Here is a 211,816-nt window from a genome sequence, read left to right on the forward strand (position 1 = left end):
CAGGGCGCCGACGAGCTCACCTTCCTCGACGTGACGGCCACCGTCGACGATCGCGTCCCCCGATTCCGCTGCCTGCGTCCGGCCGTCCTCCGCAGCATCCGGCACGGCGGCAGCCGGTGCATCAGCCGCGGTCTCTTCCGCTTCCCGCGACGGAAGCGCGGCCGTCTGGCGGGTGGGGCGGCCGTTGACGAGGTCGAGGAAGACGTCTTCGAGGCTGGCGCCGCGCTGATGCAGCACCGACAGGGCGATCCCCGCTTCGGCGGCGCTCTTGCCCAGGTCGCGCGCCCGTGCGTCGCGCACGTTCACGCCGCTGCGCAGCACCTCGAACTCGTAGCCGCCCTCGCGCAGCACGCGCGACAGCTTCTCGCGGTCGGGGGAGTCGACCACGACGATCGGATCGACGTCGGCGAGGTCCTCGATGTTGCCGGAGAAGACGAGCTTGCCGTTCGAGACGATCAGGATGCGGTCCGCGATCTGCTGCACTTCGCTGAGCAGGTGCGACGACATCAATACGGTGCGGCCCTCGTCGGCGAGGCGGCGCATCAGCAGGCGCATCCACCTGATGCCCTCGGGGTCCATGCCGTTGACCGGCTCATCGAAGACGAGCATACCGGGGTCGCCCAGCAGCGCCTGCGCGATGCTGAGGCGCTGGCGCATGCCGAGCGAGTAGCTGGCGATGCGCATGTCGGCCACGTCGCTCAGGCCGACCAGGTCGAGCACCTCGCGCACGCGGGGCAGCGGGATCCCATTCGACTTGGCAACCGACGTGAGCTGGCGCGTGGCGGTGCGGCGCTGTTTGAACGTGGGCGTCTCGAGCACGGCGCCGACGGTGCGTGCCGGATGGGAGATCGACGAGTACGTCGACCCGCCGATGGTGGCTTTGCCTGACGACGGTCGGATCTCGCCGAGCAGAATCCGCAGCGACGTCGTCTTGCCCGCGCCGTTCGGGCCGAGTACGGCCGTCACCACACCGGGCTCCACCCTCGCCGTCAGGTCGGACACAGCGGAAACGTCGCCGAAGACCTTCGTCACGCCCGAGAACTCGAGCACCTTGCCGTCGGCCATGCGGCCTCCTTCGCGTCGTCTATCCTCTCCATCTTGGCGGATAACCGCGAAAAATCACGAACGTGTTCCGTTCAGCGCGCCCGAACGGGCGGGTCCGCGGCGATCGCCGCTCTGATGCGGGCCCCGCCTGCCCTCACTCGGCCTGCGGCGGCAGGGCGGAGATGACCGGATGATCCTTCTCGATCACGCCGACCTTGGCCGCGCCTCCCGGCGAGCCCACGTCGTCGAAGAACTCGACGTTCGCGGTGTAGTAGTCCTGCCACTCGTCAGGCAGGTCGTCCTCGTAGTAGATCGCCTCGACCGGGCACACCGGTTCGCAGGCACCGCAGTCGACGCACTCGTCCGGATGGATGTACAGGCTGCGCTCCCCCTCGTAGATGCAGTCGACCGGGCACTCATCGATGCACGCACGGTCTTTGACATCCACGCAGGGGAGGGCGATCACATACGTCACGGCACCAGAGCCCCGCTCCGCGAGGCGGCGACCTGCTCGTCGCGCGGCACGACCTTCACCCGTTCGCGCGTGTGCTCGTGGCCCTCGCCGAGGGCGCGCTCGTGGGCATCGAGCGCCAGCCAGCCGTCCCACGTGGTGTATTCGGTCTCGCGCTCTTCCAGCAGCTCGAGCACGTCGCCGTGCACGGAGGGTTCGCTCAGAGCGCCCGACTCGGCGTCGGCCACCAGGTGGCCGATCGTCTCGAGCGCGTCGGACTTGGTGTGTCCGATCAGACCGACGGGGCCGCGCTTGATCCATCCGGTCGCGTACAGTCCGCTCTCGCCCGCGACGCGCCCCTCGTCGTTCGGCACGACGCCACGGCCGGTGTCGAAGTCGGCGCCGGAGACCCGCGTGCCGTAGTAGCCGACGGCGCGGTACACGGCCTGCACCTCGTATTCGCGCTCCTCGCCGGTCGGAACGACTGTGCCGTCGGGGCCGGGTGCCGTGCGGGCGAACCGCAGGGACTCGACCCGGTCGGAGCCCGAGAGCTCCACGGGCGAGTGCCAGAAGTGCAGGTGGAGCCGCCGAGAGGCCCCGCCTGCGGGCTGCTCGCGCCACTTGTTCAGCGTGCGCAGCATGATCTTGACCTGGTTGTTCGGCGCGGCGGCCGGGTCGACGCCGTCGAAGTCCTCGTCGTGCAGCACGACGTCGACATCACGCAGTTCGCCCAGCTCCCGCAGCTCGATCGGCGTGAACTTGATGTCGGCAGGTCCCCGCCGACCGAACACGTGCACGTCCGTGACGGCAGAAGAATCCAGGCCGGCCAGCACATTGTCCGGCACCTCTGTCGAGCGGAAGTCCTCGGCGTGCTTGGCGAGCACGCGCGCCACGTCGAGCGCGACGTTGCCGTTGCCGATCACCGCGACCGACTGCGCCTCGAGCGGCCACGTCCTGGGGACATCCGGATGACCGTCGTACCAGGCCACGAAGTCCGCCGCCCCGTACGAGCCTGGCAGTTCGACGCCTGGCACGTCGAGCGCCGCGTCGCGCAGGGCGCCCGTTGCCAGGATCACCGCGTGGTAGCGCTCGTGCAGCTCGTCGAGCGCGATGTCACGGCCGACCTCGACGTTGCCGATGAACCGGATGATGCGTCCTGCCTCGTCGTCGCCGTTCAGCATCTCGTGCAGAGAGTTGACGATGCCCTTGATGCGCGGGTGGTCGGGCGCCACGCCGTAGCGGATCAGGCCGTAGGGCGCGGGGAGCGACTCGAACAGGTCGATCTGGATATCGCCGCCGCGGTCCGCGACTGCGCCGGCCAGCAGGTTGCCTGCGTAGATTCCGGCGGGTCCTGCGCCGACGATCGCGACGCGGAGGGACAGAGAGGTCATGGCGTTGAGGGCCTTTCAGGAGACGAGCGAGGGAAGAACGCGTGCGTCGGGTGCTGCAGCTGCTGCGTGCGGGCTGAGCGAGACGACGTCGCCGACCACGACGACGGCGGGGGAGCGCACCGACTGCGCGGCCGCGAGGTGTGCGATCGTTGCGAGGGTGCCGATCGTGACGCGTTCGCCCGGGCCGAAACCGTCCTCGACGATGGCGACGGGGCAGTCGGCGCCGCGATCGCCTGCGGCCAGCACGTGCGCGGAATGGGCTAGCGTGCCGATGCCCATCAGCATCACGACCGTGTGGTCGGTGCCGCCAGGCACCTCCTCGATCTGATCGTGCGCACTGACCACGGTGAACCCCGCGGCGACGCCGCGATGGGTGAGCGGGATGCCCGCGACGGCCGGAACCGAGACGGCGCTGGTGACGCCTGCGACGACGTCGACGACGATGCCCGCGGCCTCGCAGTGCAGCTGCTCTTCGCGACCGCGGCCGAACACGAACGGATCGCCGCCCTTGAGGCGCACCACGTTCCGCCCGGCGGAGGCGAGCTCGACGAGCAGAGCGTTGATGTCGTCCTGCGGCACCCGGTGCAGACCGGGCAGTTTGCCGACGTCGATGATCTCGGCAGCCAGGACGATGCCCTCTGCGGCGAGCTGGGCGAGCACCGCACGCGCCCCGAGCCGGTCGGCGACGATCACGTCGGCGCGCTCCAGGGCGCGCAGCCCGCGCAGCGTGAGCAGGCCCGCGTCTCCTGGGCCTGCTCCGACGAGCGTGACCCTGCCTGGTGCGCGCGACGCATCCGGTTCCTGCCGCGGCTCCGCGACATCCGGGCCCGCTTCGATGAGATCCGCAGCAATGCTCATAGGTGCAGCCCGCACTCTGTCTTGGCCAGACCGGCCCAGCGGCCGGAGCGGGGGTCGTCGCCTGCAGCGACCGGCTTCGTGCACGGGGCGCAGCCGATCGACGGGTACCCGTTCGCGATCAGCGGGTTGACGGGCACGTCGTGCGCTGACGCGTACTCGATGAGGTCGTCGAAGGTCCAGCCGGCGATCGGGTGCACCTTCACCAGCTGATTGCGCTCGTCCCAACTGATCAGCGGTGTGTGCGTGCGGTGGTCGGTCTCCTCGCGGCGGACGCCGGCCAGCCACACCTCGTAGCCGCCGAGGGCGAGGCGCATGGGCTCGACCTTGCGCATCGCGCAGCACTGTCCGGGATCGCGGGCGAACAGCTCTGCGCCGTGCTCGGCATCCTGCTGGGCGACCGTCTGGGCCGGGGCGACGTCGATCACGTTGACATCGACCTCGCGCGCCACCTCATCGCGGGTGAACAGCGTCTCGGCGAAGTGGTAGCCGGTGTCGAGGAACAGCACGTCGACGCCGGGGAGCTGCTGCGAGGCGAGGTGTGCGAGTGCGCCGTTGGCCATGGAGCTGGCCACGGCGACGTCGCGGGTGCGGAAGTTCTCCGCGACCCACGCGAGGATCTCATCCGGTGTCGCCTCGTCGTCCTGGCCGCTGCGCAGCTGCCTCGTGCCGCGTGCGACGAGGTCGCGCAGCTCGTCGGCCGAGCGGCGTGCGGTGCCGATCGTGACGGGAACGCTCACTGCAGGGCCTCCTCTTCTGCGTCGTGCGCCCACTTCGCGAAGGTCTCGCCGTCCGCGCGGTCGTCGAGGTAGCGCCGGATGACGCGCTCGGCGTAGTCGGCGATGCCGGAAGCCTCCACTTTGAGGCCGCGCACGGTTCGGCCGAGACCGGCTTCCTCGCGGTCAGGCGAGGCGAGGCCTCCGCCGAGGTGCACCTGGAAGCCGGGCACCTGCTCGCCGGCGGAGTTCGTGATCAGCTGGCCCTTCAACCCGATGTCAGCGATCTGGATCCGCGCGCAGGAATTGGGGCATCCGTTCACGTGCAGTGTGATCGGCTGGCCGATCTCGGGTTCGAGTTCGCCGAGCCGCTCCTCGAGCTGTGCGATGGCGTCGGCCGCGTTGATCTTCGTCTCGACGATGGCGAGCTTGCAGTACTCGATGCCCGTGCAGGCGATGGTGCCCCGGCGGAACAGGCTGGGCCTGGCCGCCAGCCCGAGTCCGTCCAGCCCGGCGATCAGGGGCTCGACCTCGTCCTCTGCGACGTCGAGCACGAGCAGCTTCTGGTACGGCGTGGTGCGCACTCGGCGCGAGCCGTGCGCTTCGGCGAGGTCCGCGAGCGCGGTGAGCATCTCACCGGAGACGCGGCCGACGGTCGGAGCCGCCCCCACGAAGAATCGGCCGTCCTTCTGCTTGTGAACGCCGACGTGGTCGCCGAGGCCGCGGGGGCGCGGTGCGGCCGGACCGTCGGGAAGGGGCGCGTCGAGGTACTCGGTCTCGAGCACCTCGCGGAAGCGCTCGACGCCCCAGTCGGCGAGCAGGAACTTCATCCGCGCCTTGTTGCGCAGCCGGCGGTAGCCGTAGTCGCGGAACACCCTGGTGACGCCGTGCCAGACTTCGGCGACGCGCTCCGGGGCGACGAAGGTGCCGACCCGCTCGCCCAGGCGCGGCACGGTCGACAGGGCGCCGGCGACCCACAGGTCGTATCCGATGCCGAGCTCGGGATGCTCGACGGCGACGAAGGCGCAGTCGTTGATCTCGTGCACGACGTCCTGGCTGGGGTGGCCGGTGATCGCGGTCTTGTACTTGCGGGGCAGGTTCGACAGCGACTCGTCGCCGATGAATCGCTCAGCGATCTCGTCGATCTGCGGCGTCGGGTCGATCAGCTCGTCCGCTGCGATGCCCGCAACGGGAGAGCCGAGGATGACGCGCGGCACGTCGCCGCAGGCCTCGGTGGTGCTCAGCCCCACGGCCTCCAGTCGCCGCCAGATCTCCGGCACGTCTTCGACGCGCACCCAGTGCAGCTGCACGTTCTGCCGGTCGGTCAGGTCGGCGGAGCCGCGGGCGAACTCGGTGGAGATCTCGCCGATCACCCGCAGCTGTTCGGTGCTGAGCCGGCCGCCGTCGATGCGGACCCTGAGCATGAAGTACTCGTCTTCGAGCTCGTGCGGCTCGAGCTGAGCCGTGCGCCCGCCGTCGATGCCCGGCTTGCGCTGCGTGTACAGGCCCCACCAGCGGAACCGGCCGTGCAGGTCGGTCGGATCGATCGAGGCGAAGCCGCCTTCGGCATACTCGTTCTCGATGCGCTCGCGCACGTTGAGACCGTTGTCTTCGAGCTTGAACTCCTCGTTGCCGTTCAGGGGCTCTGTGCCGTCGACCTTCCACTGCCCGTGCGGTTTGGTCGGTTTGCGGGCCGTGCGCGTACGAGCGCCGCGAACGGTCGTCGGCTGCTGGATGGTCATAGCGCCCCCTCGATGAATGGCTGTCTGCCAACGTACGGCCGGCCGGCGCAAGGGCCCACTCTCTTGCGAAATGTGAAGTCACACGGGGAAACACTTCCGTCACGAAGGAACGGATCCGGCGTGAGCGACTCTGGCTGATCCGGACGCACTAACGTGGCAGGCGTGACAGCATCCGAGCCCAGCGATCAGGTCCTGCTCTCCTCGTCAGGCGGGCTGGGACGCATCATCCTGAACCGGCCGCGGGCGATCAACGCGCTCACCCCGGCCATGATCGAGCAGGTGAGCGGAGCGCTGGGCACGTGGCGGACGGATCCGGATGTCGGGCTCGTCCTGCTGACGGGAGAGGGCGAGCGGGGGCTGTGCGCCGGCGCCGACGTGCGCGCGCTGCACCGGGTGCTCGTCGACGGAGAGACCGAGGCTGCCGACGCATTCTTCCGCACCGAATATGCGACCAATGCCCTCATCGGTGAGTTCGCCAAGCCGATCGTCGCCGTGATGCACGGGGTCACGATGGGCGGCGGCATCGGTGTGTCCGGCCATGCGGCCGTGCGCGTGGTCACCGAGACCTCGCAGCTGGCGATGCCGGAGACGCGTCTCGGTTTCACCCCGGATGCCGGTGGCTCATGGCTGCTCTCCCGCGCGCCCGGCCGGCTCGGCGAGTACCTGGCGCTCACCAGCGACACGATGGACGCCGCAGACGCGCTGCACTGCGGGTTCGCCGACTTCTTCGTGCCGTCAGAGCGCGTCGGCGACCTCGTCGACGCCTTCGAGACCCGCGCCGACCCGCAGACGCCGGCCGAGCTGATCATGCTGTTCGATGAGACGCCAGAGTCGTCACGGCTGGCGAGGGAGCACGAGTGGATCGATGACGCCTTCGCCGCGGACACGGTCGAGGAGATCGTCGAGCGGCTGCGAAGGATCGGCGGACCGCGGCCGGAAGCAGCACTCGAGGCGCTCTCGGCACGCGCGCCTCTTGCACTGAAGGTGACGCTCGAGGCCATCAGGAGGGCCCGTGGGATGTCGACTCTGCGCGACGCGCTCGCACAGGAGTACGGCCTGGTGTCGTGGTTCGTGAGCAGCCGGACCGACTTGTCCGAGGGCATCAGAGCCCAGGTCGTCGACAAGGACTTCCGGCCCGACTGGACGCCGGCGACGCTGGCGGAGGTGTCGCAGGAACTCGTGGCGGAGGCGTTCGCGCACCGACCGACCGCGCCGCTGTGGTGAGCACCGCAGCGCCCGAGCCGGAATAGCAGCCCTTCCGGCGCGTTGAGGCTGAGGGGGAGGACCGGAGACATGAGGGAGCGACGGATGACGACCACGCAGGACTTCGGAACGTACGGCGTGTGGCGCGGGGTCACCGGCATCGATGATGCCTTCGCGCAGGCGACGGAGCGGCTCGGCTTCGGCGCACTGTGGGTGGGCGGCTCGCCGTCCGGTGATCTGGAAGCGGTCGAGCGCATCCTCGACGCGACGGAGACCCTCACGGTCGCGACGGGAATCGTGAACATCTGGAAGGACGCCGCGACCGATGTCGCCGCATCGTTCCGCCGCATCGAGGAGCGGCATCCTGGGCGCTTCGTGCTCGGCATCGGATCGGGTCACCGGGAGGCGACGCCCGAGCGGGTGAAGCCGCTGTCGGCGATGCGCGAGTACGTATCGGTGCTCGAGACGGAGGGACTGCAGAAGGAGCAGATGCTGCTGGCGGCGCTCGGGGACAAGACCCTCGCGTTCTCCGCGGAGCGCACCCTCGGCGCTCACCCGTACCTCACCGTTCCGGCGCACACCGCGCACGCGCGCACCGTGCTCGGAGACGCGCTGCTCGCGCCGGAGCTGAAGGTCGTCGTGAACGCCGACCGCGACGAGGCCCGCGCGATCGCGCGCAGCTACCTCAAGGGCTACTTCGGTCTGCGCAACTACGTCGGCGCACTGGTGCGCTTCGGCATCGATCCGGATGACATCGCCTCGGGCGGTTCGGACGCCGTCATCGACAAGGTGGCGGCGAACCCGACGGCGGCCGCTGCGGTCGCAGGCGCGCGCGAGCATCTCGACGCGGGAGCCGACCATGTCTCGCTCCAGGTGCTCGGCGAGGACCCGATCGGGTCGCTCGAGCAGATCGCGGAGGAGACCGGGCGGTAGCCGCGTGATTCCGGACTGAGTGCGGAATCACCCCGAGATTTCGCCTCTGATCCGGGAATCTTCTTCGCCATGAGCGTACAAGCGTTCGGCAGGCTCCCGAACGTCGGAGGTTCGTGCCAAAGTGATTTCGGCGGCCATCGTTGGGGCCGCGCTCACCATCGGGGAACATCCGTGCTCATCAAACTGCTTGCCCGCTATCTCGGGCGCTACTGGCCGCTGCTGGTCGGTGTCCTTGTGTTTCAGTTCGCATCGGCGCTTGCTGCGCTCTTCCTGCCGACCCTCAACGCCGACATCATCGACCACGGAGTCGCCGTCGGCGACACCGGGTACATCCTGCGCAGGGGGTCGATCATGCTGCTCGTGGCGCTCGGGCAGATCCTCGCGGCGATCGTCGCGACGTTCTGTGCCGCGAAGTCCGCGATGAGCCTGGGGCGCGACATCCGCAACGACGTCTTCCAGCGGGTCTCGACCTTCAGCGAGCGCGAGGTGTCGCGCTTCGGCTCCGGCTCGCTGATCACCCGCAACACGAACGACGTGCAGCAGGTGCAGATGCTCGGCGTGATGAGCGCGACGATGCTCGTCATGGCGCCGATGATGGCGATCGGCGGCATCATCATGGCGCTGCGCCAGGACGTCGGGCTGAGTTGGATCCTCGGTGTGTCCATCCCCGTGCTGCTCGTTCTGGCGGCCGCCGTGATCGCACGCATGGTCCCGCTGTTCCGGCGCTACCAGACCCGGATCGACGCGGTGAACCGCGTCATGCGCGAGCAGCTCACCGGCGTGCGGGTCGTGCGAGCGTTCGTGCGAGAGACGATCGAGGAGAAGCGGTTCCGCAAGGCCAACACGGACATCTACGTCGTCGGCCGCAACGTCGGTTCGATGTTCGTGCTGCTGTTCCCGCTCGTCATGCTCGTGATGAACCTCACGATCGTCGCCGTCGTGTGGTTCGGCGGCATCGAGGTCAATGAGGGGAACGCTCAGATCGGCACGATCTTCGCCTTCATGCAGTACGTGGGGATGATCCTCGGCGGCGTCATGATGGCGAGCTTCATGGCGATCATGATTCCGCGTGCCGCTGTCTCCGCGGATCGCATCGGCGAAGTGCTCGATGCCGAGACCACTCTCGTTCCGCCGCAGAACCCCGTCACCGAGATGACCAGGCCGGGCCAGGTCGTCTTCGACGACGTCGAGTTCACCTACCCCGGTGCCGACCAGCCCATTCTCTCCGGCATCTCCTTCCGTGCCGAGCCGGGCGAGACGGTGGCGATCATCGGTTCGACCGGAGCCGGAAAGACCACGCTCGTCTCGCTCATCCCTCGTCTGTTCGACGCAACGGGCGGCACCGTCTCGGTGCACGGGGTCGACGTGCGCGAGGCCGACCTCGACACGCTGTGGAGCGGGATCGGACTCGTGCCGCAGCGGCCGTTCCTGTTCTCCGGAACGGTGAGGTCGAATCTGCGCTTCGGGCGTGACGGCGCCACAGACGACGAGCTGTGGGAAGCGCTCGAGATCGCTCAGGCCGCCGATTTCGTGCGGGAGAAGCCCGAAGGGCTCGACACTCCGATCTCGCAGGGCGGCACCAACGTCTCGGGCGGCCAACGGCAGCGCCTGGCGATCGCCAGGGCGATTGTGCGCCGCCCGGACATGCTCGTGTTCGACGACTCCTTCTCAGCCCTCGACCTCACCACAGATGCCCGCCTGCGGCAGGCACTGTGGCGGGAGCTGCCAGGCGTGACGAAGATCGTGGTCGCGCAGCGCGTGTCGACCATCACCGATGCCGATCGCATCCTGGTGCTCGATGACGGCAGGGCAGTCGGGGTCGGCACCCACGAGGAGCTTCTGGAGACCAGCGACACCTACCGTGAGATCGTCGAATCTCAGCTCGGAGCGACGGAGACCAGCGCATGAGCGACAATGCATCGGCGACGGACTCCCTCGCCGTCAGCGAAGAGGAGCGCCAGGCGCAGGAGGCGATGATCGCCGCGGGCGCCGGAGAGCCAGGCGCCATGGGCGGCAAACCGAAGAACTTCTGGCCCAGCTTCCGTCGGTTCCTCGGGCTGCTGGGGCCGCACGCGTGGGTGTTCGGCCTCGCGACGCTGCTGGGCGCGATCGGTGTCGTTCTGTCCGTCGCCGGCCCGAAGATCCTCGGCGAAGCCACCAACGTCGTGTTCGAGGGCGTCATCTCGCTGATGGTCGCCGACCAGTTCGCCGGCCTCTCGCAGGAGGAGGTCGTGGCCGCGCTCGAAAGCGCTGGCCAGCACGACTACGCCAACATGGTCGGCGCGATGCAGAACTTCGCGCCGGGCGCCGGTGTCGACTTCGAGGCGCTGCGCACCGTCGTCATCTGGGCGATTCTCGTCTACGTCGTCGGTTCGCTGCTGCAGTGGGTGCAGGGCTACATCATCAACGTCGTCATGGTGCGCACCATGTGGCGCCTGCGCGAACAGATCGAGCAGAAGATCAACAGGCTTCCGCTGCGCTACTTCGACAAGGTGCAGCGCGGAGAGCTGATCAGCCGGGTCACCAACGACGTCGACAACATGACGCAGACGCTGCAGCAGTCGCTGTCGGGTGCGATCACGTCGCTGCTGATGGTGGTCGGCGTGGTCGGCATGATGTTCTCGATCTCGTGGCAGCTGGCGCTCGTGGCGCTCGTATCGCTGCCGCTGATCGGCATCATCATGGGCGTCATCGGGCCGAAGTCGCAGAAGGCCTTCCAGATGCAGTGGCGCAAGGTCGGCCGACTCAACTCGCGCGTCGAGGAGTCGTTCTCCGGTCACGCGCTCGTGAAGGTGTTCGGTCGCGAGAAGGAGATCTCCGACGCCTTCCGCGAGGAGAACGAAGAGCTGTACCAGGCATCGTTCAAGGCGCAGTTCCTCTCGGGCGTGATGATGCCGTCGATGCAGTTCGTCGGCTACCTCACCTACGCGGGCATCGCCGTCCTCGGCGGGCTCATGGTCGCCAGCGGTCAGATCCGCATCGGCGACGTGCAGGCGTTCGTGCAGTACTCCCAGCAGTTCACACAGCCGCTCACCGAGCTCGGCGGCATGCTCCCCGTCGTGCAGTCGGGAACCGCGTCGGCCGAGCGGGTGTTCGACCTGCTCGATCAGGACGAGCAGGACCCGGATGATGATGACGCACCGACGGCGCCGGCTGGCGGCGCGGGCGTGATCGAGTTCCGAAACGTGAGCTTCTCGTACACACCGGAGCAGCCGCTCATCGACGATCTCTCCTTCCGAGTGGAACCGGGTGAGACTGTTGCGATCGTCGGCCCCACGGGGGCGGGAAAGACGACGCTCGTGAATCTGCTGATGCGCTTCTACGATCTCGACGGGGGAGCCATCCTGCTCGACGGGCAGAGCATCGGCGAGATGGCGCGCGGAGACCTGCGCTCGCGCACAGGCATGGTGCTGCAGGATCCGTGGCTGTTCGCCGGCACGATCCGCGACAACATCCGATACGGCAACGAGAACGCGACAGACGAGGAGATCCTCGAGGCCGCGGAGGCGACGTACGTCGACCGGTTCGTGCATTCGCTGCCTGATGGTTATGACACTGTGCTCGAGGAGGACGCTGCGAACGTGTCGGCTGGTGAGCGTCAGCTGATCACGATCGCCCGCGCGTTCCTGCGCCGTCCGCAGGTGCTGATTCTCGATGAGGCCACCAGCTCCGTCGACACCCGCACCGAGCTGCTGCTGCAGCAGGCGATGGCCGCGCTGCGGAAGGGGCGCACTTCGTTCGTGATCGCGCACCGTCTCTCGACGATCCGCGACGCCGACCTGATCCTGGTGATGGAGCACGGGTCGATCGTCGAACAGGGCAGCCACGATGAGCTGATCACACGGCGCGGCGCGTACTGGCGGCTGTACCAGAGCCAGTTCGAGCACGCGGCGGTCGACATCGACGCGGAGGAGGCTCCTCCGGCGACCGGCGAGGTGTCTGTGGTCGAGGCGTCGGAGGCCTGACGAGGCGGAACCGGACTCAGCTCAGGCCGAGAAGCTCGAGCGGGTGGGTCAGGCGCCAGCCGAGCTCCGGGCCCGAGATGTCGCCCGACAGGTCGACGCGAACCGACGCGTCGACGAACGAACCGGAGGCGCTCACGTCTCCGACCTCATCGCCGGCGCTGCGTCCGAGCACGTCCGAGAAGGTCGTGGTGATTTCAGCGGAGTCGCCGTCCCACAGCACGAGGGACAGGTCCTCCGGCGTCACCAGGTCAGCACTCTCGCCCCACGCCGTGGTGACCGAGCCGACGATCGTCTCGCCTGGCACGACAAGGGTCGATTCGGTCACGGCCGCTGTGGCGTCTTCGAGCAGGGTGCGCGCGACGATGTCGCGGCCGACGTTGTCGGGCTGGCCGAGGATGGAGGCGACGACCGTGACGGTCTCCCCCGCTGAGTCGACTTCCTTCGCGACGACGAGGTTGGAGTTGTTCAGCAGGGTGCCGGTCTTGAGCCCCACCACTCCCTCGTCATCGATGAGGGGGTTGGAGTTCTCGACGAGGCCGGCTCCCGGAAGCTCGACCTCTTTCTGCTGCACGATCTCCGCGACCACCGGATGCTCCAGCGCGAGGGCGCCGAGTCGGGCGACGTCGGCCGGTGATGACGTGTTGTCCCAGTCGATGCCGGAAGGCTGCACGACCGTCATCGACGTGAGGCCGTTGTCCTCGAGCCAGGCGGGCGCCTGGGCGGCGAACTCTTCGATCGATCCGAACGTCTCGATCACCAACCGGTCGATCCAGTTGTTCGCGGAGCCGAGCAGGACGCCCTGCAGCATCTGGTACTGCGTGAGGGAGCCGTCGACCGGCACTTCGAGACGGGACTCGCCGCGAGAGGCATATCCCCAGTACGCGTTCTGGTCGTCCCAGGTGAAGGCATAGGACGGACCCTGTTCGCCGGATTCGAGCGGCTGCTGGTCCAGGACCATGAGCACAGAGACGAGCTTGGTGATGCTGGCCATCGGGCGTTCGTCGCTCGACGAGGAGGCGACGTCTCCCGTGTGGCCGACAGCGGCCACGGCGGCACCGCCGTCCTCGGGCCACTGCGGCTCGAGCGTCGGGCCCTCCGGGCTCTCAAGGGCGACCTTCTCCACGGTGGGCGTGACGTTGTCGAGCGGCCATGCCGCGCATGAACCGACGTACACGCCGGCGAGGACGACGGCCGTGAGGATCGGTGCGAGGACCGGCCACGCCGAGCGCCTGCGCTGGCGGACGAGCGGCTCAGGCTCGCCGTCGGTCTTCGGCTTGCGCGGGGCGCGATCGTTCGCGACGATGTCCGCCGTGCTCACCCACGCCAGCGCGGGCCTCTCGCTCGGGGCTTCGTCGCGCTGTTCGTCGCGCTGTTCGTCGGCAGCGGCACCAGCTGGATCGATCATCGTCGCGTCCATGGCGACGGTGGAGACCTCGGCGACCGGCATGGCGACGGTCGGCTCCGGCTCGTACGGCGACGTGCCGTCACGCGCGCCGGAGGCTTCGGAGGCTTCGGAGGATGCGACGTGGGTCAGGTCGTCTTCCGCGGCAGGCGCGGCGCTGTCGGCCTGGCCGGATGACGCTGCCGCGTCGGCCGCGGCAGCGGGCGTGGAAGTCGCGATCGGATTCGCCCGAGTGTCGTCGTCGATGTCATCTGCGGGAGCATCCGGTGCCTCGTGCGGCATCTCCGCGGCCGATGCCGTCGCCTCATCCGGAGCCTGCGCGCGCGGTGCGTCGCTCTCATCCGGAGCGTGCCGCTTCGAACGGCGCGAGCGGAAGGCCCCGCCGACCCGTGTCGAGACGGGAAGCGCTGCGTCGTCGTCGCCCTGCTGGCGCCTGGCGCGGGCCTCGCGGCGGGTCATCCTGCGCGGCGCGGCGTCCTCATCGGTGTCGGGCTCGAGGTCGCTCAGCGACATCGCGCGCAGCTGCTCCGGCTCGCTCGAGTCCTCCGCGGCGGGCTGCGAGGCGCGCGGTGTCTCGTCGGCGTTGTTGACGTCGTCGGTGGGCACGAGGCTACGCTACCGCCCCTCGCGCGGGATCAGCTGGCGGAAGCCTGTAATGACACCGGTAGCCTGGGCCGATGGAGTGGATAGAGCATCGGCGCGGCATGGACGGCGAGCTGCTCGGCTGGATGCGCCCGGCCGACGACGGATTCGTCGTGATCGACCTGCTCGGGCGTGAACTCACGGGCGTCGTCGACTGGTTCGAAGCGGAGGAGACTCTCGACGAGCTCGGCATCGGATACCTCGCAGACCCGTACGAGATGCGGCTCGACTCGGGTGGGTGGTTGCGGGTGCGCATCGCCGAGGCGACCCCGCGCCAGGTGCGGGTGAAGAAGGACGACTGGGGTGACATGACGGCAGACCAGGTGTACTACGCGCTGCCGTTCCCCGTGCCGACCGACGCCCTGCGCGCACTCTCGCAGTAACACGGGGAGAGATGCGGCACCGGATGTTCTATCCTGGTGCGGACAACCACGGGAGCTCGCCGAGCGGGCTGAGAGGAAGCGAACCGCGCTTCGACCGTCGAACCTGATCTGGGTCATGCCAGCGAAGGAAGGAAACCTGATGAGCAATTCTGCTGTGCCCACTCGCCGCACCTGGCGCGTCGTGGACATCGTCGTCGCGAGCGTCGTCGGCGTCGCGGCCGGTGTCATCTTCTGGCTGTGGGGGCTGGCCTGGCCCGTCTTCGACAGCGTGCTGTCCTTCACACCGGGACTGTCAGGCCTGACCGCCGGTGGCTGGCTGTTCGCCGGCGTGCTCGGCGGCCTGATCATCCGCAAGCCGGGTGCCGCGTTCTACACCGAGGTCGTCGCGGCCGTCGTATCGATGGCGCTCGGCACGCAGTGGGCGACCGAGACCCTCATCTGGGGGCTGATCGAGGGGGTCGGCGCCGAACTCGGCTTCGCGATCCTGCTGTACCGCAACTGGCGCCTGCTCGGCGCGCTGAGCGCCGGCATCTTCGCCGGGCTGTCGGTCGCGATCCTCGACACGACCTTCTCCTCGGTCGCCGCTCTTGCGGTCGAGGCGCGCACCATCTACTTCTTCGCCGCGGTCGTCTCTGGCATCGTGATCGCCGGCATCGGGTCGTGGGCCCTGCAACGCGCTCTGGCCGCGACCGGGGTGCTCGATCGATTCGCTTCCGGCCGCGACCGACGAGCGAGGCGCGGTGCGCCCGCCTAGGCGGAGCTCCGGATGAGCGATCTGTCGCGGCCGGCCGCGGTCAGCGCACGCAGCTGGGGCTGGCGCCACGCGGGCCGCGAGGAGTGGGCCGCGCGCGAGCTGAGCCTCGACATCGCCGCAGGGGAGCGCGTGCTGCTGCTGGGCGCGAGCGGCTCGGGCAAGTCGACGCTGCTGCGCGCCATCGCGGGCGTGCTCGGCGGCGACGAGGACGGCGAAGCCCGAGGCGAGCTGACCATCGACGGCGTGCCAGCGGCGCGGGCACGGGGCCGCGCCGGGCTCGTGCTGCAGGATCCGGATGCCCAGGTCGTGCTGGCCCGTGTCGGCGACGACGTCGCGTTCGGCTGCGAGAACCTCGGTGTCGAACGCGACGAGATCTGGCGCCGCGTTCCGCCGGCGCTCGCGGCGGTCGGCCTCGACGTCGCGCTGGATCGGTCGACGTCCGAACTGTCTGGCGGGCAGAAGCAGCGCCTCGCGCTCGCCGGAGCGCTCGCTATGCGTCCGGGACTGCTGCTGCTCGATGAACCGACCGCCCAGCTCGATCCTGCAGGGGTTCTGGAGGTGCGCGACGCCGTGCTCGGCGCGATCGGGACCGGCGGCGCGACACTGGTGGTGGTCGAGCATCGGCTGGACGCGTGGGTCGACCACATCGATCGTGTGATCGTGCTCGGCGCGGACGGCCTGATCGCCGACGGCTCTCCGGATGAGGTCTTCCGCGAGCACGCCTCCGGGCTGGCGGATGCGGGAGTGTGGGTGCCGTCGCGGTACACCAAGCACACGGTGCCGACCTCGCGCGATGCCGAAGACGGGTCAGGCGACATCGGCGCCGGAAGGAAGCGGCGGGAGACGGGCGGACCGGGCACAGTCGTCGCTGAGGCAGAGAAGCTGGCGGTCGCGCGCGGCGGCGGGATCGTCGCGACCGGGCTCGACGTCCAGGTGCGCGCCGGGAGAGCCCTCGCCGTGACGGGCCCGAACGGCGCGGGGAAGTCGACCCTCGCCCTCGCCCTCGCCGGGCTGATCGCGCCGGCCGACGGCTCGTACGTCGCGCCGTCGCTGGCGGGGGAGCTGCCGGAGCGCACACGCTGGTGGCGGCGCCGGCGCGACCTGAGCAGGCCCATCGAATGGACCTCACGAGAACTGCTCACCCGGATCGGCGCCGTGTTCCAGTCGCCAGATCACCAGCTGATCGCGCCGACCGTGCGCGCCGAGCTCGAGATCGGCCCGCACGCGCTCGGACTCTCGCCGGAGGAGACCGCCGCGCGTGTGGAGCCGCTGCTCGACAGGCTGCGTCTGCGCCACCTGCAGGACGCGAACCCCTTCACCCTCTCCGGTGGCGAGAAGCGCCGGCTCACGGTCGCCGCCGCTCTTGCCACGCGGCCGAAGGCGCTCGTGCTGGACGAGCCGACCTTCGGCCAGGACGCCCGCACCTGGCGCGAACTGGTCGCGATGCTCGCCGCGCTGCGCGACGAGGGAACGGCACTGGTGCTCGTCACGCACGACGAACCGCTCGTGGCGGCACTCGCCGACGACGTGCTGCGTCTCGACCCTGCCGGTGCCGATCATCCGGATGCGGTCAGTGCTGCAGGTGCGGGAGGCGCCTTGTGAGTCTGGTCATGATCGATGCACGGCACTCGCCGCTGGCCGGGGTGAATGCGCTGGCGAAGCTCGTCGCGACGCTGATGCTCGGCATCGCACTGATGCTGTCGATCGATCCGGTCTCGGCGGGCGTGAGCCTCGTGCTGACGCTCGCCGTGCTGCCGTTCGCCCGGCTCGGCGTCGCCGACGTGTGGCGCAGAACCTGGCCGATCGCCGCGGCCGCAGCCGTCGCCTCTGTGGCGACCGTGCTCTACGGGCGCCCCGCGGGGCAGATGTATGTCGAGTGGGGCATACTCCGCATCAGCGACGGATCGATCGACCTCGCGCTGGCGATCCTGCTGCGTGTGCTCGCCATCGCGCTGCCTGCGGTCGTGCTGCTGTCGACGACCGACCCCACCGACCTCGCCGACGCACTCGGTCAGATCGTGAAGCTGCCGGCCCGATTCGTGCTCGGCGCGCTGGCGGGCCTGCGTCTGGTCGGGCTGCTGATCTCCGACTGGCGCGAGATGTCGCTCGCGCGGCGCGCCCGCGGTGTCGCCGACCACGGCAGACTGCGCAGGTTCCTCGGTATGGCGTTCGCGCTGTTCGTGCTGGCGATTCGGCGAGGCACGCACCTGGCCACCGCGATGGAGGCCCGCGGCTTCGGCGCGGACCCTCGTGAGGTGCGCCGCACGTGGGCACGCCCGTCCGTGCTGCGCCTCCGCGACGGCGCGCTGGTGCTGCTCGCCGCCGTGATCGCCGCGGTGAGCATCGCGGCGGCGATCGCCACCGGCGCCTGGACGTTCATCCTCACCCTGTAGAACGCCCGGACCGACTCGGCGCCGTTGCGGGTCAGACCGGCACGTCGACGACGTGCGTCTCGCCTGTCTCCGGTTCGACGGACCCGGACGACCACGCCGCGATGTCGTCGCGCAGGCGCGGCAGCGCCTCATCCGGGGCCCAGACACTCAACCGAGCGGACGCTCCGTACTCCGTCTCGCCCAGCACGGCATCATACGACCCCGCCCACGCGCGCAGCTGGTTGTCGTACCGCCCGGCGTCCGCGTGCGAGACGTCGAAGGCGACGTGTGTGAGGGCACGCCGATGCACGATCGTCGCCTCGTCGAGCGCGTCTGAGACCGCCTGTCCGTATGCGCGGACGAGCCCGCCCGCCCCGAGCTTGATGCCGCCGAAGTAGCGGGTGACGACCGCGACGACGTCGGTCAGGCCGCGACGGCGCAGCACCTCGAGCATGGGGACGCCGGCCGTCCCCGACGGTTCGCCGTCATCCGACGAGCGGGCCTGATCCGCCGTGAGTCCCGTCACCATCGCCACGCAGTTGTGGCGCGCGTCCCAGAACTCCTTGCGGATGGTCGCGATGAACGAGTCGGCATCGGCGACGGATGAGACCGGCTGCAGGTGCGTGAGGAACCGCGACCGCTTGATCTCGAGTTCGTGGTCCACGCGCCCCGCGATGGTGGCGGGATACGCGTCTGGCATCCTTCGAGGGTAGCGTCGGAGCATGGACGCAGCTGTCGATGTGAAGGCACTCGCCCTCAACGTGGAGATTCCCGAGCACCTGCGCTGGCGCGACGAGAGGCGCGGGGAAGAGTCCGAGCTCCAATCGATCACTGTGCGGCTGTTGCCGGACGACACGCTCGCGGCGAAGGCGTACGGGCGTCCGGTCGCGGGAGGCAGGGGTGCATACGTGTCGTTCGCCGTGCGACGAAGCCCCGAGATCGACGCGCTGATCGCGGAGGCGGCCGACGAAGCCGCGCGCCGGTGGTCGGCGCACGACGGCCTCTGAACCGGTGGGCCCGAGTTCCTGCTCTCCGGCACCCGGTGCCCTACCCTGAACCCATGCAGACGCTGACCCTGTCGGAAGCCAGGCGGTCGCGATGGGGCGCGCAGCTGCTCGGCGGCTCCGAGCTCACGCCAGTCGACGTCGTCGACCGCGCGATCGCGCTGCAGGGGCAGGATCTGCCGGCCGTGCTGCGGGCGATCGCGATGCGTTCGCGACCTGGCACGACCGTCGACGATGTGCGCGCCGCGTTCGACCGGGGCGAGCTGGTGCGCTCGTGGCCGGTGCGCGGCACTCTGTTCGCCACGACGCCGGCGCACCTCGCGGCGCTGCTGTCGCTGACCGGCGAGCGCATCCACCGTTCCACGGTGCGCCGTCGTGCGGAACTCGGTCTCGACGACGGCACCGTTGCCCGCTCCGGCGAGGCTGCGCTCGACGCGCTCTCCGACGGCGGCCTCACCCGCGCCGAGCTCCTCGCGGTGTGGAAGAACGAGGGAATCGACACCGCAGGCGGTCGCGGCTACCACCTGATCTTCCACCACGCCGTCTCCGGCACGTGGCACTGGGGATCGTTCCGGGGCGAGGAGCAGCTCCTCGCCCCGTCCATGGACACACCGACGCCCTCTCCTGATCCGCTGCCCTTGATCATCCGGGGGCTCGTGACGGCGCGCGGTCCGGTGACCGAGGTCGACCTCGCCTGGTGGCTCAAGCTGCCGAAGACACAGGTGCGGCGTGCGATCGCCGCCGCGGACCTCACCGAGATCGTGCTCGACGGTGGGCCCGCCTGGATCGCCGACGAACCCGCGACGGATGCGCCGACCGACACCTTCGCGCCGGCGTTCGACGAGTGGATCCTCGGCTACCAGGACCGTTCCTTCACGGCGTCCTCAGCGATGCAGACTGCGCTCGTGCCTGGCGGCAACGGAGTGTTCCGCCCCGCGGTGATCGTCGACGGCGTCACCGTGGGCACGTGGCAGGGACGCTCGAAATCGCGCAGAGAGCCCTCACTCGAACTCGTCGAGAAGGTGCCGGCTGCGACCCGGCGTCGGCTCGAGGCCGCGCTCGCCGCCTGGCCCCACGCATAGGTGGATTCGGCGCGCTTCGCTACGGCGAGATGCCCCGTTCCAGTCCGAAACCGCGACCAGAACGGGGCGTCTCGACAAAGTCCAGGCACTTCGCGAGCGTGGCGCGGGCCACGGCGGCGCCATGGGTCAGGGGATGGCGGCGAGCTCGTCCGGGGCGGCTGGCGCGTTCACGCAGATCGTATCGGCGAGCCCGCCGAAGCGATTCGTGAGCAGGGCGCGGATGTCGCCGGGTGCGCCGGAGACGCAGAAGGCGTCGAGCATTTCGTCGGTGATCGAAGCGGCCATCTCGCCCCACTCGCCGCGGCGGGATGCGGTGTGCAGCCGGTCGGCGGCGTCCTCCCAGCCGTGCCGCTCCATCACGGGGCGATAGGCGGGCGTCGAGGCATAGAACGCGATCTGCTGGCGAACGGTCTCCTCCTGCTTCGCGCGTGAGGGCTCGTCGGCCCCGGCGATCACGAACGGCTGGAGCACGACATCCGGAACGTCGCGATCGGCTGAGCGCGCGCCGGACTCGAGGCGGGGGAGCGAGACATCGGCGAGGTACTCGCGGGTCGTGAACGCGTGCGCCACGAAGCCGTCTGCGACTTCACCGGCCAGCGCCGTCATGCCGGGGCCGACGGCCGCGAGCCAGATATCCGGATTGCCGAACGGGTTGGGTCCAGGATCGAAGAACGGCGTCATCAGGGTGTGCCTGTAGTGCTCCCCGCGCACGTTCAGACGCTCGCCGGTCCGCCACGAGTGCCAGATCGCGCGCACGGCGCCGACGAACTCGCGCATGCGCGGCACGGGCGCGGACCACGGCATCGAGAAGCGCTTCTCGATGTGCGCCTGCACCTGTGAGCCGAGGCCGAGCGCGAACCGGCCCCGTGCGGCCAGATGCACGTCGTTGGCGGTGGTCGCCAGCGTCATCGGGTTCCGCGCGAACGCCACCGCGATCGCCGTGGCCACCCGCACGCGCTCTGTCGCCGCCCCCGCCACCGCACAGCCGACGAGAGGATCGTGCTGCGTCTCCGCTGCCTGCACGCCGTCGTAGCCGCTGCGTTCGGCGAACGTCGCCGCTTCTGTCAGCCCTCGAGGCGACGCGTCGCGGGCGCCCAGCTCGAGCCGGATGGTCTTCGCTTCTTCGCGCATGATGCTTATCCTGATCGGGGGTGACCGGCATCCGGAAATGATTTGTGGGAATGCCACTGTCGAGCCGTCGCGGCAGCGGGCGAGATTCCCGGGCGCACGGAGGGACGTCGCCCCATTCGCAGTGTGTGAAAGCACCCGCTCCGGTGAAGACCGCGGGCGCGAGCCCACGTGGGGCGTCGCGTCGAACGCACGCCTTCGGCGGCTCCGCGCGCGAATCCGCGCTTCTTGTACGAATGCGCAACAGTTCGCCATTCGGCGAATCCGGGGTGATATCCTTCGCCGACAAGCACAAGCAGTACGTTCGACGCGGTCAGCAGACGCACACCAGGCATGGATATGAACGTGTCACGCTTGTGCTGCACGGAGGTTGGGGGATCTCCGTTCGGAAGGCGAATCGCCCGAGATTCGCAACGGCGAGCGAACGCGTTCGCCGTCCGTGAAGCCGCGAGCCGTTGAGGCTCACATGCGGAGGGGAACAATGAACAAGTCGAACGTGCGCATCTGCGCGCCGCTTCAGCGTACGGCACGACCGGCGCCTGTCGGTGAGCGATCATGATGCTCCGGATGGGCCTGCCGGATCTGGTAGGCGGCGGCCCGCTGCAGGTCTCGTCGCAGCGCCTTTCCGAGGGCGTCTACGACCGTCTGGTCACCGACATCCGCACCGGCGTGCTCCGGCCAGGAGACCCGCTGCGCGACCGCGACGTTGCTGAGCACCTCGGGGTCTCCCGCACGCCGGTGCGCGAGGCCATTCAGCGACTCGAGCGCGCCGGACTGCTCGACGTGTGGCCGGGGCGCCAGACGAAGGTCCGCGAACTCGGCGGCGACGACACCACTCGCCTGTACGAGTACTTCGGCGAGCTGTGCGCCATGCATGTGCGTTTCGGGATGGGTCGTGCCGGCGATCCGGATGTGGATTGCGAGCCCGTGCACAAAGCCGCTCGCGGCCTGGCCGAGACCGACGAGGCCGCCTGGGCGGATGCATTCGTCGGCTTCATGGAGAAGGTCGCCGCGTGCGATGTATCCGTGCGCGGCCGACTGCTCGAAGACCACCTGCCGCTGATGAGCATCGTGCTGCGCCGCGCTCCCGAGATCGCGGGTGACCGGCTGCAGCTCTCCGCCGATCTGAACAGCGCGGTCGAGCGCGGCGAGACCGACGCGGCGACCGACGCCATCCGGGCCCTGTTCGGCCTCGACGGCTGAGATGACGCAAGCGCGGGCCGGGAGAGCAGCTCTCCCGGCCCGCGCTTCAGTGCGGTGCGCGTGTCAGGCGCAGACCTCGCCGAGTTCGGTCGAGGCGGCGGTGAGGTCCTCGGAGGCGCCCGTCACCTGTTCGGTGAGCTCGGTGACCTCGGTGGCCGCATCGGCGGACGTCGCGTCGATCTCGGCCATCTTCTGCGAGACCTGGTTGACGGTCTCGTAGCTGTCCGCGTACTTCGTGAAGGTCGTGCTGACCTCCTCGTTCGTGACCTGGTCGTTGATCGACGCGATCGTCTCGCTGGTCTCACTGATCAGGCTGTTGAGCTTCTCGGTGTCCTGCGAGGTCGCGGCCGACATGATCTCGGAAGTGCTCTCCGAGAGATCGGTCAGGCCGGTGACGACGATCTCGCACGCGTCGGCGACGCTCTGGTCGGATGTCTCTGTGGTCGTCTCTTCGGAGGTGGACTCCTCGGTCTGCGACGACGCATTGTCGTCGGCCGGAGCATCCGCCGAGTCGTCGGAGCCGCAGCCGACCAGCGCGGCGGGAATGAGTGCGAGAGCGCCGAGCGCGATGAGCGCGCGTCCGCGACGAAGGGTAGCCATGTGGACTCCTCAGAGCAGGCGGGGGAGCACAGGAAAGTCATCGGACGCGTCCCCCCGAAGTTCCGCGCCGACAGTCACAGCCTATGACTCTGTGCCTGGGTCGCCGATGGGGAGAAGTGCCCTGGCTGGTCGCTGCGGCATCCGGATGCCGCAGGTGCCGTCCGTATGCCTTTCAGGCCGGGCCCCGTACCCTTTGAGGTATGACTTCCTCGGAGAGCGCGTCGCGACCTGCCACGGCTGAAGGCCCGGGCCCTGTGCGTCAGGTGCGCCCGAAGGCGGAGGGGTGGCAGCAGGCCAAGGACGCCGAGGGGCGTCCGCTGCTGCAGTTCGCCAGCCCCAAGCGCGGCAAGCCGCCCGTGCATCTCGCCGACCTCACCCCGGAAGCGCGTGTCGAGAAGGTCAAGGAACTGGGCATGCCTGGATTCCGTGCCAAGCAGCTCGGTACGCACTACCTGCAGCACTGCACGTCGGACCCGGAGCGGATGACCGACCTCCCGGCGGAAGGCCGCGACGAGCTGGTCGCCGGGCTGCTGCCGACGCTTCTGACCGAGGTGCGCAGGCTGCAGACCGACGACGGCGACACGATCAAGTTCCTGTGGAAGCTGCACGACGGCGCCCTGGTCGAGTCCGTCCTCATGCGCTACCCCGGTCGGATCACGCTGTGCGTGTCTTCGCAGGCCGGGTGCGGCATGAACTGCCCGTTCTGCGCGACCGGTCAGGCCGGTCTCACCCGCAACATGTCGGCGGGCGAGATCGTCGAGCAGGTCGTGCGCGCCAACGCGCTGATCCGCGCGGGCGAGCTCGGCGAGTCCGAGCATGACGACGAGCGTGTGACGAACATCGTCTTCATGGGCATGGGTGAGCCGCTGGCCAACTACGCCAGGGTGATGCATGCGGTCAGGGTGATGACCGACAAGAAGCACGGCATGGGCATGAGCGCCAGGGGCATCACGATCTCGACCGTCGGCCTCGCTCCGGCCATCCGGAAGCTCACCGACGAAGACATCCCGGTGACGTTCGCACTGTCGCTGCATGCGCCGGATGATGAGCTGCGCGACGAGATGATCCCGGTGAACTCCCGTTGGAAGGTCGACGAGGTGCTCGACGCCGCGCGAGCGTACTTCGACAGGACCGGCAGACGGGTCTCGATCGAGTACGCGCTGATCCGCGATATGAACGATCACCCGTGGCGCGCCGATCTGCTCGCCGACAAGCTGCACGCGCGTGGCAAGGGGTGGGTGCATGTCAATCCGATCCCGCTGAACCCGACGCCCGGCTCCGTGTGGGATGCATCGCCGAAGCGCGCGCAGCAGGAGTTCGTGCGACGGCTCAACGACGCGGGCATCCCCACCACGATCCGCGACACCCGCGGCAAGGAGATCGACGGCGCCTGCGGCCAGCTGGTCGCGACCGAAGACGACGAGAAGGCCGCGACCTCGTCCTGAGCGACGGGGCGGGGCTCGTCAGGGTGCGGAAAGGTACGGGGCGACGGCTCGTTCGAAGCCTTCGGCGGTGCGGCGCACGGCCTCGGCGGGCTCAGTGTCCCAGATCGCCTGGTTGAGCAGCTCGACTTCCACGTCGCCGGTGTAGCCCGTGGCCTCGACCGCGCGCGTCATGCCGGAGAAATCGATCACCCCGTCACCCGGATAGTGCCGGGAGAGCAGGTTGTCGGCTTCGAGCGGCGTCTTCCAGTCGCACACCTGATACGTGGCGATGCGACCCTCGCGGCCGGCGTGCGCGATGGTGTCGAGCACATCCGGATCCCACCACAGGTGGAACGTGTCGACCGTGACGCCGACGACCTCGGGCGCGAAGTCGGCGGCGATGTCGAGCGCCTGATCGAGGGTCGACAGCACGGAGCGGTCCGATGCATACATCGGGTGCAGCGGCTCCAGCGCGAGCTGCACTCCCCGCTGCTGTGCGTGCGGCGCCAGCTGCGCCACCGCATCGCGTACGCGCTCGCGCGCACCGACGAGATCGCGAGACCCATCAGGCAGACCTCCGACGACGAGCACGAGAACGGCTCGGGAACCGTCGGCGCCCGCGGCGGCGAGGGTCGCGGTCTCGTCGATCGCGACGCGGTTGTCGTCGAGGGCGGCGGTGCGCGTCGGGCCCTCCTCGGCCGTGAACCAGCCGCCGCGGCAGTGGGTCGAATAGCGCAGGCCGCTGTCGGCGAGCATTCTCGCTGTCTCGTCGAGCCCGGCCTCCTGCACCTGCTCGCGCCACAGCCCGATCGCGCCGATGCCGGCATCGGCCGTGACCCGGATGGCCTCGGCCGCGGTGGTCTTCTTGATCGTCGCCTGATTGATGGACAGACGGGGGTGAGGGGCGGTCATGCGTCGACTCCGTTCAGGCGCAGCAGCGAATGCCACCGCTCGGCGGCCAGGTCGGGCTTCTCGAGGGCGCGCGCGTCGTTGGCGAGGCGCACGATCTCACTGAGATGGCGCAGCGAACGCGCCGAATGCAGGCCGCCCACCATCTGGAAGGCGGGCTGGTGTCCGTTCAGCCATGCCAGGAAGGCGACGCCTGTCTTGTAGTAGAAGGTCGGCACGGCGAACACCTGCCTGCTCAGGGCCTGGGTCGGCTGCAGCAGTTCGAGGTAGCGTGCCGGATCACCTGCGTCGAGCGCCTGGATGGCTGCGGAGGCGACGGGTGCGAGCGCGGCGAACGCGCCCAGCAGCGCGTCGGAGTGCGTGCGCATCGTGCCGGGCGAGCGCTCCGGCTGGTCGGCATCCGGAGTATCCGCCCCGCCGATCAGACCGACGTAGTTGAAGTCGTCGCCGGTGAACATCCGCACGCCCTCAGACAGTCGTTCGCGCACGGACACCTCGGCGTCGGCGTCGAGCAGGCTCATCTTGAGCCCTGCGATCTTCGCCGTGTGCTCGGTGATGATCTCGACGACGACATCCGATGCCTCTCGCCAGTCGGTCGAACCGAAGTAGCCGGCCAGCTGCGGGTCGAACGCCGTGCCGAGCCAGTGCAGCACGACCGGCGTGGTCGCATCCCCCAGCACCTCGCGGTACACGCGGCGGTAGTCCTCGGCTGACGCGGCGGCGCGGGCCAGGTGCCTGCTCGCCATCAGCACGGGGACGGCGCCGTGCTCTTCGGCGTGGTGCAGCTGATGGCGGTAGCCGTCGATGATCTGCTGCAGCGAGACATCGGGTTCGTCGAGGTGATCGGTGTTCACACCGACGGCGACCGAGCCGCCCTCCTCGCGGGCTACCTGGGCGCTGCGGGCGATCAGCTCCCGCACGGCGGCGGCGTCGAGCCCCATGTTGCGCTGCGCGGTGTCCATCGCATCGGCCACGCCGAGACCCCACGAGTACACGTTGCGGCGGAACGCGAGGGTGGCGTCCCAGTCGATTTCGGCGGGCTGGCCCGGAGTGTTGTCGGCCCAGGCGACCGGCGCGACGTGCGCCGCTGCGTACGCGACGCGCGAGCGCAGGCCGTCCGTCGGCTTGTTGAACTCTCCCGCCTCGTTCAGAGCGGTCGAGGCGACGGAGCCGTCGCCGGAGAGCAGGGTGAGTGCGTCGCTCATCCGGATCAGTCCAGGCTCAGCTCGGGGAGTTCGACCTTGGTGCCGGTGCGGCTCGACTCGAGGCCGGCCTCGGCGAGCTGCACGCCGCGGGAGCCGGCGAGCAGGTCGAACGGATAGTCGGTGCTGGTGACGAAGCTGGTGAGGAACTCCTGCCACTGCTGGCGGAAGCCGTTCAGGAACACGTCGTTCGTCGGCACGTTCTGCCAGGTCGCGTCGTAGTCGACCGTGTCTTCGATGTCGGGGTTCCACACCGGCTTGGGCGTGGCATTGCGCTCCTGGATCTTCGCGCCGAACAGGCCGACCACGGCGGAGCCGTGCGTGCCGTCGACGTGGAACTCGACCAGTTCGTCGCGATTCACCCGCGTGGTCCAGCTCGAGTTGATCTGCGCGACCGCGCCGCCGGCCAGCTCGAAGACGCCGTATGCGGCGTCGTCGGCTGTGGCGTCATAGTGCTCGCCGCGCTCGTCCCAGCGCTCGGGAATGTGCGTCGAGGCGTGCGCATAGACGCTCTTCACGCCGCCGAACAGGTTCTCGAGCACGTAGTGCCAGTGCGGGAACATGTCGACGATGATGCCGCCGCCGTCCTCTGCGCGGTAGTTCCAGCTCGGGCGCTGGGCGGGCTGCCAGTCGCCCTCGAACACCCAGTATCCGAATTCGCCTCGCACGGAGAGGATGCGACCGAAGAAGCCGGAGTCGATCAGCCGCTTCAGCTTCTGCAGGCCGGGCAGGAACAGCTTGTCGTGCACGACGCCAGCCTTGACGCCGGCGTCTCTGGCCAATCGTGCGATCTCCAACGACTCTTCGACGGATTCGGCGATGGGCTTCTCGGTGTAGATCGTCTTGCCCGCGGCGATCGCCTTGCGCAGGGCAGAAGCGCGCGCCTTGGTGACGAGGAAGTCTCCGTAGATCTCCCACTTCGGGTCGGCGAGCGCGGCGTCGAGATCGGTCGTGCAGTCCTCGATGCCGTGCCGCTCGGCGATCTCGGCGAGCTTCGCCTCGCTGCGTCCGACCAGCAGGGGACGGACGGTGACCTTCGTGCCGTCCGGCAGCTCGAAGCCTCCCTCATCGCGGATCGCGAGGATCGAGCGCACGAGGTGCTGGCGATAGCCCATGCGCCCGGAGACGCCGTTCATGATGATGCCGATCTCACGAACGGCGGGAATCGATGTCTCGGACAAGATGATGCCTCCTTGCATGATGGCGTGTGCCGCATCCGAATGTTGGGAAGCGCTTTCCCGATGCGATAAGTGTGACACGGCGCGGCGATGCGGACAACACCCGCGTTCGTCGATGCTCCCGGTCAGTGGGAGGAGGGTGCTCTCGGGCTGCTCGTCACCAGGTGCCCTCAGTGCGATCGGGCGAACGCACCCGATCGAGGGGCAGTCGGTGTCACTGCTGCGTGGGGAACAGCTCGTCGAGGAACGCGAGCTGCGCGCGCTGGTGCACGATCTGACCGCCCTCATGGCCGTTGTAGGGATAGACCTCGATGCGCTTGTCTGCGCCCGCGTAGTGGTTGTACTGCGCGAACACCGTCGACGGAGGACAAGTGGCGTCGTACAGCGCGACGGAGTAGAGCGCCTTCGCCGTCGCCCGCGCCGCGAAGTTCATACCGTCGAAGTAGCTCAGCACGCGGAACACGTCGTCCTCTTCGCCGCGCCTGGTCTGCAGGTAGCGCGCGAGTTCGTTGTACGGATTCGCGTCGGTGATCTGCAGCGCCCGGCGGAAGAAGCTCAGGAACGGCACGTCCACCATGGCACCGGCGAGGCCGTCGGACAGCCCGGCCGCCGCCGCGGCGATGCCGCCGCCCTGGCTGGCGCCCGAGACGACGACGCGATCCGGGTCGACGGCCGGGTGGCTGCGCGCCGCGTCGACGGCGAGAGCCGCATCGGTGAAGATGCGTCGGTAGTAGTAGTCGTGCGGATCCTCGATGCCATGCGACATCCGGCCCGCGACCTGCGGTGCGCCGCCGACGGGGTCCGTTGTCGCGCCGGGGAAGCCTCCGTTGCCCTGCCCGCGGCTGTCCATCATGAACACGGCGTGTCCGGCGCTGGGCAGCTGCGTCCACTGTTCGGGGAACCCGCGACCCCCGCCGTAGCCCATGTACTGCACGACGGTGGAGCGGACCTCGCCCTTCGGCCGAACGAACCAGGCCCGGATGGGCTGTCCGCCGAAACCGGGGAACGTGACGTCCTCGACGACGAGGTTGCGCAGCGGGCCGTCCACCCGGGTGAACTGCGCCCCTCCACCGCGCGACTCCGTCAGCGTCGCGCGCCAGAAGTCGTCGAAGTCGGCCGGCTCTTCGCGCTCGGGCGCATAGGTGCGCAACTGGTCGAGGGGGAGGTCGAACTGCGCCATGGAGAGTCCTTGTCTGTGTTGTTCCGACGGTGCCGACGTTAGCGGATGTCGGCGGCGGCCGGCGCGGAGTCCGACGCCGGCGCCTCCCGGATGTCACACCCGCGGCCCGGCCGGTGTCGTATGGGTGAGCGGGCGCCGCAGGAGCGTCTGCAACCCAGGAGGAGAGTCGCCATGAGCAGCACGTTCCGCATCCCGAAGGCCCGCATCACCGGGCTGTACGGCCGAGTCCTCGCCGGCATCACCAAGCGGATGTGGGGGAAGATCCCCGACAACGCGTACGTGCTGTGGCACAATCGCCGCGTGCTGAACGGGGTGCTCGGCTTCGAACGCAGCGCGACGAAGTGGAACCGGCTCGACCCGCAGCTGGCGACGTTCGCCGAGATGGCCGTCGCCGGCGCCATCGGCTGCAGCTGGTGCCTCGACTTCGGGTACTACATGGCGCATCGGTCGGGCCTCGACCTCGAGAAGGTGCGCGAGGTGCCGCGCTGGCGCGGCAGCGACGCGTTCTCCTCGCTCGAGCGCGACGTGCTCGAGTACGCCGAGGCGGCCACGGCGACCCCGCCGACCGTCGACGACGCGATCGTGACTCGACTGGTCGAGGCCCTCGGCGCCCCTGCGATGGTCGAGCTGACCCAGCTGATCGGCCTGGAGAACATGCGTTCGCGATTCAACTTCGCGGCGGGCCTGGAGAGCCAGGGGTTCTCCGACGTGTGCGAGGTGCCGTGGGCGAAGGCGGACGCGGTAGCCTCGGCGTCGTGACAGTCGGTCGGTGACAGCGCGAGGAGGCGACACGTGAGCGACGCGGCAGAGGTCGACCGCATGAGGCAGGGCGACGCAGATTCGACGCGCGCGTTCTCCGCGCATCGGAGGCTGCTCTTCACGATCGCATACGAGATCCTCGGGTCCGTCGCCGATGCGGAAGACGTCGTCCAGGAGGCGTGGATCCGGTGGGACGCGGGCGATCGCGGCGACGTCAGGGATGCGCGCGCCTATCTCGCGCGGATCGTGACCCGTCAGGCGCTCAACCGCCTCCGCACCGTGCAGCGGCGGCGCGAGGACTACGTCGGCACCTGGCTGCCCGAGCCGATGGTGACGACTCCGGACGTCGCAGACGATGTCGTGCTCGCCGAGAGCGTGTCGACGGCGATGCTGCTCGTGCTCGAGACGCTCACGCCCCTCGAGCGGGCGGTGTTCGTGCTGCGCGAGGTGTTCGACTTCGAATACGAGGAGATCGCCGAAGCCGTCGAGCGGAGCGCAGCGGCGGTGCGCCAGACCGCAAAGCGGGCGCGCGACCACGTCGCAGCGCGCAGACCCCGGATGTCCGTGGAGCCCGATGAGGCGGAGCGCGTGGTCGAGCGCTTCAGAGCCGCGACGATGACCGGCGATGTGCAGGGCCTGGTCGACGTGCTCGCGCCCGACGTGGTGTTCCTCAGTGACGGCGGCGGGAAGGTCACGGCCGCCAGGCGACCGATCGAGGGCGTCGAGCGCGTGCTGCGCCTGCTGCACGGTCTGCTGTCGCAGTACCCGGATGCCCGGCTCGAGTCGGCCGCCGTCAACGGTTCGCCCGGCCTGCTCGTCATGATCGACGGCGCTCCGGACGGCGCGGTCTCGTTCGCGATCGACGGCGGTCGCATCATGTACGCCTACTACACCCGCAACCCCGACAAGCTCACGCACCTCACCGCCGCCCCGCCCCTCGCCCGCTGACGACTCCTCACATCTCCGTCAGACCCGCCGTTGTCAGCTGAGGAGAAGCGGGAGACGTGAGGAGCCGTCAGCGCTTCATCATGCGGACATCGCCGAAGAGCTTCGCGAGTCTGCTGATCCAGTCGTCTCGGCGGACGGCGAACCAGCCGACGACCATGGCGAGCGCGCTGGCGGCGAAGACCCAGAAGCCGACCCAGGTGGCCGAGTCGCGGCCCGCGTACATCGCGTCGAGATTGCGCAGCGCTCCGGTGGTGAGCACGAGGAAGACGTGCACGACGACGAACGCCACGAAGAAGAGCATGGTCGGCCAGTGCAGCGCCTTGGCCGCAGAGCCGGGGAAGAAGCGGTTCAGGGTCGTCGGCCAGAACGTGCTCAGCCGCCACCCGGTCAGCGCGGCGACGGGGGCCGCCAGGAACACGATGGCGAAGTAGGACAGCTGCTGCAGTGCGTTGTAGTTCACCCAGCTGTGGTGGGTCGGCCAGTCGAGCGAGACGTACTGCAGGCCGGCGGAGATCGCGTTCGGGACGATCTCCCACGTCGTCGGCACGACCCGCACCCAGTGTCCGCTCGCGAACAGCAGCACGACGAAGACGATGCCGTTGGCCAGCCACAGCAGATCGACGCCGATGTGCGTCCACAGGGCCAGCGACATCCGGCGCTTCTTCACTCTGCGCGACGTCCACAGCCCGCCCGCGCGCTTCTCGAAGCGATAGCGCAGTCCGCTGCGGATGATGAGCACCAGGAAGAAGGCGTTCAGGAAGTGCGTCCAGGACACGAACGCGGGGATGCCCTCTGCGGTGCCCTCCGGCAGCGGGGCCTCGCCTGGGTAGGCCGCCAGGAACGCCTCGAGCACGTCCGTCGACAGGACGGCGCGCACGCCGAAGATGACGCACCACCCGACGACGCCGAGCGCGGCGGTCAGGAGCAGCAGTGCCGAGCCGCGAACCCAGGTCGTCTTGCGACGCACGGTCTGAGGTCGGGCGGGATCGGTGGGCACTCGTATATCTTGACCGATCGCGCCTGCGAGGATGGAAAAGCGTTACGTCGTGTGTTGCGGCGCGGTCAGGCCGAACGGCCTGCTTCGTAGCCGGCGCGATAGGACTCCTCAGCGCCGGTGTGGAACATGTCGCGCTCGCCGGGGCGCAGGATGCTGCGCGCGCCGGGAAGGTCGAGCTCGCCGACGAGATCGCCTCGGCCTCGGATGACGGCAACGGGGCGCCCGGACGCCTTCCCCTTGACGAGGTCGGCTGCGGAGGCGAGTTCGTCGGCTGAGCACGGCTGGGTCACGGCGAGCTCCCGCCCCTGCGCGTCGGTCCGGCCGCGCAGATCCTCGAACACGTGCACGCCTGCTGCGCCGATCGCCTGGTCGGTCTGGCCGTCGCGCCACGCGCGGCCGAGGGTGTCGGAGACGATCACGCCGATCTGCGCGCCCAGCCGGGTCCGCAGACCTTCGGCGATGGCGCGGGCTGAGGCATCCGGATCCTCCGGCAGCAGCAGCACGGTGCCCTCCGGAGTGTTCGACGCGTCGACGCCGGCGGCCGCGGCGATGATGCCGAGCCGGCTCTCCACGATCCGGGTGCGCGCCCCGTTCGGCCAGGTGCGCTCCGCGACCACGCGCACCGTCTCGGCCGTGATCGCATCCTCGCGATCGTCGGCCCGGACGAAGCGGCCCTCGGCCTTGGAGACGATCTTGCTGGTCACCACGAGGATGTCGCCGTCCGCGAGCTCACCGCCGGCGGCCGCGGCGATCACCGCCACGAGATCGTCCCCCGCTGCGATCTCCCCGATCCCGTCCAGCGCCCACGCCTGCAGCATGTGCCCGCCTCTCGCGAATGCCTACGATGTTCGCGAGTGCCTACGGAACTGCATAGGCACTCGCGAAGAGCCTAGGCGTTCGCGGACGCCGGACGCCGCGATGTGCGTGCCCGCCTGGATTGAGCGTGGGGCGGGTGCGTGCAGCGCAAGGACGGTCCGCGATGTGCGGGCCGGGCGCCCGTCGAGCGGTCCGGACGCCGCGATGTGCGTGCCCGCCCCGCGCTCAGCGTGCTCAGCGTGAGAAGCGGACCTCGGTGAGGGACTCCCCCAGAAACGCCTCGTCGCGCTGGGCGCCGTCGAAGACGAAGCCGCGCTTGGTGTAGAAGCTCTCCCCGCCCGGGTAGTTCTGAGCGATCCAGCCGTACAGCGGCTCGTCGCCGTCGACGACCGCATCGAACAGTGCACGGCCGATGCCCTTGCGGTGCCACGAGTCGAGCAGGAACACGAAGTACAGCTCGCGCGGGGCTGGGGCGTCGTCGTCGCGCGCTGGGCCGGAGCCGGCGAATCCGACGATCTCGCCGTCGACGAGGGCCGCAGCGTGGCGGTGCTCGTCGCCGCGGGAGGCATAGTTCGACCACAGATCCGCGAGACGGCGAGGGGACACGGCCTCGAGAGCTGCGGCGGAGATCATGCCGTCATAGGTCTCGTGCCACACCTTGGCGTGGACGCGGCCCATGGCGTGGGCATCGTCATCTCGGATGGGACGGATGAGCACGTCGTTGGTGTCCATGGGCCAGAGCCTAGGGCGCGGTTTCCGGTGCGCGAAATCCACATTCCTGCGCACATAAATCGTAGTGTTGGGGTATGTCGACGCTGGATGGTGCCCACCCCGGAAAGGACATCGTCGACGAGGCGATCGCCCTGGCCAGGAAGTGGGTCTCGAAGTCCGTCGACGCGGAGCCCGACGCCGCGGCGGAGCGGCTCGCGGGAGTGCTCCGCGACGACGACGGGCTCGCCTTCACCGTCGGCTTCGTCGACGGAGTGATGCGCCCGGAGAGCCTGACGGCAGCCGCGCGCAGCCTCGCCCGCGTCGCGCCGCTGGCGCCGAGCTTCCTGCCGGCACCGATGCAGGCCGCTGTGCGCCTCGGCGGCATGGTGGGTCCGCTCGCGCCCGCCGCTGTGGTGCCGATCGCCCGTCGTGTGCTGCGTTCGATGGTCGGGCACCTGATCGCCGATGCCCGGCCGGACAAACTGGGCCCCGTGCTCGAGAAGATCCGCGAGAACGGCGAGAGGGCGAATCTCAATCTGCTCGGCGAGGCAGTGCTGGGCGAGAAGGAGGCGCAGCGGCGCCTCGCCGGCATCAGACAGCTGGTGGAGCGCGACGACGTCGACTACGTCTCGGTGAAGGTGTCGAGCGTGATGAGCCACGTCTCGATGTGGGCATTCGATGAGATCGTCGACAGGGTCGTCGAGCGACTCACCCCGCTCTACGAGTTGGCTGCGGGCAACGGCACCTTCCTCAACCTCGACATGGAGGAGTATCGCGACCTCGACCTCACGATTGCGGTGTTCACGCGCCTGCTCGAGAAGGAGCAGCTGCGCGACATGCGTGCCGGGATCGTTCTGCAGGCCTACCTGCCGGACGCGCTGCCCGCGCTCCGCGAGCTGACGGCATGGGCCGCGCAACGAGTCGACGCGGGCGGCGCGCCGATCAAGGTGCGTCTGGTCAAGGGCGCGAACCTTGCCATGGAGCACGTCGAGGCCGCTGTGCACGATTGGTCGCTTGCGACCTACGGCACCAAGCTCGACACCGACGCCAACTACATCAGATGCCTCGACGAGGCGATGCGGCCAGAAGCGACCCGCGCCGTGCGCATCGGCGTCGCCGGGCACAATCTGTTCGACATCGCCTATGCGTGGCGTCTCGCGAACGAGCGCGGTGTGACGGACGATGTCGAGTTCGAGATGCTGCTCGGCATGGCACAGGGCCAGGCGCGTGCGGTCGCCGAGACGGTCGGCCCCATCCGGCTCTACGTTCCCGTCGTCGCGCCGGCGGAGTTCGATGTCGCGATCAGCTACCTGGTCAGGCGCCTCGAAGAGAACGCCTCGAAAGAGAACTTCCTCTCGGTCGCGTTCGACCTGGTCACGCATCCGGATCTGTTCGAACGCGAGCGGGAGCGCTTCGTCGAATCCGTGCGGCGTTCGGACGCGCACGACCTGCTCATCGGGCCGAACCGTCGCGCCAGGCCAGGCCACCTCGACGAGCCGAGTGCGACAGCCGACCCGGATGAGCCGCTCACGCAGGCGGTGCTCGACATCCAGCGCGGCCACAGCGATCCGGATGACGAGGACGAGGAAGGGCCGGCACGCAACGACACATTCGTCGAGACGGCCGAGTTCCAGACCAGGGCTGTGACGGAGGCGGGTGCGCCCGGCTTCCACAATGCGCGCGACACCGACCCTGCACTGCCGGAGAGTCGCGAATGGGCGGGGCGCATTCTGGGCAGGATGGCCACGTCGACGCTCGGCGAGGAGCGCGTGCGCTCGGCACGGGTCGCACACGACGCCGAGCTGACCAGCCGCGTGCTCGGCGTGCGCTAGCGCCGCCGTCGTGGGGGGCGGCGGCCGCGCCGACGCGCGCCGAGATCCTGCCGTGCGGCGCGCGCGCTCGAGGCGCACCGCGCGACCTGATCGAAGTCGCAGGCTCCGAGACCGGCAAAGTGCTCGCCGAGTCGGACATCGAGGTCAGCGAGGCGGTCGACTTCGCGAACTACTACGCGGCGAACGCCGGGGAGCTCGACCGCGTGCCTGGCGCGAGGTTCGTCCCCGCTGCGGTCACGGTGGTCGCCCCGCCGTGGAACTTTCCGCTCGCGATCCCCGCCGGCGGCGTGCTGGCCGCGCTCGCCGCGGGATCCGGCGTCGTGTTCAAGCCCGCCCCGCAGGCGCGCCGCTGCGGCGCCGTGATCGCCGAGGCGCTGTGGGAAGCCGGCGTGCCGCGCGACGTGCTCGAACTGGTCGACCTCGATGAGGGCGAGCTGGGGCGCGAGCTGATCGAGCATCCGGATGTCGAGCGCGTGATCCTCACCGGATCGATCGAGACGGCGAAGCTGTTCCGCTCCTGGCGGCCCCAGCTGCCGGTGCTCGCCGAGACCAGCGGCAAGAACGCGGTGATCGTCGCACCGTCCGCCGACCTGGACCTGGCGGCGGCGGATGTCGTCAGGAGCGCGTTCGGGCACGCGGGGCAGAAGTGCTCAGCGGCGTCGTTGGCGATCCTGGTCGGTCCGGTCGGCCGCTCGAAGCGGTTCGCGCGGCAGCTCGTCGACGCCACCAGATCGCTGCGAGTAGGCCCGCCGTCTGACCCGCTCAGCGAAGTCGGCCCCGTGATCGAGGTGCCGACGGGCAAGCTGGAGTGGGCGCTGAACACGCTCGACGAGGGCGAGCGCTGGCTCGTCAAGCCGCGAGAGCTGCCAGGCGGCGGCGGGCGGTACTGGACCCCCGGCATCCGGGTCGGTGTGAAGCCGGGCTCGCGGTTCCACCTCGAGGAGTTCTTCGGCCCCGTGCTGGGCATCATGTACGCCTCGTCGCTGAACCAGGCGATCCGGATGCAGAACGCCGTGGACTTCGGACTCACGGCCGGCCTGCACACCCAGGACCCGCGCGACCTCGAGGAGTGGATCGACCGAGTCGAGGCGGGGAATCTCTACGTCAACCGCGGCATCACCGGCGCCGTCGTGCAGCGTCAGCCCTTCGGCGGGTGGAAGCGCTCCTCGGTCGGGCCCGGCATGAAGGCCGGCGGACCGAACTACCTGATCGGTCTGGGCACCTGGCGCGGAACGTCGGGCGGACAGGCGTCGAGGTCGCTGCACCTGCGCGGACTCGACACCCGCATCGCGTCGCTGATCGAGGCCGCGCAGCCGAGCCTGCCGTACACCGGCTTCGAGTGGCTGCGTCGGGCGGCACTCGCCGACGCGCTGGTGTGGGATCGCGAGTTCGGCAAGATCAAGGACGTCTCGGGGCTCGGCGTGGAGCGCAACCTGTTCCGCTACCGGCCGGTGCCCGTCGCGGTGCGCTGCACGATCGACGCGTCGTGGCATGAACTGCTGCGCGTCATGGTCGCCGGGGTGCGCGTCGGCAGTCACTTCTCGGTCAGCCTTCCTGAGGGCATGCCGCGCGAGGTGCACCGCGAGCTGACAGCGCTGGGCGTGCCGGTGCACGTCGAGGACGACGACGAGTGGATCCGTCGTGTGAACCCGCGTACGGACGCGGTGCGGAAGGCGGACGCTCCGGATGAGGGCTCGGATGTCGCCGACTCCGGAGCGGATGATCTCGCGGTCGATGGGATGGTGCCGCAGGTGACCGAAGCCGCAGAGCCTGCGGACGAGGTTCCGGAGGTCACGACCGCGCACGCGATCAACCCGGATGCGGCGCACGGCGGAGATCTGGTGATCGAAGGTGCGCTCACCGACATCGACGACGAGGAGGACGACACCGCCGAGCTGCGCCGTCCGCCGCGAGTGCGTCTCGTCGGGCCGCGGGAATCGGTCGAGCGATTGCACACCAGGCTCGCCGAGACGACGGCGGGCGACCCGGATCTGGCCGTGTACGACGGCGAGGTCACCACGGCCGCCCGGCTCGAACTGCTCCCGTTCCTGCAGGAGCAGGCGATCTCGATCACCGCCCACCGCTACGGCAACCCCGATTCCACGTTCGACGAAGTGATCTGACCCGCGCGTGCAGTCTTCGACGCGGCTGCAGACCTGAGGCGGTTCTCCGGCGGGGCGTGGCAGAATGGTTCCGGCGTGCTCGTGCGCAGGTGTTGAGTTGCTCCGCCGGGCCCCAGGACTGCGTCCGCCACCGTTTCACGACGAGGAGCGTCAATGTCCCAGACGGCCCCTGCCCCACAGGTCCCCGCTCAGCGCACGATGCGCACGCGCCGGTTCCTGATGTGCCGGCCAGAACACTTCACGGTGTCGTACTCGATCAATCCGTGGATGCATCCGGATGATCCGACCGACACGTCGCTGGCCGTGCGCCAGTGGCAGGCGCTGTACGACGCGTACGTCGCGCTCGGCCACCAGGTCGAGCTGATCGACGACGTCGAGGGCCTTCCAGACATGGTCTACACGGCCAACGGCGGGTTCGTGCTCGACGGGGTCGCGTACGTGCCGAAGTTCCGACACGCGGAGCGCCGCGGCGAGGAGGAGCTGTTCGCCGCGTGGTTCCGCGAGCACGGCTTCGACGTGGTCGAGCCGGAGTTCACCAACGAGGGCGAGGGCGACTTCCTGCTCGCGGGCGACGTGATCCTCGCCGGCCGCGGCTTCCGCTCCGACGGCGCCAGCCACGGCGAGCTCGAGCGGATCTTCGGCCGGCCGGTCGTGTCGCTGACCCTCACGGACCCGCGCTTCTACCATCTCGACACCGCCCTGGCCGTGCTCGACACCGTCGTGGCCCCCGGCGAGACGCCGACGATCGCCTACCTGCCTGGCGCCTTCGACGAGGCCAGCCGTGCCGAGCTGGAGCGGCGCTTCCCCGACGCCATCAGGGTCGCGGACGCCGACGGCGACGCGTTCGGTCTGAACGCATCGAGCGACGGTCTGCACGTGTTCTGCTCACCGCGCGCCACGGGGTTCCAGGAGCAGCTGCGCGATCGCGGCTACGAGCCGGTGCCGATCGACCTGTCGGAGCTCCTCCTCGGCGGCGGCGGCATCAAGTGCTGCACGCTGGAGCTCAGAGGCCGCACCGATGGGTCGCCCGCTCGCATCACCGACGCCCCATCGGCGCGACCTCCGAGGGGAGCCGCATCGTGACCCAGGAGACGCACGTCGCCCGCAACTACGCACCGCTCGACGTCACGATCGCATCAGCCGAGGGCTCGTGGGTGACCGACGTCGAGGGGCGCCGCTACCTCGACATGCTCGCAGGCTATTCCGCGCTCAACTTCGGCCACCGGCATCCGGAGCTCGTCACCGCCGCGACGGAGCAGCTCGGGAAGATCACGCTGACCAGTCGCGCGTTCCGCTCCGACCGGCTCGAGCCGTTCGCCGCGGCACTGGCGGAGCTGTGCGGCAAGGACCTCGTGCTGCCGATGAACACCGGGGCAGAGGCCGTCGAGACGGGGATCAAGGTCGCCCGCGCCTGGGGGTACCGCGTCAAGGGCGTCGCCCCCGAGCGGGCGAAGATCGTCGTCGCGCACGGCAACTTCCACGGACGTACCTCGACGATCGTGGGGTTCAGCGACGACGCATCGGCGCGCGATGACTTCGGACCGTTCGCACCCGGCTTCGTGTCCGTGCCGTTCGGCGACATCGACGCGCTGACCGAGGCGATCGATGACGACACCGTCGCCGTGCTGATCGAGCCGATCCAGGGCGAGGCGGGCGTGATCGTGCCGCCGGAGGGGTTCCTGCGGCGCGTGCGCGAGGTGACCAGCGCGCACAACGTGCTGTTCGTCGCCGACGAGATCCAGTCCGGCCTCGGCCGCACAGGCGAGACGTTCGCGTGCGACCGGGAGGGCGTCGTGCCCGACCTGTTCCTGCTCGGCAAGGCGCTCGGCGGCGGCATCGTGCCGGTGTCGGCCGTGGTCGGCGATGAGAGCGTGCTGGGCGTGCTGCGCCCGGGGGAGCACGGTTCGACGTTCGGCGGCAATCCGCTCGCGGCGGCCGTGGGCCTGCGGGTCGTGGAGCTGCTCAGCGACGGCCGATTCCAGGAGCGGGCCCGCGCACTCGGCGACCATCTCGACGCTCTGCTGTCCGGCCTCGTCGGCTCAGGGGTGGCGTCGTACCGCCGCGTCGGGCTGTGGGCCGGCGTCGACATCGACGAGTCAGCGGGCACCGGCCGCGAGGTCACCGAGGCGCTGCTGGCTCGTGGTGTGCTCGCGAAGGACACCCACGGCCAGACGGTCCGCCTCGCCCCGCCGCTGACCATCCGGTCATCCGAGCTCGACTGGGCCATCGAACAGCTCAGACTCGTCCTCACCCGCTGAGCCCTCGGCGGGTTCCACCGCCCGCGAGGTGCCTGGAGTTCGTCGAGATGCCCCGGGATCGTCACGGTTGTGAACGATCCCGGGGCATCTCGCGAGCGGGGTCGCCCGCGTGTGCGCGGACGGCCGTCCCGGTCCGTTCGGAGCTCGCCTCGGTGAGGGGATACGCTCGGAACATGGCACGCATTGTGGTGGTCGGAGACGCACTCATCGATGAGATCCGCGACGAACTCGGCACGCGCGAGTTCGTCGGAGGAGCGGCGCTGAACGTCGCCGTCGGCCTCGCCCGCCTCGGCGAAGACGTGACCCTGGTCGCCATGGTGGGAGACGACGACGCCGGTGCGCAGATCCGCGCTCACCTCGCCGAGCACGGCGTCGAACTGATCGCGACGGACTCGCCGCTCGGTTCCGCCCGTGCGATCAGCACGCGCGTGAACGGCGAGCCGACGTACATCTTCAACGAGGCCTCGCAGCAGCGGCACATCGCGTTCTCGGATGAGGCGGTGGCAGCAGTCGAGGCGGCACCGGTCGTGGCGATCAGCTGCGTCGCCCTGGACTCCGCCGCGCAGATCGCCGAGTTCGACCGGGTGCTCAGCCGTGCCCGCGTCGCGATCGATCCGAACCCGCGTGAGGGGATGCTGCTCGACCGCGACGATTTCGTCGCCGGCTTCGAACGCGTCGCAGCAGGCGCGGAGTTCGTGAAGGTCGGCGAGGACGACGCCGCGCTGCTCCGGATGGGCTCGGTCGACGACCTCGAAGCGCAGCTGCGCTCCGACGGTGTGCCGACCGTGCTGGCCACCCGCGGCTCCGAGGGCGCGACGATCGTGACCTCATCGGGAACCTTCGACCGACCGATCGCGGATCTCCCGGGCGAGGTCGTCGACACCATGGGTGCAGGTGACTCGATGTTCGCGGTCTTCGTCGCGGCGCTCGCCGCGTCGGACGCGCCCGACTGGCGCCGCACTCTGGAGCGCGCACAGCTCATCGCTGCGGCGACCTGCCGCGCGGAGGGCGCGCTGCTGCAGCTCCCATAGCGCCGCTCGCGGTGCGGTCCTGAGCGGCGTCTAGTCGGAGAGCTGGCCGAGGGTGCGGGGGCGCACGACCAGCCACAGCGCGAGGATGCCGAGCACTGAGCAGGCGATCATGATCGATGCCATCGACAGCGGCGTGATGCCGCCGGTGAGCCCGGCCACGACGCCGACCAGCGGCGAGATGACGCCCGCGATGCCGTTGTTCGCCGCGCCGAGCACACTGGCAGCGGTGCCTGCGGCATCCGGATGGCGATCCAGCGCCAGCACCTGCGCGCACGGCAGCGTGAAGCCGCACGATGTCATGAACACGAACAGCGGTGCGATCACGCCCCACGGGCCGTCGATGAGCGCCGCGCACACCGGGATCGCGATCGCCGAGACCAGCAGCATCCCGGTCGAGAAGGCGAGTACCCACTGCGGCCCGAACCGGGCGGCCAGCCGGGCCGCGATCTGGTTGCCCGCGATCAGACCGAGCGAGTTCACGGCGAACACCATCCCGTACTGGATCGTCGACAGTCCGTATTCGGTCTGGAACAGGAAAGACGACGACGACAGGTAGGAGAACAGCCCCGAGAACGTCATCGCCCCGATCGCGAGCACGCCGACGTACACCCGGTCGGTGAAGACGACGCGGTAGCGGTGCCGGATGGAGGTGTTCCCCGATGAGACGCGGTCATGCTTCGGGCGGGTCTCGGGCAGCGCGAACAGGGCGCATGCGAGGATGAGCGCTCCGTAGCAGGCGAGAACGACGAAGATGCCGCGCCACGGCATCACCTGCAGCAGGCCTGAGCCGATCAGCGGCGCGATCACCGGGGCGACGCCGGTGACCAGGGCCAGGCGCGAGAGCATGATGACCAGGCGCCGGCCGGCGAACAGGTCCCGCACCATCGCCATGGCGACCACTGCTCCGCCGGCCGCGCCGATGCCCATCAGCACGCGAGTGATGCCGAGGACTGCGAGGTCCGGCGAGAAGATCGCGCAGGTGCTGGCGAAGAGGTGCAGCGTCGTGGCGATCAGCAGCGGCGTGCGGCGGCCGATCACATCGCTGAGCGGGCCGACGATCAGCTGTCCGACGGCGAAGCCGACCATGGTGCCCGTGAGTGTGAGCTGCACCGCGCCTGCGGTCGTGTCGAACTCGCTCTCGAGGGCGGGGAATGCGGGCAGGTACAGGTCGACGGTGAACGGTCCCAGCGCCGTGAGGGCACCGAGCAGCAGCACGTACGCGAAGCGACGTCCGGCCGAGAGCTTGTCGCCCGGATGCACATGGGCGGTCTCGCGGGACGCCTCGCGCACGTACTCCGGAACCGAGATCGACCCGGTCGGGATCGCGATCAGACCGGTGGCCGTAGGGATCGCATGCGTCTCGGTGCGGGGTTCGCGGGCGCGCCTCTCCCGGGCGGCATCCGGCTCCTGCGGCTCTGAGGCGTCCGGATGGTCGTCATGAGGGTCGCCGTCGCGGCGTGCGTCGTCGCTGTCGCGGTGATCGCTGGTCACTGGCGCTCCTCGTGGCTGGAAGATGGGGGCTTCCCTTGACGCTACCGCGGCCCGCCTGGCGAGGGCCAGCACGCCGGGCCGCGTCCGGAGGGCGACCGCGGCGGCCGATGCCGCGGTGCAGAGCGCTCAGGCAGGTCAGGTGCGGGGGAGGTAGCGGGACACGTCGAAGGTGCGGGCGACGACGGCGCGCAGGCCGTCGAGGTCGCCGTCGACGATGCCCGCGGCGCGGGCCTGGATGAGCAGGTTGCCGACAGCGGTCGCCTCGACGGGACCGGCCTCGACCGGTACGCCCGCGCGGTCGGCGGTGAGCTGGCAGAGCAGTTCGTTCAGCGAACCGCCGCCGACGATGTGGATCGTCTCGACCGGTACGCCCGACAGCTCAGACGCCGTGCGCACGGCACCGGCGAACGCCTCGGCGAGGCTCTCGATGATCGAACGGGCGAACTCCGGCTTGGTGCGCGGCACGGGCCGGCCGTGCTCGGCCAACCACGCGGCGATGCGCTCAGGCATGTCGCCGGCCGGCATGAACACCGGGTCGTTCGCGTCGAAGATGCCGACCCGGCCGTCGACCTCGGCCGCTTCGGCGAGGAGCGCGGGCAGGTCGATCCGCTCGCCGCCGTCGCGCTCCCACGTCCGGATGGTCTCGCTCAGCAGCCAGAGGCCCATCACGTTGTGCAGGAATCTGGTGCGGCCGTCGACGCCGCCCTCGTTGGTGAAGTTCGCCTCGCGCGCGGCGTCGGAGAGCACCGGATGCTCGGTCTCGACGCCGACGAGGCCCCAGGTGCCGCACGAGATGTACGCGGCGCGGTCGGCCTTCATCGGCACGGCCACGACAGCCGACGCCGTGTCGTGCGACCCGACCGCGACGACGGAGGCGCTCCCGCCCAGTTCCTTCGCCACGTGCGGGAGGAACGATCCGACGCGCTCGCCTGGGGCGACCAGTCGGGGCAGCACCCGCTCGGGCACACCGATCCGCGCGGAGAGTTCGGTGTCCCACTGCTTCGTCGTGACGTCGAGCAGCCCCGTCGTCGACGCGTTCGTGCTCTCGGCCACCCGCTCGCCGGTGAGGAGCCAGCCGAACAGATCCGGCATCAGGAGCATGCCGTCCGCCGCGTCGAGCATGCCGTCCTGCCGCTCGCACGCCAGCTGGTACAGGGTGTTGAAGGGCAGGAACTGCAGCCCGTTGCGCCGGTACAGCTCATCGAAGGGCACCGCGGCGTGCACGGCATCGACGCCGCGCGCGGTCCGTTCGTCGCGGTAGTGCATCGGCGTGGAGAGCATCCGGTTGCCGCGCAGCAGCGCGTAGTCGACGGCCCACGAGTCGACGCCGATCGAGGCGACATCCGGGGCCGCGGCGAACGCTTCGCGCAGCCCGGCCATCGCGCCGCGGTACAGCGCGAACAGGTCCCACTGCATGCCTGACGGCGTCGTGATCGGATCGTTCGCGAATCGCCCGACCGTGTCCATCCGGAGCGCGCCGCGGTCGAAACTGCCGACGATCACGCGCCCGCTCGTTGCGCCGAGGTCGACTGCGGCGACGGAGCCAGATGTCATATGCACCTCCAGATGCGTTCGGTCCGGCGGCGGGCGCATGGCACCGGCCGCCGGACCGCGGGGATCAGCGGACGAACGCCTGGGCGACGCCGGAGTCGACCGGAACGTGCAGACCGGTCGTGCGGCTCAGCTCGGGACCGGTGAGCACGTACACCGCGTCTGCGACGTTCTCCGGAACGACCTCGCGCTTGAGGATCGTGCGGTTCGCGTAGAACTGACCGAGCTCCGACTCGTCGATGCCGTAGGTCTTGGCGCGGTTGGCGCCCCAGCCGCCTGCGAAGATTCCGGAGCCGCGCACGACGCCGTCCGGGTTGATGCCGTTCACGCGCACGCCGTGCTCGCCCAGCTCGACCGCGAGCAGCCGGACCTGGTGGGCCTGATCAGCCTTGGTCGCGGAGTAGGCGATGTTGTTCGGGCCGGCGAAAACCGAGTTCTTCGACGAGATGTAGACGATGTCGCCGCCGAGGCCCTGCTCGATCAGCGCCTTCGCCGCGGCCTTCGAGACGAGGAACGAGCCCTTCGCCATCACGTCGTGCTGCAGGTCCCAGTCGGCCGCTGTGGTCTCCAGCAGCGACTTCGACAGCGAGAGCCCGGCGTTGTTGACCACCAGGTCGACGCCGCCGAAGGCGAGCAGCGCTTCGTTCATCGCGGCCTGCACCGCCTGTTCGTCGGCGACGTTCGCCGCGACGCCGATGGCCACGTCTGCGTTCCCGAGCTCCGCCGCGGCGGCCTGCGCCTTCTCGAGGTCGAGGTCCGCGATGACGACGCATGCGCCCTCGGCGGCCAGTCGGGTTGCGATCGCCTTGCCGATGCCGGATGCCGCGCCGGTCACGAACGCGATGCGGCCGGCGTGCGTCTTCGGCTTCGGCAGACGCTGCAGCTTCGCCTCCTCGAGCGCCCAGTACTCGATCCGGAACTTCTCCTCGTCCGAGATCGGCGCGTAGGTCGACAGAGACTCGGCGCCGCGCATCACGTTGATCGCGTTGACGTAGAACTCGCCGGCCACGCGGGCGGTCTGCTTGTTCTTGCCGTAGCTGAACATGCCGACACCCGGCACCAGCACGATCAGCGGGTCGGCGCCGCGCATGGCGGGGCTCTCGTCCGTCGCATACGCGTCGTAGTAGGCCGCGTAGTCGGCGCGGTAGGCCTCGTGCAGCTCCTTCAGGCGCGCAACCGAGTCCTCGACCGACGCATCGGCGGGCAGATCCAGGATGAGCGGCTTGACCTTGGTGCGCAGGAAGTGATCCGGGCAGCTGGTGCCCAGTGCGCCCAGCCCCGGCGCCTTCTCGCTGGCGAGGAAGTCGGTGACGACCGCGTCGTCGGTGAAGTGCCCGACCATCGGGGCGTCGTGCGAGGCGATGCCCCGGATGGTGGCGGCCAGCGCCGCCGCCTTCTCACGACGCTCCGCCTCTGGGAGGGCCTCGTAGCCGGAGCGCACGGCGCCGAACGGGTCGGCACTGCCGTTCTCCGCGATGTACGCGGCGGCGGTGTCGATGATCCAGAGCGAGTTGCGCTCGCTCTCCTCGCTGGAATCGCCCCATGCCGTGATGCCGTGGCCGCCGAGCACGCAGCCGACCGCCTGCGGGTTCTCGTTCTTGATCGCGGCGATGTCGAGCCCGAGCTGGAAGCCGGGGCGGCGCCACGGCACCCACACGACCTTGTCGCCGAAGATCTTCCGTGTCAGCTCCTCGCCGTCGGCGGCGGTCGCGATCGCGATGCCGCTGTCGGGGTGCAGGTGGTCCACGTGCGCCGCGTCGACGAGGCCGTGCATGGCCGTATCGATCGACGGTGCGGCGCCGCCGGAGCCGTGTGCGCAGTAGTCGAACGCGGCGACCATCTCGTCCTCGCGATCGATGCCGGGGTAGACGTTCACCAGGGCGCGCATCCGGTCGAGGCGGAGCACGGCGAGCCCCTTCTCCTGGAGGGTGCCGAGGTCGCCGCCGGAGCCCTTCACCCACAGCAGCTCGACGGGCTCGCCGGTGACGGGGTCGGTCGCTGTGCCCTTCGCCGACGTGTTGCCCCCGGCGTAGTTGGTGTTCTTCGGGTCGGAACCGAGTCGGTTCGAACGCGCGATCAGATCGGCGACTGCGGGGTTGGTCGGTGCTTCGGTGGTCATGAGGCTCCCTGTTCGTTTGTGTTGATTCTTACAAGAACGAACGACATTCACAACCCCGACCTGATCTGAGCAGCTATCGGATGGCGACCAGGCCGCGGAAGGGGGCCAGGCGCGGGTCTGACGGGTCGAGTTCCGTGATGAGGGTGTCGATCTGGCCGGTCGCCAGAGTGGCCGCGCTGGACCGGCCGCCGAGCTTGGCTGAGTCGAGGCACAGCACGACGCGATTGCTCGCCCGAGCGAACACCTGCTTGACCTGGCTCTCGATCAGCGAGACCTCGCTGGTGCCGTGCTCGGCATCGAACCCCGTCGACGACAGGAAGAAGAGCTTGTACAGCATCGACACGGCCCCGGCGCAGGCGACGGGGCCGACGAGACTGCCGGTCGACGGCTCTGCCTCCCCTCCGGTGAGCACGGTCTGCCCCGCGTGCGCCGCGCGGAGCGCGATGTAGTTGTCGATCGAGTTCGTGGCGATCGACAGCTTCGGCCGCGCATCGAGGTTCGCGGTGATCGTGCCGACGGTGCTCGATGCGTCGAATGCCACTGCCCCCGTCGTCGGCAGCAGCTCCGCGGCCTTGCGTGCGATGACCTGCTTCGCGCGCGGACGGGTGGCACGGCGCTCGTCGAAGTGGCGGGGCCGCTCGATTGCGACGGCTCCGCCGCGCACGCGGCGCAGCTGCCCGGACAGTTCGAGTTCGTCGAGATCGCGGCGCACCGTCATCTCCGACACCTCGAGCCGGGAGGCGAGGTCGGTCAGCCGGGCCGCGCCCTCGCTGTCGACGGCCGCCAGAATCGCCGTTCTGCGCTGCTCGCCGTCGACTGTTCGGTTCGTCGCCATGCGGTCCCCTGTTCGAATCTGTTATGTTTCACACCGTACTTCACGATATCGGGGTTGTCATTCACGCGACGGCCCCGGATGATCCGATGACGGACGATCGCAGCGCAGCGGAGGGTCGAATGGCACAGCGGAGCACGGCGGGTCACTTCGCCGCGATCGATCTCGGCGCGACGAGCGGCCGGGTGATCCGAGGCATCGTGAGCCGAGACAGGATCGAGCAGGTCGAGGCATCTCGGTTCGCGAACCGCCCCGTCATGCTCGACGGCGCACTGCATTGGGATGTGCTCTCGCTGTGGCGCGGCGCGGTCGACGGGCTCTCCCACGCGGTGAGGGACGCCCCGCAGCTGAGGTCTGTTGCGGTCGACACCTGGGGCGTCGACTACGGGCTGCTCCGCGGCGGCAGGCTGCTCGCGAACCCCGTGCACTACCGAGACGCACGCACGGCGGACGAGCTCGAGCGCGTGCACGCCGCGATGCCCGAGGCGGAGCTCTACGCCCGCACGGGCGTCGAACCGCTCGCGATCAACACGATCTACCAGCTCGCGGCCGAGGCGCGCAGCGGGCTGCTCGACGTGGCCGGCACGGCGCTGCTCACCCCCGACCTGTTCTCCTACTGGCTCAGCGGAGTCGCCGTGGCCGAGCAGACGATCGCCTCCACGACGGGTCTGCTCAGCGCGGTGACCGGAGACTGGGACGACGACGTGCTCGCCGCCCTCGGACTGCCGCGCGACCTGCTGGCTCCGATCATCCGGCCTGGCGAGCGCATCGGTGCGCTGCGCAGCGACGTCGCCGCCCAGATCGGCGCGGCGAACCCGATCGACGTGGTCGCGGTGGGTGCGCACGACACCGCCTCCGCCGTGGTCGCCGTGCCCATGCCGACCAGTGGCGGCGCGTTCATCTCGTGCGGCACCTGGGGACTGGTCGGCGTCGAACGCCGCGCCCCCGTCCTCACGTCGCAGGCGCTGGCCGCGGGAGTGACGAACGAGCGCGGCGTCGATGACCGGTTCCTGACGATGCGCAACGGCATGGGCCTGTGGATCCTCAGCGAGACCCAGCGCTGCTGGGAGCAGGAAGGCGAGTCGGCTGACATCCGGACGCTCCTGGCCGAGGCGGAGGCGGTGCCCGCCGATATGCCGGTGTTCGACGTCGAGGACGCGCGTTTCCAGCCGCCTGGCGACATGCCGTCCCGTATCGCCGCATGGTGCGCCGAGCACGGTCTGCCCGCTCCGGTCGGTCGGGGCGCGGTCGTGCGCTCGATCATCGAGTCGCTCGCCCAGGCGTTCGCCGAGGCGGTCGCCGAGATCGGCGCGCTGAGCGGCGAACCGGCGACGCAGATCAACGTGGTCGGAGGCGGATCGCGCAACGAGCTGCTCTGCCAGCGGCTGGCCGATCGCTCGCAGCTGCCCGTTCTCGCCGGCCCCGTCGAGGCCACGGGGCTCGGCAGCCTGCTCGTGCAGGCGAGGACCGCCGGCGTCGTCGACGGCACGATCGAGGACCTCCGCGACATCGTCATCCGGACGTTCTCGCCCCGCCTGTTCCAGCCGCGCTCGCTCTGACGGGCATCAGGGCGATCCGCTTCAGTCGAAGGAGACACCATGACCGCAGTACTGAGACCAGACCTCGTCGGCGATGAGCTCGTGGGGCTCACCAGACGTTTGGGCGAGCCGACCCGCGACCTCGTGATCCTCGCAGAGGGCAACACGAGCGAGGCGATCGACGGCGGTCGCATCGTCGTGAAGGCATCCGGATCGTCGATGCGCGACGCACAGCCCGACGGCTTCGTCTGCGTCGACGTCGCCCCGCTCGTCGAACTGCTGCGCGACCCGGATGCCGACCAGGCCGGGCTCACCGCGCAGCTGACGGCCGGTGAGGTCGACGGGCGGGAGGTGCGCGCGTCGATCGAATCGCTCGTGCACGTCGCGGTGCGGGCGATCGCCCCCGTGCGGTACGTGGCGCACACCCACCCCACGGACGTGGTCGCGCTGCTGTCGAGCGCGAACGCGGAGCAGGCGTTCGCCGAACCCGTCTACACCGACGAACTGATGACGCTCGGACGCCCGCTCTACGTGCCGTATGCCGTTCCTGGCATGGACCTCGGGCGGGTGTTCCTCGAGCGGCTCGAGGCCTATCAGCACGCGCACGGCGAGCTGCCGTCTCTCGTGCTGCTCGGCAACCACGGCATCGTCGCGATCAGCGAGACGGCCGCGGGCGCGGAGGCGATCTCGCTGATGGCCGTGAAGAGCGCACGGGTGCGGGCAGGGGCGCACGCCTTCGGCGGCCTGGCCCCGCTCACCGGCACCGAGCACTACTTCGACCGCCCCGACTTCGCCTCCCGTCGCGCGGAGCTCGCAGGCAAGGGCGAGTAGCGACTCACTCCAGGTTCGTGTGGCGGGCGCGCATCGCCTCCGCATCGTCGCCGCGCAGGTCGCGCACGCGGCGGGTGATCAGATCGACCAGCACGAACATGCCGATCTCGTAGGCGCTGCCCATCGGCAGGACGGCGTCGCTTCCGGAGTCTCGCGCCATCGTCTGAGCGTCGATCACCAGCACCTCGTCGGCGCGATCGGCCGGCTCGGCGTCGGGCTCGGCGGTCACGTACAGGATCTTCGCGCCCGCCCTCCTCGCCGTGTCGGCGATGGCTGTCACCATCGAGATCCGACCTGGCCCGCAGCTGAGGATCACCAGGTCGCCCTCACCGAGGTGCGGAACCGTCATCTCGCCGACGGCGTGCGCGTCGACGCCGGCATGGAACAGCCGCATCACGAGGCCTTTCATCACCAGGCCCTCCCGCCCGCCCGCGTAGGCTGCGACCTTCCCGGCGTCCGCGATCATCCGGGCGGCACGGTCGAGGGTATCGGGCGACACGCTCGCCACAGCCGAGCCGACTTCGGCGATGGCTCGGGCGGATTCGCTCGTCTGCGTCATAGGAGTCTCCTTCTCCCGGCCGTGTCTGCACGGCCGATTCGGTGTCGGTGTCGGCGGGTCGCCGAGCATCCGGATGTCGGGACGTCGGCGGCGCGGAACGTCGTCTGTGCGATGCGGCGCTGAGGGTTCCGCCCGATCAGCCATGTCATGCGGCGCGCGGCCCCAGATCGCCTGCGAACTCCTCCAACGCGACCGTGAGCCCGCTGATGTCGACCGCTGCGGATGGGGCGACGTGCACGGTCGCCACGACGGCGCCGCCGCGCCTGCTGCCGGATGAGACGAACGCGTTGATCTCGAGATTCCCCGTTGCCGACGGCGCCGGCTCCAGCCCATCGGCGGCAGGGGCGGGCGTCGGCCCGTCCTCGCCGCTTGCCGCCCACTCCCGCAGGGACGCCTCGTCGGGGGAGGATTCGGGGAACTCGTCGAGCGTGCGGCGGATGTCGTCGCGCGGAACGGGGCGAAGAACCGGCTCTGCGCCGTTCGCCCCCCACAGCGGCAGTCGACTCCCCGCGCGCGGCGTGTACGGCAGCACGTGGCCGCCGAGGCGAACGGCGACGCACACGCTGTGCACGCCGATGAGGGACTGCAGCGTGACGGTGTGTTCGCGCAGTGCGATGGACCGCTCCCATCCGATCCCGAAGCGCCTCACCGTGGCGATGTCGTCGACGAATCCGGCGGCGATCTCCGTGAGGGCATTGCCCAGTATGAGATCGTCGCCGCTGCGGGCCAGCATGTGTTCGTCGAGCAGCGTTCCGATCAGGTCGCTGGCGCTGCTCTTGGCCAGCCCGGCCGCGCGCGCGAGGTCGGCCGGTCGCGCCCTGCGTTCGAACGCCAGTGCGTCGAGCACCACGAGCGCTCGACGCACGGCCGGTGCGCGACTGCCGCCCTGGTCGGTCGTCATCCCCATCGCTCGTACCCCCGAGCGTTGTCAGCGTCGATGATCCGGACCGGAATCAGATGCGCGCGCTGGGCGAGAGGGCGGCCCCTTGCGAGCTCGCGACCGATCGTGATGGCAGCCGTGATGAGTCTTGCCGGATCCTGCGCGACGGATGCGATGAGTGGGCCGCCGGAGACGATGCTGTCCACCGCGTCGGAGCGGCCGTCGACGCTCACGATCGGAATCGCTGCCCCTGCGTCACGCTGCGAAGCGGCCGCGCCCATCGCAATCGGATCGCACACGGCGAACACCGCGTCGACCTCCGGCAGATCAGTGAGAGCGCGCACCATCATCCGCTGGCCGGCTGCCGAGGTGTCGTGCTCCTCCTGGTAGTGCGCGGCGATCTCGATGCCGTCGCTGTCTCTGATCGCCTCGCGGAACCCGGCGACGCGGTCGATGTTCGCGTTCTTGCGCAGCCCGTCGAGGATCGCGACCCTTCCGCGCCCCTGCAGGACCTCGGCGAGTCTGCGCCCTGCGAGCAGCCCGGCCTGCGTGTTGTCGCTGGTCACGCTCACGTCGACACCGTCCAAACGGGAGCCGATCGCGATCACCGGCACACCGGCACGGCGGGCGTGGTCGAGCTCCACAGCATGCGGCCCCGTGTCCACCGAGTCGACGATGATGACGTCGGCGCCCTCATCGATCAGCTCGTGCCACTGGTCCCTCTGGGTCTGCGAGCTCTCCTCCGCGTCGCGCACAAGAAGCTGACCGCCTGCCGCGCTCGCCTCTCGCGTCGCCGCGTGCAGCATCGCCGTGTAGAACTTGTTCGCGCGTGAGACGACGAGAAGACCGACGCCCAGGGGCCTGCCCAGCATGGCAGCCGATGCCGCCGCGAGCTCGAGCACGTGCGAACCCAACCAGAAGCGTCCGTCGGCGAGGCGCACGAGCATCCGGTCGTCCACGAGCGCATCGCAGATGCCGAGCACGCTCGTGCGCGGGAGAGCGAGCTCCTTGGCCATCGCCGACGCGGTCGACGGCCTGCCGGTGCGGGCGAGATGGCGCAGCAGAGCGACCGCACGTGCCGCGGCGGGGACTCGACCAGGCTGCAACATCACACTCTCGCATCGTCGTTGACACCGGACGCGGTCAACCATACACTTTGTGACCAAGAGTCGTGCATGGGTTCGAAATTTGGAACACATCAGGCTCATCCCGAGCATCAGCAGTGTTGCGACCACTCGTCAGGAGATTTCGATGAAGACTTCCCGTGCACTCAAGACCGCCGCAGGCCTCGCCGCCGGCGGCCTGCTTCTCGCCGGCTGCGCCGCAGGCGGAGACGGCGGTGGCGACGGCGGTGGCGGCGACGACACGGTGACCGTCGCGTTCGTGCCCAAGCTCCAGGGCTCGCCCTACTTCGAGGCGATGAACACCGGAGCCGAGCAGGCAATGGAGGACATCGACGGCCTCGAGTGGATCTACCAGGGGCCGACCGATGCCAGCGCCACCGCTCAGGCCGACGTCGTCCGCTCGATGATCCAGCAGCAGGTCGACGTGCTGATCGTCGCCCCGAACGATCCGGATTCGCTCGCTCCGCTGATGCAGGAGGCCGCCGACGCCGGCATCAAGGTCGCCACCAGCGACACCGACGCACCGGATTCCGTCCGCGAACTGTTCGTCAGTCAAGCCACAGCCGAGGGCATCGGCACGACGACGATCGACACGCTCGCCGAGGCGATGGGCGAGGAGGGGGAATACGCGATCGTCTCCTGCGGTGAGACCGCGGAGAACCTGAACTCGTGGATCGAGGTCGAGCAGGCGCACCAGGAGGAGGCCTACCCCGACATGGAGCTCGTCGAGATCGGGTACTCGGGCGAGGACCAGGCAGCCAACGCACAGATGGCGACGGACTTCATGAATGCCTATCCGGATTTGAAGGGTCTGATCGGCCAGTGCACCACATCGGCCGTCGGCGTGGCAGAGGCAGTGCGGGACGCGGGGCGTATCGGCGAGGTGTTCACCGTGGGCGTCGGCACTCCGGCGTCGATGCTGCCGTACCTCGAGGACGGCTCGTCATCCGGATCGATCCTCTGGGATGTCGAGCAGTTCGGCTACCTCACCGCGTGGGCGGGTGTGCAGCTCGGCCAGGGCAACGAGTTCGACGAGACCAACGCCGTCAACGACGACATCACAGCCGCCGAGTACTCCGCTGACGACAGCACGCTGCTCCTCGGGCCGCCCACCGTCTTCGACGCCGAGAACGCCGGCGACTACGACTACTGATCGATCCGAGCCGGAGGGCCACTGTGACTGACGTCATCCCTCGAGTCAGGCTCACCGGGATCTCCAAGCGCTTCGGGGCCGTGCGTGCCATCAGGCACGCCGACCTCGAAGTGCTCCCCGGGAGCGTGCACGCCCTCGTCGGCGAGAACGGCGCGGGCAAATCGACCCTGATCAAGATCCTCGCGGGGGCGGAGTTCTCCGACACGGGCGAGATCGCGATCGATGATCGAGCCGTCTCGTTCTCGTCGACCACCGACGCGATCGCCGCCGGCATCGCCACGGTCTACCAGGAGCCGCAGCTGTTCGGCGAGCTCACTGTCGCAGAGAACATCTTCATCGGCAGGGAGCGGCGCCATCGCGGCGTCGTCGACTGGAAGAAGCAGCACGGCGAAGTCTCGGAGCTGCTCGAGCTGATGGGCCTGCCGGAGAAGTACGCGACGGTTCCGATCGACGAGCTGTCGATCGCCACCAAGCAGCAGGTCGCGATCGCCAAGGCGCTCGCGCAGGATGCCTCGGTGCTCATCCTCGACGAGCCGAGCGCGATCCTGACCGACGCCGAGATCGACGTGCTGTTCGGCGTCGTGCGCAGACTCCAGGAGCGCGGCGTCGCGATCATCTACATCTCGCACCGCTTGGACGAGCTGTTCCGGATCGCCGACACGGTGACCGTGATGCGCGACGGTGAGACGACGGGAACGCACGCGATCGCCGACATGACGGTCCGTTCGATCGCCGAGGAGATGGTCGGCGGTCTCGAGGTGGCAGAGAACAGGCGCCGCGACATGACCGGAGCCGAGCCCGTGCTCGAGCTCGACGCGCTGACCCGCGGGAGTGACTTCCGAGATGTGAACGTGCGCGTGGGGGAGGGCGAGGTCGTCGCACTGTACGGGCTCGTGGGCTCCGGCTCGTCGGAGATCTCAGCTGCGCTGTGGGGGATGAAGAAGGCGACATCCGGCCGGATCCTGCTCGACGGCAGCCCCGTGGCCCCGCGCTCGCCGCGGCATGCGCAGAAGCTCGGCATCGGGCTGCTCCCTGCCGACCGCAAGGGGCAGGGCATGTTCTCGTTCCAGACGATCGCGTTCAACATCTCGGCCGGCCGCATCGGGAAGTTCGCTCGGGGCGGGCTCTGGTTCGACGGGAAGAAGGCGCGCTCCGTCGCACGCGACATGATCTCGCGATTGGCGATCAAGACGCGCAACGAGCTCTACCCGATCGCCTCGCTCTCCGGCGGCAACGCGCAGAAGGTCGTGCTCGCCAGGCAGCTCGTGGAGGTGCCGCGGGTGCTGGTGCTGGAAGAACCGTCGCAGGGTGTGGACATCCGTGCCAAGGAAGAGATCCACACGATCATCGAGGAGCTCGCAGACCAGGGCGTCACCGTTCTGGTCGTGACGTCGGATCTGCCCGAGGCGCTGCGCATCGCGGACCGCGTCGTGGTGGTGCGAGCGGGAACGACGACGGCGGAGTTCGGACCGGACGCCACCCAGGTCGACGTGCTGGCCGCAGCGGCGGGCGACGCCGCGCAGACCGAGGAGGTCGGATCATGACGGATCTGCTCACCCGCGACGTTCCGGCGGCGCGAAAGCGCCGAGCCCGGGTGCTGCCGCGCGCCCTCTCGACGCAGGAGATGGTGCTGATCGGCGTGCTGATCGTGCTGTGGATCCTGCTGGGGGCCTTCACGCCCAACTTCCTCACGGCGCAGTCGATCCAGCCGCTGCTCGCGAGTGCCGCGCCGATTGCGCTGATCGGCATCGGCATGACAGCCGTGATCGTGACGGCGGGCATCGACATCTCGGTCGCCGCCATGCTGATGGTGTGCGCCGTCGTGATGGCGAAGCTGATGGTCGATCTGTCGTGGCCGATGCCGCTGGCGCTGCTGGCCGGCATCCTGCTCGGCGGGCTGTGCGGGCTGTTCAACGGCATCCTGATCACGCTCGGCCGCGTGCATCCGATCATCATCACGTTCGGCACGTCGAACATCTTCATGTTCCTCGGATGGCGCATCTTCGACTCGAAGGTCGTCAACGGCATTCCGACCAGCGTCGGCGTGCTGGGCCGCGGGGCGGACGGACGGTTCCTGGGCGTTCCCTACTCGTTCCTGATCGTGATCGTGCTCGCCGCGCTCCTGTGGTGGTACATGCGCTACACCGCAGGCGGACGCCACTTCTACGCGATCGGCAACGATCAGAACGCCGCACGACTGGTCGGCATCCGCGTGCAGAAGCGCACGATCATCCCGTACGTGCTGACAGGGCTCGGCGTCGGTCTCGCCGCCATGGTCGCCATGGCGAACGGCACCCAGACGCTGGCGCAGTCGGTCGGGCAGGGCATCGAGCTGCAGGCGATCGCCGCTGTGGTGATCGGCGGCACGTCGATCGTCGGTGGTCGCGGCAGCGTGCTGGGCACCCTGCTCGGGGCGCTGCTGGTGCAGACCGTGACATCCGGGACCATCCAACTCGGGTGGGCGCCGCAGCTGGCGAACTTCTTCGTCGGCGTCGCGATCATCATCGCCGTCGGCGCCGACCTGCTGCAGCAGCGACTGACGAGGAAGACATCATGAGCGAGCAGAACACCGCCGCACCGGCGCCGGACACCACACTCGTCGTGCAGAGCCGGTCGGAGGAGACGCGGATGGCCGCGATCATCCGGACGCTGCTCACTCGCCGCGAACTGATGCTCGTCGTCGCGCTGATCGTGCTGCTGATCGTGATGTTCTCGCTCTCGGCGGCAGGCGTCACGAACGGGCCCTTCAACGGTCGGGCGATGGCGGGCAACCTGATCAACGTGGTGCCGCTGGCGATGCTGGCGCTCGCAGAGATGATCGTGATCCTCACGGGGCGTGGTTCGATCGACCTGTCAGTGGGTTCGATGGTCTCGCTGGTGAGCATGGTCTTCGGCTTCATGTACGGCGTATGGGGGATGCCGCTGTGGACCTCGATCATCGGAGCCGTCGTCGTCGGCGGGCTGCTCGGCGCCGTCAACGGCGCACTGGTGGCGTTCCTGGGCTTCCCTCCGCTGATCGCCACACTCGCGACCTACTACGCGTATTGGTCGCTGGCGATCGTGATCAACGACCAGCAGCCGATCAGTTCGCCCGAGATCCAGGATCTCTACGAAACGGCGCGGTCGATACCGATCTTCGGAAGCGGGTTCCCGAGCATTCCGGCAGGGGTGTTCCTGTTCCTCATCCCGACCGTGATCGTCGTCTGGTACCTCGTCAACCGCGCGCCGCTCGGTCGTCGACTGTACGCGGTCGGCACCAACGACGTCGCTGCGAAGTGGGCGGGCATCGACCTGGTGCGCACCCGTTTCACCGCGTTCGTGCTCTCCGGGGCGATCTCGGGCCTGGTCGCCGTCGTGACAGTGGGGCAGTTCGCCTCGGCGCGACCCGACGCGGGCAACGCGGGCAGCGGTATGGCACTGCCCGCCATCACCATCGCCGTTCTCGCCGGTGTTGCGATCACCGGAGGCATCGGCAAGGTCTCGGGAGTCGTGATCGCCGCACTGCTGGTCACCTGGCTGAACGCCGGCATCCTGCTGCTGTTCCCTGGGAACCACGGTACGCAGTTCCAGCTGCTCGCGCTCGGCGTGCTGCTGGTGGGCGCCGCGCTGCTGAACGGCTACACCAACCGCAAATATCACATCATCGGATAGGGCTGGGGTGTGCGGGTCGGCCCGCACACCCCAGCCTTCACTCGAACGGAGCACCATGGCAGTTCTCGACTCGTTCTCGCTCGCCGGGAAGACCGCCCTCGTCACCGGAGGCAACCGCGGCCTCGGCCTCGCGTTCGCGCGCGGGCTCGCCGAGGCAGGCGCGCGCGCCGTCATCGCCTCCCGCGACCACGACCGCAACCAGGCGGCCGTCCAGAAGCTGAGCGATGAGGGCATCACGGTCGACGCGATCGATGTCGACATCACGCAGCCGGGAGAGGCCAGCCGGATGATCGACGAGGCGGTCGCGAAACTGGGTCGCCTCGACATCGTGCTGAACAATGCGGGGATCTCGATCCATCGGCCGGCGCTCGAGGTCACCGATGAGGAATGGGACACGGTCGTGAACCTCAACCTCACGGCGTTGTGGAAGGTGTCGATCGCGGCGGCGAAGGTGATGAAGGACGCCGGTGGCGGGAACATCATCAACACCGGTTCGATCAGCTCGCTGATCGTGAACCGGCCGCAGTGGCAGCCTGCGTACAACGCGTCGAAAGCCGGAGTGCACCAGCTCACCAAGTCGCTCGCCGCAGAATGGGCCGAGCACGGCATCCGGGTCAATGCGATCGCTCCGGGGTACGTGAAGACCGAGATGGCGCCGGTGGACGAGCCGCAGTTCCGCCAGCACTGGATCGAAGACGCGCCGATGAAGCGCTACGCGACCCCGGAGGAGATCGCCCCGACGATCGTCTACCTCGCCTCTGACGCCTCGGCGTTCATGACGGGCTCCGTGGTCGTGATCGACGGCGGGTACACGCTGTACTGATTCAGTGGCGCGGAACAGGAAGCGCTTGTCGCAATAGCGGAAACCACCTATAGTAGGTACGTACCTACATCGGAGGTGATCGCAATGACGATGATGACGGCCCGCGAGTTCAATCGCGATGTGAGCGCCGCGAAGCGCGAAGCCGGTCTTGGGCCGGTGGTGATCACCGATCGCGGCGAACCCGCTTTTGTGCTCCTGTCGATCCAGGAGTACCGGCGACTCGGGGAGGACGGTGCGTCCCTGGTCGAGCGGCTGAGCATGAATGAAGACATCGACATCGATTTCGGGCCCGCTCAGATCGACCTCAAGGTTCCTGAGCTGTGAGGTATCTGCTCGATACGAACGTCGTGAGCGAACTCCGCAAGCCCGAACGTCGGGCCGACCCTGCGGTGCGCTCGTGGGTCGCTTCCAGGGCTCCGTCCGATCTGTGCCTGAGCGCGATCACCGTCTTGGAGGTCGAGGTCGGCATCAGAGGATTGGAACGACGAGACCGTGCCCAGGCGAGTCGCTTGCAGACCTGGCTCGAGGAAGGTCTGCTGGGTGCGTTCGCCGGGCGCATCCTCCCGGTCGATGTATCTGTCGCGCGCCGAGCGGCGCAATTGCACACCCCGGATCCGCGGCCGGAGCGCGACGCTCTGATCGCCGCCACGGCCGCAGTCCACGCTTTGACCGTTGTCACGCGCAACGTCAAGGACTTCGAAGCCCTGGATGTCGCGATCATCGATCCCTGGGCGTCCTAGGGCGTGTTGATCAAGAGGTTCAGGCTCAGGATCGGCGAGTCTCGATGGTGTGACGCGTCAGGAGATCTCGGATGAGGTGTGGGCTGTTCTGGAGCCGCTGATGCCGGTGCCGGTCGGCAGGTCGCGGCCGTGGACGGATCATCGTCTCGCGGTCGAGGGCATGGCCTGGAAGTACCGCACGGGGGCGCCCTGGCGGGATGTGCCGGAGCGGTTCGGGAAGTGGAACTCGATCTACAAGCGGTTCGCGCGCTGGGCCGAGGACGGCACCTGGGAGAAGCTGCTCGCCGAGGTGCAGAAGCAGTCGGACGCGGCGGGCAAGCTCGACTGGGTGGTGTCGATCGACTCGACGATCGCGCGCGTGCACCAGCACGGCGCGACCCTCAGCCGCGACACAGGGGGCTGTGTCGAATCACAAGAATCCGCGGGAAGAGCCGCCTGATCACGGGATCGGCCGCTCCCGTGGCGGGTTGACGAGCAAGGTGCATCTCGTCTGCGACGGGCGTGGACGTCCGCTGAGCTGGGTGATCACCGGCGCGAACATCAACGACACCACGATGATGACCGCCACACTCGAGCAGACCCACGTCCCTCGAGCTGTCGGCCGTCCGAGGCGGCGCCCGGATCGGGTGCTCGCCGACAAGGGCTACCCGTCGAAGAAGAACAGGGCGTGGCTGCGGGAGCGGAAGATCGCCGCGACGATCCCGGAACGCGACGACCAGATCGCGCACCGCCGCAGGAAGCCTGGCCGGCCCATCGACTTCGGGGAAGCCCAGCAGGAGCGCTACAAGGGACGCAACGTCGTCGAGCGCTGCTTCAACAAACTCAAGCAATGGCGCGGCATCGCGATGCGCTCAGACAAGACAGCCCGCTCCTACCGCGCCGCGATAGCCCTCGCCGCCACGCTGATCTGGATCAAGACCGACTTAATCCACACGGCCTAGCGCGAGCGATCCGGATGCGCTGGATGACATGCCCGGCTCACTCTTTGGAATCAAGAGACCCCCCAAGGAACGTTGGATCGATCCCCTCGACGCACGGTCATCGTCCAACATCTCCGGCGCGCTCGCGGACCAGGTGTGGTGGTATCGCGCTCCAGACGTTACAGAGCGCCTCAGAATCCAACGCGGCTCTTTTCTTATCGGACCGTTAGCTCGCCCCATTGATCGTCCCAACACAACTCTCCCTATCGAGTTGGCCGCCGGCCGCACAAACGCGATCGCGAATCGACTTGAAAAGAGGGGCAAAGCAAGCAACGCGACCATTGGGAGGGTCGAGATCTTCAGGATCGTCGTTCCCGGGGCTTCGAAAGTGTATTTGCGCCGGCTCCTTGAGGATCGTTCGGGGCTCTCAATCGAAACGATCTATCCCACGCCTTGGCATCGGCCCTTCATCGCGCAGTTCGCGTCTACCTATGGACGCGGGCGCCCCCTGAGTCTCGATAGCAACGCGACCACCCCGGAGACCGACCAACATGCCGGGGTTGTGAAGGACGAGGCCGCCCCGGAGTCATCGGGGTCTTAGGTCTCGCAACCCTAGGGATATGAGACAGGACTGACCTCACTCAGGACTCGACCGCGACGCGGGGTCGTCATCAGCGGCTTCGTGATTTCTCGCGGCCCATGACTCGAACTCTGTCTGCACCTGATCAAAGAACTCCGTTTTGGCCAAGGTGTAGTCGTCGTAGTCGGCTTTGCCGATCTGTTGCACGCTAAGTGCCCGTTTTGCCGTCTCGTAGCGTTGGCGGGCGTCGGCGTTTGCTCGAAGCCAGTCGCGGAACCAAATCGTGTACAGGCCCCACGGTGAGTCCGCGCGGCGGACGTGAAGTATCGCCTGGTTGTCTTCGTGCCAGAACAGCAGCTTTTCCCAGACGAGGGGGTCGACCTTGATCGACCCCCTCGGTAGGTCGCGGTCTACCCCTGGGGAGTCAGGACGCGAACCGCGTGCGCGTACGTAGCCGAGCGGTGCGAGGCGGGCGACGAGTTCATGCTCTGCGGGGAGAGGTGAGATGCGCAGTTGCAGGTCGACGAACGGCTTCGCGGCCAGGCCCGGCACAGAAGTCGAACCGATGTGATCCAGTGTCGCGGCCTCAGCGCCGTCAAGTCCACCCACCGCGTCCCGGACGCCTGACAGGAGCCGCGATGCGCGCTGTGCCCACTCTGCCTGATGCTCAACTAACGCGGCAGGGTTCGTTTCGTCGCTCATACCGTCGAAACTACAGGCCACGAATTTCACCGGGAAGGAACGACCGGACGGGATGCGCGACACATGGTCTGAGCAAGCGGTTCTTCTACGCGGCGAGTGTCTCGTGACCTCGGTGTCTCGTATCCCATGGGTTACGAGACACCGAGGTTACGAGACACATCGTGTAACTCCTCGCCGACGGACGGGCGACATGCCAACGCACCCGAGTTCCTCAGCCCAGCGGCCCCTCCAGCACCGTGAGTGTGTCCACTCCGTGGAAGCCGACGGACCTGTTGAGCGCGAGCATCGGCTCATTGGTCAGCGCTGTGTAGGTCTGCAGGGATCGGGATTCCGCACTTTCGGGCACGCTCATGAGCAGCCGAAGATTGGCAGCCTTCAGCGCTCGGCCAATGCCTCGACCGCGAAAGTTCTTGTCGACGAAAGTGTCATCCTGGTTCACGATCTCCGGATCTGAACGCGAGAGGAGAATCTCGGTGTAGCCGATACCGTCGCCGTTCGTGCATGCCAGACTTCGCACCAGGAGGTAGCCCTGATCGTGCATGCGTCGCTCATTGCGACGCACCGCGTCAACATCTACGCTCGCCGGACTCCGGCTCAGGTCGCCCATCGGAACGTCGTCAGACATTCGCGCCCGTAGCTCGGCCCAGTCCTCTACAACCTCGTCGGGACAGCGCCCGCACCAGGAGCGGAGGTTGATCCCGGCAGGCGCGTCCGGAAACGCGGCAAGTTGTGCTGTCGAGAGAGGAAGTTCAACCATCTGTCGACTTTCTCGGATACCGATGTTCAGCCCTTCGGCGCGAGCGAACGTCACGCCAGCATCGGAATAGGTTTCGGTACGCAAGATGGTGGCCGTGCCTCGTAGCGTGTCGCGCACGGCATCAAGCAGCATCCGGCCAACGCCACGTCGTCGGAAGCCGTCCAGGACAGCGACCTCCACCTCTGCAGGCTCGTCCGGATCGACGCTCGCTTCGGCCGCGCCGACCGGCACGTCGCCGATTTTGGCAATAAGTAGTGCCGAGGTGCGTGCCGGGTGCGGATCCTGAAACTGAGCAAGCGTTGCATCATCGCTACGGAACCAGACCTGCTGACGACCGACCGCATACCCATCGCGTAGCACGCGATTCCACTGGAGGAGCTGGCGGACATCCGCTCGATCGACGACTTCCACACGCAAACTCATATCGGGGATCACACGACTTTCACCTACTCGACGGCGACGACGGCACAGGTGTGTATTCTCCCAGATCCCGTGTTGGAAGGTGCCCGCACCGTGCCTCGATAGAGCGAACCCACGCCGACATGGGATCTCATATGAATGAGCGAACCGCCGCGCGCCATTAGACCGTTCGCGACCATCGGCCGTACACGCAACAGGTTGTTGCGTGAGTTATTCAGGGGTTATCGAGCGCACGCTGCAGCTCGGCCTCAGATGGAAGTACCGCCTGCTCAGCTGGAGGGAGGAGGTCGTAGCTGGCGATCGCGATCGGATGGTTGCTGCCTGCGAGGGCGTACCGCACCACTCGGTCATTCTTATCAATGCACAGCAAGAGACCGACGGTCGCTGCATGCGCGGGCCGGCGCAACTGGTCCTCTACAAGCTCGATGTAGAATCCGAGCTGTCCGACGTACTCGGGTTTGAACTTACCGACCTTCAGCTCGACGACGACGTAGCGCAGCTGCTCTACGTGGAAGAACAGGAGGTCGACAAAGAACTCGTCGCCGTCCACGTCGAAGGGAATTTGCCGCCCGACGAAACTGAACCCACTGCCTAACTCACCGAGCGTCTCGATGATGCGTTCCACGAGCGCTTGCTCGAGCTCGCGCTCTGCGTGCCCAGGCTCAATGCGGAGGAAGTCAAAGACGTAAGGATCCTTTGTCATCTGCTGTGCGAGCTCGGACGCTCCGGGCGCCAGAATGCGATCGAAGTTCGTTGGCGCTCCGCCGAAGCGCAGGTGTTCGGTGGTCTTGATGTGGTGCTCAAGCGTGCCACGGGTCCACCCATGTGTAGCGGTTTGCCCGGCGTACCAATCCCGCAGTTCCTGGTCGCTGCTCGCAGGTCCCTCGGCGTCAGGTTGGTACGGAGTCCCGACCCGCCTTCGAGCGATTCGCGGGTTCTCCTAGCTTGCGGGTGGGTTCATGCCGTTGCTGGCCAAATGTCGGGGTGGAGGAGATAGGTGTCCGCATCGACGCGGGTCGTTTGTACGTTCCATTCCGTCTGGTTCTCCGCAAGTGGCGTAAGGGCTTGCCATAGGGATTCGAGCACGGTCGAGGCGGGCATTCCCGCTTCGACCGTGCCAACCACGACAAGCCGCCGTGTTCGTTGGACAAACACCAACGTGACCACGGTGGCGACCTCGGCCGCTGCCTCGAGTTGCAACCGATCAGTGAAAGTGGCCTGTCCCAGATCGGAGTATGAGTGCCACCCCGGCGAGGCGTCTGCCGGGAGGAGCTTGCCCGGGCCCGTGCCCCAGTGATTCAGCGCGTACCAGACGAAGGCCTCGCCTGGGGAGGCGTGCTCATTAGGGATCACAGCTGATCGTTGACCCACTGAGGGCAGGTTCGTGTCGGTGCGCCAGGCGAGTCTTTGCAGTACGCCGTGATAACCCCGAGTTCGTAGGGATCCGGGCTATCGGCACTGGAATCCCGTTCCTGAATCACTTCTACGAGGATTTCGATACCGTCCTCGCTCAGGTATCCCATGCCGTAGAGGTACCGACCGTTGGGCTGCAGGTAGCCGCCCGCGTTGTTGCTGATGACGTGTTCAATCGTCTGCTGGTCAGCATTGTGATCCAGGAGGGCATGTAGGTAGCCGAACGCGCCGCTCGCTCCCTGCCGCAGCACGACCTTCTCTCCTGAGCCGTCCAGGGTGACACTCAAACAGTTGAATCTCGGGGCGGACGGGTAGTTCTCCGTACCCGCTGCGCATCCATTTGCCAGCGCGCTCACACCGGAGGCATCTTGTGCTGACGGCGCGGCAACCTCTCCCAGAGAACTTGCGACCTCTGGAATCTGTTCATATGCGACCCATTGACCATCCGGTGGTGCGGCATCGTTCGATGCCGCTAGAGCCGGGGTGCTCGACAGCACACCCAACGCCAGAGTGAGGGCGGCGACAGCGGTGAGCCTTAGCTTCGTTTTCATCATCTGTCCTTCGCTTTCACATGAGCCAGCGACGCTACACCGTGCGGGCGACTCTTGCCAGGGGTATAGCCAACTGCACCGCGATCACCCTCGCCAGCACCCTGATCTGGACCAAAGCCGACTTAATCAACACGGCCTAGGTCGTGTCTGATAATTCGTCGGCTACTGCGCTGGGCGCTGTGCACCGGCTCGCGTCGTTCTCGTCGGTCGACGATGGCTCCGCATCGCCTCCCTCCTCGGCCTAGCGATCCGGCACACATCGCCCGGGGCCCACGCCGCCCGAGAGGCTCCGCGCGATGCGAAGCAGCGCGTGGAGGGGCGGTGGGGACTCGCAACGCCGCGAATTATCAGACACTCCCTAGCGGTGATCGACGGCGGGTACACGCTGTACTGATTCAGCGGCGCGGAATAGGAAGCGCGCCGCCGCGGTTGCGGGTGTCATGGTGCAGGCGATGACGACGACCGAGCAGGCTCCGCTCGAGCGGGTGCTTGCGGCCATGGATTGGCGCGTGCTGGACGGGCGTCGAACTTCGCTCGCACCGGGGGAACGGCTGCGGCTCCGCACCGGGGTCGCCGCACTCGTGTTCGTCGCGCAGGGGCGTCTGATCCGGATGTCGGAGAGCGGATGCGGTGAGCTGCCGGCCGGCGCAGCCGCCGTCTCGATGGGGCGCGCGCCCGTCGTGCTCTCAGCGAGCGAACCCGCCGAGGTGATGTCGGTCGAGCTGGAGCTCACGCCGGGCACGTCGTCGGTGCTCGAACGTGTTCCGAACATGCTCTCGGTGGCCCGTTTCGCGGAGGAGGAGCCGACGATCGCCGCGATCGCGCGCGACATAGGAAAGCCGGACTGCGAGCGTCAGCGCGGAACCACGGGCACGATCTGCGCGCTGATGGCGACGACTGTCGTGCTTGCGGCGATCCGGGTGTGGGCGGAGGCCGGATGTGTGCCTGATGGCTGGCCGGCACGATCCGCCGACCCGTTCCTCTCCCGCGTGCTCGATGCGATCCACGATGACCCTGGTCGGGAGTGGTCGGTGGCCGGACTCGCGGAGATCGGGGCGATGTCGCGTTCGGTCTTCGCCGATCGCTTCCGCGCCGCGACGGGGCGCACTCCGGCGGCGTACCTCGGTGAGGTGCGCATCGACATGGCCAAGTCGTTCCTCGCCGAGGGCACCAGTGTCTCCGAGGCGGCGCGACGGCTGGGATACGCCTCGGACGAAGGGTTCAGTCGAGCGTTCCGTCGTCGCACCGGCGTCGCCCCGTCGCAGTGGCGCTATCGCCGTGACCTGCCGGCGAGCGAGAACAGCACGCCGCCGGCGGCGGTGCAGATCGCCGCGATCGCGTAGGTCCATACGATGCCGGCGGAGTCGACGAGCAGGCCGCCGATGCCCGCAGCCAGCACGATCGCGAGCTGGAACCCGACTACGACGAGTGCCCCGCCCGGTTCCAGGGCCCCGGGCGCCTGACGCGCGATCCAGGCGTTCAGGACGATGAGCCAGCCTCCGAACGCTGTGCCCCAGACGACGACGGCGGCGGCGAAGACGGGAACGGAGCCGGGAGCGGCGAGGGTGATGGCGATCGCGACGGCCACGGTGAGAGGCACGGCGGCGCGGAGCACGCCCAGGTGCCGATCGACGATCGCCCCCACGATCAGGTTGCCAGCCAGACCGCCGACGCCGAAGAGCGCGAGCAGCGTGACGACACCGGCCGCGTCGACCTCGACGCGCTCCAGGGCGATCCGGATGTAGGTGTAGGCCGTCACGTGCCCGAAGACCGTGAGCACATGCCCCGCGAGGCCCGCGGCGATGCCGGGGCGGCGCAGGGTGTCGAGCAGCAGTGCGATGCGGGGAGCACCCTCCGCGGGGACCGGTGGCAGGATCCAGCGCAGGGCGATCGCGACGGCCGCGGTGACGATCGCCGCGGCGACGAAGACCGCGCGCCAGTCGGCGACGGCGGCGAGCATCACCCCGAGCGGCACGCCGGCGACGGTCGCGAGCGAGACGCCCGCCGTGGTGAACATCACGGCGCGCCCGAGTCGCTCGGGGCCGGCGATGCGTGCGGCCACAGCGAGCGACATCCCCCAGAACCCGCTGAGCGCGGCGCCGAGGAAGAAGCGGGAGATCAGGATCATCCACAGCTCGGGCGCCACGGCGACGACGAGGTTCGACACGGCCGCGGCCGCGGCGAGCAGGGTCAGCAGCGTGCGCCTGTCCATCTTCGGCACGATGAGGCCGATCGTCGGCGCGGCGATGAGCCCGACGAACGCGGTGACGGTGACCGTCTGCCCCGCCTGGCCCGGCGTCACACCGAGCTCCGTCGCCATCTCGGTGAGCAGGCCGTTCGGCAGGAACTCGGCGGTGACCAGCACGAAGCTCGTCATCGTCATCACGATGAGCGCCGCGTAGTTGAGGCGATCGCGGGTCGGGGAGTGCGTCGGCGTGGTCGCAGTGTCGGTCATGATCCCAGACTCGCGCAGGCGCGCAGCCCGCGCCCGACGCGGCGTCCGCGCCGCCCGATCGATCGTCCGGATGCGGTTCAGCCGGCCGTGACCTCGAAGCGGTCGGGCGGGTGCCCGCCGGGCGTCGGGTAGAGGAACAGGATCTTCAGCTGCTCGTGCTCGCTCGCGCGGAAGCCGTGAGCGCCGTCGGCGTGCGCGGGGCTCAGCACGGCGCCTCCCGGAGCAATCGGGGTCTCGCCTCCGAGGGAGTCCAGAGCGACGCCTGACCCGCTGACGACGTATTGGAATTCGAACTGCGAGTGGTAGTGCAGCGTGATCGTGACGCCGGGCTCGAGGGTGACGATCCCGCCGTACATGTCGGCTCCGTCGGTCGCCCCGCTGACGATCAGCTCGACGCTCGTGCCCGGATAGTCGGGCGGCTGCATCTGCCGGTCACCGGGGCCGATATGGACCGAGACGGGCCCGCGGGTGCTTTCCGCAGCAGTCATGCGCGTGCCTCGGGATGAAGAAGCGTTCGGACGGAATTCTGCATGGAACATCCCCTGGCTCATGACGACGGTGTCTCCGGACGAGCGTACGCCTATCGGCTGTCCGCCCGAGGCGCGACGACGAAGGGCTCGCGGCCGTTGCCGCGAGCCCTTGCATCCGGATGTCGGTCAGGCGCCCCAGCCGGCCTGCTGGCCGCCGACGCGGTCGGCCTCGATCCGGGTCTGGTAGCCGGAGTCGAGGTAGGCCTGCATCGGGTCGGCTGGCAGGCCCCGGCCCTCGCGCCACTCGGCGAGCTGCGGGCGCACGTCGGTGTAGAAGGCGTCCATGAACACCTGGTTCGCGGCGAGCACGTCGCCGGACACCTGAGCGGCGTGCAGCTTCTCGGAGTCGACGAGCAGGGCACGGGCCGTCATCTCCTGCACGTTCAGCACCGAGCGGATCTGGCCGAGGATCTTGTTCTCGACGTTGTGGCACTGGTCGAGCATGAACTGCACGTCTGGGTTGTTCAGCCCGCCGCCGCGGACGACCTCGAACACGATCCGGAACAGCTGGAACGGGTCGGCCGCGCCGACGATGAGGTCGTCGTCGGCGTAGAAGCGACTGTTGAAGTCGAACGAGCCGAGCTTGCCGAGGCGCAGCAGCTGCATCACGATGAACTCGATGTTCGTGCCAGGCGCGTGGTGACCCGTGTCGAGGCAGACCATCGCCTTCTCGCCGAGCGCTGAGACCTGCGCGTAGGAGGTGCCCCAGTCGGGAACGTCGGTGTGATAGAACGCCGGCTCGAAGAACTTGTACTCGAGCACGAGGCGCTGATCGTCGCCGAGGCGGGCGTAGATCTGCTGCAGCGACTCGTGCAGACGGTCCTGCCGGCCGCGCATGTCGGCCTGACCCGGATAGTTCGAACCCTCGGCGAGCCAGATCTTCAGGTCGCGCGAGCCGGTTGCGTCCATCACGTCGATGCACGCGAGGTGGTGGTCGATCGCCTTCCGGCGCACCGAGGCGTCTTCGTGTGTCAGCGCGCCGAACTTGTAGTCGTCGTCCTGGAACGTGTTCGAGTTGACCGTGCCGAGCTGCACGCCCTCGTCCTCCGCGTGCTTGCGCAGGTCGGCGAAATCGCTCATGTCCCACGGGATGTGCAGCGCGACGGCCGGAGCGAGACCGGTCATCCGGTGCACCTGAGCCGCATCGGAGATCTTCTCGAACGGGTCGCGCGGGGTGCCAGGCGTGCCGAACACCTTGAACCGAGTGCCGGAGTTTCCGAACGCCCAGCTCGGCAGTTCGATGGCCTGCGCCGCCAGGCGCGAGAGGTGTTCGGGGGAGAGCGTGCTCATGACGATCGCCGTGCCTTTCACAGTCGTGGGGGTCGCGACGAGGCTGGCATGTCCGAAGACCCTCGTCACTGTGGATTCTACTGAGTTGAATCGTTTCATGATTCGAATGATCCGTCAACAGGTCGCAGCCGCGGCAGACGGGAGGGTGTCTGCGGAGGGCAGGCGGTGAGTGGCGCGTTCGCGCAGCGCGTGGGCCGCGTCCGCGTGCTCATGGCGATGCGGCGTGCGGCGCCGTCGCTCGGGGTTACGCTGTCAGCACGCACAGGTGAGGGGGCGCGATGACCGTCAGCATCCGCGACGTTGCAGCGCACGCCGGAGTATCGCTCGGCACGGTGTCGAACGTGCTGAACCGGCCGGATGTCGTGGCCGACGGCACAGTCGAGCGCGTGCGCGCCGCTGTGGCCGAACTCGGGTACGTGCGCAACGACGCCGCCCGCCAGCTGCGCGCAGGGCGCAGCCTCACCGTCGGACTGGTCGTGCTCGACTCCGCGAACCCGTTCTACGCAGAGCTCTCGCGCGGTGCGGAAGACGAGGCATCGCGCCACGGCCTCTCGGTGCTCGTGGGCAACAGCGGCGAGCAGGAGGAACGAGAGGCGACGTACCTCGACCTGTTCGCGCAGCAGCGAGTGTGGGGCGTGCTCGTCTCGCCCGTCGGCCAGAACGTCGACCACCTCATCCGGCTCAGCGAACGCGGCATCCCTGTGGTGCTCGTCGACCGCTCGGCGCCAGGGTCCGGGCTCTCCTCCGTCGCGACCGATGACGTGCGCGGCGGCTACCTCGCCGTGAAGCACCTGCTCGATCAAGGGCGGCGCCGCATCGCGTACATCTCCGGGCCGCAGGTCCTGCACCAGGTCGCCGATCGCCTCGAGGGGGCACGTCGAGCCGTCGATGAGGTGCAGGGAGCGACGCTCGAGGTGATCGAGCGCGCGGCGCTGACGGTGCTGGAAGGCCGCGCCGCCGCACAGATCATCGTGGAACGGCCATCAGGGGGCCGCCCCGATGCGATCTTCGCGGCCAACGATCTGCTCGCCACCGGAGCACTGCAGGCGATCGTGATGGGCGGATCGCTGCGGGTGCCAGACGACATCGCACTGATCGGCTACGACGACATCGACTTCGCCTCGTCCGCCGTCGTGCCGTTCTCTTCCATCCGGCAGCCCGCCCGCCTGATGGGCGAGACCGCCATGCAGCTGCTCGCCGACCGCCCCGACCCGCCGCAGGACATCCGCTTCACCCCCGAACTGATCGTCCGGGACTCCACGTCTCCCTAGCGCAGGCTGCCGAGATGCGCACTTGTCGCCGAGATGCGCCGGCTTCGACGTGATCGTGTCGAAGAAGTGCGCATCTCGCGAGCGGTGGGCGGGTGCCGCGCGGACGGCGCGTTCAGGCTCGGCTATTCCTCTGTGCCAGGCAACCGGATGGCACGGGTGTCGTCGAGCGTGAGGGCGAAGCGGCGCTCGGGGTTGCGATGCAGGCGGCCGGATGTCGTCATCCAGATCAGCGCGGTCGCGCAGGCCACCAGTGCGCCGGCCGCACCGAGCAGAATCGCCGCACGCGGCCCCCACAGGTTGGCGACCTGACCGACGATCGGCGCACCGAGCGGCGTGCCGCCCAGCAGGATCGCCATGTAGATCGCCATCACGCGCCCGCGCACCTCGGTCGGTGTGGTGGTCTGCACATACCCGTTCGCAGTCGTGAGCATCGTCACGGTCGCGAAGCCGACGCCGATGAGCATCGCGGCATACGACCAGTAGCCAGGCATCAGCGTCGAGGCCGCGGCGATCACCGCGAAGGCTCCGGTCGCCGCTACGACGACCCGCATCCGGGCTCGTGCGCGTCTCGCCGACAGCAGCGCCCCCGCCAGCGACCCGATCGCGATCACGGAGCTGAGCAGGCCGAACCCGTCCGCCTCGCGACCGAACTCGATCGCCATCGTCGAGGCATAGATGGGGAAGTTCATCGCCAGCGCACCCATCAGGAACACCACGACGAAGATCACCAGGATGTCGGGGCGCGTGCGCGCATACCGGAAGCCGTCAGCCAGCCGCGAGCGCTGCCGCGGACGTGCGCGCGGCTGCAGCTCGTCCGTCCGGATGACGATGAGTGCGGCCAGCATCGCCAGGAACGTCAACGAGTCGATCAGGAACACCCAGCCAGACCCGACCGCGACGATCAGCAGACCGGAGACGGCCGGCCCGATCATCCTCGCCGAGTTGAACGACGCCGAGTTGAGCGCGACCGCGTTCGATGCGAGCTCCGGCCCGACGACGTCGGTCACGAACGTCTGCCGCGCCGGATTGTCGATGGCCGTGACGATTCCCGCGGCGAACGCGAAGGCATACATCGCGACAAGGGTCATCACGTCGGCGAGCAGCAGCACGCCGATCGCGATCGACATCGCGCCGAGCAGCGACTGCGTCAGCATCAGCAGTCGGCGCCGGTCGAACCGGTCGACGACCCACCCGGTCAGCGCGACGAACAGCAGCGAAGGGGCGAAGCGCAGGCCCAGGGCGATGCCCATCGCGCCCGCATCGTTGTCACTGAGAGCGGTCAGCACGACCCAGCTCAGCGCCGTCGACTGCATCCAGTTGCCGATGTTCGACACGACGGCCCCGGCGAACCAGACGCGGTAGTTGAAGGCGTTCAGCGAACGGAACATCCGGCTCATGAGAGCGTCCTGGGCGGCATCCGGTCGCGTTGTGCGCGGGGTTCCGGATGCTCAGCCATGTCGTTGACAGGATACTCTTCCGGTCGTGCGCGGCTGGGGCTGTTCCCTCGGGCGGAAGGTCGATGGGGCGTGGGCTCCTCACCTGGCGGCGCGGTGGGTTGATGCGTTAGGTGCTCGAACTGCCATAAGGTGCCAGCATGCCCGAGTTCGTTGATGACCACGGCGTCACGATCGTCTATGACGTGCATGAGGCGGCGACGGAGCCACGCGGTGTCGTGCACCTGCTGCACGGGGTCGGCGAGCACGCCGGCCGCTACGCACAGGTGATCGAGGCCCTCACCGCCGCCGGTTTCGCCGTCTACGCCGACGACCACCGCGGCCACGGACGCACCGGCATGAAGCAGCACGGTTCGGCGGCGAAGCTCGGAAGGCTCGGCCCAGGTGGACTCCGTGCGGCGCTGGCGGCTGTCGACCGGATGGGGCGGATCATCCAGACCCAGCGCGTCGGCCTGCCGATCATCCTGCTCGGCCATTCGTGGGGCTCGTTCCTCGCGCAGATGCTGCTGAACGACCACCCGCGCCGCTACTCGGGGCTCATCCTCTCTGGCTCGGCGCTGCGCACACCGACCGGTCTCAACGCGGGGCGCCTCAACGCGCCATGGCACGGTCCGGGTGCCGATGGACTCGAATGGCTGTCGACCGATTCCCGCGTGTGGCGCGCGTTCCACTCCGACCCGTTGACCACCTCGGAGCCGCTGCTGAAGCTGTTCGGTCCGCTCGACGCAGCGCGCCTCTACGGCCGTCCGCGCAAGGGGCTGGCGCAGGAAGCGGGGAAGGACCTTCCCGTTCTGCTCATGGTGGGCGGAGACGACCCTGTCGGCGGGCCCCGATCGGTGCACCGGCTCGCAAAGGACTATCGCGAGCGTGCGGGCTTCGGCGATGTCACCACCCGCGTCTATCCCGACGCTCGCCACGAGATCTTCAACGATGCCAGCTGGCCGCAGGCGCGCGCCGACCTGATCGCCTGGCTCGAACGCCGGTACCCGGCGCGGTGAGGTCGCGCCCCAGTCCAGGCGACGCGCGTAATCTGGAGGCATGCACGGCGAATTCAAGGTGCCAGGCGGCAAGCTCGTCGTCGTCGACCTCGACGTAACTGACGGCAGGATCGCGGACTTCCACCTCGCGGGCGACTTCTTCCTCGAGCCCGACGACGCACTGCTCGACATCAACGCCGCGGTCAACGGCCTGCCGGAGACCGCCGACGTGGCGCAGATCGCCGGGGCGGTGCGAGCCGCACTCCCCGAAGACGTGCAGATGCTCGGCTTCACGCCCGAGTCGGTCGGCACCGCCGTGCGCCGTGCACTCGTGACGGCAGCCGGATGGCGGGACTTCGATTGGGAAGTCGTCGATGACCCCGCAGTCTCCCCGATGATGAATCTCGCCCTCGACGAAGTGCTCACCGAGCGGGTCGGCGACGGACGCCGGAACCCGACGCTGCGCATCTGGGAATGGGACGAATCGGCCGTCGTGATCGGCTCGTTCCAGTCGTATCGCAACGAGGTCGATCCGGATGGCGCCGCCGGGCACGGCTTCCAGGTGGTGCGGCGCATCTCGGGCGGCGGGGCGATGATGATGGGCGCCGAGCAGATCATCACCTACTCGCTCTACGTGCCGTCGTCGTTGGTCGCCGGGCTCACCTTCGCCGACTCGTATGCGTTCCTCGACGACTGGGTGCTGCAGGCGCTGCACTCCGTCGGCATCGAGGCGAGCTACCAGGGGCTCAACGACATCACCAGCCCACAGGGCAAGATCGGCGGTGCTGCGCAGAAGCGGCTCGCGAACGGCGGCGTACTGCATCACGCGACCCTCAGCTACGACATCGACGGGCAGGTGATGACCGAGGTGCTCCGGATCGGCCGAGAGAAGCTCAGCGACAAGGGCACGACGTCTGCGGCGAAGCGGGTGGACCCCATCCGGAGCCAGACCGGCATGCCGCGCAGGGCCATCCTGGACGAATTCATGAAGACCTTCCGCTCGTACACGGGAGCCGTCGACGGCTCCATAACCGCCGAGGAATACGCCGCGGCGGAAGAACTGGTCGGCACCAAGTTCTCCACGGAGCGCTGGCTGCACCGCGTCCCGTGACCGGGGCGGCGGGCCCGCGCCGTCGCCGCGAGACCCCCCACCACCCGATACACTCACGGCGTGAACGTGGGTGAGGCGATGCCCCAGTACGGGGCGCAGCACATTGTGAGTCTGGTGGTGATCGCGCTCGCGGCGATCCTGGTGGTGTGGTTGGCGCGGATCGCGCGCGATGAGAACAGGGTCGATCGCGCGCTGCGGACGGCGGGGTGGGCGCTGCTGATCGTCTCCGCACTGTGGAGCGTCTACTGGCTGCTGCCCGTGCATTTCGACATCGCACAGTCGCTGCCTCTGCATTTCTCAGACGCGATGCGGTACCTCGCCGCCATCGCGCTGATCACGCGGTCCGGATGGTCGATCGCGGTGCTGTACTTCTGGGGTCTCACCCTCAATCTGCAGTCGATCATCACGCCCGACCTGAACTACCTGCAGATGCCGCTTCTCGAGTTCGTCATGTACTGGCTTCTGCACGGCACGGTGCTCGTCGTGCCGATTCTGCTCGCCTGGGGTCTGCGCACCACACCCACGTGGCGCGGCTACGGTCTCGGGTTCGCCGCGACGGCCGCGTGGGCCGGCGCGGCGTTCCTCATCAACGCGGCGATCGGCACGAACTACGCCTATATGAACGGCCCGCCCGCCGGCACATCGATTCTCGACCTGCTGGGGCCGTGGCCGATCTACATCGCGTGGGAAGCAGTGCTGGTCGCAGGCGTGTGGGCGCTGATCACCTGGCCATGGCAGGGCAGGCGCCGTCGTGACCGGTCGTATCCCGTCGGGCGCGGCAGGTTCGTCCGTCGTATTCCGTTCGCCGCATAGTCGGTGCCGACGGTTCCGGATGTCGAGCAGATGCCCAGCGCGACACGCGTGCGTTCGTCCGAGGTCCAGGGCATGATTGACGCATGTTCCGTAAGAAGCGACTGGCACCTCCCGCGCCGACGCGACCGGTGTCGGCCACGCCCAGCCGTGCCGGGGCCGCATGGTCCGACGGCTTGGGGATCCTGGCGATCCGATCCGTGCAGATCATCGCGGTCGTGCTCCTCCTCGGCGGGGCGATCTGGGGGCTGCGCTCCCTGACGATCGTGGTCATCCCCGTGCTGCTGGCGATCGTGTTCGCCGCGGCGTTCGAGCCGGTGATGCGCCTGCTGCGGCGGGTGATGCCTTCAGCGCTGGCGACGGTGATCGTGCTGCTCGGGGTCGTGGGCGTGATCGGCGGCGTCGTCTGGCTGATGGTGCGGGCCGTCATCGCAGAGTGGCCGAAGCTCTACGAGAGCGCCGAGGCCGGTATCACGCAGATCATCGACTGGGTCGAGCATCTTCCCTTCGACATCGACACGGCGCAGATTCAGGAGTGGTGGCAGACCGCGCAGGACTTCGTGCTCAGCTCGCAGTTCGGCTCCGCCCTCGGCAGCGGCGCGATCGCAGGCGTCAGCGCCGTGGCGACCTTCCTGACCGGACTCGTGCTGATGGTCGTGATCCTGTTCTTCTTCCTCAAGGACGGCCCGCAGATCTGGCAGTTCGCCATCCGCCCGTTCGAGGGTGAGTGGTACGGCCGGATGCAGCGGGTCGGCACCAAGGCCGTCAGCACGATCGGCGCGTACGTGCGCGGAACGGCCGCCGTCGCCGCCGTCGACGCGATCGGCATCGGCGTCGGGCTATGGATCCTGGGGGTGCCGCTGTGGTTCCCGCTGATGCTCGTGGTGTTCCTGCTGGCGTTCATCCCGATTGTGGGCGCCACGCTCGCCGGCGTGCTCGGCGCGCTGGTGGCGCTGGTCGACGGCGGGATCGTGCAGGCACTCATCGTCGTGGCGATCGTGGTCGCGGTCAACCAGCTTGAGGGCAACTTCCTGCAGCCGTTCCTGATGGGCAAGGCACTGAAGCTGCACGCACTGGCGATCCTGATCGCGCTGACGATCGGCACCGTGACCGCCGGCATCCTCGGCGCCATCCTCGCTGTGCCGATCGCTGCCGTGATCTGGGGCGTCATCCAGGTCTGGGACGGCCCGAATCAGCCGGCGAAGTGGGCCATGAGGAAGAAGCGCACCGCGGGCGCGGAGGCATAGCGCCCGCGCCCAGCTGCCGAGATGCGCCGGTTCAGACGCCGGGACGTCGAAAAGGTGCGCTACTCGCGAGCTGTGCGCAACGCGGCCCACAGCTCGGCGCGTGCGGGGAAGGTCGACAGGTCGGCGCCGAGCAGCGCCGAAGCCTCTGCAACCCGCGAGCGCAGCGTGTGGCGATGGATGCCGAGCGCGCGGGCGGCCTGCTCGAGCCGTGCGTCGTGCTCCAGCCACACCCGCAGCGATCGCTCGAGGCCGTCGTGCGCGCGCAATGGTGCCAGCTGCGACTGTGCGATCAGACGGGCGTCGTCCGTTGCGAGCGCTGAGAGCACGCTGTCGGCCACGGCGTCGGCATGGTGCACGGCGCCAGGGCTGGTTCCGCGGCGCAGTGAGGCCAGCGCCTGCGCGTGCGCGCGGGAGAACGACGCGTACGGTCCGGGTTCCGAGACACCGATCCGGATGTCGAGCCGGGTGGCGATCTCGTGGAGCGCGCCTGCCTCTTCCGCGGTGACACACATCACCATGCCCTCGTCGGACGCGGCCGTGAACACCGCGGTGTCGCGCTCGGTGCGCCGACGATCCCACCACTCCTCGAGCGCATCGGCCGCTGCACCCTGCTCCGCGACTGCGACCACCATCGGCTCGCGCGGCAGCGAGCCGAGCACGCGCCGTGCGAGCGTCGGATCGTCCAGCAGCAGGGAGGCGAGCACCTGCGTGTGCAGCCGCCGCTGGCTTTCGGTGACCTGTTCGCTCTGCTCGAGGGAGAGTCCTGCCATGGCGATCACCGACGTGACGACCGCGCGCGCCTCGGCGTCGAGCGACGCGGTTGCGATCGCGATGACTCCGCGAGGGTGTCCGCTGCGCCCCAGCGTGAACAGGGAGAACTCGTGCTCGTCGATGGCGAGTGAATCGCCGGCCTGACTGCCGCGCGAGATCAGTTGGGCGGCACGCTCCGCCATGGCTGCTCCGGCTGCGCCGTCGATCCCGTCCCGCGGGTGCTCGTGCACGAGCGCGCCTGTGGCGTCGAACATGCCGACCCAGTGGTGCAGGCGCTTGGCGAGCTCGGAGATCGTCGACTCCAGGCCGCGCGGCCGGAGCGCGGCGACGGCCAGGGCGCGCTGCGCGCCCAGCGCCCAGGTGCGACGGGCGTACGCCTGGTCCGCGATCGCCTCGGCGTGCGCGCGGGCGATCGCGATGAAGGGGGTGTCGTACGGCACCTCGAACAGCGGAATTCCTGCCTTCGCGCACGCCGCGACGAGGTCATCCGGAATGCCTGAGCGGTGCACCTCGGTGCCGAAGCCGAGCCCGACCACACCCCGGTCGTGCAGCCTGGCGACGTACGCGGCCGTGTCATCCGGCTCGTCGGTGAACTGCGTTCCCGTTGTCAGCAGCACCAGGTCATCGGCGAGGAAAGGGGTCGGGTCCACCAGATCAGAGGAGTGCACCCAGCGCAGCGGCCTCACGAGCGCGCCGTCGCGCATCGCCCGCTCGTCGGAGACAAGATGGAGCCCGAGATCGCGCCTGTGCAACAACGCGCCCAGGGTCGATTCCTGCATCTCGATGTCCCTTTCGCGTCGCGCCGCGCTGCGCGACACCGGTCGATCGGCGGAACGCGACCCCGTCGCACGTCGGCTGTACGCCGCGGCGAATCCGTCGGAACAAATATACAGCTGGGCGATGGTGTGCGGTGCTGCTCTGTGCTCGCCGCTCAGTCTCCGACTGGTTCGCCCGCCGAGTCGAGCGAGGCGCGGGTGTCGAGCACGTACGCCTGCGGGTGGTCGGGCAGATAGCGCACGACGGGCTGGTCGGCGAAGGCAAGAGACGTGTCGTCGGGGTAGGACGGCGGCGTGAAGAAGCTGTGCGGCAGCGTGTAGGCGGTGCCGTCCTCTGCCGTGAACCGTACGTAGTCGTGGTCGACCTGCTCCGCGGTCACCTGCACGCCGTGCTCGTAGATGTAGCCGGCCGTCACCGGCCCGAAGATCAGGCTGGCCAGCCCGATCGCCCCGCTTGAGAGCACGACGAGTGCGACGATGCGGAAGAACCAGCGGCGCAGCAGACCGAGAACGTCGGGGCGCGACGGGCCGTCGTCCGCCGGCGCCAGGCCCCGTTCGACTCGCAGCTGACGCAGGCGATCGCCGGGGCCGGATGCGCCGCCCGACCGGAAGGCCAGCATGAGCAGTCCGAACGACGAGAAGGCAGCGATGAAGACCGAGGCGTAGCCGAAAGTCGCGGGGAAGTTGGCCAGCCAGATGAGGGTGTCGAGAAAAGCGTTCATCGTGTGGGCTCCTCGCGCATTATCGTCATGGCGACCTTGTCCGGACGGCCCGGCTCCCACATTGCGAACACGGGCGAACCGACCTGCACGCGGTCGAGCGCCTCGGGGCGCAGGAACACGGTCGTCTCGACTTCCCGTTGAGCCTGTCCGTTGTCCGGGGTGACGAGAAGGGCCAGGTCGAGTTCGACGTTCCCCTCCCGATGCGTTCCGGTCGGGCGCACGCGCAGCACGTTGGCCGGATGGGCGATGCCGCGCGTGCGCGCTCCGACCAGGTCCGGTCGGATGAGGCCCTTGGCGACGCGCCAGTCAAGGATCGCGGTCCGCACCTCCGGCGCCTCCGAGTCGGCGATGTCGACAGCGTCGGTGTGCGCGGGGTCGTAGCGCACCGGCAGCACGCTGCCCGGCTGAGCGGCGACGGCGGACATGGCGTCCAGCAGTCCGCGGTGCACGCTCACGAACGACGCGCCGTCGGCCGGCGACACCTGCAGGTACACGTCGTACTGCGGCACATCGTTCACGGTCAGGCCGGTGCGCCTGGTCTCGATGATCTCACCGATCGCAATGCGAGTGCGCGACGAGCGTCGCGCGCGGGAGCGGGGCGGGAACGCATCGGCGAGGCTCATACCGATCGTGCTGATGCCCCAGAACACGCCCACTACGATGATGCCGGTCTCTCGGTCGGAGAGGAACGGCAGCAGCGACTCCGATTGGTCGACGCCGAAGAGCCCTTCGCACACCCAGATCGCGACCATCGCGCTGAGTGCGAGCCAGACCACCCGCAGAATCCACCTGAGCATGAGCCCCTCCTCCGGTCCGATGAGAGCTTATGGCGTTCCGAACGGGCTCTCGGTCACAGGAACGGTGCTTCGGAACGTATGCCCATGAACCCCGCGAAAGCGGCGATCGGGGGCGAGACCGTTGTGGCGGCCGTGCCGGACAGTCGGGTGACTGCGCTCAGCGCGGCGGCGTGGAATCGCGGATCGCGAGCGACAGCGGCAGCGGAGCAGGCGGTGTCCACTCGGCGGCGACGACGGCACGAACGGCGGCCTCACCGAGCAGCTCGAGCGGAGCGTTGACGGACGTGAGCGTGGGAGTGACGTCGCTGGCGAAGGGAATGCTGCCGAAACCGGCGACGGCGATGTCGTCGCCGATTCCACGGCCGGCGTCGCGGATGGCCGACATGGCGCCGATCGCGACGACGTCGGTGATGGCGAACACCACGGTGCCGGGAAGCACACCGTCTTCGAGCGCTGCCGACATGGCGTGATATCCCTCGGCGCGGCTGAATCCGGTGCGCAGCACGCGGGGCGCATTGCCGCCGGCGGTGCCGAAGCCTTCGGAGAAGCCGGCCAGACGGTCGTCACTGGTGACGAGTCCGTCAGCCGCGGCGAGGGCGATCGCGTCACGATAGCCGCGCTGCGCGAGCGCGCGACCGAGCTCGAGCGCTCCGCCGCGATCGTCGATGGCGACCGTGCGGGCGTTCGCCGTCCCCGCAGGTGCTCCGATCGACACGATCGTGCCCCCTGCGGACTCGACGTCGTGCAGCATCGCCGTGAGTACGGCGCTGTCGGTGTGGCTGGAACGCGACGCGGCCAGGACGATGCCGCGGGGCCGCTGACCGCGCAGGTTGCGGACCAGGCGTGCTTCGCGCTCGGTCGCGCGCTCGGTGATGCCGATCGTGAGCACGAGGTTCTCGTCGTCGGCGGCGTGCGCGACGCCTGAGGCGATGCGGGAGAAGTAGGGGTCGGCGATGTCGGCGACGAGCAGGGCGATCGTCGCAGAGGTGCCGCGCGCTGTGGCCTGGGCCGAGAGGTTGGCGGAGTAGCCGAGTCGATCTGCAACGGCTTCGACGCGCTCCCGGTAGGCACCGGCGACGTTGCGGGTGGAGCCGTTGAGCACGCGCGATGCGGTGGCGAGCGACACTCCCGCTTCGCGGGCGACGTCCTGCAGCGTCGTCGCACGAGGTGCCGGGGCGTCTGACATGCCAGTCAGGGTATCGCGAAGTGTGCGAAGCCACCGTCTCGTCGAACATCTCGCCGGCGCGGTGCGCGCCCCCGGGCAGCCCGGGTGCGCGCCCCGCGCCCGGGCTGCCGAGATGCGCACCTTGCGTCGAGATGCGCCGTTTCGGACGCTCGGATGTCGCAAACGTGCGCATTTCGCGAGCAGAGCAGGGGCGGAGCGGCGGGAAGAATCGCACGTCTCGCCTGATGGGCACTGTGGGTAATCGCTTTCCGAAAGGGGCTAGCGCTTTGCTTGGATAGCGCTTACCCTGAACGTGCTTGATCATTCCAAAGGCGGAAGGAACAGCATGTCTCAGTTGGTGCGCAGGAACGTTCTTCGGGGCGCGACGGCCGTGGCCGCAGCAGTGGCCATGGCGGTCGTCGGGTCGGTCAGCCCGGCAGCGGCCGAGGAATCGGAGTTCACAGAACATCTCACCTTCGAGTCCTACGCGCGGGAAGCGCTCGGGGGACAGGACGGGTGGACCACCGATGGCGCCGCAGAAGTCGTTGCGGGGCCGTTGAACGGCAACAACCAGGTGCTCGAGATGACCGGAGGATCCCATCGCGCTTCGCGAGCGATCCCGGAGATCGCCGATGAGGACACCGGCACGCTGTTCTTCCGTTTCTATCGCTCGGGCGGCGTGGACACGTCGTTCGGCATCACCGACGTCGACCAGCCCACCACGTACACCGACAGCAGGGCGTACGTGAACAACCAGAACAGCGACACGATGCTCGCCCGCGACGGCGGCGCATTCACGCCCGTCGGAACCTGGTCGGAGAACGCATGGCAGTGCGTCTGGATCGTGGCCGACAACGCGTCCGATGAGATCGCGGTCTACAGCCACGGCGGAGCCTACGAAGAGCAGACTCGCCTTCCGGACGGCGCCACCGAAGAGTTCGGGTTCCGAGAGAACGTCTCAGGCAGTCTCGACCGATTCTTCTGGATCAACGGATCCAGCAGCAACGGGACGCTCATGCTCGACGACGTCGCCGTCGACAACACGGGCGAGAACCTCGCCAACCCCACAGGGAACCCCGCAGACTGCGCCTTCACGGGCGAGGTGGATCAGCCGCTGCAGAACCCGCTGCCGGACCCTCGACAGTCCACGCTGGGCATCGAGGTCGAAGAGCTCGCACAGCTCCCCGAGTCGCACACCACACCGGAGACCGGGGATTCCCGCCTCATTCGGCACAATCGCATCACGCACCTCGACGAGGTGCCCGACGACTCGGGCCGGCTGATGGTGCCGGACATGAACGACATCCTCTACCTGGTCGACAAGGACACCGGGGATCACGTTCCCTACCTGAACGTGCGTGACCGCTTCATCGACAACTTCCACAACCACGCGGGTTTGGGCACGGGTCTCGGCTTCGCCGAGTTCCATCCGGAGTTCGCCGAGAACGGCATCTTCTACACGGTGCACACCGAGGCGGGCAGCGCCCTGACCGAGGACGAGCCGGACTTCCCCGAGTACGGAACCACCGGCTACCACAGCGTGCTCACGGAGTGGACCGCTTCCGACCCGTCGGCGGAGACCTTCGAGGGCACCAGCCGCGAGGTGATGCGGTTCCCCTTCGCCGGCCGCGTGCACACGGTGCAGCAGATCGCGTTCAACCCCACGGTCGATCAGGACGACGCCGACTACGGCAACCTGTACATCCTCGTCGGCGATGGCGGCAACGGCGTCGGCAACGACAACCCACAGGATCCGTCGACCCCGCACGGCACGATCATGCGGGTCGACCCGCTCGGCTCCGACAGCGAGAACGGTCAGTACGGCGTTCCCGACGACAATCCGTTCCTCGACGAGCCAGGCGCGCTGCCGGAGATCTACGCGGTGGGGATGCGCGACCCGCACCGGATCAGCTGGGACAGCGCCGGCGAGCACCAGATGTACCTCGGGCACATCGGCGAATGGCAGGTGGAGTCGATCTACGAGGTCGAAGCAGGCGACAACTTCGGCTGGTCCGAGCGGGAGGGGTCGTTCCTCGCCGACAACCGGCAGATCTTCCCGCTCCCCGAAGGTGACGATGAGCTCGGGTACACCTACCCGGTGGCCGCATACGACCACAACCGCGACCCCGGCCAGACCGGTGACGCGGGGGTGGCCACCAACGGCGGCTTCGTCTACCGCGGCGGCATCGAGGAGCTGCAGGGGAAGTACCTGTTCACCGACCTCGTCCGCGGCTGGGTGCTCGCCACCGATCACGACGACATGGTGCGAAACGACGGCGATGTCGACGACCTCGCCGAGATCTCCGAGCTGCGCGTCTTCGCCGACGGCGAGGAGACGACGTTCCAGGAGCTCGTCGGCGACAACCGAGTCGACCTGCGGTTCGGCTCGGATGCCGACGGTGAGCTGTACCTGATCGCCAAAGCGAACGGCACGATCTGGAAGGTCACAGGGGCGCAGACGGTCAGCGCGCAGTCGCCGATCGTGCTGCCGGAGCTGGCGGACCGTGTCGTGGCGCACTACGACTTCGACCACCCGGCCGAGGGCGCGGACACGTTCGAAGCCGACCAGGGCACATCAGGCACCGATATCGAGCTGGTCAACGGCGGCACCGAGATGCGCGTCGCCGATGCGGCGTATCCCGGCGCAGGTGAGGCGTTGCAGACGCAGCAGATGAGCCCGGATGAGCCGTCGAACGACGACTGGAAGGCCGGTGTGCACAATCCGGATGGCGTGGAGTCGCTCTCCGGTCTGGCCGGGCTCGATTCCACGTCGGTGATGGGCTGGTTCAAACCGACCGGCCTGCACCCCGCGCTGAACTCGAACACAGAAGACCCGGATGACCGCTACAACGCGATCGGCCTGGCCGGTGTGCTCACGGGCACCTCGGACGGGCACGCGGTGCGCGCGCTGCTGGAGGTCATCCAGGTCGACGGCGAACTCAAGATCGTCGCACTGGCCCGGCGCGTCGACGGCGAAGCCTCCTGGACTTACGCGGCTGACCTGCCGTGGGACGAGATCCTGGTGCGCGGCGAATGGGCTCACCTGGCCGCCAGCTTCGACTTCGCCGAAGGTGAGATGCAGCTGTTCCTGAACGGCGAGGAGCTCGAAGGCGACTACACCCGCGCGGACAACCCGTGGGGCGAAGGGTCAACCTCGCCGAGCGTTCCGGCCGGAATCAAGATCGGCGGGAGCTTCCCGCAGAACACCAGGGAGGCCAACCCCTTCACAGGGCGAATGGACGACCTGATGTTCCTCGACACGGCGCTCACCTCCGAGCAGGTGGCGGCCCAGTACGACATGTTCGACGTGCAGCCTCCCGCCGAGCCGACGATCCCCGGATGCTCCTTCGACGAGGAGCTCACCGATCTGATGGCTGGCGAGAACTGGCAGCCGCGGACCCCGGAGCTGTGGGAGTTCCCGGGTGACGAGATCATCCTGGCCGAGCCAGGCAGCAACCCGGACGACGGCATCCGCCGTCCGTTCGAGTACGCACTGCTCGACCACGAGCCGTTCGGCTCGGTGCAGATGGAGGCGGACGTTCGCCTCGATGCCCCCGCCACGGTGAACAACCGCGACATCATTCTGGTGTTCGGGCACCAGTCGGACACCGAGTACTACTACGCTCACCTCTCGCAGGACAACACGATCTACGCGCACAACGGCATCTTCAAGGTCGACGGCGCCGACCGGGAGCGCATCGACGACCAGTACGACGGCAGCGTGGGAGCGCCGCCGGCGGTCACCGATGAGGAATGGCACAACGTGCGACTCGTCCACTGTGCCGAGACCGGCGAGATCGCCGTCTGGGTGGACGGACTGGACCGACCGCTGCTCACGGCGACGGACACCTCGTTCGCCGAGGGCCGGGTCGGATTCGGATCCTTCGACAACACTGGACGGATGAGAGACCTGACGGTGTCGACGCCGGCGGACGAGCCGGACGGTCCGGCCCTGGCGCTCAGCGACGAGTCGGTCAGAGCGCATTCCTCCGTGACGGTCACAGGGGCAGGCTTCGAACCAGGGGAGCACGTGTTCCTGCGGATCGACGGGCAGCCGGGCGTCGCCGCTCGCGTCTTCGCCGACGACGACGGTGGATTCGAGGTGGAGATGCGGATCCGCCCGAACACCTCACCCGGCGAGCACGAGGTTGTGGCCACCGGGCGAAGCTCGGGTGCGGAGGCCCGCGCGACACTGGAGGTGCTGCCACGGTAGAGCAGGCACCCGCATCGCGGCGACGGACGAATCGAGGATCGTCGCCTCAGCACCGAACCGCACGCGGCGCCGCACGGCGCACGTGAGCACAGTTCCCACATCAATGAGGAGGATGGGATGTCGAAGAGGAGAGTTGTCGGGCCTGCGGCCGTGACGGCCGTCGCAGCCATGGCGCTCGTCGCCTGCAGCGGAGGCGGCGGAGGAAACGGCGGCGATGCCGCGGATGATCCGATCACGGTCGGCATATCGTTGCCGCTGACCGGAGACTTCGCCGAGCCGGGCAAGGGCGTGCAGGCGGGGTATGAAACGTGGGCGAAGGTGGTCAACGACGGCGGCGGCCTGCTGGGGCGCGAAGTGGAGCTGAAGATCCTGGATGACGCGTCGGATGCCGACCGCGTGGTGCAGGACTATGAGGCGCTGATCGCTCAGGACCAGGTGGATCTCGTTGTCGGTCCCTTCTCCACCCGCCTGGTCGTGCCAGCCTCCCGCGTTGCGAACGAGTACGGAATGCTGTTCGTGGAGCCCGCGGCTGCGGCGGCGGAGGTGTTCGAGAACGGCTTCGACAACATCTTCTACGCAGCTCCCGCCATCGCACCAGACCACTACAACCACCTGGTTGAGTACATCTTGGCGCTGCCGGAGGACGAGCGCCCGCAGACGATGGGCGTCGCGGCGATGGACGACCCGTTCGCGCAGGGGACCGCATACGGCTTGCGCGATCAGCTCGAAGAGGCCGGCGTGGAGGTGGTGGTGGATGAGGTCTATCCGCCCAACCACACCGACTTCTCCGGCGTCGCCGCGGCGATCGCCGATGCCGATCCGGATCTGATCGTCGGCGGCTCGCAGTACCAGGACGGTGTGAACCTGATTCTGGCGCTGCAGCAGCTGAACTACCAGCCCCGGATGGTGGCCTTCTCCGGAGCTCCGACGAACGCGGAGTTCAGTGAGGCGATCGGCGGCAGCGTGGACGGGATCCTCGCGCCGACCGGCTACGACAACACCGCGCCGTGGCCGTCGAACGCGGAGTTCGTCGAGGCGCATGAGGAGCTGCACGGTGAGGCGCCTCAGGAGGACGAGGCCAACGCGTACACGGCTGGTCAGGTGGTAGCCGCTGCGGTGGAGGAGATCGGCTGCGCCGAGCAGGGCGAGTGCCAGCAGCAGCTGATCGACTACCTGCACGGCGCCACGGTCGACACCGTCGTCGGTCCGCTCGCCTGGGATGACGCGGGCAGGCCAGACGGGGCGCACCTGATCCTGCAGTACGTGGACGGCGAGATCACCACGGTGCTGCCGGAGGATGTGGCGGAGACCGAGCTCGTGCACCCGAAGCCGAAGTGGTGACTGGTGACCGGCGCCCTTCTCTTCCAAAGTCTGATTCTGGGCATCCTGCTGGGAGGGCTTTACGCCCTCCTGGCAGCGGGCCTCACGCTCTACTTCGGGGTCATGCGCGTGGTGATGCTCGCCCATGCGGCGTTCGTCATGCTCGCGGCGTACATCGCGTGGTTCTTCACGACTCGGACCGGGTTGGATCCGATGCTCTCGCTGGTGATCAGCGTGCCGTTGTTCTTCCTGCTCGGGTATGCGATTCAGCGGTGGCTCATCTCACGGCTGAAGCCGGCGACGATGACGATGATGTCGGTGCTGATCACCTTCGCTCTCGCGCTGCTCATCGAGGGCGGCCTCGGGATGGCGTTCACCGGCACCCAGCGCCGGCTCGATCTGTCGTACGGCACCTCGAGCCTGAACCTGTTCGGTGCGTCGATTCCCATCGTGCAGATCATCTCGTTCGGGCTCGCCGCGCTGAGCCTGGCCAGCCTCTACCTGCTGATGAAGAAATCGAAGTTCGGGCAGGCGCTGCGAGCCACGATTCAGCATCCGGAAGCGGCCCGCCTGGTGGGCATCGACACCGGTAAGGTCGCGGGTCTCGGCTTCGGGCTCGGCCTGGCCACCGCCGCTGTGGGCGGCGTGGCGATGTCGTTGCAGTACACGATCTTTCCGTCTCTGCACTGGCACTGGATCGGCCCGCTGATGGCGATCATCGTGGTGGGCGGGCTCGGGTCGATACCCGGTGCGGCCATCGCCGCGATGCTGCTCGGCATCATCCGGGTCATGCTCGAGATTCCGCTCGGCCCCACGTGGGCCCAGACCATCTTCTACGTCGCGCTGTTCGTCACTCTGATGGTTCGGCCGCAAGGATTCTTTGGAGGTCGTCTTGCGCAACGCTTCTGATACCGGATCCCCCGCCGTGACGTCGCGACTGGCGTTCCTGACCGGCAACGGCACCAGCAGGTGGCGCCCGCTCGTCGCGATCGCCGTCGTCATCGCGATTCTCGCGCTGTGGCCGCTGGTCGCACCGAATCCGTACATGCTCAGTGTGGGCGTGATCGTGCTGTACCACGCGGTTCTGGCGACGTCGTGGAACGTGATGGGCGGCTTCACCGGATACATCTCCATCGGGCACGCGGCCTTCTTCGGGGTCGGGGCCTACGGCACCGGACTGTTGGTCATCCACACCGGGATGAACTTCCTGCTCGCGACGCTGATCGCCGCGATCGGCACCGCGATTCTGACCATCCCCGTCGGGATGGCGGCGCTGCGGGTGCGCGGCGCCTCGTTCGTGATCGTGACGATCGCGCTCGTGCTGGTGCTGCTGCTCGTCTTCCAGAGCATGGGATCGGTGACCGGCGGGTCGGATGGCCTCGTCGTGCCGCGTCCGTTCCCTGACCTGCTGCGGCCGCAGCACCACCAGGTCTTCTTCTTCCTGTTCCTCGGCCTGCTGACGCTGTGCCTGCTGGTGTGGACGTTCATCGACAGGTCGCGGTTCGGTGCGGCGCTGAAGTCGGTGCGCGAAGACGAGGACAAGGCCGAATCGCTCGGGTCGCCGACTGCGGCGCTGAAACTGACGGCGTTCGTGATCTCCGCCACGCTCACCGCGATCTGCGGCGGCTTCTACGCCGTCTGGTTCGGAGACCTCGATCCGGTGTTCCAGTTCGACATCGTGCTCTGCTCCACCATCGTGCTGATGGCGCTGTTCGGCGGCAACCGGTACCTGTTCGGACCGCTGCTGGGCGCGATCGTGGTCAGCGGCGCGGAGGAGTACTTCGTGCTGAACTTCGGCGACACCCAGTTCCACCTCATCGCACTCGGTCTGCTGCTGGCGATCGTGGTCCTGTTCCTGCCGGACGGCGTGCTCACCGGAATCGCGCAGCTCATCGCGCGGCTGCGACCGCAGGCGGCGTCGATCAGCGAGCTCTCTGCAGGGGAGCTGGCGGATCAGCGTGCAGGACGAGACCCGGATGCTCCAGAAGACGGCAGCGATGCAACCGACGCACGCGACGCGACGAAAGGGACGCCCCGTGAGTGACACGCTCGCTGATACTCCCGTCATCCTCCAGACCCGTGATCTGCGCAAGTCGTTCGGCGGTGTGCACGCCGTCGACGGCGCCACCACGACCTTCTACGAGGGCAAGATCAACGGTCTGATCGGTCCGAACGGTTCGGGCAAGACGACGTTCTTCAACTGCGTCACCGGCATGATCCGCCCCGATTCCGGCACGATCACGATGCACGGCCGCAACGTCACAGGCTGGGCGCCGCACCGCATCGCCAGGGCAGGGCTCGGGCGCAGCTTCCAGCTGTGCCGGGTCTTCCCTCGGATGACGGTGCTGGAGAACATGCTGGCGGCGGTGCAGCCTGGGTCGCTGCGCGAGTACATCGGCAACGCTCATCATCGCCGCACGGTCGGGCGGGCCAGGGCCATGCTCGAACGCGTGGGGATCGACCATCTGGAGAACTCCGAGGCCCGCGACATCTCGTACGGCCAGCAGAAGCTGCTCGAACTCGGCTCCACGCTGATGACCGATCCGCCGTTCGTGATGCTGGACGAACCGGCGGGAGGCGTGAACCCGTCGCTGATCGAACGCATCGCAACGCTGGTGCGCGAACTCAACGCCGAGGGGACGACGTTCCTGATCGTGGAGCACAACATGGAGCTGATCATGAGCCTGTGCGATCAGATCGTGGTCTTCGACCGGGGCGCGCAGATCGCCGCCGGAACCCCGGATGTGGTCCAGTCCGATCCGAAGGTCTTGGAGGCATACCTTGGCGTCTGACGTTGTACTCGAGCTGTCCGATATCGAAGCCGGATACGGCAAAGCCGCGCTCGTGCTGCGCGGACTGTCGGTGAAGGTGCGCCGCAAGGAGGTGGTCTGCCTCGTCGGTCCGAACGGTGCGGGCAAGTCGACTGTGCTGAAGGTGGCCAGCGGCATGCTGAAGCCTCGCTCAGGGAAGGTGCTGCTGGGTGGCGAAGACGTCACAGGTCGGGGGCCGCAGAAGCTCCTGCGCGGAGGCCTCTCGCACGTGCTGCAGGGTCACTCGGTGTTCAAGGAGATGACCGTCGAGGAGAACATCCGTCTCGGCGGCTACGCGCTGTCGGACCAGTCGGCCATCGCGGAGCGGATCGACTTCGTGCGGACCGTGTTCCCCGTGGTGGCTGAGCAGTGGAAGCAGAGCGCCGGGGCGCTCTCGGGCGGCCAGCAGAAGCAGGTGGAGTTCGCGCGGGCGATGATCGTGCAGCCGGACGTGGTGCTGCTGGACGAACCGTCCATGGGGCTGGACCCCAAGCGCACGGCCACGATCTTCGAAGAGGTCGACCGCATGCGTCAGAACGGTGTGGCGGTGCTGATCGTGGAGCAGAACGCACGCCGCGCCCTGCAGATGGCGGATGTCGGCTGCGTGCTCGACCTGGGCCGCGTGTTCGCCACAGGTCCGGCATCCGAGCTCCTCGCCGATCCCAAGCTCAGCGAGCTCTACCTCGGCGGCCGCCCCGCGTCCTGACCCCGCTGCCGAGATGCGCACCTTTCGTCGAGATGCGCCGTTTTTGACACCCGGATGTCGAAAACGTGCGCATCTCGCGAGCGGTTCGTGGCGGTCGGTCCGTCCCCGATCATCGGGGTCGCCACCGCCAGGGCGGCACACGGCCTCGAAGAAGCAGCAGCAGGAGGGTAGCGCGTCGGCGCGGGGCGGCTAGGCGCCGAGCACCTGGTCGATGACGTCCTTGGCCTCGAGCTGCACCTGGTGCAGGTGCTCGGGGCCCTCGAGGCTCTCGGCGTAGAGCTTGTAGACGTCTTCGGTGCCGGATGGGCGGGCCGCGAACCACGACGTGGCCGTCTGCACCTTGAGACCGCCGATCGCTTCGTCGTTCCCCGGTGCGCGCGTGAGCTTCGCGGTGATCGCGTCGCCGGCGAGTACGTCCGCCGTGACGTCGTCGGCCGACAGCTTCTTCAGCGCGGCCTTCTGCTCCGGGGTGGCGGGGGCGTCGACGCGCGCGTAGGCCGACGAGCCGTGCTCCGCTTCGAGCTCGCGGTACCGCTGCGACGGCGTCTTGCCCGTCACCGCGATGATCTCGGCGGCGAGCAGGCAGAGCAGGATGCCGTCCTTGTCGGTGGTCCACACGGAACCGTCCTTGCGCAGGAACGACGCCCCTGCCGACTCCTCGCCTCCGAAGCCGACCGAGCCGTCGAGCAGGCCGGGCACGAACCACTTGAACCCGACGGGCACCTCGATGAGCGTGCGGCCGAGGGAAGCGGCGACCTTGTCGATGATCATCGACGACACGAGCGTCTTGCCGATGCCCGCGTCCAGCCGCCATCCGGGCCGGTTGGCGTAGAGGTAGTCGATCGCGACGGCGAGGTAGTGGTTCGGGTTCATCAGCCCGGCGTCTGGCGTGACGATGCCATGCCGGTCGGCGTCGGCGTCGTTGCCGGTGAGCAGATCGAACTCGGAGCGCCTCGACACGAGCGATGCCATCGCAGACGGTGACGACGGGTCCATCCGGATCTTCTCATCCCAGTCCAGCGTCATGAAGCGCCATGTGGGGTCGACATCCGGGTTCACGACTGTCATGTCGAGGCCGTAGACCTCGCCGATCAGCTGCCAGTACTCGACCGAGGCCCCGCCCATCGGGTCGGCGCCGATGCGCACTCCGGTGGACTTGATCGCCTCGACGTCGATGATGCTCGCCAGGTCGCGCACGTACGCGTCGCGGTAGTCGTAGGTGGCGAGGGCGTCGTGGTCGAGGTCGGCGAATCGGAGGCGGCGGACCGCGTCGAGGTCGTCGGCCAGCAGGTCGTTTGCGCGGTTCGCGATCCATTCGGTCGCGTCGGAGTCGGCGGGGCCGCCGTGCGGCGGGTTGTACTTGAAACCGCCGTCGCCGGGCGGGTTGTGGCTCGGGGTGACGACGATGCCGTCCGCGCGGTCGGGGTCGGTGGTGTCGCGGCCGGTGTTGTACGTGAGGATGGCGTGGCTCAGCGCCGGGGTCGGCACGTACGAGTCGCGCGAATCGATGCGCACGTCCACGCCGTTGGCGACCAGCACCTCGATGGCGCTGTGCTGGGCCGGGAGCGACAGAGCGTGGGTGTCGCGGCCGAGGAACAGCGGGCCTGCGATGCCCTGCTCCATGCGGTAGTCGACGATGGCCTGGGTGGTGGCGAGGATGTGGTGCTCGTTGAAGCTCGACTTCAGGCTCGAGCCGCGGTGACCGCTGGTGCCGAAGGCGACGCGCTGCGCGTCGAACTGCGGGTCGGGAACAAGGTCGTAGTACGCACCGATGAGCTCATCGATGTCGGTCAGATCGGATGCTTCCGCGGGCTGTCCTGCGCGACTCATGCTCATAGTCTGCCAGGCATCGTTACCTTTCGGTTATGCATACGGTGTGCGAATCGGCCACGAGCGATCCGGGGCGGCCGAAGCCGGATGATCCGGATGCAGATCCGGCGCGCTCGGTGCGGAGCCGGCGGCGGCGGCGCTACGCTCTTGGGCATGACGAACGAAGCTGCCGCCCTGCGTACCTACAGCTACCTGGGGCCGGCGGGAACGTTCACGGAGTCGGCGCTGGAGCAGGTGCCTGAGGCGCGCGGGCAGACCTGGAAGCCGGTGAGCAACGTCGGTGAGGCGCTCGGCGACGTCGCGTCGGGATCCAGCGACGCGGCGATGATCGCGATCGAGAACACCGTCGAGGGCGGAGTGTCGAGCGCGCAGGACGCGCTGGCGGATGTGCCGGGCCTGCGCATCGTGGGCGAGTACCTGGTGCCGGTGTCGTTCGTTCTCGTCGCTCCGCGCGGTGTGACGCTCGATCAGGTGACGGATGTCGCTGCGCATCCGGTCGCGTATGCGCAGTGCCTGAAGTGGCTGGGGCAGAACGTGCCTGGGCATGCGCAGGTCGTGGCGGGCAGCAACGTCGCCAGTGCGATCGGTGTGCTCGACGGCACGCTTCCCGCGCAGGCGGCGATCGCCGCTCCCGGCGTGGTCGGGCACTACGATGTCGACGTGCTCGCCGAGAACATCGGCGACAACCACGAGGCCGTCACCCGGTTCGTGCTCGTGACGCGCACGGGTGCGCCGCCGGAGCCCACGGGAGCGGACAAGACGTCGCTCATCGCCGAACTGCCCAAGGAAGTCGCCGGAGCCCTTGTCGAGATGCTGGAGCAGTTCGCGACCAGGGGCATCAACCTGAGCCTGCTGCAGTCGCGGCCGATCGGCGACAAGCTCGGCCGGTACCGCTTCGTGATCGATGCCGATGGGCACATCACCGACGAGCGGATGGCCGACGCCCTGATGGGCCTCAAGCGCTTCAGCCCCAGGGTGATCTTCCTGGGCTCCTACCCGCGCGCCGACCGCCAGATCGTGCAGTACTCCGAGCGCTACAGCGATGCGTCCTTCGCCGAGGCCCGCGACTGGATCCGCGGGCTGCTCTCAGGCGAGCCCGCCGGGGAGTAGAGGGCCTACGACCACTCGGCACACGTGACTCCGGAGTAGTCGCGGATGCGCTCGTCTTCGGTCGCCAGCGTCAGACCCTCAAGCCGGGCTTGGGCGACGAGCATCCGATCGAACGGGTCGCGATGATCCCACGCCAGCTCTCCCGCCGTTCGCATGTGCCGCGTCGTCAGCGGGAGCTCGGAGCCGAGCAGGGCGTTCACGAGGTCGTCCCAGCGGTCGAGCACGCGGTCACCGTGGGGCAGGCGACCGCTCCGCGTCTTCTGCGCGATTTCGTATGCGCTGGCTGCCGAGAGAACGATGTTCTCGGCAGCGGAGAGACTTCGGCGTACGCGAACCGGCACGCGGGACGGGTCCGTTGCCAGCCACAGGATGACATGCGTGTCGAGAAGGAATGAGCTCACGCCGTCTCCGCGAGAGGATCGCCTGACGAGTTCTGCTCCCATGCGGAAAGTTCGTGCTCTGGCATCGGCTCGAACAGGCTGTTCGTCGAGATGGGAGGGAGCTCCGGCAGCAACGGCGCTTCGAGGTCACGCTGCCGGGGCGCGGCCGCTTGGATGCGTGCGATGGGCTTCCCGGCGCGAGCGATCACCACGTCCTCTCCGTCCTCGACACGACGCAGCAGCTCGGACAGTCTCGTCTTCGCCTCCTGCACGTTCACGGTGATGCTCACGCCACTATCTTCCCATGGTCTGGTCAACAAGACCAGACCAGACTCTGCGGATGTGCTCGGCTGACTCACGTCAGCAGCCGGGGCCGGTGGGGTACTCGGCGCACGTCCTGTCGACGAGGGCCGTGTCGGCGGTGACGGCGCGGACTGACGTTGTGGACGCGGGAGATGTGACCAGTCCGGTGACGGGCACGGTGCCGTACTGTCCGAAGTCGACGTATGCGCTGGAGAGCACGCGGGCTGTGACGGTGTAGGTGCCGCGCTGCTGGTACGCATGGCTGGTGGGGGTGGCGGTGAACTCCGCCTGGCCCAGCGACTCCCAGGTCGCGCTCTCTGCGGCGACTTCGACCGATGTGCCGTCGCCGTAGTCGAGGTCGAGCAGTTCCGGCGTGAAGTGGACCGTCACAGGGAAGCCGAGCAGGTTGCCGCTCGAGCTGCTGGCGGAGACGGGCACCACGACATTCATCGGCATGCCGACGATCGCGACACCGTCGGGCTCGCTCGAGACGGAAGGCGTCGGCGGCGCGAACGACAGCACCTGCGTCGCCGTGACGACGGTCGGCGGCTCCGGATCGTCCTCGACGTCTTCGTCGTCGGTGTCGTCGTCCGCGTCGAAGCAGAAATCGGGTCGCGGCACGCCGGGGTGCCACTCGCATCGGGGGTCGTAGATGACTTCGGTGTCGGTGTTGTCACCGCCGCCACCGTTGCCACCACCGTCGCCACCGCCGTCGGTGCCGTCGTTCGTGGGAGGCGGCGGAGGCGGTGGAGGATCGGGGGTGTCTACCGTGGTGTCGTTGGTGCCGTCGATCGTGACGTCGGTGCCGGTGTTGTTGGTGTCGCAGCCAATTCCGGGCAACGACGTTCCGCATCCCCCGAGGGCTGTGGTCGCGCTTGCGGGGGCGGGGACGACCATGGCGATGGCGAGAAGAGCAAGCACGGCTACTGCACGTCGCACGTCGGGTTCCCTTCTCGTCCCTCCATCGAACTGATCAGGAGTCCGGAGCTTGATGATTCGGAGATCACAACTGCTACGAGTACTGGCTGTACGTCTGGCCGATCTTCGAAGCTGAGGACCTCGCCGGACTCATCAAAGACCTGGACGTTGGAAACGTCGACGCAGGCGTTGACCGCGAACTCCGAGCCTGCGATGTCTTCAGTGGCTAGTTCCACCAGAGTCACTGAGCTGGCGCCCGCGCGACTGAGCTTGTCAGCGTGTGCCTCCGTGAAGACCTTGCGTTCATCGGCGAGAGCTTGCCCCGTCAACCACTCATAGACCGGCTCAGCTGTGGCGGGGGCGCTGAAGTCAAGTTGATTCGTCGCCTCGACGTACCCCTCATACGTCTCCCGTGCCGCCTCGAGCGCCTCCTCCTCGGTCGCGAACCCCGTCGGCTCCGGGTCGGGCTCGGGGGCGCACGCGACTACGAGCGCCAGCGCTCCCAGCGCACCGAGCGCGGCTGTGATTCGGCGGTGCCGATTGCGCGACTCGAAGGTGGGCATGTCGTTACGCTAGCGATTCAGTGCACCGCGGATGCGGTTATCCACAGGGCAATTCGGCAGAACGGCAGTTGTCCCCAGCCGGGCGAAGGGCGTGGAGCGCCGTATCGCGGGGCGTCGGTGACAGTTCTGCAACAAGGCATCGGCGACGGTTCCGGAGCACTTGGCGGCGACGCCTCGGGCGCCGAGATCGATGGTGAACGACGTCGACGGCGCCGGATAGTGTGGGCTCGTGGCAGAAACCGACGGCTTGCGCGCAACGATGATCGCCGGCGACGGTGACGCCTCGTCGGCTGACGCCTCTGTGCTGTCCGCCGTGGAACTTCCCGTCATCCGGGAGGAGACGACCTGGCTCTTCGGTGCCGCGATGCCTCCTGCCTGGCGACTCGCCGTGTGGCAGGGTCCGGGCGCCACGCTCTGGTGGGACGTGTCCGCGCCGGAGACGGACCTCGGCATCGTCGTCACCGACGCGACAACCGCCCTGCCGTGGATCGGCGACGTCTTCGGAGAGGTCGTCAGCCGGTTGCTCCGCTCGCAGGGCGAACCACCGGCGGAAGCGTTCGCACTCGTGCGTCAGACCCCGCTGGCGACAGCCGCTCGAGACGTCGCCCTTGCGCGCTGGCGCCAGGCGTGGTGGCCCGCCTCTCGCGAGAAGCTGGTCCCGCCGCTTGACCCGCGTCTGCTCGCGGCCGAACGCGCCGACGCCCTCGACCGGCTGCACAAGAGCACCACATCCGCCGCGCTCACCGCTACGGCGGCTCTCGACTCGGCGCGAGACGACCTCGCGGCCGCCGAACGTCGTTTCAGTCGGGTCGACGACCTCGCCCTGCACCGTGCGCCTGAGCGCAGGCGCGCGCCCCTATCCGGAACCGTTCCGATCGACGTCAGCCACATTCCGCACGGCGTCGTCGATGCCGCGGCAGAGGCTCGCTGGTACATCGCGTTCCAGGGCGCGGTTCCATGGATCAACCTCGAGATCCTCGCCGCGCCGCGCTTTGCGAACGAAGCGCCGCCAGCGCCCGACCTCCATGCGAGCTTCGCCGAGGTCGACGCCGAGCTCACGCTCACCGATGGCGCGTGGCGTGCCGAACAGCCCGTCCCGCTGCACGTGCTCACCGACCCGCCCAGCGACGGCACGCTCGTGCTCTACCTGCCGGGCCGCGAAACGCGCAGGCCGTCGCCCGACGCGGCCGAGCTCATCCGGATCGCCCATGAACGTCTCGTCGCGCCGATGTCGCCGTCCGAAGCAGAGGCTGCGTCCCGCGCCATCGTGTGAGCCGGTCCACCGTGGGAACGAACGCACCCACGTGGACCCCGACCTCACATCGCCGCGGCGAGCAGCTCCAGCGTCTGCGCGCGCCCGGCCGGCGACTCCGGCGACTCGTTCTCGTACGAGCCGGACGACGCTCCGAGCATGATCTCCTCGACCTGGTGCTTCGCACCGAACTCGCGCAGCTGGCCGGCCACGGCATCCGGAGTGCCGATGAACCAGCGCTGCTTGTTCTGGTCGATGAGCGACTGCTCGAGCGCATCGGACGGGTTCGCGAGAACCTCGTCGATCGTCTCGATGGGGCGCATCGGCTTGTTCGACCGCAGTCGGGCGAACTGGCGCAGCTGCGGCAGCGCTCGCTCGTGGGCCTCGTCATCGGTCGGTGCGACGACCACATTCGCCGTGACGAAGCTGCGCGGCGCCGGCCGCGCCTCGCTCGCGGTGAACTGGTCGCGGTACAGCGCCATCGCGCGCTCGAGCCCGTCGCCGGCGAAGTGGTTCGCGAACACGTACGGCAGGCCGAGCTGTGCGGCGAGCTGCGCCGAATAGTCGCTCGACCCGAGCAGCCACACGTCGGGGCTGCCGCTCGCGGCGGGCGTGGCGTGCACGTTGTACTCGCCGCCGTTCACGAACCGGACGGTGGCACCCTCCGGGCTCGCCAGCGACATGATGTCGGTGATGTGCTCGGGGAAGCGCTCGACCTCGCTCGTCGCACCGGAACGGCGCAGCAGCTGTGAGATCACCTGATCGCTGCCAGGCGCGCGCCCGATGCCGAGATCGACGCGCCCCGGCGCCATCGCCTCGAGCGCTGCGAACTGCTCGGCCACGATGAGGGGTGCGTGGTTCGGCAGCATGACGCCGCCTGACCCGACCCGGATGCGCTCGGTCACGCCGATCGCGGCGGCGATCAGCACGGCGGGTGTCGTCGATGCCACGGCCGGCATGTTGTGGTGCTCGGCGAACCAGTATCGCCGGTAGCCCAGCTCGTCCGCGCGGCGCGCCAGCGTCATCGACGCGGCGATCGCCTGCGAACTGGTCTGCCCGGTGCGCACCGGCACCAGGTCGAGCACGGACAGGGCGGGGCTGGCAGTCTCGGTCACCCCCGGTGCAACGCAGGAACCGGATGGCATATTCCTTGCGTGAGTGTGCGGCGCGCGGAGGCCGTCGACTTCGGTGCGCGCCAGCTCGTGGGGTTCGAGGTGGGACGGTTCTGCGTGCCGGATGTCTGTCGAAGGCGGTCTCAGAATGAGAGCTCTGCCACGGGCGGGAAGTCGAGGACGGGCTCGTCGAGCGGAGCGAGCTCCAAATAGCTCAGCCTCCCGGCATCGATGAAGAGCATGACGGCTGCGGAGTCGGTCGAGGCGCTGAGCACCACACTCGGCTCGGCGTCTGGTGCAGGCCCGGATGCGTCACCGAGCTCGATCGACGGACATTCGGTGCAACCGCAGGTCGCGTACGCCAACGCGCCGTCGACCTGAGCGAGCCAGGCGTCGCGCTCTGCGGTGTCCTGGGGGTGCGGGGTGTCATCATCTCGCTCGCCGCGCTCGATCATCGCGGCGAGCACTTCGCGTTCGCGCTGCGTGAGGCTCCGCGGGAATGTCACCGTTCCATCATCCCAGTGAAGCGGTGCCGCGCGACGGGAGAACGCGCCGCAAGGCGACAGAGCCAGTGCATGTGCGCGGGAGTATTCTCGCCCCATGGGAGCGGAACTGTTCTACGTGCTGGCCGGGTCCGTTGCCGTTGCAGGGTTCGCGCGCTGGCGCGGCTGGCCCGCACCGCTGCTGGTCACCGCTGCCGCGCTGGCGGTCTCGCTGCTTCCCTTCGTGCCGGAGATCGAGGTCGACGGGCACCTGCTGCTCAACCTCACGCTGCCGCCGCTGCTGTACTCGGCCGCCCTCGACGCATCGTTCGTGAGCTTCCGCCGCTCGCTGCCGCACATCCGACGCCTGGGCGTGGGGCTCGTGCTCGTCACTGCGGTGGGGGTCGGCGTCGTCGCCTGGCTGATCATGCCGCAGCTCACGTTCGCCGGGGCGCTTCTGCTCGGTGCGATCGTCGGCCCGCCGGATGCCGTCTCTGCCGCCGCCATCGGCCGCAAGCTCGGACTGCCGCGCCGGGTGATGAACGTGATGAGCGGCGAGAGCCTCATCAACGACGCCACCTCCCTGACACTGGTGCGCGTATTCGCCGCCATCGTCGCGGGCGCGACCGTCACGGTGTGGCAGGGGCTGTGGGAGTTCGCCGTCGCGGTCGTGGTGGGCGTCGGCGTCGGTCTGGTCGCCGGTTTCCTGCTGCACTGGCTCCGGATGGTCTCGTCCGACACCGTCGTGAGCGCCACCTTCGGGTTGCTTATGCCGTTTGCGGCATACGCCGTCGCCGAGCACCTCAACGGCTCCGGCGTTCTCGCCGTCGTCGCGATGGGGCTGTACGTCGGTTATCACGCGCCCAAGACGAACTACTCCACCCGCCAGCACGACAAGCCGATCTGGAAATCGGTCGACTTCCTGCTCGAGAGCTTCGTGTTCGCCTACATCGGTCTGCAGCTCCCCGCGGTGCTCGATGAGATCGCCGGCTCGCACTCGGCCGTCGTGATCTGGCTGTCGCTGGCCGTGTTCGCGGCAGTTCTGCTCATCCGGCCCCTGTTCGTGTTCGCCTCCTACGCGTGGGGGCAGGCGCTGCAGAAGCTGCGCGTGCTGCGCTTCAAGCACCACGCCGAGGAGCGGCGGAAGAATCCGGATGGCCGGAGCGCCAAGGCCTGGAACGCCAGAAAGGCGAGACTTCGGGAGAGGCACGGCGGGGCCGAGCCGACGAAGGAGGCCATCAAGCGCAAGGTCCTCGAACCGACGCTGTCGCGGCGCGAGCGCGTCGTGATCTCGTGGGCCGGTATGCGCGGCGTCGTCACGCTGGCCATGGCGGCGGCGCTCCCCGACCTGACCGAGGGGGCGATGCCGCTGGGCAACGTCGAGGTGATCGTCGCGGTGGCCTTCGTCGTCACGGTCGGCACCCTGCTGCTGCAGGGGCTCACGCTGCCCTCTCTGATCCGCGGACTGGGAGTCTCAGCGGATGCCGAGCGCGCCACGGACGCCCGTGACGTGCAGCGAGTGCGCCGGATCAGTCGTGATGCCGGCCTCGACTTCCTGCGCGAGCGGCAGGATGCGTGGGTCGACACATACGGCGAGGACGCCCGCGACCAGTTCAACAAGTTCTCGCGCGGGCTGCTGCGCATCCAGCGCGACACCGACCGCACCGAGCGGGAGGCGGAGACGACCGAGATCGAGATCGCCGAGGCCGAGCGCGCTGCCCGCCGCGATGCGAAGGCGAAGGCGCACCGAGCCGCCTACGACGAGCTCGATCGACTCACACGCGGATGGATCGAGGTGCGACGCCGCGTGCTGATGAATGAGTCCCGCGCGGGAAACCTCAGCGAAGAGGTGATGCGCGACCTGTTCGTCGCCATGGACGCCGAGGAGCTCGCCCTCGACACCCGCGCACGGCTGCGGGAGGAGTAGCCGCAGCCCGCGCCAGCCGTTTGTGGGTGATCTCTGCGGGAATGACGGCGCGCATAACGACGGATCGCACCCACAAGCGGCCGGGTCAGCGGACGACCCGCCCCGCGATCGCGAGGGCCGCGCGGCGGGGGAGGAGCCTCGACGCCGTCGTCATGACGACGTTGCGCCATCCGGAGACGACGCTCGCCGGGCGCGAGCGTGCGTCGAGGGCGCGCATCGCGCGGGTGACGACCTCTTCGGCGGTCTGGAAGCCGCCGGCAGCGGCGCCGTCGCCGATCTCGTCGAAGAACTCCGTGCGCGTCGGGCCGGGGCTCACGGCGAGCACTCGCGCGCCCGTGCCGCGCGCCTCGTAGGCGAGGGCCTCGGTGAAGTTCAGCACGAACGACTTGCTCGCCCCGTAGGCGGCCATCGTCGGCAGCGGCACATGGGCGGCGACGCTGGCGATGTTCACGAGCGTTCCGCCTGCGCCGAGGACGTCGGGCAGGAACTCGCGGGTCAGCGCGACGAGCGCGTTGATGTTGAGCCGCAGCATCCTCTCGAGCACTGCCGGATCGCTGTCGACGACCGCGCCGTGCATGCCGAAGCCGGCGTTGTTGACGAGACCGTCGATGCGCAGACCCGCAGCGTCGAGGCGTTCGCGCAGCAGGGCGGCCGCGTCATCTTCACCGAGGTCGAGTGCGATGACGTCGGCCCGGATGCCGTGATCGCGGGTGAGGCGGTCGGCCAGTTCGCGCAGGCGATCCTCCCGGCGCGCGAGGAGCACGACGTCGCCGCCGCGGCGAGCGAACTGCGCGGCGAACTCGGCGCCGAGGCCCGAGCTGGCGCCGGTGATGAGCGTGGTGCGGGGAATGGTGGATGCCATACCCGCCAATGTAGACACTGACAGCATTGTTGTCAACGTCTACTTCGCGCTATCGTTGCCGGATGACCGAACGCGCCTACCATCACGGCGACCTGCGCGCGGCGCTGCTCGCCCGCGCCGTCGACGAGATCGACGCCCGCGGGGTCGAGGGCCTGTCGCTGCGCGCCATCGCACGCGATCTCGGGGTGAGCCACGGCGCGTCCGCGCGGCACTTCCGCGACCGCGCCGCCCTCATCGACGCTGTGGCGATCGAGGGATTCGAGCGGCTGCTGCGTGCCATGGGCACCGTGTCGGAGGGTGATCCGATCTCGTCGGCCGCCCGCGAGTACGTGCGGTTCGCCGTGGAGCACCCGAGGCTGCTGGCCGCTTCGTATGCGGCCAAACGGGCCGAGTCGCCGAGCGAGGAGCTGCTCGAGGCGGGGCATCGACTGTTCGAGTTCGTCGTCGAGATGCTCCAGCGCGGGCAGCAGGACGGCACCGTGCGCCCCGGAGATGCCGAGACGCAGACCCGCGTCGCCTTCGCCGCCGTGCACGGGGTGGCCATGCTCGCCGTCGATGACCTCCTCTACGACGTGCCGTGGGAGCAGGCGACGGACGAGGTCGTGGCGTTCCTGACGAGCTCCCTGCGCGCCGAGACCACGGGCTGAGCTCCGGACGACGGAACGGGCAGTCGGCGCAAACACGACGCAGTCGACCAGCGTCGGTGGAACGGCGCCGACCTCGAGGTCCCGCACGCCGCCGAGCAGTCGTCGGAACGACGGCGTTGCGCACAAAGGAAAGGCCCGGCCGGAAGGTGTCCGGCCGGGCCTTTCCGCCTGTGCGCCTACTTCGCGGTGGTCGCCGCGCCCGTCGTCGCACCGACCGCTGCAGGCTCGGCGCCGCGGGCTGAGCCTGCAGCCCCTGCCTGCGCACTCCGCTCATCCGGAGCATCCGCGTCGATCTCGGCTGCGGCATCCGGGGTCTCGTCATCCTCATCCTGGAACGGCATGCCCTCGCGGGGTGCGTTGTACAGGTCGAGGTCGAGGATGCGCTCGCGCTTGGCGACGAGGGTCGGCACGAAGGCCTGGCCGGCGACGTTCACGGCGGTGCGGCCCATGTCGAGGATCGGGTCGATCGCGAGCAGCAGGCCGACGCCCTCGAGCGGGAGGCCGACGGTCGAGAGGGTGAGCGTGAGCATCACCGTGGCGCCGGTCGTTCCCGCCGTGGCGGCGGAGCCGACGATCGACACTAGGGCGATCAGCGCGTACTGGATGATCGACAGCTGGATGTCGAAGAACTGCGCCACGAAGATCGCGGCGATGGCGGGGTAGATGGCCGCGCAGCCGTCCATCTTGGTGGTCGACCCGAAGGGCACGGCGAACGAGGCGTACTCGCGCGGCACGCCGAAGTTCCGCTCCGTGACGCGCTGCGTCAGCGGCAGGGTGCCCAGCGACGAGCGGCTCACGAAGCCGAGCTGCACCGCCGGCCACACACCGGAGAAGAACTGCCGGATGGACAGGCCGTGCGCCTTCGCCAGCAGCGGGTAGACGACGAACAGCACGAGCACGAGGCCCGCGTAGACGGCGACGGTGAACCACACCAGCGAGGTGAGCTTCTCCCAGCCGTACTGCACCACGGCGTTGCCGATCAGACCCAGGGTGCCGAGCGGAGCGATCCGGATGATCCACCAGACCACGCGCTGGATGACCTTCAGCAGCGACTCGGTGAAGGCGAGGAACGGTTCGGCCTTGCGGCCGGCGCGCAGTGCGGCCAGGCCCACCACGATCGAGACGACGATGATCTGCAGGATGTTGAAGCTGATGCCGCCGGAGAAGTTGCCCTCATCGTCGAGGCCTCCGTTGACGCCGAGACCGAGGAAGTTCTGCGGGACCAGGCCGGTGAGGAAGCCGACCCACGAGCCCTGCGAGCTGGGGGTGCCCTCTTCGAGGCCGTCGCCGGCGTTGGCGCCCGGCTGGATCACCAGGCCGAGCGTGATGCCGATCGCGACGGCGATGCCGGCGGTGATGGCGAACCACAGGATGGTCTGGCCGGCCAGGCGCGCGGCGTTCTGCACGCGGCGCAGGTTCGAGATGCTCGCGACGATGGCGGCGAACACCAGCGGCACGACTGCGGCGCGCAGGAGCGTGACGTATGAGCCGCCGATCGTGCCGAGGGTCTCGGAGAGCGGGTTGGAGACCTCGCTGCTGGCGCCGAGCGAACGGGCGAGGAGCCCCAGTGCGATGCCGACGACCAGAGCCGCGATCACCTGAAACCCGAAGTTCGCGTAGAAGGGGCGCTTCTTCTTCTGTGCCCGCGCGGGCGTAGTGGTTGTGGACATGTTCATGTCTAACCCGCGGCGCGGGCGCGGCATTCCGCGGTGGGGTGAATGTGTCGGGGTGTTACGGGGGCGCTCGAGACACGGGGTCCGCTCGCGGTCTCGTCAGATGAGGGGTTCGCTGAGCGGCGTGTACTATTCCAATAATGAAAAAGAGAACTGTTATCAGTAGCGTGCTGGTGGCATCCGGTGCCCTGGTGCTTGCGGGCTGCTCATCCGGGGGACAGAGCGATGCCGGTGAGTCTGCTGCCGCTGCTGGAAGCGGCTTCCCGCTGGAGTACAGCAACTGCGACATGGACGTGACCGTCGAGAGTCCACCCGAGCGGGCTGTCTCGCTGAACCAATCGGCGACCGAGATCATGGTCAGGCTGGGGCTAGCCGATCGGATGGTCGGAACGGCGTACGAGACGGATCCGGTGCCGGACGACATCGTCGACGAGTATGAGTCGATCCCGCTGCTCACCGATGGTCTGCTCGAGCACGAGACGCTGCTGCAAGCGCAGCCCGACTTCGTCTACTCGTCGTTCGCCTCCTTCCTCACCGCCGAGAACGCCGGCGAGCGCGAGGAGCTGCACGAGTTGGGTGTGCCGACGTACCTGACGGAGTTCGACTGCACGTACCACGCGGCCGTGGACGGCGGGGCGACCTACGAGATGCTCTACGACGAGATCGCGCAGATCGCGGAGATCTTCGATGTGACGGCAGCGGGTGAAGAGCTCGTGTCCGAGCAGCAGGCGACGGTCGCCGATGGGATGGAGACGGCCGAGGGCATCACCGGATCACCTGAGCTGGTCTGGTTCTACTCCACCGCGGCATCTTCGTCGACCCCGTCGGTCGCGGGCCCCGGCGGACTGCCGCAGACCGTCACAGAGATGCTCGGAGCGACGAACGCCTTCAGTGACGCGAGCACCAAGTGGCCGGAGGTCAGCTGGGACGAGGTCGCCGCACGTGAGCCGGATGTGATCGTGCTCGCCGACCTGACCCGGGGCTACCCGGGTGACACCGTGGAGGAGAAGATCGAGTTCCTCACCAGCGACCCGCTCACGTCGAAGATGGATGCAGTGCGCGAGAAGCGCTTCATCGTGGTTCCTGGTCAGTACATGGATCCCTCGATCCACAGCGTTCAGGCGGTTCCGACCGTCGCGGACGGCCTGGTGGAACTGGGGTTCACCGGATGAGCGGCGCAGTGGAGAACACGGACGTCGCGGTAGCGCCGGAAGACGTCGAGAGGATCGTCGCGCGCTGGGACGATCAGCAGGCGGCGTACATCACGCATCGCGAGGAACGGTTCGAGATCATGCTCGACGTGCTCGCGCACGCCATGGCGAGCACTGAGGGCGTCGACAGCGACGGCGCCGGTTTCGTCGTGGTCGATCTCGCGTGCGGGCCCGGCAGTCTCTCCCGCCGTGTGCTCGACCGTTTTCCCGGTGTACGTGTGATCGGCGTCGATTTCGATCCGGTGCTGCTCTCCATTGCGACGGCGTCGCTGGGCCACGCGCACGGGGCGCGCTTCACCTCGGTCGACGCCGACCTCACCGACACGATGTGGACGACGCGCCTTCCTCGCACTCAGGTGCATGCCGCCGTCTCGTCCACGGCGCTGCACTGGCTGGAACCGGGGCACCTCGTCGGATTGTACGGAGTGCTCGGGGCCCTGCTGTGCGAAGGCGGAGTGTTCCTGAACGCTGACCATCTGCGCTTCGACCCGATCGCCCAGCCGCTCCTCACCGAGATCTCTCGCCTCGACGATGAGCGCACTCAGCACGCCGCGCACGCGAACGGCGTGCCGACGTGGGACGAGTGGTGGGCGGAGGCCATCGCCGTTCCGGAGTTCGGTCGGCATCTGCTCGTGCGCGAGGAGCGGTTCGCGGATCGGCCGCCGACGCCTCACGCGCCGTTGGAGCTGCATCTGCAGGCGCTGCGCGCCGGTGGTTTCGCCGAGGCGGGCACGGTGTGGCGGCACTACGACGACGTCGTCGTGCTCGGCAGACGGTGAGCGCGACCCGGATGATGACGGAGGCGGTCGCCGAGCCGCGGCGGGTGAGAAGGATCGGCGCCGCGGGGCTCGTCGGTGCGATGACGCTGGCGCTGGTGCTTTCGATCGTGCTGGCGACGCTGATCGGCACCGCGGGCGTCAACCCGGTCGACGTCGTCGGGATCGTGCTGCGACACCTCGGTCTGGGAGCGTTCCTGCCCGGCGATCCGGCGCCGCCACTGATCGACGCGCTCGTGTGGGAGTCGCGCCTCCCGCGGGTGCTGCTGGCCGCGGTTGTGGGCGCCGCGCTGTCCGTCTCCGGTGCGGTGCTGCAGGCGGTGACGCGCAATCCGCTCGCCGAGCCGTACCTGCTCGGCGTCTCGTCAGGGGCGTCGGCCGGAGCGGTCTCGACCATGTTGCTCGGCATCGGGGCGGGTGCGGTGACGCTGTCGGCGGGTGCCTTCGTCGGGGCTCTGACCGCGTTCGGCATCGTGCTGCTGCTGCTCGGCGGCGGTAGAGCGTCCGACCCGTCGCGCGTGGTGCTGACCGGCGTGCTCGTCTCGCAGTTCTTCTCGGCCGTGTCGTCGCTCGTGCTGATGCTGTCGGCCGACGCCGATGCGACCCGCGGTTTCACGTACTGGCTGTTGGGCTCGCTCGGAGGCGCCCGATGGGATCCGCTGCTCGTGGCCGGTGGGGTGATCATCGTCGCCGGTGTGTGCTGTCTGTTCTTCTCACCCGCGCTCGACGCGTTCACCTTCGGCTGGGACGCTGCGGCATCGGTGGGCATCAACGTCGCACGCTCCCGCGGCATCCTGATGGTGCTCGCGGCGCTGATGACGGCCGCCGCCGTTGCGGCATCCGGAGCCATCGGCTTCATCGGGCTTCTGGTGCCGCACACGGTGCGCCTGCTCGGCGTGCGCACGCATCGACTGCTGCTGCCGCTGTCGGCGCTGGGCGGCGCCGTGTTCCTGATCTGGGTCGATGCGTTCGCGCGGTCGGCGTTCGCGCCGCACGAGCTTCCCGTCGGCGTGATCACGGCGCTGATCGGTGCGCCGGCCTTCGCGATCGTGCTGCGAAGGGCACGCCGCGCATGAACGCCCGCAATGCCCGCGCGGCTCGCCTCGAGGCGAGCGGAATCACCTGGCCGGTCTCGGGTGCGGCCATCCTTGACGACGTGTCCATCGCCGCCGAGCCGGGCAGCGTTCTCGGCTTGCTCGGCCCGAACGGGGCGGGCAAGAGCAGTCTGATCCGCATCCTGGCGGGCGTGCAGGGCGCGCATGGGGGAAGCGTGCGTCTCGACGGCGTCTCGATGTCGCAGATCGGGCGCCGTGCGATCGCCAGACGCGTCGCGCTGGTGGAACAGGCGCCGGAGGCGCACGCCGAGGTCACCGTGGAGGAATCGGTCGACCTCGGGCGCATCCCGTTCCGCGGAGCGTTCGGTGCGCCGCGCTCCGCGGACAGAGAGGCAGTCGACTCCGCGCTCAACCTGACGGGAATGAGGCACCTGCGCCACCGCCGCTGGCACAGTCTCTCAGGCGGCGAGCGGCAGCGCGCACAGCTGGCCCGCGCCCTCGCACAGCAGCCGGATGTGCTGCTGCTCGACGAGCCCACCAACCATCTCGACGTGCGCTACCAGCTCGAGACTTTGCAGCTGGTGCGTAGCCTGGGTGTGACGGTGATCGCCGCGTTGCACGACCTCGACCTGGCCGCCCGCTTCTGCGACGGGCTCTGTGTGATCGATGGTGGACGCGTCGTTGCTCAGGGCAGTCCGGATGAGGTGATCACTCCGGGACTGCTGAGGTCCGTGTACCGCGTGGAGGCCGTGGTGGAGCGCTCGCCGCACACGGGGCATCCGGTGGCGACGTTTCTTGCGCCGGTGGGGTGACACGGAACGGGTCGCGGGGGTGTCGAGGCCTGAACCATCCTCGGTTCTCTGCCGTTCCTGCAACGCGTGCTTCCGGGTCGGAAGCGCGCCATGGCATGGGACGGGTCTGTCGTGCTGGATCGTCAAGGCTAGGTGAACTGTGCACGGCCGGCGGGCCGAAGGCCGGCACGGGATGTGCCTGGCTCAGCGGCGCGCCGCTGAGCAGCGCTCCAGCTCCCGCAGACGTCTCCTGGCCAGTCGTAGTTCGCCCGCCCAGATCCGCGCCAAGGCCCCGTGATCGTTACCCGTTCCCCAGGCGTGAGAGCATCACGGGCATCGGTAATTATGCTTCCACCAGGCGGACGATCGCGTCCAAGACCGCGCCAATCACTGGCGGCAGGTCTTCTAGATCAGCTTCTTCGACGGCGTTGCGGTATGCGAGAAGGTTCTTGCTGTTGCGCGCGGCGAGCGTTACGCCTGCAGTTGCAAGCGACTGCTCGAACGTTGCCCAAGCAGCCAATTCTTGTTCGATGTCATCACGCCAGCATGTGAAGGAGTCCGACACGACAGTCGGCGCGCCGAACTTGTACGGGAGCGTGCCGTGCGTCGACGTGCCGCCATTAGGAAGTGCCGCGATGAGGTCACTGGTGGCGGACTCGTGCGTCGCATGCGCTTGTGCAATCTGCCCATCCGTTTTCTTGGTCTTTCGCTCTGCAGTTCCGAAGTCTCCGTCAGCAAGAACGTACGTCGGAATCCCGAGCTGCATCAGGATTGCCCGGGCGACCCGAAGGCCGCCCTTCCCCTCGACAGAGAGGATCGCGATTCCGCGGAGGTCAAGATCGCGAGCAAGTCTGGCCGAGAGTGCCTCGAGAACGGCGCGATCGGTTCCGCCCTCAACCAGCGCGACACCTTCGGCGAAAAACCCCTCAGAGAACTCAGTGGGCACATACCTAGCGATAGCCTTTTCGACACTAGCCACGTCGAGGACAGCGGCGTCTGCGACAGCCTGCGGTGTCGCCCTCTTGACAGCCGTCATGCCCTCGCAATACGTGAAGCGATGGAGCGCGCTGAACTTCTCGGGTTGCACGAAGTAGGGGCTGTGCGTGGCGAGGACGACCTGAATCGCAGGCTGGGTGCTGAGCTCGACGAGGGTTCGCGCGAACGCACGGGCCCGAACGGGGTGCTGGTAGATCTCGGGCTCCTCAATCGCAACGATCGTGGAAGGGAGGCTGTCGAGCGCGTCCTTGAGCCTAGCGTCAGCTGCAGCCTTGTCTTCTCCATCCTCAATTTCGTGCGTTCCGCTTGTGTATTCAACGTCCGGCACCATCGCCTGGAACATCGATATCATGACAGCGCGCTGGACGCCATGGCCTTGTCTTGCAACATCGTTCGTCACGCCTCCAACCGTGACCGCGGTGGCGATCGACGGATCCAGCCGTGGTGTGAACTCGGGTACGGTGGGGGTCAACTGAACTGTCGCATTGGGCACGAATGCTGAGAGCCGGGAGTTGATTCTTGCCGCTTGCAGGCCGGTTGCCCCATCGATACTTGCTGAGATCTCAGTCGCAAGCTCAGCGATCGCTCCGGAGTGCTTTTCGAGCCACGCGGTTTGTGCTTTGGCGCTTGCCGCGGCCATGAAGCTTCCAATAAGCTCAGTCAGTGCCGTGCCTTTGCTAGCAGTTCCGACCTCACCCGAAATGCTCGTCGCAGCGGGGACGAGCACAAAGCGAACGCACTCGCGCAGTACGTTTGCACCGTTCCAACCCATCATCTGTGTTGCGTCGTCGTCGGTCACGTCTACGAACAGATGCGAGTTGCGTGGTTGGGCTTCCCAATCTGCCAGCGCAGTGAGGATTGCGTCCTTGCTTGCGTTGCCAGCGATCGGTGCGAGATCATCGACAGCCTGAGCAACCTCGCGGTACTTCGAGCGCCGGTCCGCGATCGGCTGGTCCTTCCGCACGGTGCTGAACCCAGGACCTTGCTTGGCGTTGCCAACGGTCATGGTCTTTCCGGTCTCTGCGTACCATGTGCGCCGAATCTCCGCGCGGTCGCCTCGGCCGTACTGCTGCAACCTCTCGCGATCTTTCGCCGTAAGATCCACGAATGTGACGGATACTTCGATGGAAGCGCCTTCGACCAGTGGCTGTCCGTCGGCGTAGCCATGGACATCACTCGGGGCAAGTGTCGTGCCGTTGAAGAACCAGTCGAGCGCGTACAGCACAGAGGACTTCCCGGAACCATTGGCTCCAATGAAAGCGGCATAGTCGCCAAGATCGAGGGTTACGTCTGCGAGGCTTCGGAAGTTCTTGACGGAGATCTGCGAAATGCGCATCGGGCGTGCCAATCCTCTTCGGGTGGTGGTGGAACAAGCCCGGTCTGATGTCGTTCCTATGCCGGTGCAAGTAGTGGATGGTGACGTTCTTCGTGACCAGCATATCGGATGGCTTCAATCTCTCCCGATGGGCTACTTCCGAGGGTCGCGTGCAGCCTCCCGACGTAGTGGCAGACGATCCAGCCGGAGGCGCTCCAATCGATGTTGCCGGAGGTGCGCAGCGCTCCGGTGCGGAACGGCGAGTCGTCGCGGATCGAACCGTCCTCGGTCCTCTGTCGTTCATGCAATGCTTTGCTTCCTCAGCGTAGGCGCGTCATGGCCGGGGCGGGCCTGTCGCGTGGTGCTCGGTCAGCGATGAATCGAACTTGACGCGGTGCGCGTTGAGAAGCTTGCGCGTGGCAAGCGTCTCCGGTGTCGTGGTCATCGACGTGGTTCCTGCGTATCCGCGAGACCGAACGGTTGCACCTGAGTGGGGAAGGCCTTGCAGGTGTAGACGACCAGCCCTTTACGCACTCCGGCTACTCGCTGTTCTGCTCAAAGAGCAGCTGAGATGACGACCGAACCGGTCGAGTGCGGGTCTGGGCAGGGTTTGCACGGGGCCGACGAGACCAAGAGGCTACTCCTGATCGCCGTCCCCGGGCTTCTCCGTGCGTCGAAACGGGAATCGGTCGGCGATCTCGCTGGACAGCGATTCGCCGGTCGACCTTGCGCCGTTGAACGCCTTCGTGCCGAAATGCTTGACGGTTTCCACGCCGCCGATGCCGGCCTCAACGGTTTTATCCCGAGCTTCGCCTACTGCAGTGCTCCACCGCTTCGCTTCGATCGCGCGGTGGTTTGCGTCGATGCCGAGGCGCTCGTTGAAGACGAGGATGTCGGCGACGACTTCGTTGCCGGAGCGTACGACCGCGCCGGACTTCACCGGATGGAGAAGCACTTTTGAGTTCGCTGCTTCCGCAGTTGCCCCCATCCGCCGGAGCAAGTTCGTAGTCGTCGTCGCGATCTGTTCCTGACGCCTGGCACGCGCCGCCTTCAAGCCGACGCGGTGTCGATCGATTTCTTCCGGGTTGGAGTCGAGAACGCGGTCGAGTTCCAGAACGGCAAGTCCGTCCTGCAATTGGAAGCAACGTGCCAGCACCGCCAACCACTCCTCGACGGTTCTCTCCATCGCTGCCGAGGTCTCGGCGAGCTCGCCCATCGCCTGCTTCTTCTCCAGTTTCGCGGCCGTGGCATCGAGCTGTCGGAGCGCGTAGGCCTGCGTCGTCGCTATCGTCTGCGAAGCGCCCTGCACCTTCGACCACGTGACTTCGGATACGCGGCCCGTGTGCTCGCGGACAGTTGCAGCCTCGTCGATGACGAGGCCAACACCGATCATCTCGGCGAGCGCGGCGTCCTTCTGCGCGCGGATGATGTCGTCGACCTTCTCGTCGATCTTGGCGAGGTAATCAGTGATCTCCTCCATCGTCTGCTGCATTGCAAGCTGGGCCATGACCCCGGCGGCGCCCGCCAGCATCGTCGGGTTCGTCAGCATCGAACCAACCGACCCGGTTTTGCTGAACTCGAGGATCTTCGTGATCTTGCCCTTGTTCGTCGTGGCGATCGCCCGATTGACGCCCTCCGACGAGCCCTTCATGAGCTTGCTGACCTTCAGGGCCTTCGCGGACTCCTCGGTGAGCTTCACCCAACGACCGGAACTGGCGGCGACTTCTGAGCCGGCCTTCGCAGCGGCGGAGCCAGTGTTGAACGCTGATCCCAGGCGTTGCTGCAACGCCAGGTCTTTCGAAGGCACACCTGCGGATGAGAGGAACCGCTCAACCGCGGCGGGGTCGCCAATCGCTGCCAGACCATCGCCATCGCTGACCAGCTCGATCTCGTTGCTCACAACGATCCTCCTCAAGAATCGTCCCCGGTTGTCGAGATCCTAGTATCTGCTTCCGCAGCGCGCGGCACGTTCGTCCGAACACAGGTCGACGAAGGTGACCATGGCCCGGGCGGCGAGCCTCTGCCCCGCTGACATTACACGCTCCCGCTCAGCGCGCCGCACCCTCCAGCGACTCACTGACGGTCTCAGTAGAGGTGTCGTAGATCAGGCACAGCACTTCGCGGTCGCTCAGCGATGCGTCCTCCCAGCCTGCCTGGGTCGGCGTCATCGGCCACCAGTCCAGTACCGAGTCGTCGTAGCCGATGCCGGCGAACGAGTCGAACTCAGCGAGGCACTTCTCCTCTGCGGCGGCCTGAATGGCGTCGTCTCCTGGCCAGTCGTCGTCCTCCATCTCGAAGGAAAGGTAGACCTCGTCGGTGTGGGGCTCATCGCAGGGGATCTTCGGGAGCGTGCTGAGCTCTTCGCTCGAATCCGAGGTGTCGGTGCAGTCACCGACTGCGAGTGTGAAGACGCTCTCGCCTTCTTCTTCACCCTGCTCAATGCCGAGCATTGAGCAGCCGCTCAGAGCGGCGCCTAGCGCGACGGCGGCGCCGAGCCCCACGATCGTGCGGGCGGTGGCGGTATGTGACATCAGTTCTCCTTGGGAACGTCGACTTGTGGCGTAGACAATAAGGAGCTTATCCAGCGGCGAACTTCTCCCGGTCACACAATGACGTCCGGCAGGTGAACAGAGCCGGCCGCTGCGTCGCGGCACGCGTTCCCGCGAAAGTACCGTTTCTGATCGATCGGCCCGGCTGGGTACGTACGCAAAGGGCACTTTCGGCACGAAGGGGTACGTTCGCGGAGTCTGCCGCGGCCCCGCGTCCACGTGCGCCGCGCCGCGCTCGTCAGCCCCCAGGCAACTCCGCATCCAGCGCCTTCCCCAGCGCCGGCGCGACGTGCTCCACCCACAGCCGGTTCAGGTGCGAGTCGTCGACGTACAGCGGCACGTCGCCGGCGAAGAGCGGGCACTCGTCCTCGACGCAGACGAACGGCTCGGTGTCGAGGTAGATGGCGCCGGCGGTGGCGACCTCGTGGTGGGTGATGTCGTTGCTGTGCTTCTCGATGCTCTCGCCCGTGACCACGCAGCCCTCCTGGGTGGCGCCCGGCTCCTCCACGCAATCCTGCGGGGTCGCGTCGGGGCGGGCGGGCACATCGCCCAGTGCGACGACCCGCGATGACACGCCCTGGTAGAAGTCGACGGTGTCCGAGACGCCGGCGCGCCACTGCTCGTCGACGGTCTCGCCGTCGCGGTCGGTCATATTGAGCATGCCTCGGGCGCCGAGGATGACGGCATCCGGATCGAGCTCGGTCACCTCGTCGTGCGTGAAGTCGCGGAACGCGTCGCAGTCCTCCGCGCTGTGGTTCTCGCCGTCCTGCACGACGTCGTATGCGCCGCAGGCGAGCTTGACGAACACCGCCAAGCGGAACCCGTGCTGCTTGCCGACGAGGTCGAGCGCCGGGGCCCACATAGCCGCGTGCGAGTCGCCGACGAGAGCGATCGTGGCGTCGGCGTCTGTGTCGCCGAAGAAGCAGACGTCGGCGTCCTGCTCACCGTCGCCGGCGTAGCAATCGGAGGAGACGAGGTCGGTCCACTTGTCCTCCCTCAGCGATTCGCCGTTGTAGTCGGGAGGGATCGGAGCGCCGTCCTCTGCGACGTCGACGGCTTTGGAGAGGTCCTCCTGCACCGCATCCGGATCCTCCGTCGGCTTCAGATCCTGGTACCCGTGCTCGTCGAAGTACTCCGCGGCCTGCTGCTGTTCGACGGCCTGGCGGTGCACGCCCCAGGTCGAGGCCGCGAACGCCACCGCGAGGATCGCCACGACGCTGATCGGCCACAGCCACAGCGTGCGCTTGTCGACCGAGAACACGGGCACCTGCTTGCGCTGGAACGGACGCTCGACGAAGTGGAACGTCAGCGCCGCGAGGGCGACCGAGATGCCGATGGTCAGGCCCGCCTGCTGCAGGAACGGCGCCGTGTGCGGCATCACCTGCTGCACGCCCAGCGCCACCGGCCAGTGCCAGAGGTAGAGCGAGAACGAGATGTCGCCGATGTAGCGCAGCGGGCGCCACGACAGCACCCGGCCGGTGAAGGTGTCCGGCCCCGCCGCGAGAAGCAGGGCAGTGCCGACGACGGGTATGAGGGCGAGCGAACCGGGGAACGGGGTGGCCTCGTTGAAGGTCAGCGCCGCGTACATGATCAGCGCGATCCCCGCGAACCCGGCGAGGTGACGCCACCGAGAGCGCAGCGGTCCCGCGATGACGCACGCGAGGATCGCCCCGACCATCAGTTCGTAGGCGCGTGCCGGGGTATTGAAGTACGCGGGAGCTGCGTCATGCGCGGTGTAGAAGATCGACCAGCCGAGGGAGACGACCAGCAGGCCGCCGGCCACGAGCGCGAAGGTGCGCTTCCGGATGCGCGGCACGAGTGCCAGCACCAGCAGCGGCCAGAGCAGGTAGAACTGCTCCTCGACGGCGAGCGACCAGAAGTGCTGGAAGAAGCTGGGCGCGTTCGTGGAGAAGTAGTCGGTGTCGGATGCCGCGAAGCCCCAGTTGGAGAGGAAGAAAGCCGACCAGACGGAGTCCTGGGTGTTCTGCCCGAGGCGCGCGGTGGGCAGTGCGAGGGCGGCGTAGATCAGGATGCACACCGTCACGAAGGTCGCCGCAGGCAGGATGCGGCGCGCGCGGCGCACGTAGAACTGCGAGATGGAGACGGTGCCGGTCTTGTCGACCTCGCGCAGCAGCAGCTGCGTGATCAGGAAGCCCGAGATGACGAAGAACACGTCGACGCCGACGAACCCGCCCTCGAACCCGGCGAGGTGCACGTGCGCCAGGACGACCAGCCCCACGGCGAGGGCGCGCATGCCCTGGATGTCGGGGCGCCAGTTCGCGCCGCCCGTCGCCTTCCCGCCGGACGCGGCACCGGATGAGGCCGCGCGGGAACCCGCCGAGGTCGCGTCGGACGACGGCGCGGTCTCTTTCACCAGCGGAGCCATGCTCCCAATTGTAGTTATCGTTTTGTGATATTTCTGGGTGCGAGGGTGCGGCTCCTGGCCCTGGTCGTCTGTCGGGACATCCGGATACGTGCAGAACGGGTTCGACAGGGCGTCCACGCACGCATGTCACCAGGGTCGGGTCACCAGGGTCGGGCCGCTTTATGCGGATCTAGCGAGGTCGCCAGAGCCTAGTAGCGGACCACTGGCGTGTTCCCATGCGCCGTCGGGGCTGAATCGCGGCAGAATCGCCGAGCCGCGGCAGGATCCGGACAGAGATGCCGTGTGTGGCGGATGATGCAGTGTCTCGGGTGGCACGAACGGCGCACCGCCCCGCTCGCGCAGCGCGGTGCGCCGTTCGTGCCGTGCTATCGCCGCAGCGGCCGCGCCCTCCGCGCATCCGGCCGATCCGTCGCGAACATGTCTGAAGTGACTCCGTCGAGTAGCTCGCTCGGGGTCGCCTCGAGCGCTTCCGCGATGCGCACGAGTGAGAACACGTTCATCAGCGAGCGGCCGTTCTCGTAGCTGCGGATATTCGACGAGTCGATGTCGCTGGCCACCGCGAGCTGGTCCTGCGTCATCGATCGGCGCCTGCGCAGTTCCGCGATGTGTGCGCCGATGTGAGCGGCGGCAGGGGACGGGACACGAGGCATCGTTCTAGCGTCGTCGGCACCGGTGGCATGCGCCAGAGTGAATGTCACCGGGTATAAGTACACTGGCCGATATGCGGGATGAAGGTGTGCGAGGCGGGTGCGCTTCGCGTTGGGGGCGGCGCCGTTCTATGACGGATGACGGGCGCGCTGAATGAAGACCGAAGTCGTCCAACCGCACGACATCTTCTACCGGCCTAAACGCATGGTCGTTCCGCTGTTCCAACGCCCCTACGTCTGGTCGAAGGAGACGCAGTGGCAGCCGCTGTGGCAGGACATCGCGCGGCTGATCGATGTGATCTCGAAGCACGACCCGAACGCGACGCACTTCCTCGGCGCGATCGTCATTCAACAGGTGCCGACGGCGCTCGGGGCACTGCAGTCGTGGAACGTGATCGACGGCCAGCAGAGACTCACAACTCTGCAGCTGCTCCTCGGTGCCCTGCACGCCGAGCTCACGCGGAGAGGCTTTTCGAACGCGGCTGATCGCATCCACCCGTTGATCGAGAACCCCGAGGCTGAGCGTGATGCGGCCGAGGACCGATACAAGGTGTGGCCGACGAACCGTGACCGCCCGGCATTCGCCGCAGTGATGTCCGCGCCCGCGCCGATCGCTTCCCGCGCCCTGCCCGCCTCGCGCATGCGAGATGCGCACCGCTTCTTCGCAGAGACGATCGGGGAATGGCTCGGTGAGGACGACGACGCGGAGCGCCGGGCCCGGAGCCTTGCCGACGCTGTCACGACGAGGCTCGAGATCGCGAGCATCAGCCTCGATGCGAACGAAGACGCGCAGGCCATCTTCGAGACGCTCAACGCGCGCGGCACGCCGCTGTCGGCGGCCGATCTCATCAAGAACTTCGTGTTCCAGCAGCTGCCCGAGAAAGAAGCGGAGGCGGCGTACCAGCAGTACTGGGCCGACTTCGAGACGCCGTGGTGGGAGGCGGAGGTCACCTCCGGGCGCATCAAGAACACGCGCTCGTCGCTGTTCATGTGGCAGTGGCTGGTCGCGCGGACGCTCGAAGATTTCCCGATCCGCGAGGTGTTCACGCAGTTCAAGCACTACGTGAGCACGGTCGCTAAGGACATTCGTGCATTGCTCCCGCAGATCAAGCGCGCTGCCGATCGCTACCGCGCTGTGATCGAGGGTGCCGCTCAGCCTGTCGGAGCGCTGAGCCGCACTGAACTGTTCAGTTACCGCATCGGTGCGCTCAATACCGACGTCGCCCGCCCGTTGTTGATCTGGCTCGATGAACCCGAGCAGGGGGCGATATCTGACGAGGATCGCAAACACATTCTGGTGACGTTGGAGAGCTGGTTCGTGCGGCGGGCGTTGGTCAAGGCGACTTCGCAGGCATCCAACCGGATCGTCGTCGACTTGATGCGGCGCCTCTCCGCGCAGGCCTCAGAGCGAGTGGCGGATGAAGTGCGCGACTTTCTCGCTGAGAGTCAGGCAACTACCGCGTACTGGCCGGGCGACACCGAGGTGCGAGCCGTCGTCAGGGACGCTCGTGCCTACACCTCATATCGCCAGTCCGTGCAGCGGATGATCTTCGAAGCGCTCGAAGACGACAAGCGCGGCTACCCAGATGGACGCGCATTTACGATGGGGCCGATCGTGCGGGGCAAGGCGACGATCGAGCACGTCATGCCGCAGAAGTGGCGGCAGCACTGGTTCGCCGAGCTCTCCGAGGAAGAGCAGGCGACGCGCGATTGGCGTATCCAGCAGCTTGGCAACCTCACGATCGTTACCCAGTCGCTGAACACGCGCGTCTCGAACGGGCCATGGGAGCAGAAGCGCGAGCACTTCCTGCGCTCTGACGATGTGCTCATTACGAAGGACGCGATCAACCTCGTCGATGACTCCGGGTGGGACGAGCGCGCGATCGGGCATCGCACCGAGCAGCTGATCGACCGGATTCTGGAGCTGTGGCCGGTGCCGGAGGGGCACGTGGGACGGGCGGAGACGAAGCCCGCTACTTCTACGGCGACGGTCGACGTGGCTCAGCTTGTGGATGCCGGATGGCTGGATGCCGGCACGCTGCTCGTGCCGGGCGGCAGCTACTTCCGCAAGGGAGTCGAGGCGACGATCTCGCAAGACGGTCGTATCTACGTGGGGGACGCGGCCTACGACTACCCGTCCGCGGCGGGCTACGCGGTGCACGGCTCCGGTGTCAACGGCTGGTGGTACTGGGCCATCGCCGGCACGGAGCAGCGTCTGCTGCACGTGCGTGAGGAGTACCTGGCAAGCGTCGACGGCAGCGATGCCGGCTCTGACGAGCCCGACGAAGAGATGGAGCAACGATGAATCCGCTTGCGCAGTCGGCAATGCAGGGACCGACCTTTGTCCCCGCTGGTCCTCCTGAGGGGGAGCTTCCGTTCGACAGGCTTCTGACCGAGTTGCGAGGCCTCGCCGACAGCGAGCGCATGAAGGGGAACTACCTCGAGCAGGTCGCCAAGCACTTTTTGACTCTTGAACGACTTTGGTCGGATCAGCTCGGATCGGTCTGGCTCTGGAACGAATGGCCCGGTCGGGACGGGCGGCCCGACACAGGCATCGACCTCGTCGCAGAACTCCGGGACGGTGGGCTGCTCGCCGTGCAGGTGAAGTTCTTCGCCGAAGACCGCAAAGTCGACAAGAAGGACCTTGACTCGTTCTTCGAGGCGATGGGGAAGGATCCCTTCACCGAGGGTCTCGTCATCGACACGTCGTCGCTTGAGTGGGGGGCGCACGCGCAGGAAGCGCTCAAGAACCGGACGAAGCCGGTCCGGCGAGTAAACCTTGATGAACTTCGACACTGTTCGATCGATTGGTCGACGTACACGCTGAAGGCGCCGGCGACAGCTCCCCAGACGCACGCGCGCAAGACTCCTCGCGCGCACCAACACCAGGCGATCTCCGCGGTGATGGACGCGTTCACCGGTGACCCGGGCGCCGGAAGCGAGCCGCTCGACCGCGGCAAGCTCATCATGGCGTGCGGCACGGGAAAGACGTTCACCGCGCTCAAGCTCGCTGAACGGTGGACCCGTGAACGTGCAAGTGGGACATCGACGATCCTCTTCATGGTTCCCTCCCTGGCACTGTTGCAACAGACCCTGGCCGAGTGGAGCGCGGAACGCGATCCGGAGCTGGGCTTCTCAGCCTTCGCCGTCGGCAGCGACATCAACATCGGTCGGACGAAGAACGACGACCTCACCAGCGTGATGCTCGAGGATCTCGGTGCTCCAGCGACCACGGACGGGCGCAAGCTCGCCCAGTTGCTCGAGTCGCACGATGTCGCATTTGACGAGGGCATGACGGTGATCTTCTCGACGTATCAGTCGATCGATGCGGTCGCTGAAGCTCAGCGCCTGGGCGTTCCGACCTTCGACCTCGTCATCTGTGACGAGGCACACCGGACGACAGGCGTCACTCTCGCCGATGAATCTGAATCGCATTTCGTGAAGGTGCACGACAACGACGTCATCGCGGCCGAGAAGCGCGTATACATGACGGCCACGCCGCGCATCTTCGCACCCGAGGTGAAGAACACTGCCCGCGAAAAGGATGCGGAACTCGTCTCGATGGATGACGAGGGCCTTTTCGGTCCGGTGTTGCATCGCATCGGTTTCCACGAGGCAGTGCAATCGCAGCTGCTGACTGACTACAAGGTCGTCGTGCTCGGGGTCAGCGAGGATCAGATCGTCGAGGGCTTCCAGCGAGAGCTTGCGGAGGACGGCCACGAACTCCAGATCGGCGATGTGGCCAAGCTCGTCGGCTGCTACAACGCCTTGGCGAAGCGCGACGGTGACGAAGAGACTGGCGGCTTCGGCGGTGACCGCGCCCCGATGCGTCGCGCGGTTGCGTTCGCGCGAGACATCAAGACCTCGAAGAAAGTGGCCAACGACTTCGCGCTGCTCGCGGACCGTCACCTGTCGAACCCGATGAACGGTGATCCGACCGACGATCTCACGGTGCACACAGAGCACGTCGACGGCACGATGAATGCCACGAAGCGCGGGGAACTGCTCGATTGGCTGAAGGCCGAGCCGGAGATCGATGCGCACAACCGGCCCGTCGCGCGCGTGCTCACCAACGCTCGTTGCCTGAGCGAGGGCATCGACGTGCCGAGCCTCGACTCCGTGTTGTTCCTGCATCCGCGCAAAAGCCAGGTCGACGTCGTTCAGGCTGTGGGACGCGTCATGCGCAGGGCTGAGGGGAAGCGTCTCGGCTACATCGTGTTGCCGATCGCCATTCCGGCAGGGATGGACGCCTCCGAAGCGCTGAACGACAACGACCGATACAGGGTCGTCTGGCAGGTGCTCCAGGCGCTGCGCGCCCACGATGAGCGGCTCGATACGGCGATCAACCAGGCCGCCTTCACGGGGGCGCCTCCCGAGCAGGTGACGGTCGTCAAGCTCGACCTGACACCGAAGGCACCGGCTGAGGGTGCGGGCATCGGCGGTGGGCATGACGCCGGTGCGGCCGACGACGAGGTCGGATGGCGCGGATCTGGTGATGACGCGTCGTCGGGCGGCGGGGACGGGGCACATGGAGGTTCCGGCGCCACTCAGGTCGGCAGGGGCCACACGTCACCGGCGCTCTTCCCCGCGAGCGACGCAGACGACTGGAAAGACGCGGTCTACGCGAAGCTCGTCAAGAAGGTCGGCGACCGGATGTACTGGGACGACTGGGCCGGCGACATCGGCGAGATCGCGAAGCGCTTCATCGCACTGATCACATCGCACGTCGAGGCCTCGGGGGGCAACCGATCCCCGTTCGAGCAGTTCGTCAAGGCCTTGCGCGCGACGGTGAACCCGGATGTGTCCGACGATGAGGCGATCGAGCTGCTTGCGCAGCATCTCATTACGAAGCCGGTGTTCGAGGCGATGTTCCCCGAGAACACGTTCACGGCCGACAACCCCGTGTCGGTCGCGATGGAGAACGTGCTCGCGACCTTCCACGAGAATCAGGCGTTCGCGCGCGAGCGGGAACCCCTCGAAGCCTTCTACGCGAAGGTGACCGAGCGGATCCGCGGCCTCGAGACCGTCAGCGCGAAGCAGCAGATGCTCGTGACCCTCTATGACAAGTTCTTCACGAGGGCGTTCCCGCTGCTCGCGGACAGGATGGGCATCGTCTTCACGCCCGTCCCGGTCGTCGACTACATCCTGCGCTCGGCGGACGTCGCATTGCATCGCCACTTCGGCAAGCGGCTGAGTGACGAGGGGGTAAACATCCTCGAGCCGTTCGCCGGCACCGGAACCTTCCTCACACGACTCATGCAGACGGGTCTCATCCGTCCCGAGGATCTGTCGCGCAAGTACGCCAGCGAACTTTTCGCGAACGAGATCGTGCTGCTCAGCTACTACATCGCTGCGGTCAACATCGAGAGCGTTTATCGCGAGCTGTGCGCCGAGCACGGTATCGAACCGGACGAGGGTGGCTTTGCAGGGATCAGCCTCACCGACACCTTCGCGATGGACGAACGCGACAGCCAGCTCGCCGGAGGTGTGTTCCCGGAGAACACGGCGCGGCTGGAAAAGCAACGTGGGGCGGATGTCGATGTCATCGTGATGAACCCGCCATATCGGGCGAACCAGCAGAGTTCGAACGATGATGCGCAAAACACAAGATACCCGCAGCTCGATGGGCAAATCGAGAAGTCTTACGTTGCTCGTTCGACCGGCGGTAAGAAAGGAACCCTCTACGACTCCTACTATCGAGCGTTGCGCTGGGCGACGGAACGCCTCGGCGATTCTGGCGTTATCGCTTTCGTATCCAACTCCGGCTTCGTTGACGGTGGCACGGCTGACGGTGTGCGGTTCAGCTGGGCGGAAGAGTTTAGCGATGTCATCGTCTACAACCTCCGAGGGAATCAACGACTCAAGAACTGGAAATCCGAGGGCGGTAAAGTCTTCGGAGAGGGGAGCCAGACCGGCATTGCGATTACGATCCTCGTGAAGGACGTCGCCCATGCTGGTACTGCGCGTATCCACTACGCTGACATCGGCGACTGCCTCACACGCGAGGAGAAGATCGACAAGCTTGCGAGAGAAGCGTCGATCGAGGGCACTGCGTACGAGCCTGTGACACCGAACGCAGCGGGTGACTGGATCAACCAGCGCGACGACCGTTACGGGGTCTGGCAGCCAATTGGAGACAAAGTCACGAAGGGGAAGGTGAATACTTCGGGCATCTTCCGGGACTTCTCCTTAGGGCTGGCTACCGCTCGAGACTCGTGGGCCTACAACTTCAGCGAGTTCGCGATTCGCGCGAATATCCGCACACATATCGATCATCTCAATGATGAGCGCGAGCGTATCCACGCGCTTCGCGGTGCCGGAGACACTACGCCCGTGGAGAAGTTGCTTGTACGCGATTCGACGAAAGGGTCGTGGTCTCGACCAAACCTGGTTGATCTGAAGCGCGATCGTCCGACAGCGCTCGATCAGGCGGGGTTTCGCATCGGGCAGTATCGCCCATTTATGCGCCAGCACCAATACTTCGACCGTTCGGCAAGGCTGAACGAGATGATCTACCATATTTCTAAGATCTGGCCGACAGTAGAGCAGCGAAACCTCGCGATCGCCGTCAGCGCTAAAGGCTCCTCTCCACTTGTTGTCGATCGAATTCCGAGCTTGGACCTTCACGGTCTTGCGCAGGTCTTTCCTCGCCACACCTGGCAACCGATCGCCGCGAAGGATGGTGCCCTCAACCTTGATGCTCTCGCTGAAGGGGATGGCGAGATCGTTGGCGAATACCGTCGGATCGACAACATCACCGACGCGACACTTGGCCGATACCGCGAGGTGTACCGTTATGCGCTCTCCGTCGACGACGCTGAGGTCAAGGATGACATCTTCTACGCCGTCTACGCCCTCCTGCACCACCCGACGTACCGCGAATCCTATGCGGCCGACCTGCAGAAGATGCTCCCGCGAATCCCGCTCGTCGAAGGCTTCGCGGAGTACGCACGCATCGGCCGCGCCCTCGCTGACCTGCATGTCGACTACGAGAGCGTCGACCCGTACCCGTTGCGCGAGGTCACCGCGCTCGATGCGCCGGAGGACCCCTTCGCCCTCTACTGGGTCGACAAGCTTGCATGGACGAGCCGCAAGGACCACACGGCGATCCGCTACAACGCTCACCTGAGGCTCGAGGGCATCCCGGAAGGCGAAGCGCTCTACAAGGTCGGCGGGCGCAGTCCGCTGGAGTGGGTGCTCGACCGCTACCAGGTGAAGACCGACAAGAAGAGCGGCATCGTCAACGACCCGAACGCCTGGCTCCGCGAGCACGACAACCCGCGCTATGTCGTCGACCTCATCAAGAGTCTCGTCACCGTGAGCCTCGAAACGCAACGACTCATCGCGGATCTACCCGAGTTCGTCGTCATCGAGGGGTACTAATACACGGGTACCAGAGCGGAGTCGAATGAAGTGAGTTCTGCTGGAAGGGGCGACCGAAGCATGAATTTGGGCTATCGGGGGCTGTTCCGGTTGCCGGCTGACTACAACGCGTCTACTTGGCCGAACGAGAAACTCGCGACTGGCTCTGTGGCAATGCGACTCATCATGGAGCCGGCCTGACGGGCCCGCGGCCGTCCTGAGCGAAGGTCCACTCTCGACCTGCCGGCGTGGCGGCTCAACGGGGAAGCCGCGCAAGTTCTGGTCGGGCGCTGATGGCGCTGATCGTGAACATCTACACGGTGCTGATGACGCGCGGCATGCTCGGCACGTACGTGCACGTGTGCGTGCACGACGCGGGGTTACAGGAGTAGCCGCGCGGGATGCTCGGCGGGGACTCCGCTCCTCGCCTGTCACGTTGAATGTCGGAGGGCCGACGGAGGATCCTTGCAGGTGGCCGAGCAAGGCGGCCCGCATCGCGCCCGGCGACAGCGCTCGGCCGGGAACGATGTTCGTTCAACGCGTGAAGGTGATCTGATGAATCGGCGTTCAAACACGACGGTGGCTCAGCGCATGGGGCTCAACCTCGGCAAGCATCCGTTCAAGCAGAAGGCGGCAGAGGGGCTTGGTGAACTCGCCACGGCAGACATAGAGCGGCTCACCGTCGAAGTCGAAGGTAGGAAGCGACCAGACGTCGGAAGTTCGGTCTCGTTTCTCGCCCTCGCATTGTCGTCACTGGCGCTCGTCGCGGTGACAGCTCCCATGGTCTTCGAGGGGAGCTTCTTCATCGCGAGCTGGCTGATGCTCGGGTTCTGGGCGGCTGTTGGATCTGTGGTGTATACGTTATTCGACCCACCACATGTGCGACGTGCGTGGGTGTCACTGCTTGCCCTCGAACGTGAGAAGCGGGTCTGCGAGCCGCTGAAGGCAGCTCGGCGACGCCGTTGCTGGTCGCGCCGCTGGCAACAACACTTTGCACGATCCAGGGTGTAGGCGGGTCTTGGTCAACAGTCGAACCGTGCCGAGTCATCGCTGAGGCGCCGCGTGCCCCGGAAACATGGCATTGCTTGCAGTTCGCGATGCGACGGCGACGCGCATCGCCCGGTCGCTCACGGCGCTGGCAGAATTGCGGGGTGATGGAGAACGACCGAGAGCGAGCACGACGGTTCGGTGGGGACGCGTGGGAAGGCATGCGCGATCGGCGAGCTGTCTGGCAATTGATAGGCGTGGAGTCATTGCTCACCGCCGTCCTCGCCGGGGTGGTTGCTGGGGTTCATTTTGGCTGGGAGGTCCCGACGGCGGTAGGCGTGGGGATTATTACGTTCGTGGTAATCACGATTCTGTTCAACGTCCCCGTCGTCGGCTTCATCCTGGGCCTGCTGCTCTCGGCGTTCTGGGGCCTCGTCGCCTTCGCAATCGGCAGCATATGGAACCTCTTCCTCGGCATCGTTGTCGGAGCCGTGGTATGCCTCGCGGCGCTCGGCGCTCACCTCGGACTAAGGAACTGACGCGGGTCGAAGTGTCGGGCTTGCCGTGTCTGAAACCGAGGGATGGAATCATCCCATCATCGGCATCCGCGTGGTGTCGCCGGTCTATGCCACCGGCGGAGTGATCGCGTCAAACTCCTCCTGGTGCGTTCCTCCTCCACAGCGAGGTCATAGTCGAGCTGCAGGTCGAGGAAGAAGCGTTCGCTCATGCCCAGCACCTTGGTGATCCCCCCGTGTCAGGGATGACACGGCGCTTGCCGTGCACGATCTCGTTGATCCTGTGAAGGGGCCCGCCGATGCTCTTCGCCAAGTGGCACTGGGAAATCTCCATCGGTCGCAGGAACTCATCGAGCAGCACCTCGACGGCGTGATCGGCGGGAACGCCTTGCCGTTCATCAGGTCCTCCTAAATGAGCTCTTCAGGGTCGACACGCTTCTATTTTCGTATTACATTATGACCATGGGCGAGACAATCAACGGCATCCCCGTCACCGAAGAGCAGCTTCAGGCCTGGGCTGATGAAGCTGAGCGCGGGTACGACGTCGAGGCGCTGAAGAAGCGCGGCCGTGGGCGCCCGGGGCGTGGTGCGCAGCCGTCGCAGGTAGTCGCCGTGCGGCTGACCGTTGCTGAACTTGAGCGGATCGACGAGTACGCCCGCCGCGAGGGGAAGAACCGCAGCGAAGCCATCCGCGCGGCCATCGACCGACTCGCGCCATGAAGGTTCACGCGTCTGCGCGCAAGCACGGCATCGCGGACGAAGACGCGATCCAGGCTGCCGAATGGGCGCTGTGGATCGAAGACCTCGATGACGGTGACCCATCGCGTCAGTTGCGTATCGGGTTCGATACCAGGGGTCGGCTCCTCGAGGTCGTTCTGCTCACGTTCGACAGCGGCAACCAGCTCATCATCCATGCAATGCGCGCGCGACCGCAGATAGAAGACCTCCTGCCGTAGTCTTCGGTGTCCGCCCTCGCCGATACACTGACCCCGTGTCCATCGAAGCCGTACAGCGCGAGCTCCGCGAGTTCGTCGCCGAGCGAGACTGGGCGCAGTTCCACTCGCCCGAGAACCTCGCCAAGTCGATCTCGATCGAGGCGGCGGAACTGCTCGAGCACTTCCAATGGAGTGCGCCGGCGAATGACGAGCGTGACGAGGTGCTCGACGAGCTCGCCGACGTCCTGACCTACTGCTTCCTGCTCGCCGACCGGCTCGGTGCCGACCCGATCGAGATCATCCGGAACAAGCTCGCCACCACGCGCGCGAAGTACCCGGTGGAGAAGGCGAGAGGGCGCAGCGCGAAGTATGACGAGCTTTGAGATCGACGGCGGACCGTTCACGGAGACGGCCGTCGAAGCGCTGAGCGGCGCAGGGGAGAAGTACACGAACTGGCCGGTCGTATACGTGCTCAACGACGCGAGGTCGGTCTACGTCGGCGAGACCCTGAACGCCTCCAAGCGGATGCGGCAGCACCGCGATCCGAAGTCGCACAACCGCGAGCTGAAGCGATACCGCATCGTGCTCGGTGAGCGGTTCAACAAATCCGCCTGCCTCGATCTCGAGTCTCAGCTCATCCGGTACTTCTCCGGCGACGGCATCCGTGCGGTGCGCAACCTCAACGACGGCGTGACCGACGCCGACTACTACGACCGTCCGTCATATCAGCAGACCTTCTCCGAGATCTTTGAGCGGCTGCGGGCTGAGGGGCTGTTCACCAAGACCAAGCACGAGATCGAGAACAGCGACCTGTTCAAGCTGTCGCCGTTCAAAGCGCTGACGGTCGAGCAGCGCGCGGCAGTCGAGGGCATCCTCGATGCCCTGTTCGACGACCTCGACGACGGGCGCGACAGCATGTCGGTCGTGCAGGGCGCCGCTGGAACGGGCAAGACGATCGTCGCGATCTACCTGATCAAACTGCTGCGCGACATCGGGGCGGCGGATGAAAGCGACGAGATCGAGCGGGACTCGGTCTTCTCTGACTATTTCGCTCGAGGCTACCGGGAGCTCGCGGGCGGGCTGAAGATCGGCTTCGTCATTCCGCAGCAGTCGTTGCGCAAGTCGGTCGAGAAGGTCTTCAAACGCACACCCGGGCTCGAGAAGGCGATGGCGATGAGCCCGTGGGATGTCGTGAAGCATGAGGGCATGTTCGATCTGCTCGTCGTCGACGAAGCGCACCGGCTGAACCGCCGCTCGGGTCAGGCGCACCCGACCATGACGACCCGGTTCGGCAGGGTCAATGAGCAGCTCTTCGGCAGCGACGACCACTCACGCAGCCAGATCGACTGGATCCGTGCCAAGAGCCGGCACCAGCTCTTCTTCGTCGACGAGGGGCAGTCGGTCCGGCCCGCCGACGTACCGATCGAGACCCAGCGCTCGCTGCTCTCAGAAGCACAGCGCGAGCACCGGTTCCATCGGCTGCTCACCCAGATGCGTGTGAAAGCAGGCACCGACTACGTGGGCTACGTGCGCGAGGTGTTCGCGGGGCGCCGGCCCGCACCCGTCGACGTCGGTGACTACGACCTGCGGTTCTTCGACTCGCCGGCCGAGATGCGCGACGCGATCCGGGCCCGCGAAGCCGAGTCAGGGCTGGCACGCATGCTCGCCGGCTACGGGTATGAGTGGGTGTCGAAGAAAGACCGCTCGCGCTTCGACATCGTGATCGGCGACGACTTCCGGATGCAGTGGAACCGGACGGACAAGGACTGGATCAACTCGGCGACGTCACCGGATGAAGTAGGTTCGATCCACACGGTGCAGGGGTACGACCTCAACTACGCCGGAGTGATCGTCGGCCCGGAGCTGCGGTGGAGCCCGGAGGAGCAGCGGATCGTCGTCGACCGCAAGAACTACTTTGACAAGCGCGGCAAACAGAGCAGTCAGAAGTTCGGTATCAACACGACCGATGACGTCCTGATGGCCTTGATCGTGAACATCTACACGGTGCTGATGACGCGCGGGATGCTCGGGACGTACGTGTACGTGCACGACGAGGAGTTGCGGGCCGTGCTCGACGAGGCGCTGCGGCTTCGCCAACGCTCGTGAGCAGGGCCCTCCGGCCCGCGGGTTCGGCTGTACCGGCCGAGCACGGCGCCCCGCCGTCACTCACCCGTGCGTCAACCGCGCAAGCAGCTCATTGACCTCGCGTGCGACACCCACCAGCGCGGCGTCCGCACCGAGCGCTGCTGGGGCGATGGTCAGGTCCCGCGTCATCAGCGGGTGCGAGCCTTCGTATATCTCGCTGCGCAGGGCGGACATGAACGGTTCGAGCGACGTCAGCGCGCCGCTGACGTACAGCGCGCTCGGGTTGAAGAAGTTGACCACGGCGCACAGCACCTCCCCGAGGTGGTGGCCGGATTCCCTCGCCAGACGCGTCGCAACGGGGTGGGCATCGCGCACGAGCGCGAGCACGTCGGCCGTCGACTCAACCTCGATGCCCTCCTCTCGCAGCAGACGGACGAGGGCGGCACCTGAGGCGACCGTCTCCAGGCACCCGCGATTGCCGCACGAGCACTGGCGATCGTGCGCCGCCGAGACCCGGGTGTGGGTGATGTCGCCGGCCACGCCCCCGGCGCCGCGGTAGGTCTGTCCCTCGATCACGATGCCGGCACCGATCGCGGTGCCCGCCTTCACGGTGATCGACGCTGTCGCCGACGGCGAGTGCGCGAAATGCTCGCCGATGGCCATCGCGTTGGCGTCGTTCTCGACGGCCGCGGGAACACCGGCGATCTCGCTCAACAGCGTGCTGATGTCGACATCCGCCCATCCGGGCATGCGCGACGGGCTCACGACGCCGCGCGTGTTCGTGTCGACCGGGCCAGGCAGAGCGATTCCGACGCCTGCCAACGGCGCCGCTCCGGTCATCCGGCGCAGTTCATCCACGCAGGCGGTGAGTACGGTGCGCGGTCCGTCACTCATCGTGACCGGGATCTCCGTGCTGCTTGCGAGCGACTTCCCGCGCGGCACGACGGCCAGGCGCGCGTGCGCGCCACCGAGGTCGATCGCGCCGATCAGGTCGGCGTCACCGGCCAGGCGGAGTTCCCTAGCGCGGCGGCCACCCGTCGAGCCGCGAGCCTCCCCTTCTTCGACCAGGCGCTGTGCCAACAGCGACTGCACGTGCTGCGACACCGTCGACGGCGACAGGCTCAGGATCTGTGCGATGTCGCGACGTGAACGGGCGCGGCCGGACCCGATCACGGCGAGCACGTGGTTCTCGGCCGTGCTGTTGCTGGTGCGCGTCATGGTGCCCCCTCGCAGCGATACGTTGTGCGCATCGACTTCTTACGGTATCGGATTAACTTATTCGTGACACTTCATACTATTTACGTAAGAACTTAGTTCGGCTACCGTAGTTCCGGAACTGCTCCACATCCCATCGCCGCGCGACGCCGCGCGGATATCACCAGGAGGACACATGCGAGCGAACTTCGCATCTCGCGGCCGCAGGGCTGCACTGACCGCGCTCGGCACCGCCGCGGCCGTCGGGCTCATCGCCGGCTGTACGGGCGGAGCCGGCGGCGGCGGCGCGAGCGGAGATGGCTCGAACGAGATCAACTACGCTCTGCCCGCCAACGCGACCCCCAACTGGATGATCCCGCTGGCCACCGCCGGCAAGATGACGTCGCACAACTCCGCCATGATCCGCTCGCTGTATGAGCCGCTCATCGCATACGACGGCTCGGAGGGCGACGCCGTCGACCGCGTTCCCACCGCCGACCTCGCCGACACCGTCGAGTTCAGCGAGGACGACACCGAGGTGACCATCACGCTCGACGAGCGCACCTGGTCGGACGGCGAGCCGGTCACATCCGCCGACGTCGCCTTCTGGCTCGACCTCGTCAAGGCGAACAAGGATGTCTGGGGCAGTTACCGCGCCGGCGCGATGCCCGACCTGATCGATGCGGTCGAGACGCCGGATGACAAGACCGTCGTGCTCACCTTCGACGATTCGTACAACGAGGAGTGGCTGCTCGCCTCGCAGCTCACCCTGATCGTTCCGATCCCGGCGCACGCCTGGAGCATCACCGAGGACGGCGGCACCCCCGATCCGGAGCTCGCGAAGACCGAAGAGGGCGCGACGCAGATCTGGGAGTACCTGATCGCGGAGGGCGAGGACCTCGGCGGCTACGCCGGCAACCCGCTCTTCGACACCACGAGCGGCCCGCTCGCGCTCGAGAGCTTCAGCGACAGCGGCAAGGTCACCCTCGTGAAGAACGACGCCTATGACGGCGATGACGCGGCGCAGTCCGAGACGATCAACTTCCTGCCCTTCACCAGCGTCGACGCCGAAGTCGCGGCCGTGCGCTCGGGCGAGGTCGACTACGGCTACATTCCCACCAACGAGCTCGACAACTCGGCCCAGTACGAAGATCTCGGCTTCGACGTCGTCAACTGGGACGGCTGGGCGATCACCTACCTGCCGTACAACTTCAACAACCCCGAGATGGGTCCGGTCTACTCGCAGCTGTACGTGCGCCAGGCGCTGCAGCAGCTGATCGACCAGGACACGATCGCCGAGACGGTCTGGCACGGCGCAGCGAACCCGGGCTACGGCCCGGTTCCGCAGAACCCCGACAACAAGTTCCTCTCCGACGAGCAGCGGGAGAACCCGTACCCGTTCGACCCGGATGCAGCGGCTGCACTGCTCGAGGACAACGGCTGGACGCTCGACTCTGACGGCATCTATGAGTGCGCCACCGGCGCCGACTGCGGTGAGGGAATCTCGGACGGGCAGAAGCTCGCCATCACGATCCTGACCCAGAGCGGCAGCACCGAGACGGACAACATGTTCGCCACGATGAAGTCGACCTTCGAAGAGGCCGGTGTCGGCGTCACCATCGAGGAGGCCCCGCTGAACACCGTGCTCGGGTCGATCCCCGCCTGCGAGTCGGATTCGCCCGAGTGCACGTGGGAGCTGCCGTTCTTCGGGACCGCGGGCTCGTGGTACTTCCCGGCGTACTCGACCGGTGAGCAGCTCTTCTCGACCAGCGGCGGATCGAACTTCGGCTCGTACAGCGACGAGAAGATGGACGAGCTCATCGAGGCCACCCTCGCAGGTGGCGACGAAACCGCGATGCAGGAGTACTCGGCATACGGCGCGACGCAGCTTCCCGTGATGTGGGTGCCGAATCCCGTGTACCAGATGTCGGTCATCAGTCAGGGCATGACCGGCGTCGAGCAGGACCCGCTGGGCAACTTCCACCCGCAGCGCTGGGGTTGGGAGAAGTAGAGTCCCGTGAGCTCGACTCCTGATTCGCTCCCTGCGACCGTCGCCGCTCAGGCGGCGGTCGCGGGCAAGCGGCCGCGCCGCCACCCGTTCCTGTTCTTCCTGCTGCGCCGCATCGCGCAGGCGCTCGTCGTGATCTTCGTGGTCACCATCGTCGTCTTCGTGCTGCTGCAGATGCTGCCGGGAGGCCCCGCGCGCGGCGTGCTCGGAGTGCAGGCCACGCCCGAGCAGATCGCGCAGTTCAACCAGCAGCAGGGCTATGACCGCCCGCTCTGGGAACAGTACTTGGCGTTCCTCGGTCGCCTGCTCACCGGCGATCTCGGGCAGTCGTACCTGCTCAACATGTCGGTGGCCGATGCCATCAGCATGCGCCTGCCGAAGACCCTGCTGCTGACCGGGCTGTCGTTGGTGATCGCCCTGCTCATCGCCGTGCCCGTCGGCATCTTCCAGGCGGTGCGCCGCAACCGCGGCGCGGACTACACCCTGTCCACGCTCGCGATCGTCGCGTACTCCACGCCGAGCTTCTTCCTCGGCATGCTGCTCATCATGATCTTCAGCCAGACGCTCGGCCTCCTGCCGGCCAACGCCCCGCAGGGCGAGACCGTCGCCGCCGTGCTGGCCGAGCCCGCGCGACTCATCCTTCCGGTGCTCACCGGCGCGATCCCGCTCGTCGCCAACTTCAGCCGCTACATGCGTTCGTCTGCGCTCGACAACCTCAGTGAGGACTACATCCGCACGGCGCGTTCGAAGGGCACTCCGTTCAAGCGTGTGCTCTCCAGGCACCTCCTGCGCAACTCGCTCACGCCCGTGATCGCGATGCTCGGCTATCAGCTGCCGGTGATGTTCGGCGGCGCTCTTGTGATCGAGCAGCTCTTCAACTACCCAGGTATGGGTCTGCTGTTCTGGAGTGCGGCGCAGTCGAGCGACTTCCCGGTGCTGCTGGGCTGCGTCCTCGTCATCTCGGTCGCGACCGTCATCGGCTCGCTGCTCGCGGACATCATCCAGGCGATCCTCGACCCGCGCATCCGGGGAGGCCTCGCGTGAGCTTCATGAAACGCTTCGCCCAGAACAGGCTGGCCGTCGTCGGCCTGGTCATCCTCGCCCTCGCGGCGCTGTTCGTGATGATCGGGCCGCTGCTGTACCCGACCGATCAGGTGCACACGAACCTCGAAATCGCCGACCTGAAGCCGGGCGAGCAGGGGCACCCGCTCGGCACTGACGCGCTCGGGTACGACGTGCTCGGCCGCCTCATGATCGGCGGACGCACATCGCTGCTCGTCGGCATCTTCGCCGGCCTCTTGGCCACCGTGATCGGCACGATGTGGGGCGCTGTCGCGGGCTACGTCGGCGGGATCGTCGATGCCATCATGATGCGCATCGTCGACGCCGGAATCGCGATCCCGGCGATCTTCCTGCTGCTCGTGCTGTCGAGCATCGTCCAACCCAGCGCGGTCATCATGATCGTCGTCATCGGTGTCGTGTCGTGGCTCGTGCCCGCACGCCTGGTGCGCGCCGAGGCGCTGTCGGTGAAGACCCGCGACTACGTGGTCGCCGCCCGCGCGATGGGCGCCTCGCACACGCGCATCGTCGGCCGCCACATCGTGCCGAACACCGTCGGAACGGTCGCCGTCAACGCGACGTTCCAGGTCGCGGACGCGATCCTGCTCGTCGCCTACGTGAGCTTCCTCGGCATGGGCCTGCAGCCGCCGGCCACCGACTGGGGCGCCATGCTCAGCAACGGCCTCGGCCTCATCTATCAGGGCGCCTGGTGGCTCATCCTGCCGCCAGGAATCGCGATCGTGCTCGTCGTCTGTGCGCTGAACTTCATCGGCGACGGCCTGCGCGATGTCTTCGACGTGAAGGGAAAGACGGCATGACCGAGTCCGCTTCCGCAGTCCTCCGCGTCGACGACCTGCGTGTGCGCTTCGCCGGACAGGAGGAGGACGCCGTCCGCGGCGCGACGCTCGATGTCCGACCCGGGGAGGTCGTCGCCCTCGTCGGCGAGTCCGGATCCGGCAAGTCCGTCACGTCGTTCGCGGCGATGGGCCTGCTCCCGCGCACCGCGACGGCGCGCGGGTCGATCACGGTCGGCGGCACTGAGGTGCTCGGCGCCGACACCGCCACGATGGACTCGCTGCGCGGCCGTGCCGCCTCGATGGTGTTCCAGGAGCCGATGACGGCGCTGAACCCGACGATGAGCCTCGGGGCCCAGATCGCCGAGGCCATCCGCAACCACACCCCCGCGACGAAGCCCGAGGCCCATCAGCGCGCCGTCGAGCTGATGAGCAAGGTCGGCATCCCCGAGCCCGAACGGCGCGCCAAGCAGTTCCCGCACGAGCTCTCGGGCGGCCAGCGCCAGCGCGTCGTGATCGCCATCGCCCTCGCCTGCGAGCCGAAGGTCATCATCGCCGACGAGCCGACGACGGCGCTCGACGTGACAGTGCAGGCAGAGATCCTCGACCTGCTGCGCCGGCTCGTGCGCGAGCGCAGCACCGGCCTGTTGCTGATCACGCACAACATGGGCGTCGTCGCCGATCTCGCCGACCGCGTCTTCGTGATGCGGCGCGGGGAGGTCGTGGAGTCCGGGCGGGCCGAGCTGGTGCTCACGGCGCCGACGCACGAGTACACCCAGAGTCTGCTCGCGGCGATTCCGGCACTGCCGCCCGCCGCCTTCGGCGGTGCCGAGACGGCCGGTGCCGCACACGAGTTCGAGACGCCGGAATCGCCGATCATCTCGCTCGCAGGCGTCTCCGCGGGCTATCGGGTGAACGGCCGGTACGCCCCGGCTGTTCTCGACATCAGCTTCGCCATCGGCGCAGGCGAGTTCGTCGGCCTGGTCGGCGAATCCGGTTCGGGCAAATCGACCGTCAGCAAGCTCGCGCTGGGTCTGCTGCCCGCGGCATCCGGCGAACTCAGCCTGCTGGGCGAGCCGATGCACCGGATGCGCGGACGCCGCGCACGCCGCATGCTCAGCGAGGTCGGCGTCGTGTTCCAAGACCCCGGTGGGTCGCTCGACCCGCGGATGACTGTGGGCGAGTCGATCGCCGAGCCTCTCGCGATCCATCGGCCGAGGATGTCGGGCGCCGACCGCCGCGCGCGCGTCGCGGAGCTTCTCGACGCCGTTCGCCTGCCCGTCGACGTGGCCGGCCGCTACCCGCACGAGTTCTCGGGCGGTCAGCGTCAGCGTGTCGGCCTGGCACGCGCACTCGTGCTGAAGCCGCGCCTGCTGGTCGCCGATGAGCCCACGAGCGCCCTCGACGTGTCGGTGCAGGCCGAGGTGCTCGACGTGCTGCGCTCGCTGCACGCCGAGCTCGGCTTTGGCTGCCTGTTCGTCAGCCACGATCTCGGCGTCGTCAACGAGCTCACCGAGCGCGTCATCGTGATGCGCGCCGGCCGCATCGTCGAGCAGGGGCGCACGGCCGACGTGCTGCGCGCCCCGCGCGAGCGCTACACGCAGGAACTGCTTGCATCCGTGCCTTCGCCCGACCCCGTCGCCCAGCGCGAGCGCCGTGCCGCCCGTGCCGGTCTCATGGAGATCTGACATGACCCTTCCCCGTATCGCCATCGTCGGCATCGCGATCGAGTCGAGCGCGTACGCGGCCCACAAGGCCGACTACCGAGACTTCCCGGTGCTGACGGGAGACGCACTGTTCGAACGCTACGCCTTCCTCGCCGAGGGGGCGCCGCTGCGGGAGGCGGCCGAGTGGCTGCCGATATTCATGGCTCGCGCCATCCCCGGCGGTGCTGTGCGCCGCGAGGTGTACGACGATTTCAAGCAGCGGATCGTCGCGGGGCTGCGCGAGGCCGGCCCCGTCGACGGCGTGTACTTCGACATCCACGGCGCGATGAGCGTCGTGGATGTGGACGACGCCGAGGGTGACCTCGTCACCGCGGTGCGCGAGGTCGTCGGCGACGATGCCCTGATCGCCGCGCCGATGGACCTGCACGGCAACATGTCGGAGACCCTCGCCCTCGCTCTGGACCTGCCGACGTGCTATCGCCTCGCACCGCACGAGGATGCGTGGGAGACCAAGGAGCGCTCGGCCGCACGCCTCGTCGAGTGGCTCGGCCGGGGCGATAAACCGATGACCGCATGGGTGCGGGTGCCGATCCTGCTGCCGGGGGAGAAGACATCGACGAGGGTCGAGCCTGCCCGCTCCCTGTACGCGCAGATCGATGACGTCGAGAAGACGCCGGGCGTCAGCGACCTCGGCCTGTGGATCGGCTACGCGTGGGCGGACGAGCCGCGCTGCCACGCCACAGTGATGGTCACGGGCGACGAGATCGACGTCATCACGGCCGAGGTCGAGAGGATCGCCGGGGAGCTGTGGGACGCTCGCGATGGCTTCGAGTTCGTCGGACCTCCAGGCACGCTCGACGAGGCCGTGGAGTCGGCCCTGGCGCACGAGGGTGAGAAGCCCTACCTGATCAGCGACTCGGGCGACAACCCAGGCGCGGGCGGCTCGGGCGACGTGACGTGGACGCTCGCTCGCCTGCTCGGCAAGCCCGAGCTGACACGTGCGGACGCGCCGGTGACGTATGTCGCGTCCGTCTTCGACCACGAGGGCGTCGCCGCGCTGGCATCCGCCGCGGTGGGCTCCGAGGTCGACGTGACAGTCGGCGCTCGGGTCGATCACCGCGTCTCCGGCCCGGTGCGCCTCGCCGGCGTGCTCGAGTCATTCCACGCGGGCGACCCGGCCGCGGGCCGCATCGCCGTGATCCGCGTGGGAGGCATCCGGGCGGTCGTCACGGAGTTCCGCAAGGCCTACCACGACGTCGCCGATTTCCGGGCGATCGGGCTGGAGCCGACCGAAGCGGACATCGTCGTGACGAAGATCGGCTACCTCGAGCCGACCCTGTACGACGTCGCGAAGGGCTGGACGCTCGCGCTGACGCCCGGGCCGGTGGACCAGGACCTGGAACGGCTCGGCCACAGTCGCATCGTGCGCCCGATGTTCCCCTATGACGACTTCGCGGAGCGGCCCGATCTGTCGGCGGCCGTGCTGCAGAACCGCCGCTACGTGCGCGGCTTCGTCGGCGCATGAGCGCGCAGGCGCCGGAATCAGGGGATCGGATGACCTTCTTCGAACTCGCCGTGCAGGATGCGCGGGGCCTCGCCGTCGCCGCGGATGTCCGCCCCGACCGGATGGAGCTGTGCACCGCGCTGTCGACCGGCGGTGTGACGCCGTCATCCGGGCTCATCGAAGCGGCCGTGGACACGGAGGTGCCCGTGCACGTGCTGGTGCGCCCGCGAGAAGGCGGCTTCGAGTACGACGAGAGCGAGAAGGCGCTGATCGTGGCGGATGCGGCGCAGGCCGTCTCGCTCGGCGCCGCGGGTGTGGTCGTCGGCGGGCTCGCGGATGGCGTGATCGACGAGGCTCTCGTATTGCGGGTGCGCGAAGCCGTCGGGGACACCGAGGTGACGTTCCATCGGGCGTTCGACCAGCTCAGCGATCTGGACGCTGGCGTCGAACGTCTCGCCGGTCTGGGCGTGACGCGCGTACTGACATCCGGGGGCGCTCCGTCGGCTCTCGAGGGCATTGAGACGCTCCGCCGGCTTGTGCAGCGTGCGGCCGGGCGGGTGCAGATCATGGCGAGCGCTGGCGTGACGTCGGCGAACGCCGGAACGCTGGCCGACACCGGAGTCGACGCCGTGCACGCGTCGGCGAAGAGGGCCGTGGTCGAGCGCTTGGCCGTCGGCCTCGGCAGCGCGGCCGGCGCAGGCGAGGTCGTGTTCCACACGGCGGACGCCGACGAGGCCCGCACGATCAAGGCAGCGCTGCGAGGAGAACGTTGAGCGCGCTCGGTATCGACTACGGCGGCACGAATACGAAGCTGCTGCTCGTCGACGAGAGCGGGGCGGTGCTCGCGCGGGAGACCGTGTCGACCGGAACGCTGGCGGAGCTCGGCGCTTCTGTTCATCGCTTCCTCGATACAGCGCCGGCGGCGGCGCAGTCGTTCGCCGTCACCGTGGCGGGAACGCTGGACCCGTCGACCGGAGTCGTGCGGCGCAGCGCGAACCTGCCGTGGCTGGACGGCGTGGCGCCGGCGGAAGTGCTGTCTGAGTCTCTCGGAGTCCCAGGTGTGGCCGTGCAGGACGGTGAGGCGGGGGCGATCGCCGAGGCTCGCTTCGGCGCCGGCCGGGGCAGCGACGAGGTGTTCGTGATTGTGCTCGGCACCGGCATCGCCGGGGCCCACGTGCTGAGCGGCTCAGTGCAGCGCGGTGCTCACGGAGGCGCGGGCGAAGTCGGGCATGTCCCGGTCGCCGACAACGGCGTGACCTGCTCGTGCGGCCAGGTGGGATGCCTGGAGACCGCGATCGGCGGGCAGCAGGTGGGTCTCCGTTGGAGAGATCGTGGTGCCGAGAACCAGGACGCGAGCGCACGGGACGTCGTAGAGGCAGCAGGTTCGGGAGACGAGGCGGCGGTCGCCGTCCTGGGCGATGCCGCCAGGGCCCTCGGCCGAGCGATCCTCAACGTGAGCGCTCTGGTGGACCCGGCGCTGATCGTCGTCGGCGGGGGTGTATCCCGCTCGCCTGAGTGGACCGTCGAGCCGGCCGTCGCATACGCCCGGGAGAACGCGACCTTCCACGTCGTGCCCGAGCTGCGGCTGGCTTCTCTGGGCGTGTGGGCAGGAGCCCACGGCGCGGCCGCGGTGGCGGCGGATACGTTCGTCGGAGCGAGAGCGCAAGCCGACCGACCCTGAGCCGAGTGGGTCGTCGGCTCACGGGACGCCTCCTGTCCGGACCGTCGTCCGCTCAGGTGCATCCAGCCTGATTCCTCGCTCACACGATCGCCGGTTCCCGCGTGGGCGCCGGTGCCGCCGAACGATCCCGCCCTGCGACCCTCGCAACGCGCTCCAGCCATCCGGCCCGCGTCGCCTCGCTCGCGTGGCGCACATTCGTGAATCGCATCGTGCGGACGGGGCGGATGCCGCAGAAGCTCAGCGTGTTCGCCGCGACCTGCTTCGCTGCGGTGTCGCCGGTGAACGGCAGGAGCCAGCGCGGGGTGTCGCTGGTGATGATCACGCGGCCGGAGCGTCCGGAGAGCAGGCCCTCCGGCAGCCCGTTGGAGCGGTAGCGGTAGGTGACCTTCGGCAGCAGAATGCGATCGAAGAAGCCTTTCAGCAGTGCCGGCGTCGACGCCCACCAGGTCGGTGTGGCGACGACGATGCGGTCGGCGGCGAAGACGGCATCGAGCGCGTCGGCGAGGTCGGACTCGAGGGGCTGGTCGCCGCGGTATCCGAAGTAGCTGATCGGATCGAAGTCGAGCTCGCGCAGAGCGAGCAGGCGGGCATCGCCGTGTGCGTCCGTGTAGCGGCGGGCGAGTGCCGCCGTGAGGGAATCGGGGTTCGGGTGGCCGTCGATGACGAGCGCGGACATGGTGCCTCCAGGGTTGATCTTGACAGTGCCCACAATCTGGACATTGCCAGGATCAACTAGAATCTTGCTCATGTCAAGATCGTCGGCGAGCTATCACCACGGCAATCTCCGCGCCGCGCTGCTCGACGCGGCTGACGCGATGCTGGCCGAGAGCGGATCCGCCTCGCTCAGCCTGCGCGAAGTCGCGCGGCGAGCCGAAGTGAGTCACAACGCGCCCTACCACCACTTCGCCGATCGCACCGCGCTGCTGAAGGCCCTTGCCGAGCGTCACATGTCGCGCCTGCTCGAGGCGCAGCGCACTGTGGCGTCTTCGTCGAACGCGTCGACTCGGCTGCGCGACGTCGGGCGCGCGTATGTCGGCTACGCCGTCGCCCACCCGCAGGGATTCGGGGTCGTCTTCGACCCGGAGGTGTGCGTGCCGGGGCAGCCATCACCCACGATGGCGCCGCTCATCGAGGCCAACGAGCAGATCCTCGCCGAGATCGTCCGCGACGTCGCGCCTGAGCTCGATCCGGATGCTCGTGCGAGTGCGGAGGCGGGGCTGTGGGCCTTCGTGCACGGGCTCGCCGAGCTGATCATCGCGGGTCATCTGCCGCCCGAGTCGGCGGAGTCGGCTGTCGACGGGCTCGCGGCGGTCATCGCTCGGTAGGTCGCGGCTACCGGCGTGCCTGCGCAATCGCCCCCGACACCCGCTCATGCACGTCCTCGTCGCGGGCGACGATCCGGATGGCCTCCGCCCGCGTCGCCGTCGACGACAGCGTCTCCACCGCCGCGGCGATCGCATCGTCGAGCGGCCACCCGTACACGCCTGCGCTGATCAGTGGGAAGGCGATCGAGCGCGCGCCGATCTCGCCGGCCACCTCGAGACAGCGGCGATAGCAGCTCGTCAGCAACGCCCGGTCACGTTGTCCGGCGGCGTAGTTCGGGCCCACCGTGTGGACCACCCACGTCGCCGACATGTCTCCCGCTGTCGTCCATCCGGCATCTCCCGTTGCCAGCCCGTGCGGGAACCGCGCGATGCAGTCGTCGAGCACTGCCGGGCCGCCCGCGCGATGGATCGCACCGTCGACGCCCCCACCGCCGCGCATCGCGTTGTTCGCCGCGTTCACCACGGCGTCGGTGCGCTGGGTCGTGATGTCGCCGAGGACTGCGGTGAGGGTGGGCATGGCGTCATTGTGCTCACGCAGCAACAGCGTTGCGCAAGCGGTCGGGGCGTGACCGCATCACCGGATGCCCACATAGAAGCGCGACGTATCACTGCGGTGCAGCGCGCTGTAGTACTCAATTCGTGTGCCATCGGCATCCCACGCGACTGACTCGATGGACAAAGCGGGCTGCCCGGCGTCGAGTGACAGCAGCTCGGCTTCCTGCGCGTCGGGAATCACCGCCTGAAGCCACCGGTCCGCACCGGAGACCTCGGTGCGGTAATTGCGACGCAGATGGTCGTACAGGGAGCGATTCTCAAGATTCGCTTTCGGAATCCCTGGGAACAGCGCCAGCGGAAGTGATGTCTCGACGAGCAGCCAGGGCGAGCCGTCTACGGAGCGAAGTCGGCGCAATCGAGTCACGCGTGCACCTCGGGGGATCTGAAGGGCTTCCGCTTCGCGCGGGGTCGCCTCGTCGTCGGTCTGTGCCAGCACACGCGTATGCACCGACCGTCCCGTGGCCTGCAGGTCGGCGAGGGAACCCGCGTTCGAACCGATGAAGCTCAGGTCTGATCGCGACGGGGAGACGAACGACCCCTTGGCCGCGATCTTGTAGATGTGGCCGCTGCGCACGAGCGCCGCGAGTGCCTCACGCACGACCGTGCGCGACACTCCGAACTGGTCGATGAGCTCGGCTTCTGACGGAAGCGCCTGGTCGGGTCGAAGCGCGTCATAAGTGATCGCCTCGCGCAGGGCCGTCGCCAACTGTTGCCACAGTGGCCGATCCGACGTTCGATCCAGCCTGTAGTCCCGTAGCGCGCGTGCGCTCATCGAAGAACCCCTCCTCGCCGCGCCCTGGTGTTCGCCGCGTCGATTGCTTCATCCATGTTGACACCTCTCTCGCACATCCCTATATTAACGTCATGACCAACTTGTCATGATGAGTTGGTTGTTACAACTCGCAATCACGCCGCCGCCGGATGCAACGGATGGCGGCGGCAACCGTCCGTCGCAACGCAGCGAAACCACAGGAGACACAACGATGTCGTTTCTCAAGTCATGGCGCACCGGCGCCGCCGTACTCGCTCTCGGGGCGCTCGCCCTCACCGGCTGCTCGGGCGGCTCGCCCGATTCAGATGCAGCACACGGGGAGGGGGAGCCGATCTCGATCGCCCTCAGCAATGGATTCGTGAATGGATGGCGCCTCACGCTCATCAACCAGGTCGAGAAAGTCACGGACGAGCTCCAGGAACAGGGCGTCGTAAGCGACTTCAGCTCGGTGAACGCACCGGGCGAGAACAGCGCGACCGAACAGGCGTCCCAGATCCGCAGCCTGATGCTGGAGGACCCGGATGTTCTCGTCGTCATCCCCGCTTCGTCGACCGCGCTCGTTCCCGTGGTCGAAGAGGCATGCGCGGCCGACATCACCGTCATCGTGCTCGACGCCGACATGGACGCACCCTGCGCCACGATCGTGAGGAACGACTACGCGAAGTGGGGGGAGGTGTCGCTCCAGCCCGCTCTCGACGCCATCGATGGCGAAGGCAACATCGTTCTCAACCGCGGTGTGATCGGTTCGCAGCCCGACGAGGAGTTCTACGCCAGGCAGCAGGAGATGCTCACCGACTATCCGGATGTTGAAGTGGCCGCTGAGATCAAGGGGTTCTGCGACAGCAGCACTGCACAGAAGGAGATCACCGGCATGCTGGGGTCGCTTCCCGAGGTTGCAGCCGTGCCCGGCTGCATCGGCGGGATGGGCATCGTCCAGGCATTCGAATCGGCCGACCGCGAGGCGCCCGTCGTCGTCTTCGACACCGACGGCAAGTCGCTCAAGTACTGGCAGGAATCGGGCATCGACAACGGCTCGTTCTCGGCGCTCACCGACCCCGGACAGGGCGTCGCTGCCATCTACGTTGCGCTGGAGAAGCTCGCCGGAGAGGACGTCCCCGAAGAGCTGATCCTGCCGCTGGTCGAGATCACGCAGGACGACCTCGACTACTGGGTCGAGAACCTCTCCGCCGATGAGTACGCCGCCTACCCCTGGGATGAGGAGAGCGTCTCCGCTGCGATCGACGCGGTCAACGCCGGAGAAGACGCCGAGGCGCCGGCGATCAGATAGCGAATCGAGAGCTGGACGAGCAACAGGACACGAACATGATGACCAACGCGACTGCACCTTCTCCAGCGCCGAATCGCGCCGAGCTGAAACCGCTATTGGTGGCGGCTGGGCTCGAGAAGCGGTACGGCAGTACGACTGCCATCGGCGGGGTCGATCTCACGATCGCGCAGGGCGAAGTGCTCGGGCTGGTCGGACCCAACGGTGCGGGCAAGAGCACGTTGACGCGAATTCTCGCGGCGCGTGAGCGGCCCGATTCCGGTACGGTCTCGCCATCCGGATCCTCCGAAGGGTCCGGATGGACCGAGAACCGTGCCCGCCGATTCGGAGTGCGCACGGTCTATCAGGAGCTCGCACTCTGCCCGGATCTGACCGCGGTCGAGAACGCCTACCTATCCGAGGCGCGCCCTACCGCCCCCTTCACCTGGAACCGCGCATCCGAACGGCGTCTGTTCGCGGTTCTCGATGAGGTGTTCCCCGGGCACGGCATCACGGTGATCCGGCGCACCGGCGACCTGTCGATGGCGCAACGGCAGATGGTCGAGATCGCTCGTGCGCTCTGTACTGATCGCTTGTCGCTGCTCATCTTGGACGAGCCGACCGAATCCCTCGACGCCGATCGTGCCGCTCAGCTGTACACGCATCTGCGTCGACTCACCGCGGAAGGTGTGAGCGCGCTGCTGATCTCGCACCGGATGCAGGAAGTCGTGGACAACAGCGATCGCATCCTCGTGATGAAGGACGGCATGCTCGTCGACACATTCGACGCCGCTTCCGTGACGGAAGATGAACTCCTCGTGGCGATGGGTGGAAGCGTCAGGGCGGATACCGAGACCATCAAGCGGGTGGCGCCGGAGGCGACCGATCGCGAGCGTGTCGGCGCCGATCACGTCGTTCTCGCCGAGATCCACAGCGGCATCGGCGCGTCGATGACCGCCCATCGGGGCGAGATCATCGGGTTGGCGGGCCTCGCCGGTCAGGGACAGGATGAGGTTCTCGAACGCCTCTGGCGCCCTCGGATGCTCGGGCGCGGCGTGCGCGTGCCTCGCGCACGTGCCTACGTGCCCGGCGATCGCCAGACATCCGGGATCCTGCCGTTGTGGAGCGTGGCAGAGAATCTGACGATCTCCGCCGGTCGCGTGATCAGCCGCTTCGGACTGGTCAGCAGTCGGCGCAAGCGCGAGCTCGCTGCTCATTGGGTCGACATGTTGAAAGTGCGCGGCGGGGCCTCCGCGCCGATCACGTCGCTCAGCGGGGGCAACCAGCAGAAGATGCTCGTCGCCCGCGCGTTCGCATCCGACGCGGATCTCGTGCTGCTCGACGACCCGTTCCGAGGTGTCGACGTCGCTACCAAGAACGAACTCTATGCGCTCATGAAAGCGGAAGCCGCGCGCGGGCGCTGCGTCGTCTGGTACTCGACCGAGAACAAGGAGATGGCGCACTGCGACCGCGTGTACGTCTTCCGCGCACGCCGAATCGTCTCGGCGCTCGAACGTGACGAGATCTCGGCTGAGCGCATCATCTCTGATTCCTTCGATGAGACCACAGGAGAGGAAAAATGACCTCCGTCATTTCTCACCCCCGTGTGCCGACCTCCTTCGGCACACGCGTCAGAGTCTCTGCGGCGCAGGGCTCGCCCGCGCTGCTGTCGCTGATCGCCCTCGCCATCATCTTCGTCATCGCCGTTGCGATGCAGCCGGCGATTCTGAGCGTGAACGGCCTGACGCTGATGCTGATGTCGTCCGTGCCGCTCGTGTTCGCGGCCCAAGCCCAGATGATGATCATGTCGGTCGGCGACATCGATCTCGGCATCGGCAACCTGATCGGTCTCGTCACGGTGATCGCCGCAACCTTCCTGCAGTCCGCCCCGACAGTAGGCGTGCTCCTTCTGCTCGGAATCGTGGTGGCCTACGCGTTGACCGGCCTCGTGATCCAGAAACGAGGCGTTCCCGCGATCATCGTCACGCTGGGATTGTCGTTCGTGTGGCTCGGGATCGGCCTGCAGCTGCTGCCCACCCCGGGTGGGCAGACTCCGAGCTGGGTGAGCGCGATCGGCAGCTGGAGACCCGACTGGATCCCTTCGCCGATTGTGTTCATCGCGATCGCGTGCCTCGTCGGCTGGTACATCGCCCGCTTCAGCCGGATCGGGGTCCGGATTCGTGCGCTCGGCAGCAGTCCCACGACACTGACGAAGCTCGGCTGGTCGCTGACCGCCACCCGAGTGACCGCATACGTGCTTGCAGCTGTGCTGATCATCGTCTCCGGTCTTCTGCTGGCGTCGCAGACGCGTTCGGGTGACATCAACTCGGCCGGGAGCTTCACCCTCATGACGATCGCCGCGGTGATTCTCGGCGGCGGGAACTTCGCCGGCGGTCGGGCTCTTCCGATTGGTGCGGCGCTGGGCGCTGTCACCCTCGGGCTGATCACCGTGCTGCTCAGCTTCGCCAATCTTCCGTCCAGCGTGCAATCCGCCGCACAGGGCATCGTCGTGCTCGCGGTGCTGGCGGGACGCATCATCACAGAACGGATCGCTCGCGCATGACCACTGTTGAAACCCCTGAACCGACAGCTGCGATCGTGTCCCGCCGCCCCCGCTTCATCTGGCCGGCATGGGCGTGGTCGGCCCTCGGCGTCATCGTGGTGTGGGCATCGATCCTGGTGCTGAACCCAGGTCCGCTGTTTGCCCCGCTGTCGCAGGCGCTGACTCTCGCTCCGTTCCTGGCGCTGGTTTCGGTTGGGCAGATGCTCGTGATCACGCTCGGTCCAGGCAACATCGATGTCTCTGTCGGCGCGATCATCTCTATGGCTGCCTACATCTCCGTCGCAATCGGATCCGATTTCGGCATCGCGCTGGGCCTCCTCGCGGCGGTTGCATCGGGGCTGGCGGCTGCTCTCATCAGCGTCGTCGCCATCCTGGTGCTGAGAGTGCCGCCGATCATCGCCACTCTTGCGACGAGCCTGATCGTCTCGTCCGTGGTGCTCGTCCTCGCCGACGCGAATCGCGGGGGATCCATCGCCGGCCTGCGCGAGTTCATCAATATCCGCGTGCTCGGCGTTCCGACCATCGCCCTCGTAGTGCTCGGGGTCACTCTCATCGTCGCGTTCCTTCTCCGCCGGACGATGTTCGGGCGGAGCGTCATCGCCATCGGCCAGAGCGAGAAGGCGGCATCGAAGGCAGGCATTCGCGTGAAGCTCGTCACGGGTACGGCTTACCTTCTCAGCGGTGGTGTTGCCGGTCTGTCAGGCGGGATCCTGGCGGCGCTGATCGCACCGAGCACAGTTCTCGGCACCTCCTACATGCTCGATTCGATTGCGGTCGTCGTCATCGGCGGCACGTTGATCGCCGGCGGCCGTCCCGTGGTCACCGGTGTTTGGACGGGGGCGCTGTTCTTCGTGATGCTCTCGGGGCTGCTCAATCTGGCGGGCTGGAGCCTCGGTCAGCAGAACGTGCTCAAGGGTCTTCTGGTCGTGCTCGTCGTCGTCGTCTCAAGCGGCGTCACCGGTACCGGCGGCACCGCACTGCGCAGGTTCACCCAAAAACTCACCCGACAAAACTCACAGAAAGCAGGTACTGCACATGGCTGATCTCGACGACATCCGCGACGGCACGGACTTCGGCGGCGCTGACGCGACGGACGCTGCGTTTCCGCTCAAGGGGGCATCCGGCCAGGACTGGGGAATGCGCAGTCGTCTGGCGAGGATCTTCGACCCGACGGACGCTCGCACGGTGATGCTGGCCTTCGACCACGGCTACTTCCAGGGCCCGACATCTGGCCTGGAGCGCCTTGACCGGTCGATCGTGCCGCTCATCCCCCAGGCGGACGCGCTGATGTGCACGCGGGGCGCGTTGCGCTCGACCGTGCCGGCGAACAGTGCAAAGGGCGTTGTTCTGCGGGCCAGCGGCGGGCCGTCGGTACTCAAAGACCTCTCCAACGAGCGAATCGCCGTGGCGATCGACGATGCGGTGCGTTTGGACGTGGCGGCGCTTGCCGTGCAGACATTCGTCGGGGGCGAGCACGAGACACAGTCGATCGAGAACCTGACCACACTCGTCGATCGCGGTCAAGCCGCAGGCATTCCGGTGCTCGGTGTGACGGCAGTGGGGCGTGACATGGTGCGGGATGCACGCTACTTCCGCCTCGCGACACGCATCCCAGCGGAACTCGGAGCGAGCTTCATCAAGACGTACTACGTCGAGGAAGGCTTCGAAACCGTCACGGCTTCGTGCCCTGTGCCGATCATCATCGCGGGCGGGAAGAAGGTCTCGGAGCGTGAAGCGCTCACCGTGGCCTACCGGGCGATGCAGGAAGGAGCGGCCGGCGTCGACATGGGGCGGAACGTATTCCAGTCCGAGCACCCGGCTGCCATGCTCGCCGCGGTGCGCGGCGTTGTGCACGACGACCTCTCGCCGGATGAGGCTTTCGCACTCTACGAGGACCTCTCCCACTGACCCGAACGTTTGGCTGCGGGCGCCGCCACGGCGGTGCCCGCAGCCACCCTGCCCGAAAGAAGACTGCATGCCCTCCCTGTCGACCTATCGTGAGCACGTTGAGGACGTCGACGTCATCGTCATCGGTGCTGGGATCAATGGCCTGGCGACCGCGCGGGAATCCGCTGCGCTCGGGATGAGCGTCCTGCTCATCGACCAAGACGACATCGGCTCGCGAACGACCGCGATATCGACCCGGCTGATTCATGGCGGCTTGAAGTACCTCGAGCGTATGGAACTCCACTTGGTGCACGAGTCGATTCGTGAGCGCGACATCCTGCTCGCTCAGGCACCGCACCTGGTGCATCGCTATCCGATGCTGATCCCGTTTGCCAAGAAACAGAGCCGACCCGGTTGGCTCCTGGCTTGCGGCTTGATGGTGTTCAACGCGCTTTCCTTCACGTCGAAGCTCCCCCTCAGCAGCGTGGTCCTGCCGAGACGCTTGGAGCGCGGGTGGCCGTCCGTGGCCGAGTCGGGCGTGAAGTGGGGCGGTCTCTTCCAAGATGCGAACGTTCCGCTGACGGAGCGGCTGACGTTCGAACTCGCCGGCGATGTCGAGCAACGCGGCGGTACGGTGCTCACGCACGCGCCTGTGGAATCCCTTCTCCGGGAGGGCGACCGCATCCGCGGTGTGCGCTACCGGGATCGCGTCGATGGCGCGCTGAAGACGGTGCGCGCTCGCGCTGTCGTCAACGCCGCGGGACCATGGGTCGACGCCGTGCTGGACCTCCTCGGTGAGCATGAGCGCAAGATCGGCCCGACCAAGGGCAGCCACTGCGTCGTCGACCCGTTCCCCGGAGCACCGGAGACATGCATCTTCTTCGAGTCCCCGGTAGACCATCGGCCGATGTTCGTACTGCCATGGCAAGGCCGATACATGATCGGCACCACCGACCTGCCCTACGAGGGGTCGATCGATGAGATGTCGATCGACAGCGACGAGATCGCCTACCTGCTCGGAGCCGTCAACGACCTCATCCCCCGTGCTCGACTCGAGCCGCAGGATGTGCTGTGGTCGTACTCCGGTGTGCGTCCGCTTCCGTTCGTGGGCGAACTCGACGACCCGTCGAAGATCAGCCGCGATCATCAGCTGATCGCACACGACGGTGCGGAGAGCGGTCTGTTCACCATCATCGGAGGCAAGCTCACAACGCACCGTGCGCTCGGAGAGCAAGTAGCCCGAGCGGTCGCCCGTGCGTTGGGCCGTGGGAAGCTGCCCTCGCCGACCCGTTCCGCTCGGCTCCCGGGCGCCCCGGCAGGATCGTGGCCGGAGTACCGAGCCAGGCAGATCCGCGACAGCGGTCTCGAGGAAACGATCGCAGCGCGCATCGTCAACACGTACGGTGTTGCCTCCGCTGAAGTCTTCGCCATCGTCCGCGCGGAACCATGGCTCGGTGAGATCCTCGACGAGGACACGTCGGCGATCGCCGCAGAGGTGATCCATGCACGACGCAACGAAGGGGCTCACACGCTTGAGGATGTGCTTCTGCGCCGCACGCTGATCGGCACCAATTTCGACGTGGGCCTGTCTGCGGCGCCGCGGGCGGCCGACATCCTTGTACGCGCGGGGGAATGGACAAAAGAGGAAGCGGACGCACAGGTCGAGAACTATCGACAGGCGGTTCGACGGTTCACGCCCCGAGCCCTTGCGCAATCGTCATCAGAGTAGAGGAGCAGAGTGCGATGAGGCACTGCTACATCGGAGTGGATGTGGGCTTGACGGCCGCGAAAGCCGGCGCGTTCGACAGCGAAGGCGCGGAGATCCGAACGTTCTCCGCGCCCAACCCGCGTGAAGCGGTGGCGTCCGACCGCCAGGAGATCGACATGGAGCGGCTGTGGCGAGTCGTCGCCGCGGTGCTCAAACAGCTGACCGACTGGCTCCGCGCGAACGATTGGGAACCGGCGGCGATCGGTGCCACCGCTGCGGGGAACGGCATATATCTCGTCGACGACAGCCTCCGTCCCGTGCGTGCGGCGATCGCTTCCAACGACAGCCGCGCTGAGCAGATCGTTGCGGCGCTGCCGTCGGACGAGGTCGAGGAACTGCGGCTGCGCACGGGGTCGGTGCCATGGGCGGGCCAGCCCAGCGTGCTGCTGCGTTGGCTCGTGGAGCATGAGCCGGAAACGATCGATGCGTCTCACGCGATCCTGTCCTGCAAGGACTGGGTGCGCACCTGCCTGACGGGCGAGCCGGGCGCCGACCTGTCCGACGCATCGGGCTGTGGATGGCTCAACCTCGTCGCGCGCGACTACGAGCCGGGGGTGTTCGACTTGCTCGGCATCCCGAAGAGCCTGATGCGATTGCTGCCGCCTCTGTCCGCGTCAAACGACGTCGTGGGGCGCGTAACGCGAGAAACTGCACGTGAAACGGGCCTTCCCGAAGCCCTCCCCGTCGTAGCTGGATGCATGGACACCGTAGCGAGCCCGCTCGGTGCGGGGTCGACCGAGGAATCCGACGTCACGGTGATCGTCGGGACTTGGGCGATCAACTCCGTCGCGGTCGCCACGACGGAAGCGCCGCCGCGCGTGACACTCAACACCTTGTTGCCCGACCCGGCTCTGATGCTTGCGCAGGAAGTCGCTCCCACGTCGGCGGCGAGTCTCGAATGGTACTGCTCGCTGATGTCGACCCTGGCCGCGGACGGCGTCACGTCACCTCAACTGATGCACGCGGCTTCCAGCGTCCCGCCGGGTGCCGACGGTCTCATCTTTCTGCCTTTCATTCACGGCGCACCGGGCCGCCCTGGAGCATCCGGCACCTTCCTCGGGCTGAAGGGAAGCCACGGATACCGTGAGATGGCGCGCGCCCTGATCGAGGGAATCACGCACTACCATCGCGTTCAGCTCGAGCGGATGCGTGTCAGCTGCACCGACGTCTCCGATGCTCCGTGGACGCTGGCCGGCGGGGGCGCGAAGAGCCCCGTGTGGGCTCAGATGTTCGCCGACATCATCGGCCGTCCCGTGCGTCGGCAGCTCGACACCGAACTGGGAGCGCGCGGCGTCGCCTCGCTTGCTGCCGCGGGAGCAGGGGCCGACACCGCCGCGTGGACTGTTGACCCCGATCCGACGCTTGTGATGGTTCCTGGTCCAGATCGCCCGTTCTATCAGAAGCACGCCGACCGATTCGATCGGATCCTCGACGCGATGGGCGAGGTCTGGAAGGAGAGCATTGCATGACGTACTCGGAACCGCTCGACCAGATCGTCGAGGTGTCGCGGCGCCTGGGGCAGGACCCGATGTTGGTGTTGCACGGCGGTGGGAACACTTCGATCAAAGGCACGAGCCGTGACATCACGGGCCAAGCGATCGACACCGTCTGGGTGAAGGGCAGCGGATGGGACCTGGCGACGATCGAACCTGAGGGGTTCGCTCCGCTCCGGCGCGAGAGACTCCTTGACGTGCTGTCGGTCGATTCTCTGTCCGACGAGCAGATGGTGAACGAGATCCGTCAAGCGTCGCTCCGTGCGGACGCTCCGACAGCCTCAATCGAGGCGCTGCTGCACGCGCTGTTGCCTGCGCGGGTCGTGCTGCATTCGCACGCCGACGCGATCGTCGCACTGACGAATCAGCGCGCCCCCGATGTCGACGTGCTGGGCGACGGTGTGATGGTGCTTCCCTATGTGATGCCGGGGTTCGAGCTTGCGAAGACGGTCGAGGAGGCTCTCGCGAGCGACTCGGACAAGGTGGATGCGATCGTTCTGTCGAACCATGGTCTGTTCACCTTCGACGACGACCCCGAGCGTGCGTACATTCGTCATCGCGAACTGGTCGCGATGGCAGAGACGGTCGTGGGGCTGTCCGGCAGCGTCGACGGGCCGGTGGCGCAGCGAGAAGGCGACATCCAACAGATTGCCGCACTCAGGAGCGAGATCTCGCAAGCGGCCGGTCGCCCGATGATCCTTACGCAGAGCACACACCACAGAGGGCGAGAATGGGCCGCGCTGGCGAATGTTGAGGCTGTTGTGTCGCGGGGAACCGCGACGCCGGAGCACATCATTCGCACCAAACGCGAGCCTCTTGTCGGCAGGGATGTCGAGCGTTTCGCGGCGTCCGAACACGCACGCTTCGTCCGAGAACGGGGGGATCGTAGCGACCTCGTAGAGCTTGATCCGGCGCCTCGTGTCGTGCTCGATCCGGAATGGGGCATGCTCACGGCGGGGGAGAGCGTGACGGACGCACGCATCGTCTACGACATCTACGATCACACGATTCGGATCGTCGACGCCGCCGATGCGATGTCGGGCTACGCCTCTCTCAGCGAGTCCGACAGCTTCGACATCGAGTACTGGTCACTCGAGCAGGCGAAGCTGCATCGGCGTCCGCGGCCCGAGTTCGGTGGTGAAATCGCTGTCGTCACAGGGGCGGCATCCGGAATCGGACGCGCCGTGGCGGAACGACTGCTGGACGGGGGAGCGGCTGTGGTCGGAGTTGACCTCAATCCCGACGTCACCTCCGCATTCGACTCGGAACGTTGGCGCGGCATCGTCGGCGACGTTTCGCAGGAGGACGTGTTGCAGCGCGCGGCAGAGACCGCCGTGCGAGATTTCGGGGGCGTCGACATCCTGATCGCGGCGGCCGGGGTGTTCCCACCGAGTGCATACCTCGCCGAGAACGACGTCCATGGATGGAACCTCGCGCTCACCGTGAACGCCACCGCCGTGGCACGAGCCCTCTCCGCATTTCATCCGTACCTGCGACAGTCGCCATTCGGCGGTCGTGCAGTACTCGTGTCGACGAAGAACGTGGCCGCGCCGGGACCGGGCGTCGCAGCGTACTCGGCCAGCAAAGCGGCTGCCGCGCAGCTCGCGCGGGTCGCTGCACTTGAATGGGCAGGCGACGGCATCCGAGTCAACAGCGTTGAACCGGATGCGGTCTTCGACACCGGGATCTGGACGCCAGAGCTGCTCGAAGCGCGTGCGGCGAACTACGGCCTCACGGCGGATGAATACAAGACGCGAAACCTGCTGGGCATCGAGGTCCGCAGCCACATGGTTGCGGAAGCGGTCGCGACGTTCGCCGGACAGCGCCTGCCGGCGACGACTGGAGCGCACCTGAGCGTCGACGGAGGCAACGATCGAGTGATCTAGCCTCGAGGCGGGCGCGATTCGGCCTGGTCGAAGCGCTGGGTCGCATCTGCGCTCGTCAGCCCGAGCCGGCTCCATGCCGACACCCGCGCCCGCGCGAGGTGGCGGCTGAGTCCGTCACGCAGCTCCCGCACGCCGATGCGCCCGGCCGGTGAACATTCGGGGAACTCCCCTGCCGCACGTGCCGCATCCGGTTTACGATGGCAGTGTGAGCCGTCGCACGCTGCCGACCATGTTTCTGCTCGCCGCTGTTGCGGCCGGAGCGGCGGGGTGTGCGATGCCCTGGACGCCCGCTGGAGGGAAGTCCGGCCCGCTCACCGCAGACCTGACCTTCGCGGCCGTCGTCGAGCAGACCGACCAGGAATGCCCCGCCGGCGACGCGACCGCGTTCGACACGTCGTGGCCGGGGGAGGACGGCGCCGCCCAGTGCACGTTCGTCGATCCGGATGAGCAGTTCATCGTGACCAGCGGGGAGATCGAGCTGGTCGTGCCCGAGGGCGAAGACGGCACCGCGCAGAACTACGTGACGATCAGCCTCGACGACGCCGATGCGACTGTGCTCGCCGAGCTCACCGAGACGCTCGTCGACCGCCCCCAGCCGCAGAACCAGCTCGCGATCATCATCGACGGCGAGGTCGAGTCGATGCCCGCCGTGATGGAGCCGATCGTCGACAGTGAGATGCAGATCTCCGGCGGCAACGACATGTCGACGGTGTACGACAAGCTCACCGGCTGAGCCGACGCGGGCAGCCACCGGCTGAACGCACCCCACCCGCAGGGACGACCGCGCCGAAAGTACCCCTTGGTGTCGAGTGGACCACTTGCATCCGGATCCAAGTGGTCCCCTCGATCACAAAGGGTACTTTCGCGGGGCGGGGCGGGGCGGGGACGGGCGCCCTACGCCGCCGACCAGCCGCCGTCGGACGGGAGGATGACGCCATTGAGGTTGGTGGCGTCGTCGCTGAGCAGGAACGTGATCGACGCGGCAAGCTGCGACGCCTGCGCGATGCTCGGAATCAGCGCCATGCCGCGCTGGATGCGCTGTGCGCCCAGCTCCGAGGCGAACTGGCTCTCGATGTTCGTGGCCACACCGCCCGGCGCGACCGCGTTGATCCGGAGCCCGCTGGTGGCGTACATGAACGCGCTGCTCTTGGTCAGCCCGACCACTGCGTGCTTCGACGCCGTGTAGGCCGCGCCCGCCGCCGAACCGCGCAGTCCCGCCTCGCTGGCGACGTTCACGATGGCGCCCTCGCCGCGCTCGAGCATGCCGGGCAGCACCGCCTGCATCAACAGGAAGGTGCCGGTCGCGTTCACCGACATCACGCGATCCCACGTGCCGCGCTCCAGCTCGTGTGCGGGCTGCATCTTGTCCATGATGCCTGCGACGTTCGCCAGGCCGTCGATCCGGTCGCCTGCTGCCGCCACGATCTCGGCCACGCCTGACTCATCGGTGATGTCCGCCGCGACTGGCGCGAAGCGCCCGCCCAGCTCCGCGGCGACCTCGTCGAGCCGCTCCTGGCTCACGTCCACGCCGACGACGCTCCCGCCCTCGCGCACGATCCGGCTGGCGGTCGCCCGGCCGATGCCGCTGCCGGCACCGGTGACGATGATGGTGCGCCCGTCGAAGCGCCCCTCGGTGATCTTCTCGGTCCACTCCTGAAGCTGCGGGCCTGCAGCTGCGTCGCTCATATCGAATCCCTTCTCATCCCGGATGATCCGAGCCATCCGGACAGCCATGTCCGGTATTAGGCTACTCGTCATGGTGACGGATGCGGAAGAGCGGCCTCGGAAGAATCGCGGCCCGGCGGCAGCGGCTGAGAATCGCCGTGCGCTCGTCGCCGCCGCACGTGCGGTCTTCGCCGATGACGGGTTCGCCGTGCCGTTCAGCGCGATCGCTCGTCGGGCCGGCGTCGGGCAGGGGAGCCTCTACAGGCACTTCCCGACGAAGATCGCGCTCGCCGCAGCCGTCTTCGACGACGACATCGACGAGATGGAGCGCCTCGCCTCGTCGCCGGATGCGACCTTCGACGGCCTGCTCGACCTCGTCGTCGCGCGAGCGGCCGTCTCCGCCGCGCTCATCGACGCGATCACCGCCGAACGCGACCAGCTCGTGGTGCAGCACCTCGGCATCCGGATGTCCGAGCTCGTCTCGCGGGTGATCGCGCGGGACATCGAGGCGGGCCGGATGTCGCCGGACGTCGACGCGCGAGACGCCCTCACGGCGGTGTCGATGCTCGCCCGCATCGTCGCCGACGCGCTCCCGGATGAGCGACCCGACACCGCCGTCCGCGCCCGCCGCGTCGTCACGCACGGCCTGCGACCGCGCGCAGTCGGTTCGCGGGGGTGAGTGCGCGCGGGGTCGCGAGCAATGGGAGGAGCTGGCGACCCGAGACCGGATCGACTGCGTTGTGTTCGGCGTCGGCCGGTGTCGTCGAGCCGGCCCTATCGCAATATCGAGATGACCGAGGGCTATCGCGACTTCCCGATACCGGAGGCTCCTGCGCCTCGGCGGCGGGCCCGGGTCGCGAACGCTTCGAGTGCGTCGAGCACGTCGGGTGCCTGCCACAGCCTGTTGCGGGCACCGGAGTTGGCTCGAGTGAGGACCTCCGCCTCCTCGAGGCGCGTGAGCGCGGCTGTGGCTGCGGCCGGTGTGACCCCGAGGCGATCGCTGACCGTGGCGACGTCGAGCACGGGCTGCTGCACGGCCAGGTCGAGCAGTCGCCATGCGGCGGAGTCGGAACGGGCGCGGACGCGCGCCGCCCACGCCGAACGTGTCTCGCGCAGTGCTGTGACCAGTGTTCGCCCGTTGCCCACACCGGCGAAGGTCGCCTCGGACATCCGGTTCACGATTGCGGCGGGGTCGCCTCGCCGATACTGGGTCAGGGCGTCGAAGTACGCGTCGACGTTCGCGAGCAGTCCGGCTGATACCGGGACGGCGACGTTCTGCGTGGCCCCGGCCGCGCGCAGCATCCCGTGCACGAGGGCTCGCCCCGTGCGACCGTTGCCATCGGTGAAGGGGTGGATCGTCTCGAACTGTGCGTGAGCGAGCGCGGCGTGCACGATGACGGGCAGGTCCGTGCGTGCGAGGAATCGCACGAGATCGTCCATCAGGGCAGGCACTCGCTCGTGATGCGGCGGCACGAAGTCGGCGTTGTGCGGAGAGAAGGCGCCGCCGCCGATCCACACCTGTTCGTCGCGCCATGCCCCGACCTGCTCTGGGGAGCTGTGCTCAAGCAGGGCCCGCTGCATCTCGATGATGGCCTGTGCATCCAGGTTCTCGGCGAACGCAATCGCTGCCTGCATGGCCTCGACGTTCGAACGGACGAGTCGTGCGTTGCCGGACCGCGCGGCTCCCAGGTCGGCAAGCGCCAGCTGTTTCGCGCTCGTGGTGATCCGCTCGATCTCGGAGCTCGACGCGCTCTCCGTTCGCAGCAGGACGGCGGCGAACGGCGCGGCGAATGCGCCGGACTCGGCGTCGAAGCGCGCCAGCTCCCTGCTCGCGTCGTCGGCGTGGGCGAGTGTGTCGGCGTCAAGGGCGGGGTGCGCTTCGGCGATCGTGCCGGGCACAGCGCTTCGGTACGGTCCGCGCGCGGCCAGGCGCGCTCGCCGCGACATCGGCTGATCGAGTCGCGGCTCCCACGGCCGCTTCTCGAAGGTGAGCTCTGGCCATCCGGAGTCTGTCATTCGACGCCTCCTTATTGAAGGATAAGTGCCTATCCTATAACAAGAGCATAAGTCGCCGTGCCTTATGCCTTCCGCCTATCCGCGCTCGCGCACCAGCAGCTCGCCGACCTCGCAGTCGAGCACGTCACAGATCGCCACCAGTGTCGAGAACCGGATGGCCTTGGCGCGGTCGTTCTTCAGCACCGACAGGTTCACGATGCTCACCCCCACCTGGTCCGCGAGTGAGGTGAGCGTCATGTCGCGGTCGGCCAGCAGCGCGTCGAGGCGGCAGTGGATTCCCGAGATGTCGGCCTCGGCGGGGGTCACACCAGGCCCTCCGTGTCTTTCTGCAGGCGGGCGCCGACGCGGAACGCCGCGGCGAGCACGCCGAACACCAGTGTCACGATCAGGGGTGTGAGTTCGGCTTCGAACAGCACGTTGTTGTAGTCGCGGTCGCTGATCGAAGCGAAGGCTCCGTTGATCGACATCGCGTTGAGCAGCATCGTCAGCCCCCACGCAAGTCCCGAGGCCAGTGCGCAGGTGCCCAGCAGGTGCTCGTTCGCCGGGGCGAAGATGCGTGTGCGGGCGATGTTGAGACACAGCCACGTCAGGCAGGCGACGATCGTGAGCATCGCGAGTGCCTGCACGACCACCTGGGCGACGAGCGCGAACACGGAGATCAGTGGGGTGTCGGGCGCCGTGATCGTCGCCTGCTCGACCTCGACCGTGCGCATCGTGCCGTCAGGGCCGATCGGCAGCTCGGCGCTCTCGTCGACGAACGGCGCAACGAGTCGGATCGTTCCTCCTGCGAAGGTCTCGACCAGGTGACTGGCCGCGACCGCGATGATCAGCCCCGCCATGATCACACCGACGCCGACTGCGCCGAACGCGAGCCAGCGCTCGTCGCGGCTGAGCGCAGTGCCCTCCGGCTTCTTTGTGCTGCTCATGATTCTGCCTCTCGGTCGTCGTCTGATCATCCGGATGCCGTCCCGCTTCGGCGGGCCCCACCGGCATTCGGCTTCATGAAAAACGATAACAACGAATATCGATAAGTCAAGCCATCGTCGTGCACGACGGGCGGCCGCAACCCGACGTCATCCGGATATGCCCAGGGCGAACACGGCGCCACGGGCGGCCGCGCCTCGTTACCGTTGAATCACGGCGTCAGGTGTATTTCGGCACCCGGCGCAAAAGGCCTCGTGCCCAAGGAGTGACATGTTCGAGAGATTCACCGACCGTGCCCGTCGTGTGGTTGTGCTCGCCCAAGAAGAGGCGAAGATGCTCAACCACAACTACATCGGCACCGAGCACATCCTGCTCGGCCTCATCCACGAGGGCGAGGGTGTCGCCGCGAAGGCGCTCGAGTCTCTCGGCGTCTCGCTCGACGGCGTGCGCGAGCGGGTGCAGGATATCATCGGCCAGGGCCAGCAGCAGCCCACGGGCCACATCCCCTTCACGCCGCGCGCCAAGAAGGTGCTCGAGCTGTCGCTGCGCGAGGCGCTGCAGCTCGGCCACAACTACATCGGCACGGAGCACATCCTGCTCGGCCTCATCCGTGAGGGCGAGGGCGTCGCCGCCCAGGTGCTGGTGCAGCTCGGCGCAGACCTGAACAAGGTGCGCCAGCAGGTCATCCAGCTGCTCAGCGGATACCAGGGCAAGGAGCCGGTCACATCCGGCGCCCCGCAGGAGCAGGGTCAGCAGGGCCAGGGCGGCTCGCAGGTGCTCGACCAGTTCGGCCGCAACCTCACGCAGGCCGCGCACGACAACAAGCTCGACCCGGTGATCGGGCGCGAGAAGGAGATCGAGCGCGTGATGCAGATCCTCTCGCGCCGCTCGAAGAACAACCCCGTTCTCATCGGCGAGCCCGGCGTCGGCAAGACGGCCGTCGTCGAGGGCCTCGCCCAGGCCATCGTCAAGGGCGATGTGCCGGAGACGCTGAAGGACAAGCAGGTCTACTCGCTCGACCTCGGCTCGCTGATCGCAGGTTCCCGCTACCGCGGTGACTTCGAGGAGCGTCTGAAGAAGGTCACCAAGGAGATCCGCACGCGCGGCGACATCATCGTCTTCATCGACGAGATCCATACGCTCGTCGGCGCAGGTGCGGCCGAGGGCGCAATAGACGCCGCCAGCATCCTGAAGCCGCTGCTCGCCCGCGGCGAGCTGCAGACGGTCGGTGCCACCACGCTCGACGAGTACCGCAAGCACTTCGAGAAGGACGCCGCTCTCGAGCGCCGCTTCCAGCCTATCCAGGTCAACGAGCCGGCGCTGCCGCACGCGATCAACATCCTCAAGGGGCTGCGCGACCACTACGAGGCGTTCCACAAGGTGCAGATCACCGACGGCGCGGTCGTCGCGGCCGCGAACCTCGCGGACCGCTACATCCAGGACCGCTTCCTGCCGGACAAGGCCATCGACCTGATCGACGAGGCAGGCGCCCGCCTGCGTTTGTCGATCCTGTCTTCGCCGCCGGAGCTGCGTGAGTTCGACGAGAAGATCGCCGACGTGCGCGAGAAGAAGGAAGCCGCCAGCGAGGAGCAGGACTTCGAGAAGGCCGCCGCCCTGCGCGACGAGGAGAAGCAGCTGCTCGGCGAGCGACTGCGCCTCGAGAAGCAGTGGCGCTCCGGTGACATCGAGACCCCGGCCACGGTCGACGAGGGCCTGATCGCCGAGGTGCTGGCTCAGGCCACGGGCATCCCGGTGTTCAAGCTCACCGAGGAGGAGACCAGCCGTCTCGTCTTCATGGAGCGGGCGCTGCACGAGCGCGTCATCGGGCAGGAGGAGGCGATCGCCGCGCTGTCGAAGACGATCCGTCGTCAGCGCGCCGGCCTCAAGGACCCGAAGCGTCCGTCCGGTTCGTTCATCTTCGCCGGCCCCACCGGCGTCGGCAAGACCGAGCTCGCCAAGGCGCTCGCGGAGTTCCTGTTCGACGACGAGGACGCCCTCATCTCGCTGGACATGAGCGAGTTCGGTGAGAAGCACACCGTGTCGCGCCTGTTCGGTGCCCCTCCCGGGTTCGTCGGGTTCGAAGAGGGCGGCCAGCTCACCGAGAAGGTGCGCCGCAAGCCGTTCTCGGTCGTGCTGTTCGACGAGATCGAGAAGGCGCACCCTGACATCTTCAACTCGCTGCTGCAGATCCTCGAGGAGGGTCGCCTGACCGACGGTCAGGGCCGCATCGTCGACTTCAAGAACACCGTCATCATCATGACGACCAACCTCGGTTCGTCGGCGATCGCCGGCGGCCCGGTCGGGTTCCAGGTCGAGGGCGACGAGCAGACGTCGTACGACCGGATGAAGGGCAAGGTCGACGAAGAGCTGAAGCGCCACTTCAAGCCCGAGTTCCTCAACCGCGTCGACGACGTGATCGTCTTCCCGCAGCTGTCGAAGCCGGAGCTCGTGCAGATCGTCGACCTGTTCCTGAAGCGGCTCAACGAGCGACTGCTGGATCGCGACATGACGATCGAGATGTCGCAGCCCGCCAAGGAGCGCCTCATCGAGATCGGCTTCGACCCCGCTCTCGGTGCCCGACCGCTGCGCCGCGCGATGCAGCAGGAGGTCGAGGACCAGCTCTCCGAGCGCATCCTCGCCGGGACGCTCGAGACGGGTCACCACATCAAGGTCGACGTCGAGGACCGGAAGTTCACGTTCGAGAACGCGCCGCGCGGCGAGCGCGTCGCGGTCGGTGTGAATGCCGGAGGCACCATCACCAATTCGCCGCAGATCGCCGCCCTCGGCGAGTAAGGCATCCGGAGCCCCCGTCGTCCATGCGGACGGCGGGGGCTTCGTCGTGCACGGCGGCATCCGAACTCGTACCTCCGGGTGTTCAACGTGACGAGAGTGCGCTGAGCCGCGGCACTATCGCCGAGGCACTACAGAATCCGGATGGTTCTGCAGTGCCTCGGTGATTCTGCAGTGTTTCGGATGCGATGCTGCCCCGCGCTCTCGCTCGGCAACCCGAGACGACCGGGTCGGGAACCCCAACCGAAACCGATCTGAGACGATTGCGCTCTTCCTGACACCTGCATAGTGAGAGACGATGACAGGCGAGGGTGGTCATGACCGAGAAGTCGAGCGATGCGGCGCTGATCGCCGCGGCCGCGGGTGGCAGCGAGATCGCCTTCCGCGAGCTGTTCCGCGCCTACGTGAAGCCCGTGTTCTGGGTTGCGCACGGCCTGCTCGGCGACCGCGGCGATGCCGAGGACGCCGCGCAGGAGACGTTCGCGACCGCGTGGCGCAAGCTCGACGGGTTCGAGCTCGCGGGCGAATCGGCGCTGCCCTGGCTGGCGACGATCTGCCGCAACGTGTCGGCCAACCGGATCCGGATGCGCCGGCGCGAACGCGAGCACTCGGCAGGGCCGGTGGACGAGCGTCAGCCCGACACGGTCGACGTCGAGCAGCAGATCATCGACCAGGCCCTCGCCGATCGCATCGCCGACGAGGTCGAGCGCATGTCGGAGGACGACAGGCGCATCTTCGCCCTCTGCGTGGCCGAGGGGTATGCCTACCAGGCCGCGGCCGATGAGCTGGGCATCGCCCACGGCGCCGTGAGGAATCGTCTCTCCCGAATCAGAACGCGGCTGCGTTCCGTCGTGAGGGAGGAAGCGTGATGAATGCCACCGAGCAGGACACGAACGGGGCTCCGGATCTGCCTGAGCTGTCGGACGACGCCGTCGATCGCATCGAGGCGGGGGTCTTCTCCGACATCGCTCGCGGCCGAGAGCGCGACCGGCGCCGCGCCCGCAAGCGCAGAGGATGGATCGGCGGGAGCCTCGGGGTCGCCGCCGCGCTCGTGGTCGGAGTCGTCGTCGTACCGGCGGTGATGTCGGGCATCGGGCTGACGGGCGGCGCGGCCGACTCGGCAAGCACGGCGGAGGGGGAGTCTGCGGGCGGCGGGTCCTCCGAGGTCGCGCCGGAGGCAGGGATCTCGGGCGGTGACGACTCGACGGAGTCGAGCGGTTCCGACGCCGCCGACGAGGGCTCTGACGGGGCAGGCGCAACCGAGGAAGATCGTCTGGTCATCCGGAACGGCTCGGCTGTGCTGGTGGTCGACGACGTGCTCGACGCGTCCGATGCGCTGACGGCGCTCGCCGCGGAGCACGACGGCTACGTCGAGGAGATCGGTTCGTCGAGCGACGACTACGGGTACCGAGAAGAGGTCGACGCGGCCGGCGTGCGCACCGGATGGGTGTCGCTGCGCATTCCCGCCGACCAGCTCGATGAGGTGCGACAGGCGCTGAGCGACATCGGCGAGGTGACCAGCACGCAGATCTCCGAGTCGGATGTGACGGGGCAGGCGATCGACCTGGAGGCTCGGATCGACACGGCGACGTCGTCGGTCGAGCGGCTCACCGAGCTGATGGAGCAGGCCGGATCGGTCAGCGATCTGCTCGACGCGGAGACCGTTCTGACCGAGCGACAGGCGCAGCTCGAGTCGTACCAGCGCGAGCTGGAGCACCTCGAGGGGCAGGTCGCGATGTCGAGCCTGCAGGTCGAGCTGACGCGGGACCGCGAGGTCGCCGAGACCGACCCTGCCGGCTTCGGGGACGGCCTGGTCACCGGATGGAACGGGCTGATCGGGTTCTTCAACGGCCTCGTCATCGCCATCGGGTTCATGCTGCCGTGGCTCGGCGTGATCGCCGTCGCCGGCGGGGTGGTCTGGATCATAATCCGGATCGTGCGCCGCCGCAGCGCCTGAGGTCGAGCCCGGGCATCTGCGCCCCGCCGAACACCGGCCGCCCTCACGGCGGCCCCTGAGCTGAGTACGACCGCACGGGATGAGTACGGTTTCGAGCCGGATGGGCCTCATCCCGCGCGGTCGTACTCGTGTGCGCTGCGCTGTCCGCGCTCGTACTGGGGCGGCGCGGCTGAGTCAGGGCGCAGTCGGGGAGGCCCACCCCTGGCGTGAGTACGATCGGCCGGGATGAGTACGGTTCGACGCCGATTGGTCGGATGTCGCGCGAACGTACTCATTTGGGCGGCGGGATCGCCCCGGCGGCGGCCGCTCATGCCCCTGCGGCGCGTCTCGGACTGCCCTCAGGCGCCGGGCGTAGCCTGAGGGCGATGAGCGACTACTTCGTCCGCCCCGCGACCGCGGCCGACATGGCCGCGGTGCACGAGATCCTGCAGCCGTACGTGATGCGGCGCATCCTGCTCGGCAAGGATCTCGTCGTGCTCTACGAGGCGACGCAGGAGTTCGTCGTCGCGGTCGACGACGCGGGCAGCGTGATCGGCTGCGGTGCCCTGCACGTGATGTGGCAGGACCTCGGCGAGATCCGCACGCTCATCGTCACGGACGAGTGGGTGCACCACGGAGTGGGCGGTGCGATCGTGGCGGCGCTCGAAGGGAACGCCCGCAATCTGGGCCTCACGCGCCTGTTCTGCCTCACGTTCGAGACCGAGTTCTTCCAGCGCCGCGGCTTTGCAGAGATCGGCGAGCAGGTCGTCTCGCCCGACGTCTACTCGCAGCTCGTGCGCAGCCCCGACGAGGGCATAGCGGAGTTCCTCGACCTGGCGCACGTGAAGCCGAACACCCTCGGCAACAGTCGGATGCTGAAGAACCTGCGGTAGCGGCAGCCGCCAGGTGCGGTCGGTTCCGTTCCGTCATCGCGCCGGGCGCGACCTCGTCGCCGCGCCGGAGCATGCCAGCCACTCACAGCGATCGCGGCCTAATCTGGAACCGTGAACGCCCGCCGCCATTCCCCCGCCGTGTACCGGCGGCGTCGGCTGATGGTGCTGGTGCTCGCGATCCTGGCGATCGCCGCGCTGGTGTGGCTGTTCGTAGCCCAGCCGTGGAGCGCTTCGGGCGGCGGAGGCGACGAGACGCAGACCGTGCCGACACCGTCGACGAGTGAGACGACCGCGTCGCAGGACTCGGACGCAGACGACGAGTCGGATTCCGAAGACTCGGACCCGACGCCGTCGCCCACGCCGACCGATGACGGATCGCCGAAGGAATGCGATCCGAATGCGATCACGGTCAAGGGTGTGACGGACAAGCGCGAGTACGGCAGCGACGACAAACCGAAGCTGTCGATCTCGCTCGAGAACACCGGCGACGTCGACTGCATCTTCAACGTCGGCACCACTCAGCAGGCATACACGGTTCTGAGCGGCAACGACGTGTGGTGGCGTTCGACCGACTGCCAGAAGGAGCCCAGCGACATGGAGGTGACGCTCGAGGCCGGCCAGGAGGTCTCCAGCGCAGAGCCCGTCGTATGGGACCGCACGCGCTCGAGCGTGGACAGCTGCGGCGACGAGAATCGCCCGGTCGCTCCCGGCGGGGGCGCGTCGTTCCACCTGCGCGTGGCGATCGGCGGCATCGAGTCGGAGCACACGCGACAGTTCATCCTGCGCTGATCCCTCGGCACATCCGGGCCGTCGGAGGCTCGCGAGATGCGCACTTCTTCGACGAATCCGCGTCAGAAGCGGCGCATCTCGACGACAAGTGCGCATCTCGCGAGCGGGGCGCGGGCAGACGGGGCACGAGGTCAGGATCGGGGCGGGCACAGGGGACCCGCCGGTAGGGTGGGGGTGATGGGGAAGAAGCGCAACAAGCCCGCCGCACTGACCGAGCAGGACACCCGCTCGGAGGCGCTCGCGCAGGCTCTGGAGAAGCAGGACATGGCGGCCGTCGCGCTGGCGCTGCGCAACGGCAACACGATCGTGCCGGTGATGAACCCCGGTGCGCGCGACAATCCTCTTGATTCCGGCGAAGTATGGACCTTCCGCGATCCCCAGACGGGGCAGGTCGCGCTGCTGCTGTTCAGCGATGCCCGCAACAAGCCGGAGAACCTCCCTCCGACGATCGGCGTGTACTCCCCGGAGTGGCTGAAGACGTTCCTCGCGCGCCACGCCGCCGAGATCACGACGGTGTTCCTCGACATCGCCGGCCCGCACCCCATGCAGGCCCCGCCAGAAGAGCTCCTCGCCGCTCTCGAAGTCTGAGTCGCGCAGCGCCCGGCCTCGACATCCCGGCTTCCGTGAGCCCCGCGGAATCCGCGAATGCCTACGAAGTGTCCGAACGCCTATGACATTGCGTAGGCGTTCGCGAAGAACGTAGGCGCTCGCGGCGATCGCCGGTGCCCACGGGGTGACGGCTGCCCGCGGCGTTCGGCTCGGGCAGATCATCCGGTGAATTCGACGTGTTATGCGACCGAACCGCCGTCCGACGCGGCGGAGGAGCAAGATGGTTCAGCGCACGGGGAGGATCCCGCGCGCACGATCGAAGGGGACAAGCGTGAAGGACACCGCGCAGCTCGTCGCTGAGCTCAGCGTGCTTGAGAAGGCAGCACTGCTCAGCGGTGAGAACACGTGGGAGACCCGCACGATCGACCGCCTCTCCGTGCCGTCGATCTGGATGGCGGACGGGCCCCATGGCATCCGGCGGCAGGTCGGCTCCGCCGACCACCTCGGCATCAACGGCTCGGAGCTGGCCACCTGCTTCCCGACATCGGCGACCGTCGCCAACACCTGGGACGAGGAGCTCGCCGCCGAAATCGGTGCCGCGCTCGGCCGAGAAGCGTCGTCGCAGGGCGTGAACGTGCTGCTCGGCCCCGGCCTGAACATCAAGCGCAGCCCGCTCGGCGGCCGCAACTTCGAGTACTTCTCCGAGGACCCTGAGCTGTCGGGTCGCCTCGCCGCGGCATACGTGCGCGGCATCCAGTCGGAGGGCGTGGCGACCACGCCGAAGCACTTCGCCGTGAACAGCCAGGAGCTGCGCCGGATGGTGACGGACTCCGTCGTCGACGAGCGCACGCTGCGCGAGATCTACCTGACGGCATTCGAGATCGTCGTCCGCGAGGCGAACCCGTGGGCGATCATGACCTCGTACAACCTGATCAACGGCACCTACGCACACGAGAACGCGCACCTGCTGCGCGACATCCTGCGCGATGAGTGGGGCTTCGACGGCGCAGTGATCACCGACTGGGGCGGCGGGAACGGTGCGGCCGACGGCGTGCGCGCAGGCGGCACGCTCGAGATGCCGTCGCCCGGCTTCGACTCGGTGCGCAGAATCGTCGCCGCCGTCGACAGCGGCGAGCTGGACGAGGCCGACCTCGACGCCCGCGTTTCCGAACTGCTGAACCTCGTCGCCCGCGTCACCGCCCGCGCCGTGCGTGCCAGCGTCGATCAGGAGGCGCACCACGCGCTGGCACGTCGCGCCGCGGCCGAGTCAGCCGTGCTGCTGCGCAACGACGACGCCCTGCTGCCCCTGGCATCCGGCACCCGCGTCGCACTGATCGGAGACTTCGCCGAGACGCCGCGCTACCAGGGCTCCGGCTCGTCGCTGGTGAACCCCACGCGGGTCACGTCGCTGGTCGACGCGATCGGCGCCACCGACCTCGACCTCGCGGGCTTCGCCCGCGGCTGCCGTCGCGACGGCGCAGCCGACGCGCAGCTCGTCGCCGAGGCCGTCGCGGCCGCCAAGCGGGCCGACGTGGCTGTGCTTGCGCTCGGTCTGCCGGAGATCGCCGAGTCGGAGGGGCTCGACCGCTCGGGCCTCTCCCTGCCCGACGCCCAGGTGCAGCTGCTGCGCGCGGTCGCCGCGGCCAACCCGCGCACCGTCGTCGTGCTCTCCGGAGGCGGCCCCGTCGCGATGCCGTGGCTGCGCGACGCGCAGGCGCTGGTGCACGGCTACCTCGGCGGCCAGGCCGGAGCCGAGGGCATCCTCGACGTGCTCACGGGGGGCGTGAACCCCGCAGGGCGCCTCGCCGAGACGCTTCCCATCGCGCTGGGCGACACCCCCACCGTCGGCCGCTTCCCGAGCACGAACCGCACCGCCGAGTACCGCGAGGGCCCGTTCATCGGCTACCGCTACTACGACACGCGCGGCATCGAGGTGACGTTCCCGTTCGGGTTCGGCCTCAGCTACACGTCGTTCGCGTACTCCGATCTGTCCGTCTCGGAAGAGCGCGTCACGTTCACCGTGACGAACACAGGAGAAACAGCCGGATCGGATGTTGCACAGGTGTACGTGGGGAAGACCGGTTCGAGCCGGGTGCTGCGTCCTTCGCGCGAGCTGAAGGGCTTCGCGAAGGTGCACCTCGAGCCGGGTCAGTCGCGCGAGGTGACGATCGAGCTCGGCGAGCGGGCATTCCGCTTCTTCGACGTCGAATCCGACGCCTGGCAGACCGAAGCCGGCGAGTACGAGATCGCCGTGGGGCCGAATGTGGCCGATCTGCCGCTGACGGCGATGGTCGAGCTCGACGGCACCGTGGCATCCGGAGCACTCGACTCGACCCTCGAGTGGTACCGCACAGGCGACATCCGGAATGTCCCTGACGACGCGTTCGAGGCGCTGCTCGGACGTCGGGCGCCCGAGGCGGAGTGGGGCTCTGGCCGTCTCGGCTTCAACGACCCGATCGACCGGCTCGAGGTGGCACGCAGCCCGCTCGCGCGGCTCGCGTTCCGGATCATCGACAAGCGTCGCCGTGCGGCTGAGGCCAAGGGCGAACCCGACCTGAACATCCTGTTCATGTTCAACGGCCCGTTCCGCGTGATCTCCAAGATGAGCGGCGGACTGGCCACGCAGCGGCTCACTGAGGCGCTGCTCACGCTCGTCAACGGGCAGACGTTCCGCGGCCTCGGTCGCGTCATCGCCGCGTTCCTGCGCGGCCGCCGCGCGGAGAAGCGCACGAGAGACTCGTTCCGTGCCGCCGCGGGCAACAGCAGCAACCGCGCCGATGGCGCCGGGAAGGAAGACGACTGATGTTCGCAGCGATCGCCCGCTGGTGGCGGGGCTTCCAGGTCTCGCACCCGGAACTGTCGAAGTTCGCGATGTTCTTCATCCTGTCGAACGGCGTGACCGTGCTGCAGCTCTCGCTGATGCCGGTGTTCCGGTGGGGCTTCGAGACCTACACCGACCTGATGAACGTCGGCTTCCAGGCGCTGCCCGTCGGCAGCGACGTCGACGGCAGCCAGTACTACATGTTCGACTACGCCGTGGGCGCGCTGCCCGCCGGCGGCGGCGGACTGGCCTACTTCCTCGCCGTGCAGATCACACTGCTGATCGCGCAGGTGCTCAACTTCTTCGCCCAGCGGAACATCACATTCAAGTCGAACACGTCTGCGTGGGTCGCCGCCGGCTGGTACACGCTGGCGTACATCGTGATCACGTTCATCGCCGCCGCGGCGCAGGGCTTCTACAAGGCGCCCATCTACGACCTGCTGATGAACGCGTGGGGCTGGGGCTCCTCGGGCGAGCTCGTAGCCGACATCGTGACGATGATCATCAACGCGGCGATCTCGTTCTGGGTGTTCTACCCCATCTTCAAGCTGATTTTCCGGCAGAAGCCGGAAGAAACCGCGGGCGCTCCCGCGGAGGACACCGAACTCCAGGCACACTAGTGTCATGCCGCTTCTGACGATCGTGGTCCCCGCCTACAACGCGGAGGCCTATCTTCGACGGGCGCTTGAGCCGCTCGTCCGCGTGAAGCGGGGCATCGAGGTGGTGGTGGTCGACGACGGGTCGACCGACGCGACCGCCTCGATCGCCGATGGCTTCGCATCCAGGCGGCCAGAGGCCATCCGGGTCGTGCGCCAGCACAACCGCGGCCACGGCGGTGCCATCAACACCGGGCTCGCGCATGCCACCGGCACGTACGTGAAGGTGCTCGACGCCGACGACTGGCTGAGCGTGCCCGCACTGGAGAAGCTGCTGCGCACGCTGCAGACGCTCGAAGAGGGCGGCGGCGTCGACGCGGTGTTCACCGACTACGTGCGCGACCGCGTCGGCAAGAACAACCGCGTGACGACGTTCGACACGGTCTTCCCCGAGCATCGCATCTTCTCGTGGGAGCAGACAGGGCGCTTCGCCAGGCGCCAGATCCTGATGATGCACGCAATCGTGTACCGCACCGAGGTCGTGCGGCGCAGCGGCATGGTGCTGCCAGAGCACACCTTCTACGTCGACAACCTGTACGTCGTCGAACCGCTCTCGCACGTGCGCAGCATGTACTACCTGCCGGTGCCGCTGTACCACTACTTCATCGGCCGGGCAGAGCAGTCGGTGGACCCCGCGGTGATGCTGCGGCGCGTCGACCAGCAGCTGCTCGTGAACAAGCTCGTGCTGAAGGCGATGCCCTCGCTCGAGGACGTGGCGACGGGGCGCGTGCCCGCGGAGCTGCAGGGCGCGCTGCTGCACTACGTGGAGCAGATCTGCGCCGTGACGTCGGCGACTCTCGCCAGGGGCGGGACGGTGGAGCACCTTGCGGCGCGCGACGCGTTCTGGCGCGAGATCAAGGCCGAGAGCCCGTGGTTGTACACGCGGCTGCGGCGCACGTTCCTCGGGTCGACGAGCAACCTGCCTGGCGGTGCCGGGCGTCGCGTGACGTCGCTGGCGTACAGCGTCGCACGGCGGGTCGTCGGCTTCAGCTGAGCCGAGAGCCGGCGGGCGAGGGGCACATCATGATCCGGATCGGCGTGGTCGAGGACGATCCGGCAGGCGTCGACCGACTGCTGGGGCACCTCGACCGGTTCCAGCGCGACCACGGCGAGAGCCTGCGGATCAGCCGCTTCGCCGACGGCGCCGACCTGCTGCACGACTATCGGCCGGACTGGGACGTGCTGCTCCTGGACATCCGGATGGAGCGGGTCGACGGCATGACGACGGCGCAGCGGATCAGGGAGGTCGATCCCGAGGTCCTGATCGTCTTCGTGACGAGCTCGCCGCAGTACGCCATCAGCGGGTACCGCGTCGATGCGCTGAGCTACCTGCTCAAGCCGGTCTCGTACCAGGAGCTCGAGCAGGAGATGCTGCGGTGCGTGCAGCGGCTCAGTCGTCGCGAGCGCCGCCAGATGCTGTTCTCGACGACCGACGGCGCCAGGCATCGCGTGGATCTGGCCGACATCCTGTACTTCGAGAGCTCGCGCAATCACGTGCTGATCCACACGCTCGATGCCGACCTCGCCACGGTCGGCACACTGAAGGCGCTGGAGGCAGAGACAGTCGGCGCCGGCTTCGTGCGCTGCAACAACGGGTACCTGGTGAACCTGCGGCACGTCACGGGAATCGACGGAGCGACCTGCCGGATCCGCGGCGGGGCGCGGCTGCAGATCAGCAGACCCCGCAAGGCGGAGTTCCTCGATGCTCTGGCCGGATACATCGGAGCCAGGGGCACGGCGCCGTGAGCGATCTGCTCCTGGGCGGGATGGACGACGACTCCCGTCTTCTCGTCGCGGCCCTGGCGGAGTGGGCGGCGTGCATGGTCTACGTGCTGGTCGCCCGCCGGCGCACCGTGTGGCTCCCGACAGCGGCGATCGCCGGGGCGGGGCTGGTCGCGCTGGCCGGGCTGCACCTGTGGACCGGCTCGCTGTCGACGCTCGGGTGGGCCTTCGGCATCGTGCTCGCCGTCGCGGTGATGTGGGTGCTGCTGATCGCCTCGTTGCGCGTCTCGGTGCTCGAGGCCGGGTACCTCGTCGCGAAGTCGTTTGTGGTCGCCGAGCTGGCGGCCTCGCTGTACTGGCAGATCGTGTGGTTCTGGCTCGGCGACTCCGCGGCGTGGGTGAGGGTCCTGGTGCTGGCGTGCGTGCTCGCCGCCGTTCTCTTCGCAGTCTGGGCGATCGAGCGCCGACGCATGGCAGATGGTGCAGGCCTGGGCGTGACATGGCGCGACATGGCGGGGGCTGCCGCGATCGCAGTGCTGACATTCGTCGGATCGAACGTCACGCTGATCGTCGAGCTTCCCTCGTTCGCCGATGTCTCGGGGCCCGTGCTGCTCTACGTGCGCACGCTCGTCGATTTCTGCGGAGCGATCGCGCTGTTCGCGCAGCAGGAGGTCAGACGCGAGCTGCAGGCGCGCCGCGACGCCGACGCGACGGCGCAGCTGCTGGGCAACCAGCACGACCAGTACGTGGTCTCGCGCCGCGCGATGGACGAGGTCAATCGTCGCTACCACGACATGCGGCATCACATCGATGCGGTGCGCGCGGAGACCGATCCGGCCTCGCGAGCGCAGCTGCTCGACGATCTGGCGGAGTCTCTGCAGGACCACGGCGACCAGGTGCGCACCGGCAACCGCGTCGTCGACGCCGTGCTCACCGGCAAGCGGGTGCGCGCCCGCGACGACGGCATCGAGGTGCGCTGCGTCGTGGACGGGACGCTGCTCGACTTCATGGCACCGCTCGACGTGACGGCGCTGCTGGGCAACGCCATCGACAACGCGCTCGAAGCCGCGCGGCTGGTGCCGGAGCCGCGGTCGGTGCGGGTGGCCTTGTTCGCGCACGATGACTTCGTGATGCTGCGCGTCGCGAACTCCTACGACGGCACGGTCACGCGGTCCGGAGGGCGACTCGTATCGCGCAAAGCCGAGCAGGGGCACGGATACGGGCTGAGCAGCATTCGCGCAATCGCGCAGCGGCACGGGGGCACCGTCTCGGTGGATCCCGGCGAGCGGTGGTTCTCTCTGCACGTGCTGCTTCCGCGGCCCGGGGTATGAAGCTGTGCGGGAAGTCCGCCTCGAATACCCCTAGGGGGTATATGCTGGGTGTGAGGGACCGGATGACGTTCCGGATGCCCAGACAGACTTTCGAGGAGAGGGCAGATTGATGGAGACTCAGCGGATCGAACTCGGGCTGACGGATGCGGCGCAGGAGAGCAGCTGTGGCTGCGGCGGGTGCGGGTGCGGCGACGCAGGAGTAGCCGAATCGGTTGCTCCCGCGGCGGCGGGCGAGACCACGACGGTGCAGGTCGAGGGCATGACCTGCGGTCACTGCGTCTCCGCCGTGACAGAAGAGGTCGGCAAGATCGACGGCGTCGAGCAGGTCTCGGTCGACCTCGTGGCCGGCGGTCTCTCGACTGTCACAATCGGCAGTGCTGCAGCTGTCGACTCCGAGGCGCTCCGCTCCGCCATCGACGAGGCCGGTTACTCCATCGCTTCCTGATCCGGTGGTCCGCTGATCCGGCGGCAGGGTGATCCGGCGGCGCGGTGATCCTGGGAGCCGGGCGGCGGGCTTGGCCACACCTCTGCGGCGCGCGGAGCAGGGCTCGCGAGATGCGCACTTTTCGTCCGCGAAGCGTCGAAGACCTGCGCATCTCGACGACAAGTGCGCATCTCGGCAACGGCGCTGGAGCGGAGCGCGGGTCAGAACGGAGAATCGACCTCGTCGGTGACGGCGCGGAGCGTGCGGGGGCGCGGCTGGATGCGGATCGAACGGATCGCCTCCTTGACCGTCGCGGACTCGGCGTCGACGACGCGCCCATAGCCGAGGCGCCCCGCTTCCGAGCGGCGCTGCGCGGACTGAGTGACGGGGCGCACCTGCCCGGCGAGGCTCAGCTCGCCGACTGCGGCGACATCCTTGCCCACGCTCCAATCGCCCAACGCGCCCGCCACCGCGACGGCGATCGCAAGGTCGGCGGCCGGCTCGGTGAAGCGCACGCCGCCGACGGTCGAGACGTAGACATCGCAGTTGCTGGTCGTGATGCCTGCGCGCTTCTCGAGCACCGCCAGCACCATCGCGACCCGTGACGCGTCGACGCCGTGCACGATGCGGCGCGGGTTCGGGGCGGACGTCCCGATCGTCAGCGCCTGCACCTCGACCGGCAGGGCGCGCCGTCCCTCCATCGAGATGCCGACGCACGTGCCGTTCTCCGGGTCGCCGCCCGAAAGGAAGAGGCCGCTCGGGTCAGGCACCTCGGCGATCCCGTCGCCGGTCATCTCGAAGCAGCCGACCTCGTCCGTCGGGCCGAACCGGTTCTTCAGCGCGCGCACGAAGCGCAGCGCCGTCTGACGGTCGCCCTCGAAGTGGCACACGACGTCGACGAGGTGCTCGAGCAGTCGGGGGCCGGCGACCTGACCGTCCTTCGTGACGTGCCCGACGATGATCATCGGCAGGTTCCGCTCTTTCGCGATCCGGATGAGCGTGGCCGCGACCTCGCGCACCTGGCCGGGCATGCCGGCCGCCCCGTCCGACTCGGACGACGACACGGTCTGCACCGAGTCGACGATCATCAGCTCGGGCTCGACGGAATCGATGTGCCCGATGATCGTGCCGAGGTCGGTCTCGCTCGCCAGGAACAGCTCGTCGTGCATCGCACCGGTGCGCTCGGCGCGCAGTCTCACCTGCGCAGGAGACTCCTCGGCGCTGGCGTACAGCACGCGTCGCCCGGTCGACGCCGCGCGTGCCGCGACCTCGAGCAGCAGCGTCGACTTGCCCACGCCGGGCTCGCCCGACAGCAGGATGGCCGCGCCCGGCACCACACCGCCGCCGAGCACCCTGTCGAACTCGCCGATGCCGCTCGGGCGCCGCGGTGCCTCCTGCGTGACGATCTGCGTGATCGGCGCGGCAGCCGAGGTGGGGATCATCGACTTCACACGCTTCGACGCCGCCTGCTGCGCGACCTCGATGACCGTGCCCCACTGCTGGCACTCGCCGCAGCGGCCGACCCACTTCGCCGTCGCCCACCCGCACTCGGAGCAGACGTACGCGGCGGTGGGTCGTTTGGAAGCCATGGATCCAGCGTATGCGGGGGTTCGGACATCCGGAGCCGCGGCAACCCGGTGTGAGGGCGAACGCCGGCGATCCGACAGGAAGCGGGCGGAGCGCACTGACTGCGCGCGACCGTATTCGGTTCGCCCGCGCCTGCCTACTCGGCGTCGCTGGGTGCGCGGGCCGGGTTCCTGATGCCGGCGAGCGAGACGAGGCCGCCGACGATCATGAGGCCTGCGACCACGACGGCTGCGCGGTAGAAGCCGTCGAGGTCGAGGGTACCGCCGACGATCGTGCCGACGGCGGCGATCGAGACCAGCCCCGCGACGCGTGAGATCGCGTTGTTGACGGCGCTGGCGATGCCGCTGCGTGCGGGTTCGATCGAGCCGAGGATCGCAGCCGTCAGCGGCGACACCATGATCGACAGGCCGACCCCGAACACGATCATGCCGGGCAGCACCTGCCACCAGTAGCTGAAGTCTTCGCGCACGGAGAGGAACAGCAGCGAGCCGATGCCCATCAGCACGGGCCCGATCGTCATGAACAGTCGCGGGCCGAAGCGGCCGGCGAGTGCGCCGATGCGGGAGCTGAGCAGGATCATCAGGATGGTCATCGGCAGGCTCGCCAGGCCCGCGAGCGTGGCGGACAGGCCCGCGCCCTCCTGCAGGTAGATCGCCAGCACGAAGCCGTTCAGCGACAGTGCCGCGTAGATCAGCGTCGTGGCGACGTTGCCCACCCAGAAGTTGCGCACCCGGAACAGGTCGAGCGGCAGGATCGGCGATCGGGCGGTGCGCTGCCGGATGAGGAACAGCGCGAACAGCACGCCGCCGCCGGCGAGCGTGATCGGTATCGCGGGGTGCGCCCAGCCGAGGCGGGGCTGCTCGATCAGCCCGAACACGAGCGCGCCGAGGCCCACCGTGCACAGCACCGCGCCGACCAGATCGATGCGGGCATCCGGATGTCGCGTAGCATCTCTGATGCCCCGCAGCAGCCACAGCGTGATCGCGATGGGGATCACGTTGATCAGGAACGCCAGGCGCCAGCTGGCGAGGTCGACCAGCGCGCCGCCGATCAGCGGGCCGGCCACCATCGCGCCGGTGGTCAGCGCCGTCCACGTGCCGATGGTCAGCGCCGTCCACGTGCCGATGGCCTTCGCCTGCGCGGCGCCGGAGAACATCGAGGTGATCAGGGCGAGCGAGCTGGGAACGAGGAAGGCGCCGGCGGCGCCCTGCAGCATGCGCGCGACCACCAGGATGAGCGGATCAGGTGCGAGGGTGATCGCGACGGAGGCGACCCCGAAGCCGATGAGCCCGATCTTCATCACGAACCCGCGGCCGAACGCGTCGCTGATCGAGCCGGCGACGAGCATGAGCGCGCCGAGCGTGATCAGATACCCGTCGACGACCCACTGCTGGGTGGCGAGGCCGCCGCCGAGTTCGCGATCGATCGCGGGGAGTGCGACGTTGACGACCGTGCCGTCGAGGAACGCCACGAACGACGCGAGGATCGCGATCCACAGGACCCGTGTTGACGATGACACGTGGTCAGCGTACGCCCGGCATCCGACATCGGCTCCGGATGATTCTCACGAATCCGCTCTGCCGCTGCGCCGCCCATCCGGAGCAGTTCCCGTCGGCCGTCCGCGCGACGCGCCCGGGAGCATCCGGGTGAGACCCGCCGATTCGCGCATCCGGCGAACGATGCGTAAACTTATCGGCGGTGACGTGTCCGAGCGGCCGAAGGTGCAACACTCGAAATGTTGTGTAGGGTAACCCCCTACCGTGGGTTCAAATCCCACCGTCACCGCCATCTGAAAGCCCCTGGTTCGCCAGGGGCTTTCTTCGTTGCGTGGTCCTGACTGTGTATGCGGCTCCGCGGTTCGTGTGCGTCTGGTGCGGCTTCTGTGCCTGGCATTGCTGCATTCGGGGCCAGAGAATCGAGGTTCGATCGCGTGCCTGCAATATGCATGCATGCGATGTAGAATGGGCGCATGTCCGTCAATATCACGATCCGCGCTGTCCCGGATGATGTGCGTGACGTGCTTGCCGCGCGCGCGGCGGATGCCGGGAAATCGCTGCAGGAGTTCCTGAGCGCCGAACTCGCACAGATCGCTGCGCGTCCGAGCCCGTTGGAGGCGATTGCGCGTGCCCGGGCGCATGCCGCTGCGCTTCCGCAGGTCGACGGTGGCGATCTTCGCGGAGACCTCGCGGCCGACAAGCGCTGACGATGCGCACTGTGCTCGTTGTCGACGCATCGGTCCTGGTGACGCTGCTCATCGACCCCGGAGATGCGGGCGAGCGCGTCGCGGACCGCATGCGAGGGGCGGACCTGCTCGCCCCGACGCTCGTGCACTACGAGGTCGCGAACGTGCTGCGCCGAAGGTGCAATGCAGGGATGCTGTCACCGGTGCAAGCCGACCAGGCGTTCGAGGATCTCCAAGCACTGTCGCTCCTGCTGTGGCCGTTCGACGCCCTCAGCGCCCGAGCGTGGAGCTTGGGGCACAACCTCTCCGCCTATGATGCCGCGTACGTCGCACTGGCGGAGACCGCTGGTGCGACGCTGCTGACCCGTGACCGGCGTCTCGCGAACGCGCACGGCGTGCGCTGTGCAGTGGAGGTCATCGAATAGCGGGTGGCGCGAGGCCCCGCGCCACCCGCATCGATCACACCGCCGCTGCCTCCCGTACCCACGCGCTTTCGTCGCCCGACCAGCGGTTCACCGGCATCGCCCGTGCGGACGTCTCGGCGTGCATCCGGGCGAATGCGGGCGCGAACACGGCGTTGATCTCGTCGAGCCGGTCCTGCTCCTCGCGGATGGCGGGCATCTCCTCGCGGAAGGCGGCGATCACGGCGCCCTCGTCGATCTGGGTGAGGCGGCCGTTCTCCACGGTCACCACACCGTCGACCATCACGCGCACGATCGACGAGCCGTTCTCGCTGTAGACCAGTTGATTCTCCAGATGATTTCGAGGCATGAAGGCCAGCGTCTCGGTGTCGAACATGACGAGGTCGGCGCGCTTGCCCACCTCGAGCGACCCGACCGCGTGGTCGAGCACGCCGCTGCGGGCGCCGCCGATCGTCGCGGCCGATAGCACCTCCGGCGCGGTGGGCCAGCGCTCGAAGTCGGGCTCCGAGATCTTGTGCAGCAGCGCCGCCGTCTTCATCACGTCCATCAGCCTGGGTGAATCGCTCGACGAGCATCCGTCCGTCCCGAGGCCGAGGTTCACTCCCGCGTCTCGATACCGCCGCCAAGGCAGGATGCCCGAGCCGAGCTTGAGATTGGAGATCGCGTTGTGCGACACCGAGACGCCAGCGCGGGCGATGCGCTCGATGTCGTCGTCGGTCACCCAGATGCCGTGCGCGAATGTCGTCCGCTCGCTGAGCGCCCCGATCTCGTCGAGGTGCTGCACCAGCGTGCGCCCGCCGTAGAGTTCGTCGCCCGTGACCGCCTGCGTCTTCGTCTCCAACACGTGCACGTGCACCTCGGCGTCGTGCTGCACGGCGAGCTGAGTCGCGCCGACGATGAGGTCATCGGTGCAGCGCTGCGGACCGGACGGCGCCAGCATGTACCGGATGCGCCCGCCCGCCGTGCCGTGATGGCGCTCGAACGCCGCCCGCGAGAAATCGAGGTACTCGTCGGCGGTCAGTGTGGGCATCGCCCGCACCTCGCGCACCAGGTCATCCGGCAGCCAATCAGCCACGAACGGCAGCGTGTCCACGAAGGGCCGGTTGATGACGTGGCCCGACACATTGGCGCGGATGCCGATGTCCGCATACGCGTCGACCACGGCCGCCAGCTGGTCGGCATCCTGTCCCGGCGTCTCGAGCACATCGTCGATCAGCGTGGTCACACCCGCCTTCATCGACTCCATCGCGAACATCAGCGACCGGAGCCGGATCAGATCCGGGCTCATCCGACCTGCGCCCAGGATCGGGTACGAGCCCAGCATCCACAGTTCGAGCGGCAGATTGTCGTAGCGGCCCTTGAAGAAGTACTCCCACGAGTGCGTGTGGGCGTTCACGAAGCCCGGCGTGATCAGCAGGCCCCGGGCGTCGATGACTTCCTCACCCGGCTGAGCCTGCAGATCCGGACCGATCTGCGTGATCCGGCCATCGGAGATCCGGATGTCCGTGCGCACGGGGGCGGCATGGGTGGCGTCGTCCATCGTGATGACGTCGCCGCCGCGGATCAGGGTCGTGCTCATTCTGCGGCTCCGATCTTCTCGCGCTGTGTGCGCTCGACGCCACTGTCGGCGCCCGAGCCGCCCCTGCCCATCCGAGCGACGGCGTGGCAGACGGGTGCGGCGATGATCGCCACGATCACACCCTGCACGGCTGGACTGCCGATGCCTGTCACGGTGCCGAACAGGGCGGCGCCCGTGCCGCACAGATACGCGACGATGCCCGGCCAGACGAACGCAACCGCCCGGTCGACCGGAGTGCCGGGGTCGCGCATGCGCCACACGAACAGGAAGGTGCCGATGATCACGCCGCCCAGGGGAGGGATCACAGTGCCGAGCAGCACGAGAAACCCGGTCAGCGCGTCGGCGAGCCCGGTGACCGCGAGGGCGGTGCCGATCACGACGCCGCCCACGATGAAGGGCCGCTTGGTGCCCTTGCCGAACATCTCGGCGCCCGCGACGCCGAAGGCGTACGCTGCGTTGTCGTTCGTGGTCCAGAGGTTGAACGTCAGCATGAACACGCCGAGCCCCGCGAGCCCGAGCGTCATCAGCAGCGCGGTGAAGTCCGGCTCGCCGAAGGCGACGGCACCGGCCCCGCCGAAGAAGAGCATCGCCGTCTCGATCACGATGAGTGATCCGAAGCCGACCAGGAACGCGACACGGGCGCTGCGGGCGAAGCGCGACCAGTTGCCGATCTGCGTGCCGCCGGAGATGAACGTGCCGATCATCATCGTCAGCGCGAGCCCCGGCGGGATCGACCCGTCGCCGGTCGTGGCGAACATCCCGCCCCATCCGCCGATCTCGTCGACCGAGACCGTCGTGATCCAGATGCACAGGGCGAACATCAGCGGCACCGACACCCACGACAGGATCTCGATGCCTTTGAAGCCCCAGTACGCCGTCGTCGCCATCAGCACCCCGCCCAGAACGGACAGCGGCCAGGAGACGCTCCAGCCGAGCGCTGAGGAGAGCAGATCGGAGAAGATGCCGACCGTGATGCCGTACCAGCCGATCTGCGTTCCGCCGAGCACCAGCGATGCCCACTTGCCGCCGACGCGGCCGAGCACGAGGCGCGAGACGAGCACGGTCGACAGCCCGGTGCGCGCGCTCGCCGCGGCCAGCGTCGCGACGTACACCGCGAGCACCACGGAGGCGGTCACGGCGAGCCCGAGGAACGGACCGAACCCGAACGCGCCGGCGACCTGCCCGCCGGTGACCATCGTGGGCGTGAAGAAGACGAAGCCGGCCACGACGACGAGCAACGAGAACCATCCCCGCCTGGCGTGGCCGGGCACACGGGTGAGGGGATAGTCCTGGTCGACGGTCGCGCCTGGTGCGGGAGGGGAAGAGGTCCTGGTCATGTGACGCTCCTTTCGCTGCCCGCCATTCGATCCGGTGAATGTTTCGTCGCCGTTGCGTGGGCGCAGGGAGTGGTCGTTCCGCCCGCTGCCCGCCCCCGGAGGTGTGGAGGTCGACACCTGCGGAAACACCGGTGACATCGAGCGGAAACGGCGCGGTCCTAGCGTGAGGGCATGCCGATGAGCCCGGATGCCTCCTACGAGCGGGCCTCCGATGCCATCCGGGTCGGGGACGTCTTCGAATGGGCACAGCCGCACGTCGATCTGGTGGGAGACGCCGTCGGGCTGGACAGGGTCATCCGGTGGCCGCTGCCGTCTGACCTGCTCGACCCGAGCCCTTACCTGCGCGGCGGCGAGCTCGTGCTCACCTCCGGGATCTCCATCCTCGAGGCGGCGTCGCAGCGTCGGTTCGTCTCCGCGGTGTGCGCTGCGGGCGCGACGGCGATCGGATACGCGCTCGGTGTGGTCACCGACACCGTCCCGCCGGCGTTGATCCGCGCGGCGAACGCGGAGGGGCTCGCCGTGATCTCGGTGCCTCCCGACATGCCGTTCGTCGAGATCATCCAGCGGTTCTCCATCGAGCGTCACCGCCGCGACGGAGAATCGCGCGAGCGTGCGCGCGTCGGCGCGATCGTCGAGATGGTGCGTCGTGCGCAGGCGAGCGCCATGGTCCTGGTGCCTGAGCTCGCCGACGGCGAGCAGAGCAGGGTGCACATCGTGGTCTCGAAAGGGGCAGCGCCCCGTGTCGACGGGCCGGCGCTGCGGGGAACGTCGGGGCCGTATGAGATCGCGATCGTGCCCGTCGTCGATGGCGGATCGGATGAGGTGCCGGTCTCAGATTCTGACGTGCCGTTCGGGTGGAGCGGGCCTGTGGAACTGGGGCGGGCCGCCACGGCCATTCGCGAGGCGTTCGCTGGAGCGGCGCTGGCGGATCGGACGGGCAGGCCGGCGGGGCCGAGGGACCTGGCGACCGTCGAAGGCCTCGCGCGTCGGCTCACCCCGGAGCAGGCGGCGCCGTTCGCTCAGCACGTGATCGATCCGCTTCGCGACTACGACACGCGCCACCGCACCCGGCTCATGCACACGGTAGAGGTCGCGTGTCGGCGGGAGGGCGCGATCGCGCAGACGGCCGACGAACTGTTCGTGCACGAGAACACGCTGCGCAAGCGCGCGGCACGCATCGAGACTCTCACCGGCCTCAACCCGCTGCGCGGAGCCGACCGCGCCGCGTTCGTCATCGCGCTGCTCGCCGACGCGGGGTGAGGGCATCGCGCGGTGCGACGCATCCGGGGGCCGTCGGCGCCCGCGCAGCGCCGTGTGGCGCTGGTTCGTTTGCGCCGTTCGCCGGTTCGCGGTGCCTGAACGCCGCGGACGGCGCAAATGAACATGGAGGTGGCGCGGCGCTGGGTGCGCTCGGCATCGGCGCGGGGTGGGTGCCTTCGATTGTGCGCTTCGCGGGTTCTGCGGGCTCGTAGGCCGCGTTCGGCGCAAACGAAGCGCGCCGGTCAGACCGTGTGCGCATCCGATTCGGCGACGATGCGCGCCGCGCGTTCGGCTCGGCGCTGGCGGTAGCGGGCGTTGATCTTGTCGGCGCCTGCGGCGATCACGAGCGAACCGGTGAGCGGGCCGATGAACATGAGGAGAAAGGCTGCGGTATCCATGACTTTGACGCTACGAGCCCGCGGCGCCGCCCACATCCGCCTGTTGGCGGAGATCGGCGCGGCTCGTCTCCTCCGCCGCGCGGGGGAGACGGGCCACGCCGTCGCGATCAGCCGAAGGTCACGGCCTTGAACTTCTCGGTCTGCTCGCGGATGCCGACCTCGGTGGGGAGGCGCTCGATCGAACTGGCGCCGAAGAAGCCGACCACGCCCTCCGTGTGCGAGAGCACGTACTGGGCGTCATCCGGTTCGGCGATCGGGCCGCCGTGGCACAGCACCAGGATGTCCGGGTTGACGGCCACGGCCGCATCGCGCATCGCCTGCACGCGCTCGACCGACTCGTCCAGCGTGAGCGCCGTGCTCGCGCCGATGGAGCCCTTCGTGGTCAGACCCATGTGCGGCACGAGGATGTCGGCACCGGCCTCGGCCATGGCGGTGGCCTGCTCGGGATCGAACACGTAGGGGCTCGTGAGCAGGTCGCGCTCGTGTGCCTGGCGGATCATGTCGACCTCGAGGTCGAAGCCCATGCCGGTCTCCTCGAGGTTGGCGCGGAACGTGCCGTCGATGAGACCGACGGTCGGGAAGTTCTGCACACCGGCGAAGCCGGCGCTCTTGACGTCATCGAGGAAGCGCCCCATCACCCGGAACGGATCGGTGCCGTTCACGCCGGCGAGCACCGGGGTGTCCTTCACGACGGGGAGCACCTCGTTCGCCATCTCCATCACGATGGCGTTGGCGTCTCCGTACGCCATCAGGCCGGCGAGCGAGCCGCGCCCCGCCATCCGGTAGCGGCCCGAGTTGTAGATGATGAGCAGGTCGATGCCGCCGGCCTCCGCCGATTTCGCGGAGATTCCGGTGCCCGCCCCGCCGCCGATGACGGGCCGGCCCGCGGTGACGGCGGCGTTCAGGCGCTGCAGCGCTGTGGTGCGATCCATGGTGTGGTTCCTCACTCCTCGTTGGGTTCCCTGGCGGAGATCAGGGCGTGCAGCCGACGCGCGGCGTCGCGCCCGAAGCCCTGGTCGTTGATGTGGCGGTCGTCCTCGATCACGTCGACGTGCGATCCGGCCAACGCGCCGCGCACCGCATCGAACAGCGCGGCGTCGGCATCAGGATCGTGGAAGGGCGCGCCCTCGGCGTCGATGCCGCTCACGCCGCCGCAGGGGATGATCAGGGCGGAAGGCCCGCGCGCATCCGCGAGCTTCTCGCCGATCAGGTGGCCGAGCTCGGCGTTCTCCTCGCGCGTGGTCCGCATCAGCGTCACGGTCGCGTTGTGCACGACGAAGTCGCGATCGTCGAACTGCGCGGGCACGTGCTCGCGCGGCCCGAAGTTGACCATGTCGAGCGCGCCGAGCGAGACGACCTGCGGCAGACCTGCCCGGCCGGCGGCCGTGAGCCGGTCGGGCCCCGCCGTGAGCACGCCGCCGACCAGGTCGTCCGCGAGCTCGGTGGTGGTCAGGTCGAGCACCCCGGCGAGCTGACCGTCGCCGGCGAGCTTCTCCAAGGCGCGCCCGCCCGCGCCCGTGGCATGGAAGACCAGCGGCTCGTAGCCCAGCTCGACGAGCTCGGCGCGCGCCTCGTCGACGGCGGGCGTCGTCAGCCCGAACATCGACAGGCCGACCAGCGGCAGATGCTCGGCGCCGCTGTGCGAGCGCCGAGCGTGGTGAGCCGCCGCCATCGCGGCGATCGCGGCGGCGGCGTTGTCGAAGACCTGCTCGGAGATCGAGTTGATCCCCGCGACGTCGACCACCGAGTACATCAGCGTCACGTCGGACTCGCCGACGTAGGGGGAGACGTCTCCGGATGCCATGGTCGACACGAGCAGCTTCGGCACGCCGACGGGCAGCGCCCGCATCGCGCGGGACGCCACCGACACGCCGCCGGAGCCGCCGACCGCGAGCGAGCACTCCATCGACCTCGCCCGCTCCGTGCATCCGATGAGCGTCGCGCTCGCGCGCCGTCCGCCATCGCGTCCATGCGCGCCGCGGTCGCCGCGCGCGCGCGCGCTGCAGTCGTGTGCGCGGCGCCGGCGCGACATCATCCGGTGCCACGTCCGCCGTTGCCTCGGAGAACGGGCCGACGTCGATCGTGACGACCTCGGCTCCGTGCGCGCGCACCCGCTCGGCGAGCCAGGCGTACTCGCCGCCCTTCGTATCCATGGTGCCGATCAGTACGACTGTGGTCATGGCCGCTCCTCTTCGTCGAGACGTGTGGGGGAAGTGCTCAGCCCAGCATGCGCGGTCCGACCATGTACGGTGTGGTCCAATTGAGGAGAATTGGATCAGAGGTCGGAGCGAACGTGGAACAGGCATCGGCGAGCCGCGTCGCACGGCTGCTCGGCGCGTGGCAGGCGGACGAGGCCTCGTCGGCGACCGCGTTGCGCACGGCGCTCGCCGATCTCATCGAGGGCGCTCATCTGCCATCCGGTCAGATGATGCCGACCCAGCGTGCGCTCGCCGAGGCGCTGGGCATCGCCCGCGGCACGGTCTCGCGCGCGTACGCGGGCCTCGTCGCGAGCGGTCACCTCTCCGCGCGTCAGGGCGCGGGAACCTTCGTGCGCTTCGGGCGCCGAGGCACCGGCGACGGCCACGGACGCCTGGCGTCTTTCGACGAAGGGCCAGCGACCGTGGCGATCGACCTCTCGTCTGGAGCGCTCCCCGGCGGGGAGGTCGTGGCGCGGAGCATGCCGGAGATCGGCCGCCTGCTGCACGAGCACCACCTCGCGGGCGACGGCTACCATCCGGCGGGGCTGCCGGAGCTGCGCGCCGCGATCGCGGCGACGATCTCCCAGTCGGGGCTCCCCACGCACAGCGACGAGGTGCTGATCACGGCGGGTTCGCAGCAGGCCGTGAAGCTGATCGCAGCGGCATTCGCAGGCCCAGGCAGCCTCGTGGTCGTGGAGGACCCCACCTATCGCGGCGCGCTCGAGGCGTTCTCGGGTGGTGGGGCTCGGCTACGGGGCGTGCCGATGTCGCCCACCGGAATCGATCCGGATCAGCTCGCCGGGGCCGCGAGGAATGCCGATCTGGTCTACCTGCAGGCGGCGCTGCACAACCCGACCGGGGTGCACACAAGCGGCCGCCGCCGAAGCGAGATCGCGGCAGCCATGCACGACCAACGCGCGATGGTCGTCGACGACCAGTCCAGCGCCGACCTGTCGTGGACGCGCTCGGGGCGCCTTCCGGGTCTGGAACGCGACGTCGATTCCGAGCGGCTGCTTCTGGTCGGCACCTTGTCGAAGCTGTTCTGGGGCGGCATCAGGGTGGGGTGGATCCGCGGTCCGAAGGCGACGATCGCGCGGTTGACGGACATGCGGCGCGGACTCGATCTGTCCGGCTCCGTGCTCGATCAGCTCGCCGCCGTTCTCGTGCTGCCGCACGCCGAGGCGCAGCAGCGAGCGCGGCGGGAGTGGTTGGCGTCGCAGTTCTCCGCCGCGACGACGGTGATCGGATCGGCGCTGCCCTCGTGGCGGTGGTGGCTCCCGGCGGGCGGCTCGGGGTTCTGGGTCGACACCGGAACCGACGCGGTCGCCCTGGCCCAGCGCGCCCTCGCACGCGGTGTGCGGATGACGGCCGGTCCCGCGTTCTCTCCGCACGAGGCGCACGGGACGTTCCTGCGACTGCCGGTGTGGCATCCGGACGGGCAGTTCGCGGAGGCGATGGAGATCGTCGCCGACCTCATTCGCCGGTAGCGGCATGCGACATCCGGTTCGAAGCGACGCGCGCCGGTTCGTTGGTGCGCTTCGCGGGTTCTGCTGTCGGAATCGGGATGAGGTGACACTGGATGTCACTGGCTGGAGTCTGCTCGGCGCCCTCCAGCACGCTTTTGCAATGACATTTTCCCAACCGCTTAGGTGTCGTGTCATCGTGACACCCGTAGTTGTCCCGGCGTTCAAGTATTGCGAGGCTTCCTCGCTGAGGTCTTCAGGGTCTTCAGGTTGCCCTTCGGCCGGGCGCGGTTCGGCAGGTCATGTTGGCTTTGAGGCGTGCGACGCTCTCAAGAACGTCCGCGTAGCGCAGGTGGTCGACCCAGTTGGTGAGTTTCTCGGTTGTCATCTCACCTGACGCGGGCACAAGGTCGCGGTCGAGGGTCCTGACGGCGCCGTGGCAGCCTTCCATGGCACCCTCACCGGCAATCTTGGTTTCTGTCGTCGGAAGAAAGTAATGGGAAGCCATGCGGCGATCCCATCGCAGCAGGCAGCGGCCGGAGTTCAGACCAGTTTGCTCACCCGCTGCTGCGTCGAGATCGTGACCGCGGCGGATCACGCGGCCTCATGGGTGTCGCTACGGTGTTGAGTGCTCTCACTTCGATGCCAGTCTGGGCAAGGGCGGCAATGAACGGTTCCGAATCGGCGACGCTCTGTTTGCCGACGAAGAGCGGTTGACCGGTGACGTGGCGATCACGGGACTCGGCCACGACCGCATCGCGACGCATGGGATTGTTGAGGAACACCAGTTGTGGGGGCCTGTGGCTCCGCAGCAGCACAGGCCCCCGGTCTCGTTGATCCCGATCAGGGCTCGGTGATCAGGCAGCGCTCGCCGCTGTACATCGCGAGCAGACCGCCGATGATGTTGCCGCACCAGATGGTCGACGGGGCTCGGAACGAGTACAGCGTCTCGCCGGTCGACACTCTGGTCACTCGAAGGTTGTTGTAGCGGGCGGCGTCGCCGTCTGACGACCCGTGTCTGATTCCGACGGTGCCGGTCGCGTGGGTCGAGTCGGTGACCTGATCCACGAGGACCCCATCGATCCACGTGCTGATCAGTGAGCCATTCGCGGTGATCTTCAGTGCATGCGTGCTGCCTGTCGTGACGGATGCCGGCAACGCGATCTCCGGAAGTCGCGTCACCACGCCGCTGTCGAACACGATGCGGACGAGCTTGCCGCCGTCACGATCAGGTTGGATCGCCCACCAGTAGAAATCGCCTGTGTCGAAGGCTCCGGCACCAGGTGTTGCGCGGAACACGATTCCGGCCGACCACCTGACCACGGTGACTTCAGCCTCGATCGTGTAGTTGCGCCATGCCGAGGCGGCGGGGACGACTAGCGTCGCCGGCGCGCTCGAGCCGACAGCATTCACGGCGGTCACGCGGTATCGGTAGGTGGTTCCTGCGCTGACTGTGCTGTCGGTGAACTGCGAGAGGAACGTGTGGGCACCGAAGTCCGCGTCGATCACGGAGTAACCGGGGGCGGCGACATCCTCACGTTCGATGAGGTACTGCGCTCCGCGCTCGGCGCCGTCAACGGCTATCCGTACGGACGAGTCCTGATTCAGCACCACTTTCAACGTGGGAGCTGCTGGCGCTGTCAGCGCTTCGAGGGTGTAGTCCTCCAGGTAGAGATCGGTGGACCCGTCCGGCTGCACCCGTGATGCGGCGATCGACATCACACCGTCCTGCTGCATGCGCACGCGGTCGTACTTCGGTCCGTGGTCGAGAAGGCCGAGTGGACCGTCGCTCACTCGGGTCGTGGCCCAGTCCGACCAGCCCCCGCCCTCGGTGGACGTTGACTGATACATCACTCCGTCGATCACGGAGGTGAAGTGCAGCACTCCGTCGCTGTCGAAGAAGGCGTCTCCGCGTCGCAGCGCCTCGCGGTGCACGTAGCTCTTCGTAGGGTTGAACCGCACCGAGGTGTCATCGATGAACGACTGGCTCCATGTGCCGTCGGTCTCCCGCCAGTAGTGCACGTAGTGGACGTTGTGCAGCACTCCGGTGCCGACGGCCCCGTCTGCGTCGATGTAGGTGATGATGTGCGGCTGCTGGTCGGCGTCGAGCACCATCACGCCCTGGTTCATCAATGCCGTACCGGTGGGAACGCTGACGACCTCCGTGTCGTCGGCGAGGTCGATCGGGTTCCCAGCGGCGAGGTCGCCGACGAGCGTCCCGGAGTCGTTGAACCAGGTGCGACCTTCATCATCGCTGTATGCGTAGTTGATGTCGTGGTTCGACTCCCAGGTCGGTGTCTCGCGCCATGTCCAGCTGAGGTGCAGTCGTCCGTCGGCGTCGAACAGGATGTCGTGCTCGTAGCCACTTCGATTCGTCTCGTTGTTCCATGGAGCGTAGGTGCCCGCTTTGCTGAAGAGGGGGCCTTCACGTGTCCAGTCACCGGTCGTCGCGTCGTATCGGTGCTGATAGAGCTCGCCGTTGCCCGACGCTCCATCGCGGAAGTAGAAGATCAGTCCGCCATCCGGCGTGTTCACGAATCGCGGGTAAGTGACAGCCTTCTCCAGGCCGGCACCAGGTGGGATAAGCGGACCGGACGGCTCGAAGTCCGCCAGTGAGATGGTGGCGGGTGGCGCCGTAACGAAGCCAGGTTCGGAGACGCGATACCTCAGCGGCTGGCCGTGGTGATCGAAGGAGAGGTGGAGGCGACCGTCTTCGTAGCTGACGCCGAGAACACTGTTGTTGTGGGTGTCGGTCGGATTGCGCACGATCTCGGGGAAGACGATCTTCTGGATGGCGTTCGACGTGAGGTCGCGCCGTGCGAGCGTGACGTGCAGGTCGCTGTCGTAGTAGATGACGTACTGGTAGTCGCCGACGGTCAGGAGCTTGGCCTGGTCGTAGGCGTTGTTGTTCCAGAAATGGGCATTGTCCTCGACGAGCACGGCGTCATCGAGCGTCGGGATGCTGTCTGCGCCTGCGGCGCTCGCCACCGCCGATTGACTCACGAGAAGGGAGAGGAGGAGGGTGCCGGCCATGGAGATTCCGAGTGCTCGGATCGTTAGAAGGCGCGAGGGACGGGGGAAGGAACTCATTGTGCACCACCATTGCTGCATTGGTTCATGGATACGAACTACGGTTCGCATAACGAGACTATGAGATCGAATGCGTCTCGCGCAAGTGTGGGAAACCGAGTGAACCCGCGCTGTGTTTTCGTATTGACATTCGCCGCAGATCTCCCTAGGTTCATAGATGCGACCATGAGTTCGCTCTCGTGAACCAATGAAGCTAGTCCGGGAAACCGGACGGGAGGAAGCAATGAAGCTGACACGCCCTACCCGCAGCCTGGCGGCCGCGGCCACGCTCTCCCTTTTCGCAGCGCTTACCCTGGCCGGATGCTCGTCGGCGGAAGTGCCCGACGACGCGGACGGCGATGTTGAGCTCGTGATCTGGACTTTCCTGAGCAGGGAGGGGACATCCCCTCGAGAAGTCGTCCTGAACGACTTGATCACGCAGTTCGAGGATGACCACCCCGGAGTCACGGTGTCGGTCGAGGCGCAGCCGTTCGAAGAGCTGGAGTCGAAGTTCATCACGGCTTCGCAGCGCGGTGATGCCCCTGACCTCATCTGGGCTCGCGACACATTCCTTTACCTCTTGGACGACGCTGGCTCACTCCTCGATCTTGAAGATCAGCTCAGTGAAGAGTTCAAGACCGAAGCGCTCCCCGACATGTTCGACGTGTTCACCGACAAGGCTGTCTTCGATGACCGCCGCGTCGCGTTGCCGCTGTGGCCCACCCCCGCGCAGACGATCTTCTACCGAAGCGACGTGCTACAGGCCGCCGGGTATGAGGCGCCGCCGCTGAACTGGGATGACATGCTCGATGCCCTCGGCCCGCTCACATCCGGCAATCAGTTCGGACTGGGGCTCCCGACGAACGACACCGGCGTGACGCCCTTCCTCATGCTTCTCAACGGATTCGAGGATGAGGTGTTCGACCAGAAGACCGGCCGATTCGATCTGCTCGGAGACGAGTCAGTCCAGGTCGCCGAGACACTGCGTACGCTGGGCGCGTCGGGGGATGTGCCGGCCGATGCGATCAGCTCCACGGGGCAGGACGTGCAGGATCAGTTCGCCTCCGGCCGCTTCGCGATGGCGATGGCGTTCGGGCCGCGCTTCTCGGCTTATCAGGAGAGTGCTGCCGGATACGACCCGTCAACGCTCCGCGTCAGCGCATGGCCCAGCTTCGACTCGGACAACCCGAGTGCACTGCTCGGCCCGTACTGGAACGTCGGCATTTCGGCCGAGACCGAGCACCCGGAAGAGGCGACAGCGCTTCTCGAAAGTCTCTACACGGTCGACGCATCCGCCCAGTGGGCCGAGGTCGCAGGTCAGGTGCCAGATCGTCGGTCGGTGCTGTCCGACCCGTTCTTCGAAACCGACCAGGGGAAGGTCATCGTCGACTTCGTGGAGATCATCGATGCGGATGGCGCCAGGGTTCTTCCGCAGAAGCTCGAAGACGTCACCCAGCTGGCGAACGTCCTCAACGGTGTGACGCAGCGTCTGCTCGGCACCGATGAGGACGTCAAGAAGATCCTGAGCGATGCGAAGGCGGAACTCGGGTGGTAGCCGTCGAGACGGCAGCACCTCCGGCCATGGAAGGGCGGCCGGTCATCCCCGCCAAGGAGAAGCGCTCGGTCGCGCCATACGGACTGGTCGGCCCTGCACTCTTCCTCATCGTCGCCACGAACATCGTGCCAGGAGTGTGGGCGTTCTACCTGAGCCTTCGGGAGATGCTCTATTTCAACGACCGAGGTTTCGTCGGACTTGAGAACTACATCGGCTTCCTGTCGGCGCCGTCGACGTGGAAGGCCATCGGGGTCTCGTTGCAGTTCACCTTCCTCAGCCTGATCGTCGGTGGTGTGATCGCTCTGCTCACCGCGCTGGCTGTGAACCGGATGGGTGCACGCGGCCGATTCCTGATGACTCTTTTCCTCATCCCCTGGGCGATGAGCCCACTCGTCGTCGCGATCCTCTGGAAATGGATCCTCGCGCCGTTCGACGGAGGACTCCTCAACGGGATTCTCGCCTTCTTCGCATTCGGTCCCGTCGCCGTGCTCTCTGACGGCATCGGGTCGATGGCGGCGCTGGTCGGTGTCGCGGTCTGGCGCACCTTCGCGTTCGCCGCGATCCTGCTCCTCGCCGGTCTCGCACAGATACCGGACGACCTCTACAAGGCGGCCTCGGTCGACGGGCAGAGCCGTTGGGAGCAGTTCCGCCGGATCACGGTCCCGTTGCTTAAGCCTTCGATCCTGATCGTGCTGGCCACCCTCACGATCAGCTACTTCAACGAGGTGCAGGTGATCATCGGCCTCACTGAAGGCGGCCCGATCGGGAGCACTCAGACCCTGTCGTATCTGCTCTACCAGACCGGCTTCGAGGAGAGTAATCAGGGCTACGGCAACGCCGTCGCTGTCGTGATGTTCCTCATCAACATGGTGCTCATCCTGCTCTATGTGAAATTCCTCGGCGTCGGTGTCGAGAGACGGCGTAAGAAGGCCCCGAAGGAGGTCAGCGCGTGAATCGCACCGGAGGTCTCATCGTGCGCCGCACGCTATTGGGCCTGCTTCTCATCGCAGCGCTCGTTCTCGTGATCGGCCCGCTGCTGTGGTCGCTGTCGACGTCACTCAAACCGACCAATGAGATCCTCTCGGCGCCGCCGCTGCTGATCCCCGACACGGTGACGGGCGATCACTATGCCCGGTTAGTTCGCGAGGGGGTGGGCGTCAATTTCTGGAACAGCATGATCAACGCGATCTCCACTGTTGTGGTCGCGCTCATCGTCGGCACTGCGGCAGGCTACGCACTCTCCCGTTACCGGTTCACCGGCTCCAAGCCGATGCTCCTGCTCTTCGTCGCGGCGATGACGATCCCGGCATACTCCCTTCTACTGCCGACGCAGGTGCTGTTCGACGGGATGGGGCTGCTGAACACCGCGGCCACTCTCCCAATCCTCTACAGCGCCCACGCGATCCCGCTCGTGGTGTGGGTCACCAAGACGCAGTTCGACGCGCTGCCGATCGAACTCGAGCAGGCGGCTGCCGTCGACGGATACTCGCGCTGGGAGTCCGTGCGCAAGATCGTCCTCCCGGGGGCGAAGCCCGCTCTGATCGCCGGCGCCGCATACGCCTTCCTCGTCGCATGGAACGACTACATCACCGCCGCGACGATGACCTCATCGCCGCAACTGCGGACACTGCCGGTCGCCCTCATCTTCTACCAGGGGTTCAGCGGCCGCGAATGGGGTCCGCTGATGGCGGGCGTCGTCATCGCGACCATCCCCCCTGTCGTTCTCTTCATCGTTTTTCGACGCTACCTCATCGGGGGATTCCTCTCCGGTGCGATCAAAGGATGACGCCGTCATGAGCAACACAGCCGAGTACACCCCAGGCATCGCAGCACCGATCAGACTGCGCAACCTCACCAAGAGCTTCGGCGGCGGGCGCAATGCCGTCGATTCCCTCACGCTCGACATCGAGGCGGGACAGTTCGTCACCTTCCTCGGGCCCTCCGGATGCGGCAAGAGCACCTCACTGCACATGATCGCCGGTCTCGAGAAGGCCACGAGCGGGTCGATCGAGATCGGCGGACGGGACGTGTCCACGCTGCCCCCCCAGGAACGCGACATCGCGATGGTGTTCCAGAGCTACGCGCTCTACCCGCACTACACCGTCCGGGAGAACATCGCGTTCCCGCTCAGGGCCAAGCGCCGCAAGACGTCCAAGGAGGAGATCGATCGTCGCGTCGACTACGCGAGCAGTGTGCTCGGGCTCGGTGATCTGTTGGACAGGTACCCTCGCGAGCTCAGCGGTGGGCAGCGGCAACGCGTCGCGCTTGGTCGCGCGACCGTGCGTCAGCCGGCGGCCTTCCTCCTGGACGAACCGTTGTCGAATCTCGACCTGCAGCTGCGGATCGAGACGAGAACGGAACTCAAAGAACTCCATCAGCGATTGGGCGCGACGATGGTCTACGTCACGCACGATCAGGCGGAGGCGATGGTGCTCTCCGACACCGTCGTGCTCATGCGCGCGGGAGTCGTACAGCAGATCGGCTCCCCGCTGGACTGCTACAACAACCCGGCGAACACCTTTGTCGCCACGTTCCTCGGAGAGCCGGGGATGAACCTCATACCAGGCTCTGTCAACGGCCATCGCTTCGAAGGGCCCGCAGGCGCGGTCGCGCTCGACAGAGCCCTGCCGGCATGCGTCGGTGAAGTTCTCCTCGGCGTCCGACCAGAGAATCTCCTGATCGGACCTGAAGGCGCCGAGGGCCTCCACGCGCAGGTGCACGGCGTGGAAGCACTCGGATCACGCACGCTCGTCCGCCTGCAGACCGGCGACCGGACGATCGTCGCCAGCGTCCCACCGTCGACGACGTTCCAGGCCGGAGCTGCCGTCTCGGTGCGCATTGCCGGCCAGGAGGCGATCCGCCTCTTCCGCAGCGGCGACGGCAGCGCGATCGCAGACGAGCCTGCCGCACACCGCGCCCACGCCTGACCCCACACCGAACCCCTTTTGGAGAAACAGAATGTCTCAGCGAGTCACCTTCATCACCGGAGCCGCAGGCGACCTCGGAAGCGCCGTCGCCCGACGCCTCGCGGCGAACGGGGACGCCCTGATCCTGGCCGACGTGGATGCCGATCGCCTCAGCGCGCTCGAGCAGGAGCTCAGCCACCTTGGACACGGCGTCCTCACGCGGCAGTTGGACGTCACGGACGAGGATGCGGTGCGAGCCGTCGTGGATGCCGGAGTGACGCAGTTCGGCACGATCACCTCGCTGTTCAATAACGCGGGCATCTCCGGAGGAACCTTCCCCCTGCCGGAGCATCCGCTCGACGACTTCCGTCGCACGATCGACATCAACCTCGTCGCGATGTTCGTCGTGCTCAAGCATGCGCTTCCGGTGATCGCACAGAACGACGACGGATGGGTCGTCAACACGGCATCCGAGGCAGGACTCAAGGCCAACGAGCGCCGAGGGGCTTACGCTGCGGCGAAAGCCGGAGTCATCCAGCTCTCGCGAGCAGCAGCGCTGGAGTACAGCCGAGAAGGTGTGCGGGTGAACGCCCTGTGCCCCGGCCCGCTCGAAGGAAAGCTCATGCGTGTCTCCGAGGGAGGAATGCCCGACCCGGAGGAGTTCAGAGCCCGGATCACGGCGGCATCGGCCGTGGGCCGTTACGGTGCGCCCGACGAGGTCGCCGGTTTCGTGACTTACCTGCTCACCGAAGCGCCTGGATACCTCACCGGGGCGACACTGTCGGCCGACGGGTGTCGCCGATGAGCAAGATCGCACAGATCTCCGTCTCCGGCATCCGCTACCCGTCCGGTTCCCTGCACAAGACTCGATGGGGCGCGCACGAAGAAGCGTGCATCGTCGAGATCGTAGACGCGGACGGTCATCGTGGGTCGTCGATCGCCCGCTGCCATGCCGGCCGCAGCGCCGCCGCCTTCCGCGAGGAGATCGAGGCGCTCAGCCACGTTGTGCTCGGCGCTCAGGTCGACGATGTGGACGGAATCCGTTCGGTATTCGAGCGCGCGCTGCATATCCATCTGGCGCAGTATGTGTCGATCTTCGCCGTGAGCGCGATCGACGTCGCACTGTGGGATCTGCTGGGTGTCGCACGTGGCCTGCCCGTGCGCACCCTCATCGATCCGGCCGCCGAGCCCGTGGACAGAGTGCCGGCGTACGCCAGCCTTCCCCACGTGCACTCGACGGCACAGGCGATCGATGTCGCGCACGAGACGTACGCTGCGGGCTTCGAGACGGTGAAGCTGCACTCGAGTGGCAGTGTGCAGCTCGACGTCGAGATCGTCACCGCTCTGCGCGCTGAATTCGGTGCGGATGCCGGCATGGCGTTCGACGCAGCCAGAGCATTCAGCCGCGACCAAGCGCGCACCCTCGCAGTCAGTCTGCACGAGCTCGGCTTCCTCTGGTTCGAGGAGCCGTTCGGTCCGTTCGCCGATGAGGACTGCGCATGGCTCTTCGACCAGGTTCCCATTCCGATCGCCGGTTTCGAGACGGCGCCTGGCAGTCCCGACAGTGCCCGATGGGCGATGGAGCGCGGCATCGTGCAGCGCCTGCTCGTCGACTGCTACTGGAAAGCGGGAATCTCCGGAGCGAAGCGTGTCGTCGACACGGCAGAGACTCTCGGGCAGAAGCTGCTCGTGCACCATGGTGCCTCGACTGCCATGAACCTCGCGAACATGCAGCTGGCCGCTGTCCGGCCCTCCCTCGGACCGATCGAGCTGCTTGCACCCTTCGGCGAGTATGACGTCGCCGCCTACCTGCCTGAACTCGCACCGGGGAAGGGCATCATCCTGCCGACTGAACCAGGACTGGGGCTCCGGTGGGACGAGGACTTCGTCGCCGCTCACCGGGTCGGCGACGTCCGGACGATTCGGGGTTGATGTGAGTACGGTCGCTGTCGTCGGCTCCGGCGCCATCGGAATGGTGCTGGCGGATGCCGCGGCTCGAGCAGGCTGCACTGTCGTGCTGTGCGGCGCGCGTGCGGTCGAGCAGCTCACCGTCATCGGACCAGACGGCGTGCGCACCACGACAGTCGCGGTGTGTCGCGACCCCCGCGATGCGGTGTCGGTCGACATCGTGCTGCTCGCGGTCAAACGCCAGGATTCGTATGCTCTGGATGAGTGGTCTGGTCTGATAGCACCCGACACTCTCGTCGTGCGCGCGCAGAACGGCGTCGACCCTGCCCCGACCGGCGGCGCGTACGGGCAGGTCGTGCCGAGCGTCGTGCGATTCGGTGCCACCAGGGTCGCTGCGGGCATTGTGCTGCGCGCCTCGTCGGATCTGCTCGTCGTTCCCCCTGAAGGGGCATCGCTGGCAGACCATCTCTCCGCAGACTCGGTGCGCGTCGAAGTCGCCGAGGATTTCCGCGTCGAGCAATGGCGTAAGTTCGCCATGAACATCTGCGCGGGCGGGCTGACCACACTGTTCGATCGGGGCCTTGAGATCTTCACCGACCCGTTCGTGCAGGTCATCGCTCGCGCGCTGCTCGACGAGGTGCGTGCGGTCGCTGCTGCCGATGGAGTCCGACTGGAGGCCTCCATCGCCGAGCACACGATCACGGATCTCGCCGGACGGCCGTACGGGACGACGACGTCGATGCTGAGAGACGCGCGGGCGGGGAATCCGTTGGAACTGGATGCCCACGGTGCCGAGCTCGTACGCATCGCCGAGTGGCACGACATTCACGCGCCGGTCAATGCGCGTCTCGTCGATGCTCTTGCCGCGAGCGTCCGATACGAGGAGAGGGTCCGATGAGCGCTCGTCTCACAGCAGAAGCCGCGCGGGCCGCGGTCGATGCAGCGACGTCCGCCGCTGCCGCGCGAGGCCTCGCCGTCACGGTCGTTGTCCTCGATGACGCCGCCGTTCCGACGCGCCTCGCGCGGATGAACGGAGCCAGAGCGCTCAGCGTGGACCTCGCGACGCGCAAGGCGGAGACGGCTGCCCGCACCGGCCGAGCCACCCACGAATGGGCGGGCATGCTTCGCGGCGACGAAGATCTTGCTCGCTCGGCTCTGGCTTCGATGCCAGGTCTTGTTCTGTTCGGCGGCGGAGTGCCCATCCACAGGTTCGATGCGGTGATCGGCGCCATCGGCGTCTCCGGTGCCGCACAGGAAGAAGATCAGCAACTCGCGGAGCAGGCCGTAGCGGCTCTGCTCCGACAGCTCACACAGGAAGAGGGATCCGACGATGACTGACCTAGACGCTTTCGCAGGTCTGACTTTGGATGGCCAGCGTGTACTCGTCGTCGGCGCAGGAGCCGGCATTGGCGCGGCCGCGGCGCGACTGCTCAGCCGACGTGGTGCTGAGGTGATCTGCGCGGATCGTCATGCAGATGACGCGCGCGCTGTCGCGGCTGGCATTCGCGGGGAGGGGACCCACCTCGACGTGACGGACCAGGGTGAGGTGCAGGAGGTGATCCGAGGCGTTCTCGCCGAAGGTCCACTGCACGCCCTCGTCAACTGCGCGGGGGCCACCGGCCGAACCGGCGTGCGCAGCGAAGACGTCCCGGTCGGCGACTTCGATCGAGTGTGGGACATCAACACGCGAGGAGCCTTCCTGCTCGCTCAGGCTGTTCTTCCGCACATGGTCGATCAGGGCTACGGGCGGATACTGCACGTCGCATCGATCGCAGGCAAGGAGGGCAACGCGGGAATGGTGTCGTATTCGGCATCCAAGGCCGGTCTCATCGGGATGGTCAAGGCGATGGGCAAGGAGTATGCACAGACGGGTGTGACGATCAACTCGCTCGCACCCGCCGTGATCCGCACCGCGATGGTCGCTGAGATGCCGGAGGAGCAGGTCGCGTACATGACGGAGAAGATACCGATGAATCGCTGTGGAACGCTCGACGAGGTGGCAGAGGCGATCTGCTGGGCGGTCTCGCCGGCGGCGAGTTTCACGACGGGCTTCGTCTATGACCTCAGCGGCGGACGGGCGGTGTACTGATGAAGGTCGCCACCGTGCAGACCTCGGGTGGATCACGTGTGGTCCGGGTCGAGGATGATGGTTCGTTCCGCGCGCTCGCGCTGGCCGGCGTCGATATGCGTGACGTGCTGGCTGGCCGCGCAATCGACGTCGCAGAGACGGTGGATGCGGATGCGGTACTCGCGCCGTTGAGGCCAGGCAAGATCGTCGCGATCGGACTCAACTATCTCGACCACGTACGTGAGTCAGGGATGGACCTGCCTGGCGAGCCTCTCATCTTTACTAAGTTCACCTCCTCGGTCATCGGCACAGGAGAGCCGATCATCTTCGACCCGTCGTTCGCGACAAGAGTCGATTGGGAGGTCGAGCTTGCCGTCGTGATCGGCCGCACCGCGCGCGATGTCGCAGCGGACGACGCGCTCTCGTATGTGTTTGGCTATACCGTCGCCAATGACGTGTCAGCGCGAGATCTGCAGCTCGGTGACGGGCAATGGGTACGCGGCAAGAGCCTGGACACGTTCTGTCCGTTGGGGCCGTGGATCACCACGGCCGATGAGGTCATCGACCCGCAGGCGCTCTCGCTCACGACACGCGTCGACGGTGAGCTGGTTCAGGATTCGTCCACTGGAGAGATGATCTTCTCGGTCGCGGAGATCATCGCGTTCTGCTCGCGAGCGTTCACCCTCGAGGTGGGGGATGTCATCCTCACCGGCACACCGTGGGGATGCGGCGAGTTCGCCACACCTCGCCGAAGCCTCAAGGACGGTGAGGTCGTCGAGGTGGAGGTCAGCGGGCTGGGGGTGCTGTCAAACCAGGTCATCGCACCGGGGCGGTGAAAGCCCCCACCTTGGGATGCTCGCTCAGCGGCGACTGCCCAGGGTCTGGCTGAGAAGCCGGGACTCTCGAAGCAGCAGTTCGAGAACTTCGGTCCGGGTGCTCTCGCGGAGACGGATGCTGGGGATTGACACGCTCATCGCGGCGAGCGGTTCGCTGCCCGGTCCGAAGATGGGAACAGCTACGCAGAACACTCCCTCGGTGTACTCGCCGTCGTCCACGCCGTAACCCTCACGCCTGATGCCTTCAAGGACAGTGCGGAGCTCTTCGACCGAGCCGATAGTGCGCGGCGTGAACTGCTCGAGTTGCACGTTCGCGAATCGTCGGTCGAGCTCCTCGCCCTCGAGATATGCGAGGAGGACCTTTCCGAGGCCCGTCGCATGGGCGGGGAGTCTGCTGCCGACCTCGGAGACCAGCTGCAGGACCTGAACCGCGGTGACCTTCGCGACGTAGACGTTCTCCCGACCATCGAGGATCGAGAGCTGCACAGTTTCATTGATCTGGTCACGGATGTGCTCCATCACCGGTATCGCACGCTCGCGCAGGTCGCTTCCGGCGAAGAACGCCTGGCCGGCCTCGAGGAACCGCACGCCCAGCCGATAGGTCCGGTGGACTTCATCGAAGACGAGGTGCCCGCGTTCCGTGGTCACCTTGAGGAGGGCATGAAGGCTGCTTTTGGGCAGCTCGAGTGCGTCTCGGATCTCGGGAAAGGTCAGCCCGCGAGGATGCTCGGTGAGCAGCTCGATGAGCAGCAAAACTCGTAGCGCCGACTTCACCGTCGTCGTGCTGCGATCAGTCATTCTTACCACCTTTCACGTGAACCTCAGTTCAGCATACTGAACCTCAGCGCAGGCGCCACAGAGTGGAGCGTCGGCGTTTCCCGACGCACCGCACAACTCCAGTAGGCCGTGTGTCATCCAAAGGCTGGTTGCGTCAGCGCAACGCATTCCCGAGAAGAGATGATTTCTTGCGACGCCCGCGTGATGCCTCGACGTACGTCGCGATCTACTGAAGGACTCGGGCGACAGCTTCGTTGCATTCCATAGGCGCGAGGGCGAAGAGCTTTCCGTAGCCACCTGTGCGGCTGGAACTGATGCCTTGGCGTGGAGCAGACCTCGCATACGAACGCGACTTGCGGGCGACGAGGAATCTTGCGGCCGCAGATGCCTTCACCACCGCAGCCTGGCGCCGGCAACGCTTTCGACGTCTTGGGCTTTGTACTCGGGCTCCCGTCTTACGCGAGCCCGGTCGCCGAGCTCTCGATCGGCAACCGACCACTCCTGGAGCCCGGCCGTCCTGCGGCCGTTATCCGTACGAGGAATACAATGCAGTTCGGTGGACGACGTGCGCCGTCGGGGGTTAATTGGTTTTGCCTCGTCTACTGGCCGCATCGCAGCCCCTCTCGCACGTGATCCGAGTTCGGATGATGCGAAGACGATGGAGGCGACCGGAGCCCCATCGCTCCTGTATCTGCTGCTGATGTTCCTCCCGAGAGAGCCGGTCGCCTCGCTAGGCATCGGCGTTTCCTGACACACGGTGTCACTCCAGAAGGGTCGAGTGTCATCGAAAGGCCGGTTGTGTCACGGCAACGCGATTCCGACATCTGCCACGCCATTCGCCGCGTTCCGCGCAGACGACTCGCGGTCGCGGTGCGGAGGCGGAAGGAAATCGCCGCACCTCTTGACATCCGGATTCTTCACGATAACCTACAACCAAATGGTTGTACATCATGACACGCCAACCGAGCTGAGCGACGACGAGGTGGACCGGATGTTCCGGGCCCTCGCCGATGCGACGCGCCGCGACATCGTGCGCCGAACCCTTGCAGGTGAGGCGACCGTGTCGCAGCTCGCCGCCACCTACGACATGTCCTTCGCGGCCGTGCAGAAGCACGTCGCAGTACTCGAGGAGGCAGGCCTTGTGACGAAGAACCCCCGCGGTCGTGAGCGCATCGTGCGCGGCGAGGCCGCACGCATCCGGCAGGCGCAGCACCTGCTCGATCAGTACGAGCGGATCTGGCGCAGCCGGGTCGACAGGCTCGACGAGCTCCTCGCCGAGTCGTAGCCGAATCCATCGCGCCCGCGCAGAGGTGGGCACGGAACATCACATTCAGGAAAGGCAGATCATGCCCGTCACATCGATCGAGAAGGATCTCGACGCCCTGACGATGACCATCGTTGCGGACTTCCCGGTGCCGGTCTCGCGGCTGTGGACCGCGTACGCCGACCCGCGCCAGATCGAGAAGTTCTGGGGGCCGCCGGAGTACCCCGCAACATTCACCAGGCACGACGTCGTCGCCGGCGGACGGTCGGACTATTTCATGACGGGGCCGGATGGCTCCAGTCACGGCGGCTACTGGGAGTTCCTCGACGTCGTCGAAGGCGAGTCGTTCACCGTGCGCGACGGCTTCAGCAATGACGACGGCACCCCGAACACCGACATGCCCAGCATGGAGATGGCGTTCGCCTTCGAAGAGGCATCGCAGGGGTCGCGCCTGGTCACCGTCACCAGCTTCGGGTCGCTCGAACAGCTCGAACAGCTCATCGCCATGGGCATGGAGGAGGGCACGCGTGAGGCCATGGGGCAGATCGACGACGTGCTCGCCGACCTCGCCTCGTTCGCGGCCGCGCGCAGCACCGAGGCGCAGGTCCTCAGTGAGACGAAGGTGCGAGTCTCCCGGATCATCCGGGGCAGCGTCGAGCAGGTCTGGCGCGCCCATCACGACGCGGAGCTCATGAAGCGCTGGCTGCTGGGCCCGGATGGTTGGGTCATGGTCACGTGCGATCTGGCCGATTCCGTCGGTGACACGTTCACGCAGGAGTGGGAGCGCGCAGGCGGCGGCGACCGCTTCGGCTTCACGGGCGAACTGCTCGAGAGCACCCCACCGCATCGCGAGGTCACCACGGAGTCGATGATCGGAATGGAGGGCGACCCGTCGATCAACGAGCTCACGCTCACCGCAGTCGACGGCCGCACCCTGCTCGCGCTCGTGATCACCTACCCGTCGAGCGAGGTGCGCGACATCGTGCTCGGCACCGGCATGGTCGACGGTATGGAGGCCAGCTACGCCCGACTGGAGAGGGAGCTCGTCGCGGTGTGACAGGCCCACTCCGGACGACGAAAGGAACGGAATGTCGTTTCAGGCGTACCTCGACGCGGTCGAGGACAAGACGGGTCTCACGCCCCGGCAGCTCGTCGAGATCGCACAGAGCAAGGGGTTCGACGAGCCGACGGTGAAGGCCGGCGTGATCCTCGAATGGCTCAAGGCGGACTACGGGCTGGGTCGCGGGCACGGCATGGCGCTCGTGCACGTCATCAAGAAGGGGTCGACGATCGACAGCAAGCATGTCGGTTCTGAGGGCACCCATCGCGATGAGACCGACACGCTCTGGCTCGACGGCAAGGCGAACAAGCCCGTCTGAACCGTCAGAAGACGAAGCGACCCCGCCGGAGAGGCGGGGTCGCTTCGTGCTGTGCGCGGGGTGCGTCAGGCGTCTTCGCCCTCGGCCTGCGACGGGCGGTCGAACCAGTACGGGCGGCCGATGAAGTCGAGAGCGTCGGTGTCCTCGTCGATGAGGTTGGCAGTAAGCGACATGATGTCCTCCTTCGGTGATGAGTCCAGCTTGCGCCGCTCTGGGGCGCCCGGATCAAGAAAATCCGGATCAAGAAACGTGATTCTTGACGAAAATGGAAGGAATCATGCTGTCTGCGCGCCATGCGAGCGAGAAACCGCCCGCGAATCCTCCGTGCGGAGGTCGCGGGCGGCTCGCTTGACAGCGTCGTCAGGAGGGTGTGATCTCCGAGACGAGCTTCTCGACTCGCGCGCGGATGTCGTCTCGGATCGGGCGGACCGCGTCGATGCCCTGGCCGGCAGGGTCGGCGAGCTCCCAGTCCTCGTAGCGCTTGCCGGGGAAGATCGGGCACGCGTCTCCGCAGCCCATCGTGATCACGACGTCCGACTCGCGCACGGCGTCCGTGGTGAGCAGCTTCGGGGAGCTGTTCCGGATGTCGACACCGACCTCGTTCATCGCCTCGACGGCGACGGGGTTGATCTGATCCTTCGGCTCGCTTCCCGCCGAGAGGACCTCGACGGCGTCTCCCGCGAGGTGCTGCAGCCATCCGGCGGCCATCTGTGATCGTCCTGCGTTGTGCACGCACACGAACAGAACGGTGGGTTTCTCGGTCATTTCTCTCCCTCGGTAAGGCGGAAAGCCTAGGTGGTCTCAGCGCCGTCCCGGTGAACGGAAGGCGAATGGGCAGTGGTGGCATCAGCAGCAGCCGCCTCCTGCGTCGCAGACGCCGGTGGCGGGCAGCGCGAGTTCAACGCGCCCCGCCGATTCGGCGTCGCCGGCAAGCCAGGCGACGACACTGCGCACCTGTTCGTACCCGGTGCGCAGCAGGAAGGTCGGGGCGCGGCCGTAGCTCTTCATTCCGACGATGTAGAAGCCGGTCTCGGGATGCGACAGCTCCCGATAGCCGTGCGGCTCCACGGTGCCGCACGAGTGCTCGTTGGGGTCGATCATCGGCGCAAGGCGGCGCGGCGCCTCCACGACGTCGTCGAGATCCAAGCGCAGCTCCCGAAGCATGGTCAGGTCGGGGTGGAATCCCGTGCTGGTCACCACGAGATCGGTCTCGTGCGCCTGTCCCCGCGTTCCCGACAGTCGGATGCCGCCGCCGTGCGGGGCAGCGGATGCGATCTCGAACGAGTCGACGACCTCGACCCGGCCGTCGGCCACGAGCTGCTCCAGCCGGGAACCGAGCGCGCCGCGGCCCTCGAGCTCGTCGTCCGTGGCCGTCACGCGCTTCGCCGCGCGGTTCCGGATGAGCCACGTCGCGCGGGTGTCCGGCTCCAGCTCCGCCAGGGCTGAGAGGGCGATCAGAGTGTTCGCCGCGGAGTGGCCCGCACCGACGACGGTGGTGTGTCGGCCGGCGAAGCGCGCGCGGTCACGGCCGAGCACATCGGGCAGCGCGGGCGCGACGTGCTCGGCGACTTCGTCCAACCCGATCGGGTCGAGCCCGTTGGAGCCGAGTGCGGCGGGAGTCGTCCACGTGCCGGACGCGTCGATCACGGCGCGAGCGACGGCGTCGATCGCCGTGCCGTCCGATGCGGTCACGCGCAGGACGAAGGGTGCGCGGCCGCGCCCCGCAGTGCGCGTGCGGTCCATGCCTTCGCGGGAGACCGCGGTGACATTCGCGCCGAATCGGATGTGCGGTGCGATCGCCGGATGTTCGGCGAGCGGGGTGAGGTAGTCGTCGACGAGGGCATCACCGGTGGGGGCGACGTGGTCGGGCGGCTCCTGCCATCCGACGTCCGCCAGGAGTGCGCGTGCGGCGTCGTCGACCAGGTGCTGCCACGGGGAGAACAGCCGAGTGTGACCCCATGCCCTGACCGCAGCGGCGACGGTGTCGGCCTGCTCGAATACGCGGAACGGAATGCCGCGCTGGGCGAGGTGTGCCGCGGTGGCGAGGCCGATCGGACCACTTCCCACGACGGCGATGGGCAGTGCGTCGAGGCGCACGTCGGCCTGTACGCGCGGAGTGAGGTCGATAAGGGTCATGTGTCGTTCCTTGCATCGAGGATGATCGATGAATCCATCGTGCCCCCATCTATCGAGAACTGTCAATATTTACTATCATCGATGTATGAGCATTGAGATTCCCGTGCTGATCGGCCGGGCAGAAGGCGCGCTTGCGGCAGGCGATGCGGCATCGGAGCAGGAACCGAGCGCGTCGGCCGTGTGCTGCGAACCCCTGGTGCGCGAGCCGCTGGGCGCGGACGAAGCAGACGACTTCGCGAAGACGATGAAGGCGCTCGCCGACCCGACCCGGCTGCGACTGCTGTCCATCGTCGCCGCGACAGCCGAGAAGGAAGCGTGCGTGTGCGACCTCACGGAGCCGGTGGGGCTCAGTCAGCCGACCGTCTCGCACCACCTGAAGATCCTCACGGACGCGGGCTTCCTCGCGCGCAGCAAGCGCGGCACCTGGGCGTACTACTCGCTCGTGCCGGGCTCGCTCGAGCGCGTCGCCGACGTGCTGAACCCGTGACCTGCGCGACTGTGTCGACGTCCCGCTCTCGACCGTCTGGAGAACACGCATGACCGATACCGCAACCCGCCAGGTGCCGCAGCGGCTCAGCACGCTCGACCGTTGGCTGCCCGCCTGGATCGGTCTGGCGATGGTCGCCGGCCTCGCGCTGGGCAGCTTCGTGCCGGCGATGTCCGGGTGGCTCACCGCGATGGAGATCGGCGGCATCTCGCTGCCGATCGGTCTCGGGCTGCTGGTGATGATGTACCCCGTGCTGGCGAAGGTGCGCTACGACCGCGTCGCGGCCGTGACGGGCGACGTGAAGCTGCTGGTGTCGTCGCTCGTGCTGAACTGGCTGCTCGGCCCGGCGGTGATGTTCGCGCTGGCGTGGCTGCTCGTGCCCGACCTGCCCGAGTACCGCACCGGCCTCATCCTGGTGGGGCTCGCTCGCTGCATCGCCATGGTCGTGATCTGGAACGACCTCGCATGCGGCGACCGCGAGGCCACCGCCGTGCTGGTGGCGATCAACTCGGTCTTCCAGGTGGTCGCGTTCGCCTTCCTCGGCTGGTTCTACCTCACGGTCCTGCCCGGATGGCTCGGCCTCGACACGCAGGGGCTCGAGGTCTCGGTGTGGCAGATCGCGCTGAACGTGCTGGTGTTCCTCGGCGTTCCGCTCATGGCGGGGTTCGCCTCTCGATTCATCGGGGAGCGCACCAAGGGGCGCGCCTGGTACGAGGGCTCCTTCCTGCCGAAGATCGGGCCGTGGGCGCTGTACGGGCTGCTGTTCACGATCGTGCTGCTGTTCGCATTGCAGGGCGAGGCGATCCTCGCCAAGCCGCTCGACGTCATCCGGATCGCCCTGCCGCTGCTGGTCTACTTCGCGGTGATGTGGTTCGCGGGGCTGCTGCTCGGGCGCGGCCTCGGCCTCGGCTACGCACGCTCGACGGCGCTGGCGTTCACCGCCGCGGGCAACAACTTCGAGCTCGCCATCGCCGTGGCGATCGGCACGTTCGGCGCCACCAGTGGGCAGGCCCTCGCCGGGGCCGTCGGCCCGCTGATCGAGGTGCCGGTGCTGGTGGGGCTGGTGTACGTGTCGCTGTGGGCGGCGCGGGCGTGGTTCCACGAGGATCCGGTGCGGTAGCGAGCAGCACTCGGCTGCCGAGATGCGCACTTTCTCGACATCCGGGCGTCAAAGTCGGCGCATCTCGACGAGAAGTGCGCATCTCGGCAGCAGGCAGGGGCGCGGGTCAGGATGAGTGGTGACGGCGGCGGGGCAGGTTCGCCAGGATGAGGGCGAGTCCGAGCACGGCGAGGGCGATGCCGGTGGCGAACGGGAAGGTCGGCCAGAAGACCACGTCGATCGCCTGTGTGCTGCCCCACTGGCAGTCCCAGCCCAGCGGGAACCAGCTCCATCCGCCCGCGAACTCGCCCTCGACGGGCATCTGCGCCGAGTAGCCGGAGCAGCGTGCGAGCGCCGACTCGCCTGACGCGTCGCCGTGCGCGATCCAAGCCGCCGCCGTCGACACGACGGCGCCGAGCGCTGCGGTCGCGACGCCGAACAGCCAGAGGTCGGCTCGGCGCTCGACGCCGACGATGCGCGCGCCCGCGACCGCTCCGGCAGCCGCCCACAGCGGTCCGCCCAGCGCGCAGAAGTAGAACGCCGCCGTCACCGTGCCCACCGCGCCGAACCACAGCCCGAGCCATCCGGACTGCAGACCGGCGATCAGCGCGAACGCGATCATCGTGGCCGCGATGGAGACCAGGCATGCACCGATCGCCATCACCGCCCACACGGTGCGCGAGTGCGACCGCGAGCGCCGCACGAACAGCGTCATCGCCGCGACCGACACCAGCGCCATCGCGACCGGGAGCAACGGCGACAGGAACGCCGACGGCCCGGCGCTGGGGTGCGAGAGGGCGATGAGCAGCGCGAGCACGAGCCCTGCCGCCACGAACGGCACCCCGATCGAGGCGATCGCGAAGGCGAATGAGCGCCGCCATGTGCGCTTCCACGGACGACGGCTCGCCGGAGTCGGAGCGGGCGCGTCGCGGTCATCGGCGGCAGGCGGCTCCGAGCCGCGCGGCGGGGAGCCGCCTTCGTCGTCGTGCACACCTCGACGCTACCGGTATCCCGCCGCGGGGATCGCTTCCGGTGTGCCGAAGTGCGGTTCCGGCTTTCGCCGGCCGGTTCCGGTGCGGCGGATTGCGCCATGTTCGCGGCGGTGGCGCACTTCGGGGAACCGGAGCGGTCTGTGGGCCTGCCGGGGATTGGGGCTGTTCGGCTCATCCTGAGCATAGAGATCTCACAGCGCATGCCTACGCCATCGTCGTACGGTGAAGCCATGACAGCGGAACCACTGGACCAGGGGATCGTCGTCGACCCGCGGGAGCTGATCAGGGCCCGCCAGATGCGCGACGACCTGTCGAAGTTCCTCTCGCAGTACCGATTCGGCATGCGCGAGATCGAGACGAAGATGCTCATCCTGCGTGAGGACTTCGAGAACGACCACGCGTACAACCCGATCGAGAACGTCGAGACGCGGCTGAAGAGCGTCGACTCCATCGTCGACAAGGTCACGCGGCGCGGAATCGAACCCGACCTCGAATCGGTCAGACGCCACATCCTCGACATCGCCGGCGTGCGCGTGACCTGCAGCTTTGTGACCGACGCGTACCGGATGTTCAATCAGCTCCGGATGCAGGACGACGTCCAAGTGCGCGAGATCAAGGACTACATCGCCAACCCCAAGGCGAACGGCTACAAGAGCCTGCACGCGATCGTCGACGTTCCCGTGTTCCTCTCGACGGGCAAGATCCGGGTGCCGGTGGAGGTGCAGTTCCGCACCATCGCGATGGACTTCTGGGCCAGCCTCGAGCACAAGACCTACTACAAGTACGACAAGCAGGTGCCGGCGCGCATCCTCGAGAGCCTGCGCGACGCGGCGATCACAGCGAGCGAGCTCGACGAGCGGATGGAGCGCATCCACCGTGAGATCCACGGCAGCGACTCGAGCCCCGTGCGCCCCCTCTCCCTGGTCGAGGACGACGAGCCGCGCCTGGCCTGACCCGTCCGTTTGTGGGTGATCTCTGCGGGTAAGCGGAGGCCCTTACCGACGGAGATCACCCACAGACGGCATCCGGCGAGGGTTGCGGTGTGTTGCGACCCGGGTCGAGGCGAGGGGCGCAGCCGCGTACGGTTGAAGGCGTGACCGTGAACCCTCCTTATCGTGCAGACATCGTCGGCTCGTTCCTGCGCCCCGACGCCATCAAGACCGCTCGTGCCTCCCATTCCGCGGGCGACCTCGACGCTGCAGCGCTCCGCAGCGTGGAGGACGAGCAGATCGCCTCCCTGGTGCGCAAGCAGGCCGACGCCGGTCTGCAGCTGGCCACCGACGGAGAGTTCCGCCGCGCGTGGTGGCACTTCGACTTCTTCGGCGGTCTCGACGGCGTCGACATCATCGAGACCGATCACGGTCTGCCGTTCCAGGGGGCGCAGACCAAGCAGAAGGCCGTGCAGGTGAACGGCCGCATCGGCTTCTCCGACCACCCGATGCTCGAGCACTGGCGCGCGCTGAAGCCAGTGGCCGAGGCAGCCGGCGTGCAGCCGAAGTTCTCGCTGCCGGCCCCGACCGTGCTCGACTTCCGCGTGGAGCCGCAGAACCTCACCGCAGGCGAGTACGAGACCCGCAGTGACTACGTCGACGACCTCGTGCAGGCGTACCGCGACGCGATCCGGGCCTTCTACGACGAGGGTGCGCGCTACCTTCAGCTCGACGACACCGCTTGGGCGTACCTGTGCAGCCAGGATGAGCTCGACCGTGCGAAGCACGAGCGCGGCATCGAGACCGACGGGCTCGGCGAGCGCTACGCGTCGATCCTCACCCGGGTGCTCGAGGACAAGCCGGATGACCTGGTCGTCGGCACGCACATCTGCCGCGGCAACTTCCGATCGACGTGGATCTCGTCCGGAGGGTACGAACCGATCGCCGAGCACCTGTTCGCGGTGCCGTACGACGGGTTCTTCCTCGAGTACGACAGCGAGCGCGCCGGCGGCTTCGAGCCGCTGCGGTTCCTGCAGCCGGGGGATCAGACGGTCGTCCTGGGGCTGGTGACGTCGAAGGCGGGCGAGCTCGAGCCCGTCGACGAGATCAAGCAGCGCATCGCCGAGGCCGCGCAGTTCGCCGATCTCAGCCAGCTCGCGCTCAGCCCGCAGTGCGGCTTCGCCTCGACGGAGGAGGGCAACGTGCTCACCGAGGAGCAGCAGTGGGCCAAGGTCCGTCACGTCGTCGACATCGCAGCCGACGTCTGGAAGTAGCAGGACCGCGACGGCGCCCGTCGCCCCATCGCGGGGCGGCGGGCGCTGTCGCGTGCGGACGATGCGCGACGCCGCGTCTTCGATCGGAGCGGCAGTGCTCGGCACCGTCTTCGAGCGCCCGGCGTAGCCTGGTGGGGTGGCGGATAACCGGATGAGCGACGGCTCCGATGATCGCGCCGCTGATCAGGCGGCCGCCGCCGCCGCGCTGTTCGACCAGGCGAGGGAGCGGCTCGGCGACGCCCCGCGTGAGCACCTCGGCAGGCTCATCGTGCCTGGTGCGCTGCGGTCGGCGATGGGCGCTCGGCCCCGTGTCGTGCCGGACGGGCGAGCCTGGCGCGTCGGCACGCTGCTGATCGGCGACATCGCGGTCTACGAGGTCGGCGACGTCCTGCGCGCGTCTGAGGAGCGCCGACGCGGCTTCACCTCCGAGGCGGCCAGGCGGCGCGCAGAGGCGGAGGCGATGTGCGTGCGCGGCGGATTCGCACCGGGCACGGTCGTCAATGTCGATCACACCGGGATCGCCCTCTCTGCGCTCGCCGCGGAAGGATCATCCGGCCCCCTCAGCGTGCGCAACCGCACCGTCGTCATCCGGTGGACCTCGGCGGGTGCCGTCATGCCGCTGGAGGCGTACCTGCGCGAGAAGATCGACATGCTCTTCGCCTGAGCTCTCGGGCGCTGCGCCGGTCGCATGCTCGTGGTGGCGGGGGTGCAGGTCGGGCACGGGGCGTTGGCCGTACGCTTTCAGACATGGCGAGGCAGAACCCGAAGCGTCGGGCGGGGGCGCGGCGAGGCGGTGCATCCGGCGGTGCAGGACACCGTGGAGCGCCGCGCGTCGACAAGAAGCCCGGTGCGGCAGGCGCAGGCAGGCGGGCAGGCGGGAACGCCGGTGCGGATCGCGGCGATGCCGTTCGTCCGCATGGCGCGGGCCCAACAGGCGACGACCTCGGCGCGGCACCTGCCGTGTTCCGGCTCGGGGCGGTGCCAGGGGCGATGCCGGGGAAGTGGATCGAGCGGTGGCGCGAACAGCGACCGGAGACCCGGCTCGAGCTCGTGCCGATCAGCGCCGCCGGCCAGCGCGCTGCGCTCGACACGGGGGACGTCGACGCCGCGATCGTGCGACTGCCGATCGATGGAGATCCGGATGAGCTGCACACGATCCGCTTGTACGACGAGGTGGCCGTCGTGGTCGCCTCGAAGGAATCATCGCTGATGGCAGCGGACGAACTCACCCCGGATGACCTGGCCGGCGAGGTGCTGATCACACCGACGGACGGTGTGCTCGGCGATCTCGGCCTGCCGATCGAGGCGGCGACATTCGGCGCACCCGCGACGACGGAGGACGCGATCGAGATCGTCGCGTCGGGCGTCGGCATCGTGGTGGTGCCGATGTCGCTGGCGCGCCTGCATCACCGCCGCGACGTCGACCACCGCCCGCTCGCCGACGACCCGTCCCTGCCGGTCGCGCTCGCGTGGCTGCGCGAACGCGACGCAGACGACGTGCAGCACTTCGCCGCGATCACCCGCGGCCGAGGCGCACGCTCGTCCCGCTGAGCGCACGGGCGGTGTGCTCAGCCGGGGAACGACCGAGCGCCCGCCGCGGCTGAGTGCAGCCAGGCGACGGACGCTCGGGTCGGTGTGTATGTTCAGGCGGCGAGGCGGAACCCTCTGCTGTCGGTGATGACGCGCGCCTTGGTGGCGATCTTCTCGTCGTCGCGGATGATCGCGCCGTCGGCGACGAGCGCATCCGCGCCGATCATCGACCGAATGCCCACGTGCGCCCGTGCGCCGATCGCGGCGCCGGGGCCGACGTGCGCGTTGGCATCGATGATGGCCTCGGACCCGATCTGCACGTTCGGTTCGATCCAGGCGCCCTTCGCGATCTTGGCGCCGGCGGCGACTCGCACGCCGGGTTCGACATACGCCCCGGATTCCACGCGCGCCTCGGGGTGGACCTTCGCGCCGTGCGCGACCAGCCCGCGGCCGTTGATGTGCTTGCGGTACCGCAGTGTTTCGCCGTTGTCGTTCTCGATGTCGACGTAGTTCTTGCCCACGATGTCCTTCCGCGGCCTGGACTTAGGCCTGCCTAAGTACTCAACGTCTGCCGTGCCGCGGATATTCCCGGAGCCCGAGAATTCTCCCGGCGTACGATGGGGCGAGTGGCTGCCACTCCCCATCTCGACGATCGATCGGACGACGACGCGCTCGTGCTCGAGTGGGAGCAGACCAGACACACCCCGACGGAGGATGTCTTCGGCATCGCCACTGGCACGTTCGTCGCGGCGCTCGGGCTGCACCTGCTGAAGTCCGTCGACGCCGTCACCGGCGGCACGGCCGGCCTCGCACTCCTGCTCGATCAGGTGCTGGCAGCGCCGTTCTGGCTCGTGTTCGTGCTCGTGAACCTCCCGTTCATCGCGCTCGCGCTGTGGAAGAAGGGCATCCGGTTCACCCTGCTCACGCTGTGCTCGGTCGGCATCGTCTCCGCACTGTCGAGCGTGAACGCGGCGCTGATGCCGCTGCACGACATCGCCCCGATCTACGCCGTGCTCGGCGGCAACCTGCTGGTGGGCGTGGGCATGCTCATCCTGTTCCGGCATCAGGCGAGCCTCGGCGGCGTCAACGTGGTCGCGATCCTCATCCAGGACAAGACCGGGTTCCGCGCCGGATGGGTGCAGATGATCGTCGACGCGCTGATCGTGGCATCCGCGCTGTTCGTCGTGCCGTGGGTGCTGGTGCTGCTGAGCGCGCTCGGCGTCGTGGTCGTGAATCTCGTGCTCGCCGTCAACCACCGCCCCGGCCGCTACATCGGCCACTGAGCGGGCCGTGCCTCAGCTGCGGCGCAGCGTGAGTCCCTTCGTCGCCTCCACGAACCCCGCCGCGCGAAGCGCTCTGCCCAGCGGCGCCGTGTAGACGAACTCGCCGTTGGCCTGCTCGACCGTGAGGGTCTCGAGCCGGCGAGCACGGGCGGTGTCCGCAAGGCCTCGGCATGCGGCGAGCACTACGGATTCGTCGTCGGCGAAGACGAGCGCGCTCTTCCCTCCGCGCTCCAGGTACAGCACCAGCTCCCCGTCGACGAGCACGACGATTCCTCCCGCCTTGCGCCCGGGCCGGTGCTTCACGCCGTCGATCGTCGGCCACGCCAACGCCGCTCCGTACGGGTTGGCGGGGTCGGTCGCTGCGAGCATCACAGCGTGAAGGGGCGCCGGGTCGTCCTGAGCGGCGAAGTGCCGCATCCGGTCGATCGTCGTCGAAGCGGCGAACTGCGCCGCGCCGAGCTTCTCGATGAGATACCCGCGCCTGCAGTGCCCTGCCTGTTCGAGGCCGGCGAGAGTGCGGTACGCCTGCGCGAACCCGCCGGGCGTGCCCTCGCTCTGCACCGCACCGCGCGTGACGACGCCGTACCGGTCGAGCAGCAGGGAGGCGGTCGCGGCCTGCCGCACCGCGAGGTCGGCTGTGCGAGCGGGCAGCATGGACCAGCGCCCGCCTACCGTCGGTCGAGGCGCGGGTCGGTGCAGGCCGCCGCCTCGGTACGCGCGGGCCCGCGGGGGCCGTCGCTTCGCGCGGTGCGCCTGCGAGCCGCCCGCCAGCAGGGTGCGCACGGGGGAGAACGTGTCGTTGGTCGCTCTGCCCGCCCACACCAGGTTCCACAGCGCGTCGACGACAGACGTCTCCGACACCGCCGCGGCCTCGTCGTCCGGCATGCGCGAGCGGATCATGTCCGACAGCTGAGGCGCGAAGTACGCCCCGCCGAACGACAGCACGCCGAGGATGCGCTCTTCGAGGGACTCCGGCGCGAACTCCACCGCGTCATCCGGATCGGCGAGCGTCACGTCAGCGGCATCCGAGGCGTGCAGGGCGACCCAGCCGTCGCGCCCAGGCAGCGTGCCGTGGCCCGACCAGATCACTTCGCCCGTCGCGGTGAGTTCGTCGAGCATCGCCGGTGCATAGTCGCGCACCCGGCTGGGCAGGATCAGCGACTCCCAGGCGCTCGCCGGCACCGGCACTCCCGCCAGCTGTTCGATCACCGCGAGCACGCCGTCGATCCCCTCCAGCGGCCGTTCGAGGTGCTGCCAGTCGACGAGGAACCGCGCGTACGACGGCTGCGACACGGGTTCGACGCTGCCGCGCAGGGCGGCGAGCGAGCGCATCCGGATGCGCCGAAGCGCCTCGCTGTCGCACCATTCGTTCTCGTCGGAAGAGGCCCCGGAGGACAAGCCCTCCGGCAGGAAGAAGCCGCTCTGCAGGCGGCCCTGCGACTCGAGCCGCTGCAGCGTGTGGCGGGCGACCGCGACGCCGATGCCGAGCCGCTCCGCCACGGCGCGGGTCGTGAACGGGCCGTGCGTGCGGGCGTAGCGCGAGACGAGGTCGCCGAGCGGGTCGGCGACCGGCTCGAGGAAGGCGTTCGGCAGCCCGACCGGCAGCGCCGCCCCCAGCGCATCGCGCAGGCGGCCGGCGTCCTCGATGACGGCGAATCGCTGTTCGCCGGCGATCGGCACTCGGATCGCGCGCCGCTGCTGCACCAGGTGATCGAGGTATTCGGTCGCTGTCTCGACCGGTGCGGAATCGGGAGCAGGCGGCTCCCCGGCGGCGTCCTTCGGAGCGGGTGAGGCGTGCGCATCCGCCTCGGCCGCGTTGTCGGAACCGTGCACGGTGCCGTCGTCTCCGTCTCCGTCTCCGTCGCCGACGAGCCGCGCTGAGAGCTCTTCCGGCGTGAGCGGCCCGAGCAGGCGCAGCAGGTCGGCAGCGCCCTCTGCGCCCCTCGCCCTGCGATCCGGCGCGAGGCGCTGAGCCTCCGCCTCGTACTGTGCGATGACGTCGGGATCGAGCAGCTCGCGCATCTCCACGCGGCCGAGCAGTTCGCTCAGCAGTGCGGGGTCGACCGAGAGCGCCGCCGCGCGGCGCTCTGCGAGAGGGGAGTCTCCCTCGTACACGAACGCGCCGACGTAGCCGAACAGCAGGTCGCGCGCGAACGGGGAAGGCTGTGGCGTCTCGGTCTCGACGAGCCGGATGCGGCGCTCCCCGATGCCACGGGCGAGCCGCAGCAGCGCCGGCAGGTCGTAGACGTCCTGCAGCACCTCGCGCAGGGTCTCGAGGATGATCGGGAACGTCGGGTGGCGCTGCGCCACCTCGAGCAGCTGCGCCGCCTTCTGGCGCTGCTGCCACAGCGGACTGCGTTTGCCCGGCTGTGTGCGCGGCATCAGGAGTGCGCGGGCGGCGCACTCGCGGAAGCGCGACGCGAACAGCGCGGAGCCGCCGACCTCTTCTGTGACGATGTGCTCGAGCTCGTCGGGCTCGAAGACGAACAGCTCCGCGCCGGGCGGATCGGATTCCGCATCGGGAATGCGCGCGATGATGCCGTCGTCGCTGGCGACCGCTGATCCCTCGACGCCGAGTCGTTCTCTGATACGGGCGCCCACCGCCAGCGCCCACGGCGCATGCACGTGCATGCCGTACGGGGAATGCAGAATGATCCGCCAGTCGCCTACCTCGTCCTTGCCCCGCTCGACGGTGAGCGTGCGGTCGGTGGGGAGCGACCCCGTCGCATCCTTCTGCTCGGCGAGATAGTCGAGCAGGTTGCCGATCGCGCGCTCGTCGAGCCCTGCCTCGGTCAGGCGATCGGTTGCTTTCTCGCGCGATGCCGATGACAGCTCTCGCGACATCGCTCCGAGCGCCTCGCCGAGCTCCGCAGGGCGACCGAGCCCGTCGCCGTGCCAGAACGGCACGCGCCCCGGCTGGCCGAACGCCGGCACCACGTTCACGCGGTCGTGGGTGATCTCAACGATGCGCCAGCTCGTCGTTCCCAGTGTGAACACGTCGTTCACCCGCGACTCGTAGACCATCTCCTCATCGAGTTCGCCGACTCTGGCGCCTCGCGTCTCTCCTGCGACGAACACACCGAACAGGCCGCGATCCGGGATCGTGCCGCCGCTGGTCACCGCGAGACGCTGTGCACCTGGCCGTCCCTCGAGCGTGCCGGCGTCGCGATCCCACACCAGTCGCGGGCGCAGCTCGGCGAACTCGTCGGAGGGATAGCGCCCCGCGAGCAGGTCGAGCGTCGCCTCGAACGCGCTGCGGGGCAGGGACCGGAACGGCGCGGAGCGCCGCACCGTGTCGAACCAGCCCTCTACGTCGACGGGGTCGGTGGCGCACGCGGCGACCGTGTGCTGGGCGAGGATGTCGAGCGGATTCTGCGGAACCTCGATCGCCTCGATGCGCCCCGACAGCATGCGCTCGGTGACGATGGCGGTGTGCAGCACGTCTGCCCTGTGCTTCGGGAACAGGGCCGCCCGGCTGATCTCGCCCACCTGGTGCCCCGCACGTCCCACGCGCTGCAGTCCGCTCGCGGCGGATGGCGGTGCCTCCACCTGGATGACGAGATCGACGGCACCCATGTCGATGCCCAGCTCGAGGCTGCTGGTCGCCACGACGCACCGCAGCGACCCCGACTTGAGCTCGTCCTCGACCTGCGCGCGCTGCTCCTTCGACACCGACCCGTGGTGCGCCTTCGCCAGCACGGGGGCGACGCCCGCCGTCTCCGACGTGGTCGGCCCGCTCAGCGCGGCTTTCGCCGGCGGAGGCGGCTCGAGCCCCAGCCTGTCGGCGTAGATCTCGTTGAGCCGCCCCGTGAGTCGCTCCGCCAGCCTGCGCGAGTTCGCGAACACGATCGTCGATTTCTGCTCGACGATGCGGTCGACGATCGCCTCCTCCACGTGCGGCCAGATCGATCCGGTCATCTCCGTCGACTCCGGAGGCCGGAACCAGTCGTCCTCGCCCTCGTCGCCGCCGGCGGACGCGTCGGCTCCTGCACCGGCAGGCGGCGGGTTCTGCATGTCGTCGACGGGCACGGTCACCCGCAGGTCGAACGTCTTCGACGCCCGCGGCGCCACGATGTCGACGGGCGCGGCGCCGCCCAGGAACCGTGCCACCTCGTCGATCGGGCGCACCGTCGCCGACAGGCCGATGCGCTGGGCAGGGCGTCCAGCGCCGCCAGTGCCCGTGACCACGTCATCGAGGCGCTCGAGCGACACCGCGAGGTGTGCGCCCCGTTTGGTCGCCGCCACCGCGTGCACCTCGTCGACGATGACGGTGTGCACGCCGCGCAGGGTGCGTCGTGCCTGGCTCGTGAGCATCAGGTACAGCGATTCGGGTGTCGTGATCAGGATCTCCGGCGGGCTGCGCACGAGCTTCTGCCGCTCGGACGACGGAGTGTCGCCGGAGCGGACGCCGACGGTGACATCCGGAACGTCGATTCCCCGCCGTCTGCCTGCCTGCGAGATGCCCACCAGCGGTGAGCGCAGGTTGCGCTCGACGTCGACGCCCAGCGCCTTCAGCGGCGAGACGTACAGGACCCTGGTGGTCTTCTCATTCGGATCACGCGGTTCGCGGAAGGCGCGGTCGATCGCCCACAGGAACGCCGACAGTGTCTTCCCCGAGCCGGTCGGGGCCACCACGAGCGCATGGCGGCCGCGCGAGATCGCCTCCCATGCGCCGACCTGCGCGTCGGTCGGGGTGGGGAACGCACCGCGGAACCACTCCCGCGTCGCCTGCCCGAACCGATCGAGAACGTCCATTCCCCCATCCTGCCCCGTGGCTCCGACATCCGGCGACGAAGGCGCAGGGTCAGCTCGCGACGTCCGCGAGTGCGTCCTCCCTGGCCGTCCAGGCGGGCGCCGAGGCGACGAGCGACGAGAGCCGTTCGAGCCGCTCGCGAGTGGCGGCGTCGGCCGGCGACATCACGATCATCCGGGATCCGCTCGACTGGTCGAGCCACAGGCTCTGGAAGTGCACGTTCAGCGCGCCGACGCGGGGCGAGCGGTACCGGCGCAGGCGCGGTCGCTCGTCGGCCACGTCGTAGCTCTCCCACAGCCGCCGGAAGTCGTCGGAGTGCTCGACGAGGCGTTCGATCAGACGCGTCCAGCGGGGTTCGTCGCGGTGCTCCGCCTGGTGTGCGCGGAGCCTGGCCGCGATATCGGGAAGCACGAGCGACTCGTCGACGATGCTGCCGCGCCAGACCGGATCGGTGAACATCAGCCACGCGCAGTTGCGGTCATCCGGGGCGTACCGATCGAGGTCGTCGAACACGAACCTGTAGGCCCGATTCGACGCGACGATCTCGTAGCCGTCGGTCTGCACCGCGGCGGGGAACGGCAGCATCTGTTCGAGGATCGCGGCATGCGCCGGCTGCAGCGTCATCGGCGGCGCGTGCTTCGCCGGCGCATGCCCTGCCAGCACGAGCGCGTGGTGCTTTTCGGCATCGGTCATCCTGAGCACGCGTGCGACCGCGCCGATGACCTGATCCGAGACCCCGGAAGCCCTGCCCTGCTCGAGCCAGGTGTACCAGGTGATGCCGACGCCGGCGAGCTGGGCGACCTCTTCGCGGCGCAGCCCCGGCGTGCGCCGTCGACCGCTGGTGGCCAGCCCGATGACAGCGGGAGTGACTCGTTCGCGCCTGGCGCGCAGGAACGTTCCGAGCTCGCGCAGCTGAGGATCGGCTTGGGGCATGCCACCAGTCTGCGCCCGCGCGGCGATCCCTGCCAGGTGCCAGCAGTAATAGCATCAGCGGGCTTCTGGTAACAGGATGAGCCAATGGCGACTGTGGATGCATGACCTCCCAGATCGCCCCCGCACGGTCGCTCACGCGCTCGGGACTCGCCGTGCTCCTCGTCGCCTTCGGCCCCGTCAACTTCACGTTCGGATCGGTGAACGTGCTCGCCGACGACATCGGCCGCGACCTCGGCACGGGCAGCGCAGGCGAACAGCTCGTGCTCTCCGCCTACACCGCGGCCTTCGCCGCGTCGCTCGTGATCGCCGGGCGTCTCGGAGACCGGTACGGCAGGCGCCGGATGCTGGTCGTGGGCGGTCTCGGCGTCGCGGCGCTGAGCATCGCGGCGGCGTTCGTGACGAGCCTGCTGGCGCTCGTGGTGCTGCGGGTTCTGCTGGGCGTCGCGGCCGGCTTGCTCACGCCCCAGGTGCTGTCGACCATCCAGACGACGGCGGAGGGGCCGACGCGACGCACCGGCCTGATGCTCTTCGCCGCGATGAGCGGAGTCAGCACCGTGCTGGGGCAGGTCGTCGCCGGCGGCATCGCGGCAGCAGCGCCCGCCGACCTCGGCTGGCGCATCGTGCAGGTCGTGACGGGTGCGATCGCTCTCGTCGGCGTCGCCGGTCTGCGCGCCGTGCCGGAGTCGCACTCGCCTGAGCCGCTGGCCATGGATGTCAGGGGAGCCGTCACCATCGGCGCCAGCCTGCTCCTCGTGATCGTGCCGCTCACGATCGGGCCGGGTGAGGGGTGGCCCGTGTGGAGCATCGTCGCGATCGTCGTGGGAGTCGCCGCTCTCCTCGTGTTCTGGCAGCTGCAGCGCAGGTCGGAGCGTCAGAGCGTGACTCCGGTCGTGCCGCCCTCGGTGCTGCGCATCAGGGTCGTGCGGCGCGGACTCGTGATGACGCTGCTGTTCTTCGCGACATACGGCGCGTTCCTGTACGAGCTGTCCGCGCTCGCGCAGGCGCGCTTCGGCATGGGCGCGCTGGGGGCGTCTCTGCTGGTGCTCGGCTTCGGGGCGGCGTTCGTCGCCACATCGGTGCTCCTGCCCGTGCTGCTGTCGGCGGCGGGGTCTCGCACCATGATGTTCGCCGCGCTCGGCCAGGCGGCGACGCTCGCCGGCGTCGGCATTCTGTCGTTCGCCGGACGCGACGACCTCTGGTCGCTGCAGCTCGTGCTGGTCCCCCTGGGTGTGGCTCAGGCCATGATGTTCGGGCCCCTGCTGCATACCGTGCTGTCTCGGGCGCCGCATCGGGCGGCCGGCGCCGCGAGCGGGCTGTTCACCACGGTGCAGCAGGTGGGCCTCAGCCTGGGCGTCGCGCTGCTCGGCGGCGCGTTCTGGCAGATCGCCGGTGACGACAGCGCCGCGATGGACACCGCCCTCGGCACGGTGTTCGCCGTGCACACGCTGTGCGCCCTCGCCTTCGCCGCCCTCGCCCGCACCCTCGAGCGCCGCCCGCCGCCCACCGCGTAGCCCATCCGGGGCCGCGCGGCCAGTTGCGCGCAACGCAACAGAATGCGCGTTCCCGAACACGCCGCTGCGCAGAACGTGTTGACTTATGCGCATTCTGTTGCTGAACGCGCGCGATCCGGCTCACACCTCCCGCATCACCCCGTCTCGCAGTTCGAGAGTCAGATCGATGCCGAGCCGCGAGAGGAAGGCATCGTCGTGGCTGACCACCACGATCGCGCCGCGGAAGGCCGACAGCGCTCCGACCAGCTGGTCGACCGTATCGAGATCGAGGTTGTTGGTGGGCTCGTCGAGAACGAGCAGCTGCGGCGGCGGGTCGGCGAGCAGCAGCCTGGCCAGCAGCACCCGGAACCGCTCGCCGCCCGACAGCGTGCGAACCGGCCGGTCGACCGTCGCACCCCGGATGAGGAATCGCGCGAGTCGGTTGCGCAGCTCGCGATCCGGCACGTCCGGCGCCGCTGCGCGCACCGCGTCGAGCACGCTCTCATCGTCGTCGAGCCCGTCCAGCCGCTGCGGCAGGTAGCCGATGCGATCGATGTGAGCCATCGCGCTGGGAGAGGTTCCGGATGAGGCGGTCGCGGATGCGGCTCCGATCCCGGATGAGGCAGGGGCTGCCGTCTTGTCCGACCCGGGGATGAGCGCACCGACGAGCGCGTGCAGCAGCGTCGTCTTGCCCGAGCCGTTCGGCCCGATCAGCGCGATGCGTTCTGGTCCCTGCACGATCCATTGCCGCTCGGCGATGCGCGCCGCTGCCGCGGCTGTGTCGGCCGACCCCGCGGGGGCCGTGGCCGCCGCCGCAGA

General features: G+C 68.0%; 188 protein-coding genes, 1 tRNA gene, 2 pseudogenes and 1 riboswitch. Of the genes and pseudogenes, 113 read left to right on the plus strand and 78 right to left on the minus strand.

The features are described from left to right. From CIK77_RS13505 to CIK77_RS13530, 6 genes are all read right to left on the minus strand, one after another. Positions 1-1,065: ABC transporter ATP-binding protein (locus tag CIK77_RS13505; protein ID WP_114347267.1), on the minus strand; the 1,065-nt coding region annotated here is incomplete at its 3' end. Between the two features lie 133 nt (positions 1,066-1,198). After that, positions 1,199-1,519: a ferredoxin gene (fdxA, locus tag CIK77_RS13510; RefSeq protein ID WP_087055121.1), complete on the minus strand. Its 321-nt coding sequence runs from the start codon at positions 1,517-1,519 to the stop codon at positions 1,199-1,201. Then, on the minus strand, positions 1,516-2,886 hold the full coding sequence (locus tag CIK77_RS13515; protein ID WP_087055120.1) for an FAD-dependent oxidoreductase: 1,371 nt from the start codon (positions 2,884-2,886) through the stop codon (positions 1,516-1,518). Before CIK77_RS13515 ends, fdxA begins: the two co-directional genes overlap by 4 nt. A 15-nt stretch (positions 2,887-2,901) precedes the next feature. Then, complete coding sequence (gene cobA, locus CIK77_RS13520; RefSeq protein WP_087055119.1) at positions 2,902-3,744, minus strand: uroporphyrinogen-III C-methyltransferase; 843 nt, start codon at positions 3,742-3,744, stop codon at positions 2,902-2,904. Beyond that, entirely contained in the window at positions 3,741-4,481 is a 741-nt protein-coding gene (locus tag CIK77_RS13525; RefSeq protein ID WP_249268600.1) for a phosphoadenylyl-sulfate reductase, read from the minus strand. Before CIK77_RS13525 ends, cobA begins: the two co-directional genes overlap by 4 nt. Continuing rightward, positions 4,478-6,199: a nitrite/sulfite reductase gene (locus CIK77_RS13530; RefSeq protein ID WP_087055118.1), complete on the minus strand. Its 1,722-nt coding sequence runs from the start codon at positions 6,197-6,199 to the stop codon at positions 4,478-4,480. The genes CIK77_RS13525 and CIK77_RS13530 overlap by 4 nt, the downstream gene beginning before the upstream one ends. Positions 6,200-6,361: 162 nt before the next feature. Here CIK77_RS13530 and CIK77_RS13535 point away from each other — a divergent pair, with 162 nt between their 5' ends. The 4 genes from CIK77_RS13535 (at position 6,362) to CIK77_RS13550 (ending at position 12,300) form a co-directional block, all read left to right on the plus strand. After that, on the plus strand, positions 6,362-7,423 hold the full coding sequence (locus tag CIK77_RS13535; protein WP_087055247.1) for an enoyl-CoA hydratase/isomerase family protein: 1,062 nt from the start codon (positions 6,362-6,364) through the stop codon (positions 7,421-7,423). A gap of 84 nt (positions 7,424-7,507) precedes the next feature. Next, on the plus strand, positions 7,508-8,335 hold the full coding sequence (locus CIK77_RS13540; protein ID WP_087055117.1) for a TIGR03620 family F420-dependent LLM class oxidoreductase: 828 nt from the start codon (positions 7,508-7,510) through the stop codon (positions 8,333-8,335). Positions 8,336-8,506: 171 nt separating this feature from the next. Then, positions 8,507-10,243 carry an ABC transporter ATP-binding protein gene (locus CIK77_RS13545; RefSeq protein WP_087055116.1) on the plus strand — a complete coding sequence of 579 codons (1,737 nt, stop codon included), beginning with the start codon at positions 8,507-8,509 and terminating at the stop codon, positions 10,241-10,243. Continuing rightward, positions 10,240-12,300, plus strand: a complete 2,061-nt coding sequence (locus CIK77_RS13550) for an ABC transporter ATP-binding protein (protein WP_087055115.1) — start codon at positions 10,240-10,242, stop codon at positions 12,298-12,300. The genes CIK77_RS13545 and CIK77_RS13550 overlap by 4 nt, the downstream gene beginning before the upstream one ends. A gap of 16 nt (positions 12,301-12,316) precedes the next feature. Here the strand turns inward: CIK77_RS13550 and CIK77_RS13555 are convergent, their stop codons facing one another. After that, positions 12,317-14,308, minus strand: a complete 1,992-nt coding sequence (locus CIK77_RS13555; RefSeq protein WP_087055114.1) for a hypothetical protein — start codon at positions 14,306-14,308, stop codon at positions 12,317-12,319. A 71-nt stretch (positions 14,309-14,379) separates the two neighbouring features. On the opposite strand from CIK77_RS13555, the gene CIK77_RS13560 reads away from it, so the two are divergent. The 4 genes from CIK77_RS13560 to CIK77_RS13575 all read left to right on the plus strand — a co-directional run bounded on the left by CIK77_RS13560 (position 14,380) and on the right by CIK77_RS13575 (position 17,874). Next, positions 14,380-14,727 carry a hypothetical protein gene (locus tag CIK77_RS13560; RefSeq protein WP_087055113.1) on the plus strand — a complete coding sequence of 116 codons (348 nt, stop codon included), beginning with the start codon at positions 14,380-14,382 and terminating at the stop codon, positions 14,725-14,727. A gap of 38 nt (positions 14,728-14,765) precedes the next feature. Beyond that, a riboswitch (TPP riboswitch) is annotated at positions 14,766-14,874 on the plus strand. Further along, entirely contained in the window at positions 14,867-15,481 is a 615-nt protein-coding gene (locus CIK77_RS13565) for an ECF transporter S component (RefSeq protein ID WP_087055112.1), read from the plus strand. Its footprint overlaps the riboswitch before it by 8 nt. Before the next feature lie 12 nt (positions 15,482-15,493). Next, positions 15,494-17,083, plus strand: a complete 1,590-nt coding sequence (locus CIK77_RS13570; protein ID WP_087055111.1) for an ABC transporter ATP-binding protein — start codon at positions 15,494-15,496, stop codon at positions 17,081-17,083. An 8-nt stretch (positions 17,084-17,091) separates the two neighbouring features. After that, positions 17,092-17,874 (plus strand): energy-coupling factor transporter transmembrane component T family protein, encoded by a 783-nt coding sequence (locus tag CIK77_RS13575; RefSeq protein ID WP_087055246.1) that lies wholly within the window; start codon positions 17,092-17,094, stop codon positions 17,872-17,874. A gap of 31 nt (positions 17,875-17,905) precedes the next feature. On the opposite strand, the gene CIK77_RS13580 is transcribed toward CIK77_RS13575, so the two are convergent. Next, positions 17,906-18,553 (minus strand): YigZ family protein, encoded by a 648-nt coding sequence (locus tag CIK77_RS13580; protein ID WP_087055110.1) that lies wholly within the window; start codon positions 18,551-18,553, stop codon positions 17,906-17,908. Between the two features lie 22 nt (positions 18,554-18,575). Here CIK77_RS13580 and CIK77_RS13585 point away from each other — a divergent pair, with 22 nt between their 5' ends. Next, positions 18,576-18,860 carry a hypothetical protein gene (locus CIK77_RS13585; RefSeq protein ID WP_087055109.1) on the plus strand — a complete coding sequence of 95 codons (285 nt, stop codon included), beginning with the start codon at positions 18,576-18,578 and terminating at the stop codon, positions 18,858-18,860. Positions 18,861-18,913: 53 nt separating this feature from the next. Further along, the gene (locus tag CIK77_RS13590) at positions 18,914-19,939 is read left to right on the plus strand and encodes a DNA glycosylase AlkZ-like family protein (protein ID WP_087055108.1); all 1,026 of its coding nucleotides are present in this window, start codon (positions 18,914-18,916) and stop codon (positions 19,937-19,939) included. A gap of 126 nt (positions 19,940-20,065) precedes the next feature. On the opposite strand, the gene CIK77_RS13595 is transcribed toward CIK77_RS13590, so the two are convergent. After that, positions 20,066-21,070: a TIGR03617 family F420-dependent LLM class oxidoreductase gene (locus CIK77_RS13595; protein ID WP_087055107.1), complete on the minus strand. Its 1,005-nt coding sequence runs from the start codon at positions 21,068-21,070 to the stop codon at positions 20,066-20,068. A gap of 552 nt (positions 21,071-21,622) precedes the next feature. Here CIK77_RS13595 and CIK77_RS17930 point away from each other — a divergent pair. Continuing rightward, positions 21,623-22,270: a GntR family transcriptional regulator gene (locus CIK77_RS17930; RefSeq protein ID WP_249268599.1), complete on the plus strand. Its 648-nt coding sequence runs from the start codon at positions 21,623-21,625 to the stop codon at positions 22,268-22,270. Between the two features lie 63 nt (positions 22,271-22,333). Here CIK77_RS17930 and CIK77_RS13605 read toward each other — a convergent pair whose 3' ends face one another. Beyond that, complete coding sequence (locus tag CIK77_RS13605; RefSeq protein ID WP_087055105.1) at positions 22,334-22,870, minus strand: hypothetical protein; 537 nt, start codon at positions 22,868-22,870, stop codon at positions 22,334-22,336. Positions 22,871-23,070: 200 nt separating this feature from the next. Between CIK77_RS13605 and rlmN the strand changes: the two genes are divergently transcribed. Continuing rightward, entirely contained in the window at positions 23,071-24,315 is a 1,245-nt protein-coding gene (gene rlmN / locus CIK77_RS13610) for a 23S rRNA (adenine(2503)-C(2))-methyltransferase RlmN (RefSeq protein WP_087055104.1), read from the plus strand. 18 nt (positions 24,316-24,333) lie between these two features. Here rlmN and CIK77_RS13615 read toward each other — a convergent pair whose 3' ends face one another. The 4 genes from CIK77_RS13615 to CIK77_RS13630 form a co-directional block, all read right to left on the minus strand. Further along, positions 24,334-25,206 carry a sugar phosphate isomerase/epimerase family protein gene (locus tag CIK77_RS13615; RefSeq protein WP_087055103.1) on the minus strand — a complete coding sequence of 291 codons (873 nt, stop codon included), beginning with the start codon at positions 25,204-25,206 and terminating at the stop codon, positions 24,334-24,336. Next, positions 25,203-26,408: a DUF993 family protein gene (locus CIK77_RS13620; protein ID WP_087055102.1), complete on the minus strand. Its 1,206-nt coding sequence runs from the start codon at positions 26,406-26,408 to the stop codon at positions 25,203-25,205. Before CIK77_RS13620 ends, CIK77_RS13615 begins: the two co-directional genes overlap by 4 nt. A gap of 5 nt (positions 26,409-26,413) precedes the next feature. Beyond that, positions 26,414-27,604 carry a Gfo/Idh/MocA family protein gene (locus tag CIK77_RS13625; RefSeq protein ID WP_087055101.1) on the minus strand — a complete coding sequence of 397 codons (1,191 nt, stop codon included), beginning with the start codon at positions 27,602-27,604 and terminating at the stop codon, positions 26,414-26,416. 193 nt (positions 27,605-27,797) lie between these two features. After that, complete coding sequence (locus tag CIK77_RS13630) at positions 27,798-28,763, minus strand: acetylxylan esterase (protein WP_087055100.1); 966 nt, start codon at positions 28,761-28,763, stop codon at positions 27,798-27,800. 171 nt (positions 28,764-28,934) lie between these two features. Here CIK77_RS13630 and CIK77_RS13635 point away from each other — a divergent pair, with 171 nt between their 5' ends. Together CIK77_RS13635 and CIK77_RS13640 are read left to right on the plus strand one after the other, a co-directional pair. Further along, complete coding sequence (locus tag CIK77_RS13635) at positions 28,935-29,522, plus strand: carboxymuconolactone decarboxylase family protein (RefSeq protein ID WP_087055099.1); 588 nt, start codon at positions 28,935-28,937, stop codon at positions 29,520-29,522. 60 nt (positions 29,523-29,582) lie between these two features. Continuing rightward, a complete protein-coding gene (locus CIK77_RS13640) occupies positions 29,583-30,470 on the plus strand; it encodes an RNA polymerase sigma-70 factor (RefSeq protein ID WP_087055245.1) in 888 nt (295 codons plus the stop codon). A 67-nt stretch (positions 30,471-30,537) separates the two neighbouring features. Here the strand turns inward: CIK77_RS13640 and CIK77_RS13645 are convergent, their stop codons facing one another. From CIK77_RS13645 to CIK77_RS13655, 3 genes are all read right to left on the minus strand, one after another. Further along, positions 30,538-31,467, minus strand: a complete 930-nt coding sequence (locus CIK77_RS13645; RefSeq protein WP_170934143.1) for a cytochrome b/b6 domain-containing protein — start codon at positions 31,465-31,467, stop codon at positions 30,538-30,540. Positions 31,468-31,532: 65 nt separating this feature from the next. Beyond that, positions 31,533-32,285 (minus strand): coenzyme F420-0:L-glutamate ligase, encoded by a 753-nt coding sequence (gene cofE, locus CIK77_RS13650; protein WP_087055097.1) that lies wholly within the window; start codon positions 32,283-32,285, stop codon positions 31,533-31,535. A gap of 232 nt (positions 32,286-32,517) precedes the next feature. Then, a complete protein-coding gene (locus CIK77_RS13655) occupies positions 32,518-33,015 on the minus strand; it encodes a GNAT family N-acetyltransferase (protein ID WP_087055096.1) in 498 nt (165 codons plus the stop codon). A gap of 74 nt (positions 33,016-33,089) precedes the next feature. Between CIK77_RS13655 and CIK77_RS13660 the strand changes: the two are divergent. The 4 genes and pseudogenes from CIK77_RS13660 (at position 33,090) to CIK77_RS13675 (ending at position 40,238) form a co-directional block, all read left to right on the plus strand. Next, a pseudogene (locus CIK77_RS13660) lies at positions 33,090-36,949 on the plus strand (proline dehydrogenase family protein). 153 nt (positions 36,950-37,102) lie between these two features. Continuing rightward, positions 37,103-38,032 (plus strand): dimethylargininase, encoded by a 930-nt coding sequence (gene ddaH, locus CIK77_RS13665; protein ID WP_087055094.1) that lies wholly within the window; start codon positions 37,103-37,105, stop codon positions 38,030-38,032. Beyond that, positions 38,026-39,207 carry an ornithine--oxo-acid transaminase gene (rocD, locus tag CIK77_RS13670; RefSeq protein ID WP_249268608.1) on the plus strand — a complete coding sequence of 394 codons (1,182 nt, stop codon included), beginning with the start codon at positions 38,026-38,028 and terminating at the stop codon, positions 39,205-39,207. Before ddaH ends, rocD begins: the two co-directional genes overlap by 7 nt. A gap of 173 nt (positions 39,208-39,380) precedes the next feature. Then, positions 39,381-40,238, plus strand: a complete 858-nt coding sequence (locus tag CIK77_RS13675) for a PfkB family carbohydrate kinase (protein ID WP_087055093.1) — start codon at positions 39,381-39,383, stop codon at positions 40,236-40,238. A gap of 30 nt (positions 40,239-40,268) precedes the next feature. Here CIK77_RS13675 and CIK77_RS13680 read toward each other — a convergent pair whose 3' ends face one another. The 4 genes from CIK77_RS13680 to CIK77_RS13695 all read right to left on the minus strand — a co-directional run bounded on the left by CIK77_RS13680 (position 40,269) and on the right by CIK77_RS13695 (position 46,234). Further along, positions 40,269-41,729, minus strand: a complete 1,461-nt coding sequence (locus CIK77_RS13680; RefSeq protein ID WP_441897019.1) for a multidrug effflux MFS transporter — start codon at positions 41,727-41,729, stop codon at positions 40,269-40,271. A gap of 135 nt (positions 41,730-41,864) precedes the next feature. Further along, positions 41,865-43,283, minus strand: coding sequence for a rhamnulokinase (locus CIK77_RS13685; protein WP_087055092.1), 1,419 nt, complete (start codon positions 43,281-43,283; stop codon positions 41,865-41,867). 64 nt (positions 43,284-43,347) lie between these two features. After that, on the minus strand, positions 43,348-45,399 hold the full coding sequence (locus CIK77_RS13690) for a bifunctional aldolase/short-chain dehydrogenase (RefSeq protein ID WP_087055091.1): 2,052 nt from the start codon (positions 45,397-45,399) through the stop codon (positions 43,348-43,350). A 73-nt stretch (positions 45,400-45,472) separates the two neighbouring features. Then, positions 45,473-46,234 (minus strand): DeoR/GlpR family DNA-binding transcription regulator, encoded by a 762-nt coding sequence (locus tag CIK77_RS13695; protein WP_087055090.1) that lies wholly within the window; start codon positions 46,232-46,234, stop codon positions 45,473-45,475. 119 nt (positions 46,235-46,353) lie between these two features. Between CIK77_RS13695 and CIK77_RS13700 the strand changes: the two genes are divergently transcribed. Next, positions 46,354-47,790 (plus strand): rhamnulokinase, encoded by a 1,437-nt coding sequence (locus CIK77_RS13700; protein ID WP_087055242.1) that lies wholly within the window; start codon positions 46,354-46,356, stop codon positions 47,788-47,790. 39 nt (positions 47,791-47,829) lie between these two features. Further along, complete coding sequence (locus tag CIK77_RS13705) at positions 47,830-48,600, plus strand: class II aldolase/adducin family protein (RefSeq protein ID WP_087055089.1); 771 nt, start codon at positions 47,830-47,832, stop codon at positions 48,598-48,600. 4 nt (positions 48,601-48,604) lie between these two features. On the opposite strand, the gene CIK77_RS13710 is transcribed toward CIK77_RS13705, so the two are convergent. The 3 genes from CIK77_RS13710 to CIK77_RS13720 all read right to left on the minus strand — a co-directional run bounded on the left by CIK77_RS13710 (position 48,605) and on the right by CIK77_RS13720 (position 51,148). Further along, positions 48,605-49,159 (minus strand): 6-phospho-3-hexuloisomerase, encoded by a 555-nt coding sequence (locus CIK77_RS13710; RefSeq protein WP_114347268.1) that lies wholly within the window; start codon positions 49,157-49,159, stop codon positions 48,605-48,607. 145 nt (positions 49,160-49,304) lie between these two features. Beyond that, positions 49,305-50,060: a helix-turn-helix domain-containing protein gene (locus CIK77_RS13715; RefSeq protein WP_170934111.1), complete on the minus strand. Its 756-nt coding sequence runs from the start codon at positions 50,058-50,060 to the stop codon at positions 49,305-49,307. Further along, positions 50,057-51,148: a substrate-binding domain-containing protein gene (locus CIK77_RS13720; protein ID WP_212647475.1), complete on the minus strand. Its 1,092-nt coding sequence runs from the start codon at positions 51,146-51,148 to the stop codon at positions 50,057-50,059. The genes CIK77_RS13715 and CIK77_RS13720 overlap by 4 nt, the downstream gene beginning before the upstream one ends. Before the next feature lie 142 nt (positions 51,149-51,290). Here CIK77_RS13720 and CIK77_RS13725 point away from each other — a divergent pair, with 142 nt between their 5' ends. The 8 genes from CIK77_RS13725 to CIK77_RS13760 all read left to right on the plus strand — a co-directional run bounded on the left by CIK77_RS13725 (position 51,291) and on the right by CIK77_RS13760 (position 58,471). Next, positions 51,291-52,316 (plus strand): autoinducer 2 ABC transporter substrate-binding protein, encoded by a 1,026-nt coding sequence (locus CIK77_RS13725; RefSeq protein ID WP_087054728.1) that lies wholly within the window; start codon positions 51,291-51,293, stop codon positions 52,314-52,316. Positions 52,317-52,339: 23 nt separating this feature from the next. Continuing rightward, on the plus strand, positions 52,340-53,860 hold the full coding sequence (locus CIK77_RS13730) for a sugar ABC transporter ATP-binding protein (protein WP_087054729.1): 1,521 nt from the start codon (positions 52,340-52,342) through the stop codon (positions 53,858-53,860). Continuing rightward, entirely contained in the window at positions 53,857-54,873 is a 1,017-nt protein-coding gene (locus CIK77_RS13735) for an ABC transporter permease (protein WP_087054730.1), read from the plus strand. Before CIK77_RS13730 ends, CIK77_RS13735 begins: the two co-directional genes overlap by 4 nt. Continuing rightward, the gene (locus CIK77_RS13740; RefSeq protein WP_212647476.1) at positions 54,870-55,967 is read left to right on the plus strand and encodes an ABC transporter permease; all 1,098 of its coding nucleotides are present in this window, start codon (positions 54,870-54,872) and stop codon (positions 55,965-55,967) included. Before CIK77_RS13735 ends, CIK77_RS13740 begins: the two co-directional genes overlap by 4 nt. Before the next feature lie 55 nt (positions 55,968-56,022). Next, positions 56,023-56,790, plus strand: a complete 768-nt coding sequence (locus tag CIK77_RS13745; protein ID WP_087054731.1) for an SDR family NAD(P)-dependent oxidoreductase — start codon at positions 56,023-56,025, stop codon at positions 56,788-56,790. A gap of 90 nt (positions 56,791-56,880) precedes the next feature. Further along, a complete protein-coding gene (locus CIK77_RS13750) occupies positions 56,881-57,114 on the plus strand; it encodes a type II toxin-antitoxin system prevent-host-death family antitoxin (protein ID WP_249268564.1) in 234 nt (77 codons plus the stop codon). Beyond that, a complete protein-coding gene (locus tag CIK77_RS13755) occupies positions 57,111-57,530 on the plus strand; it encodes a type II toxin-antitoxin system VapC family toxin (RefSeq protein WP_087054733.1) in 420 nt (139 codons plus the stop codon). Before CIK77_RS13750 ends, CIK77_RS13755 begins: the two co-directional genes overlap by 4 nt. Positions 57,531-57,579: 49 nt before the next feature. Next, positions 57,580-58,471, plus strand: a protein-coding gene (locus CIK77_RS13760) for an IS5 family transposase (protein WP_441903392.1) whose coding sequence is annotated in 2 segments (ribosomal slippage) — positions 57,580-57,965 and positions 57,964-58,471 — 894 coding nt in all. Because the reading frame shifts where the segments join, the coding sequence is not laid out codon by codon here. A 616-nt stretch (positions 58,472-59,087) separates the two neighbouring features. On the opposite strand, the gene CIK77_RS13765 is transcribed toward CIK77_RS13760, so the two are convergent. The 5 genes from CIK77_RS13765 to CIK77_RS17525 form a co-directional block, all read right to left on the minus strand. Further along, complete coding sequence (locus tag CIK77_RS13765; RefSeq protein ID WP_087054734.1) at positions 59,088-59,732, minus strand: GrpB family protein; 645 nt, start codon at positions 59,730-59,732, stop codon at positions 59,088-59,090. A 211-nt stretch (positions 59,733-59,943) separates the two neighbouring features. Then, a complete protein-coding gene (locus tag CIK77_RS13770; protein ID WP_249268565.1) occupies positions 59,944-60,924 on the minus strand; it encodes a GNAT family N-acetyltransferase in 981 nt (326 codons plus the stop codon). Between the two features lie 199 nt (positions 60,925-61,123). Further along, the gene (locus CIK77_RS13775; RefSeq protein ID WP_249268566.1) at positions 61,124-61,612 is read right to left on the minus strand and encodes a PDDEXK nuclease domain-containing protein; all 489 of its coding nucleotides are present in this window, start codon (positions 61,610-61,612) and stop codon (positions 61,124-61,126) included. 254 nt (positions 61,613-61,866) lie between these two features. Next, positions 61,867-62,262 carry a hypothetical protein gene (locus tag CIK77_RS13780; protein ID WP_087054737.1) on the minus strand — a complete coding sequence of 132 codons (396 nt, stop codon included), beginning with the start codon at positions 62,260-62,262 and terminating at the stop codon, positions 61,867-61,869. After that, positions 62,259-62,873 (minus strand): hypothetical protein, encoded by a 615-nt coding sequence (locus CIK77_RS17525; protein WP_140403523.1) that lies wholly within the window; start codon positions 62,871-62,873, stop codon positions 62,259-62,261. The genes CIK77_RS13780 and CIK77_RS17525 overlap by 4 nt, the downstream gene beginning before the upstream one ends. Before the next feature lie 452 nt (positions 62,874-63,325). Between CIK77_RS17525 and CIK77_RS13790 the strand changes: the two genes are divergently transcribed. Then, on the plus strand, positions 63,326-64,216 hold the full coding sequence (locus tag CIK77_RS13790; protein ID WP_087055045.1) for a helix-turn-helix transcriptional regulator: 891 nt from the start codon (positions 63,326-63,328) through the stop codon (positions 64,214-64,216). Here CIK77_RS13790 and CIK77_RS13795 read toward each other — a convergent pair. The 3 genes from CIK77_RS13795 to rhaI form a co-directional block, all read right to left on the minus strand. Beyond that, complete coding sequence (locus tag CIK77_RS13795) at positions 64,144-65,328, minus strand: MFS transporter (protein WP_087054739.1); 1,185 nt, start codon at positions 65,326-65,328, stop codon at positions 64,144-64,146. The two genes, CIK77_RS13790 and CIK77_RS13795, sit on opposite strands and share 73 nt — an antisense overlap. Before the next feature lie 77 nt (positions 65,329-65,405). Beyond that, the gene (locus tag CIK77_RS13800) at positions 65,406-65,816 is read right to left on the minus strand and encodes a cupin domain-containing protein (protein WP_170934113.1); all 411 of its coding nucleotides are present in this window, start codon (positions 65,814-65,816) and stop codon (positions 65,406-65,408) included. Positions 65,817-65,984: 168 nt separating this feature from the next. Continuing rightward, a complete protein-coding gene (gene rhaI, locus CIK77_RS13805) occupies positions 65,985-67,148 on the minus strand; it encodes an L-rhamnose isomerase (RefSeq protein WP_087055046.1) in 1,164 nt (387 codons plus the stop codon). Positions 67,149-67,426: 278 nt separating this feature from the next. Here rhaI and CIK77_RS13810 point away from each other — a divergent pair, with 278 nt between their 5' ends. Then, on the plus strand, positions 67,427-68,419 hold the full coding sequence (locus CIK77_RS13810; protein WP_087054741.1) for a LacI family DNA-binding transcriptional regulator: 993 nt from the start codon (positions 67,427-67,429) through the stop codon (positions 68,417-68,419). A 122-nt stretch (positions 68,420-68,541) separates the two neighbouring features. On the opposite strand, the gene CIK77_RS13815 is transcribed toward CIK77_RS13810, so the two are convergent. Beyond that, a complete protein-coding gene (locus CIK77_RS13815; protein WP_249268567.1) occupies positions 68,542-69,816 on the minus strand; it encodes an MFS transporter in 1,275 nt (424 codons plus the stop codon). 197 nt (positions 69,817-70,013) lie between these two features. Between CIK77_RS13815 and CIK77_RS13820 the strand changes: the two genes are divergently transcribed. From CIK77_RS13820 to CIK77_RS13835, 4 genes are all read left to right on the plus strand, one after another. Further along, positions 70,014-70,871 carry an alpha/beta fold hydrolase gene (locus tag CIK77_RS13820; RefSeq protein WP_087054743.1) on the plus strand — a complete coding sequence of 286 codons (858 nt, stop codon included), beginning with the start codon at positions 70,014-70,016 and terminating at the stop codon, positions 70,869-70,871. A gap of 40 nt (positions 70,872-70,911) precedes the next feature. Next, entirely contained in the window at positions 70,912-71,961 is a 1,050-nt protein-coding gene (locus tag CIK77_RS13825; RefSeq protein WP_087054744.1) for a lipoate--protein ligase family protein, read from the plus strand. Positions 71,962-72,021: 60 nt separating this feature from the next. Beyond that, on the plus strand, positions 72,022-72,774 hold the full coding sequence (locus tag CIK77_RS13830; protein ID WP_249268568.1) for a YwaF family protein: 753 nt from the start codon (positions 72,022-72,024) through the stop codon (positions 72,772-72,774). An 83-nt stretch (positions 72,775-72,857) separates the two neighbouring features. Further along, positions 72,858-74,018, plus strand: a complete 1,161-nt coding sequence (locus CIK77_RS13835; RefSeq protein WP_087054745.1) for an AI-2E family transporter — start codon at positions 72,858-72,860, stop codon at positions 74,016-74,018. A 59-nt stretch (positions 74,019-74,077) separates the two neighbouring features. Here the strand turns inward: CIK77_RS13835 and CIK77_RS13840 are convergent, their stop codons facing one another. The 4 genes from CIK77_RS13840 to CIK77_RS13855 all read right to left on the minus strand — a co-directional run bounded on the left by CIK77_RS13840 (position 74,078) and on the right by CIK77_RS13855 (position 78,270). Next, entirely contained in the window at positions 74,078-75,568 is a 1,491-nt protein-coding gene (locus CIK77_RS13840) for a PucR family transcriptional regulator (RefSeq protein WP_087055048.1), read from the minus strand. Positions 75,569-75,720: 152 nt separating this feature from the next. After that, entirely contained in the window at positions 75,721-76,287 is a 567-nt protein-coding gene (locus tag CIK77_RS13845) for a hypothetical protein (protein WP_087054746.1), read from the minus strand. Then, positions 76,284-77,084, minus strand: a complete 801-nt coding sequence (locus tag CIK77_RS13850; protein ID WP_087054747.1) for a hypothetical protein — start codon at positions 77,082-77,084, stop codon at positions 76,284-76,286. Before CIK77_RS13850 ends, CIK77_RS13845 begins: the two co-directional genes overlap by 4 nt. 157 nt (positions 77,085-77,241) lie before the next feature. Further along, positions 77,242-78,270, minus strand: coding sequence for a LacI family DNA-binding transcriptional regulator (locus CIK77_RS13855; RefSeq protein ID WP_087054748.1), 1,029 nt, complete (start codon positions 78,268-78,270; stop codon positions 77,242-77,244). 325 nt (positions 78,271-78,595) lie between these two features. Here CIK77_RS13855 and CIK77_RS13860 point away from each other — a divergent pair, with 325 nt between their 5' ends. The 6 genes from CIK77_RS13860 (at position 78,596) to CIK77_RS13885 (ending at position 87,298) form a co-directional block, all read left to right on the plus strand. Then, positions 78,596-82,462, plus strand: a complete 3,867-nt coding sequence (locus tag CIK77_RS13860) for a PQQ-dependent sugar dehydrogenase (protein WP_249268569.1) — start codon at positions 78,596-78,598, stop codon at positions 82,460-82,462. A 117-nt stretch (positions 82,463-82,579) separates the two neighbouring features. After that, entirely contained in the window at positions 82,580-83,803 is a 1,224-nt protein-coding gene (locus CIK77_RS13865) for an amino acid ABC transporter substrate-binding protein (protein ID WP_212647478.1), read from the plus strand. Between the two features lie 3 nt (positions 83,804-83,806). Continuing rightward, a complete protein-coding gene (locus CIK77_RS13870) occupies positions 83,807-84,691 on the plus strand; it encodes a branched-chain amino acid ABC transporter permease (RefSeq protein WP_087054749.1) in 885 nt (294 codons plus the stop codon). 16 nt (positions 84,692-84,707) lie between these two features. Next, positions 84,708-85,826: a branched-chain amino acid ABC transporter permease gene (locus tag CIK77_RS13875; protein WP_258861479.1), complete on the plus strand. Its 1,119-nt coding sequence runs from the start codon at positions 84,708-84,710 to the stop codon at positions 85,824-85,826. Further along, positions 85,819-86,574: an ABC transporter ATP-binding protein gene (locus CIK77_RS13880; protein ID WP_249268571.1), complete on the plus strand. Its 756-nt coding sequence runs from the start codon at positions 85,819-85,821 to the stop codon at positions 86,572-86,574. The genes CIK77_RS13875 and CIK77_RS13880 overlap by 8 nt, the downstream gene beginning before the upstream one ends. Beyond that, positions 86,564-87,298, plus strand: coding sequence for an ABC transporter ATP-binding protein (locus CIK77_RS13885; RefSeq protein ID WP_249268572.1), 735 nt, complete (start codon positions 86,564-86,566; stop codon positions 87,296-87,298). The genes CIK77_RS13880 and CIK77_RS13885 overlap by 11 nt, the downstream gene beginning before the upstream one ends. 189 nt (positions 87,299-87,487) lie before the next feature. Here the strand turns inward: CIK77_RS13885 and pgm are convergent, their stop codons facing one another. Beyond that, entirely contained in the window at positions 87,488-89,128 is a 1,641-nt protein-coding gene (pgm, locus tag CIK77_RS13890) for a phosphoglucomutase (alpha-D-glucose-1,6-bisphosphate-dependent) (RefSeq protein ID WP_087055053.1), read from the minus strand. A gap of 153 nt (positions 89,129-89,281) precedes the next feature. Here pgm and pheA point away from each other — a divergent pair, with 153 nt between their 5' ends. Further along, positions 89,282-90,238: a prephenate dehydratase gene (gene pheA, locus CIK77_RS13895; RefSeq protein ID WP_087055054.1), complete on the plus strand. Its 957-nt coding sequence runs from the start codon at positions 89,282-89,284 to the stop codon at positions 90,236-90,238. Positions 90,239-90,243: 5 nt separating this feature from the next. Here the strand turns inward: pheA and CIK77_RS13900 are convergent, their stop codons facing one another. The 4 genes from CIK77_RS13900 to CIK77_RS13915 form a co-directional block, all read right to left on the minus strand. Beyond that, positions 90,244-90,639 carry a type II toxin-antitoxin system VapC family toxin gene (locus CIK77_RS13900; RefSeq protein WP_087054751.1) on the minus strand — a complete coding sequence of 132 codons (396 nt, stop codon included), beginning with the start codon at positions 90,637-90,639 and terminating at the stop codon, positions 90,244-90,246. Continuing rightward, the gene (locus tag CIK77_RS18190) at positions 90,636-90,908 is read right to left on the minus strand and encodes a type II toxin-antitoxin system Phd/YefM family antitoxin (protein WP_087054752.1); all 273 of its coding nucleotides are present in this window, start codon (positions 90,906-90,908) and stop codon (positions 90,636-90,638) included. Before CIK77_RS18190 ends, CIK77_RS13900 begins: the two co-directional genes overlap by 4 nt. Positions 90,909-90,978: 70 nt before the next feature. Beyond that, positions 90,979-91,860, minus strand: a complete 882-nt coding sequence (locus CIK77_RS18195) for a hypothetical protein (RefSeq protein WP_140403524.1) — start codon at positions 91,858-91,860, stop codon at positions 90,979-90,981. Next, positions 91,845-92,402 carry a hypothetical protein gene (locus CIK77_RS13915; protein ID WP_087054754.1) on the minus strand — a complete coding sequence of 186 codons (558 nt, stop codon included), beginning with the start codon at positions 92,400-92,402 and terminating at the stop codon, positions 91,845-91,847. Before CIK77_RS13915 ends, CIK77_RS18195 begins: the two co-directional genes overlap by 16 nt. Before the next feature lie 229 nt (positions 92,403-92,631). On the opposite strand from CIK77_RS13915, the gene CIK77_RS13920 reads away from it, so the two are divergent. Beyond that, positions 92,632-93,675 (plus strand): hypothetical protein, encoded by a 1,044-nt coding sequence (locus tag CIK77_RS13920; RefSeq protein WP_087054755.1) that lies wholly within the window; start codon positions 92,632-92,634, stop codon positions 93,673-93,675. 44 nt (positions 93,676-93,719) lie between these two features. Here the strand turns inward: CIK77_RS13920 and CIK77_RS13925 are convergent, their stop codons facing one another. Both CIK77_RS13925 and CIK77_RS13930 read right to left on the minus strand, forming a co-directional pair. Next, positions 93,720-94,799 (minus strand): LLM class flavin-dependent oxidoreductase, encoded by a 1,080-nt coding sequence (locus tag CIK77_RS13925; RefSeq protein WP_087054756.1) that lies wholly within the window; start codon positions 94,797-94,799, stop codon positions 93,720-93,722. 110 nt (positions 94,800-94,909) lie between these two features. Beyond that, positions 94,910-95,272 carry a hypothetical protein gene (locus CIK77_RS13930; protein ID WP_087054757.1) on the minus strand — a complete coding sequence of 121 codons (363 nt, stop codon included), beginning with the start codon at positions 95,270-95,272 and terminating at the stop codon, positions 94,910-94,912. 94 nt (positions 95,273-95,366) lie between these two features. Between CIK77_RS13930 and CIK77_RS13935 the strand changes: the two genes are divergently transcribed. Next, complete coding sequence (locus CIK77_RS13935) at positions 95,367-97,175, plus strand: cation:proton antiporter (RefSeq protein WP_087054758.1); 1,809 nt, start codon at positions 95,367-95,369, stop codon at positions 97,173-97,175. 85 nt (positions 97,176-97,260) lie between these two features. Here the strand turns inward: CIK77_RS13935 and CIK77_RS13940 are convergent, their stop codons facing one another. Beyond that, positions 97,261-98,037: an SDR family NAD(P)-dependent oxidoreductase gene (locus CIK77_RS13940; protein WP_087054759.1), complete on the minus strand. Its 777-nt coding sequence runs from the start codon at positions 98,035-98,037 to the stop codon at positions 97,261-97,263. 62 nt (positions 98,038-98,099) lie between these two features. On the opposite strand from CIK77_RS13940, the gene CIK77_RS13945 reads away from it, so the two are divergent. Then, the gene (locus CIK77_RS13945; RefSeq protein WP_087054760.1) at positions 98,100-98,684 is read left to right on the plus strand and encodes a TetR/AcrR family transcriptional regulator; all 585 of its coding nucleotides are present in this window, start codon (positions 98,100-98,102) and stop codon (positions 98,682-98,684) included. A 176-nt stretch (positions 98,685-98,860) separates the two neighbouring features. On the opposite strand, the gene CIK77_RS13950 is transcribed toward CIK77_RS13945, so the two are convergent. After that, positions 98,861-100,354 (minus strand): dicarboxylate/amino acid:cation symporter, encoded by a 1,494-nt coding sequence (locus tag CIK77_RS13950; protein ID WP_170934114.1) that lies wholly within the window; start codon positions 100,352-100,354, stop codon positions 98,861-98,863. Positions 100,355-100,497: 143 nt separating this feature from the next. Between CIK77_RS13950 and CIK77_RS13955 the strand changes: the two genes are divergently transcribed. The 4 genes from CIK77_RS13955 to CIK77_RS13970 are packed head-to-tail and all read left to right on the plus strand — an operon-like array spanning position 100,498 to position 104,211. Then, a complete protein-coding gene (locus tag CIK77_RS13955; protein ID WP_087054762.1) occupies positions 100,498-101,529 on the plus strand; it encodes an ABC transporter substrate-binding protein in 1,032 nt (343 codons plus the stop codon). After that, positions 101,526-102,347: a class I SAM-dependent methyltransferase gene (locus CIK77_RS13960; RefSeq protein WP_087054763.1), complete on the plus strand. Its 822-nt coding sequence runs from the start codon at positions 101,526-101,528 to the stop codon at positions 102,345-102,347. The genes CIK77_RS13955 and CIK77_RS13960 overlap by 4 nt, the downstream gene beginning before the upstream one ends. Beyond that, positions 102,344-103,420, plus strand: a complete 1,077-nt coding sequence (locus CIK77_RS13965) for a FecCD family ABC transporter permease (protein WP_249268573.1) — start codon at positions 102,344-102,346, stop codon at positions 103,418-103,420. The genes CIK77_RS13960 and CIK77_RS13965 overlap by 4 nt, the downstream gene beginning before the upstream one ends. After that, positions 103,417-104,211, plus strand: a complete 795-nt coding sequence (locus CIK77_RS13970) for an ABC transporter ATP-binding protein (RefSeq protein WP_087054764.1) — start codon at positions 103,417-103,419, stop codon at positions 104,209-104,211. The genes CIK77_RS13965 and CIK77_RS13970 overlap by 4 nt, the downstream gene beginning before the upstream one ends. A 322-nt stretch (positions 104,212-104,533) precedes the next feature. On the opposite strand, the gene CIK77_RS13975 is transcribed toward CIK77_RS13970, so the two are convergent. From CIK77_RS13975 to CIK77_RS13995, 5 genes are all read right to left on the minus strand, one after another. Further along, a complete protein-coding gene (locus CIK77_RS13975) occupies positions 104,534-106,522 on the minus strand; it encodes an ATP-dependent nuclease (RefSeq protein WP_087054765.1) in 1,989 nt (662 codons plus the stop codon). 616 nt (positions 106,523-107,138) lie between these two features. Then, positions 107,139-108,401: a hypothetical protein gene (locus tag CIK77_RS13980; protein ID WP_087054766.1), complete on the minus strand. Its 1,263-nt coding sequence runs from the start codon at positions 108,399-108,401 to the stop codon at positions 107,139-107,141. A 148-nt stretch (positions 108,402-108,549) separates the two neighbouring features. Further along, positions 108,550-109,032: a septum formation family protein gene (locus CIK77_RS17725; RefSeq protein WP_170934115.1), complete on the minus strand. Its 483-nt coding sequence runs from the start codon at positions 109,030-109,032 to the stop codon at positions 108,550-108,552. Positions 109,033-109,288: 256 nt separating this feature from the next. After that, positions 109,289-111,436: an acyltransferase family protein gene (locus tag CIK77_RS13990; protein ID WP_087054768.1), complete on the minus strand. Its 2,148-nt coding sequence runs from the start codon at positions 111,434-111,436 to the stop codon at positions 109,289-109,291. 365 nt (positions 111,437-111,801) lie between these two features. After that, positions 111,802-112,086, minus strand: coding sequence for a helix-turn-helix domain-containing protein (locus tag CIK77_RS13995; protein ID WP_087054769.1), 285 nt, complete (start codon positions 112,084-112,086; stop codon positions 111,802-111,804). 151 nt (positions 112,087-112,237) lie between these two features. On the opposite strand from CIK77_RS13995, the gene CIK77_RS14000 reads away from it, so the two are divergent. The 9 genes from CIK77_RS14000 to CIK77_RS14045 all read left to right on the plus strand — a co-directional run bounded on the left by CIK77_RS14000 (position 112,238) and on the right by CIK77_RS14045 (position 123,988). Next, positions 112,238-114,388, plus strand: a complete 2,151-nt coding sequence (locus CIK77_RS14000) for a GmrSD restriction endonuclease domain-containing protein (protein WP_087054770.1) — start codon at positions 112,238-112,240, stop codon at positions 114,386-114,388. Then, positions 114,385-119,466: a type ISP restriction/modification enzyme gene (locus CIK77_RS14005; protein WP_087054771.1), complete on the plus strand. Its 5,082-nt coding sequence runs from the start codon at positions 114,385-114,387 to the stop codon at positions 119,464-119,466. Before CIK77_RS14000 ends, CIK77_RS14005 begins: the two co-directional genes overlap by 4 nt. A 272-nt stretch (positions 119,467-119,738) precedes the next feature. Continuing rightward, entirely contained in the window at positions 119,739-119,837 is a 99-nt protein-coding gene (locus tag CIK77_RS17940) for a DNA/RNA helicase domain-containing protein (RefSeq protein WP_114347269.1), read from the plus strand. Positions 119,838-119,916: 79 nt separating this feature from the next. Continuing rightward, positions 119,917-120,456, plus strand: a complete 540-nt coding sequence (locus CIK77_RS14015) for a hypothetical protein (protein WP_140403525.1) — start codon at positions 119,917-119,919, stop codon at positions 120,454-120,456. 140 nt (positions 120,457-120,596) lie between these two features. Beyond that, positions 120,597-120,971 carry a hypothetical protein gene (locus tag CIK77_RS14020; RefSeq protein ID WP_140403526.1) on the plus strand — a complete coding sequence of 125 codons (375 nt, stop codon included), beginning with the start codon at positions 120,597-120,599 and terminating at the stop codon, positions 120,969-120,971. Positions 120,972-121,403: 432 nt separating this feature from the next. Further along, positions 121,404-121,667 carry a ribbon-helix-helix domain-containing protein gene (locus CIK77_RS14030; RefSeq protein WP_087054774.1) on the plus strand — a complete coding sequence of 88 codons (264 nt, stop codon included), beginning with the start codon at positions 121,404-121,406 and terminating at the stop codon, positions 121,665-121,667. After that, positions 121,664-121,903, plus strand: coding sequence for a toxin (locus CIK77_RS14035; RefSeq protein ID WP_087054775.1), 240 nt, complete (start codon positions 121,664-121,666; stop codon positions 121,901-121,903). The genes CIK77_RS14030 and CIK77_RS14035 overlap by 4 nt, the downstream gene beginning before the upstream one ends. Positions 121,904-121,938: 35 nt before the next feature. Next, the gene (locus CIK77_RS14040; protein WP_087054776.1) at positions 121,939-122,265 is read left to right on the plus strand and encodes a nucleotide pyrophosphohydrolase; all 327 of its coding nucleotides are present in this window, start codon (positions 121,939-121,941) and stop codon (positions 122,263-122,265) included. After that, complete coding sequence (locus CIK77_RS14045) at positions 122,252-123,988, plus strand: DUF2075 domain-containing protein (RefSeq protein WP_249268574.1); 1,737 nt, start codon at positions 122,252-122,254, stop codon at positions 123,986-123,988. The genes CIK77_RS14040 and CIK77_RS14045 overlap by 14 nt, the downstream gene beginning before the upstream one ends. 60 nt (positions 123,989-124,048) lie before the next feature. On the opposite strand, the gene CIK77_RS14050 is transcribed toward CIK77_RS14045, so the two are convergent. Beyond that, positions 124,049-125,185 carry an ROK family transcriptional regulator gene (locus CIK77_RS14050; RefSeq protein ID WP_087054777.1) on the minus strand — a complete coding sequence of 379 codons (1,137 nt, stop codon included), beginning with the start codon at positions 125,183-125,185 and terminating at the stop codon, positions 124,049-124,051. A 172-nt stretch (positions 125,186-125,357) separates the two neighbouring features. On the opposite strand from CIK77_RS14050, the gene CIK77_RS14055 reads away from it, so the two are divergent. The 7 genes from CIK77_RS14055 to CIK77_RS14085 are packed head-to-tail and all read left to right on the plus strand — an operon-like array spanning position 125,358 to position 133,874. Further along, positions 125,358-127,172 (plus strand): peptide ABC transporter substrate-binding protein, encoded by a 1,815-nt coding sequence (locus CIK77_RS14055; RefSeq protein WP_087054778.1) that lies wholly within the window; start codon positions 125,358-125,360, stop codon positions 127,170-127,172. 6 nt (positions 127,173-127,178) lie between these two features. Further along, the gene (locus CIK77_RS14060) at positions 127,179-128,213 is read left to right on the plus strand and encodes an ABC transporter permease (RefSeq protein WP_442923146.1); all 1,035 of its coding nucleotides are present in this window, start codon (positions 127,179-127,181) and stop codon (positions 128,211-128,213) included. 5 nt (positions 128,214-128,218) lie between these two features. Then, the gene (locus CIK77_RS14065; protein ID WP_087055057.1) at positions 128,219-129,046 is read left to right on the plus strand and encodes an ABC transporter permease; all 828 of its coding nucleotides are present in this window, start codon (positions 128,219-128,221) and stop codon (positions 129,044-129,046) included. Then, entirely contained in the window at positions 129,043-130,710 is a 1,668-nt protein-coding gene (locus CIK77_RS14070; protein WP_087054779.1) for a dipeptide ABC transporter ATP-binding protein, read from the plus strand. Before CIK77_RS14065 ends, CIK77_RS14070 begins: the two co-directional genes overlap by 4 nt. A gap of 1 nt (position 130,711) precedes the next feature. Next, positions 130,712-132,214 (plus strand): M81 family metallopeptidase, encoded by a 1,503-nt coding sequence (locus CIK77_RS14075; protein ID WP_087054780.1) that lies wholly within the window; start codon positions 130,712-130,714, stop codon positions 132,212-132,214. Positions 132,215-132,243: 29 nt separating this feature from the next. Further along, positions 132,244-132,966, plus strand: a complete 723-nt coding sequence (locus CIK77_RS14080; RefSeq protein WP_087054781.1) for a copper homeostasis protein CutC — start codon at positions 132,244-132,246, stop codon at positions 132,964-132,966. After that, the gene (locus CIK77_RS14085) at positions 132,963-133,874 is read left to right on the plus strand and encodes an ROK family protein (RefSeq protein WP_087054782.1); all 912 of its coding nucleotides are present in this window, start codon (positions 132,963-132,965) and stop codon (positions 133,872-133,874) included. Before CIK77_RS14080 ends, CIK77_RS14085 begins: the two co-directional genes overlap by 4 nt. A 79-nt stretch (positions 133,875-133,953) precedes the next feature. On the opposite strand, the gene CIK77_RS14090 is transcribed toward CIK77_RS14085, so the two are convergent. Next, positions 133,954-134,622, minus strand: coding sequence for an NAD(P)H-dependent oxidoreductase (locus CIK77_RS14090; RefSeq protein WP_249268575.1), 669 nt, complete (start codon positions 134,620-134,622; stop codon positions 133,954-133,956). Between CIK77_RS14090 and CIK77_RS14095 the strand changes: the two genes are divergently transcribed. Next, entirely contained in the window at positions 134,621-135,199 is a 579-nt protein-coding gene (locus tag CIK77_RS14095; protein ID WP_087054783.1) for a TetR/AcrR family transcriptional regulator, read from the plus strand. The genes CIK77_RS14090 and CIK77_RS14095 overlap by 2 nt on opposite strands. A 7-nt stretch (positions 135,200-135,206) precedes the next feature. Here CIK77_RS14095 and CIK77_RS14100 read toward each other — a convergent pair whose 3' ends face one another. Then, positions 135,207-135,716, minus strand: coding sequence for a macro domain-containing protein (locus tag CIK77_RS14100; RefSeq protein WP_087054784.1), 510 nt, complete (start codon positions 135,714-135,716; stop codon positions 135,207-135,209). Positions 135,717-135,773: 57 nt separating this feature from the next. Beyond that, positions 135,774-136,526, minus strand: coding sequence for a GntR family transcriptional regulator (locus CIK77_RS14105; protein WP_087054785.1), 753 nt, complete (start codon positions 136,524-136,526; stop codon positions 135,774-135,776). Between the two features lie 211 nt (positions 136,527-136,737). Between CIK77_RS14105 and CIK77_RS14110 the strand changes: the two genes are divergently transcribed. The 9 genes from CIK77_RS14110 to CIK77_RS14150 all read left to right on the plus strand — a co-directional run bounded on the left by CIK77_RS14110 (position 136,738) and on the right by CIK77_RS14150 (position 148,120). After that, positions 136,738-137,814 carry a substrate-binding domain-containing protein gene (locus CIK77_RS14110; protein ID WP_170934116.1) on the plus strand — a complete coding sequence of 359 codons (1,077 nt, stop codon included), beginning with the start codon at positions 136,738-136,740 and terminating at the stop codon, positions 137,812-137,814. A gap of 35 nt (positions 137,815-137,849) precedes the next feature. Next, positions 137,850-139,373: an ATP-binding cassette domain-containing protein gene (locus CIK77_RS14115; RefSeq protein ID WP_114347270.1), complete on the plus strand. Its 1,524-nt coding sequence runs from the start codon at positions 137,850-137,852 to the stop codon at positions 139,371-139,373. Continuing rightward, entirely contained in the window at positions 139,370-140,353 is a 984-nt protein-coding gene (locus CIK77_RS14120) for an ABC transporter permease (RefSeq protein ID WP_087054788.1), read from the plus strand. The genes CIK77_RS14115 and CIK77_RS14120 overlap by 4 nt, the downstream gene beginning before the upstream one ends. Then, the gene (locus CIK77_RS14125; RefSeq protein ID WP_087054789.1) at positions 140,350-141,396 is read left to right on the plus strand and encodes an ABC transporter permease; all 1,047 of its coding nucleotides are present in this window, start codon (positions 140,350-140,352) and stop codon (positions 141,394-141,396) included. The genes CIK77_RS14120 and CIK77_RS14125 overlap by 4 nt, the downstream gene beginning before the upstream one ends. Then, complete coding sequence (gene lsrF, locus CIK77_RS14130; protein ID WP_087054790.1) at positions 141,389-142,261, plus strand: 3-hydroxy-5-phosphonooxypentane-2,4-dione thiolase; 873 nt, start codon at positions 141,389-141,391, stop codon at positions 142,259-142,261. The genes CIK77_RS14125 and lsrF overlap by 8 nt, the downstream gene beginning before the upstream one ends. Before the next feature lie 67 nt (positions 142,262-142,328). Next, the gene (locus tag CIK77_RS14135; protein ID WP_087054791.1) at positions 142,329-143,969 is read left to right on the plus strand and encodes a glycerol-3-phosphate dehydrogenase/oxidase; all 1,641 of its coding nucleotides are present in this window, start codon (positions 142,329-142,331) and stop codon (positions 143,967-143,969) included. Positions 143,970-143,983: 14 nt separating this feature from the next. Next, on the plus strand, positions 143,984-145,477 hold the full coding sequence (locus CIK77_RS14140) for an FGGY-family carbohydrate kinase (RefSeq protein ID WP_087054792.1): 1,494 nt from the start codon (positions 143,984-143,986) through the stop codon (positions 145,475-145,477). After that, positions 145,474-147,387: an SDR family oxidoreductase gene (locus tag CIK77_RS14145; protein ID WP_087054793.1), complete on the plus strand. Its 1,914-nt coding sequence runs from the start codon at positions 145,474-145,476 to the stop codon at positions 147,385-147,387. The genes CIK77_RS14140 and CIK77_RS14145 overlap by 4 nt, the downstream gene beginning before the upstream one ends. 205 nt (positions 147,388-147,592) lie before the next feature. Then, on the plus strand, positions 147,593-148,120 hold the full coding sequence (locus tag CIK77_RS14150; protein WP_087054794.1) for a SecDF P1 head subdomain-containing protein: 528 nt from the start codon (positions 147,593-147,595) through the stop codon (positions 148,118-148,120). Between the two features lie 161 nt (positions 148,121-148,281). On the opposite strand, the gene CIK77_RS14155 is transcribed toward CIK77_RS14150, so the two are convergent. Beyond that, positions 148,282-149,073: an SDR family NAD(P)-dependent oxidoreductase gene (locus tag CIK77_RS14155; RefSeq protein ID WP_249268576.1), complete on the minus strand. Its 792-nt coding sequence runs from the start codon at positions 149,071-149,073 to the stop codon at positions 148,282-148,284. 70 nt (positions 149,074-149,143) lie between these two features. Between CIK77_RS14155 and CIK77_RS14160 the strand changes: the two genes are divergently transcribed. Then, positions 149,144-149,731 carry a TetR/AcrR family transcriptional regulator gene (locus CIK77_RS14160; protein WP_087054796.1) on the plus strand — a complete coding sequence of 196 codons (588 nt, stop codon included), beginning with the start codon at positions 149,144-149,146 and terminating at the stop codon, positions 149,729-149,731. Between the two features lie 122 nt (positions 149,732-149,853). Here the strand turns inward: CIK77_RS14160 and CIK77_RS14165 are convergent, their stop codons facing one another. From CIK77_RS14165 to CIK77_RS14175, 3 genes are all read right to left on the minus strand, one after another. Next, positions 149,854-151,068, minus strand: coding sequence for a Fic family protein (locus CIK77_RS14165; RefSeq protein WP_087054797.1), 1,215 nt, complete (start codon positions 151,066-151,068; stop codon positions 149,854-149,856). A gap of 75 nt (positions 151,069-151,143) precedes the next feature. Then, positions 151,144-151,374: a helix-turn-helix domain-containing protein gene (locus tag CIK77_RS14170; protein ID WP_087054798.1), complete on the minus strand. Its 231-nt coding sequence runs from the start codon at positions 151,372-151,374 to the stop codon at positions 151,144-151,146. After that, positions 151,371-151,994, minus strand: coding sequence for a DUF2975 domain-containing protein (locus tag CIK77_RS14175; protein WP_087054799.1), 624 nt, complete (start codon positions 151,992-151,994; stop codon positions 151,371-151,373). Before CIK77_RS14175 ends, CIK77_RS14170 begins: the two co-directional genes overlap by 4 nt. Positions 151,995-152,262: 268 nt before the next feature. On the opposite strand from CIK77_RS14175, the gene CIK77_RS14180 reads away from it, so the two are divergent. From CIK77_RS14180 to CIK77_RS14235, 12 genes are all read left to right on the plus strand, one after another. Further along, positions 152,263-154,785 (plus strand): ATP-dependent Clp protease ATP-binding subunit, encoded by a 2,523-nt coding sequence (locus tag CIK77_RS14180; RefSeq protein WP_087054800.1) that lies wholly within the window; start codon positions 152,263-152,265, stop codon positions 154,783-154,785. Positions 154,786-155,099: 314 nt separating this feature from the next. Further along, positions 155,100-155,651, plus strand: coding sequence for an RNA polymerase sigma factor (locus tag CIK77_RS14185; protein ID WP_087054801.1), 552 nt, complete (start codon positions 155,100-155,102; stop codon positions 155,649-155,651). Next, positions 155,651-156,739, plus strand: coding sequence for a DUF4349 domain-containing protein (locus CIK77_RS14190; RefSeq protein WP_087054802.1), 1,089 nt, complete (start codon positions 155,651-155,653; stop codon positions 156,737-156,739). The genes CIK77_RS14185 and CIK77_RS14190 overlap by 1 nt, the downstream gene beginning before the upstream one ends. Before the next feature lie 365 nt (positions 156,740-157,104). Continuing rightward, complete coding sequence (locus CIK77_RS14195) at positions 157,105-157,611, plus strand: amino-acid N-acetyltransferase (RefSeq protein ID WP_087054803.1); 507 nt, start codon at positions 157,105-157,107, stop codon at positions 157,609-157,611. 111 nt (positions 157,612-157,722) lie between these two features. Next, positions 157,723-158,400 carry a hypothetical protein gene (locus tag CIK77_RS14200; RefSeq protein WP_249268577.1) on the plus strand — a complete coding sequence of 226 codons (678 nt, stop codon included), beginning with the start codon at positions 157,723-157,725 and terminating at the stop codon, positions 158,398-158,400. 174 nt (positions 158,401-158,574) lie between these two features. Beyond that, positions 158,575-158,988, plus strand: a complete 414-nt coding sequence (locus tag CIK77_RS14205; protein WP_442923147.1) for an SseB family protein — start codon at positions 158,575-158,577, stop codon at positions 158,986-158,988. Positions 158,989-159,280: 292 nt separating this feature from the next. Beyond that, positions 159,281-161,752, plus strand: coding sequence for a glycoside hydrolase family 3 C-terminal domain-containing protein (locus CIK77_RS14210; protein ID WP_249268578.1), 2,472 nt, complete (start codon positions 159,281-159,283; stop codon positions 161,750-161,752). Beyond that, positions 161,752-162,390, plus strand: coding sequence for a hypothetical protein (locus CIK77_RS14215; RefSeq protein WP_087054805.1), 639 nt, complete (start codon positions 161,752-161,754; stop codon positions 162,388-162,390). The genes CIK77_RS14210 and CIK77_RS14215 overlap by 1 nt, the downstream gene beginning before the upstream one ends. A gap of 4 nt (positions 162,391-162,394) precedes the next feature. Beyond that, positions 162,395-163,420, plus strand: a complete 1,026-nt coding sequence (locus tag CIK77_RS14220; protein ID WP_087054806.1) for a glycosyltransferase family 2 protein — start codon at positions 162,395-162,397, stop codon at positions 163,418-163,420. Between the two features lie 29 nt (positions 163,421-163,449). Further along, a complete protein-coding gene (locus CIK77_RS14225; RefSeq protein WP_087054807.1) occupies positions 163,450-164,172 on the plus strand; it encodes a LytR/AlgR family response regulator transcription factor in 723 nt (240 codons plus the stop codon). Next, positions 164,169-165,479 (plus strand): GHKL domain-containing protein, encoded by a 1,311-nt coding sequence (locus tag CIK77_RS14230; RefSeq protein ID WP_087054808.1) that lies wholly within the window; start codon positions 164,169-164,171, stop codon positions 165,477-165,479. Before CIK77_RS14225 ends, CIK77_RS14230 begins: the two co-directional genes overlap by 4 nt. 109 nt (positions 165,480-165,588) lie before the next feature. After that, complete coding sequence (locus CIK77_RS14235; protein ID WP_087054809.1) at positions 165,589-165,924, plus strand: heavy-metal-associated domain-containing protein; 336 nt, start codon at positions 165,589-165,591, stop codon at positions 165,922-165,924. A 200-nt stretch (positions 165,925-166,124) separates the two neighbouring features. On the opposite strand, the gene radA is transcribed toward CIK77_RS14235, so the two are convergent. Further along, positions 166,125-167,492 carry a DNA repair protein RadA gene (radA, locus tag CIK77_RS14240; protein WP_087054810.1) on the minus strand — a complete coding sequence of 456 codons (1,368 nt, stop codon included), beginning with the start codon at positions 167,490-167,492 and terminating at the stop codon, positions 166,125-166,127. 134 nt (positions 167,493-167,626) lie between these two features. Further along, complete coding sequence (locus CIK77_RS14245; RefSeq protein ID WP_087054811.1) at positions 167,627-169,009, minus strand: MFS transporter; 1,383 nt, start codon at positions 169,007-169,009, stop codon at positions 167,627-167,629. A 178-nt stretch (positions 169,010-169,187) separates the two neighbouring features. On the opposite strand from CIK77_RS14245, the gene CIK77_RS14250 reads away from it, so the two are divergent. The 3 genes from CIK77_RS14250 (at position 169,188) to CIK77_RS14260 (ending at position 170,097) form a co-directional block, all read left to right on the plus strand. Further along, positions 169,188-169,278: transfer RNA gene (locus tag CIK77_RS14250), tRNA-Ser, on the plus strand. Positions 169,279-169,459: 181 nt separating this feature from the next. After that, complete coding sequence (locus CIK77_RS14255; RefSeq protein ID WP_087054812.1) at positions 169,460-169,693, plus strand: FitA-like ribbon-helix-helix domain-containing protein; 234 nt, start codon at positions 169,460-169,462, stop codon at positions 169,691-169,693. A gap of 2 nt (positions 169,694-169,695) precedes the next feature. After that, entirely contained in the window at positions 169,696-170,097 is a 402-nt protein-coding gene (locus tag CIK77_RS14260) for a type II toxin-antitoxin system VapC family toxin (RefSeq protein ID WP_212647481.1), read from the plus strand. Between the two features lie 34 nt (positions 170,098-170,131). Here CIK77_RS14260 and CIK77_RS14265 read toward each other — a convergent pair whose 3' ends face one another. Both CIK77_RS14265 and CIK77_RS14270 read right to left on the minus strand, forming a co-directional pair. Continuing rightward, complete coding sequence (locus CIK77_RS14265) at positions 170,132-171,673, minus strand: amidohydrolase family protein (protein ID WP_087054813.1); 1,542 nt, start codon at positions 171,671-171,673, stop codon at positions 170,132-170,134. Further along, entirely contained in the window at positions 171,670-173,010 is a 1,341-nt protein-coding gene (locus CIK77_RS14270; RefSeq protein WP_087054814.1) for a cytosine permease, read from the minus strand. The genes CIK77_RS14265 and CIK77_RS14270 overlap by 4 nt, the downstream gene beginning before the upstream one ends. A 171-nt stretch (positions 173,011-173,181) precedes the next feature. Between CIK77_RS14270 and CIK77_RS14275 the strand changes: the two genes are divergently transcribed. Continuing rightward, positions 173,182-174,270, plus strand: a complete 1,089-nt coding sequence (locus CIK77_RS14275; RefSeq protein WP_087054815.1) for a PucR family transcriptional regulator — start codon at positions 173,182-173,184, stop codon at positions 174,268-174,270. 242 nt (positions 174,271-174,512) lie between these two features. Here the strand turns inward: CIK77_RS14275 and CIK77_RS17730 are convergent, their stop codons facing one another. The 3 genes and pseudogenes from CIK77_RS17730 to CIK77_RS14285 all read right to left on the minus strand — a co-directional run bounded on the left by CIK77_RS17730 (position 174,513) and on the right by CIK77_RS14285 (position 176,974). After that, positions 174,513-174,668: a hypothetical protein gene (locus CIK77_RS17730; RefSeq protein ID WP_170934117.1), complete on the minus strand. Its 156-nt coding sequence runs from the start codon at positions 174,666-174,668 to the stop codon at positions 174,513-174,515. 107 nt (positions 174,669-174,775) lie between these two features. Beyond that, positions 174,776-175,600, minus strand: coding sequence for a phosphoenolpyruvate hydrolase family protein (locus CIK77_RS14280; RefSeq protein ID WP_087054816.1), 825 nt, complete (start codon positions 175,598-175,600; stop codon positions 174,776-174,778). A gap of 11 nt (positions 175,601-175,611) precedes the next feature. Further along, positions 175,612-176,974 (minus strand): annotated as a pseudogene (locus CIK77_RS14285) (Tm-1-like ATP-binding domain-containing protein). Between CIK77_RS14285 and yczR the strand changes: the two are divergent. Further along, complete coding sequence (gene yczR, locus CIK77_RS14290) at positions 176,962-178,353, plus strand: aminotransferase-like domain-containing protein (RefSeq protein ID WP_170934118.1); 1,392 nt, start codon at positions 176,962-176,964, stop codon at positions 178,351-178,353. The pseudogene CIK77_RS14285 and the gene yczR sit on opposite strands and share 13 nt — an antisense overlap. Positions 178,354-178,553: 200 nt before the next feature. On the opposite strand, the gene CIK77_RS18365 is transcribed toward yczR, so the two are convergent. From CIK77_RS18365 to CIK77_RS14300, 4 genes are read right to left on the minus strand one after another with little or no spacing between them, the layout of a single operon-like run. Beyond that, positions 178,554-178,598: a hypothetical protein gene (locus tag CIK77_RS18365; RefSeq protein WP_442923149.1), complete on the minus strand. Its 45-nt coding sequence runs from the start codon at positions 178,596-178,598 to the stop codon at positions 178,554-178,556. Continuing rightward, entirely contained in the window at positions 178,595-178,927 is a 333-nt protein-coding gene (locus CIK77_RS14295; protein WP_140403527.1) for a hypothetical protein, read from the minus strand. The genes CIK77_RS18365 and CIK77_RS14295 overlap by 4 nt, the downstream gene beginning before the upstream one ends. Further along, positions 178,887-179,147: a preprotein translocase subunit SecA gene (locus tag CIK77_RS18370; RefSeq protein WP_442923148.1), complete on the minus strand. Its 261-nt coding sequence runs from the start codon at positions 179,145-179,147 to the stop codon at positions 178,887-178,889. The genes CIK77_RS14295 and CIK77_RS18370 overlap by 41 nt, the downstream gene beginning before the upstream one ends. 25 nt (positions 179,148-179,172) lie before the next feature. Further along, positions 179,173-181,362: a BNR-4 repeat-containing protein gene (locus CIK77_RS14300; protein WP_170934119.1), complete on the minus strand. Its 2,190-nt coding sequence runs from the start codon at positions 181,360-181,362 to the stop codon at positions 179,173-179,175. A gap of 280 nt (positions 181,363-181,642) precedes the next feature. Here CIK77_RS14300 and CIK77_RS14305 point away from each other — a divergent pair, with 280 nt between their 5' ends. The 10 genes from CIK77_RS14305 to CIK77_RS14350 are packed head-to-tail and all read left to right on the plus strand — an operon-like array spanning position 181,643 to position 190,671. After that, on the plus strand, positions 181,643-182,953 hold the full coding sequence (locus tag CIK77_RS14305; RefSeq protein WP_170934120.1) for an ABC transporter substrate-binding protein: 1,311 nt from the start codon (positions 181,643-181,645) through the stop codon (positions 182,951-182,953). Positions 182,954-182,979: 26 nt separating this feature from the next. Beyond that, complete coding sequence (locus tag CIK77_RS14310) at positions 182,980-183,906, plus strand: carbohydrate ABC transporter permease (protein WP_087054821.1); 927 nt, start codon at positions 182,980-182,982, stop codon at positions 183,904-183,906. After that, entirely contained in the window at positions 183,903-184,739 is an 837-nt protein-coding gene (locus CIK77_RS14315; RefSeq protein ID WP_087054822.1) for a carbohydrate ABC transporter permease, read from the plus strand. The genes CIK77_RS14310 and CIK77_RS14315 overlap by 4 nt, the downstream gene beginning before the upstream one ends. A gap of 7 nt (positions 184,740-184,746) precedes the next feature. Beyond that, the gene (locus CIK77_RS14320; protein WP_087054823.1) at positions 184,747-185,880 is read left to right on the plus strand and encodes an ABC transporter ATP-binding protein; all 1,134 of its coding nucleotides are present in this window, start codon (positions 184,747-184,749) and stop codon (positions 185,878-185,880) included. Positions 185,881-185,911: 31 nt separating this feature from the next. After that, the gene (locus CIK77_RS14325; RefSeq protein WP_087054824.1) at positions 185,912-186,664 is read left to right on the plus strand and encodes an SDR family NAD(P)-dependent oxidoreductase; all 753 of its coding nucleotides are present in this window, start codon (positions 185,912-185,914) and stop codon (positions 186,662-186,664) included. Next, positions 186,661-187,791 carry a mandelate racemase/muconate lactonizing enzyme family protein gene (locus CIK77_RS14330; protein ID WP_140403529.1) on the plus strand — a complete coding sequence of 377 codons (1,131 nt, stop codon included), beginning with the start codon at positions 186,661-186,663 and terminating at the stop codon, positions 187,789-187,791. The genes CIK77_RS14325 and CIK77_RS14330 overlap by 4 nt, the downstream gene beginning before the upstream one ends. Before the next feature lies 1 nt (position 187,792). After that, a complete protein-coding gene (locus CIK77_RS14335) occupies positions 187,793-188,665 on the plus strand; it encodes a ketopantoate reductase family protein (protein ID WP_170934121.1) in 873 nt (290 codons plus the stop codon). Continuing rightward, positions 188,662-189,105 (plus strand): GlcG/HbpS family heme-binding protein, encoded by a 444-nt coding sequence (locus CIK77_RS14340; RefSeq protein WP_087054827.1) that lies wholly within the window; start codon positions 188,662-188,664, stop codon positions 189,103-189,105. Before CIK77_RS14335 ends, CIK77_RS14340 begins: the two co-directional genes overlap by 4 nt. Then, entirely contained in the window at positions 189,098-189,856 is a 759-nt protein-coding gene (locus tag CIK77_RS14345; RefSeq protein WP_087054828.1) for an SDR family NAD(P)-dependent oxidoreductase, read from the plus strand. The genes CIK77_RS14340 and CIK77_RS14345 overlap by 8 nt, the downstream gene beginning before the upstream one ends. After that, entirely contained in the window at positions 189,856-190,671 is an 816-nt protein-coding gene (locus CIK77_RS14350; protein ID WP_087054829.1) for a fumarylacetoacetate hydrolase family protein, read from the plus strand. Before CIK77_RS14345 ends, CIK77_RS14350 begins: the two co-directional genes overlap by 1 nt. A 24-nt stretch (positions 190,672-190,695) precedes the next feature. Here the strand turns inward: CIK77_RS14350 and CIK77_RS14355 are convergent, their stop codons facing one another. Then, positions 190,696-191,469 carry an IclR family transcriptional regulator gene (locus CIK77_RS14355; RefSeq protein WP_087054830.1) on the minus strand — a complete coding sequence of 258 codons (774 nt, stop codon included), beginning with the start codon at positions 191,467-191,469 and terminating at the stop codon, positions 190,696-190,698. Positions 191,470-192,439: 970 nt separating this feature from the next. Here CIK77_RS14355 and CIK77_RS14360 point away from each other — a divergent pair. The 3 genes from CIK77_RS14360 (at position 192,440) to CIK77_RS14370 (ending at position 194,091) form a co-directional block, all read left to right on the plus strand. Next, complete coding sequence (locus CIK77_RS14360; RefSeq protein ID WP_258861480.1) at positions 192,440-192,733, plus strand: ArsR/SmtB family transcription factor; 294 nt, start codon at positions 192,440-192,442, stop codon at positions 192,731-192,733. Between the two features lie 61 nt (positions 192,734-192,794). Next, on the plus strand, positions 192,795-193,769 hold the full coding sequence (locus CIK77_RS14365; RefSeq protein WP_087054832.1) for an SRPBCC family protein: 975 nt from the start codon (positions 192,795-192,797) through the stop codon (positions 193,767-193,769). Between the two features lie 31 nt (positions 193,770-193,800). Continuing rightward, positions 193,801-194,091 carry a DUF4287 domain-containing protein gene (locus CIK77_RS14370; protein ID WP_087054833.1) on the plus strand — a complete coding sequence of 97 codons (291 nt, stop codon included), beginning with the start codon at positions 193,801-193,803 and terminating at the stop codon, positions 194,089-194,091. A gap of 360 nt (positions 194,092-194,451) precedes the next feature. On the opposite strand, the gene CIK77_RS14375 is transcribed toward CIK77_RS14370, so the two are convergent. Both CIK77_RS14375 and CIK77_RS14380 read right to left on the minus strand, forming a co-directional pair. Further along, positions 194,452-194,856 (minus strand): arsenate reductase ArsC, encoded by a 405-nt coding sequence (locus tag CIK77_RS14375; protein ID WP_087054834.1) that lies wholly within the window; start codon positions 194,854-194,856, stop codon positions 194,452-194,454. Between the two features lie 81 nt (positions 194,857-194,937). Then, positions 194,938-196,227, minus strand: a complete 1,290-nt coding sequence (locus CIK77_RS14380; RefSeq protein WP_087054835.1) for an NAD(P)-binding domain-containing protein — start codon at positions 196,225-196,227, stop codon at positions 194,938-194,940. 85 nt (positions 196,228-196,312) lie between these two features. On the opposite strand from CIK77_RS14380, the gene CIK77_RS14385 reads away from it, so the two are divergent. Beyond that, entirely contained in the window at positions 196,313-196,714 is a 402-nt protein-coding gene (locus tag CIK77_RS14385; RefSeq protein WP_087054836.1) for an ArsR/SmtB family transcription factor, read from the plus strand. Positions 196,715-196,763: 49 nt separating this feature from the next. Then, positions 196,764-197,834, plus strand: coding sequence for an ACR3 family arsenite efflux transporter (arsB, locus tag CIK77_RS14390; RefSeq protein ID WP_087054837.1), 1,071 nt, complete (start codon positions 196,764-196,766; stop codon positions 197,832-197,834). Between the two features lie 106 nt (positions 197,835-197,940). Here the strand turns inward: arsB and CIK77_RS14395 are convergent, their stop codons facing one another. Further along, positions 197,941-198,804: a hypothetical protein gene (locus CIK77_RS14395; RefSeq protein ID WP_087054838.1), complete on the minus strand. Its 864-nt coding sequence runs from the start codon at positions 198,802-198,804 to the stop codon at positions 197,941-197,943. Positions 198,805-199,035: 231 nt separating this feature from the next. Between CIK77_RS14395 and CIK77_RS14400 the strand changes: the two genes are divergently transcribed. The 4 genes from CIK77_RS14400 (at position 199,036) to CIK77_RS14415 (ending at position 202,559) form a co-directional block, all read left to right on the plus strand. Next, the gene (locus CIK77_RS14400; protein WP_087055064.1) at positions 199,036-199,758 is read left to right on the plus strand and encodes a GTP pyrophosphokinase; all 723 of its coding nucleotides are present in this window, start codon (positions 199,036-199,038) and stop codon (positions 199,756-199,758) included. A 140-nt stretch (positions 199,759-199,898) separates the two neighbouring features. Then, positions 199,899-201,008 (plus strand): 5-methyltetrahydropteroyltriglutamate--homocysteine S-methyltransferase, encoded by a 1,110-nt coding sequence (locus CIK77_RS14405; RefSeq protein ID WP_087054839.1) that lies wholly within the window; start codon positions 199,899-199,901, stop codon positions 201,006-201,008. 136 nt (positions 201,009-201,144) lie between these two features. Then, positions 201,145-201,672, plus strand: a complete 528-nt coding sequence (locus tag CIK77_RS14410; RefSeq protein WP_140403530.1) for a glutaminase — start codon at positions 201,145-201,147, stop codon at positions 201,670-201,672. Positions 201,673-201,755: 83 nt separating this feature from the next. Further along, a complete protein-coding gene (locus CIK77_RS14415; RefSeq protein ID WP_258861481.1) occupies positions 201,756-202,559 on the plus strand; it encodes a LysR family substrate-binding domain-containing protein in 804 nt (267 codons plus the stop codon). Positions 202,560-202,651: 92 nt separating this feature from the next. Here CIK77_RS14415 and CIK77_RS14420 read toward each other — a convergent pair whose 3' ends face one another. Further along, on the minus strand, positions 202,652-203,059 hold the full coding sequence (locus CIK77_RS14420) for a transferase (RefSeq protein ID WP_087054842.1): 408 nt from the start codon (positions 203,057-203,059) through the stop codon (positions 202,652-202,654). Positions 203,060-203,164: 105 nt separating this feature from the next. Here CIK77_RS14420 and CIK77_RS14425 point away from each other — a divergent pair, with 105 nt between their 5' ends. Then, complete coding sequence (locus CIK77_RS14425) at positions 203,165-203,821, plus strand: YitT family protein (protein WP_249268579.1); 657 nt, start codon at positions 203,165-203,167, stop codon at positions 203,819-203,821. A gap of 12 nt (positions 203,822-203,833) precedes the next feature. Here CIK77_RS14425 and CIK77_RS14430 read toward each other — a convergent pair whose 3' ends face one another. Both CIK77_RS14430 and CIK77_RS14435 read right to left on the minus strand, forming a co-directional pair. After that, a complete protein-coding gene (locus CIK77_RS14430; RefSeq protein ID WP_087054844.1) occupies positions 203,834-208,576 on the minus strand; it encodes an Lhr family ATP-dependent helicase in 4,743 nt (1,580 codons plus the stop codon). Positions 208,577-208,625: 49 nt separating this feature from the next. Continuing rightward, positions 208,626-209,507: a helix-turn-helix transcriptional regulator gene (locus CIK77_RS14435; protein ID WP_087054845.1), complete on the minus strand. Its 882-nt coding sequence runs from the start codon at positions 209,505-209,507 to the stop codon at positions 208,626-208,628. Positions 209,508-209,608: 101 nt separating this feature from the next. Here CIK77_RS14435 and CIK77_RS14440 point away from each other — a divergent pair, with 101 nt between their 5' ends. Continuing rightward, entirely contained in the window at positions 209,609-211,018 is a 1,410-nt protein-coding gene (locus CIK77_RS14440; RefSeq protein ID WP_087054846.1) for an MFS transporter, read from the plus strand. A 120-nt stretch (positions 211,019-211,138) separates the two neighbouring features. Here CIK77_RS14440 and CIK77_RS14445 read toward each other — a convergent pair. Beyond that, a partial coding sequence (locus tag CIK77_RS14445; RefSeq protein WP_147271154.1) for an ATP-binding cassette domain-containing protein occupies positions 211,139-211,816 on the minus strand: 678 nt, incomplete at its 5' end.

It is taken from the genome of Microbacterium sp. JB110, from assembly GCF_003335195.1.
In the GTDB taxonomy this organism is placed as follows: domain Bacteria; phylum Actinomycetota; class Actinomycetes; order Actinomycetales; family Microbacteriaceae; genus Microbacterium.

Coding starts and splice junctions, on each gene's coding strand:
- CIK77_RS14075 (WP_087054780.1), top strand. CDS start 130,712: ATGACCCTTCCCCGTATCGCCATCGTCGGCATCGCGATCGAGTCGAGC.
- CIK77_RS14255 (WP_087054812.1), top strand. CDS start 169,460: ATGTCCGTCAATATCACGATCCGCGCTGTCCCGGATGATGTGCGTGAC.
- CIK77_RS13925 (WP_087054756.1), bottom strand. CDS start 94,799: ATGCCATCCGGTTCCTGCGTTGCACCGGGGGTGACCGAGACTGCCAGC.
- CIK77_RS13640 (WP_087055245.1), top strand. CDS start 29,583: ATGAGGCAGGGCGACGCAGATTCGACGCGCGCGTTCTCCGCGCATCGG.
- CIK77_RS14345 (WP_087054828.1), top strand. CDS start 189,098: ATGACTGACCTAGACGCTTTCGCAGGTCTGACTTTGGATGGCCAGCGT.
- CIK77_RS14125 (WP_087054789.1), top strand. CDS start 140,350: ATGACCACTGTTGAAACCCCTGAACCGACAGCTGCGATCGTGTCCCGC.
- CIK77_RS13715 (WP_170934111.1), bottom strand. CDS start 50,060: ATGACGACCGACCAGGGCGGCAGTCGCGCACCGGCCGTGCGTCGAGCG.
- CIK77_RS14195 (WP_087054803.1), top strand. CDS start 157,105: ATGAGCGACTACTTCGTCCGCCCCGCGACCGCGGCCGACATGGCCGCG.
- CIK77_RS13635 (WP_087055099.1), top strand. CDS start 28,935: ATGAGCAGCACGTTCCGCATCCCGAAGGCCCGCATCACCGGGCTGTAC.
- CIK77_RS14375 (WP_087054834.1), bottom strand. CDS start 194,856: ATGACCGAGAAACCCACCGTTCTGTTCGTGTGCGTGCACAACGCAGGA.
- CIK77_RS14145 (WP_087054793.1), top strand. CDS start 145,474: ATGACGTACTCGGAACCGCTCGACCAGATCGTCGAGGTGTCGCGGCGC.
- pgm (WP_087055053.1), bottom strand. CDS start 89,128: ATGAGTCGCGCAGGACAGCCCGCGGAAGCATCCGATCTGACCGACATC.
- CIK77_RS13865 (WP_212647478.1), top strand. CDS start 82,580: ATGTCGAAGAGGAGAGTTGTCGGGCCTGCGGCCGTGACGGCCGTCGCA.
- CIK77_RS13815 (WP_249268567.1), bottom strand. CDS start 69,816: ATGAGCCGGATGTTCCGTTCGCTGAACGCCTTCAACTACCGCGTCTGG.
- CIK77_RS14005 (WP_087054771.1), top strand. CDS start 114,385: ATGAATCCGCTTGCGCAGTCGGCAATGCAGGGACCGACCTTTGTCCCC.
- CIK77_RS13915 (WP_087054754.1), bottom strand. CDS start 92,402: ATGCCCACCTTCGAGTCGCGCAATCGGCACCGCCGAATCACAGCCGCG.
- CIK77_RS14275 (WP_087054815.1), top strand. CDS start 173,182: ATGCCGATGAGCCCGGATGCCTCCTACGAGCGGGCCTCCGATGCCATC.
- CIK77_RS14400 (WP_087055064.1), top strand. CDS start 199,036: ATGACAGCGGAACCACTGGACCAGGGGATCGTCGTCGACCCGCGGGAG.
- CIK77_RS14320 (WP_087054823.1), top strand. CDS start 184,747: ATGAGCAACACAGCCGAGTACACCCCAGGCATCGCAGCACCGATCAGA.
- CIK77_RS13710 (WP_114347268.1), bottom strand. CDS start 49,159: ATGACGCAGACGAGCGAATCCGCCCGAGCCATCGCCGAAGTCGGCTCG.
- CIK77_RS13690 (WP_087055091.1), bottom strand. CDS start 45,399: ATGACCACCGAAGCACCGACCAACCCCGCAGTCGCCGATCTGATCGCG.
- CIK77_RS13735 (WP_087054730.1), top strand. CDS start 53,857: ATGACGGATCTGCTCACCCGCGACGTTCCGGCGGCGCGAAAGCGCCGA.
- CIK77_RS13825 (WP_087054744.1), top strand. CDS start 70,912: ATGCACGGCGAATTCAAGGTGCCAGGCGGCAAGCTCGTCGTCGTCGAC.
- rlmN (WP_087055104.1), top strand. CDS start 23,071: ATGACTTCCTCGGAGAGCGCGTCGCGACCTGCCACGGCTGAAGGCCCG.
- CIK77_RS14090 (WP_249268575.1), bottom strand. CDS start 134,622: ATGAGCAAGATTCTAGTTGATCCTGGCAATGTCCAGATTGTGGGCACT.
- CIK77_RS14180 (WP_087054800.1), top strand. CDS start 152,263: ATGTTCGAGAGATTCACCGACCGTGCCCGTCGTGTGGTTGTGCTCGCC.
- CIK77_RS13850 (WP_087054747.1), bottom strand. CDS start 77,084: ATGCTCAGGTGGATTCTGCGGGTGGTCTGGCTCGCACTCAGCGCGATG.
- CIK77_RS14105 (WP_087054785.1), bottom strand. CDS start 136,526: ATGAGCGCACGCGCGCTACGGGACTACAGGCTGGATCGAACGTCGGAT.
- rhaI (WP_087055046.1), bottom strand. CDS start 67,148: ATGAGCACGCTCTCCCCCGAACACCTCTCGCGCCTGGCGGCGCAGGCC.
- CIK77_RS14415 (WP_258861481.1), top strand. CDS start 201,756: ATGGCGAGGCAGAACCCGAAGCGTCGGGCGGGGGCGCGGCGAGGCGGT.
- CIK77_RS13810 (WP_087054741.1), top strand. CDS start 67,427: ATGACCGTCAGCATCCGCGACGTTGCAGCGCACGCCGGAGTATCGCTC.
- CIK77_RS14080 (WP_087054781.1), top strand. CDS start 132,244: ATGACCTTCTTCGAACTCGCCGTGCAGGATGCGCGGGGCCTCGCCGTC.
- CIK77_RS14440 (WP_087054846.1), top strand. CDS start 209,609: ATGACCTCCCAGATCGCCCCCGCACGGTCGCTCACGCGCTCGGGACTC.
- CIK77_RS14160 (WP_087054796.1), top strand. CDS start 149,144: ATGGTGACGGATGCGGAAGAGCGGCCTCGGAAGAATCGCGGCCCGGCG.
- CIK77_RS14380 (WP_087054835.1), bottom strand. CDS start 196,227: ATGACCCTTATCGACCTCACTCCGCGCGTACAGGCCGACGTGCGCCTC.
- CIK77_RS13675 (WP_087055093.1), top strand. CDS start 39,381: ATGGCACGCATTGTGGTGGTCGGAGACGCACTCATCGATGAGATCCGC.
- CIK77_RS13855 (WP_087054748.1), bottom strand. CDS start 78,270: ATGTCAGACGCCCCGGCACCTCGTGCGACGACGCTGCAGGACGTCGCC.
- CIK77_RS13950 (WP_170934114.1), bottom strand. CDS start 100,354: ATGTCCACAACCACTACGCCCGCGCGGGCACAGAAGAAGAAGCGCCCC.
- CIK77_RS14095 (WP_087054783.1), top strand. CDS start 134,621: ATGTCAAGATCGTCGGCGAGCTATCACCACGGCAATCTCCGCGCCGCG.
- CIK77_RS13565 (WP_087055112.1), top strand. CDS start 14,867: ATGAGCAATTCTGCTGTGCCCACTCGCCGCACCTGGCGCGTCGTGGAC.
- CIK77_RS13790 (WP_087055045.1), top strand. CDS start 63,326: ATGACGACGACCGAGCAGGCTCCGCTCGAGCGGGTGCTTGCGGCCATG.
- CIK77_RS13725 (WP_087054728.1), top strand. CDS start 51,291: ATGAAGACTTCCCGTGCACTCAAGACCGCCGCAGGCCTCGCCGCCGGC.
- CIK77_RS13860 (WP_249268569.1), top strand. CDS start 78,596: ATGTCTCAGTTGGTGCGCAGGAACGTTCTTCGGGGCGCGACGGCCGTG.
- CIK77_RS13615 (WP_087055103.1), bottom strand. CDS start 25,206: ATGACCGCCCCTCACCCCCGTCTGTCCATCAATCAGGCGACGATCAAG.
- CIK77_RS14260 (WP_212647481.1), top strand. CDS start 169,696: ATGCGCACTGTGCTCGTTGTCGACGCATCGGTCCTGGTGACGCTGCTC.
- CIK77_RS13745 (WP_087054731.1), top strand. CDS start 56,023: ATGGCAGTTCTCGACTCGTTCTCGCTCGCCGGGAAGACCGCCCTCGTC.
- CIK77_RS13820 (WP_087054743.1), top strand. CDS start 70,014: ATGCCCGAGTTCGTTGATGACCACGGCGTCACGATCGTCTATGACGTG.
- CIK77_RS14000 (WP_087054770.1), top strand. CDS start 112,238: ATGAAGACCGAAGTCGTCCAACCGCACGACATCTTCTACCGGCCTAAA.
- radA (WP_087054810.1), bottom strand. CDS start 167,492: ATGGCTTCCAAACGACCCACCGCCGCGTACGTCTGCTCCGAGTGCGGG.
- CIK77_RS13605 (WP_087055105.1), bottom strand. CDS start 22,870: ATGGCTACCCTTCGTCGCGGACGCGCGCTCATCGCGCTCGGCGCTCTC.
- CIK77_RS13575 (WP_087055246.1), top strand. CDS start 17,092: ATGATCGATGCACGGCACTCGCCGCTGGCCGGGGTGAATGCGCTGGCG.
- CIK77_RS14235 (WP_087054809.1), top strand. CDS start 165,589: ATGGAGACTCAGCGGATCGAACTCGGGCTGACGGATGCGGCGCAGGAG.
- CIK77_RS14155 (WP_249268576.1), bottom strand. CDS start 149,073: ATGAGCGACGCAGCTGCAGGCCCGCAGCTTCAGGAGTGGACCGAGAAG.
- CIK77_RS13580 (WP_087055110.1), bottom strand. CDS start 18,553: ATGCCAGACGCGTATCCCGCCACCATCGCGGGGCGCGTGGACCACGAA.
- CIK77_RS14430 (WP_087054844.1), bottom strand. CDS start 208,576: ATGGACGTTCTCGATCGGTTCGGGCAGGCGACGCGGGAGTGGTTCCGC.
- CIK77_RS14175 (WP_087054799.1), bottom strand. CDS start 151,994: ATGAGCAGCACAAAGAAGCCGGAGGGCACTGCGCTCAGCCGCGACGAG.
- CIK77_RS13595 (WP_087055107.1), bottom strand. CDS start 21,070: ATGCGCGAAGAAGCGAAGACCATCCGGCTCGAGCTGGGCGCCCGCGAC.
- CIK77_RS13845 (WP_087054746.1), bottom strand. CDS start 76,287: ATGAACGCTTTTCTCGACACCCTCATCTGGCTGGCCAACTTCCCCGCG.
- CIK77_RS14055 (WP_087054778.1), top strand. CDS start 125,358: ATGCGAGCGAACTTCGCATCTCGCGGCCGCAGGGCTGCACTGACCGCG.
- CIK77_RS13750 (WP_249268564.1), top strand. CDS start 56,881: ATGATGACGGCCCGCGAGTTCAATCGCGATGTGAGCGCCGCGAAGCGC.
- CIK77_RS14110 (WP_170934116.1), top strand. CDS start 136,738: ATGTCGTTTCTCAAGTCATGGCGCACCGGCGCCGCCGTACTCGCTCTC.
- CIK77_RS13560 (WP_087055113.1), top strand. CDS start 14,380: ATGGAGTGGATAGAGCATCGGCGCGGCATGGACGGCGAGCTGCTCGGC.
- CIK77_RS14330 (WP_140403529.1), top strand. CDS start 186,661: ATGAGCAAGATCGCACAGATCTCCGTCTCCGGCATCCGCTACCCGTCC.
- CIK77_RS13630 (WP_087055100.1), bottom strand. CDS start 28,763: ATGGCGCAGTTCGACCTCCCCCTCGACCAGTTGCGCACCTATGCGCCC.
- CIK77_RS14325 (WP_087054824.1), top strand. CDS start 185,912: ATGTCTCAGCGAGTCACCTTCATCACCGGAGCCGCAGGCGACCTCGGA.
- CIK77_RS13795 (WP_087054739.1), bottom strand. CDS start 65,328: ATGACCGACACTGCGACCACGCCGACGCACTCCCCGACCCGCGATCGC.
- CIK77_RS14100 (WP_087054784.1), bottom strand. CDS start 135,716: ATGCCCACCCTCACCGCAGTCCTCGGCGACATCACGACCCAGCGCACC.
- CIK77_RS13955 (WP_087054762.1), top strand. CDS start 100,498: ATGAAAAAGAGAACTGTTATCAGTAGCGTGCTGGTGGCATCCGGTGCC.
- CIK77_RS13550 (WP_087055115.1), top strand. CDS start 10,240: ATGAGCGACAATGCATCGGCGACGGACTCCCTCGCCGTCAGCGAAGAG.
- CIK77_RS17525 (WP_140403523.1), bottom strand. CDS start 62,873: ATGAAAACGAAGCTAAGGCTCACCGCTGTCGCCGCCCTCACTCTGGCG.
- CIK77_RS13705 (WP_087055089.1), top strand. CDS start 47,830: ATGACCGCAGTACTGAGACCAGACCTCGTCGGCGATGAGCTCGTGGGG.
- CIK77_RS13685 (WP_087055092.1), bottom strand. CDS start 43,283: ATGACATCTGGCTCCGTCGCCGCAGTCGACCTCGGCGCAACGAGCGGG.
- CIK77_RS17730 (WP_170934117.1), bottom strand. CDS start 174,668: ATGGATACCGCAGCCTTTCTCCTCATGTTCATCGGCCCGCTCACCGGT.
- CIK77_RS13940 (WP_087054759.1), bottom strand. CDS start 98,037: ATGGCATCCACCATTCCCCGCACCACGCTCATCACCGGCGCCAGCTCG.
- pheA (WP_087055054.1), top strand. CDS start 89,282: ATGACGAACGAAGCTGCCGCCCTGCGTACCTACAGCTACCTGGGGCCG.
- CIK77_RS14370 (WP_087054833.1), top strand. CDS start 193,801: ATGTCGTTTCAGGCGTACCTCGACGCGGTCGAGGACAAGACGGGTCTC.
- CIK77_RS14225 (WP_087054807.1), top strand. CDS start 163,450: ATGATCCGGATCGGCGTGGTCGAGGACGATCCGGCAGGCGTCGACCGA.
- CIK77_RS17940 (WP_114347269.1), top strand. CDS start 119,739: ATGGCGCTGATCGTGAACATCTACACGGTGCTGATGACGCGCGGCATG.
- CIK77_RS14280 (WP_087054816.1), bottom strand. CDS start 175,600: ATGGATCGCACCACAGCGCTGCAGCGCCTGAACGCCGCCGTCACCGCG.
- CIK77_RS13570 (WP_087055111.1), top strand. CDS start 15,494: ATGAGCGATCTGTCGCGGCCGGCCGCGGTCAGCGCACGCAGCTGGGGC.
- CIK77_RS13800 (WP_170934113.1), bottom strand. CDS start 65,816: ATGACTGCTGCGGAAAGCACCCGCGGGCCCGTCTCGGTCCATATCGGC.
- CIK77_RS14265 (WP_087054813.1), bottom strand. CDS start 171,673: ATGAGCACGACCCTGATCCGCGGCGGCGACGTCATCACGATGGACGAC.
- CIK77_RS13960 (WP_087054763.1), top strand. CDS start 101,526: ATGAGCGGCGCAGTGGAGAACACGGACGTCGCGGTAGCGCCGGAAGAC.
- CIK77_RS14305 (WP_170934120.1), top strand. CDS start 181,643: ATGAAGCTGACACGCCCTACCCGCAGCCTGGCGGCCGCGGCCACGCTC.
- CIK77_RS13840 (WP_087055048.1), bottom strand. CDS start 75,568: ATGCAGGAATCGACCCTGGGCGCGTTGTTGCACAGGCGCGATCTCGGG.
- CIK77_RS14035 (WP_087054775.1), top strand. CDS start 121,664: ATGAAGGTTCACGCGTCTGCGCGCAAGCACGGCATCGCGGACGAAGAC.
- arsB (WP_087054837.1), top strand. CDS start 196,764: ATGACCGATACCGCAACCCGCCAGGTGCCGCAGCGGCTCAGCACGCTC.
- CIK77_RS14355 (WP_087054830.1), bottom strand. CDS start 191,469: ATGACTGATCGCAGCACGACGACGGTGAAGTCGGCGCTACGAGTTTTG.
- CIK77_RS14050 (WP_087054777.1), bottom strand. CDS start 125,185: ATGACGCGCACCAGCAACAGCACGGCCGAGAACCACGTGCTCGCCGTG.
- CIK77_RS14135 (WP_087054791.1), top strand. CDS start 142,329: ATGCCCTCCCTGTCGACCTATCGTGAGCACGTTGAGGACGTCGACGTC.
- CIK77_RS13585 (WP_087055109.1), top strand. CDS start 18,576: ATGGACGCAGCTGTCGATGTGAAGGCACTCGCCCTCAACGTGGAGATT.
- CIK77_RS14340 (WP_087054827.1), top strand. CDS start 188,662: ATGAGCGCTCGTCTCACAGCAGAAGCCGCGCGGGCCGCGGTCGATGCA.
- CIK77_RS13530 (WP_087055118.1), bottom strand. CDS start 6,199: ATGACCATCCAGCAGCCGACGACCGTTCGCGGCGCTCGTACGCGCACG.
- CIK77_RS13740 (WP_212647476.1), top strand. CDS start 54,870: ATGAGCGAGCAGAACACCGCCGCACCGGCGCCGGACACCACACTCGTC.
- CIK77_RS14140 (WP_087054792.1), top strand. CDS start 143,984: ATGAGGCACTGCTACATCGGAGTGGATGTGGGCTTGACGGCCGCGAAA.
- CIK77_RS14070 (WP_087054779.1), top strand. CDS start 129,043: ATGACCGAGTCCGCTTCCGCAGTCCTCCGCGTCGACGACCTGCGTGTG.
- CIK77_RS13515 (WP_087055120.1), bottom strand. CDS start 2,886: ATGACCTCTCTGTCCCTCCGCGTCGCGATCGTCGGCGCAGGACCCGCC.
- CIK77_RS13625 (WP_087055101.1), bottom strand. CDS start 27,604: ATGCAAGGAGGCATCATCTTGTCCGAGACATCGATTCCCGCCGTTCGT.
- cofE (WP_087055097.1), bottom strand. CDS start 32,285: ATGCTGCAGGCGTGGGCGCTGGACGGGATCGGGGAGATCGCAGCGGGG.
- CIK77_RS13620 (WP_087055102.1), bottom strand. CDS start 26,408: ATGAGCGACGCACTCACCCTGCTCTCCGGCGACGGCTCCGTCGCCTCG.
- CIK77_RS13590 (WP_087055108.1), top strand. CDS start 18,914: ATGCAGACGCTGACCCTGTCGGAAGCCAGGCGGTCGCGATGGGGCGCG.
- CIK77_RS17725 (WP_170934115.1), bottom strand. CDS start 109,032: ATGTCACATACCGCCACCGCCCGCACGATCGTGGGGCTCGGCGCCGCC.
- CIK77_RS17930 (WP_249268599.1), top strand. CDS start 21,623: ATGATGCTCCGGATGGGCCTGCCGGATCTGGTAGGCGGCGGCCCGCTG.
- CIK77_RS14215 (WP_087054805.1), top strand. CDS start 161,752: ATGTTCGCAGCGATCGCCCGCTGGTGGCGGGGCTTCCAGGTCTCGCAC.
- CIK77_RS13945 (WP_087054760.1), top strand. CDS start 98,100: ATGACCGAACGCGCCTACCATCACGGCGACCTGCGCGCGGCGCTGCTC.
- CIK77_RS13835 (WP_087054745.1), top strand. CDS start 72,858: ATGTTCCGTAAGAAGCGACTGGCACCTCCCGCGCCGACGCGACCGGTG.
- ddaH (WP_087055094.1), top strand. CDS start 37,103: ATGTCCCAGACGGCCCCTGCCCCACAGGTCCCCGCTCAGCGCACGATG.
- CIK77_RS14360 (WP_258861480.1), top strand. CDS start 192,440: ATGTTCCGGGCCCTCGCCGATGCGACGCGCCGCGACATCGTGCGCCGA.
- CIK77_RS14435 (WP_087054845.1), bottom strand. CDS start 209,507: ATGCCCCAAGCCGATCCTCAGCTGCGCGAGCTCGGAACGTTCCTGCGC.
- cobA (WP_087055119.1), bottom strand. CDS start 3,744: ATGAGCATTGCTGCGGATCTCATCGAAGCGGGCCCGGATGTCGCGGAG.
- CIK77_RS14065 (WP_087055057.1), top strand. CDS start 128,219: ATGAAACGCTTCGCCCAGAACAGGCTGGCCGTCGTCGGCCTGGTCATC.
- CIK77_RS13700 (WP_087055242.1), top strand. CDS start 46,354: ATGGCACAGCGGAGCACGGCGGGTCACTTCGCCGCGATCGATCTCGGC.
- CIK77_RS13695 (WP_087055090.1), bottom strand. CDS start 46,234: ATGGCGACGAACCGAACAGTCGACGGCGAGCAGCGCAGAACGGCGATT.
- CIK77_RS14310 (WP_087054821.1), top strand. CDS start 182,980: ATGGAAGGGCGGCCGGTCATCCCCGCCAAGGAGAAGCGCTCGGTCGCG.
- CIK77_RS13765 (WP_087054734.1), bottom strand. CDS start 59,732: ATGAGCGACGAAACGAACCCTGCCGCGTTAGTTGAGCATCAGGCAGAG.
- CIK77_RS14270 (WP_087054814.1), bottom strand. CDS start 173,010: ATGACCAGGACCTCTTCCCCTCCCGCACCAGGCGCGACCGTCGACCAG.
- CIK77_RS14185 (WP_087054801.1), top strand. CDS start 155,100: ATGACCGAGAAGTCGAGCGATGCGGCGCTGATCGCCGCGGCCGCGGGT.
- CIK77_RS14300 (WP_170934119.1), bottom strand. CDS start 181,362: ATGGCCGGCACCCTCCTCCTCTCCCTTCTCGTGAGTCAATCGGCGGTG.
- CIK77_RS14115 (WP_114347270.1), top strand. CDS start 137,850: ATGATGACCAACGCGACTGCACCTTCTCCAGCGCCGAATCGCGCCGAG.
- CIK77_RS13775 (WP_249268566.1), bottom strand. CDS start 61,612: ATGACAAAGGATCCTTACGTCTTTGACTTCCTCCGCATTGAGCCTGGG.
- CIK77_RS13995 (WP_087054769.1), bottom strand. CDS start 112,086: ATGCCTCGTGTCCCGTCCCCTGCCGCCGCTCACATCGGCGCACACATC.
- CIK77_RS14385 (WP_087054836.1), top strand. CDS start 196,313: ATGAGCATTGAGATTCCCGTGCTGATCGGCCGGGCAGAAGGCGCGCTT.
- CIK77_RS13990 (WP_087054768.1), bottom strand. CDS start 111,436: ATGGCTCCGCTGGTGAAAGAGACCGCGCCGTCGTCCGACGCGACCTCG.
- CIK77_RS13655 (WP_087055096.1), bottom strand. CDS start 33,015: ATGGACACCAACGACGTGCTCATCCGTCCCATCCGAGATGACGATGCC.
- CIK77_RS14120 (WP_087054788.1), top strand. CDS start 139,370: ATGACCTCCGTCATTTCTCACCCCCGTGTGCCGACCTCCTTCGGCACA.
- CIK77_RS13720 (WP_212647475.1), bottom strand. CDS start 51,148: ATGTTGCAGCCTGGTCGAGTCCCCGCCGCGGCACGTGCGGTCGCTCTG.
- CIK77_RS13935 (WP_087054758.1), top strand. CDS start 95,367: ATGGGAGCGGAACTGTTCTACGTGCTGGCCGGGTCCGTTGCCGTTGCA.
- CIK77_RS14165 (WP_087054797.1), bottom strand. CDS start 151,068: ATGACAGACTCCGGATGGCCAGAGCTCACCTTCGAGAAGCGGCCGTGG.
- CIK77_RS14190 (WP_087054802.1), top strand. CDS start 155,651: ATGAATGCCACCGAGCAGGACACGAACGGGGCTCCGGATCTGCCTGAG.
- CIK77_RS13970 (WP_087054764.1), top strand. CDS start 103,417: ATGAACGCCCGCAATGCCCGCGCGGCTCGCCTCGAGGCGAGCGGAATC.
- CIK77_RS13540 (WP_087055117.1), top strand. CDS start 7,508: ATGACGACCACGCAGGACTTCGGAACGTACGGCGTGTGGCGCGGGGTC.
- CIK77_RS14220 (WP_087054806.1), top strand. CDS start 162,395: ATGCCGCTTCTGACGATCGTGGTCCCCGCCTACAACGCGGAGGCCTAT.
- CIK77_RS14030 (WP_087054774.1), top strand. CDS start 121,404: ATGACCATGGGCGAGACAATCAACGGCATCCCCGTCACCGAAGAGCAG.
- CIK77_RS14365 (WP_087054832.1), top strand. CDS start 192,795: ATGCCCGTCACATCGATCGAGAAGGATCTCGACGCCCTGACGATGACC.
- CIK77_RS13975 (WP_087054765.1), bottom strand. CDS start 106,522: ATGCGCATTTCGCAGATCTCCGTCAAGAACTTCCGAAGCCTCGCAGAC.
- CIK77_RS14045 (WP_249268574.1), top strand. CDS start 122,252: ATGACGAGCTTTGAGATCGACGGCGGACCGTTCACGGAGACGGCCGTC.
- CIK77_RS14350 (WP_087054829.1), top strand. CDS start 189,856: ATGAAGGTCGCCACCGTGCAGACCTCGGGTGGATCACGTGTGGTCCGG.
- lsrF (WP_087054790.1), top strand. CDS start 141,389: ATGGCTGATCTCGACGACATCCGCGACGGCACGGACTTCGGCGGCGCT.